Below are 230,686 nucleotides of genomic sequence, written 5' to 3'. Positions count from 1 at the left end.
TGCGCCGCCAGCACGGCCGGCGCCATGCCGAGCGAGGTGCCGAGCATGCAGCCGACCATGATGGTGAAGCCGAGCCGTTCCGCTTCCGCCTTCATGACAAGCGCTTCGGTCAGGCCGCCGGTCTTGTCGAGCTTGATGTTGATCGCATCGTAGCGGTCGCGCAGGGCGGCGAGGTCCTTCGTGGAATGCACGCTTTCGTCGGCGCAGATCAGCACCGGATGGTCGATGCGGGCGAGGATATCATCCTTGCCGGCGGGTAGCGGCTGCTCGATCAGCGATATCTTCAGCTCTGCCGCAAGCCGCAGATAATATTCGATATTATAATCGTTCCAGCCTTCATTGGCGTCGATGATGATGCGCGCTTCGGGTGCGGCGGCGCGCACGGCCCTTAGACGCGCTTCGTCATCCGCCGTACCGGTCTTGATCTTCAGCAGCGGGCGGCCTGCATTTTCAGCCGTCTTTGCGGCCATGGTCTCGGGGTCGGCAAGCGAGATGGTGTAGGCGGTGACGAGCGGCTTTGCCGCCTGTCCAAGGATGCGCTCGGCAACGGTTTTGCCGCTGATCTTGGCTTCGAGGTCCCACAGCGCGCAATCCACCGCATTGCGGGCGGCGCCGGGTTGCATCGCCTGCTGTAGTTCCTGCCGTGTCACGCCGCCGGCGATCTGTTCCGCCATCGCTTCGATATCGGCGATGACGCCTTCAATACTTTCGCCATAACGCGGATAGGGCACACATTCGCCAATGCCGGTAAAGGAACCATCGCGGATTGTGCACGTTACGACATCCGCATGTGTGCGGGTGCCGCGTGAAATGGTGAAGCTGCCGGCGACGGGAAAACGTTCCGTTGTGGCTTGAAGGTAACGGGGCATGTTTTTTTCACTTCCGATTGGGCGGCAAAAGACACATGACGCCAAATTTATCACGAATTGTCGGCCGTCACTGTGGCTTGCCGGAGGCTAAAACGTTATGAAACCTTTAAGAATCTCGTGACGGCTGCACTCGCTCGGAGCATTATGCAAGAACAGGACACACGGCAACAGGCGAACCCGGCCGCAATCACCGAAGACGATAACGTCTCCGGCGGCGGCTTGCGTTTTGTCATGAGCGGTTCCTGGCGCAACAGCAATCTCGCCGGTGTTTTCCCCAGTCTTGAAAAGATCGAAAAGAGCAAATCCGCCGGTCCGGTGGAGATCGATCTTTCTTCCGTCGAGGCCATCGATACGACGGGCGCTTGGATCATCCAGCGCCTGCGCAAGGACCTCGAGGCAAATGGCGCCACCGTCACCGTGACGGGCAATGACCGTATCGAAGAGGTCATCGGCCAGTTGCCCGAAAAGGTGGAGATGGAGGGCGAAGCCGCTGCGAAGGCGGGGCTCGCCGAGCGTATTTTTGCGCCCATCGGCAAGGCCGTCATTCAGAACGGCGCGGATTTCCTGGCGGGCATGTATATTCTCGGCTCGGCCGTGCGCGGCGCGCAGATGAAGCTCGGGCGCGGGCGCGGCGTCTCGCCGGCGGCGATCGTCAATCAGATCGACCATATGGGCGTGCGCGCCGTGCCGATCATCATGCTGATGTCGTTCCTGATCGGTGCGATCATCGCCCAGCAGGGCGCGTTCCAGCTGCGTTATTTCGGTGCGGAAGTCTTCGTTGTCGATCTGGTCGGCATTCTGCAATTGCGCGAAATCGGTGTGCTTCTGACCGCGATCATGATCGCCGGCCGTTCCGGCAGTGCGATCACGGCGGAAATCGGCTCGATGAAGATGCGCGAGGAAATCGACGCGCTGAAGGTGATCGGCCTCAACCCCGTAGGCGTGCTGGTGTTTCCGCGGCTGGTGGCGCTCACCATCGCGCTGCCGCTTTTGACCATTCTTGCCAATTTTGCAGCGCTTTTCGGTGCTGCCATCGTGGCGCTGCTCTATTCCGGCATCACGTTTGAGGTGTTCCTGTCGCGCCTGCACGGCGCTGTCGAGGAATCGACCATTGCCGCCGGCATGATCAAGGCGCCGTTCATGGCGCTTATCATCGGCATCGTCGCGGCGGTGGAGGGCATGAAGGTGGGTGGTTCGGCGGAATCGCTCGGCCAGCACGTCACCTCCTCGGTGGTGAAGTCGATCTTCGTCGTCATTCTGGTGGATGGCCTTTTCGCCATCTTCTACGCAGCCATCGATTTTTAGGGAGGGCGCGTTGGAGAAACTGGACCAGAAACCGCAGGAGACCAGAACCGGGAAAGACGGGCGCGAGGTAGTGCTTTCCGTCGAGGGCGTGACCGTCGGTTTCAACGGCCGCAACGTGCTCGAAAATCTCGACCTCGATGTCTATCGCGGTGAAATCCTCGGCTTTATCGGCCCCTCCGGTGCCGGCAAATCCGTGTTGATGCGCGCGATCTTGCGGCTCCTGCCGCGGCAGGCGGGTGCGATCCGCATTCTCGGCACCGACTACGACAAGGCGAGCGAAGACGACCGCATGATGCTCGACCAGCGGCTTGGCGTGCTGTTCCAGCAGGGCGCACTGTTTTCCGGCCTGACGGTGAAGGAAAACATCCAGCTGCCGATGCGCGAATATCTCGACCTGCCGAAGAAGCTGATGGACGAGCTTGCCTATCTGAAGATCGAGATGGTGGGACTGAAGCCCGATGCGGGCGACAAGTACCCATCCGAGCTTTCCGGCGGCATGATCAAGCGCGCGGCCCTTGCCCGGGCGCTGTCGCTCGATCCCGACCTCGTCTTCCTCGATGAGCCGACGTCCGGCCTCGATCCCATCGGGGCGGCGGAATTTGATATGCTGATTGCGCGCTTGCGCGATTCGCTCGGCCTGACCGTCTATATGGTGACGCACGACCTCGACAGCCTGTTCTCCGTCTGTGACCGCATTGCGGTGCTGGGCCAGAAGAAAGTGCTGGTGGAAGGGACATTGCAGGACATGTTTGCCTGCGACGACCCGTGGGTGCAGTCCTATTTCCGCGGCAAACGGGCGCGCTCTGTCGTTCTTCCGGACGGCAGACACGAAAATCCGGTGGAGTAACAAGAAGCATGGAAACCAAGGCGAACTACACCATAGTCGGAATTTTCACGCTGATCGTGATCGCCGCCGCATTCGGCTTCGTTTACTGGATGGCCGAGTTTGGCCGAGGTGGCCCGACGGCCCAGCTCGTCGTGCGTATTCCCGGCTCCGCAAACGGCCTTTCCGTCGGTTCTCCCGTGCGCTTCAACGGTATTCCGGTCGGCACCGTGCGCGGGCTTGCCATTGACCGCGATGATCCGGCCTATTCCATCGCCTTTACCGAAGTGCAGGCCGATGCCCCGGTTTTCCCGTCCACCCGCGCCGTGCTTGAAATTCAGGGCCTGACGGGTGCTGCCTATATCGAGCTTTCCGGTGGCAACAAGGATGGCGAGCGCATTCTGCAGAAGGCTGTCGAAAGCGGGGTTCCGGCCGAACTGACGGCCGATCTTTCCAGCGTCACTAACCTGCTCGCCACGGCCGATAAAATCCTGAAACGCGCCGATGGCGCCATCGGTGAATTGCAGGGTTTCGTGCAGGATGCGCGCGGCCCGCTGACGCAGACGGTGCGCAATGCCGAGAAATTCTCCGATGCGCTGGCGGCCAATTCCGACGGCATCAAGAATTTCATTGCCAGCCTCAGCTCCCTTTCCACCACCGTGCAGTCGGTTTCGGTCCGTCTCGATGGCACGCTGACGGCCATCGAGGATCTGGTGAAGGCGGTGGATGCCGGCAAGATCGATTCCATCCTGTCGAATGTCGACAAGGTGACGAAGGATGTCGCTTCCGCTTCCAGCGACATTCAGGGCATCATGGAGACGGTGCAGAGCACGGCGCGCAATTTCGAAGCGGCGAGCACGGAAGTGCAGACCGTGGTGAAGCGCGCGGATGAGCTTCTCGCCTCCGTCGATCCCGCCAAGGTCAGCACCGTGGTGGGCGATGTTTCCGCGGCGACCGCCGATGCGCGTGACGCTGTGGCGAATTTCAAACGGATTGCCGATGACGTCGGCGCCCGCCGTGCCGATATCGACCAGGCGGTTTCCGACTTCACAGAAATGGGCCGCAAGCTGAACCTTGCCTCCAGCCGCGTCGACGGCATTCTTGCCAAGGTCGACGGCATGCTCGGCACCGATGACGCCAATTCGCTGTTTGCCAAGGCGCGTGAAACGCTGACCTCCTTCAAGGCGGTGGCGGACAATCTCAATGCCCGTATCGGGCCGATTGCCGACAATCTGACCCGTTTCTCCAGTTCGGGCCTGAAGGATTTCCAGGCGCTGATCGGCAGCACGCGGGTCACGGTCGACAATCTCAACAATGCCATCACCAATATCGACCGCGATCCGCAGCGGTTGATTTTCGGCGGCGAAACCGTGAAACAATATGACGGCAGAACAAGGCGCTAAGAGGGGTATGGGCCAATGATACGATCGATGACCGGCCACAAACGCCGCGCCCTTATTCTGGCTCCGCTGTTTGCCGCCTTGATGGCGGGCTGCGCGGGTGCGCCGAAGAACGATACTTTCGATCTCTCCGTCTCTTCGGCGGCGGTGGCGCAGGGGCCTTCGCTGAAAAGCCGGCAATTGCTGATCGCCGATCCGACCGCCCTGAAGGCGCTCGACAGCGAAAACATCGTGGTGCGCCTTTCCGGCTCGGAGGTGCAATATCTCGGCAACTCGCAATGGAGCGACCGCCTGCCGCGCATGGTGCAATCCAAGCTGGTGGAAGCCTTCGAAGATACCGGCAAGCTCGGCGGCGTCGGCCGGCCGGGGCAGGGGCTGGCAATCGACTATCAGGTCGTGACCGATATTCGCGCCTTCGAAATCGATACGGCGAAGAATATCGCCAATATCGAAATCTCGGTGAAGCTGCTGAACGACCGCAACGGCACGGTGAAGGCGCAGGAAGTATTCCGCGCCAGCGCCCGCGTCAGCGGTTCCGGCAACGCCAATTTCGTGAAGGCGCTGGATCAGGCCTTTGCCGCCGCCACGCGCGACGTCGTGGCCTGGACGCTGAAATCGCTTTAAGCGTTCGGTGTTATTGTCGTCACAGGAAACCGCTTTATGTTCGCGTAGCGCCGGTCACCGATCGGCCTGTGCATAATGGTCCCGATCCGTGAGCCCGATCCGTGAGTTGGCGATGCGATTTCTGCTGCTGCTTTGCCTTATGTTTTCCGCCCTGTCTGGAACGGGCGCCGCCATGGCAGCCGGTCTCCGGCTGATCGACGTTCCATCGGCAAACGGCAAAGCCGCCATGAAGGCTGCGGTGTGGTCGCCCTGCGCGGCCGCGCCGGAAGAGGTCAGGATCGGTCCCTTCCTTTTGCCCGCCGTGCGCGATTGCCCTGTTCCTGAGGGGAAGTATCCGCTCATCGTCATCTCCCATGGCTTTGGCGGCACCTATTTCAGCCATCGGGACACGGCGGCGGCGCTGGCGGATGCCGGCTTCATTGTCGCGGCGATCAATCACCCCGGAGACAATGCGCTTGAAATGAAGAAGGCGGGCGAGCTTTCCGCGCTGACGGGCCGGCCGGCGGATATTGCCCGGTTACTCGATCATCTGCTTGAAGGTTTTAGCGAAGCCGGTTCCATCGATGCCGGGCGAATCGGCGTCTTCGGATTTTCGCGCGGCGGTTATACCGCGCTGGTGCTTGCCGGCGGCACGCCTGATTTTGCCAATGCCGGGCTGCCCTGTCCCGACCCGCAGGCGCCGATTTGCACGCAGATGCGGCAGAAGACGACATTGCCGCAGCATGGCGGTCAGGATGCGCGGATAAGGGCCGTGGTTGCCGCCGACCCGTTGAATGCCTTTCCCGGCGCGGGCGACCTGAAGAATATCACGATCCCCATCCAGCTGTGGAGTTCGGAACGCGGCGGCGATGGTGTCGCGCCGCAGGATGTTGCGAGGCTGCGCGACGATCTGCCGGTGAAGCCGGATTATCGGATGGTAAAAGGGGCGGGGCACGTTTCCTTTATCGCCCCTTGCCCCGCCGAGATGGAAAAGGCCGTGCCCCAGATTTGCAGCGATGCGGCGGGTTTCGACCGGGCGGGGTTTCACCGCAGCTTCAACGCCGAGGTGGTCAGCTTCTTCAAGGCGTCGCTGCGCTGACGTTATTCCTTTCCGCGCCGGTCAGGCGGCGTCCTGCTGCGACTTCCATTCCGGCAGGGGGAAAACCCGGTCGTAGCTCCAGTTGAAGACAAAAGCATAGACCACGTAAAACAGCGCAAACGAGATATCCATCACCAGCGCGTGGGCAAGGCTGATATTCAGATACCAGGCGATGAAGGGCATCAGCACGATCAGCAGACCGAGTTCGAACAGCACGGCATGGGCGACCCGAAGGGCGGGCGTCTTCAGCGTCGTGCCTTTCAGCCGCTGCATGACGTGGTCGAAACCGAGATTGTAGACATAGTTCCAGACCGTCGCCAGCGTGGCGCTGACGATGCCGACAATGCCGATATCTTCCATCGGCATGCCAAACAGCAGCGCACCGAGCGGAATGATGAGCAGCAGGCCGATGATTTCGAAGCTGAGAGCGTGGCGGATACGATCTTGCAGGGAACGCATTTCATTCTCCGGTATGTGACCGGGCCGTCCCGCATGCTGTCGCCGATGTGGCCGAGGTCGTCCTCGCGCTGAGGCATATAGAGGTTGTGGGCGAATTTTTCAAGCACTGCTCATTTGGGACCTCAGATATGGCTGGAAGGTCGCCGCTTGTTTCTTCTCCCCGCCGGGGAGAAGTCCGCGGCAGCGGGATGAGGGGGCACGTTCTCCGCATATCTCTGAGCTAGCCCCCTCATCCGACCCTTCGGGCCACCTTCTCCCCGGCGGGGAGAAGAAACAGGCGGCAGCACCTTGTCTTCTCGCTTGACCGTTGTTTCGCGTGAGCGCGGAACAAGACCGGCGCATTTTCGTTATTGCTTATGGAAGGAGGCGTGCCATGCAACAGAATTCCTCTGAGGGGAGAACGATAAAGGCCGCCAACACGGCAAAGGTTTCGACTTACACGCCAAGCCTCATTTCTCTTAAGGGAAGTTATGTGGCGATGATATTTCGCAGACCGCTTTGCCGAAATCCGCTGGATGTGCGGAAGAAATAAGGGCGACGGCATTTGCCTGTTGCCTGCCCCCCGCACATTGATGACGACGACTGCCGAAATGATGATGAGCTTTAGATGTCTCTAAAGTGTGATTTTCAATCCGGCCCGTCTCCACCTAGACTGGAGATCGCCACCAGAGCGAAGGGAGAATGACATGAAATCAGTTCTCATTATCGCCGCTGTCTTTGGTTTTTCCGCCAGTGCAGCGCTTGCGGAATGCGCAGGTCATCAACAGATCAACGCTTCCGTTCCTGCCGTAGACCGTGAATTCAAAACCGCAAGCATCGTTCCGCCGACCGATCCGGTGGAAAAGCCAGTCGTCATCCTGAAAAAGACCGACCGCCTTCCTGCGACGGTTGCGACGACCGGTGAACCAGAAGCCGCAATGCAACGCATGCAATAAACAGGAACAATAACCTCTTCATTCTAAAAATCCCGTGCGTGAGGTGATCCGCACGGGATTTTGCTTTCAGGAGGAAGGCGGGGCAACCTTCGCTTTCACAGCGCCGCTCTTGCCGGTTCTTTGCATCAGCGACTAGAGCATTTCCAGTAAAAGTGCGAAGCGGTTTTACGTCCGGAAAATGCGTAAAAACAAAGAGGTAGAGCACGTCCACCGATTCCGTTTAAACCGGGCGTGCTCTAGCTGTCGAGTTTCAGCGACAGCTGTTTTGGCCCTTCGTTCTTTTTGAGCACGTAAAGCGGCCGGGTGATGATCACTTCCGTTCGCCGTTGCAGCTCGCGCCGCCGCTCGAGCGCGCGTTCGCGCATATCGCGGGAGCGGGCGACAACGGAGAGGGCATTTTCTATGGCTGCGTCTGCTGTGTTCATCGCTGACCTCCATAATGTTCACTTTATGTTCTCATTATTGATGGCTTGTGTCAACACTATGGCAGGGTTGCCGGCAGGCGATTGGGCGCCCGGCGCGATGAACGGACCGGGGCGCGACAGGCTGCGTCGGGGTGCCGTGCGGGATCGACTTTGCCCACATGTCGATCTTCACAGCACGAACCTGTTCCGGCAGTGTCGACAGGGACACTCCGGACCTGCTGTGTTGATTTTTGCGATGATGTTTCGATGACGCCGGCGCTGATCCGCCCGGCTCAGGGAGGGTATCAGGAGAGGGGGCGTTGATCCGGCGTGGGAACGCCGCCGGCGGACAAAAGATCGGTGAGATGCTCGCTGGCGAGCGCGACGATGGCAAGGGCGGCCTGCTGGCGGTTCCAGCCGGCATGTTCCGCTTTTTCGATCAGCCCGTGAATGGAAGGTTCCAGCGCGAACTGGCACTCGGCCTGATAGTCCATGGTGTCGATCGAAAGCGACGGGGAATTGATTGCGGCCCGCATCCTTTGGTCTCCCTGTTTTCCGTCATGTCCACATACGCGAGACGCAAATCGGAACATGCACATTCAGAGGCCGGTGATATCGGGTATGCTCATGAGGCCCGCATATCACTGGCAGCGAATCCCCCAGCAGGCGGACGTTAGCGGCAAGTCTTGATCGCTGTCAACGCGTGCGCGGCGGCGATGACGTCGCCATCTTCGTTTTCAGAGCCTTCCGTTCCGGAAAGGCTTTCGCCGCCAGATCAGCAGCGCCATCACATAAAGCGCAAAAAGCACAAACCATGTGACGGGCAGCACCATGAAAAGCGCCGCATAAGCGCAATTTCCCTCAAAACAGGAGCCGAGAAATCCGGAATCGGCGAGCGCTGCCGATAATAAAAACGCACATATCCCGCTCCCGACCGCGCCGAGAATGAAAAGCAATATGTTGATGAGCAATCTCATGGTCCCGATCATAAGGACGATTGAGACAGCTTTGGGGAAACGGGCGGTGCCGCAGCGAGATTCCTGTCGCTTGAGGATATCGTCGCCGGCGGCAGGGATGGCAATGCGAAAGTGAGAGGGCCGCATCGGCACAAGCGATCATGCGATGCTTTAAGTTAGCATCGCAACGTCTTGTCATTTCAGGAAGAATTTGGTGGGTGATGTAGGGCTCGAACCTACGACCCGCTGATTAAGAGTCAGCTGCTCTACCAACTGAGCTAATCACCCGACCGGCACCGTGTGGCGGTGTGAGGGGGCGTATAAAGGGGAAGTTTGGGCTTGTCCAGCGCGGAAATGAAATTTCTTCGATTTTTGTGACGAAAAAATTTCAGCCGCGCTGGAAAAGTCTGGAAATCCGGGGTTTTACGGATTTTTCCTTTTGTTCATCCGCGCCTGAAAGCCCGGCCGATAAGGATGAGGATGCAGGCGCCGATGAAGCCGGCAATGAGATAACCGAGCCAACCCGTCAAAACGATTCCAAACACCGAAAGGATGGCGTTGGCGACGATCGCGCCGACGATTCCAAGAAGGATGTTCATGAAAACACCCATATTGCTTTTCATGAATTGTTCGGCGAGCCACCCGGCGACACCACCGATGATGATGGCTGCGATCCAGCCAATGCCAGCAGATTCCATGATTTCCTCCCATGTTGCTGCATCGTCAAAGGTGATGATTCTCGTGGTGAAAAGCAAGGCAAACTCCTGAAAACCTCGCTTTATGCGGGTGGTTTTCCGCGCGGCAGGCGCTAAAAAGCCTGATGCGGCGCAAAGAGACGAAAGGCATGGATGTGCGGTTGATGTTCGGCGGATTGATGGACGGCAGAAGGGTGTTCGACGGCCTGGTGCGGGATCGGCGGCAAAGGAGCGCCATGGCGGCGATAATGGCCATGGTGCTTTTTCTGGCTGGCGGTCTTTTGTCGGCAATGCCGGCGGCGGCGCAGGGGGAAACAACATCGCCCGCCCCGGTGGCTATCCAGGCCTCGACCGTCGAACAGGCAAGGGCGGAGCTGGAGAAATGGAAGGCCGATGTCGCGGCGATTGCCAAACAGGTGGAAGCGGGTGGCAGCGACGATGTGCAGCTTGTGGACCTGAAGGGCCGCGCCGACACCATCGCCGCCGATGCCGCCGCCGCCAACACCAAGCTGCGCACCCGTCTCGACCAGATCAAGACCCGGCTGGATGCGCTGGGTGCGGCGCCTGCGGACGACCAGCCGCCGGAAGCGAGCATGGTGACGGAGGAGCGAAACCGGCTGACGGCGGAACGGGCCGAGGTGAATGCGATTGCCGGCGAGGTGGAGAGCACGGCCACCAATGCCGCGCAGATTTCCAATAACATCACCGCCGTTCGCCGGGCGCTTTTTGCCGCCACCCTGTTCAAGCGCACTGAAGTTTCGGCGCAGACGCTGGGCGATGCCTCCTCCGCCTTTCTGACCGAATTGACCAACCTCAACAACGCTTTCAGCAGTTGGGCGAGCTTCGTCTGGAATTACAAGCGCCTGCCGATGTTCGGGGCGGTGACGCTGTCGATCATGGCCGCCCTGCTGTTTCTCGTGGGCGGTTACCGCTTTTTCGGCAGCCGCATGGACCGGCGGGCCTTTACGGGCGAGCCTTCCTATCTGAGACGGCTTTCGGTGGCCTTCTGGTCGACCATGGTGCAGTCGCTGTCGCTGTTCCTGTTTCTCGTCACCTCCGCCTTCTTCCTCGATAATTTCAACGTGCTGCGTTCCGATATCGCGCCGATCCTGTTCGGGGCGATGGCGATCACCGGTTTCGTTTATTTCGTCTCGCGGCTGAGCTATGCGATCTTTGCGCCGACGCAGCCGGAATGGCGTCTTCTGAAGGTGTCCAACAAGGGCGCGCACACGCTGTCTTCGGCGGTGCTTTTAATGGCGCTCGTCAACGGGCTCGACTACCTGCTCGGCACGATCAGCGAGACGCTTTATTCGCCGCTGATCGTCACGGTTGCCAAGAGTTTCCTCGCCTCGATCATCATCGGCCTTATCCTGCTGACCGTATCGTTCCTGCGGCCGGTGATCGGCGAGGGGCAGGATTACGAGACCGGCAACCAGCGCCTGCCGCGCTGGCTCGTCATCCTGCTGCGGGTGGGCGGCCTCATTCTCATCGGCGCCTGCCTGACGGGTTATGTCGGGCTTGCGCGCTTCCTTGCCACGCAGATCGTCGCCACCGGCGCGGTGCTGGCGACGATGTATATCGGCATTCTTTCGGGCAAGGCGATTTCGCGACAGGGCGCCTTTGCGGAATCGCTTGCCGGCCGTTATCTCGCGCGGCGTTTCGGTCTCGGCGTGGTGGCGCTCGATCAGGCCGGTCTTGCCGCGGGGCTTGGCATCTATGCCGTCGCGCTTGCCTTCGGCGTGCCGCTCATCCTGTTTTCCTGGGGCTTCCAGCCGGGCGATATCGAAAGCTGGGCCTATCGTCTGTTGACCGGCATCACCGTCGGCAATGCCTCCATTTCGCTGATCGGCCTCTTCGGCGGCGTCCTCGTTTTCGCCATCGGTTACATCATCACCCGCTGGTTCCAGAAGTGGCTGGACAATAACGTCATGGCGCGCGGCCAAGTGGATGCCGGGGTGCGCAACTCGGTCAAGACCGGTATCGGTTATCTCGGTATCGCGGTGGCGGCCATCTTCGGCGTGTCTTCGGCCGGTCTCAACCTCTCCAGCCTGGCGCTGGTGGCGTCGGCCCTTTCGGTCGGTATCGGTTTCGGCCTGCAGAACATCGTCTCCAACTTCGTCTCCGGCCTCATCCTGCTGGTCGAACGCCCCTTCAAGGTGGGAGACTGGGTGGTGACAGGCACGACGGAAGGCACCGTCAAGCGGCTTTCCGTGCGCGCCACCGAAATCGAAACCTTCCGCGGCCAGTCGATCATCGTGCCGAATTCGGAATTCATCAATTCCTCGGTCGGCAACTGGACACACCGCAACCGCATCATGCGCGCGGAAATTCCCGTTTCTGTCTCTTACGATTCCGATCCGCAGAAGGTGATGGATATTCTGCTGGAACTGGTGCGGGCCCAACCGCCGGTGCTGCGCAATCCCGAGCCGCATGTGGAGTTCCTCCGCTTCGGCGATTTTTCGCTGGATTTCGAACTGCGTTTCCACCTTGCCGATCTCTCCAACGGGCTTGGCGTGAAAAACGCGCTCCGTATCGCAATCCTCCAGCGCTTCCGGGAGGAGGGGATCGACATCCCGTTCCCGCAGCGCAACCTCAACATCCACGTGGAAGGCGACGCCAACCCGCAGATGCTGGCGGCGCTGCTTTCGGAGGAGGGCGACAAGGCGGTGGTGGCCCATACGGGTGCGGCATCGCCGGAGAAAGAGACCTTGAAGAGCGAGAAGCCGACTGAGCCGAAGGAGAAACCCGGCGCGAAAGCGTAGATCGCTGTTGCTTGTGGACGTTGAGTTCCGGGCAGCGGGACGAGGGGGCTAGGGTAGACGTATTTAGACAGCTTGCCCCCTCATCCTACCCTTCGGGCCAGCTTCTCCCCGGCGGGGAGAAGAAACGAGCGGCAAAGCTGTGCTGCATTCATCCGGCGTGCTCCGCAATTTCTTCCCTGTCGCAGCACCCTATGGCCATGTCGCAATCAGGCGGCTGAACAACCCGCAAGCGCTTCATATTCCTCCCATCCAATGTCGGCGGAATAAGACAAGGCCGGCGCTTTTCAGGGGTTCTGTAAATGAAGACACATGCACGGGCGGTGGTGATCGGTGGCGGCGTCGTTGGCGTTTCGACGCTTTATCATCTTGCCAAGAAGGGCTGGAGCGACAGCGTGCTCATCGAGCGCAAGGAGCTGACCTCGGGTTCCACCTGGCATGCGGCCGGGCTTCTGCCGCTGTTCAACATGAGCTATTCGGTCGGCCAAATTCACAAATATTCCGTGAAGTTCTATGAAGAGCTTCAGGAAGAGACCGGCATGAATGTCGGCTTCTCCAAGGTCTCGAATATCCGTCTCGCCCGCACCAAGGATCGCTGGGACGAATATATGTATTATGCCGGCATCGCCGAGACCATCGGCGTGCGCGTCAACATGTTGACGCCGGAGCAGGTGAAGGAAATCTGGCCGCTCTGCGAGACGGACGGTCTGCTCGGCGCCATCCAGCATCCCGACGACGGTTATATCCAGCCTGCCGATCTGACTCAGGCGCTCGCCAAGGGCGCGCGTGACCGCGGGGCGACCATCTATCGCAACACCACCGTCACCGCCATCGAGCAGCTGGAAGACGGTCACTGGAAGGTGACGACCGACAAGGGCGAGATCGTCGCCGAACATATCATCTCCTGCACGGGCTCCTTTGCCCGCAAGACCGGCGAGATGGTCGGCATCAACATTCCGGTTATTCCGGTCGAACATCAATATATCGTCACCGAGCCGCACCCGGCCATTCAGGAGCGCCGTCGCCAGGGCCTGCCGGAAATGGGCGTGCTGCGCGAATCCGACTCCGCCTGGTACATGCGCGAGGAGGCGGGCGGCCTGATCCTCGGTCCTTATGAAGTCGGCGCGCCGGTCTGTTATGTCGACGGTCCCTCCGACGACAGCGAATATGAGCTGTTCCAGGAGGAACTCGACCGCCTGATGCCGCATATCGAAACCGCCATGGTGCGCGTTCCGGCCTTCGGCGAAGTGGGCATCAAGAAGGTCTATAACGGCGCTATCGCCTATACGCCTGACGGCAACCCGATTGTCGGCCCGGCACCGGGCCTGAAGAATTTCTGGCTGAACGAAGGCCATTCCTTCGGCATCACAGCTGCCGGCGGTGCCGGCTGGCAGCTGGCCGAGTGGATCGTCGATGGCGAGCCGACGCTCGACCTGATGGGTGTCGATCCGCGCCGCTTCGGCCCTTACGCTACGGAAGGTTACCTCATCGCCAAGAACGAGGAAGCCTATGCCAATGTCTTCACCATGCATTACCCGGACGAAGAGCGCTCCGCCGCCCGTCCGCTGAAGACGACGCCGGTTTATGACCGCCTGAAGAAGCTCGGCGGCGTGTTCGGCTCCGTCTATGGCTGGGAGCGTGCCAACTGGTATGCGCCGGAAGGTTATGCGCTGCGCGAGGAAGATCTCGGCGTCGGTGCCGATGTCATCACCAGCCACAATCACGCGCCGGCCTTGGATGACGGCCGTATCGTCGAGAAATGGTCGTTCCGCCGCTCTAACTATTTCGAACATGTCGGCAACGAGGTGAAGAATGTTCACCAGAATGTCGGCGTGCTCGATATGTCGGCCTTCGCCAAGATGGAGGTCTCCGGCCCCGGTGCGCGGGCATGGCTCGACAGCATTCTCGCCAATGCGGTGCCGAAGAAGCGCGGCCGTATCGCGCTCACCCATCTTCTGACGCCGAATGGCGGCGTGAAGGCGGAATTCACGGTTTATGAATGGGCGCCGGGCCGCTTCTACATGGTTTCGGCCGGTGGTCTCGAAGCGCATGACCATGACGTGCTGCGCCGCCTTGCGCCCACCGATGGTTCCGTGGTGCTGCAGCCGATCACGCAGAAATACGGCGTGCTGGTTCTTGCCGGTCCGAAGTCGCGCGATCTCCTGAAGAAGCTGACCCGCACCAGCCTTGAGAACAAGGATTTCCCCTGGCTCACCGGCAGGCAGATTTCCGTCGGCGTGGCGACGGCGCATGCGCTGCGCGTCAACTTCGTGGGCGAACTTGGCTGGGAACTGCACCACCCGATCGAGATGCAGAACTACATCTTCGACCGGCTGATGGAAGCGGGCGCCGAATTCGGCATCAAGCCCTTCGGTATCCGCGCCATGGTGTCGATGTCGCTCGAAAAATCCTATCGCAACATGGGGCGCGAGCTTTCGGTGGAATATAACGCCTATGAATCGGGTCTCGACCGCTTCCTGCGCCCGGAGAAGAGCTTCATCGGCCGCGATGCGCTGGTGGCCTATAAAGAGGCCGGCGTGAAGTGGGTGTTCTCGACGCTCACCGTATCAGGCAATACGGATGTCGATGCGCGCGGTTCGGAAGCGATCTTCGATGAAAGCGGCGCGCTCGCGGGCCGCGCGACGAGCGGCGGCTTCGGCTGGCGTCTCGGCAAATCCATCGCGCTCGCCATGCTCAAACCGGAATATGCGGCGGTGGGCACCAAGCTCAAGATCCGCATTCTCGGCACCTCCTATGATGCCGAAGTGGTGGAAGAAAGCCCGTTCGACACGGACAATGCGCTTCTGCGCGCCTGAGACAAAATATCCCCTCCCAAAGTCGGAATACGGCCCCTCGTGGGTCGTATTTCCGTTTAAGTAAGCATGTGCTCAACTGGCTTTCCGGCAAAAGTGTTATTAATCATTCTGAAAAATGAGCCTGCTATCTTTCCCTGACATACGATGGGGGATCGGGGCAGAATGAATTTTCTAGGCATTACGGGCATGCAATATTCTGGCGTGCCTTTTACCAACAGCCGTATCTTGCTGGCGGAAGATACCAATGTGTTCACCCAGATGGTGAGCATGCGCCTGAAGGAACTGCTGGGCGTTACCGTGGAAGTGTGCCGCAATTTCGAGGAGTTGCAGGCCTGTTACGAACATTCTCCCGAACCGGTGACGCTGGCGATTTCCAACATCAACCTGCCGGGGGCGGAAAAGGGCGAGGCGCTGGAATATCTGATCGATCTTTCGATCCCGACCATCGTTTTCACCAGCACTTTTCATGAGGCGACGCGCGAAACGCTGATCGCCAAGGATGTGGTCGATTATATTCTGAAGGACAATATTTTCGCCGTGGATATGCTGACGGAATCCGTCTGCCGCTTTCTCACCAACCATCGCCATCACGTGCTGATCGTCGATGACAGCCCGACGGCGCGGGCGCTGCTTTCGAGCCGTCTCAAGCGTTATAATTTCCGCGTCAGCCTGGCGGATAGCGGTGCGAAGGCGCTCGATATCCTGAAGGCCAATCCCGATATCGGCCTCGTGGTGACCGATTATAACATGCCCGATATTGACGGTTTCGAACTGACGCGGCGCATCCGCACCGTGCGCGGGTCGCATGAGCTGCGCATCATCGGGGTGTCCTCCTCCACCAACCGGCTGCTTTCGGCGCGGTTCCTGAAGGCGGGCGGCAATGATTTCATGCTGCGCCCCTTCATCGACGAGGAGTTTTATTGCCGGGTCAACCAGAACCTCGATACGCTGGTGCAGATACAGCTAGCGAAAGCGGGGGTAAGGCCGGCGGCCTGAGCTTAGGCTTTCCCCGTTAAAGCTGCGATTCCAGCGGCAGGAAGCGCATGATACCGGCAACGATGCGGCGGCTGATGGTGGCGTCGGGTTCGCGCCGGTATGTCCTTGTCCGCCCCTGTTCTTCCGTCATCCAGACGATGTGCCTGCCTTTGTCGATTTCCAGCTCGAAACTCATGGTGCGACGGATTTCGCCCGCGAATATCTCGTCCATACGGGCAACCAGCGGGGCGGAGTTGAACACGACGCCCATTTCCGTATTGAGCGAGGCGGAACGCGGATCGAAATTGAGCGAACCGATATAGCCGGTCCTGCCATCGCGGGTGAAAGCCTTGGTGTGCAGGCTCGCCTGTCCCGAGCCGCGCAGGGTGAAGTTCGACTGATCCGCCTGCGCGCGCAGCTCGTGCAGGCGCACCCCGCCGGAGAGAAGCGGTTTTCGATAGCGGGCATAACCGGCGTGCACGGCGGCCACATCCGTCGCGGCCAGCGAATTGGTGAGGATGGCGACCGACACGCCGTTCTCGGCGAGCTGTAGAAATATCCCCACGCCCTGTTTGCCGGGAATGAAATAGGGGGAGGTGATGTGCAGGCTGTCGCTTGCCGCCTGCATCAGTGGCAGCAGGCTTTCCATCAGGAAGTTATGACCCTTGCGGCGCTTGCCCGCCGCCTTTTCCGGCGGGTCGGCGAGGATATCCGCCGCCTCGACCCAGTGCAGACGGTCCGACATCAGGAAATGGTCGCGGCCATACTGGCTTTCGACGCGCTCCAGATAGGGTTTTGCCGCTTCGCTTTTCGGCAGGGCGTCCAGCTCGCGCCGCAGCCTTGCGAGTTTGCTCGGCCTGCGCGCCAATAGCGAACGCACGGGCACGGAAACGGCACTGTTCCAGTAATCGTCGAAGATTTCGGTGGCGTCGGCGACGATCCTGCCGAAGCCGAGAATATCGAAATCGTGGAAATTCGCCCGTTCGGCGGCGTCGAAATAGGCGTCGCCAATGTTGCGCCCGCCGACGATCACGGCCCGACCATCGGCAATCCAGGCCTTGTTGTGCATGCGCCGATTGACGCTTCGGAAGCGCAGCACCAGCTCTATGCTTCGATGCAGGATGTTTTCCCGCGCCCTGGTGGGGTTGAACAGTCGCAACTCGATATTCGGATGGCTGTCGATGGCGTGGAAGATGCGGTCGGAGATGGAGACGCCGAGATCGTCGAGCAGCAGGCGCACGCGCACGCCGCGATCGGCGGCGGCGATGACTTCACGCATCATCAGCCGTCCGGTCAGGTCGGCATTCCACATGTAATACATCAGATCGAGGCTGCGCCCGGCGGCACGCGCCGCCGCCACGCGCACCGCAAAGGCATCGCGGTTGGAATGCAGCAGGCAGAGCGCATTTTTCTCGTTCCAGCCGTTTCTTATCGATTGCCAGTGCCGGTCCAGCGTCGTTGCGTCTTCGGCAAGGGGCAGGGCGGTGGAGGGGCGCTTGGGAATTGCCTTTTCCCGCTGTTTGCCGATGACGACAAACAGGCTCGGCCCGATGACCATGAGAAGAATGACGATGAAGACCGTAAATGCAGTCACTTGTTTTGATCGCTCCCGGCCCGAAGAGTATCAGGCGGGATGAAAACGCGCGAGGGGATAAAGCGTTCACGGCACCTCGTGCCATCGGCGTGAAAAAGGCGCGTTTTCCACGCGCCGAAAGGGCTTGTGAATCACATAAGTGTGTGCTTATGTGTTGGCATGACAGAGAACGATATTTTCCGGGCGCTTGCCGATCCGACGCGCCGCGCCATTTTCGAAAAGCTGGCGGACGGCGCCATGAACGCTTCCGCCTTGCGTGAGGGGATCGAGATCAGCCAGCCGGCCATGTCGCAGCATCTTTCGGTATTGCGCGGGGCAGGGCTGGTGGTCGAGAAGCGGCAGGGCCGTTTCGTCAATTATGAAGTGGATCCGGACGGGCTGACGCGCATTGCGGAATGGCTCGGCAAATATCGCGCCTACTGGCCGCAGCGCATTGAGGCTCTCAAACTCCTGCTGAAGGATATGGACCAATGAACAGGCAGACACCGGAAGCGCCGAAAAACGGCATCGAGCTTGAATATGATCTGGACGAGCCGCCGCAAAAGGTCTGGCGCGCCATCAGCATTCCGGCGTTTCGTGAAAACTGGCTGCCGAAGGAGGCGTTGGCGGAGCCCGATGCGATCGATATCAAGCCCGGCGAAGAGGTGCGCTATCGGCTGCGGGAGGATAATCCGCCATTTCTGGAAAGCACCGTCACCTTCAGGATCGCGGCGAATGCCCATGGCGGCACCAGCCTGCGCATCATTCATGACCTGCCCGTCAATACCGGCCGGATGATAAAAGCCGCCGCAAACCACAACGGTTCGCCGATCAAGCTCGCCGCCTGATCCGGAACGTTCCCCGACATTTCAACGACAGGAGTTCGCCGATGCGCGAAGCGATGCAACTCGTCCCTATGGTAGTCGAACAATCGTCAAGGGGAGAAAGGTCTTTCGATATCTATTCCCGGCTGTTGCGGGAAAGGATCATCTTCCTCAACGGCGAGGTGAACGATGCGGTTTCGGCGCTGGTCTGCGCGCAATTGCTGTTTCTCGAGGCGGAAAACCCGAAGAAGCCGATCCATCTCTATATCAATTCGCCGGGCGGTGTGGTGACCAGCGGTCTCGCCATGTATGACACCATGCATTATATCCGCGCACCGGTTCATACGCTCTGCATGGGAACGGCCCGCTCCATGGGATCGTTTCTGCTGATGGCGGGTGAACCGGGCGAGCGGAGCGCCCTTCCCAATGCCAGCATCCACATTCATCAACCGCTGGGCGGTTTCCAGGGGCAGGCTTCGGACATGCTGATCCATGCCGAAGAGATGAAGCAGACGAAGCACCGCATGACGCGGCTTTATTCCGAACATTGCAAACACAGCTATGAAAAATTCGAAGCGGCCATGGACCGGGATTTTTTCATGACGGCGGAGCAAGCTCTGGAATGGGGCCTGATCGATCGCATTCTGGGCGTTCGTGAGGATGTTGCTGCATAAGCCGGACGGTTATTCGGATTTCCTGCTGATATTGGCGCCCACAGGCAGGACCTCCAGACTGAGCCGGTCCAACTGCGCAAGTACCTCTCCGAAGCTGAAGCGGGATGTCCAGCCCAACCTCTCTTCGGCTCGGGCGGGTGAATAGATCCGGTCAATCGTTGCCGGCAGCGCCCATTCCCTTTGCGTGAAAGCGTCGGCGATGGCCGGGGTCCGCTGCTGATGTCATGCTCTAGCCTGTGCTTGAATCCAGTCGCTCGTGGAAAGTAGTCCCTCCAATGCCGGCAGATCAGTATTGTGTCCATGCCACCAAATTTAGCCCGCCATTTGTGAAACGATGCTGATCTGCCACTGAACTTTTATCCAGCGGCGACTAGAGTCCCGGCAGGGCTGACCGCCAGGATGAGAAGAAACTATTTAAAGTCCTCGGGTATTTTCTCAAGTTGAGTACATAAATCCCAATTCTGGGGTTTCAACCTGGGACTAAACCACTTGCATTTTTCATTTTCGATCCAGTGCTTTCGAATATCGATGCAATTCTCGGGGCTGGTATCTCCATAGCCGAGCTGAACTCCACAGCAGGGACAAATTTCATAGGATGGTGTCTCTCCGTCCTCTCCCCATATGGGATACCCTAGACTATATCCGCACACTCGGCAGAAATTTTTCTCTTCATTGCGCACTGTGATAACCTGACGGCTAAATACGGTTATGCATTTCCATCGGGCAAGATGTCCAATATATCTCTAGCCAATATTTCAGCATCCCTCCAGAATTGGCTTCTATTGATAACATCGTAGTTCGACATTCCATCTATTTCGCCACCTCGCTCCTTCAAAAGAGTAAACAGTCGCTCAATTTTTAAATAGAGTTCTGTTCCGCGATCAACAGATATGAGTTTTTTTCTTGCCCAATAAAGGGCATCATCAACCAACTCGTCAACAATAATGTAGTTATCCTTGTCACCACAAAGAGCAAAATTCCCTTGATACTCTTTCGATGATAATCGAAACAAAGCACGTGCAAGCGGACCACTCGTGGCTTCTCTCGGACAATTCCTCTTTCCGGCGACAACCGAGGGGTTTGAAACGTCGAGCGCCAAACTTAAAAGCCCTTCAAATATTCTACATTTAATCGAAGTAAACGTGAATAGAAAATCGTCCTTTTCTCTTCTCTTGATATAGAAACATCATATAGATATATACATCTATTTGCCTTTTAACAAAAGAACTTTGCTTGTCGTAGTTTAATATATGAAATGATATTTCATCGAAAATATCGGTGATACAATCCCAAAACGCATCTGCATTTCTTCCATAATAATAAGGAAATTCTAAGTTATTTTGAACAAAATCATGGAACTGATCTTCCGTTTCAATGTTCAGAAGGTCTAGCTTTATCTCTTTCATTTTATTCCTCCTGCTCTGTTTCCAATCATTTCGAGTTTCTTATAGTGATCAGGTGAATAATATATCATTCCATCGTTGGGATACACCAATCGCGCCTTTCCACGATAACCACCTTGGTAACCGATATCCGCAGGTCGAGCTATCGCGGGCGACGACAATTATCCAAGCCCGGAAGCCGGAAGTGGAAGATATTGCACGAGCCATCGCAAATCGCGGCGTGGTCTGGGGACGTGAGGTGATGGATATCGTTTCTAAGCCAAAGGGGATGGGGTAGGGTGATTCACGCTGGCATGTAAAATTGCCGGGGAACTGAGCCGGTGTCACCTCTCAGTGCCAATCACTTCCGGACGCCATGAACCTGAGAAATAGCCCGGATCAGGACACAACAAGCGCCATATTTGACCACTCTCTCTACAGCGAAACTTACGCTCGGCCGGTTCAAAGAAAATAGTCTTATCTTCTACGATTTCTTCGCACTCTCCTCTTTTTACTTGCTCTTCGAGCCAAGCTAAAAATCGCTGATATTCGCTTAAGCTTCTGAAGGAGGAAATTTCTTCCCAGTCACAGTTTTTCATTGTTTTATCCAGTTGGGATTCAATGGGTTGATCGATCGATCGAAATAGATTTGATTACCGCCGCCGACGAGCGCCCTCTGTTGGGCCGCAACGCCCTCAAACAATTTCGTGCCTGGAGGCACCTCCATTTCGACTATTCGCGTCGCTTTATTACCCCAATTTTGATCGAGTGCACTATCGATAACAGATTGCAAAGGCCCCCTAGGCTTTGCCGTAGTCCAGTAACCGCCAGCGGGGTTTCCATCGTCACTGATCACGCGATAGAGGGTCGTGGGCTTGGTCGTCACCACTTCGTCATAGGTTCCGCTTCTAAACGTCTGCGCGATGTCATTTGGAAGCGGCCCTTTGTTTAAGGGATTATATTTTGCTATTACATCCTTGCTGATCGAATACTCGATCGCCTCTTTCGACAACCACTTGCCAGCAGTTGTTTCGTAGAGTCGCAAAGCTCCACTTGCGATGACCTTCCCGGTGAGTTTGGCGCCCGACGCGACGAATGCGGGGCTTGGTGTCAGAAGAAAAACTTCATCTGCAGTTTCGATTGCTCCCGGCTTGTCGCTGTAGAAGACTTTCCGGCGGACGTCGCTGAAGCTTGTCTCGAGGAAACCTGTAACATCTACTGCACCAAGTTCCCCGTAGATGCCACCCGCGTTAGATGGTGTTGAATTCACCACGTCGTTCAGGACCTTGACGAGTGAGGTTTCACCGACCGTGTCATAGCAGAGCTCATAGATGAACATGGCGGCAGAGATCTTCGCCTTGGTCTTCTCGATCTCGAGCGACAGTGCAGCAGGATTGATCGTAAGGTCGCCGGAAAGCGCCTTGTCGAGCAGCCCTTGTAATTGAGGCACCAACGTTTCGAGTTCGGACTTCGCGTTGGAAACTGCAATCTCGGCCTGACGCATGCCCTCAGCATTCTGCGTCTGGAATTTTACTTCGCAACCGAAGCCATTGGTTTCGCAGCCTTCCCGTCTTATCAGCGGTTCGCCTGTAGAAAAATCAAGCTTTATACCGTTTGCAATTGCGGCCTTGATTTCAGCCGGGACCTTGCTCGCCGAACCATAGAAACCAACCGCGTCGTTCCAGACACGCTGGCTTGAGACGAATTGCTGGATCTCTGGGGCTTCGATAGCGCGTGCCGCTTCAGTCGGCGTTAGACCGTTGGCCAGCAGACGCCTATAGTAGTCGACGTTTTCCGGCCCTTCCGCAGCGATGGCTTCCGGAATGGCGGCGTTCATAGCCCGCTGATAGTTCTGGATCGCCTTGATGTTATCGCCGAACTCGATCAGATTCTGGACATCGAGTTCACCCGACAGCTTGGTATAGCTGTCCTTGTTGATTTCCTGATACTTCGAGGCATCCTTGTTGATAGAGGCGAGTAGCTGCTCGGCGGCCGCCTTGTCCGCTTCCGTTCCGGCGACACCGTCCTTGTCCGCATCGCGAATGGTGACGTTCAGATCACCGGACGCATCGAGCGTCGTGCGGGTCTCGCCCTGCTTGTCCTTCTTCTCGTAAGAGAAACCAACCGTACCGAGTTTGCCGCCGCTCATGCCGATAGACCCGCCAACGTTCTTGTACTGGTCGGTATCCTTCAAGTCAGCCACGGTCAGTGTGCCGGTATCGAGGCTGATATCGCCATCGGTTGCCTGAAGCAGCGCACCGACCAGCGTGGTGTCTTCGGCAACCTTGATATCGATGCCCTGCGCAGCGACAATCCCCGAGCCGGAGGACCATGCCTTGAAACCGTCCTCCTTCGAGCCGCGAACGCTCCAATCGGCGGGGTTGACGCCAACCGTCAGGCCGAAGGAAAAGCCGTCGCGCCAGCCCTGCGCCTGCGGCGAGAGGATGGTGAGATCGCGCCCGACATCAAGATCGACCGTCCTGCCGATGATGTTGCCGCCCAGAAGCGCCGTATCGCGGCCCGATGTCAGCGAGACGTTTCCGGCGGCGGTGATGGAGGCATTCGTCAGCGTCTCGTCATAGCCCTTCGACTTGCCGATATCGAAGCCGATCGAGGACAGGGAGAGCTGCAGGCCGAAGGAAGATGATTTGTCCTTGGCATAGACCTCCTGTAGCCAGATTGACAGCAGTCAGTCCCGCCGTAAGTCCATTGTCTGCATTGGCAAGAGCTGCGGAGTTCGCCGCGGGATTGATATCACCAATACCCGAAAGGATTTGCTTGTAGCGCATTGGTCAATTGGCAAGCGTTTCCGTCTGACCGCCAGAATGAGAAGAAACTATTTAAAGTCCTCGGGTATTTTCTCAAGCTGATCACACAAATCCCAATTCTGGGGTTTCAACCTGGGACTAAACCACTTGCATTTTTCATTTTCGATCCAGTGCTTTCGAATATCGATGCAATTCTCGGGGCTGGTATCTCCATAGCCGAACTGAACTCCACAGCAGGGGCAAATTTCATAGGATGGTGTCTCTCCGTTCTCTCCCCATATGGGATACCTTAGATTATATCCGCACACTCGGCAGAAATTTTTCTCATCATTGTGCACTGTGATAACCTGACGGCTAAGTACGGTTATACATTTCCATCCGGCAAGATATCCAATATATCTCTAGCCAATATTCCAGCATCCCTCCAGAATTGGCTTCTATTAATAACATCGTAGTTCGACATGCCATCTATTTCGCCACCTCGCTCCTTCAAAAGAGTAAACAGTCGCTCAATTTTTAAATAGAGTTCTGTTCCGCGATCAACAGACATGAGTTTTTTTCCAGCCCAATAAAGGGCATCATCAACCAATTCGTCGACAACAACGTAGTTATCTTTGTCGCCACAAATAACAAAGCGCTCTTGATACTCTTTCGATGACAATCGAAACAAAGCACGAGCAAACGGACCACTCATGGTTCCTCCTAAGGCGCATTTGGGTTGCCAGCTATGGGTATATGGCCATGATTGCTCTGTAGGAACCTAAAAGGGAAAAAGAAGCAGCAAGTAATATAGCTCGTGGCACGGTAAGGCTCGTAGTCTTCAAACTCCCAAAACATATAACGAGCTAAAATGCTAGCAATCTCATCCCAGTTTTCCCCGGATGCCCGGTCTACTATTTCTTCCACAGCTCGTTTGATTGCGTACTCATCGTACTGGTTTACGAACAAGACATGCCGAGCAAACGTTGGAGACTGCGCACGGTTCGCCTGAAACCACCTAGGAGAACAAACTTCGAAGCTAAAAATATCTCCTCCTGTGCCTCCTTCCACTCCAATGGTAGCGTCCATCCCAATACAGAAATCAAAGGGATCTTCTGGCCAGTAGTTGGCTAACTCTCCGCCAACCATCGAATAAAATCTTATTTCAGCTTTCATGGTATAACATCCACGTGCCTATTTGCGCCCCATTTTTATTGCCCGGGAAGTCGTTGCTCGAAATTCGCCTGGAATTTCCCTAGCTTATCCCTATAGCTTGGAGATCGAAACGCGCTCAATCCATCAGCACTTTCGTAAAAGCCCGTCGAAGTAACGCGATATCCAGGTCCCACCCAAGCTTCACCCATTGCCATCGTTTGCCGTGTATCAAACGTACCCATGCCAAAGTTTATCTTTCCCTTGCCCTGCAAAGCGAGCGAAGCCCAATTGGCAGCCTCACGTAGAGCACCATTGAGTTGTGGCCAATCTGCTGTGGGTATCGATGTTACACTTGTTCCGTTGAAGGTCTGTGCTCTTTTGGCCAAACCAGCCGCCACTCCGGCACCAAGCCCAAGGACCGCAGCCGGCCTTTATGACGATATCGCCACCAGCCGTCAGCTCGGAAATCTGGCTAAGAGGAGAAGCCTATTGTAGCTATCACAAGAAGGCCATTACGCAATATTTTCTGTATCAATTTCTCTAACATGAGCCATCAATACTTCATTCCTATTTGTACCTGTCCAAATCCGATCACAATTAGGGCACCGCAAAACACTTTCCATCCCTGATTTTACTGCAGAGACAAATGCGTCCATTCGCATATCGCGAGCTAGACCTTTCATATTTTGAATGTCGCTTATTAGCGCTTCCGCTAGATCATATAACTCTACATCGACCACCCTAGATTGCGTGATGTATTGTTCGTATGGTTCCACTCCGCTTTTCAAAAGCATGGTGTATCCGCAACGGCACTTAAAGGAACCCATTACCGCCTCCCAATTAGGTCCAAGACCATTGATCTATTGAACTGATAAACCTCAGATCCCTTCTGAAAAAGCAAAAGCGAGTTTTGTGGAACATTCGGTTTCATCAAGGTTCTGACGGCAACACTATACATATCTACATTCGAGTAATTTTTCGGAAGCTGCACCATGACGGTATCTGCTTGGTGGCCCAACTTTTTCTCAATGGCGCTTGATATTGACCTTGGTTTCAAAATCTCCGGAGAATAAACATCAAGTCGCCCAAAACCTTGAACTTCAAAATCTGCGATCCGGCCTATCCCATCGCCACCTAAGTCGCGCTGCAGAATCTTCACATCATATCCAAGCATAGTAAGCTTGTGAACCGCACCGGGTTTGCCGGAGGCTCCAACTTCTGAGAAAGTGGAGCCGACATGAGCAAGACAACGAACAGTTTTCACCCGAAGTCCGCGAACGTGCGATCCGCATGGTGCTGGATCACGAGGCAGAGCATCCATCGCGATGGGCTACCGTTTCATCTATCGCGGCCAAGATTGGCTGCTCACCTGCCACGCTGCACGAATGGGTGAAGAAGAGCGAGGTCGACAGCGGCAAACGAGCGGGCCTGCCGAGCGATGCGGCCGAGAAGATGAAGGCTCTTGAGCGGGAGAACCGCGAGCTTCGTCAGGCCAACGAGATTTTGCGCAAGGCATCTGCTTATTTCGCGATGGCGGAGCTCAACCGTCCCTTCAAACGATGATCTCGTTCATCGATGAGCACCGTAGCGTGTTCGGGGTCGAGCCGATCTGCAGGCTTTTGCCGATTGCCCCGTCAACCTACTACGAGAACGTCGCCAAGCGCTTGGATGTGGACCGCCTGTCGGTTCGCGCCCGCAGCGATATCGGCCTGAAGATCGAGATACGCCGGGTGATTAATGAGAACTTCCAGGTCTATGGCGTGCGCAAGGTCTGGCGGCAATTGCGGCGGGAGGGCTTTGACACCGCCCGCTGCACTGTTGCTCGGCTTATGAGGGCAATGGGGCTGCAGGGCATCATTCGTGGCAAGCCGATTCGTACGACGATCAGTGACAAGACCGGCCCATGCCCGCTCGACCGGGTGAACCGACACTTCTTCGCGCCTGCGCCGAACATGCTCTGGCTTTCTGATTTCACGTATGTGGCGACCTGGCAGGGCTTCGTTTACGTCGCGTTCGTGATCGATGCCTTCGCTCGCCGCATCGTCGGTTGCGAGCAAGCCGGACTGCCCATGCGGGCTTCGTTCTCGATGCCCTCGACCAGGCACTGCATGATCGGCGGCCCGTCCATCGTGGCGGGCTGGTTCATCATTCCGACCGCGGATCGCAATATGTGTCCATTCGCTATTCCGAACGGCTGGCGGAAGCTGGCATCGCGCCGTCTGTCGGGAGTGTCGGCGACAGTTATGACAACGCTCTCGCCGAAACGATCAATGGTCTTTACAAGGCCGAGGTCATCCATCGGCGAGGACCGTGGCGAAACTTCGAAGCCGTGGAGTTCGCCACGCTGGAATGGGTCGACTGGTTCAACAACCGTCGCCTTCTGGAGCCCATCGGCAACATACCGCCAGCCGAGGCCGAAGAACGGTATTCATCTTCTTGAATTTCTGACTCATCGCCAAGATGTCGCTCGACAGTGGACGGAGCTGCCGAGGCTCTTTCTGCCTTGAGTTTCGCAAACCATGCGAGTGCGGCGTCAACCTCAACCCGCCCTTTAAGTTCACGCTTGGCAATGTCGCAAACTACGGACTTAGCGACGCAACTTCAGCGCAATGTGAGAAATCTCGACGGCTGCTTCATCGGACGCTCCCCTTCGGCGGCGGAGCCATCCAGAGTTTCGTGTTCGATGTCATCTCGTCCGACAGCCGAAATCATCGCCGTCCCGATCCGGCGAGACGATTGGGAAACCGGGAACGCTCGTTCCACACCATGCGAAGCACTGAGCGAATCTGGGTCAAAACATCATCGATTTGCTGGGTTGCATAGCAAAACTGCTGATGTGGTTGGACTCGTGAGTAAACTCCTGCGTCCAATCAGCTACTTTGCTTCCCAAGTGAGGTCAGTGTTTCTTTCTCTTGGTTCAAATAATTCTCCCATTTCATCAGCAATCGCGACCTGTTCTCTTCCAATGAATGAGATGTGGGATCATATCCATCCTTGGGCGGCATATAAGGAACAAACTCGTCCATGCAGGCGGGGTAATCGAAGTCAGCATAAACTTCCTCTATGCAGGAAAAAACATCGCTGTAAGCGGACCTGTGGTTGAATAAATAGGACAAGGCAATAAAAAGCCACTTCCGCTTTGAATCGAATCCAGTATCAGGTAAATTAGAAGATGCTAATGTGACCAAGAGAGCGGTAATGTTACTTTCATTCTCAAACTCTTGAAGCGCGAGTGAAATTTCCTCTTCAGAGTAACTGCCTGACTGGATCCGGGATTCCGCAAATTGAATTGCGAAACGTTCATCTATTAGACCAAAATTAACCGCCCACTGGATGTCTATCCAGTTCAATTTGATGAAAGGGCCGACAGAACTAAATTCTAATTTCATCATGATTATGGTTTCACTCGTTGATTTGGTGCGCCATTGATTACTCCTCCTTCGATGAACCTTTGATGGGTTACACCTTTACCTGATTGAAATATATACTCAAATATTCCGCTCTTTCCGTTATATTCAGCTTTGGTTTGCAAGAGCGTTCGCTTTACGCCATCCCCTCCAACTAATTCGAAGACCTTTCCAGTCATCAACTGTTCTGCAGTCGCAAAACTAGCGGCTCGATGCGAACTATCAGCTTTCAGACCACTTCCGATCCGCGGCGCACCTAGTATCATGTCAGCAATGGGACGGCCAACAACGTGACCGACGATCCCCCCAACGACGGAGCCAGGAGCAATCCCTACTGTGACAATTCCGGCTCCCAAAGCGGCGGTGGCCGCCTGCTGATCCGCTAAGGACAACTTCTCAAAACTACCGTCGCCTGCCATCCAGGCGCGAATACCGCGATTGACGCGCGTACGCTCCTCGTCGCTCGTTTGCTGGAAGCGGTCCCGACCGGCCGCCACGGCGTCTCCCATGCCAAGGCTGTCAGCCAGTGCACTGAGAGCCGGCATCATACGCGCCCAGGTATTCCCCCCCAGATCGGAGGCATCGCCCATGGCCAGCAATTGATATTGAAGTGTGGAAATCATGCCCCAGGCCGAATCCGGGTCGGCCTGTGCGATTTTAGCGACATCATAGAGCTGGGAGCCCCAGTTTATGCTTTCATCGTTGAGGTTCTTGATGAGCTTCGCATCAACGGCCTTGGCAATCTGGATTGCATTGGCGCGGGCCACGGCAAGATAGGCATCGGCCCTGTAGCGGCTTTCGTCACTGATGGCGCTGGTGTTCGTTTGCAGATAATTTTCAATGTAGCCGAAGGCATCGAATGAGCCGCCCTGAATGGTCCAGGCAATGGCGCAATCAAGTGCGGCCTGGATTGCAGCATCGATGTTCGTCTGGGGTTGGAGCAGAGTAACAAGCGAGGAATCGATGAAACTCTGTACCTTGTCAGGTGAAAGCTTGCTAAGTTCATTTAGCGGCACTCCGCACGGACTTGAGCCGTAACCGTTGATTCCGCAGTCCGTGACGATCTTGAGCTGATTGTCCTTCTTGTCGAAGAACAGTTGCTCGCCCGCCGCTGTAAGATAGAGAATCTGAGAGATCTCTTCCTTGGTCTTCTCACCAGACGCAATTGCCGCAGACAGATTGTTCCGTTTCACGAGTTGGTCGTGAAACTCCTGCGAGGCCACATAGTTCTGCAGCTCTGCTCCAGTCAGCCCGCGCACGATAGCGTCACGATAGAGATCGACGGCTTCCGGCCCCTGCGCCGCGACAGTTTCGGGAATTGCCGCGTTCTGTGCCCGCTGATAGCTCTGAATCTTCTTCAGATTATCGCCAAACTCGATCAGGTTCTGCACATCAAGCTCACCAGACAGCTTGGTGTAGTCGTCCTTCGTGATCTCCTGATACTTCGAGGCATCCTTATTGATGGAAGCCAGAAGCTGCTCGGCGGTCGCCTTGTCCGCTTCCGTTCCGGCGACACCGTCCTTGTCCGCATCGCGAATGATGACGTTCAGATCACCGGACGCATCGAGCGTCGTGCGGGTCTCGCCCTGCTTGTCCTTTTTCTCATAGGAAAAACCGACGGAATTAAGCCCACCGCCGCTCATGCCGATAGATCCGCCGACATTCTTGTACTGGTCGGTATCCTTCAGGTCGGCCACCGTCAGCGTGCCGGTATCGAGGCTGATATCGCCATCGGTCGCCTGAAGCAGCGCGCCAACCAACGTGGTGTCTTCGGCAACCTTGATGTCGATGCCCTGTGCCGCGACAATCCCCGAGCCGGAGGACCATGCCTTGAAACCGTCCTCCTTCGAGCCGCGAACGCTCCAGTCGGCGGGGTTCACGCCAACCGTCAGGCCGAAGGAAAAGCCGTCGCGCCAGCCCTGAGCCTGCGGCGAGAGGATGGTGAGATCGCGCCCGACATCCAGATCTACCGTCCTGCCGATGATGTTGCCGCCCAGAAGCGCCGTATCGCGGCCCGATGTGAGCGAGACATTGCCGGCGGCAGTGATTGAAGCGTTCGTCAGCGTTTCGTCATAGCCCTTCGACTTGCCGATATCGAAGCCGATCGAGGACAGGGAGAGCTGTAGGCCGAAGGAGGACGATTTGTCTTTTGCGTAATCGACAAGTGCGGCCATGAGGATATCGCGGCCGGCATCGATGGTGACATCGCCGCCGGAGACCATCTTCGTGCCCTGATCCAGAATGACGTCCAGCCCGGCCTTCATGACGATATCGCCGCCAGCCTTCAGTTCGGAAATCTGGCTCTCACTCCAGCGCTGTTCGCTCTTCCAGACGGACAGGTTGATGCCGACAGTCTTCGCTATCGAACCTGCCGTAATTTGCCCCGTTCCGGGATCTCTGAAAGATTTGAGGGGATCGAGTGCGGAACCAACCACACCGCCTTTGCTGGGTCCGAGGGTAGCGTCCACAGCACCGCCGAAAACGGAAGCTCCGGTGGTCGCCAGATTGACGGCAGCCAGCCCAGCCGCAAGTCCATTGTCGGCATTGGCGAGCGTTGCAAGTTTGGCTGTCAGCGGATTGATGCCGGCAAGGCCGGAAAGGATCTGGCCGCCGGAGCCACCCTTCAGCGCGGCATCTATGCCGGCCGATCCCGGGAAGCTCAGCCCGACGTAAAAACCTTTCTCCGTGAAATAAAGCGCATCCTGCGCCGCTTCCAGCCGGATCGTGTCATCGGTCTTCATCAGAAGGTCGTTGACGGCAGCGATCTTCACGCCCGTACCGGTGATCGGACCCTTGGCGTTGAGCGAGACGTCATTGCCCGAAAGCCGGGTGACGGTCGTATCGACATCGTTCCACGCCTGCTTGACCGAGCCCCAGCCCAGACCCTTGAAACCCCATTCCTTGTAGCGGTTCTCGACTTCCTCACTGACGGCACCCATGTCGATTTTGCCGGTGGCGTCGATCGAGAGCTTGTCGAAGGCGCTGACCAGCGCGCCGTTCAGAAGAACATCGCCAGGAGCGGTTCCCTTCGCGCACAGGCTGCCGCCATCGCATACGCCGTAGCCGGCAAGGATCGAGACATCGCCAACCAGCGACTGGGCGCTGGCCTCGGCTGTGGTGATCTCGTTGCGCAGCACCGTAATGCCCGACAGGAAACCGCGCTTCTTGTAATCTTCAGCGACGAAACTGTCCTTCAGCGTCTCGAAGGTTACATCGCGACCGGCCGCCAGCAGCATGTCGGTGACGGAGCCGAGTGTACCGCCGCTATTGACGATATCCCGGTCGGCGATGACGGTCAGATCCCGTCCGGCCGTGATGGATGCAACATTATAATCGGTGCGCAGGGTGCCGCAGGCCTTGCCGACACAACCGTCCTGTGAATCGACGGTGCGGGTGTATCGCTCTGTTTCGTTGATCAGCGAGCCGCCGATCCTGAGGTCGATATCGCCCGCCGAGGCAAGCGTGCCGCCCCGGTTCAGGAGATCGCCGTCGGTCGCCATGAACAGCGTGCCCGCCGAAATCAGGCCGCTGTCCCCGCGTCCTCCGGCAAGTGCACGGTCACGCTCATCGAGGTCGATCAGACGCTGGTTAAGGATAGAGGAGGCGGAAATCGAGGCGAGCCCGGAGGCTACGATCGCACCGCTGTTGTTGAGCTTGCCGTCGATATCGATCAGGAGATCATCGGCAGCGATCAGGCCGGCGCCGCGTCCGCCACGCAACAGTTCATCCTGCGAGGGCAGGTAAAGGCGCGGGACGAGCACGGGCTTGCCGTCGATGATACGGGTTTCATGCCATACGATCGGCTTTTCGAGGGCAGCGCGCTGCGCCTCGGTCAAGGCCACGCCGTATTGCGCGCCGGTGCTCGCCGCGAATTCCGCCGCATTGCGGTAAAGCTGCTCCCGTTGCTCTTCCACAGAGAGGGAAGGATCGACGACCAGATGCGTACCAGCCTGCTGGCGGGCCGCCTCGGCCAGGGCCTTCGCCTCTGCGACCGGATCCGCATAGAAGGTGAGCGCCGCGCCATCTATGCGCGCCGAGCCGAGCAGGCGTGCAGCTTCGGCCGAGCCGGTAACGCGCACGAGGTTACCGAAATCGGAGGCGTTGACGCTGTGGAGATTGCGCGCTTCGAAAGCCCCGAGGTCAAGAGGCGGAACCGAGACATCATCGAGCACAAAGTTGACGATGCCCAACTGGCCTGCAGCACCGCCAATAGCCGAACCGACATTGCCACTGATGCCAACAGGCGTCGTGCCGCTATAATTGCCGAAACCGGAACCATCGATACCGCCGGGCGTGCCGAGGCCGTTTTGCAATTCTCCGGCCTCGATGGACACGAGGCTTCCGGAAAGCGTACCGCGATTGGTGATCGCGGCGCCGCCATCGATCATCAGAGAGCCGCCGGACTTTATCATGGAGCCGACACCGACCGTGGCGGTTCCGACATATGTTTTCGTGGCGTTGCCGTAGGGTCCACTTCCGACCTCGGCCATACGGCTGCCGATCATGATCACGTCGGGGATGTTGTTCGGATCGATACCGAGTGCAGCCAGATCAAGCAGACTTGCCGCGTCCGCGTATTCGATGACCTGGACGGCGCCTCCGTTGATGACGCCATCCTTGTATTTCTGTTTGCCCGAATAGGTGATCGTCACCGGAGACTTGCCCTTGGAAATGACAATCATCCGGTTGCCGCCTTCAGCGCGTTCGGCAAGCGCCGGGTCCTTGAAAATGGCGGGGTTGAATTGTGCCACGAGCCATCGCGGATCGGCACCGACCGGGGCATGAAACTTGCCCGACCCGCTATCCATGAAGCTGCGGACACCGCCCCATTGCACGCGATAGTGATCGACATTGCTGGTGACCATATCGTTGAGGATACGGTTCACGTCGATGGAGAGGTCCTTGACCGCGAGGATACGGCCTTCGCGGTTTTCAAGAGCATCACCTGAAATCGCCATGTTTGCGCCCGCGCGAATCGTGCCGGGCAATCGAACGCGAACAATCCCGGAGAACTCGTCGCGCGTGGCAGTCATCGTTCCCCAGTACCGCGCGGGGCTGCTGGTGCGCTCGGTCGCATAGAGGATGCTGAGGTCACCGAGCTGGTAATAGTCCTGCGCGCTGTCCGTACCATCCAATGCGGTATTGATCAGTGCCGTCGCCTTGATCTGCATGTCGGCGCCGCTTTCGATGCGGGCCGATGCGTTCGTCAGCGTTGCCAGGACCTCGATAGCAAGATTGCCGCCGGCGAATATACGGCCGAGGCTGTTATCGAGATTGCCACGAACCTCGAGGATCATGTTACCGCTGGACTTGATTGCGGCATTGGTCCCGACATTGGCGAGCGATGCGGTCTGGGCTTTCAATCCTGCCCCGGCATGAATCAGCGCTTCGTTTGTCAGCAGGCCGCCAACCACAACGTTCAGTGTTCCGGGTGTCAGGATCGAACCAAGATTGTACAGGTTTCCACTGACACTGGTCTCTATCGCGCCGGCATCGATTTTACCTGTGGCGCTGTTGACAAGATTGCCCTTGATATCGAGGCCCAGCTTGCCGGCGACGCTAAGCAGCCCTGCATTCGTGAAGGACGATCCAAGGATGAGATCGAGATTGCGGGCCACCAGACGGGCAGACGAAGAACCGGGAATATAGCTGTAAGTCTGCAGACGCAGGTTTCCACCGGCCTCGATTGATCCGCTGTTACCAAGGCTCGCGGTCGCTGAAAGCAGGGCACCGTTGGCCGAAACGATCTGCCCGAGATTGGAGAGAGTTCCGGAGAGGTTTACGGTCAGTTCGCCAACGGGTACGAGGCCATTTTCTGTCTGGCGTGTCGAACCGGCATAGATACGCCCCGTCTGCTGGTTATCGAGCTTCTCAGCCGAAACTGAAAGTCCCTCGCGACCTTGCAGAAGACCAGAGTTCAACAAGGTAGTGTCTGCCGAAAGCGTTAGCGCGCGATTGGAAGCGATTGAACCTGCATTGTTGGCGATACCGCGCGAGGCGAGAACGGTTATGTCGCCGTTGCTGGCGATACTTGACCCGGAACCACTGTTGATCAGATCGGCTACAGTCAGTTCCAGATCGCCGGCGGCATGGATAAAACCGCTATTGGCAAGAAGGCCGGAAACGGTGGCACTCAGCGTTGTTTCGGAAACGAGTTTGCCGAGATTGATGAGATCACCAACGACCTTCGTCTCAATCACCTTGGCGACGATTTCGCCGCTTGCCTCATTTCGCGCACCCTGTGCCGCTTGCAGAGTCAGCGCTCCAGGCGTGGCGATCAGACCCGCATTGCGTAAGGATCCAGACAGGATGATATTTGCGTTTGCCGCAACCAGCTCTGCGGCAGGAGAATTCGAAACGTAGGAAACGGCTTCAAGGCGCAGCGTGGATGACCTCGCCTGGACGATACCATCGTTGAGGACAGTTCCCGCAGTGACAATACCGAACGTCTCTCCACTGACCATCTGACCAAGATTGCTCAGGTCTCCAGCATCCAGCTTGATGTCTATCCGTCCTGCATGGATCTTGCCGGTTTCGAGATTGGTCAGTGCCGAGGCTGTAACTCCAAGGTCAGACCGTCCGAGCAGCAGGCCAGCATTGATGAGAGAGCCGGATGCGGCGATTTCGAAGCTTCCATTGGCCTGGAGAGTGCCGAACAGGTTGGCGAGGTGACTGGACGTGATCGAAAGATTTCCATGTGTTCCGATCAATGCTGTTGCGCCAGAGTTGAGGATATCAGCCGCCACGAGAGTGAGGTCTGCATTGGAGCTGATCGTACCGGTGTTCGTGATCGCGCCACCGGCGCTGATATCGACGGTCTCGAGTGCGCTAATCGCTCCGTTGTTGCGGAGCTCGCTTCCGAGGATCAGCACTGCCATCCGGGCAGCCAATTGAGCCCCCTGCGAGTTGGCGATATAATTTACGGCATCGAGTTCAAGTTCACCTGCTGCGGTGATCTTTCCGTTATTTGTTACGCTTCCGTCAGAAAGAAGCGTAAGCGTCGTTTCGGAAAGGAGACTTCCCAAGTTGGTGAGATTGCCTGCGGTCGTTATCCTGAGCGTCCCGGCCTTGATGACACCCGTTGCATCAACGATAGCCTGCTGAGCGTTGATCGCGAGTTGGCCGCTTGAAAGGAGTACGCCGGCATTCCTGAAGTTGCGGACATCGAACAGGTGGTCGCCCGTCGTGAACACACCGGTGTTCGAAATCGCGAGATCCCGGAATGCCATCGCAAGCGCGGGATAGCCCGCGGTATCGATTCGGGTGCCGATGGTGAGCTGTTCAGCCGCATTGATGAAGACGGGAGACGTCTTTTTGAACTGGGTGCCATCACCGATCTCGACATTGGTTGCCGTGATCGAACCCTGGTTTTCCGGTTCGAGCCAAGTCGAGGTCAGCACCACGTCCTTCGCCCTGATGTCGATGTTCGGCGCAACAAGGGTCGCCGTGTCGGTGGCAAGTTTGTCTGTCGCGCGCAGGTTCATATTGCCGACGCTGGCGATAATGCCGGACAGAGAGGCGCTGCTGCCCGCATCCACCGTCATAGCACCGCCGGATTTGAGAACAGCAGCGGAAACGATGTCAGCACTCGCAACGATGGAAAGGCCGCGCCCGCCTTCTACGGTCGCCGTATCGAGCAATGAGACATCTCGGGCAGTGATGGAGATTTCTCCCTGGGCCGCGAGATCGCGCGCAATCTGAAGCGCGCCTGCTGCACGAAGGTCGGCGTTGCCGACCACACCGCCCGACACCAACTGGATTTGACCGGCGGAGACGAGCGAAAGCGCACCCGGCAGGAGTGCGCCATTGGCATCGAGCATACCGAGAGCCTGTATATTGCCAGCCAGCGAAATACCTGTGTTCAGATCGCTGGAAAGGGCCGCAATCGATGCCGCGCGTACAACGCCTGCCGCGCTCGAAACGATTCCCTGGCCCACGGGATCGCCGGCGATGGTCGTCGTTTTGTCCGTCGAACCGTCAGTACGATTGGAGCCGGCCTTGAGGTCGATACGACCCCGCGCATCGATCAGGCCATCGATCCGGATTGATTTTGCATCAAGCCGGATCTCGTCCGGCGACTGGCCGTCGGCAGCCGAAACACCGGTACCGGAAATGGTGATGTCGCCGGATCTGGTTTCCAGCCCTACCGTGCCGGCATTGTAGTCGATAAGCGGCGTTCCAGTGGTCAGCGTCGCGCGACCGGTGTTGATAAATCCGCACCCCATGCAATCGATGCCATTGGGATTGGCCACGATCACATCAGCCTTCGAACCAAAAACCTCGGTCACGCCATTGAGGTTGGAACGTCTGCTGCCTGTCACTTCGTTGACGATGATCTTGGCGGAGCTGCCACCGACAAGATTGGGATTGGATTCAACCTTGCCGCCGATGATCGAGGTTCCGCCAAGCCCGGAATTGTTCAGGATCAGTCCGCGCGTATCGATATTGTACTCGCGCAACTTGTTATGGCTGACACCGCCGCTCGACGGCTTGACGATGTTCAGCGTCGGCGTTCCATTGCCCGAAGACGTCACATTTGGACGAAACTCAATTGGTGCGGTCGGATCTGTGATGACCTGCGCGCTGGCGGGTGCAAATGAACTGGCGATCGTCGTCAGCACGAGGCTGACCGACGTCACCAATGCGGTCGCCTTCTTGACCAGCTTGCCCGGTCTGGACTTGCGGATCAGCGCTTTGACCATCATCGTTTTCATTCGGATACTCCCACCAGCAAGGGCAATTGAGTTCATATTCGGGTAGACGCAAACTGCGCCGTCAGCAGTTCTTTATGAGGACGGTCCAGATATATTGCGTGGTCCATCCCGGATGGCGGTAAACCGGGCGAGATGTTTCGCTCATGTCGGCGATGGTCGCCCCCGGTCGGCATTTTTCGAGGACAGCCTTTTTGCAGGATTGCTCCGTCGGGGTGACGATCGAATTGGTGCATGTCGCCGACATGATCTTTTCGCCGTTCAGTGTCGCGACCGGCTGCGGATCGGTGGGCCGGCAGCCGGCAGCCAGGGCCAGCGAGAGGAAAACGGGAAGGAAACGCGTCATCTTCCACCAAGCCATTATTTTATTCCTTGCGACTGCCGTGCGTGCCGGAAGGCGATAGCTGCCTCAAGGAACGCGCGCGAACGCGACACTTCACCGGCAATCTCCTCGTCGAAACCGCGGATCAGCAATTTGCGATAGATATCCGATGCATCCGGGTCGTTTTTCACCGAGACCGGCAACGCTGCCTTCTGCGCGCGACCGTAGGCCGCGACATCCCGCAGATTGTCGAAGAAGCCCGTATATTGGTTTCTGACCGCCGGACTGTAGCCGACAAGGGTGCCGTTGCGCCTGAAATAGGCGCAATCGTCGTTTTCAGGCGGCATCTGCCGGCGAGCGATTGTCAATCGATTTGCCTCATCGATCATCGTGCAAAACGCCTGTGCGTTGCGCAGATTCGCTTGTTCGATTTTTTCCCGCCTGGCTGCCTGTTCAGCAGACGGAGCAGCCCCCTGACATCCGACAAGTCCAATCAGGCTGAATGCGATCAAAGCCTTGCCGACAAATGTAACGCGCATGGCTTACCTCGCGCCCGATGCCAGATATTGCCGACCGCGACCCGTCGCTACGGCCGCGTGAGAGAAAGCTGCAGTGTCCGCGACTGCGGCAACCTCGGCCTCCTTGAACCCGCGAAGGATCATCTTCCGATAAACGATTGCTCCATCCTCGGATTTCAGATGGGCTGGTATTTGCGCTTTCTTTGCGCGTTCCTCGTTGGTCGCCTTTTCCGCCGCCTGGGCGAGTGCAACGACGCCGCCAATCGGCACGGGGATCCCGTTGAAGGCAAAATTCGGTAAAGGCGTCGGGCGGCCGTCGAAACCCACAAGAGTATTGTTCCTGCGCATATAGGCGCAGTCGGGTGCATGTAGTGGCTTCTCGTCCACCTTGGTCCTGCGCTGATTGAGCAAATCCACCAGTCCGCAATCCGCCTTGGCGACTCGATCATTCTCGCGATTATATTCGTCCTGTTTCGCCTGTTGCTCCGGAGAAAGCGGCTTCGTCGTCTGGCAACCCGCCAACAAAAGTGCAGCCCCCGCCGCGATCAAAATCGTCGTGATCTTCATGGTCCCTCTCGAAATTCAATGTGATCGATCAATTTGCTTCCACGGCCTGAGCCGGTTTCCAGTTGCGGGCACGCGCCTGCGCATCCTCGATCTCTGTCGGTGTCATGCTCGCCGTCAGGCGCTCGAGAGCCGCACGCGCGCCGGGATGTCCGCGTTCATTGGCGAGATTGTAATAGAGGTGGGCACGGATCGGATCGGCAGCCACACCTTCACCCTTTTCCAGCATCTCGGCGAAACCGTAGAGCGAGACCGGGTTTCCGAGTGACGCGCCCTGTTCGAACAGCTTCACCGCCCTGGCGAGGTCCTGTTCGGTTCCAGTACCGGTTCGAAGAAGTGCGGCCTCCATGTTGCGCGCGCCGGTGTGGCCATTTTGCGAGGCCTTCTCGTAATAACCGAAGGCAATTGCGGCATCCTTGGCGCGACCGAGACCATCGAGAGCAAGACCTGCGCAATTGAACTGGGCTTCTGGGTTACCGAGATCGGCAGCCTTGCAGATCAGTTCAGCCGCGGCAGCAAAATCCTGGCGGACATTTTCGCCGCGAAGATGCATGAGCCCCAGCCGGTTCATCGCCGCAGCCGAACCCTTTTCCGCCGCAGCGATATAGAGAGCCCGCGCTTTCACCGCGTCGGGCGTAAAACCCACACCAAGCTCGACCATGCGAGCCAGATGGAAGCCGGCTTCTCCATCGCCCTTGTCAAAACCGTCGGCAAAAGCCTTTGCCGCATTGGAAAAATCCTTCTTTTCCAGAAGCGCCTTGCCATCTTCAAGCGGGCCAGCCGATGTGGGCTGCGCCAAACCCAGGGCTCCCATAAGGGCGATAAGCGCCAAAGAGGTGAGGGTGGGGCGGCGGCATAGCGTGTTGCGCATGGATCGAACTCCGTGATCGGGATTTTCCGGGTCATGCCCGGGAGCAATTTCGTCTTTTTTCGGCGCCGTGAGTTTGGGCGTCATGGCGAACAGGAATGGTGATTTCCGGTGAATTCGGCCTGCCATCATCTACCGACCATCCCCGGGAAGAGCCCGATGGCGTCGAGGCCGAACGGGTATTCTTCGCCTGCCGTTTCCTTGAAGGTTTCGATGCCTGACGGGGCAAAGACACCATCTCGCGCCCGCAGCGTGCCCGCGGTCACCTGAACAGGACGGAAGGCATTGATCGTGATACTGCCCTGGGGCGCCTCAAAAACGCCGCCCTGATCACCGGTCCCGATCCACGCGGTCGATCCACCCCAGAAATTGTAGAGGCCGGTTGGACGCTGAACGACGGTCGGGATCGAGCCCCCCTCCAGCACCACGGAGGGAGCACTCGCGTTGATGCTGCCGTAGCTGACGATCTGGCCATATCTGTTCAGGATTGAGGATGAGGCGCGCAATTCGATATTGCCGTTGGCATTGATCGCGCCACCCGAGACATTTGTTGTGGAAGATCCATAACCGATGCAGGTCAACCTGCAGCGCTTGACGAACTGCAGGGAGCCGGAGAGACCGCCCTCATTATGGATGCTTGTCCCGTCAATCAGCACCGATCCTGTATTGGCATTGATCGAGCTGCCGCGGTTGACGACGTTTCCACCGGCCTTCATCGCGACACTGTCACCGATGATATATGCCTGCTGGCCCGGCACCCGTTGTTGACCATAATCCAGGCTGATGGTTTCGATCGTTTCGCGCGATTGCCAGAGTGTGTACCAGAGCCGCTTGCCGTCGTCCTTCTGGTAGTGCCAGACACCTTCGCCGTTAAGGACCTCGGCGATATTGAGGATGTCTCCACCAGCCTCGACAATGGCCTTGTTATTCGAGAGCAGCCTGCCAGTATTATTAATGATCGTGCCTTCGGCGCGGACATCGAGATCACCCTTCGCACCGAATACGATTGCGAGCTGATCGGCATTCTCGGTTAGAAGCGCGATATCACCCGCAGCCTTGAGTGTAGCGGCACCTTTGGAGTCTGCATTCGCTCCGTCGCGGCTGCTGCCGCTCATCAAAACACCGGTACTTGTGATGTCACCCGTTCCGGCAAGAAGCGTCAATGCGCCGTTGATGGCTTCGATTTTGCTTTGAGGCTGACCGGCCATTGAGCGGGCCTCTATCGAGCCTGCGTTAATGTGGACATTGTTCTTCGCTTCAATTGATCCGCTCGTCGTGACCTTGCCGGATGCATCGATCACGAAATCGCCGAATGCCGCGAGCCCGTTGCCCGCGTGGCTGACACCTGCGCCATTGTTGGTGGCGCGGATGCGGACCGTATTGGCCTTCAGCGTCCCGCGCGAGGTTATTTCAATAGCGACAGAATTGTCGTTGCTTCCCTCGTCTTTCCTCCGTCCCCAGTTCTCGAGATCGGAGTTCGGCACGATCGCTGAATCGTATTCGACGGAACTGCCGCCGGCGGTCAGTTCTATAGACGAGCGCAATTGGGGGGAGCTGTTTTCGACAGGGCCGTCGACGCGGATGCGGCCTGCCAACAAATGCAGGGTAGACATCGCGCCGGAGAGACCTCCCGCGCCGATATCGATCGTGCCGCCCTCTGTCTTGAGCACCACATTATCTTGAAAGGAGCCGGATGTGATCTGTCGGCTCACGATAGACGCCTTGCCGGTGGAAAGCACGACGCCACCGGTCTTGTGGAAGCTTGCCCCATCGACGGAAATGCCGTTCGGATTGGCAATGATGACATGGGCGCTGGCCCCCAGCACCTCCAGCGGGCCGTTGAGATGCGATATGCGGGAGGATGTCACTTCATTGAGAATGGTGCGGGCATTGGCTGTCCGGTTGTCGAGATTGACACCGACCGGACTGACCGAAAATTCCGTATAGGTATTACGGCTGATGTTGCCGACCGGAGCAGCGATCTGGACGTTCGTCGCGCCGCTCACCGCATCGACGCTGGTCGTCGTATTGGTCCCGAGATCAGGAATGACCTGCGCGAAAGCTGGCAGAGCGACACCGCACAACAGCAGAGGCAGCCCACATCTCAACGAACGTCTAATGTCAAACGATTGGAACATGCTTCTCATCTGGAGATGGACTCCCCTGTCTTGCTCGTCAGCCCTGTCAGTTTGCACGGGTCGGCCAGTTCAGCCTTGCCGACGATCCACAGGTAATCGTAGAGCCTGCGCTCCTCGTCGGTGATATTTTCACCTTCGGCGAAAGCGCCAACGGTCAGAACCGACGCGTCTGCCCGGGCAAGGGCCTGATAAAGAGAGCGGTCCTTGCGACCGTGACCGCGGCCGACTTGTAGCAGAACACCATGCTTCAACATCCGGGCCTGCTCTGCGGCATCGGCCATGGAAAGATCGCGCCGGATCTGATGGTCGGCGTTCAGCGCGGCCTGCCGATCCGAGATCAGTCCGCAATGCGCTGCCATCATTGCTTTCGTCCAGCTTTTGCGGACTGCGGTTTCGGCTGCACCGAGCCGTTTGCGGATCGCCTTTTTCTCGCTTGGTGTCAGTTCGCTCGTGCGTCCATCTTTTTCCGCCAGATCGCCGCCACGTAAGGGAACGCGAAGGCTGAATGCGCGCTCAACGAGCGGCAACCAGTTGTCGAAGGCTGGCCAGCCTCGCGTCCACCATTTAAGTTCTGCGCCCAGCCCGGCCGGTGTTTCCGGATGGTTTTTGCGATAGAGGGCAATTGCCGCATCGTCATCGCGCGAGAGCATTTCCATCACGACGGTTACGGGACGATCATCCTTTGCCATAGCCGACAGCACGCAGGACGACGCAACTGCCTGCTCCCTGACGCCATGCCGTTCGCCAAAGAGCACGTAATCCACCTTGCCGATGCGACCGGCCAGATCGGCAAAAGAGATCGGGCGGCTGCTGGACACCTCTTCAATCCTGCCCGTGCAGTCCTTGAACTCGCCGGGTGCCGCCAATCCTTGTCCGGCCATTGATAGCCAGCCTGCCGCCATCAGGCCGGCAACCAACACATGGCGAGCTATTCCTGCGCATATCTCCCTGTCTGCTCTCATGGTGTTGCCGCATCCAGCGCGTCGATACCGGCGCTGATCCCGTTGAGTGAAACCTTGAGCGGAATGGTGGTTGCCTTGGTGTCCTTGAGAGCGACCGTCAGAACGTTTCCCTTGCGCAAAGCGCCGAGCAGCGCGCCGCTGAGAGCAAAGCCGGCGTGGCATCCGGAGATATTGCAGGTCTCGAAGATAACACGCTGAACCTGCCCGCCATCGATCTTCAACTCCAGACCTGCCGGCAGATAGACGTTCAGCGGCGTCGAAATGATCGCGACACGTTGTTTTCCCTGCCTCGCAATGTTGAACAGAAAGACGACATCCTTTCCGCCGTTGACGGCTTGGGCCTGCTGGAGACGGCATGTCGCGCTTTCCGCTTTCGGGGTGTCGGAAGCCGCCTGTGGCTTGCAGACCAGTTCCCAATCGCCATAACGCCTGGGCTCTACGACTGCTTTTGCCGCAACCCCGGAAGTCTCTTCCCGGACAGCGGGAGCCTTGCCGTCCTCCGCAATTGCTTTCGCCGCAGGAGCGATCAGCATCAATCCAACGGCAACAAGCGCCATGCCAATTCCGGAGACCGATGAGAACCGCCAGCGGCACAGCGCAAACGTGAGGTGATTATCGCCAGCATTTCTTGAGGGAGGATCGAACAAAAACGGCATCGCTCAAAAAACCTTCAAACGCAGTGTCATGAACAACTCGCCCTTTTCCTCGCTCACGCGTCGGCTTCGGCTGTCTTCGGCAACCCGCCAGGCGTAGCCGACATCGAAAGAAAGCCTTGGACCGCCATATCGCAGGCCCACACCACTGCCGACCCGGTATCCGGTGACTTCATTGGCAACGTCGCGGCCGAGCCCTGCGTCGAGAAAGAGATAGGGGTTGAGACGGGAGAGGGTCGTTCGCGCCCATTCCGACGATTGGGCAGATATTTGCACTGGGCCCTGGCTGTCCGGCTGTGTGCCTGATCCGGCTTTCCCCAAAAGCAAATCCACCGGCATGGCGAATGCGACCTCGTTTCGCCACACCGCGCCGCGGTCAGCCTTGAAGCTTCCATTGGAAAAGCCGCGTACCGAACTGCGCGAGCCGATCGTCATCTGGTCGTCGGAATAAAGCGCTGTTGCCGCCCATTGCGTCGACAGGCTGGACGAAACGGAGGCGCGCCCGGGGAAGACATAAGACCCCGAGAGAGACGCATCCAGCTTTGTGAACTGGCTGTGGGGCGTGGAGTCGTCGATATCGTCGGCATCTTCGCGGGCATTGAAGATAGACAGCCCCTGGCTGGCACCGATCCGGGCCGAAACGTTGGCGCGTTCAAAAAAGCGGCTGTAAGTCAGGCCTGCCTGAAGCGGAGAAACGCGCTGATCCATCAGCCCAACGCCGTTGATGTAGCGGTTCTGTTCGCGATGCGTGACTGTGAAATCGGCAACCAGCCGCTCCGTGCGCGACGAATGAACGATCCAGTCGGCACCTGCGCTGACGTTCCAGGTCGTCATGAACAACTCGGAAAGCGGGCCTAGGTCGATCATGTTTTCGGACCAGTCGCCCTTGAGCCTCATTGTGGCACGTCCGACGGGAACCGCGAAATCGCCGCTCAGCTCATTGGTCTCGACGCCGCTCTTAAGCGTCAGTCCCCACATGTCGTTGATGCCGATGAGATTGTCTTTCTCCGCCGTGATCCCGAAGCGAAGCTTGTCGACACCTTCGATCGATTCCGTGTCGTAACCGCCGTAGAGCCTGAACGCGTCATGGATGCGGTTCGTGATCTGCACATCGGAGGTCGCCGGCCTTTTGCCCGGAACAAGCTCCGCCTTTGCCTTGTTCGAAGGAACCCTGTTGAGGCTATCGAGTGTGTCCTGCAGGCGATCGACATGCAGGACATCGTCTTTGGCAATTGTCCCAGTCATCGCGATCCGGGCGGATGGCGGCAACAAGGTCAGGCGTTCAAGATCGTCATCAAGGCCCTCCCACCAGGCATCTGCCTGCTGCACGAACTCGGAAATGGAGGTGGATCGTGCGACGTTGCCACTTAATTCCGCCATCCGGGGAAAGAACGCCTTATAAGGCTGCTGCTCCTCCTTGTAGACGACCGCATCGATCCGCCCGGGCACAACGCGCAGGACCAGCGTTCTGCTGGCGGCAATGTCTTGCTCCGGCAACCAGGCCTGCGTCGTGGCAAAACCCTTGTCGGCAAAAAGACCGTTTACCGCCTTGAGCAATCCGCCGACGCTTTCATTGCTCTGGCAGGACAATGCGAAGGGTCTTGTCACGTCCTCCACAGCTTCGCTGCCAATGAGTTCGTGGCCGCCTTCGATGCGGATCGTGTCTACCGGAAAACATGGTGAAGCACCGGACGTCGCATTATCAGATATAGGACCCGCAAATGTCTGGATCGTCAGGGCAGGCTCCTGCGATGCGGCGACACCTGGAACTGCCTGGCCTGCGTTTGCCTTTGCCGGCGGCCGCCCTTTGAGATCATCCCGTGACAATGCCGTTTGCGGAGCAAGGCAAAGAGCTGCGCAGAGAACGACGACCGAGTTTCGCAACGCGGGTGAGGCCGGTGCGATACCACCGATCACCTTCCTGTCGAAACCACTTGCTGTAGATGATTTGGTAGCTGCCGGAACGACAAACCGCGCTCTGGCCAGATATCTGGTCATCAATAAACTTCAACCCCATGTTGCCCAATGCGACGCATTAATCAATAGAGGGTGTTTTGCAAGACAACTCTGGCGCGCTTAGCCGAATAATCATAATTGCGTTACCAATTTGCATCAGTTATTCGTTGCATTTCGTTGAGATCGAAGCTCGCACGGTGCTGGCCAGAGCGTATCCAAGGGTCGATGCTTCACGTCAAAATTATATTTAAGTGTTTGCCATCGCTAGTTTTATTTTTTCCGGTCGAAGTTAAACAGGCAGCCGGTTGCAAGCAGTTGAATTGGTCGCAGGATAAGGTGCAAAAAGTCATATGTGATTGTTTGTGATCTGCCCCAAATGCCGGCATGGGCACGAAACGCGGCGAATCCGGGACAGATTTTTTGATTTGCCCGGCCAATAAGGGCGAAGATGAACGACCTTTACGTGTGTTTTCTAGGCGGTGATGGGGAAGGGGCTGTAGGCTCGCGGGTCTGTCCCTATTTTCGCTGAAGCCTGAAAGCGGCAGGCGCTCGGGGCCCAGAAATCCACCTTTCCAGCCGGAGATCGGGTAGTTTCCCCCTGCCAAACAGGCAACTCCCTTGATTCGAAACAGCCACCGTCTCCCGAAAACCTGCAGGGAGACTCGTATGTCCATTCAAGACAACCCGAACATCATCAGAATCAATGGAGCGGTAAAGGAATATAACCGGTGGTGGGCCGTCTCCACCCTAAACGAACGGCATTCAGTTTGGCCCGGGCTATACCGCACGACGATATCATCAAAGCCCTTTGGGCCATCGGTCTCGTACGAGACCTCGACGACATGCGGGGTCTGCGGATTGCGAAGGCCTGAAGCATGTATCCAGAAGAACCGAGCCTGATAGTCGTGCCCGTCCCAACTTGCAATCACTGCATCTGCCATAATCCAACACCGGGCCTGTCTAGTTTATTCCTGTTTTGTTCCTTAAGGTATTCTCCGGGCACCTTTCAGCACCCGGAAACAGTAGAATGTGGTTTGGCCAGTTTTAGCTTCCAAAATGGCCAGATCTAACGCCTTTTTGGCCAATACTTAGATCGGTTTCTCATCAGATATCCAGATTATCAGCGAAGGCCGCCCGTTCCTGAATGAAACGGAAGCGGGCATCGGCCTTGGTGCCCATCAGATTGTCGACGGCCTCGCGGGTGCCTTCGAAATCCACATCGTCGATCTCGACACGCAGCAGGGTGCGTTTTTCGGGATCCATGGTGGTTTCCTTCAGCTGCTGGGCCATCATTTCGCCAAGGCCTTTGAAGCGGCCGATTTCGACCTTCTTGCCCTTGAAGACGGTTTCCATCAGCTCGGCACGGTGGGCGTCGTCGCGGGCATAAGCGCTCTTAGCACCCTGACGGATGACATAAAGCGGCGGCACGGCGAGATAGAGATGGTTGCCGCGAATGAGTTCTGGCATTTCCTGATAGAAGAAGGTGATGAGCAGCGAGGCGATATGGGCGCCGTCGACATCGGCATCGGTCATGATGATGATGCGCTCATATCGCAAATCTTCTTCGCGGTACTTGGTGCGCGTACCGCAGCCGAGCGCCTGGATGAGATCGGCGATCTGCTGGTTGGCGGAGAGCTTTTCGCGGCTGGCGCTGCCGACGTTCAAAATCTTGCCGCGCAGCGGCAGGATGGCCTGATTGGCGCGGTTGCGCGCCTGCTTGGCCGAGCCGCCCGCCGAGTCACCCTCGACGATGAAAAGTTCCGCATTTTCCGCCGTGTTCTGGGCGCAATCCGCCAGCTTGCCGGGCAGGCGCAGCTTGCGCACGGCGGTCTTGCGGTTGACTTCCTTTTCCTTGCGGCGGCGCAGTCGCTCTTCGGCGCGCTCGATCACCCAGTCGAGCAGCTTCGCCGCTTCGCCCGGATTGCCGGCGAGATAATGGTCGAAGGGATCGCGCAGCGCGTTTTCGACGATGCGCTGGGCCTCGACGGTGGCGAGCTTGTCCTTGGTCTGGCCGACGAATTCAGGCTCGCGGATGAAGACGGAGAGCATGCCGGCGGCCGAGATCATCACGTCATCGGTGGTGATGTCCTTGGCGCGCTTGTTCTGCGTCAGATCCGCGTAATTCTTCAGGCCCTTGGTGAGCGCGATACGCAGGCCCGCCTCATGCGTGCCGCCTTCGGGCGTGGGAATGGTGTTGCAATAGGAATGGATCTGCGTGTCGCCGCCATACCAGGTAACGGCCCATTCCAGCGCGCCATGGCCGCCGGTCTTTTCCGTGCGGCCCGAGAAAATCTCGCGGGTGACGGTGAATTCCTTGCCGAGCGTGGCGGCGAGATAATCCTTCAAGCCGCCGGGGAAATGGAACACGGCCTTTTCGGGGATTTCACCGCCGGCCGGCACCATGCCGGGATCGCAGCTCCAGCGGATTTCGACGCCGCCGAAGAGATAGGCCTTGGAGCGGGCCATGCGGAAGATGCGGGCCGGTTCGAACTTCGCGTGGTCGCCGAAGATCTGCGGATCGGGATGGAAACGCACGCGGGTGCCGCGACGGTTGTGCACGTCGCCCAGCTCTTCCAGCGGACCGATCGGCAGGCCGCGCGAGAAACGCTGGCGGTAAAGCTTGCGGTTACGGGCCACTTCCACTTCGAGAAGATCGGACAGCGCATTGACCACGGAAACGCCGACGCCGTGCAGGCCGCCCGATGTCTCATAGGCCTTGCCGTCGAATTTGCCGCCGGCATGCAGTTTCGTCATGATGACTTCGAGCGTTGACTTGCCCGGCACCTGCGGGTGGTTTTCCACCGGAATGCCGCGGCCATTGTCGGTGACCGTCAGGAAACCTTCGGCATCGAGATGGACCTCGATGAAATTGGCGTGGCCGGCGACGGCCTCGTCCATGGAGTTGTCGATGACTTCGGCGAACAGGTGGTGCAGCGCCTTTTCATCGGTGCCGCCAATATACATGCCGGGGCGCATGCGCACCGGCTCCAGCCCTTCGAGCACGCGGATCGAGGACGCGCCGTAGTCGTCACCGGATGGTGATACGGGGGCGGGCGGCGTCACGGCCGCAACGGCTGCGGGCTTCGGCTGCACATTCGCGTTGGCGGGCACGTTGGCGGCCGCGGTCACCGGCGTCTTTGCGGTGTCCTCGTTCGTTTCCGTATCGCTGTTTCGTGCTGCCGGAAGACCGGAGAAGAGATCGTTGCTGTCGTCCATCATGTCCAAAGTTCAAAAGCGTGTGTCAGAATTTCGCCATGCGAATCATTATGCCAATAGCGTCAATCATAACGCCAAACGCGGTTCCCGTCCGATTTGAAGTGGGTCCGCCTGGCAGATGCGGCGCATCCTATGCCACGATTGTGTCAGGGTTTCGCAACAGGAGGATTGCGCTGGCGAGGTTGCAATGGCAAGTCTCGCAGCCACGAATGAACGGTTAGCCAAGGCATGTCCACAGCTCATTTCACGTTTTGTACTCTTTTCAGCCTGACTGTTGCGGCCATGCCGGTTGCAGCCTTCGCCTCCGACGGGCCGTTGCGTCCCTTCAAGGATGAGCTGTTTTCCGCCCAGACGGTGCTCTCCACGGCCGATGGCGGCGCGTCCGAGGTGATCGATTATCAGGAGATGCGCGATATCAACGGCCGCGACGAGGTGCCCGAGCGGCGGGTGAAACGGCAATATGTCGATATGACTCCGAAGAAGGCGCAGGCGCTCGAAACCGTTTCCGCCGAGGGCAGGGCGCTTGAGGTCGGCCGTGTCGGGCCGGCGAGCGGGCAGGCCTTCACGGTCATCTTCATCCATGGACGCGGCGGCGACCGGCGGCTCGGCATGAACGACTACACCTTCGGCGGCAATTTCAACCGGCTAAAAAATCTGGCCGTCGCCAATGGCGGCACCTATTATGCGCCGAGCGTGCGCTCCTTCGATGAGAACGGCGTTGCCGATATCGCGGCGCTGATTGCCGATGCGGCCAAAAAATCGGGCGGCAAGCCTGTCGTGTTGACCTGCGCCTCGATGGGCAGTTTCATCTGCTACGGCATCAGCCGCGACAAGGCTGCCGTCGCCAATCTCAAGGGCATGGCGATCCTCGGCGGTGCGGTCGATCCGGATTTTCCGAAAAGCGTCTTTGCCAGGGCGAAGAAGCCGGTCTGGTTCACCCATGGCAGCGCCGACAAGGTCTATTCGGCCGATCAGCAGGCAAGCATCTTCCGCTCTTTGCTGAAGGCCGGCGAGCCGTCGCGGTTCACGCGGTATGAGACCGGCAGCCACGGCACACCGGTGCGCATGACCGACTGGCGGGCGGTTTTGAACTGGATTTTGAGCCGCTGAGGCCTCGATTTGGGTCAGCAACGGCAAATTTTTAGAAATTGCCCGTCGTTTTGAACCTTTCGGCCGCTTTTTTGTACCATTTGTTGCCGGCTGAGGTTAAAGGAATATCCCGGGATTTCCGGCAGTGTTTCTGTCGCGATTATGGGCCGTAATACGGCTGAGGGAAGGGGCGCCGCCACAGGCGGCCTCAAGACAAAGGGAATGGGATACGCATGACGCCGAATGTTCGACCGCTTGTTGCCGGAAACTGGAAGATGAACGGCACCCGTGCCTCGCTCGATCAGATCAAGGCCATGGCAGAGGGCGTCAAGGGCGCGCTGTCCGAAAAGGTGGATGCGCTGATCTGCCCGCCCTCGACATTGCTCTATGTCGCAACGGCGCTGTGCGATGACAGCCCGCTGATGATCGGTGGACAGGATTGCCACCAGAACGCCTCCGGTGCCCATACCGGCGATATTTCCGCCGAGATGATCGCCGACTGCTTCGGCACCCATGTCATCGTCGGCCATTCCGAGCGCCGCACCGACCATGCCGAGACGGATCATCTGGTGCGCGCCAAGGCCGTTGCCGCCCATCAGGCCGATCTCATCGCCATCGTCTGCATCGGCGAGACGGCGGATGAGCGCAAGGCGGGACAGACGCTCGATATCCTCAAGCGCCAGCTCGCCGGCTCGCTGCCGGATGAGGCGACCGCCGAAAATACCGTCATCGCCTATGAGCCCGTCTGGGCGATCGGCACGGGTCTGACACCCACCGTGGACGATGTGCGCGAGGCCCACGCCTTCATGCGCGACGAACTCGTCAAGCGCTTCGGCGACGCCGGCAAGACCATGCGCATCCTCTATGGCGGCTCTGTGAAGCCGGCCAATGCGCTGGAACTGATGGGCGTCGAGAACGTGGATGGCGCGCTGATCGGCGGCGCGAGCTTGAAAGCCGCAGACTTCCTGTCCATCTATGCGGCATACGAGCAACTGACGGCCTGAGACAGGTTTTCCTGTTACAGATGGCGGGAAAGGGGCTTGGAATAAGCCTTCGCCTCATGTAAAGAGCCGCGAAACCTTCTTTGTAGTGCTCCGCGCGGGGCATGGAATGGATTGTCATGCAGACCGTTTTGATTGTTATTCACCTCATGATCGTGCTGGCGCTTGTCGGTGTGGTCCTGATCCAGCGTTCCGAAGGCGGCGGCCTCGGTATCGGCGGCGGTTCGGGCTTCATGTCCGCGCGCGGAACGGCCAATGCGCTGACGCGCACCACGGCGATCCTTGCCGCGCTGTTCTTCGCGACCTCGCTCGGCCTCGGTCTCCTGACGCGCTACGAATCGCGCCCGACCGATATTCTGAACCGTATTCCGGCCACGCAGGGCCAGGGTAACGGCATTCTCGATACGCTCGGCCCGGCGACGACGCCGTCGACGCCGGCTCCGGCTGAGAATGGCGTGCCGACCAATGGTGCAGCCGCACCGGCTCAGACGACCCCGGCTCCGGCCGCTCCGGCCCCGGCGCAGCCCGCCGATCCGAACGCAGTTCCGACCGGTCAATAAGCCCGGTTTTGATTTAACGCTCCGGCAGGCCAAAAGCCTGCCGGTTTTCTTTTGTTCGCATTCCGGCCTGACCCATCGCAAATTCGTCAACAGCGAATTTTCGAAAGCATGAAATTTGGGCTGGCGGAATCAGAGGTAAAAAGGTATCCGGTGAATCCCATGGCGCGATATGTATTCATCACAGGCGGCGTGGTCTCCTCTCTAGGTAAGGGCATCGCCGCGGCAGCACTCGGAGCTTTGTTGCAATCCCGTGGTTATCGGGTGCGGCTTCGTAAACTCGACCCCTATCTGAACGTCGATCCCGGCACCATGAGCCCGACACAGCACGGCGAAGTGTTCGTGACGGATGACGGTGCCGAGACGGACCTCGACCTTGGCCACTACGAGCGCTTCACGGGGCGTTCGGCAACCAAGACCGACAACATCACCACCGGTCGCATCTACAAGAACATCATCGACAAGGAACGGCGCGGCGACTATCTCGGCGCAACCGTTCAGGTCATTCCGCATGTCACCAACGAGATCAAGGATTTCGTGATCGAAGGCAATGACGATTACGACTTCGTCATCTGCGAGATCGGCGGCACGGTGGGTGACATCGAGGCGATGCCGTTCATGGAAGCGATCCGTCAGCTCGGCAACGACCTGCCGCGCGGCACGGCGATCTATCTTCACCTGACGCTGATGCCTTACATTCCGGCAGCTGGCGAATTGAAGACCAAGCCGACCCAGCATTCCGTGAAGGAACTGCAGGCGCTCGGCATTCACCCCGACATTCTGCTCGTGCGTGCCGACCGGGAAATCCCGGAAGCGGAACGCCGCAAGCTTTCGCTGTTCTGCAATGTGCGTCCGTCCGCCGTCATCCAGGCGCTGGATGTGGCGAACATCTATGACGTTCCGATTGCCTACCACAAGGAAGGCCTCGATTCGGAAGTGCTGGCCGCTTTCGGCATCGAGCCGGCGCCCAAGCCGCGTCTGGAACAGTGGGAAGAGGTCTGCAACCGCATCCGCACGCCGGAAGGCGAAGTGACCATTGCGATCGTCGGTAAATATACCGGCCTCAAGGATGCCTATAAGTCGCTGATCGAGGCGCTGCATCACGGTGGCTTCGCTAACCGCGTCAAGGTCAAGCTGGAATGGATCGAGTCGGAAGTCTTCGAAAAGGAAGACCCGACGCCTTATCTCGAAAAGGTCAACGGCATTCTGGTGCCGGGCGGCTTCGGCGAGCGCGGTTCGGAAGGCAAGATCATGGCGGCGCAGTTCGCGCGTGAGCGCAACGTGCCCTATTTCGGCATCTGCTTCGGCATGCAGATGGCGGTCGTGGAAGCGGCCCGTCACCTTGCCGGCATCGAAAATGCCTCCTCCACCGAATTCGGCCCGACCTCCGAGCCGGTCGTCGGCCTGATGACCGAGTGGGTCAAGGGCAACGAGCTGGAGAAGCGCTCCTCCAAGGGCGATCTCGGCGGCACCATGCGTCTCGGCGCCTACAAGGCGGCGCTGAAGAAAGACACCAAGATCGCCGAAATCTACGGCACCACGGATATTTCCGAGCGCCACCGCCACCGCTATGAGGTGAATGTGGACTACAAGGACCGGCTGGAAGAATGTGGCCTGGTCTTCTCGGGGATGTCTCCGGATGGTGTCCTGCCGGAAACGGTGGAATATCCCGACCATCCGTGGTTCATCGGCGTGCAGTACCACCCGGAACTGAAGAGCCGCCCGCTCGACCCGCATCCGCTGTTCGCCAGCTTCATCGAAGCGGCGGTGGAGCAGAGCCGGCTGGTTTGACGGTTTGAATGAGATGAAGAGGGCCGCTTTTGCGGCCCTTTTTTATTGCGGGAAGTCTAGACATCTCCTCCGTCACCCCGGACTTGATCCGGGGTCCAGTGCGATCAAGTCTTTGATCGCAAAAGACTCTTTTCACGGCGCAGACGCGCCGTGGCTGGGTGCCGGATCAAGTCCGGCATGACGGAAAACTCTTCCCCGACTGATCATCCTGAGATTCGTTCTGGATAGGCTTGTCTTTTGTTGAACAAACAAAAAACGGGCCCGAAGGCCCGTTCCTTGTTTCAAAAAATCCGACAGGCTTACTTCGGCCCGATCATGTTTTCCGGGCGCACATACTGGTCGAACTCCTCGTTGGTGAGGTATCCTCCGCCGACGGCCTCGTCGCGCAGCGTCGTGCCGTTCTTGTGCGCGGTCTTGGCGATCTTGGCGCAGATGTCATAGCCGAGCTTGCTGTTGAGCGCCGTCACCAGCATCAGCGAGTTTTCGACGCCCTTCTTGATATTGTCTTCGCGGGCCTCGATGCCGACGACGCAATTGTCGGTGAAGGAGACGGCCGCGTCGCCCAGAAGCTGAACCGACTGCAGGAAGTTGTAGGCCATCATCGGGTTATAGACGTTGAGCTCGAAGTGGCCCTGCGAACCGGCGAAGGAAAGCGCTGCATTGTTGCCGAAGATGTGGGCGCATACCTGCGTCAGCGCTTCCGACTGGGTGGGGTTGACCTTGCCCGGCATGATCGACGAGCCGGGTTCGTTTTCCGGCAGCGACAATTCACCGAGACCGGCGCGCGGGCCGGAGCCGAGGAAGCGGATGTCGTTGGCGATCTTGAACAGCGCAGCAGCGGCCGCATTGATCGCACCGTGCGAGAAGACCATGGAATCGTGCGAGGCGAGCGCCTCGAACTTGTTCGGCGCAGTCACGAAGGGCAGGCCGGTGATCTTGGAGATTTCCTCGGCGACCTTTTCGGCAAAGCCGATGGGGGCGTTGAGGCCCGTGCCGACGGCGGTGCCGCCCTGCGCGAGCTTGGAAAGCGCTGGCAGGGTGGTTTCGATGTTGGCGATGGCGGAGGCGACCTGCGCGGCGTAGCCGGAGAATTCCTGGCCGAGTGTCAGCGGCGTTGCATCCTGCGTGTGGGTGCGGCCGATCTTGATGATCTTCTCGAACTGCTTGACCTTGGCTTCCAGCGCCTTGTGCAGGTGCTTGAGGCTCGGCAGCAGGTGGTGAACGATCTCTTCCACGCAGGCGATGTGCATCGCGGTGGGGTAGGTGTCGTTCGAGGACTGGCTCATATTGACGTGGTCGTTGGGGTGAACCGGCTTCTTGGTGCCCATTTCGCCGCCGAGCATCTCGATTGCGCGGTTGGAAATCACCTCATTGGCGTTCATGTTGGACTGGGTGCCGGAACCGGTCTGCCAGACGACGAGCGGGAAATGCTCGGTCAGCTTGCCGTCGATGACTTCCTGCGCGGCGGCGATGATGGCGTCACCGACCTTGGGGTCGAGGCCGGCCAGCGCCATGTTGGCGCGGGCGGCTGCCTGCTTGACGATGCCGAGCGCGCGAACGACAGAGGCGGGCTGCTTTTCCCAGCCGATTTTGAAGTTGCCGAGCGAGCGCTGCGCCTGCGCGCCCCAATAGCGATCGGCCTGAACTTCAATGGGTCCAAATGTATCGGTTTCCGTCCGTGTGGCTGTCATCAATCTTGCCTTTTTACTCGTTTTCCTCCGCCAAAACGGCGCCTTCGCCCGCCTTGCGCGGCCGATATATAGAATCATCGCGCCGGCAATGAAAGCGCTGCAATGCAGCGGAGGCAGATATTTCCCGCCGCGTAAAAGCGATTTCGCCGTATGGCGCGGCGCGGGATGAAAAAGGCGCCGGCGTGTCATTTTTACTACGACGCAAAATGGCCGGAAAACCGGGCTTTCCGGGGCGCCCGGAAGGTCGCGCGGGGCAGGGCAAAGTGAATGAAATAAATGGAAATTTAACCATTCTCGCCAATTCTGGAAATTACGTTTTTACGGCTTTGGCTGTATCATAAGGTTCATTTCGGCACGGTTGTGGGCTTTTTCGCGTTTTCTTTTCAACGGGCCGTCGATCGGCTAGACAGGCATGAAACTGATGCCCGCCCTTTCGCTGGCGGTGCTGGGTGCTACGAGGATCAAATTGCAAGTCACATCTGGAAAAACATCGGCAGCACTGGTGCTGGCTCTCGGTCTTTCCGTTTCCACCGCTCTTCCCGGCAGCGCCGGTGCGGTAACGCTGATGGACCTCCTGCGCGGCGGCCCCGGCAAGATCGCGCGCGATCGCGGTGAGTTGCCGCCGGCCGGCATCGTCACCTCGCCCCCCGGATCGAGTGCCGGCCAAAGTGCCGATGCTTCCGATCCCGAGCCGCTGCCGCGCGTTTCCGGCCCGCGTTATTACGACTACAAGGCGGATACGGCCCGTGCGGTGAACACGGCGAATTTCGGCGATGGCCTTGCCAATCTGAAATTCAGCGCCACCCCCGAGATCGCCAAGGCGCTGGAAGCCTATTACGGCGCCGGCGGCAAGACGCTCTGGGTTTCGGAAGGCGAGCTGACCGCGCGCGCCAATGCTGTCATCGCCTTTCTCGAGACGGTCGGTGAAAGCGGCCTCGATCCGGCCGATTACAGCATTTCGCCACCGGCAAAGGATGTGACGGCCAGCATCAGCAACGCTTCCGGTTCGGCTGCGACCGGTACGCCGGTGGAGACGGCCTCGGCTCCCGTGTCCGACGCCTATCAGCGGGCGCAGATGCAGTTCGAGCTGGCGCTTTCCGCCAAGGTTCTCGCCTATGTGCAGGATACGGCCCGTGGCCGTGTCGATCCGAACCGGCTTTCCGGCTACCATGATTTCAAGCGCAAGACGGTGAGCCTCGCACCGGTGCTGAAGCTTGCGGGCCTGAGCCCCGATGTTGCCGCCTATCTGCGCAGCCGCGAACCGTCGAGCGCCGAATATCTGGCGCTGAAGGCGGAGCTTGCCCGTCTGCGCGGTGAGGGCGATGCGGCGCATGTCGTCCGCGTTCCCGCCGATCTGGTGCTGAAGCCCGGCAACAGCAGCGCGGATATGGCCAATGTCGTCAAGGCCATCGAACATCGCGCTTCGCCCGCCTTCAAGGCCGAGCATGCCGCGATCATTTCCGCTTACCAGCAGACGCCTGATTATACGCCCGATCTCGTCGATCTGGTGAAGGCGTTCCAGAGCGAAAACGGCCTGAAACCCGATGGCGTGATCGGCCGCGCCACCGTGCGCGCCATGGTCGGCGAAAGCAATGACGCGAAGATCGCCAAGGTGCAGGTGGCGATGGAGCAGGTGCGCTGGCTGCCGGCCGATCTCGGCCAGCGTTATGTCTTCATCAACCAGCCCGCTTTCATGGCCTATTATCACAATGATGGCGTGGAACAGTTCGGCATGAAGGTGGTCGTCGGCTCCAAGGCCAACCAGACCTATTTCTTCCAGGACGAAATTCAGACCGTGGAGTTCAACCCCTATTGGGGCGTGCCGCAGTCGATCATCGTCAACGAAATGCTGCCGAAGCTGCGCCGCGATCCGTCCTATCTCGACCGGCTGGGCTACGAAGTGCAGGTGGGCGGTCGTGCCGTTTCCTCCACCAGCGTCAACTGGTATGGCTCTACCAATGCCGTTTCCGTGCGCCAGCCGCCGAGCAGCGACAATGCGCTGGGCGACCTGAAAATCCTGTTCCCCAATGCGCATGCCATCTACATGCATGACACGCCTGCCAAGAGCTTTTTCAACCGCGACATGCGGGCGCTGAGCCACGGCTGTATCCGTCTGGTCGATCCGCGCCGCATGGCCGCCGCGGTTCTCGGCACCAGCGTCGACAAGGTCGGCGAGCAGATCGCATCCGGCAAGAACCGCGCCGTGCAGGTGCCGGAGAAGGTTCCGGTCTACGTGGCCTATTTCACCGCCTGGCCGGACAAGGACGGCAAGGTGCAGTTCTTCGACGATGTGTATGACCGCGACAGCTATGTGCAGAAGGCGTTCGCCGTGACGACGAAGGCGCGGGCCGCGTCGATCTGATCAGAATAGCATCGAGAAAAAAGCGCCGGAAACGGCGCTTTTTTGTTTGAAGGAAAGGCCTGCCCAATTTGTTTGGTGCTGGAGTCCACCTGCTACATTTGGCGTTAACGGCAACACCGTACTCCGTCACCCCGGACTTGATCCGGGGTCCAGTGCGATCAAGTCCTTGATCGCAAAAGAGTCTTTTCACGGCGCAGACGCGTCGTGGCTGGATGCCGGATCAAGTCCGGCATGACGGAAGAGAGGTTGTTCAGCTCTCATTGACGTCGGAATCGCCGTTCTCTGGCGCTCTACTTGTCTGGTCCAGCCTCTCAGGCGGCCGCTGCACCCTTCGCAACCAGTTCTTCGAACAGCGCCGGCGTCAATTCAGTGAAATCGTCGATCACCACATCCGGCTCCAATTCAACCATCGGCACATCCGAATAACCGAAAGTGACGCCAATCGACGGGACGGCGGCGTTCCTGGCAGCGAGAATGTCGTTGATGCTGTCGCCGACCATGATGGAGCGCAGGACGTCGCCGCCGGCCTTTTCGATGGTGCCGAGAATATGGCGGGCATCCGGCTTGCGGAAGGAGAAGGTGTCGCCGCAGGTGATGGCGGCGAAATAGCGTGTCAGACCGAGTTCTTCGAGCAGCGGCAGAGCGAGGATTTCAGTCTTGTTGGTGCAGACGGCGAGCGTGATGCCGGCTTCCGAAAGCGCCTCCAGAGTATCGACGATACCGGGATAGGGACGGCTTTCGCCGGGCATTTCGGCGCGGTAATGGGTGATGAAGCGCTCATAGAGCGGCTCGATTTCAGCTTCCGGCAGTTCCGTTTCGCGAAGCGCAAAGGCGCGCTTGATCATCACTCGCGCGCCCTGGCCGACGAGGTGGGTCAGGTCGTCATAGGTGACGGGAGCAAGCCCGGCTGCGGCAATGGTGTGGTTGAGGCTCGAGACCAGATCGGCGGCGGTATCGACCAGCGTGCCGTCGAGATCGAAAATGGCGAGCGGGGAGAGCGGGCGGGATGTCACGGGAACTGGCCTCTCGGGAATGCGTGTAACTGATGGTATCGGTGCTTTCATTCACGCCAAGCCTAGGCAAACGGGCCTGTCTTTGCAACCGCGTCACAACGTTCTGTTCGTTGGCTTGAAAAAGGCTTTCGTTTGGCTTTCGACCCGTGTAAACAGCACGGCGACGACAAAGTTACCGGAGTTTCAGGCACATGGATGCCCGCCAGATGAAGATCAAGGCCGCCGAGGCCGCATTGTCCCACGTACAGGATGGGATGAGGCTCGGTATCGGCACGGGTTCGACGGCCGAGGAATTCGTCAGGCTTCTGGCCGAAAAGGTCGCCGCCGGTCTGAAAGTCGAGGGCGTGCCGACATCCGAGCGCACCGCGCGCCTGTGCGTCGAGCTTGGCGTGCCGCTGAAATCGCTGGATGAATTGCCGGAACTGGATTTGACCATCGACGGCGCTGACGAAGTCGATCATGCGCTGCGTCTCGTCAAGGGCGGCGGCGGCGCGCTGCTGCGCGAAAAGATCGTCGCGGCGGCATCCGCCCGCATGATCGTGATTGCCGACCAGAGCAAGGTGGTGGAGACGCTGGGCGCCTTTCCGCTTCCCATCGAAATCAACCCGTTCGGCCAGGTGGCGACGCGTATCGCCATCGAAAAACTGGCGTCGCGTTCCGGGCTTTCCGGCACGCTGACGATGCGTTCTTCCGGCGACGGCGCCTTCATGACGGATGGCGGACACCTTATCCTCGACGCATCTTTTGGCCGTATTCCTGATGCAGAAGCGCTAGCACGCGAGCTGAACACGATTCCCGGTGTCGTCGAGCACGGACTTTTCATAAATTTGGCATCGCTTGCCATTATCGCGGGTCCTGAAGGCGCCCGCGTGATGCAGGCAGTATAACAGGAGCGAGATTTTCATGGTCAAACTAGCGGGACTGGGCAAAGCTGCCGCTGCTTCGATCCTCATTTCCGGCATCGTGTTCGGTACTGCCGCACGCGCGCAGGAAATTTCGGAAGCGCATATCGCTGCCGCACGGCAGGCGATCACCTCTCTTGGCGTTACCGACCGTTTCGACGACATTCTGCCGGGTCTGGCGGAGCGTCTGAAGGCCGAACTCATTCAGGCTTCGCCGAACGTTCAGGACGCGATCACCGAGACTGTTGACGCGAAGGCTCTTGAGCTTGCGCCGCGCCGCGCCGATCTGGAGCGCGAAGCAGCGCTCACCTATGCGCGCGCCTTCACCGTTGAAGAGCTGAATGCCATTTCCACCTTCTACAGCAGCGAAGCCGGCAAGAAGCTCCTGAAGGACGGCCCGATCGCCACGCGCGAACTGATGAAGGCCGCCGACATCTGGGCCGCCGGCATCAACCGCGACCTCAACGCTTCCAGCATGTCGGAACTGCAGAAGGTTGCCGGCGCCGATCTGAAGCCGCTTCCGGCCGATCAGAACGCCACCGGTGGCGCTCCGGCTGCTCCCAAGCCCTGATTGAACAGGGAGAGCATCGGGCCGGAACGTGTGAAGCGGTTTCCGGAAAATCCGACGCTCGGGCAAAAAGGCCTACCTTCAGAAATATTCAAAGCCCGGCCGCAAGACCGGGCTTTTCATTTGTGCGTCGCAGCACCTATATGTGCCGTGAATGCGCCGCCGCCCGTCTCGAGGCTGACGGCGGCGGTTTTGATCAGGGGTTTTGACTATGACAGCTTATGACTACGATCTTTTCGTCATCGGTGGCGGTTCCGGCGGCGTGCGCAGCGGCCGCGTGGCGGCCTCGCTCGGCAAGCGCGTCGCAATCGCCGAGGAATACCGCTATGGCGGAACCTGCGTCATCCGCGGCTGCGTGCCGAAAAAGCTGTTCGTCTACACCTCGCAATTCTCTGAGCATTTCGAGGATTCCGAAGGATTCGGCTGGAGCGTCGGCGAGCGCAGCTTCGACTGGAAGAAGCTGATTGCGGCCAAGGACAAGGAAATCGCCCGTCTCGAAGGGCTCTACCGCAAGGGTCTGGAAAACGCCAAGGCTGATATTTTCGACAGCCGGGCGGAACTGGTCGACGCCCATACCGTGAAGCTGACGAAAACCGGCGAGACCTTCACCGCCGAGCGCATCGTGATCGCCGTCGGCGGCACGCCGAACGAGCACAGGGCGCTGCCCGGCCATGAGCTGACGATCTCGTCCAACGAGGCTTTCGACCTGGAAGAGCTGCCGAAATCGATCCTGATCGCCGGCGGCGGTTATATCGCGGTGGAATTCGCCAATATCTTCCATGGGCTCGGCGTCGAAACGACCCTGATCTATCGCGGCAAGGAAATCCTGTCGCGTTTCGATCAGGATATGCGCAAGGGTCTGCACGAGGCCATGGAAGCCAAGGGCATCAGGATCCTGCTCGGCGATGTCATCGAAGAAGTGACGAAGGGTGAGGGCGCATTGCAGGCCCGCACCAAGAACCATGGCACGCTTGTCGTCGAGACGGTGATGCTGGCGCTCGGGCGCGATCCGAACACGAAAGGTCTCGGTCTTGAAAACGCCGGTGTGAAGCTCGATGCGCGGGGCGCGATCGTCGTCGACGATTATTCGCGCACGAATGTGCCGAATATCTTTGCGCTGGGCGACGTCACCGACCGGGTACAGCTGACGCCGGTGGCGATTCATGAGGCCATGTGCTTCATCGAAACCGAATACAAGAACAACCCGACCAAGCCGGATCATGAGCTGATCGCGACGGCGGTGTTCTCGCAGCCGGAAATCGGCACCGTCGGTCTTTCGGAAGAGGAAGCCGGCAAGAAATATCCGGAACTGGAAGTTTATCGCGCCCAGTTCCGGCCGATGAAGGCGACGCTGTCCGGCCGTCAGGAAAAGACGATCATGAAGCTGATCGTCAATGCCGCCGACCGCAGGGTCGTCGGCGCGCATATTCTCGGCCATGAGGCGGGCGAGATGGCGCAGCTTCTCGGCATCACGCTGAAAGCCGGCTGCACCAAGGATGATTTCGACCGCACCATGGCGGTTCATCCGACGGCGGCCGAAGAGCTGGTGACGATGTATTCGCCGAGCTATCGCGTCGTGAATGGCGAGCGTGTGTAACGCCGGTACAGGCGTGATATAATCGCCGCCCACATCAGCCTGCCGCCCTTCGAAAGCGAAGTTTTCGAAGGGCGGCGGGGTTGTTAAATCGTTTGAATTGACTTTTGTGCGTCTGGAGCGCTCAAAACGGGCAGAATGAGCCGGATGGCTCAGGGATCGGCTATGCAAAGCCGATGCTTGGAGCTATAAGCCGCTCAATTTTTCGAGGCGGCCGCGCGACGTCGCGCGGGCGAGAAAAGGGTGAGAACATGGCACAGAATTGGACCCCCGGCAGCTGGCGGCAGAAACCGATCCAGCAGGTTCCCGAATATCCGGATGCGGCAGCGCTTGCGGCAACGGAAGCCACGCTTGCGACCTATCCGCCCCTGGTCTTTGCCGGTGAAGCCCGCCGCCTGAAGAAGCAGCTTGCCAATGTGGCGGAAGGCAACGCCTTCCTGCTGCAGGGCGGCGATTGCGCCGAAAGCTTCGCCGAACATGGCGCGGACAATATCCGCGACTTCTTCCGCGCGTTCCTGCAGATGGCCGTTGTGCTCACCTATGGCGCGCAGCTGCCTGTCGTGAAGGTGGGGCGTATTGCCGGCCAGTTCGCCAAGCCGCGCTCTTCCAACGTGGAAGTGCTCGATGGCGTGACGCTGCCGTCCTACCGCGGTGACATCATCAACGGCATCGAATTCAACGAGGCCTCGCGCATTCCGAACCCGGAGCGCCAGCTCGACGCCTACCGCCAGTCGGCCGCGACGCTGAACCTGCTCCGCGCTTTCGCGATGGGCGGTTACGCCAACCTTGAAAACGTTCACCAATGGATGCTCGGCTTCATCAAGGACAGCCCGCAGGCGGACCGTTACCGCAAGCTGGCCGACCGGATTTCCGAAACCATGGACTTCATGAAGGCGATCGGCATCAGCGCGGACAATAATCCGAGCCTGCGTGAGACCGACTTCTTCACCAGCCATGAAGCCCTGCTTCTCGGTTACGAAGAGGCGCTTACCCGCGTCGATTCCACCTCCGGTGACTGGTATGCCACATCCGGCCACATGCTGTGGATCGGCGACCGCACGCGCCAGCTCGACCATGCGCATGTGGAATATTTCCGTGGCATCAAGAACCCGATCGGCCTGAAATGCGGCCCGTCGCTGACGCCCGACAATCTGATCGAGCTGATCGATGCGCTGAACCCGGCGAACGAGGCCGGCCGCCTGACGCTGATTTGCCGTTTCGGCCATGACAAGGTGGCGGACAGCCTGCCGAAGCTCATCCGAGCTGTCGAGAAGGAAGGCCGCAAGGTCGTCTGGTCCTGCGATCCGATGCATGGCAACACGATCACGCTCAACCACTACAAGACGCGTCCGTTCGAGCGCATCCTGTCGGAAGTCGAAAGCTTCTTCCAGATCCACCGCGCCGAAGGCACGCATCCGGGCGGTATCCATATCGAGATGACCGGCAAGGACGTGACGGAATGCACGGGCGGTGCGCGCGCCGTGACGGCGGATTCCCTGTCCGACCGTTACCACACCCATTGCGATCCGCGCCTCAATGCCGATCAGGCTCTGGAACTGGCCTTCCTGCTGTCCGAGCGCATGAAGAGCGGCCGCGATGAGAAGCGTCTGGCAATCGCCAACGCCTGATCTGACACCATAAACAAAAAAGCCGCCGGGAGACCCTCCGGCGGCTTTTTCATGCGCGGTACTGAATTATTGCACCAACGCCGGCTGCTGGCAGCGGACATCCGTGACGCGTACATCGGCTTCGCCGATCTTGACGCCGAGAACCAGAAGCACGTTGTAGAGCAGCTGATCGACCGGAGCGGTGACTGCCGCAAGCGTGTTGGCAAGCGCCGACTGAATGCCCGCCAGACCTCCCAAATCCAGGTTGAGGAAAAGAAGCCTGATATCCAGGTTGAGGTTCTTCAGCAGTGAACTGACAAGAGTGGTGACGGTGTCCTTGGTGGAGACACTCTTGATCTTGGCCTGGGTAATATCGGACTGCGTGAAGGTCAGCTTGGTCTTGGTCATATTGGTGGCATTGATCAGGGCGCTGCCATTGATGGCGAGCAGCGCCGAATCCACGATTGCGGCCTTGGTGACGCGCGGGTCCCTGCCGAAATTGGCAAAGGCCGTGGTATCGACATTGCCAAGGGCGATTTCGACGACGCCGGGAACGACCTCGACATCGACGGTGCCCTGTCCGCCGCCCGTGCAGCGAATATCGGCAAGCCGCGCTTCGGCATGGGCGACTTCCACATAAAGCGGGAGATTGACCTTGAGGCCGGCAATGGCCTGAAGCCCGTCCACCACGACACTGACCGCAAGACGGGTCTGTGCGGTGCGCACCACGGTGCCCTGACCGCCGACGGCGAGCGACGGCGTTTCGACCGGCGGTTCACCGATGGCGAGCGTTGCCTTGACCGAGGCGAGGCCGAGAAGATTGGCGTTGATATTAAGCCCCAGCTGGTTGCCGCCATTGCCCGCCACGGCGGCGGCATTGATGAGATCGAAGACGCCGGCGGTGACCTTGAGGTTTTCGCCCGTACCGATCAGCTTGTCCGAGAATGGGCCGAGATTGAGGATCTCCTCGAGCTTGATCTTGACGTTGCTCTTGTTGACGGTTTTTTGCAGCGTATTCAAAATGTTGACGACCGCCGGCTGCAAGCCTGTGGTTTTCGTCAGCACGTCGAGGAATTTGCCGTAGCTGATTTCCGTCTTCAGAACATCCTTATAGGTGCCGGCGGTGAGGTTGAGATCGACGGCCAGCGCCTCGACGATCTTCAGCGCATTGACATCGGCGGCGAGAAGCGCCTGATAATCCATGAGTTTCAATGAAACCGTGGTGCCGAGCAGACCGCCGAGCAGGCTGTTGAGAATTCCCTCATCGAGGCTGGCGAGCCGCGATCCCACCGAAAATGCCGCGATCCTTTGGGACGAGGCCGTTCCGACCGCCGAGACCTTTGGCGGCTTGGTGAAGGCGGAAGCGAAGAATATCTGGCCCTGTTCGACGATGTTCACCTTTATCGCATTGGTGGGCAGGGCGTTATCGACGAAACGCTGGCCGACCGGGATTGTCGCATCCGGCTCGTAATGACCCTTGATGACCTCGGCATAACCCTTGCTGTTGGCGAATTCATTCAGCGGGTCGAAGGGTTGCAGGCCCTTTTCGGTCAAAAGTCCCTGGGCCGTCCTGACACCGAGATCCATGCCATTGAGAGCGAAATATTGCTGAACCGCCTTTTCGGCGTCCGTGGCGTTGGCTGCCGCCGATATGGCCGCGAGATCGGCGGTCTGCTGCAATTGCCGTTTCTGCAATGTCAGATAACCGTAATCGACGCCGAGCGCCAATATGCCGATGAAGAGCGGTGCGGTGAGCCCCGCCGAAATGGCGATGTTGCCCGTTCTATCCTTGAGGAAGCGGGGAAGCAGGGAATGAATATCTCGCATGTCATGCTCCTCCGATCCGGATGGTGGAAAAACGCCGGATGACCGGCTCGGGCAGGGTGTAGCTGTAGAGGCTCCAGATCGGCAGGTTACGGGCGTCATATTCGACCTTGACCGTGAACTGGTTGGCATTGGCGGGATCGGTGGCGACGTTGACGGTGAAACGCGTCTTGTCCATGAAGGCGTAGCTGAGATCGCTTTTGCTGACGAAATCGCGGGCAAGCTGCTGGCGTTCGGAGGTGTTCAGTCCGGCAACGGCCGTTCTTGCCGCATCGGCGGCGATCTGCTGCACTGAATAGGCGGCCATCAGATAAATGCCGTAGGCGATCATCGTGAGCAGGACGAGAAAGAATATCGGTGCGACGATGGCGAACTCGACAGCAGACGAGCCGGATCTATCGCGAAAGAAACGCACTCCATTAAACATAAAGCACCCCCGTTCCTTCAGGCATCAAGGTTCGATGCCTTGATTTATTATTTTCGGAAATGCTAATTTATAGGTGTTAATTTTGTGTTGATGCCGCCTCTATGGGTTGCAACTCGCGTTAAACTTTCGCGTTTGCTTCAGATCAGCCGAAGGCCTTTGAAGCTGGCGTGGCCATCCTTGCCGATGATGATATGGTCGTGAACGGCGATGCCGAGCGGCTTTGCCGTATCGATGATGGTTTTGGTCATCTCGATATCCGCTCGCGAAGGGGTGGGGTCGCCACTCGGGTGATTGTGAATTAAAATCAACGCTGTAGAGGATAGCTCAAGCGCGCGCCGCACGATTTCGCGCGGGTAGACCGGCGTATGGTCCACGGTTCCCTGACCCTGCACCTCGTCGGCGATCAGGACGTTGCGCTTGTCGAGGAAGAGGATACGGAACTGTTCCCGCGTCTCGTGGGCCATGGCGGCATGGCAATAATCGATGACCGACGACCAGGAGCCGAGAACCTGCTTGTTGCGGATTTCGCTTTTCAGCATGCGCTGGGAAACGGAGGCGACGAGCTTCAGATCAAGCGCCACGGCTTCGCCCACGCCCTTCACTTCCTGCAATAATGCCAAAGGAGCGCCGAGAACGCCGCCAAGGGTTCCGAACCGGGCAAGGAGGGCCTTGGCGATGGGTTTGGTATCGCGCCGCGGGATCAGCCGGAACAGCAGAAGCTCCAGCAACTCGTAATCGGCAAGCGCTGCATCGCCGCCATCGCGGTAACGCGCCCGCAGCCTGTCGCGGTGACCGTGATAATGGGCCGCATCCGCTTCCTGTTCTGAGATGGCTGCGGCCCGCTCGGGTTTCCCGGGCGCATTTCGCGGTTCTGCAAAAAAGCCGCGCTCATCCGCCCCTTCAAAGAGATCGCCTTCGCCCGCCTCAAAGCCTGACGTCGTGGAAAGATCGGCGGAAGGCGAGGCGGGGCGTTTTGCCATAGGCGGTCTGGCCTTATGCGGGGGGAAGCGGCGGCAGGCCCGGACGGTCGAAGCCGCCGGGCGACAGTGTGAAGATTTCGCAGCCGGTGGCCGTGACGCCGACGGCATGTTCATATTGTGCGGAGAGCGACCGGTCGCGCGTTACCGCCGTCCAGCCGTCGGAAAGCACCTTCACATGCGGTTTGCCGAGATTGATCATCGGCTCGATGGTGAAGATCATGCCTTCGCGGATTTCCGGCCCTTCGTCCGGGCGGCCGTAATGCAGGATGTTCGGCGTGTCGTGGAACAGGCGTCCGACGCCATGGCCGCAGAAATCGCGCACGACAGAGCAGCGCTCCGCTTCCGCATAGGCCTGGATCGCCGCGCCGATTGCGCCGGTGCGCACGCCGGGCTTCACCGCCGCGATGCCGCGCAGCAGGCATTCATAGGTCACTTCCATCAGCCGCTCGGCGGCGCGCTTGATCTGGCCGACCGGATACATCCGGCTCGAATCGCCATGCCAGCCATCCAGCACATAGGTCACGTCGATATTGACGATATCGCCTTCGCGCAGCGGCTTCGCATCCGGAATGCCGTGGCAGACGACGTGGTTGATCGAGGTGCAGACGGATTTGGTATAACCGCGATAATTCAGCGTCGCCGGCAGCGCGCCGTGGTCGGCGCCGAATTCGAAGACGAAACGATCGATGGCGTCGGTCGTCACGCCCGGCTTGACGATTGCGGCGAGTTCATCGAGGCAGCGCGCCGTCAGCTGGCACGCCTTGCGCATCCCGTCGAAGTCCTCAGGGGTATAGAGGCGGATGACGCCGGTATTCTTGAGGGGGGCGGAGGCTGCGTCGATATAGGTGACCATCTTGGTGCTTTCTGTCTCTTTACGTCCCTGTTCATAAAACAGCCGGACGCCATTCGTCCATCTTAACCGTTCCGCTGACCGAAATTTGTGCCGGGGAGACCATGCATTTCACCGCATAGGCCTCCACGCCGCGCATCATGGCTCGCTGAAACGCCAGCGCATAGACGGGATCGAGATCGTCGCAGATGCGCATTCGGTCGCAATCGTCGCGCTGGATGAGATAGAGCATCACCGAACGGTAACCTGCTTCCGCGGCGTCACCCAGTTCTTCGAGATGTTTCGCGCCGCGTTTGGTGGCGGTGTCAGGGAATTCGGCCAGACCTTTTTCGCGCATGAAATGCACGTTCTTCACTTCCACATAGGCATCCGGCCGGCCGGGTTCCGACAGCAGGAAATCGATGCGGGAATTGCGGCCGTATTTCTGTTCGCGCCGGATCGTCGAATAGCCGCCGAGTTCCGGAATACGGCCGTTCAGGATCGCTTCTTCCGCCAGCCGGTTCGGCATGCCGGTATTGATGCCGACCGTGGTGCCATCGGCCTCGACCATTTCCAGCATGTGCCGGTACTTGCGGGTCGGGCTGTCATGTTCCGACAGCCATATGCGGGAGCCCGGAGCCGTAAGCCCGCGCATGGAGCCGGTATTGGGGCAAGAGCCGGTGATCGCGGTGCCGTCTTCCAGAACGGCATCGAACAGGAAGCGCTTGTAGCGGGAAATCAGCGTGGCGGGAGTAAGCGGGGGTGTGAAGAACATGTGGCCTGAAAGGTGAGAAATGATGGAGGGTCAGGAGAGGACGTAGGTTCCCGGCGCATCGCCGAGCACGGGGCGCTTGCCGTCCTCCGGTTTTCGCGCCTTTATCTTCTCGCCATCCTGGCTTTCGATCCAGTTCTGCCAGTGCACCCACCAGGAGCCCTTATGGGCGGTAGCGGCGGCCTGCCAGCCGTCGAAGTCTCCGGCCGGTGACGGGCCTGTCCAATATTGGTATTTTTCGAGCTGCGGCGGATTGATGACGCCGGCTATGTGGCCGGATGCGCCGAGTACGAATTCCACAGGCCCGCCGAACAGCGCAGCACCCGTGAAGACCGATTTCGCCGGGGCGATATGGTCGTCGCGGGTGGCGAGGTCATAGACGGGGATTTTGATGTCGCCGAGATTGATCCGCTTGCCGGCGACCCGCATCAGCCCGCGGGCGAGATTGTTCTCGAGGTAACAATTGCGCAGATAAAAAGAGTGGCTGGCGGCCGTCACCCGCGTCGAATCGGAGTTCCAGTAGAGCAGGTCGAAGGGCAGGGGCTCGGCGCCGCGCAGGTAATTGTCGACCACATAGGGCCAGATGAGATCGGAGGCGCGCAGCATGTTGAAGACGGTCGCCATGATCGAGCCGTCGAGATAACCGACCGCCTGCATATGCTTGTCCAGCGCGGCAAGCTGGCCTTCGTCTATGAAGACCTTGAGATCGCCGGCATGGATGAAATCGGTCTGGGCGGCCAGCAGTGTGGCGCTGCGGATGCGCTCATCGCCTTGCTGCGCATGCAGCGCCAGCGCCGAGGATAAAAGCGTGCCGCCGACGCAATAACCGATGGCGTTGATTTCTTTTTCGCCGGTCCGCTCCTCGATGGTATCCAGCGCAAAATCGATGCCTTCCCGGACGTAATCATCCCAGCCCTTGTCGGCGAGGCGGGCATCCGGGTTGATCCAGGAGACCATGAAGACGCTGTGGCCCTGCTCGAGGCACCAGCCGACGAAGGATTTCTGTGGGTTGAGATCGAGGATGTAGAATTTGTTGATCCATGGCGGCACGATCAGCAAAGGCCGTTTGAAGGCCTTCTGCGTCGTCGGCGCATAATGGATGATTTCGCAGAGCGGGCTTTTCGCCACCACTTTGCCCGGCGTGACGGCGATATTCTGGCCGATGACGAATTTGCTGTAATCGGTCTGGCGCAGTTTCAGGTGGCCGTTGCCGGCCGCGACATCTTCCGCCAGCTGCGCCATGCCCTTGACGAGATTGGCGCCGCTGGAGGCGACCGTTTCGCGGAAGACCTGCGGATTGGTGAAGACGAAATTGGCCGGCGAAAGGGCCTCCGTCACCTGGCGCATGTAAAACAGCGCCTTGGTGCGGGTATGTTCGTCCAGCCCGTCTGCCTCCGTCACCATCCGGTCGGCGAAACCGACGGTGGTCTGGTAGGCCTTCAGGAGAAAATCGAAGAACGGATTAGCCTGCCAGTCGGCATCGGCAAAACGCCTGTTCCTGCGTTCCGCAGGGCCGCTTTCGGCGGGTTTTTCCGGGGCCGAATCGGCATCGCCGGAAAACTGCGCCACCGATTTCGCCCAGAGATCGTAATAGCTGGAAAGCAGATGGGTCTGCGCCTCAAGTGAGCGCTTCGGTTCGGCCATCCAGTATTCGGCGACATCGGAGAGCGTCTTGACGAGATCGGTTACCGGATCGGCGCTGGTCTGGGGAATCTCACCGCGTTCGCGCGGCGCCAGCCACTCGGATGCGGCCTTGCCGAGATTTTCGAGCGCACGGGCGATGTTGATCGCGAAGGTTTCCGGGTCGCGGATCAGGTAGGCCTCGGCGGAGCTGGCGTCGAAGCCGGGCGTTTTGCCGCCCTTTTTCGCGTCCCCGCCGTCAACACCTGCCATGCACCATCCTCCACCAAATTTGTGTTTGCACATTCTGCATGAAAACGAATACAAGTTCCACCAGCAAGGGGAGGCCGCAAAGGGCCGAACCGTGGTCGAATTCGATATCGGCAGATATCCTTACAGGCGGAACATGACGATGGGCAAGCACATGGGCACATGGGGAACATATGCGGAAAATGCGGCAAGAATCGCTGTGCTTTCGCTCTCCGGCGCAATGCTCGCCGCCACACTTGCCGCCTGCAAGGCTCCGGAGCCGATCGTCGCGCCCGCCCATATGCGCCGCCCGACGGCCGAAATCGTCGGCCCGCGCCCGGTCAGCGACACTGCGGTTAGCCAGAAGCGCGACACCGGCACCTATCCCACCTTCTCGCAGCCGCTGACGGCCGCTGGCACCCAGATGGGCGAAGATGAGGCCTCCACCATGGAATCGAGCCTGTCGCGCCTCGGTGCGGCACGGCGCAACGGCCAGATTTCGGAAGCCGAATACAAGCGCCGCGTGGCGGAGCTGCGGGCGCTTGCCGAAAACCAGAAGCCGGTTGCGACACCTGCCGCCTCGCAGTGAGATCACGCCGCGCAGTTTGCGCGGTCTCAGCGACTGGCCAGATTATCTTTGATTGACGAAACATGCACCCAAACGGGGAATTCCCTATGGAGCGAGCGGGTGCGCCCCGTTTCTTCTCCCCGCCGGGGAGAAGTCCGCGGCAGCGGGATGAGGGGGCAAGCTCTCCGTATATCTTTGCGCTAGCCCCCTCATCCGACCCTTCGGGCCACCTTCTCCCCGGCGGGGAGAAGAAACAAGCGGGGATGCCGAACTTGCTACAGCGACAATCACGGCTGAAGGTCCTGTCGGCCCGGCAATCATAACCCCTTCTTTACCCTGCCTCTGAACCTTCCGCTTACCCAAGATGTTAAGCGGATGGATGCGGTTTGCCGCTTATGATGCGGCCATAACAAACAGGCCGCTGAAAAAGCGGGGCACGGGGTGAAATATCATGAAATGCATCGCCGCTTTGCTGGTTCTTGCCGGTTTTGCGCTCGCACCCGCTCAGGCGCGGGCGCCGCACATCAATTTCGGGACACCTGCACTTCAGGGGCAGTGAGAGGCAAATTCCGTCAGTCGTTGCCGGCGGCTTCGCTCAGCACGTCGAGATCGGGCACGGTGATATGGCGATTGTTCTCGATGCGGATAATGCCTTCCTTGCGCAGCTTGGTCATTTGCCGGCTAACGGTCTCGATGGTGAGCCCGAGGAAATCGGCGATATCGGCGCGTGAAAGCGGCAGGTCGAAGCAGGATTTGTCGTCGTTTTCCGGGTCGATATGGGTGGCGATCATATAAAGGAAGCTGGCAACCTTTTCCTGCGCCGATTTGCGCCCCAGCGTCAGCATCCAGTCGCGCGCCTCGTCCAGTTCCTTGAGGGACTGGTTGTGGAGCTTGCGTTCCATATCGGGCACTTCGGAAACCATCCGGTCGACGACGCGGCGCGGGAAGAGACAAATCTCCACATCGGTTGCGGCTTCCGCCGTCATCTTGCTTTCCGCCATGAAGGGGCGGCCGAGAAAGTCCGGTGCGAATTGCAGGCCGACGATCTGCTGGCGGCCATCCGACATCATTTTCGACAGCTTCACCACGCCGTTCAGGATATTGCCGTAGGAGGTGACGAGTTCGCCCTGGCCAAGAAGCTCGTTGCCCGCTTCCAGTTTCTTGCGGCTGGAATGGCGGTTCAGCTCGCAAAGCTGCTGCGGCGTCAGGCTGCTGCAAAGCCCGCCATGGCGCGCCTCGCAGGAGCGACAAACGACGGGTTCTTCCGAATTGTGGATGGTCTTCTGCAGCGTGTCCATAAGCCTTTTCCAATGCTGGCTTTTTCAGGACGATTGCGACCGTGGGTGTCAAATCCGGTCTCATGCAAGGCTTTCGCCACGTAGCCGTCGCCCCTGCGTCTACTTTAGCAAGAACTTACGGTGCAATTTGATTGAAGTCAAAGTTGCAAACTGTCGCAGCCGTTACTGAAAGAGAGGAAATCGACATTTTCTTGATAAAAGGCAAATCGGGCGATGAATACCGAACTTCTTCACAAATATTCGGGTGCAGTGCCGCGTTACACGAGCTATCCGACCGCGCCGCATTTCCACGAGGGAATCGATAATGGCGCCTATCGCCGCTGGCTCGGCGCGCTCGGTCACAGGAATCGCCTGTCGCTTTACCTGCATATTCCCTATTGCGACCGGCTGTGCTGGTTCTGCGCCTGCCACACCAAGCACACGCTGAAATACGAGCCGATTGCCGTTTATCTTGAAGCACTTAAGCAGGAGATCGAGGCCGTCGGCGCACTTGTTTCGCCGGATGCGGTGGTGAGTGCCGTGCATTTCGGCGGCGGCTCGCCCACCATGTTGAAGCCGGAGGACATGCAGAGCCTGATGGACTGTCTGCGGCGTCATTTCACCTTCGGCCTCGCACCCGAGATCAGCGTCGAGATGGACCCCAACGATCTGGATGACAGCCGCTACGATGCGCTTGCCGCCATCGGCATGTCGCGGGCGAGCCTCGGGGTTCAGGACTTCGATGACAAAGTGCAAAAAAGCATCAACCGCATCCAGTCCTTCGAACAGACGAAATCCGTTGTGGATGCGGTGCGGGCGAGGGGCGTTCACTCGGTCAATTGCGACATTCTTTATGGGTTGCCGTTCCAGACCTGCGGGACATTGGAAAAGACGGTGAACCAGATCGTATCGCTCGACCCCGATCGCATCGCGCTTTTCGGTTATGCGCATGTTCCGTGGATGAAAAAACACCAGTCGCTGATCCCGGAGCATGCCCTGCCGGATATTGCCGAGCGCTACCGCCAGATGACGATGGCGGCGGAGATGCTGAAACAGGCGGGTTACGAGGCCATCGGTATCGATCATTTCGCCAAGCCGACCGATACATTATGTCAGGCCGCCGAAGCGGGCGCCCTGCGGCGGAATTTTCAGGGCTATACGACCGACACGGCCGATGCGCTGATCGGGCTTGGCGCATCGTCCATCGGCAGGCTGCCGCAGGGTTATGTGCAGAACATGGTGGCGACGGGGGAATATCAGCGGATGGTGGGCGAGGGCGGTCTTGCCGCCGTCAAGGGCATAGAGTTGTCGCAGGACGATCATCTGCGCTCGCATGTCATCGAAAGGCTGATGTGCGATTTCGCTATCGATCTTTCGCAGTTGCAGCACCGTTTCGGCAAGGCGAGCCATTCCGTGAGAGCCCAGGCGCAGCATTTTGCCGCAAGCGACAGGGACGGCGTGGTGCGGATGGACGCCGATATTTTTGCGGTGACGGAGGCTGGAAAGCCCTTCGTGCGTAACATCGCGGCAATCTTCGACGCCTATCTCGGCAATGGACGCGGCCGTCATTCGGTTGCTGTTTAGGCAACAGTTTTGGGGCAAATTTCAAAGTTACGTCACGAAACCATTGGCTTTTTTGTGCGACTTGCCTATGTGGTGCGTCAGACAGGATAATTCATACGAACGACAATAAGGATTATGGGCGTGACAGCTACATTCGACAAGGTTGCCGACATTATCGCCGAAACCAGCGAAATCGACCGCGAAACCATTACGCCGGAGAGCCACACGATCGACGATCTGGGCATCGACAGCCTCGACTTTCTTGATATCGTTTTCGCGATCGACAAGGAATTCGGCATCAAGATTCCGCTCGAGCAGTGGACGCAGGAAGTCAACGAAGGCAAGGTTTCCACCGAAGAATATTTCGTGCTGAAGAACCTTTGCGCCAAGATCGACGAATTGCGCGCAGCCAAGGGCTGATGTGACAATGCCCGCTTGCAGCGGGCATTTTCTTTTGATGCCGCCTGCGGGCAAACCATGACTAACCGACCAGAGACGGGCCGGACGAATGCTGCTTGAATATTTTCAGATGATCGACAAGGTCGAGGCCGTGGACATGACGACGCGCACGTTGAAGGCGCAGTCAGTCGTTCCCGACAAAAGCCCGGTTTTCGAAGGCCACTTTCCCGGCATGCCGCTGGTTCCGGGCGTGCTTCTGATCGAGACCATGGCGCAGGCTTCCGGCATGCTGGTTCTGGCGTTTTCCGATTTTGCCTCCATGCCGTTCCTGATGTCGGTCGACGGCGCCAAGATGCGCACCTTCGTGGAGCCGGGCGCGGTTCTCGACATCGAGGCGGTGCTGGAGCATGACGGTTCCGGCTTTGCCGTTACCAAGGCGAAGATCACCTCGGATGGCAAGAAGGTCTGCGACGCGCAGCTTAAGCTCAGGACCATGCCCTTCAGCGAAATCCCGCTTGGGCCTATCGTCAAGAAGCGGGCCGAGGAAGTCGGCCTGATGGCGGCGATTGCCGCGGATGCGCAGAAATAAGCGTTTCCGTCCGTTTCGAAGGAGAGCGTTTTTCCCGCCGGCCCGGTTTTTGAGCACGAAAATCGTGGGCTCGCGACGGCGGATCAGGCCTTCACCATTGCCAATCCGCATCGCGCGCTTTATTCCGCAACGCATGAAGTGGTTGTTCGCGACCGCTGTTGGATAGCCGTGACCGTTTCGACGGGGCCGGCTGCAAAGGATGACAGACGATGAAATCTGACAATGATGTGGTGATAACAGGGGTCGGCATCGTGACCTGTCACGGCGTCGGCAGCCAGGCGCATGTGGCGCTTCTTTCTGGAACCGCCGTGCCGGAGCCGGTGGTCGAGACCGAAAAGTTCAAGCCCTATCCGGTCCATCCCATGCCGGAGATCGACTGGTCCGCGCAGATCGCCAAGCGCGGCGACCAGCGCCAGATGGAAAACTGGCAGCGCCTCGGCGTTTTCGCCGCCGGTCTCGCACTCGACGATGCCGGGCTGAAGGAAGATGCCGAAGCCTGCGCCACCATGGACATGATCGTTGCCGCCGGCGGCGGCGAGCGCGACATCAATGTCGATACGCTGATCGTCGACGAGGCGCTGAAGCGCAATGACCGCGAAAAGCTGCTCAACGAGAAGCTGACGACGGAGCTGCGCCCGACGCTGTTTCTCGCCCAGCTTTCCAATCTGATGGCCGGCAATATTTCCATCGTGCACAAGGTCACCGGCTCTTCCCGCACCTTCATGGGCGAGGAAGCGGCCGGCATTTCCGCCGTTGAAACCGCATTTCACCGCATCCGCTCCGGCGAATCGAGCCATGCGCTGGTGGGCGGCGCTTTCTCGGCGGAACGTCCCGACATGATCCTGCTGTTTGAAGCCATCGGCGCGCATGCGCAGGGCGGCTGGCAGCCGCTGTGGTCGCGCCAAGGCCAGGAAGGCGGCGGCATGGTTTCCGGTTCGCTCGGAGCCTTCCTGGTGCTGGAATCGCGCAAGCACGCCAGCGAGCGCGGCGCGCGCATTTATGCCCGCATCGACGCCATCGAGGGCGACCGCGGCAGCCGTGACGAAGGCAAGATGGAAAAGCGCATGGAGCGGCTGCTTGCACCCGCCAAGGACAGTGCGGCGACCGTCGTATTCTCCGGTGCGAGCGGTTATGACGGCGTGACGGCCCGCGAGAAGGATATTCTCGAAAAGGCCCTGCCGAATGCCGTCATTCGCGGTTTTGGCGGCGTCACCGGTCATGGGCTGGAAGCACAGTTCCCGCTCGGGTTGGCGCTTGCCGCGCTGACGCTTGAAAGCGGCGCGAAGGTGCCTATCTTCGATGCGGCTGAGGAAAAGCCCATGGGCGAGGCGGCCAGCGAAGCCGTCGTCACCACCGTCGGCCATGTGCGCGGCGAAGGTGTCGCCGTTCTGTCCCGCGACGTTTGAGGAGAAAGACCATGACTTCCAATTTCAGGGATCATCTCGGTCGTCCCATCGTCGCCGTCACCGGCATGGGCATCATCACGTCGCTCGGGCAGGGGCTTGCCGATAACTGGGCGGCGCTGACTTCGGGCAAATCGGGCATCCACAAGATCACCCGTTTCCCGACTGAGGGGCTTTCGACCCGCATCAGCGGCACGGTGGATTTCATCGATATCCCGGTTCCGAATTCCGTCGAGCGTTCCTATGCCTTCGCGCGCGAAACCACCATCGAGGCTCTGGCGCAGGCCGGTATCTCCGGCGATTTCGACGGCCCGCTGTTTCTCGCAGCGCCGCCTATCGAGCCGGAATGGAGCGCCCGTTTCGAGCTTGCCGACCGGTCTCCGCCGGCTGCCCAGCCGGGTGACGCCTATGAACGGTTCCTGACGGCCTTCCGCCAGCGTCCCGACCCGGCATTCCAGGAAGCCGCCCTGTTCGGCGCGATTTCCGAGCGTCTTTCCGACCGTTTTGGCACGCGCGGCCTACCTGTCACGCTGTCTACGGCCTGTGCATCGGGCGCGACCGCGATCCAGCTCGGCGTCGAGGCGATCCGCCAGGGACGCACCGAGCGGGCGCTGACGGTTGCGACCGACGGTTCGGTCAGCGCCGAGGCGCTCATTCGTTTCTCGCTTCTCTCCGCGCTTTCGACCCAGAACGACCCGCCGGAAAAGGCCTCCAAGCCGTTCAGCAAGGACCGCGACGGTTTCGTGATCGCCGAAGGTGCGGCCACACTGGTGCTGGAATCGCTCGAAGCCGCGGTTGCGCGCGGTGCGAAGGTGCTCGGCATCATCAAGGGTGCGGGCGAGAAGGCCGATAGCTTCCACCGCACGCGGTCTTCGCCCGATGGCGGCCCGGCAATTGCGACAATCCGCGCGGCATTGGCCGATGCGGGCGTGGCCGAAAGCGATATCGGTTACATCAACGCCCACGGCACCTCGACGCCTGAGAACGACAAGATGGAATATGGCTCCATGCTCGCCGTCTTCGGCGAGGGTCTGAAGAATATTCCGCTGTCGTCCAACAAGTCGATGATCGGCCATACGCTCACCGCCGCCGGCGCCGTGGAAGCGGTGTTCTCGCTGCAGACCATGTTGACCGGCACGCTGCCGCCGACGATCAACTACAACAATCCCGATCCGACCATCACGCTCGACGTGGTGCCGAATGTGAAGCGGGATGCTCAGGTAAGCGCGGTTCTGTCCAACTCCTTCGGGTTCGGCGGGCAGAATGCAAGCCTTGTCATGACGCGGGAACCGGCTTAACCGGTTTCGCCATCAACAGGAGCGTTTCCGCGGCAATTGCGGAAACGCTCTCGCTTCTTTGATTACGCATTCCGGCCGCAAAACGGTTACAGAGTTTTGCGGGAATAGCTTTTAGATAACGCCCCCAGATAAACGCCCCTGGGCGAAGGACTGATACATGCGCGCTCTTCAACTCGTGGACGACCGGAAGCTCGAAAAAGTGGACCTGCCCGAACCGGATGCGCCGGCGCCGGGCGAGGTGACGCTGCGCGTCAAGGCGGTTGCGCTCAACCACATCGACGTATGGGGCTGGCGCGGCATGGCTTTCGCCAAGCGCAAGATGCCGCTGACCATCGGTGCCGAGGCTTCGGGCGTGGTCGAAGCCATCGGTCCGGGCGTTTCGAACGTGCTGCCCGGCCAACTCGTGTCGATCTACGGCGCGCGCACCTGCGGGCTGTGCAAGCCGTGTCGCGAAGGCCGTGACAATCTGTGCGAACATGTTCAGGGCGTGCACGGTTTCCATCTCGACGGTTTCGCGCAGGAAAAGATCAATATTCCCGCCCGCCAGCTTGTGCCGGCACCGCATGGCGTCGATGCCGTTGCTGCGGCTCTCGCACCGGTGACCTTCGGCACCGTTGAGCACATGCTGTTCGACAATGCCAGGCTGGAATCCGGCGAAACCATTCTCATCCATGCCGGCGGTTCCGGCATCGGCACGGCGGCGATCCAGCTTGCCAAGAAGATGGGCTGCACCGTCATCACCACTGTCGGTTCCGACGACAAGATCGAACGGGCGAAGGCGCTGGGCGCCGACCACGTCATCAACTATCGGACCGACCGTTTCGAAGGCGTCGTGCGCAAGCTGACGAAAAAGAAGGGCGTCGACGTCGTGTTCGAACATGTCGGCAAGGACACCTGGGCTGGTTCGATGTTCTCGCTGAAGCGCGGTGGCCGTCTCGTTACCTGCGGCTCCACCTCGGGCGTCTCCACCGATATCAACCTGATGATGCTGTTCCAGCAGCAGCTGAAACTGCTCGGCTCTTTCGGCTGCCGCATGGAAAACATGGCCAACGCCATGCAGAAGATGGCGCGCGGCATCGTTCATCCCGTCATCGACACCGAAGTGACCTTCGACGATATCGACCGGGCGCTGGAGCGCATGGAGACACGCCAGGTATTCGGCAAAATCGTGCTGCGGATGGACTGAGCATCTTGAAGCTTTTCCTGACACGGATTGTCCTGAAACTGGACCACTTCCGGCAGTGGCTGATTGCGACATTCGCCTTCGGCCTTCTCAACCTGCTGAAGCTTTTTCCCGCCGATGCGGGCATTCGCGCCGCCGACCGGCTGGCGCGCTGGGTGGGGCCGAAAACCGGCCGCCACAAGCTGATGCTCCATAATCTGGCGCGCGCCTTTCCGGAGAAATCCGAGGAGGAGCGGCTTGAGATCGCCATGGACAGCTGGGCCAATATGGGCCGGCTTGCGGCGGAATATGTGTTTCTCGACCGGCTGTTCGATTTCGATCCGGAAAAGAACGAACCGGGCCGCATCGAGGTCGAGGGCATCCCCACCTTCCTCGAGCTGCGCGACAATCCGCGGCCCTTCATCGTCTTTACCGCCCATAGCGGCAATTTCGAATTGCTGCCGGTGGCCGGCTCGGCTTTCGGTCTCGATGTAACGGTGCTGTTCCGTCCGCCGAACAATCCATTCGTGGCCGACAAGGTGTTCAATTTCCGCAAGGAACGCATGGGCAATCTCGTGCCGTCGCACGCCGGTTCCTCTTTCGCGCTTGCGCGGCAGCTGGAAAAGGGCGGCGGTGTCGGCGTGCTCGTCGACCAGAAGTTCGGCAAGGGTCTGACGACGAAGTTCTTCGGCCTTGAAGTCCGCACCAATCCGCTGCTTGCCAAGCTGGTGCGGCAGTTCAACTGCGATGTCTATCCGGCCCGTTGCGTGCGTCTTCCCGACAATCGCTACAGGCTGGAAATAGAGCCCAAGGTTGAAATTCCGCGCGATGAGAAGGGCAATGTCGACATTCAGGCGACGGCGCAGCTTCTGAACGACAAGGTGGAAAGCTGGGTGCGCGAATACCCCGGACAATGGCTGTGGTATCACGACCGCTGGGACGTGAAGCACCAGATTTGAGGGGCCGGATTTTCCGCGATTTTCACGAAATTCGGCCGGGAAACCGTGCGTTTCGGTGTTTTTCCATATTAGCGGAACCTCATTTTTCGTTCATGGATTATCGAAATTGAAAAATTGGCGGCTGCTGTGATATTTTGGACAACAATCCTCGCGGCGTTCCTGCGTTTCGTTACGTCATTTTTAAGCGCAAAGACGCTATAATCAGGGGGCAAAGGGTTAATCCGTTCGCATTGGGAACCGGGTTATGCCCGTTCAGGGAGAGTTGGGTTGAAAGATTTGATTGAGTTGTTCTGGCTGCGTTATACGGAACTGCAATCTGCCGTTGGTAAAAACGAAGCCGACAAGATCGCAGTGCTGGAGCGTGAACTGGAGCAGCTTCTCGAGCGGGTCGTCGGGCGTCAGACTGAAAACTCCGAGGATATTCGCGAACAGTTCCGTTTCGCCATCGACCTACTGAACCACGAGGCGGAGGATCTCGGCTGCGTGCAGCGTAATTCCGAGCTTCTGAGAACCCTGGTCGACCGTTATGTCGGCATGCCGCCCAAGGCCAAGGTCATCGGTGACGAGGACGAGGACACCCTGGAATGGCATCATCGCCATCTGATCCTCGATGAGGACATGCTCAACGATCTGGACGAGCCGGTGGTCATCGTTTCTCCCGGCTACCGCGTGTCCTTTGCCAATGCGCTTGACGCTTTCCAGCGCAATGCGCCGGAAGGGCTCGTCGGCTGCCATATTGCCGAACTCGTCGGCGTCCACCGCTTCCAGAACGACCTTCGGGAAAAACTCGACAATTGCTTCAAGGGCGATACGTCGAAATATACCTATGCGGAAGATCAGAACGGCCGGACGATCGTGAAATCGCTGGAAATGTCCCCCTGCTATTCCTCCGCCTACAAGCTCGTGGGCGCCATGGTGGTGATCCGGGAAATTGCCGATCGCAGACGTCGCGCCACGGCGTGACGTCACCACTGGTCTCTGACGACACTCTCCCGGCTTTGCCTTTTCCGGCTATTTCGGGAAAATGGTTTCCCATATCGCGGTGATGGACCATGCGGATGATGCATCCGCAAGGAGCTTCGTCGCCATGGCCAGGCAGGAAAGCACCAGCAGCGGGCGGATGATCTTCGCACCGTTCTTCATGGCGAAGCGGGAGCCGATCTGTGCGCCTATGAACTGGCCGACGCCCATGGCGAGGCCGAGTTTCCACAAAACCGCACCACCTATCGCAAACACAACGAAACCGCCGAAGTTCGAGCCGAGGTTCAGAAGCTTGGTGTGGGCGGTTGCCTTCAACATGCCGAAACCGGCAAGCGCCACGAAAGCAAGCATGTAGAAGGATCCCGCGCCGGGGCCGAAAACGCCGTCGTAGAAGCCCACCAGCGGCGCGACGGTGAAGCCGAACACGAAGGGTGTGATGCGGCGGTGGCTGTCGATATCGCTGAGCTGGGGCTTGAAGGCGAAATAGATCGCAATCGCGATCAGCAGGAACGGCATGATGGTGCGCAGCAGGTCGGACGGCACGAAGGCGGCGGTGACCGCGCCGAGCCCGCCGCCAAGCATGGCCATGACGGCCATGGGCAATTGTTCCCTCAGATTGACATGGCCGCGCCGGGCATAGGCGATGGTGGCGGAGGCAGAGCCGAACTGCGATTGCAGCTTGTTGGTGCCGAGCGTATCGAGCGGTGCAATGCCCATGATCAGCATCGCCGGAATGGTGATGAGACCGCCACCACCGGCGATGGAATCGATAAAGCCGGCAAAGATGGCGACGCAGAAAAGGACGAGAAAAACGTTGAGGGCGATGTCTTGCACTGGGGATGTCCGGGCAGGCGGCGGGAGAGGGCTTCTTCTTTCACTGAAAAGACCGCCACGCAATATTTTTCTGCATGATATGCCGCCTGCGGGGGGATTGCGGTGTTGCCGCTTATCGTTATGTTTCCGTGGCGCGTCGCCGGCAGAAGCGGATGGCGCTTGAAGACATATGGATGAGGGCATTATGCATAAAGTGATATTCGATACGGATCCCGGTGTAGACGACGCCATGGCGCTTCTGTTCCTGCACCGCCACCCCGATATCGATCTGATCGGCGTCACCACGGTTTTCGGCAACGCCCCCATCGATATCACCACCCGCAATGCGCTCTTCCTCAAGCGGGAATGGCAGATGACCGCACCGGTTGTGAGAGGCGCCGGCGTGACTTTCGATCCCGCCCGCAAGGAAGGCCATTGGCCGACCTTCATCCACGGCGAAAACGGTCTCGGCGATATCGATATCCCTGAAACCATCGATCTGCCGCTCGATCCGCGCCCGGCGCATCGCTTCATCATCGAGACGGTGAAGGCCAATCCCGGCGAGGTGACGCTGATCGCCGTCGGCCGCATGACCAATCTGGCGCTGGCGCTGCGTGAGGAACCGGATTTCGCCGCGCTGGTGAAGGAAGTGATCGTCATGGGCGGCGCCTTCGACATGAACGGCAATGTCTCGCCAGCGGCCGAAGCCAATATTCACGGCGATCCGGAAGCGGCCGATCTCGTCTTCACCGCGCCCTGGCGTGTGGTCGTCGTCGGTCTGGACGTGACGACGAAAACCGTGATGACCAGCGCCTTCATGGCGGAGATGGCAGAGGCCGGCGGCAAGCCCGTGCAGCTGCTTTCCGACCTGTCGCAATTCTATATCGATTTCTACAAGACCCGCACCGGCGACGGCATGGTGGTGCATGATAGCTGCGCCTGCGTTTATCTCGTCGCGCCGGAACTGTTTACCACCCGCAGCGGCCCGGTGCGTGTCGTGTGCGGCGGTCTTGCCGACGGCCAGACGATCCAGAAGCCGGATGGCCGCGCCTTTCCGCCTGGCGACTGGGACGGGCATCCGAGCCAGCTCATCTGCACGGATATCGAGCCGGAGCGCGTGCTTTCGGTCATCCGCGCGGCAATTGTGAAGGGTGAGCGCGGCTGAAGGGCAGGAATGGCCGTTCTTGAGCATGGCTTGCCTTGCATTTTCCAAGAATCTGGCGTTATGCAAGTTCCCTGATCATAGTGCGCGATCCGCCTTGCCGGCGGGGCTGAGAAGGCCGTGCCGGAAGGACGGGCGGATCACCGCTATGCGGCGTGGGCCGAGAAAAGCCTTGTAGGTTTTCCCGTGCTTTGCGCTACAATGAATAACGCCTGCCGGGTCGGTTCGTGTCGGCGGCGTTTAACAACAAAAAACGAACCTTCGTTATGGGCCGGCAGAACCGGTCCATTCCCATGAGGAAAGAGATGGAAGAGTTTCACAAGGTCCGGCGTCTGCCGCAATACGTCTTCGAACAGGTCAACCGTTTGAAAGCGAGCGCGCGAGCGGCCGGGGCCGATATCATCGATCTCGGCATGGGCAATCCCGACCTTCCGACCCCGAAGGCCATCGTCGACAAGCTTTGCGAGGTCGTTCAGGACCCGCGCACCCATCGTTATTCCTCGTCCAAGGGCATTCCCGGCCTTCGCCGCGCGCAGGCAGCCTATTATGCCCGCCGTTTCGGCGTGAAGCTGAACCCTGACACGCAGGTTGTCGCCACGCTCGGCTCCAAGGAAGGCTTCGCCAATATGGCGCAGGCCATCACCGCACCGGGTGACGTGATCCTGTGTCCGAACCCCACCTATCCGATCCATGCCTTCGGCTTCCTGATGGCGGGCGGGGTTATTCGTTCGATGAATGTCGAGCCGGATGACAGCTTCTTCGGACCGCTGGAACGGGCCGTGCGCCACTCCATCCCGAAGCCGCTGGCGCTGATCGTCAATTACCCGTCGAACCCGACGGCGCATGTCGCCTCGCTCGATTTCTACAAGGACGTCATCGCCTTTGCGAAGAAGCACGAGATCATCGTGCTTTCCGACCTTGCCTATTCGGAAATCTATTTCGACGAAAACAATCCGCCGCCATCGGTTCTCGAAGTTCCCGGCGCAATCGACGTTGCTGTGGAATTCACCTCCATGTCGAAGACCTTCTCCATGCCCGGCTGGCGCATGGGCTTTGCCGTCGGCAACGAGCGGCTGATCGCGGCGCTGACGCGCGTGAAATCCTATCTCGATTACGGCGCCTTCACGCCGATCCAGGTTGCGGCGACCCATGCGCTGAACGGTGACGGTTCCGACATCGCCGAAGTGCGCAATGTCTATCGCCGCCGCCGCGATGTGATGGTCGATACCTTCGGCAAGGCCGGCTTCGAAGTTCCGCCGCCGGCGGCGACGATGTTCGCCTGGGCGAAAATCCCGGAAAAATTCCGTCATCTCGGCAGCCTGGAATTCTCCAAGCTTCTGGTCGAGAAGGCAGATATCGCCGTTGCTCCCGGCATCGGCTTTGGTGAGATGGGCGACGATTACGTCCGTCTCGCGCTCGTGGAGAACGAGCATCGAATTCGTCAGGCAGCGCGCAATCTGAAGCGTTTCCTGTCGAGCGCAGACGAAACGATGCATAACGTCGTTTCGCTCAACGCCCACAGATAAGGGCAACCCAAGGCGGCCGGGTCCCGGCCGCCACCATCAACAGCAATCAGGAACATACCCATGGCAGATTCATTGAGAATCGGCATAGCGGGGCTCGGCACTGTCGGCGCTTCGCTCGTGCGCATCCTCCAGCAGAGAAGCAACGAACTTGCGATTACCTGCGGACGCGCGATTGAGATTATTGCGGTGAGCGCGCGCGACCGTTCGCGTGACCGCGGCATCGATCTCACGGGTATTACCTGGTTCGACACACCGGAGCAGCTGGCGAGCGAAGCCGAGATCGACGTCTTCGTCGAACTGGTCGGCGGTGCTTCCGGCCAGGCGGAAAATGCGGTGCGCGCCGCACTTGCACGCGGTCTCCATGTGGTGACAGCCAACAAGGCGCTGCTGGCCAAGCATGGCGTCGAACTGGCGACCATTGCCGAAGACAAGGGCGCGCTTCTCAATTTCGAAGCGGCGGTGGCCGGCGGTATCCCCGTCATCAAGGCGCTGCGTGAGTCTCTCACCGGCAACCATGTGTCGCGCATCTACGGCATCATGAACGGCACCTGCAACTACATCCTGACCAAGATGGAGAAGGAAGGGCTGTCCTTCGAGGCCTGTCTGAAGGAAGCGCAGCGGCTGGGTTACGCCGAAGCCGATCCGGCCTTCGATATCGAGGGTAACGATACGGCCCACAAGCTGGCAATCCTGACGACGCTTGCCTTTGGCAACAAGATTTCGGCCGATGACATCTATCTGGAAGGCATCACCAATATCTCCAGCGAGGACATTCAGGCGGCCGCCGAACTCGGTTACCGCATCAAGCTTCTCGGCGTGGCGCAGGTGACCGAATCCGGTATCGAGCAGCGCGTGCATCCGACCATGGTGCCGCTCGATTCCGTTATCGCCCAGGTGGATGGCGTCACCAATGCGGTGGCTATCGAATCCGATATTCTCGGCGAATTGCTGATGGTTGGCCCGGGTGCGGGCGGCAACGCCACGGCGTCCGCCGTGCTCGGCGACATTGCCGATATCGCCAAGAGCCGTCCGGGCGCCCAGCAGGTGCCCGTTCTCGGCCGTCCGGCGAAATCGCTGACGGAATATCGACGCGCCAAGATGAAGAGCCACGAGGGTGGTTATTTCATTCGCCTCACGGTGAAGGATCAGGCCGGCGTCTTCGCCTCCATCGCCACCCGCATGGCGGATAACAACATCTCGCTGGAATCCATCGTGCAGCGCCAGCGCGTGCATGTGGAAGGCGCGCCGCAGACCATCATCCTTGTTACCCATGCGACGATGGAAGATGCGATCCGCAAGGCCGTGAAGGCGATCAAGAACGAGAAATATCTCGTCAGCGAGCCGCAGGTCATCCGCATCGAGCGCACCTGAGGCGCTTCGTCATCTTGATGTTATCGAGGGCCGCGCTTCCGGATGGAGGCGCGGTTTTTCGTTCTATGGCTGCCCGCATCGTGCCGGGAATCTCGTGCCCATAAAATTTGGGGGGACGGCGTCGGAAGCGCTGGAAAACAAGGCGATTCGGCACTATGGTTAATCCTGTTCACCAAGCGAGGGAGGCGTGGCCGTGACATCGATCATCCTGTTCAAGGACAATAAGCGTGCAGGCGTTGCGGCCGCCCATCACCGGGCGCGGCCTCACAATGCCAATGACAATATTCGCAGCATGGAATTCGATATGGGGGAGCATGAGCGCAACTGGTGTTCGCTTGCCGTGTTCTCGCTGCTGCTGCTTGTTGGCGCGGTCTCGATCGTCAGCCCGTTTTTCTCGATTTTTTCGGTGTGAATCCTCATAAGCGCGTTTTTGCTTGAAAAACGCGCCATCGCCATTTAGCCCGTTTTAAAGCGCGATTGGGCGCATGACAGGATGAATGGACAGGATGGCAATGATGGAGCCGGCCGATACCGTGGCCCGCGCGTTTCTAAGCGTGGAGCGGTCGGCGACAGAACAGCGCTGGGTGTCGCGGCTGGATCAGGCCGGGCAGAACCGCGCGCTGGCCATGTCCCAGATCCACGCCATTCCAGAACTGATCGCACGGGTGCTTGCCGGGCGCGGTGTGGGTGTCGATGACGCCCTGGCGTTCCTCGATCCGACCATTCGTTCCCTGATGCCCGATCCGCATGTGCTGACCGATTGCGAAAAGGCCGCCGAGCGGTTGGTGCGGGCCATCGAGACAGGCGAGAAGGTGGCGATCTTTGGCGACTACGACGTCGACGGCGCTGCTTCCTCCGCTTTGATGTACCGGTTTCTCGCGCATTTCGGTCTGACACCGGAAATCTATATTCCCGACCGTATTTTCGAGGGCTATGGGCCGAACCCGGCGGCGATGCAGCAGCTTGCCGCCAATGGTGCGACGCTGATCGTGACGGTCGATTGCGGCTCCACCAGCCATGAATCGCTGAAGGCTGCCAGGGATGCGAGAACGGATGTGGTGGTGATCGACCACCATCAGGTCGGCACGGAGCTGCCGCCGGCCGTGGCGCTGGTCAATCCCAACCGCGAGGACGATCTGTCGGGGCAGGGGCATCTCTGTGCCGCCGGCGTCGTGTTCCTCGTGCTGGTGGCCACCCTGCGGCTGTTGAAAGAGAAGCGGCACAGGCAGGCCTTCACGCTCGATCTGCTATCGCTTCTCGATATCGTCGCCCTTGCCACCGTGTGCGATGTGGTGCCGCTGAAGGGACTCAACCGCGCCTATGTGGTGAAGGGGCTGATTGCCGCGCGCCATATGAACAATGCCGGGCTTGCCGCCTTGTTCAAGAAGGCGGGGCTGGGCGGGCCTGTGACGCCCTATCATTTCGGTTTCCTGATCGGGCCGCGCATCAATGCCGGCGGCCGCATCGGCGACGCTGCGCTCGGCAGCCGTCTCTTGACCATTGACGATGCGTCGCAGGCCGAGGTCATTGCCGAGAGGCTGGATGAGCTGAACCGCGAGCGGCAGGCGATGGAAGCAGCCATGCTGGCGGAAGCAGAAGCGGAGGCGCTGTTCGAATATGGCGACGGCTCGGGTGCGGGCGTCATCGTTACTGCGCGTGAAAACTGGCATCCCGGCATTGTTGGTCTGCTTGCCTCGCGTCTGAAGGATCGCTTCCGCCGTCCCGCCTTCGCCATTGCCTTCGATCCTTCCGGCAAGGGCACCGGTTCAGGCCGTTCGATCAACGGCTTCGATATGGGGCGCATGGTGCGCGCCGCCGTGGAGGCCGGTTTGCTGGTCAAGGGTGGCGGTCACGCCATGGCGGCCGGCCTGACGGTGGAGCGCGCCAATCTCGGCAAGCTCAGGACTTTCTTCGAGGAGGCGGCGGCAAAGACCGTGAACGAGCTGGTGGAAAGCAGCGTGCTGAAGATCGACGGCGCTATCGGCGCGTCGGGCGCGACATTGCAGCTTGTCGACCAACTGGAGCAGGCCGGTCCATATGGCTCCGGTCATTCGCAGCCCATCTTTGCCGTGCCGGCGCATCGTCTGCGCGATGTGCGGCTTGTGGGTACAGCTCACGTCAAGATCACGCTGGAGGCCATGGATGGCTCGCGGCTGGACGGCATCGCGTTTCGCGCCGCAGAAGCGCCTCTGGGGCAGATGCTGCTGAATGCGCGTGGCCGGAACATCCATGTCGCCGGCACCGTGGGCGCCGATCTCTGGCAGGGCCAGAGGCGCGTTCAACTGCGCGTTCTGGACGCGGCTTTCGCGCCCTGACTTTGCGCACTGACAGGGCCTTCCAGCTATCTTGGAATTTCACCGGACACCGGTTCAGGCGAGTGGATGAGACGCAACGAGACTTCTTTACGCGATGCGTGAAGATTTTCGTGCAGGCAGCTGATTTTAAAGGAGAAGCAAGTGGCACGCCCTAGGGGAGTCGAACCCCTCTTTTCAGAATGAAAATCTGACGTCCTAACCGATAGACGAAGGGCGCGTGCGCTTGTGGTGTGGCGCCCTTATAGTCAGGCTCCGGTTGGTCCGCAAGCGGAAAAATTGATTTTTCTCGCTTCGTGACGAGTTTTTTTATGGAGGCCGGAAGGGCTGTGGAAAACTGCGCCAGAACTGGCCAAGGCCTTGAAATATCGCTCCTATCGCTGTGGGTCAGTAATGCTCCCATGCCTTGCGGGAGGCCGGGGACACAGTTTTCCAACCCTTAGCTGGCATAGCTGTCGGCTGGATGAAGCGGATGCTGTGGGGAGGGCTGAAGGGGAAAGGCAAGCCGGGTTGATTTGCCTGTTGGCGTTTCGTCCGGCTTGCCTTCCATCGGGGGGACAGCATTCTAACGTGCCCGGCGGGAATCGGTTCCGGCGCATTGAGCACGCGTGACGAATTTGTGAGCTGATGCGATGTGGTCATATTTTGAAGGGGGAGGACACGAAGGCAAGTGGCACGCCCTAGGGGAGTCGAACCCCTCTTTTCAGAATGAAAATCTGACGTCCTAACCGATAGACGAAGGGCGCGTGCGCTTGTGGTGTGGCGCCCTTATAGTCAGGCTCCCGAAGGTCTGCAAGCGGAAAAATGCATGATTTGACAAAAAAATGACATGGGCCGCCAGAAGCCCTGAAAAACAAGGATTCTTGTTTCGTAACAAATGGTTAAACTGTGCCGCCGCGCCCAGTTTTGTGCTCTTGGCGCTTCGAGAGCGGTGGAATCACGGAATCGAAATCTGCGCGCTTGTGCATGGAGATGACGATTTCAGCAGGTCTCCAGAAACGAAAACGGGGCCGAAACGGCCCCGCTCGATATACATGTCGATCGCAGTCTCAGTGCAGAATCTGGCTGAGGAACAGCCGGGTGCGCTCGTGCTGCGGGTTGTCGAAGAATTCGGCGGGCGAGTTCTGTTCGACGATCTGGCCCTGGTCCATGAAGATGACGCGGTTTGCCACCTGGCGGGCGAAGCCCATTTCGTGGGTGACGCACAGCATCGTCATGCCGTCTTCGGCAAGGCTCACCATGGTGTCGAGCACTTCCTTGACCATTTCCGGGTCGAGCGCCGAGGTCGGCTCGTCGAACAGCATGATCTTCGGCTTCATGCAGAGCGAGCGGGCAATCGCCACGCGCTGCTGCTGGCCACCGGAGAGCTGGCCGGGATATTTGTTCGCCTGCTCGGGGATCTTGACGCGCTTCAGATAGTGCATCGCCACTTCTTCGGCTTCCTTCTTGGGCATCTTGCGAACCCAGATCGGCGCTAGCGTGCAGTTTTCGAGGATCGTCAGATGCGGGAAGAGGTTGAAGTGCTGGAACACCATGCCGACTTCACGACGCACCTCGTCGATCTTCTTCAGGTCGTTGGTGAGCTCGATGCCATCGACATTGATCGTACCCGACTGATGTTCTTCAAGCCGGTTGATGCAGCGGATCATGGTCGATTTGCCGGAGCCCGAAGGGCCGGCGATGACGATGCGTTCGCCCTTCATGACCTTCAGGTTGATATCGCGCAGCACGTGGAAGTCGCCATACCACTTGTTCATGCCGATGAGTTCGATCGCTACGTCCGTTGTCGAGACGGTCAGTTTTTTTGCTTGGGTTTCTGCCATTTGAGCGTCCCTTATCGTTTATGCCCGGTGTCGAGGTGCCGTTCCATGAACAGCGAATAACGCGACATGCCGAAGCAGAATATCCAGAATACGAAGCCTGCGAAAATATAGCCAGTCATGGCGGTGACGGGCGTGGCCCAGTTCGCATCCGATTGGTTGAGTGTGACAATGCCGAGCAGGTCGAACATGCCGATGATCGAGACCAGCGACGTGTCCTTGAACAGCCCGATGAAGGTGTTGACGATGCCCGGAATGACGAGCTTCAGCGCCTGCGGCAGCACGATCAGCCTCGTCTTCTGCCAGTAGTTCAGGCCGAGCGAATCCGCACCTTCATATTGTCCCTTCGGAATGGCCTGCAGGCCGCCGCGGATCACCTCCGCCATATAGGCCGAGGAGAACAGCGACACGCCGACGAGCGCGCGCAGGAACTTGTCGAAGGTCCAGCCATCGGGCAGGAACAGCGGCAGCATGATGCTGGCGAAGAACAGCACGGTGATCAGCGGAATGCCTCTGATGACTTCGATGAAGAGCACGCAGAGCATCTTGATCACCGGCAGGTTCGACCGCCGGCCGAGCGCCAGAAGAATGCCGAAGGGGAGCGACACCGTGATCCCGAAGAACGACAGGATGAGGGTCACCATCAGGCCGCCCCAGAGCTGCGTTTCCACCTTCGGCAGGCCGAAGACGCCGCCGATGAGCAGGAAAAACGCAATGAAGGGCAGGATGATGAAAAGCGCCAGCGCATTCAGTCGCTTGAACGGTGCTTTTGGAATCAGCATCGGTATCAGCAGGATGGCGAACGCCACCATCACCAGGATGGGACGCCAGCGTTCGTCGATCGGATAGCGGCCGAAGACGAATTGGCCGAGCTTTGCCGAAACGAAAGCCCAGCACGCACCGGACTGGCCGTCCGGCAGCGCGCCGCCCTGCGAAGCGGTCAGGCAGGCGATACGATCGCTGCCGGTCCATACCGCGTCGATGAACAGCCACTTGATGATCGGCGGCACCAGATAGGCGAGCAGGGCAAGGGCGATAACCGTCAGGACGGTGTCCTTCGGCGTGGCGAAGAGTTTGGTGCGCAGCCAGTGGCCGAAGCCGACGGCGCTCGAGGGCGCGGGTTTGGCGTCCTCGATGGTCTGTCGCACGAATGCGTGATTGCTGATCGTCATCGTTATCGCTCCACCAGGGCCATTTTCGCATTGAACCAGTTCATGACCACGGCCGTGAGCAGGGACAGCGAGAGATAGATGACCAGCCAGATTGCAACGACTTCGACCGCCTGTCCCGTCTGGTTCAGGATCGTGCCGCCGACCGAGACGATGTCGGCGAAGCCGACAGCGACCGCAAGCGAGGAGTTCTTGGTCAGGTTGAGATACTGGCTCGTCAGCGGCGGGATGATGATGCGCATCGCCTGCGGAACGACGATCAGGCGCGTCGTGGTGCTGGAGCGAAGTCCCAGTGCATCCGCAGCTTCCGTCTGACCCTTCGCCACGGCCTTGATGCCGCCGCGAACGATTTCGGCGATAAAGGAGGCGGTGTAGAAGGAAAGCGCCAGGAACAGCGACATGAATTCAGGTGCGACGACCGCGCCGCCCGAGAGATTGAACCGCCCTGCAATCGGATAGTCGAATGTCAGCGGCGCCCCGAGCGCCAGAAATGTCGCCAGCGGCAGGCCGATGATGAGAAGCGTCGCCGTTATTCCAGTGCGGAACTGCTGTCCGGTTCTTTCCTGTCTGGCCTTCGCCCAGCGGTAAACGAAGACGCTGAGAACGATGGCGACGAGGAAGGCCAGCGGCACGAGCCAGGTGCCTTCTCCCCACAGCGGCTTGGGAAAGAAGAAGCCGCGATTGTTGAGGTAGGTTCCAAGCGGAAGCTCGAGCGACTCGCGCGCCTGCGGCAGAACCGAGATGACGCCCTTGTACCAGAAGAAGATGACGAGCAGCGGCGGGATGTTGCGGAAGATTTCCACATAGGCCTGCGCGAGTTTCGAAATCAGCCAGTTGTTGGACAGCCGGGCGATACCGACGATGAAACCGATGATCGAGGCGGCGATGATGCCGAAAAACGCAACCTGGATCGTGTTGAGAATGCCAACGAGCAATGCCCGGCCATAGGTCGCGTCGCTGGTATAAGCGATCAGCGACTGGCCGATATCGAAACCGGCTCTTCCGTTGAGGAAGCCGAAGCCGGACGAGATGTTTGACCGTTGAAGATTGGTGATCGTATTCGTCACGATGATCCAGACGAAGGCGGCCAGGACGACGACTGTCAGGACCTGATAGAAAATGCCGCGTATGCGTGGATCGTAGATAAGTGACGACGCGCTTTGCGCGCGCGATCGTTGCGAACTGACCGCGTTGCCTGCCATAGGCACCTTTCCCTTTTATGTGCTCTTTGCGAGCTTATTTATATAATTTGAAGTGGAGGCCGGGCGTCGCCCAGCCTCCTTATGATCTAGCCGGTAATGGGGCCGATCAACGGACCGGCGGTGCGTATTGCAGGCCGCCCTTGGTCCACAGCGCGTTCTGGCCGCGCTCGATCTTCAGCGGAGAGCCAGCGCCGACGTTGCGGTCGAAGACTTCGCCGTAGTTACCCACCAGCTTGATGATGTTGTAGGCCCAGTCGTTGGTCACGCCGAGATCGGTACCGATCTTGGTGCCTTCTTCCGTGCCGAGCAGGCGCTTCACGTCCGGATTGGCGCTGTTCTTCTGCTCATCGACATTCTTGGAGGTGACGCCAAGCTCTTCGGCGTTGACCATCGCATAGTGAACCCAGGTCACGATATCGAACCACTGATCGTCACCCTGGCGAACGGCCGGGCCAAGCGGCTCCTTGGAGATGACTTCCGGCAGAACGACGTTTTCGTCCGGGTTCTTCAGCTTCAGACGGATTGCATAGAGACCCGACTGGTCGGTGGTGTAAACGTCGCAACGGCCCGAATCATAGGCGGAGGTTGCGTCGGATTCCTTTTCGAAAACGACCGGGTTGTACTGCAGATTGTTGGTCTTGAAGTAGTCGGCCAGGTTGAGCTCGGTGGTCGTGCCGGTCTGAACGCAGACGGCGGCGCCGGAGAGCTCGAGAGCGGACTTCACGTTGAGGCTCTTCTTGGCGATGAAGCCCTGGCCGTCATAATAGTTGACGGTGCGGAAGTTGAAGCCGAGCGACGTGTCGCGGCTGATCGTCCAGGTGGTGTTACGGGTCAGAACATCGACTTCACCGGACTGGAGAGCCGGGAAGCGGTCCTTGCTCGAAAGGGCGACGAACTTGGCTTTCGAAGGATCACCGAAAACCGCGGTGGCAATACCACGGCAATAGTCCACGTCGATACCGGACCATTCGCCCTTGTCATCGGGATTGGAAAATCCCGGAATGCCCGCGCTGACGCCGCAGGTGACGAAACCTTTTCCCTTCACATCCTGAAGCGTCGCAGCCGAAGCGACCGAGGCTCCTCCCAAAACTGCTGCGCCGATGGCGGCTGACAGAATTGCCTTTTTCATTTTTCCCAACCTTTGTTTGTTATCGTCACTTGGAAGGGGACCGGCATGTTTGTCTTCCCCAGCTCCCCCTTCAGCGAGATCTTTTTCGATCCGCTTTTTCTATCACAATCACAATTGGCAGCGGGGTCAAGACGTGCGGGCAATAATTGTGCCTATAAAACGGAATTTTCCAAATTTTGGTCGGGAAGTGTGCAAAGGGTGAAAATATAAGCATATTTTTGCGGAAATTTGCACTTGCACAGTATTTGTATACTTATTGTATTCTGGTTGGCAATGGATCAATCCGACCTGCTCAGGCGTCCCTGCGGGACTTGACCTTGCGTTGCGGTCTTAGCATTGTCGCACGCGTCAATGTTCCTTCGAAAGCTGATCTGAAATGACCAAGACAAATGACCTGCTTTCCGCCGCAGGTGTGAATACGCGCCTGACCCATGGCGGCAACGATCCCGCGGACTGTTTCGGTTTCGTCAATCCGCCCATCGTGCGCGGTTCGACCGTGCTTTTTCCAGACGCGGAGACGCTTTCGACCGAAAACCAGAAATATACCTATGGCACGCACGGCACGCCGACGACGGATGCTTTGTGCAATCTCGTCAACGAGCTGGAAGGGTCCGCCGGAACCATTCTCGTGCCCTCGGGCCTTGCGGCCATCACCGTGCCGTTCCTTGCCTATCTCGGCGCCGGCGATCATGCGCTGATCGTCGATTCCGTCTATTTTCCGACGCGCCGTTTCTGCAACACGATGTTGAAGAAGCTCGGTGTCGAGGTGGAATATTACGACCCGGCAATCGGGGAGGGCATCGAGGCTCTCATCCGGCCGAATACGAAGCTGGTGCATCTGGAAGCGCCGGGCTCCAACACCTTCGAGATTCAGGATGTCAGGCTGATCACCGATATCGCTCACCGGCATGATTGCGTGGTGACGATGGACAATACCTGGGCGACGCCGCTTTATTTCAAGCCGCTCGATTTCGGCGTCGATGTCTCCATTCACGCCGCCACCAAATATCCTTCGGGTCATTCGGATGTGCTGATGGGTTTCGTTTCGGCCAATGAAAAGCACTGGAAGGCGCTTTATCAGGCCAATACCAATCTCGGCATCTGCGTCACCTCCGACGATGCCTACCAGATCCTGCGCGGCATGCGCACCATGGGAATAAGGCTGGAGCACCACCAGAAAAGCGCGCTCGATATCGCCACATGGCTGGAGAGCCGTGACGACGTCGTCCGTGTGCTGCATCCGGCGCTGCCGAGCTTTGCCGGGCACGAACTCTGGAAGCGCGATTTCAAGGGCGCAAGCGGTGTCTTCTCCTTCGTGCTGAAGGCGGAAGAGGGCAAATACAAGCAGGCGGCGGCGGCCTTCCTCAATGCGCTGACCTTCTTCGGGCTCGGCTATTCCTGGGGCGGATACGAATCGCTTGCCGTTTCGGTCTCGCTTGTCGACAGAACCATTGCCAAGGGCCCGTCGGAAGGGCCGGTCATCCGCCTGCAGATCGGGCTTGAGGATATCGCCGATCTCAAGAAGGACCTCGAGGTCGGGTTTGCGGCAGCGGCCGGGGTTTGACCTCAGCCTTTGGCGCGATAGCCGTAGAGCCAGTCGAAGTCTTTCAGGAAGGCGTCGGTGGGGCGCGTGGAAAACACGAAGTCCCGCGCAATACGCACCGGGCCTGTGGCGTGATAGGCAAAACGATTGAGAGAGGCCCGCTTGCGGGCCTTTTCTATGCGCGGCAGGCGCAGGGCCTCAAAGCTGGCAAGGGCCTGCGGCAAGGGCAGGGGCTTTTCGGCATTGCCGCCTGCCGTCGCTCCCGCAAGTTCAAACGCATCCTCTATCGCCATGGCCGCGCCCTGTGCGGCGAAGGGCATCATGGCATGCGCCGCATCGCCGATCAGCACCGTGTCGCGGCCATTGTGCCAGCGGCCCGGGCCGGCCTGATAGAGCGGCCAGAAGGTAGGATTTTCAGACGAATCGAGCAATCGCACGATATCCGGGCTGAAACCGCGAAACTGTTCCAGCAGCATGGCTTTCTGCCGCCCGCTCGATTCCGCCCGCCAGGTTGCACCGGGATCGGCACCGAGCGCGATGGCGACAATGTTGAAGCCGCCGACTTCCTTCAGCGGATAGGCGACGATATGGCCGCCGGAACCGAGATAGGCGGTCACCGCGCTTTTGTTGATGGCTGACGGCACATCGTTTGCGGCAACGGTGAAGCGCCAGGCAATATTGCCGGAGAAAGTGGCTGCGGGAGCGGAAGGGACCGCGAAACGGGCCGCCGACCAGACGCCATCCGCGCCGACGATCAGATCATGGTCACGGAAGGTGGTTGCTGCAATCACGTCCACCGTCGCGTTTTCGATGCGCTTGCCGAGATGCAGGCGGCAGAGCGGGTTGCGTGTCACCGCCTGGAGAAGCGCATTCTGCAGCGTCGAGCGGTGCAGCACGCCATAGGGTGCGCCCCAGCGTGTGCGCGCCACCGCGCCCATCGGCAGCGAGAGCAGCGTGGCGAGCGATTTTCCGGAGGCGAGTTCGACGCTGACCGGTTCGGTCCAGCGCGCTTCGATTTCCGGCAGCACGCCGAGTTCGGCGAGAATGCGGACGGCATTGGGCGAGAGTTGCAGGCCCGCACCCACTTCCGTCAGCTCACCGGCCTGTTCGATGATGTCACAGTCGATCCCATACCGGGCAAAGGAAAGGGCAGCGGTGAGACCGGCGATGCCGGCACCGACAATGGCTACGGATTTGATGGGCATTGGTGCGCCCCGATCAGGAAAAGTGGAAGGTCAGGCGGCCTTCACATGGAAGACGCAGCCCGGAGGATTGGTCTGCTCGGCCTTCAGCGACGGATTGTAGCGGTAAAGGGTGGAGCAGTAGGAACAGACCTTCTCGTTGTCGTCGCCCATATCGATGAAGATATGCGGATGATCGTAGGGCACGGAAGCGCCGGTGCACATGAATTCCTTGACGCCGATCTCGATCATGCGGTGTCCGCCATCGTTCTGGAAGTGGGGAATGGAATGCCCGGCCATGTTCGTCTCCAAATGCAATATCGTTATCGAGCCGCAATCCGTCTTCGCGTGCCGGCTCGTCGTTGCGGATATGTAGCCTCAAACGCATTGCATCTCCATAAAAATCGTCAGCAAAACATGTTCAACATTGCTAATTCCTGCCATATGGTCCGGCAAAAAGGATGTCCTTGATGAATCTCAACACGCCGCAGTTTTCCGATTTTTCCCATGACGGCCTTCGCCTTGCCTATTTTGACGAGGGCGATCCGGCGGGCGAACCGGTTCTGCTTATCCACGGCTTCGCCTCCAGCGCCAATGTCAACTGGGTGCATCCCGGCTGGTTGAAGACGCTGGGCGAAGCGGGCTACCGGGTGATCGCCATCGACAATCGCGGCCACGGCGCAAGCGACAAGCCGCACGATTCCGAAGCCTATTATCCTCCGGTCATGGCCGGGGATGCGGTGGCGCTGCTCAACCATCTCGGCATCGCCGAAGCGCATGTGATGGGCTATTCCATGGGCGCGCGCATTTCCGCCTTTCTGGCCATGGCGCATCCGGAGCGCGTGCGTTCGCTGGTCTTCGGCGGGCTCGGCATCGGCATGGTCGAAGGTGTCGGCGACTGGGATCCGATTGCCGAGGCGCTTCTCGCACCTTCGCTCGATGTCGTCACCCATGAGCGCGGCCGCATGTTCCGCGCCTTTGCCGACCAGACGAAAAGCGACCGGCTGGCGCTGGCTGCCTGTATCGAGACGTCGCGGGTTCTCGTCACGCGCGAACAGGCTGAGAAAATCGATGCGCCAACGCTGATCGCGGTCGGAACGAAGGACGATATCGCCGGGTCCGGCGCGGAGCTTGCCGCGATCATGCCGCATGCGCGGGCCATCGATATTCCCGGCCGCGACCACATGCTGGCCGTGGGCGACCGGGTGTTCAAGGCGGCGGTGCTGGAATTTTACCGCTCGCTTTGACCCGGAGCATTTCCGGGAAAAGCGGAGCCCGGTTTTGCGTCCGGAAATGCGGCAACGCTGAGGACAGCAAGAAACGGTTTTTCATGCTGCATGAAGAAAAACTGAAGCCTTGCCGCCTTTAAAGTCGTCATTCGAATCCCATTTCTAATGCACGTCTTTTTCTGTATAAAGAACGACCACTGCAAACGAGGAGACCATTCATGGTCGCACGTACCGAGGCCCGTCAGCCCGAACAGCTGACGATCGTCGATCCCATCTGGGGCAGCCTGCTCAATGAAGCCCGCAGCGCCGCGGCGCAGGACCCGCTGCTTTCGGCCTTCCTTTATTCGACGATCCTCAATCACCGGTCTCTCGAAGAATGTGTGATCTACCGCATCTGCGAACTCCTCGATCATCCCGACATGCAGGCCGTGCTTCTACGCCAGACCTTCCAGGACATGCTGGATGACTGGCCGGAATGGGGCAGCGTGCTGCGCGTCGACATTCAGGCCGTTTACGACCGCGATCCCGCCTGCACGCGCTTCATGGAGCCGCTCCTCTATTTCAAGGGGTTCCAGGCCATCCAGACCCACAGGCTCGCCCACTGGCTGCTGCAGAAGGGCCGCAAGGACTTCGCGTTTTACCTGCAAAGCCGCTCCTCGAGCATTTTCCAGACGGATATCAATCCGGCCGCGCGCATCGGCAAGGGCATCTTCCTCGATCATGCCACCGGGCTGGTGGTCGGTGAGACGGCCGTGATCGGCGACAACGTCTCCATCCTTCACGGCGTCACGCTCGGCGGCACCGGCAAGGAAGGGGCGGACCGCCATCCGAAGATCGGAAACGGCGTGATGATCGGGGCCGGAGCGAAAATTCTCGGCAATATCGAGATCGGTAGCTGCTCGCGCATCGCTGCCGGTTCGGTGGTGCTGAAGCCGGTTCCGCCCAAGACGACCGTTGCCGGCGTGCCGGCGCGTGTGGTGGGAGAAGCAGGGTGTTCCGAACCCTCGCGCCTGATGGACCAGCTTATCGGGGCCGATATCTGACCGGCCCTGTCGCGCTCCGATGGGGCCGGCATTTTCACGGTCGTCCGTGTGGAAGACACGGATGACTTGCCGCTTTCACTTTACTTTGGCCTTTGTCCCATGCCAAAAGCGGGCCAACGCGAACCGTACAGGAGAATAGTGGTGAAAGCCGACGAAATCAAAAAACTCGACGCCTATTTCAAGCGCACCTTCAACCCGACGATGGTGGTCAAGGCGCGTCCGCGCAAGGACGATTCCGCCGAAGTGTATCTTGGCGAAGAGTTTCTCGGCGTCGTTTATATCGATGACGAAGACGGCGACCGCTCCTACAACTTCTCCATGGCGATCCTCGACGTCGATCTGTGATCGTCACCATCCGGTGACGGATGGAGTTTCGCACTGAATCAGTCGCCCGTGGCGGTTACGCCGCGGGCGATTTGTTTTTTCGGCTGCTGACCCGCATCATCAGGCGGTTTTCTGGACGCAGGGTGACCCGCATCAGCGGCTCGGTATTTGCCGGGCTTTTGTTCCTGAGGTGGTCGTTCTGCAAAAGAACGGCAAGGATTGCGACAGCCTCCATCATGGCAAAAGCATTGCCGATGCAGACGCGCGGACCGGCGCCGAAGGGCATATAGGCATAGCGGTGGCGCGCCTTGACCTTTTCGGGCTCGAAGCGTGACGGGTCGAAGCGGTCGGGTTCTTCCCACAGTGTTGTGTGCCGGTGGACGGCGTAGATCGGCACATAAAGAACGGTGCCGGCCGGGATATCGTGTTCGCCGAGCCTGAAGTCCTGCAATGCCGTGCGTGTCACGACAGGGGCGGGCGGGTAAAGCCGCATCGCTTCCGAAAATACCTGTCTGATATAGGTCAGGCGGGCGATATGTTCGGCCGCGACCGGTTCACCGGCGGTAACGGTTTTGATCTCGTCGATGACCTTGCGCTCCACGTCGCTGTTTTGCGAGAGCAGATGGAAGGTCCAGGCAAGGCCGAGGGCCGTGGTTTCATGCCCGGCGGTGATGAAGGTCAGGAGATTGTCGATGATTTCCGTGTCGCTCATCATGCGACCGGTTTCCGGGTCTTTCGCTTCGAGCAGCATGGAAACCAGATCGTTCCTCTCGATCGGCTTCCGGCGCCTTTCGGAAATGACGGTTGCAAGGCTGGAGCGAAGATAATCCACCGCCGCGCGCGCCTTGCGCCGGCCCGGATGCGGAAGCCATTCCGGTGCCCCTAGCATGGCGAGTGCGAAGGTCCAGCCCGTGGGTTTCAGATAGTCGGTGATGCTTTGTTCGACACGCCCGATATCGATACCGTGGCCGCCGGACATCATGGTTTCGACGATGATGTCGAAGGTCGTCCGCATCATCTCATGGCCGATATCGATGTCGCCGGCAGGCGATGCGTGCCAGCGCTCTTGCGTGCGGCGCGCGGCGTCGATCATGACCGGCAGCAGTTCCAGCAGCTTCTCGTGCCGGAACGCTGCGGCGACGGATTGCCTTTGCCACTTCCAGTGATCGCCATCGGCCGTCAGAAGCCCCTGGCCGAGCGCGGGGCCGAGGGCGCGGCGCACATCTTCGCCCTTGCCGAGCAGATGGGCGTTCTTGACCAGCGCCTCATGGATAAGCGCGGGATCGGCAAGATGAACCCGCATGACGCCGCCGAGACGGGTAAAGACCGCCGGCTCGCTGAAAATTTCCGGCGGCAGAGCCTTCAACGGATTGCGGATGAGCGACAGCGCGGCGCGGGCTGTTGCGAATTTGGAGACGGCAGCGATTCCGGGCGTATCCGGGGAAGCGGTGCGAAGGTCGGTTCCGGTCATTTGCAGGTCCTTTGTTCGCGTTGAACACTTACATTTCCTGTTAAGGTGTATACCTTATTCTGGGTATTTAAGGTGCACACCTTAGATTTCAATGGTCGGGTTCGAAATCAATGAAGAAAAGCAGTACCGGGCGGACGGCGGCACGCCCCACACGCCAGAGAATTCTCGACGCCGCTCTTACTCTGTTTAACGAGCGCGGGCCCGACCACGTGACGACCGCCGAAATCGCAAGGGTGGTAGAGATCAATGAGGGCAATCTCTATTATCACTTCCGCACCAAGGAAGCGCTGGTTCTGGCGCTGTTTGCCCGGTTCGAAGCCGATGCGCTGGCAATTGTCGGAAAGATTGACGAGGCCGATGAGGGAGCGGCGGCAACCTATGCCGGTTTTCTGCGGCTCTGGTTTTCGCTGGTGTGGGACTATCGTTTCCTGTTTCGCGATCTGGTCGGTCTTGTCTCTTCCGCCCCGGCGCTGGTGGAGCCCGTGCGAACCATAAGCGCCGCGATGCGCCTTGCCGTCGGCGATATCGTCGCGCGCATGGAGAAAGCGGGGCTCGCCGCGATTCCCGAGGAAGAGCGGCCTGCCGTTCTGACAAACCTCTGGATCGTCTCCACCTATTGGGCGTCTTATCTCAACCTTCAGGAAGGCATCACCGAGTTCGGTCCGCCGCAGCTGGACTGGGGATTGAAGCAGGTCTCAAGCCTGTTCAGACCCTATCTCTCTGCGGAAGCGAAAGCCGAGCTGGAAGCGCTGCTGGTAGGGGAGCCGTAATTTCACCGGGTAGTGACAGGGCCGGAAAACAGGGACGCCCGCGACGATATCCGTCGCGGGCGCTTTTACGATGATCAGCCATATGCCGCTGAAGTATCAGGCGGCCTTCAACAGATCGCCATGCGGATCGAGGACGAACTTGGTGGCCGCGCCCTGATCGAAGCTTTCATAGCCCTGCACCGCATCGTCGAGCGCGATGATCTTGGCGTTGACGATATCGGCAATCGGCAGGCGGTCGTGCAGGATCGCCTGCATGAGCTGGCGGTTATATTTCAGCACCGGCGTCTGGCCGGTGTGGAAGGATTGCGCCTTTGCCCAGCCGAGGCCGAAGCGTAGCGACAGGCTGCCCTGTTTCGCCGCCGCATCCACCGCGCCGGGGTCTTCGGTGACATAGAGGCCTGGAATGCCGATGGAGCCGGCGGCGCGGGTGATTTCCATCATCTGGTTGAGAACGATGGCCGGCTGTTCGCCGCCCGCATGGCCGCGCGCTTCGAAGCCGACGGCGTCGATGGCGCTATCCACCTCGTTGGTGCCGACGATTTCGGCGATCATGTCGCCCAGCCGGTCGCCCTTGGAAAGATCGACGGGTTCAAAACCGACTTTTGCCGCGTGCGCAAGGCGATCCTTGTTGAAATCGCCGATCATGACGACCGCAGCACCCAGAATGCGGGCGGATGCGGCGGCGGCAAGGCCGACCGGGCCGGCGCCCGCGACATAGACCGTGGAGCCGACGCCGACGCCTGCCTTGACCGCGCCGTGGAAGCCGGTCGGCAGAATGTCGGACAGCATGGTGAGGTCGCGGATCTTCGACATTGCCTTGTCGCGGTCCGGGAACTTCAGCAGGTTAAAATCGGCATAGGGGATGGTGACATAACGGGCCTGTCCACCGATCCAGCCGCCCATATCGACATAACCGTAAGCGCCGCCGGCGCGGGACGGGTTCACCGTCAGGCAGACGCCGGTATCCTGCGACTTGCAGCAGCGGCAGCGGCCGCAGGCGACGTTGAAGGGCACAGAGACGATATCGCCGATTTCCAGCATCTCGACATCGACGCCTTTTTCGATGACTTCGCCGGTGATTTCATGGCCGAGGACGAGGCCCGGCATCGCCGTGGTGCGGCCGCGCACCATATGCTGGTCGGAGCCGCAGATATTGGTGGAAATCACCTTGAGAATGACGCCGTGCTCAATGCGGCGACCATCCGGCGCCTCAAGCTTCGGGTCATCGATATCGCGAACCTCGACCTGACCCGGCCGCATGTAAACGACGCCTCTGTTCCTGCTCATATCCATCTCCTCCATGGTTTGAACACCGTACCTGTCCGCTCCTCCGGAAACAGGTGACTCCATCGGTGCAGCAAACCATGTGAGGGGAGATGTGGCGTTCGGGAATACGACACGCGGTGTGGTCGTAACGACACCGCGTTTCGCCCGATGTCACGGTGACGTTATCTGTCGAGCGGTTTTCTGAGGCGGCCGGCGGCGTCCTGAATATATTGCCAGGCGACACGGCCCGAGCGGCCGCCGCGCGTGGTCGCCCATTCCAGCGCCTCGTGATGCAGCGTTTCGCGGTCCAGCCCCAGATCGAAATGCGCCGCATAGCTGTCGATCATCGTCAGATAATCGTCCTGGCCGCATTTGTGGAAGCCGAGCCACAGGCCGAAACGGTCCGAAAGCGAGACCTTTTCCTCCACCGCTTCCGAAGGGTTGATGGCGGTGGACTGCTCGTTTTCCATCATGTGGCGCGGCAGAAGATGGCGGCGGTTGGAGGTCGCATAAAACAGCACATTGTCCGGCCGGCCTTCGATGCCGCCGTCGAGCGCCGCCTTCAGCGATTTATAGGCCGTATCGTCATGGTCGAAGGAGAGGTCGTCGCAGAAGACGATGACGCGATGGCCGGAGGCTTTCAATATATCGAGCAAAGCGGGCAGGGTGTGGATGTCTTCGCGGTGCACTTCCACCAGTTTCAGCGAAACGCCGCTTGCCGCGCGCACATCTTCGTGAACGGCCTTGACCAGCGAGGATTTGCCCATGCCGCGCGCACCCCACAACAGCACGTTATTGGCGGCAAAACCTTCCGCGAAACGCAGCGTGTTTTCGTGGAGAATGTCGCGGACATGGTCGACGCCACGGATCAGCTTCAGGGCGATGCGGTTGGGGCGGGGAACCGGCTGGATAAAGGAGTTGACTGGCGCCCAGACGAAACAATCGGCCGCATTCCAGTCGTTTACGGCGGGCGCCGGTCCGGCCAGACGTTCCACGGCGATGGTGAGCCGGCGCAGTTCTGAAAGAAGCAGGGAGGCCGTTTCTTCTCGAATCATGGTGTTTCTTCCGCTTGTCTGGTGTTCAAAACTCTGTTTTGCGCCCGGCCTAGCATGGCGTTTCAGGCCCATAAAGGTTAAGAGGTCCGGAATCGGTACGGCGTGGGCCCTGCATCTGTTGCAATCCCGGCGTTCCCCACTATATTCCGGCGGCTTGAAAGCTGGGGCGGCATCCAAGGTCGTGCCGTAATTCTGAGGAGTTTTATATGTTCATTAGTCAAGCTTTTGCCCAGGACGCAGCGGGCGGCGCATCGGCCTTCGGTTCCGGCCTTGAGATGCTTTTCCTGTTTGCGCCGCTTATGGTGGTCTGGTACTTTTTCCTTATCCGCCCGCAGCGCGCGCAGATGAAGAAGCGCCAGGAAACGCTGACCAATATTCGCCGTGGCGATCAGGTCGTTCTCGGCGGCGGTATCGTCGGCAAGGTGACCAAGGTCATCGATGACAATGAACTCGAAGTCGAAATCGCCGAAGGCGTGAAAATCCGTGCCGCCCGCGCCTACATTGCCGAAGTGCGTGTGAAGGGCGAAGTGGTCAAGACGGAAGCCGCTTCCTGATCCTGCCGGATTATCGAATGCCCGATTGCGAATTTTGACGGGTTGCGCAAAGCGCGACCCCAACCCTGACCGAGATCGAAATGCTTCATTTTTCCCGTTGGAAAACAGTCTTCATCTGGCTGCTTGTGCTGGCAAGCGTCTTCATCGCCTCTCCCAACCTGTTTACGGACAAACAGCTGGAGGGCATGCCTGCCTGGTACAAGGACAACAAGGTAACGCTCGGTCTCGACCTTCAGGGCGGTTCGCACATCATGCTCAAGATCGAGCGTTCCGACATCGTCAAGGAACGGCTCGAAACGATCGTGGGCGATGTGCGCACGCAGCTTCGCGACGCCAACATCCGCTATTCGGGGCTTACCGGCAACGGCCAGCAGATTCAGGTCCGCATCAGCGATCCCGCGCAGGTGGAAGCCGCCAAGAACGCGCTTCGCGATCTGACGCAGCCGGTGTCCGCCGGCACGCTGGTCGGCGGCTCCATCACCGAAGTGACGATGAATGACGGCGGCGACAATCTGCTCAGGCTCAACCTGACGGATGAAGGCATCGACTACCGCCTGTCATCCGCCGTTTCGCAATCCATCGAAGTCGTGCGCCGTCGCGTTGACGAAGTCGGCACCACCGAGCCGCTCATCCAGCGTCAGGGTTCGGATCGCATCATCGTGCAGGTGCCCGGCCTTCAGGATCCGCAGCGCCTGAAGTCGCTTCTGAACCAGACGGCAAAGCTCTCCTTCCGCATGGTCGATACGACGATGCCGGTACAGGAAGCCATGAACGGCCGTCCGCCCGCGACCTCCGAGGTTCTCTATTCGCAGGACGATCCGCCGGTTCCCTATCTGGTGGAACGCCGCGCGCTCGTTTCCGGCGACAATCTCGTCGACGCGCAGGCAAGCTTCAACCAGCAGACCAACGAGCCGGTCGTCACCTTCCGCTTCGACAGCCGCGGCGCGCAGCGCTTCGCGCAGGCGACGCAGCAGAATGTCGGCAAGCCTTTCGCCATCGTGCTCGATAACCAGGTCATCTCCGCACCTGTCATCCGCGAGCCGATCATCGGCGGTTCGGGACAGATTTCCGGTAATTTCTCGGTGCAGGGCGCGAACGACCTTGCGGTTCTGCTGCGCGCCGGCGCGCTTCCGGCCACGCTGACCGTGGTTGAAGAACGCACCGTCGGCCCGAGCCTCGGTAACGACTCCATCACCGCCGGCCTGACGGCCAGCGCCATCGGCGCCGTCGGCGTCCTCATCTTCATGTTCGTCTTTTACGGCTTCTTCGGCCTGCTGGCGAATATTGCCCTCATCGTCAACGTCATCATGCTGCTCGCGGTGCTGAGTGTGATCGGATCGACGCTGACCTTGCCGGGTATTGCCGGTATCGTCCTGACCATCGGCATGGCCGTGGATTCGAACGTTCTGATCTATGAGCGAATACGCGAGGAGGTGAAGAGCGGTAAACCGCTGATCCAGTCGTTGGATAACGGCTTCACCCGCGCCTTTGCGACCATTATCGACGCCAACCTGACGACGCTGATCGTGGCAAGTGTGCTGTTCTACATGGGCACAGGCCCGGTGAAGGGCTTCGCAGTCACGCTGGCCGTCGGTATCATCACCACCGTCTTCACGGCCTATACGCTGACGGCATGGATGTTCGGCTACTGGGTTCGCCGCAGCCGTCCGAAACACCTGCCGAAAGGTGTCCGCACCGCCATGTTCGACGGTCGCGACATTCCCTTTATGCGTTATCGCCGCGTGGTGTTCATGATCACCGGCGCCATCATGCTCGCCTGCGTCGGCGGTTTCGTGGCCAAGGGTCTGAACCTCGGCATCGATTTCCAGGGCGGTTCGGTCATCGAAGTGCGCGCCAAGCAGGGTGAAGCCGATCTCGCCGATATTCGCGATCGTCTGAACCAGCTCAATCTCGGTGAAATCCAGGCGCAGAATTTCGGTACGCCGCAGGATGTTCTCATCCGCATCCAGGCGCAGGACGGTGGCGAAAATGCCGAGCAGTCCGCCATCACCATGGTGCGCGGCGAGCTTGAGGACAAATACGATTTCCGCCGCGTGGAAGTCGTCGGTCCTGCCGTCTCCGGCGACCTGACCGTTACCTCCACCATCGGCGTTATGCTCGCCATGGCGGCGATCATGGTCTACATCTGGGTTCGCTTCGAGTGGCAGTTTGCACTCGGCGCGGTCATCTCCATGGTGCACGACGTGGTCTTCACTATCGGCCTGTTCGTCTTCCTTGGGATAGAGTTCAATCTGACCAGTATCGCGGCGATCCTTACGATCATCGGATATTCGCTGAACGATACCGTGGTCATCTACGACCGTGTCCGTGAAAACCTCAGGCGATACAAGAAGATGCCGCTTTCAATGATCATCGACGTGTCGCTGAACCAGACTCTGTCACGTACGATCCTTACCGGTCTGACCGTACTTCTGGCACTGCTGGCACTGTATCTCTTCGGCGGCGAGGTCATCCGTTCCTTCACCTTCGCCATGCTGTTCGGTGTCGGTATCGGCGTGTTCTCCTCGGTCTACATCGCCGCTCCAGTGCTGATCGCCTTCAAGCTGCGTCCTGATAGCAAGGATGCGGAAGACGAGAAGGACGACAAGAAAGAAAACAACACCGGCGCCATTGGCGGCAAGCCTGCCGTCTGATGGCCGGCGGGATTGAAATACGCCCGGCCCATTTTCCCGGCCGGGCGCCCATCGATGCCTATGGCAATGGCGGGTTCCGTTTTGCCGACATGTCGCATCGCGGTTCGCTTCTGCTCCTGCCTTCGGGCATCTATGGGTGGGAGCCTGTCGATGCGAAAGAACTGACGGTCGGACATTTCGAAAAGGTTCTGACGGAAGCGCAGGATATTGAAGTGCTGCTGATCGGGACGGGCGACGGCATGCGGGTCCTGCCGAAGGAATTGCGCGCCGCCTTCAAGGAGGCGGGCATTTCGGTGGATCCGATGAGCACGGGCGCCGCCGTGCGCACCTATAATATCATGCTGTCGGAATCGCGCGCCGTGGCCGCGGCGCTGATTGCCGTCGAAGGCTGACAGGACGTTTCGCGCGGGGAACCATGGCACCCACAGAAAATCTCGACGTCTGCCTCGCGACGCTGCGCGATACCGATCGCGACCGCTATCTCGCCTGTCTTCTGTCGCCTGCCGACAGGCGTAATGCGCTTGCCGCGCTATACGCCTTCAATGCCGAAATCGCCCGCATCCGCGATTCCGTGCGCGAAGCGCTGCCCGGCGAGGTACGCATGCAATGGTGGCGCGATCTTCTCGACGGCAATCCGCACGGCGACAGCCAGTCCCACCCGGTGGCAGCAGCGCTTTTGACGACGATCGAGCACTATCGCCTGCCGCGCCCAGTTCTCGCCAATATGATCGAGGCGCGTATCTTCGATCTCTATGACGACCTGTTCGAGGATCGCAATGCGCTGGAAGGCTATGCCGGAGAGACCGCATCCGCATTGATCCAGCTTGCAAGTCTCGTGCTTTCCACTGAAGACGCCGCATCCAGCGCGGAGGCGGCAGGGCACGCGGGCGTGGCGCAGGCCATGGCCGGCATGCTGCTGCTCATGCCGCTGCACCGGCGTCGCGGGCAGGTCTATATTCCCGCCGATATGCTGGCTGCGGCCGGGCTCGACCGCGAGACCTTTCTTGAAGGGCAGGACAGGCAGCGCATCGGCATCGCCATCGAAATTTTCGCGGCCCATGCGCTGGATCATATCGAGAAGGCGAGACGCGCGAAGATTTCGAAAAATGTCTTTGCCGCCTATCTTCCCGTCGCCCTGTCGGGCCCGGTCATCGCTGCCGCCAGAAAGGCGGGGAGCGGCGTATTCGACGGCGACCTGCAACTGTCACAGCTTCGCCGGCAATGGCTGCTGGCAAAGGCTTCCTTCCTCAAGCGTTTCTGATGGCGCGGATCGCGCCAGGCGGTGAAACGACGTCGATCCCGCAAAGCCACACTTCACACAAGCCTCGGTCTATATGAAGCTGAACCGGGTTCGCATCGTTTCGATTCGCGAATCTTGATGTTTCGATGCTGAGGGAGCGTCCCGGATGAGTATTGCGATCTGGATTATCGTTTTCGTGCTGCTTTCGGTCTTCGCTGTTTACGCCTGGCGCATGACGCGGGCGACGGATGAGGATAACAGTCATGATGTGGGGCAGGCGATCATGGATTTCGCCCGCGCCTTTCCCAATGAGGCGATCAGAAGTCTGCATATGACAGCGGATGGCGGCGCAGCCTTCGTGCGGCTGCACGACAACAAGGCCGGCTTCATGCGCAATATGGGATCGCATTATGTGTGCGTGATGATCGATCCCGAGCGCATCCGGGTCGAAAGTCTTGAGAGCGGCGACGGTTTCGTCGTCACCTTCTTCGACATGCCGAAATATAGCGGCTCATACCGGTTCAAATCGGCCGGAGAGGCGGCCGAGGTTTCCCTCTGGCTGCTCGGCAGTCTCGTGGAGGCGCAGGACCATCACGGCGAAGGGCCGCTGCCCTCGAACGGTTGAGGCATGTCAGGTGTCGGCTGTCACTGCCCGTCAAGCGGTGGGGTCGCACCGGCCTGCTGGCGCTCGCGCCAGATGATGAACAGGCCGGATGCGACGATGATGAGGATGCCGAGCCATTTCGACGGCGTCGGGAAATCCGAAAACAGCGCATAACCGAGAATCGTCGCCGAGATGATCTCGAAATACTGGAACGGCGCCAGCAGAGAGAGCGGCGCCAGCCGGAAGGCCCTGACGATCAACAGGTGCATGTAGCCGGATATCGACCCCAACAATACGAGCAGGGCAAGTGCGAAGCCGGATTGCGGCAGCGAGACGGCAAAATCCTTGTCGCCCAGCGCATCGCCGGCGAAAAGTGCGGCCCCCATGAACACGGTCCCCGCAATGCCGGACATTGTCTGCATGACCAGCGGGCTGTCGGCATCGCCGATGGCGCGGTTCAGGAAGAGGTAGAGCGTATAAAGAAAGGCGCATGCGACCGGCAGAAGCGATGTCCAGCCGAAGATTTCGAAGCTGGGCTGTATGACGATCAGCGCGCCGCCGAACCCGACCGCAATCGCCGTCCAGCGCTTCCAGCCCACCTTGTCGCCGAGGAAGAGGGCCGACATCATCGTCAGCATGAAAGGCTCGACGAAATAGATCGCGAAGACATCGGCGAGCGGCATATATTTAACGGAGGCGAAGAACATCAGGCTGGCCGAGGCGTGCAGCACGCCGCGCAGGCAGTTCATCCACGGCCGCTTGGCGCTGAACAGCGCCCTGGGCGACACCACGAGCAACAGCGGCAGGGTGCAGAGCACCTGGAAAAAGAAGCGGTAGAAGGTCACCTGCGCCGGCGACATGCCGCCGCTCACCGCCATATATTTGGCAATCGCATCCATGACCGGCAGCACCAGCATGCAACCCGCCATGATGGTCATGCCCTTGGCGATATCGTTGAAACCGGTCTGGCTGGTCATGGATCGGGGAGTCATGGGTCAGGCTGCGCTTTCGACCGAAAGGTCCAACGGGAGAGGGGACGCCCGAAAGGTCGCCCCCCTTCCGGGGTCAGGCGGCCTTCTGGCGCGGCAGGCTCTTCATATCAATGACGAAACGATAACGCACATCGCTTTTTATCATGCGTTCATAAGCGTCGTTGATCTGATCGATATCGATCATCTCGATTTCGGCAGCGATGCCTTTTTCGGCGCAGAAATCCAGCATTTCCTGCGTCTCGGGAATGCCGCCGATCATCGAACCGGCAAAGGTCTTGCGGCCGGGAATGAGGCTGAAGGCCATAACCGAGAGCGGCTTTTCCGGTGCGCCCACCTGCACCAGCGCGCCGTCACGTTTCAGCAGCGCCAGATAGGCGTTGATGTCATGGTCGGCGGCCACGGCGTCGATGATGAGATCGAGGCTCGAAGCGGCCTTCTTCATCTGCTCGGCATCGCGCGAGACGATCACCTCGTGGGCGCCGAGCTTTTTCGCGTCTTCCGCTTTGGCGGGCGAGGTCGTGATCATCACCACCGTCGCGCCCATGGCATTGGCGAGCTTGACGGCCATATGGCCAAGACCGCCAAGACCGACGACGCCGACACGCTTGCCGGGTCCGGCGTTCCAGTGGCGCAGTGGCGAATAGGTGGTGATACCTGCGCAGAGCAGGGGTGCTGCCGCCGCCGGATCGAGGCCTTCGGGAATGTTGAGGACGTAACGGTCATCGACGACGACGTGGGCGGAATAACCGCCGAGCGTATGCGCGCCGCCGCCCATCGCCTTGTCGGGCGAATTATAGGTGCCGGTCATGCCGTTTTCGCAATATTGCTCCAGCCCCTCGGCGCAGCTTGCGCATTCCCGGCAGCTATCGACGATACAGCCGACGCCAACGCGGTCGCCCGCCCTGAACCGGGTGACCTGCGCGCCGACACGGCCGACGCGGCCGATGATTTCGTGGCCGGGAACGCAGGGATAGAGGGAACCCGGCCATTCGCTGCGGGCAGTGTGGATATCGGAGTGGCAGACGCCACAGAATTCGATCTCGATTTCGACATCGCGCGGGCCGGGATCGCGACGCTTGATGGTCGCGAGCTTCATCGGCGAAGAACCGTCATCGCAGGCATAGGCGGACGTTGTGAACATGATCGTTCCTCCTCTTGTGGTGATCGATGCTGGAAACACCGGCCTGCGGCAAAGGTTGCGGTGGGATCAGCCGCTTGCGCCGGTTTCGGGCACTGCCTCGCCAAACACCTCCTCAAAGGCCTCGCGCAGCAGAACGTCGACGTCGCCGATCATAACCGGCAATCCAAGATCGACAAGGCTGGTGACGCCATAGGCGCTGATGCCGCAGGGAACGATGCCGGAAAAATGCGAGAGGTCCGGATCGACATTTATCGAGAGCCCGTGGAAGCTCACCCATTTGCGCAGCCTGATGCCAAGTGCTGCGATCTTGTCCTCGGCCATGCCGCCATCGGGAAGCAGCGGTTTTTCCGGCCGCCGGACCCAGACGCCGACTCGGTCCTCGCGCCGCTCGCCACGCACATTCATCTTGTCGAGCGTGCGGATGATGACATCCTCCAGCGCCGCAACATAGGCGCGGACATCCTGCCGCCGACGCTTCAGGTCGAGCATGACATAGACGACCCGCTGTCCCGGCCCGTGATACGTATATTCGCCGCCACGACCCGTGGCGAAGACGGGGAAACGCTCCGGCTCTATGAGATCGGCGGCATCGGCGCTGGTGCCGGCGGTATAAAGCGGCGGGTGTTCCAGAAGCCAGACGAGTTCGTCGGCCTCGCCGTTTGCAATGGCCGCGACTTCACGCTCCATTTCCTCAATCGCCTGCTCATAGGGGACGAGGCCTTCCGAGATTCGCCAGCGAACGGGCGGCGATCCGGCGGCGGGCAGCATGTTTGTCTCGATATCGGTGCGTGTGAGCATGAAAAAGTCCTTTCCACAGCCTTCTCGCAAAATGGCGACAAGGCCGCAACCCCAGCATTTCCGGGCTTCCTGCATATAGGATGGTGCGGTGCGATTTTTAATTTCAAAAAACTGTCACGACGCTCTTGTGCACCGAAAATCCTTTTGCTACATGCACCCCCGTCGGCGCAAGTCGACGCCTACCACGATGCGGTCGTGGCGGAATTGGTAGACGCGCAGCGTTGAGGTCGCTGTGGGGCAACCCGTGGAAGTTCGAGTCTTCTCGACCGCACCAAAGAAACCCGCTTCGGCGGGTTTTTTCTTTTTTAGCCAGTCGTTTAGCTTGCTCTCTGTTTTCTGTCCCCGGTATTGGATGTGTCCCAAACCACACCAATCTGCTTTATCCCGCAGCCAGAGCGCCATGAATTAACGGCGGCAAATTATCGACCTGCCGCCGTTCGAATTGAATGGACGAGGTGGATCAGCGTCGGTTGCGCTGGCCGTCACCGACACGGTAGGGGTCACCATCCATGACCTGATCCATGCGCCACTCGTTTCCACGATATGGACTATGCCACGTCTGGCACCCGGCCAGAAAGACGGTTGCGGTCAGCAATCCGAAAGTGAGGGCGGCTCGCACCATATTGAACTCCTTCGACATGTCATCACAAGCCATGTAGGCGCAGCCAGGTGATTTTGCGATGCCTCTTCGAAATTTATCGTCCATTTCGAAACCCTGGAGCACGTCCGGTCAAAACGGAATCGTGGGGCGTGCTCTATCACTTTGTTCTCGCATTCCCAGACGTAAGACCGCTACGCACTTTTACTGGAAATGCTCTAGCTGGATTCGGTCATCGTCAAATTTCGGTGGATATCGATGCACGCTGCAGTAGCCGTGCGGTTCCCCCCACAAAAACGAGGGGTGGAATATTAGAGGTCCGATGTTAGCTTTTGTCAGGAAAATATGTCTGGGGGTTTTCGTGCAGGGGGACAAAACGGATTCAGACAATGCGCTTGGCTATTACATGTGGAGCATTTCCGATAACAGGCTGATCATGGATGCGGTCACTGCGGAATGCCATGGGTTTTCGGAGCCGCTTGCGTCGCGCGGGGTGACGATCGAGGAGATTCTGGAAAGAATCGATGTCGAGATGCGCGATCAGGTGGCGCAGGCCATTTTTGAGAGCATCACTACCGGTGTGTTTTTCGACCAGCGCTACAAGGTCAATCTGCCGGATGGGTCGGACCGGTGGATCGTGGCGAAGGGCAGGGCGATTTTTGATGCCGACAATACACCGTTTCTGGGTATTGGCAGCGTTCGGGATATTACCCTGAAAAAAACCTATCAGTTCGAGCCTCGGCAATAGCGACCGGACGGGGTGAAAACCGTGCATAAAAAGAGGCGGCTTTCGCCGCCTTTTTTCATCTGCACTGTGCCGGGACATCAGAAGACGGCAAGATATTTCAGCAGCGAAATAATGCCGATGATGATGACGATCACCTGTGCGATCTGTTTCGCACCGCCGCCGACCGGCAGTCGCGCGATAAGCCACAAGACGAGCACAATCACCAGGAAGGTGATCAGAATGCTGACGAGCGTAGATGTAACCATATGTCCCAGCTCCCTTTTCAATCAATACTCAACGGTCGTTCACCGTTGCGTGAGTAAAAGCGCGAGGCTAATTTTGGTTCCATCGGGTGAAATCGCGGTGTGAGGTCGGGTATGAATCAGTTCAGGGTTAAAAAGCGGCCGACGGGGGCTGTCGTCACTCTTGGCCGTCTTGGGCATCCCGATGTCGTCACCGCCACCGGAGGCGCCCTGACGGTGGTGACGGCGGCCTCGGAGCCGGGTTTCAATCCGCTCGACCTTCTTTATTCCTCGCTGTCGGCCTGTCTGGCGCTCAGCGCCCGGATTGCGGCGAGCCGCATGGGCGTGCTCGACCGGTTCGAAAAGGTCATGGTGCATGTAGCAGGCGAAAAGGCTGAGGAGGAGCCGTCGCGGATCGTGCGTTTCGATGTTCGGATAGAGATAAAGGGGGATTTCGATGAGGCGACGCGCAGCGCCATCGCCCATATGGCGGAGGATATCTGCACCGTCAGCAACACGCTGAAGGGCGATGCGGAATTTGCGCTGTCGATTACCGGCTGACCATCAGGATTTCCGAGATTTTTCCCATTTTTTCACCAGCCGGTCGCGCTTGAGTTTCGAGAGGCGCTTCAGCCAGAAAATGCCGTCCAGCTGGTCGATCTCGTGCTGGATGCAGATGGCGTGAAATCCCTCGGCGGTCTGCCGGTGTTCGCCGCCGGCTATGTCCTGAAATCTCACCTCGATTTCGGAGGGCCGCTCCACCTCGTCGGTAAAGCCCGGCATGGAGACGCTGCCCTCCATATGCCGCATGGTCTGCGTGGATTGGCTGACGACTTCAGGATTGATGTAGGTAAGCACGGTTCCCGGTGTCAGCTCCAGCACGAAAACGCGCTGCTTGACGCCGATATGGGCGGCGGTGATGCCGACACCGGGCGCGGCGCGCATCGTGTCGATCAGGTCCGTCACCAGCTCCTGCAATTGCCCGTCGAAAGCCGTGACCGGCGGACAGATTTCGGACAAGCCGGGATGGGGGTAGGGCAGGATCGGCCTGATTGCCAAGGAATGCTCCGTTCGTTTCAAATCCGCAGGGATGCCGCCGCAAGGGCCTGTCCTTCTTCGGTTGCCTCCAGAAAGCTGCGCTGGGTGCGGGCATCGCGTTTTGTTACCCGCACGAAACGTGGCGACAGAGCAGTGATTTCGCGCAGAATGAGGGCGTGCGCAAGCCCCAGCCGGTTGGCGATGCTGCGGCTGTCAGCGGCGATGTTCAGATAAACCGAAAGAAGGATCGCTGCGCCCGTGGCTGTCAGCGCCCGTGAGGAGCTTTCATGAACCCGCTCCACCGCCGCCATGAACGCGGCGGCGGATTGCTCCTCTTCCATCAGGAGGCATCCCGGCGCAGGCGAACGGAGACGAGCACCGATTTCGATGTCGGCGTGAAACTGCCTTCGCCATAGCTCGACAGCGGCACCAGCACGTTAAGTTCGGGATAATAACCGCCGACGCTGCCCTGCGGGATATTATAGGGCACCAGCCGGAAATTCTTTGCGATGCGCTCCACGCCGTCGCCATATTCGCCGATGACATCGACGCGCTGGCGGGAATGGGCGCCGAGCGCTTCCATGTCCTTCGGATTCATGAAGATGACGTGGCGCTCGCCATAGACACCGCGATATCGGTCATCCATGCCGTAGATCGTGGTGTTGTATTGATCGTGGCTGCGGAAGGTCTGCAATACGAACAGGTCGTCGCGCGTGAGCGCCTGCTGGTGTTCGGTTTGTTCGGGCAGCGGACCGCTATAGAAGGTGGCCTTTTTCGCCGGTGTGTTCCATTCCCGTTCGGCTGCTGCGTTGCGCAGATGAAAACCGCGCGGCACGCGGACACGCTCGTTGAAATTATCGAAACCGGGAATGACCCGCTCGATCATGTCGCGGATGAGATCGTAGTCATCGGCAAGCGCCTTCCAGTCGACTTGGGCATTGCCAAGCGTCGCCTCGGCGATGCCGGCGACGATGGCGACTTCCGAACGCAGCTCATCCGAGGCCGGCGGATTGATGCCGCCGGAACCGTGCACCATGCTCATGGAATCCTCCACCGTGACGATCTGCGAGCGGCCGGCCGAATTGCGGTCGATTTCCGTTCGGCCGAGACAGGGCAGCACGAATGAAGTTTCGCCCGGCACCAGATGCGAATGGTTGAGCTTGGTGGCGATGTTGACGGTCAGCTTCTGCTTTTCGAAGGCCTTGACGATCAGCGGGCTGTCGGGCGTCGCACGCATGAAATTGCCGCCGAGCGCGATGAAAGTATCCGCCTCGCCGTCCAGCATGGCGGCGACGGCTTCGACGGTGTTGTGGCCGGGCTTGCGCGGCATGGGGACGCCGAGTTCCTTTTCCAGCGCGTCGAGAAGTGCGGGCGGGGCTTTTTCATCGATGCCGACGGTGCGGTCGCCCTGCACGTTGGAGTGGCCGCGCACCGGGCAAAGGCCGGCGCCGGGCCGGCCGATATTGCCGCGCAGCAGCATGAAATTGGTGATCTCGCGAACGATGATGACCGAATGCTTGTGCTGGGTGACGCCCATGGCCCAGGTGGCGATGACGGAACCGGCATTCATGTAGATACGGGCGGCTTCCTCGATTTCCGCGCGGGTGAGGCCGGATTGGTCGAGAATGCTTTCCCAGCTCGTCGCATCGACGGCAGCGCGATAGGCCTCGAACTCCGCTGCATGTTCGGCGATGAAGTCGTAATCGATGATGGCGGGTTCGCCCGCCGCCCTTGCGGCATCGTCGGCGGCGAAGACCGCCTTGCTCATGCCGCGCACGGCCGCCATGTCGCCGCCCTGGCGCGGCTGGTAATAATTGGTGGCGATGCGGGTGCTGCCGCCGGTAATCATCTCCACCTTGTCCTGCGGGTCGGCAAAGCGTTCCAGACCCTTTTCACGGATGGGGTTGAAAACGGCGATGCGAGCGCCGCGAAGGGCGGCGCGGCGCAGGTCGCCCAGCATGCGGGGATGGTTGGTGCCGGGATTTTGTCCAATGACGAAAATGGCGTCCGTCTGTTCGAAATCCTCAAGCAAAACGGTGCCCTTGCCGACGCCGATCGAAGCCTTCAGGCCGACGCCGCTCGCTTCGTGGCACATGTTCGAACAATCGGGGAAATTGTTGGTGCCGTAAAGCCGGACCATCAACTGATATAGGAAGGCCGCCTCGTTGGAGGCGCGGCCGGAGGTATAGAACTCCGCCCGGTCCGGGCTGTCGAGGCTGTTGAGGATACGGCCGATTTCGGCGAAGGCATCGTCCCAGGAGACGGGCAGATATTTGTCGCTCGCCCGGTCATAACGCATGGGATGGGTGAGGCGGCCCTGTTTTTCCAGATCGTAGTCGGACCAGCCGCGCAGTTCCGAGACGGTGCGGCTGGCGAAGAAGTCCGGCGGCACGCGGGCCTCCGTCGCCTCCCATGACACGGCCTTGACGCCGTTCTCGCAAAATTCGAAAGAGGAGCCGTGTTCCGGGTCGCCCCAGGCGCAGCCAGGGCAGTCGAATCCATCCGGCTGGTTGGTCTTCAAAAGCGTGCGGGCGCCGGAAATCGGGGCGCCGGATTCGAGAAGGCGTTTGCCGACGCTTTTGAGTGCGCCCCAGCCGCCTGCGGCTGTCGATGCCTTGCCAATGAAGTCCGTCTTGCTCATGTTCCTGATTCCCGGAATCTGTCTTCTCGTGCCGCCTGTCGGCGTTTGCCGTTTGTCAAATGCCTATCCAGAAGCGCCGTTCCACGCTGCCTGTCAATGTCTTAATTGTGCATTGCGGCGAAACCTTTGTTCGCCCGTTCGACATTTAAAACGGGAACGGCGTAAAGGGGGTGGGCGTTGTCGCAAAACAAGCTGCAACGCCTGGCTAAACATGCCTATAGCCGCTGGCCGTGGCTAAGCCTGCCAACCGGAAGAGGAATGTCGAATGGATTTTTCGCCGCAGCCGGAGAGCTTGTTTATTTGCCGCTATCCGGTTGTTGACAATAAACCTTTTAACGCCATTCTGCCTGCGCATCCGTGCACTGCGGCATTTGAATACAAGGGGACGCCAGATGACAGACCGTGACGACGATCCTGTCGCGCCCGAGGACATGAAGCCTGCGGAAGCGCCCTCCGATATTTATGCAGAAGACGGCTCCGTCCGCTCGGATTTTCTGACGATGGTGGGTGCGGCGATCGCTGACCGCGATCTGCTTTTCCTGCGCAAGAACGTGGCGCGGCTGCACGAATCCGAACTCGGCGACGTGCTGGAATCCATCCTGCCGGAACAGCGCCATGCGCTGGTGCGTCTTCTCGGTTCCGACTTCGACATGACGGCGCTGACCGAGGTGGATGAGGGCATCCGCCTCGATATCGTCGACCAGATGTCGAACGAGCAGATCGCCGCCGGTATCGGCGAGCTGGATTCGGACGACGCCGTCTATATTCTCGAGGACCTCGACGACGAGGACCGCGAGGATATTCTCTCGCAACTACCGTTCACCGAACGTGTGCGGCTGATGCGGGCTCTGGATTATCCGGAAAGCTCGGCCGGCCGCCGCATGCAGACGGAATTCGTGGCTGTGCCGCCGTTCTGGACAGTGGGGCAGACCATCGATTATCTGCGCGAGGAGGAGGAGCTGCCGGATTCCTTCACGCAGATCTTCGTCATCGACCCCACCTTCAAGCTGGTCGGCGCGCTCGATCTCGACAAGGTGCTGCGCGCCAAGCGTCAGGTGAAGATCGAAACGATCATGCACGAGACCAACCACTCCATTCCGGCGGAAATGGACCAGGAAGAGGCCGCGCAGCTTTTCGAGCAATATGACCTTCTCTCTGCTGCCGTGGTCGACAACAACGGCCGACTGGTGGGCGTGCTGACCATCGATGACGTGGTGGACGTCATTCAGGAAGAGGCCGAAGAGGATCTGCTGCGCCTTGGCGGCGTCGGTGACGAAGAACTGTCGGACTCGATTGCCAGCACATCCCGTTCACGCGTGCCCTGGCTTGCGGTCAATCTCATCACCGCCTTTCTCTCCGCCTCCGTCATCAGCCTGTTCGATGCGACGATCCAGCAGATCGTCGCGCTGGCGATCCTGATGCCGGCGGTGGCCGGCATGGGCGGCAATGCCGGGTCGCAGACCATGACGGTGTCGGTGCGGGCACTTGCCACCAAAAGCCTCGATATTCACAACGCCGCGCGCATCATCCGGCGTGAGGCGGGTGTGGGTATCCTGAACGGCATGCTGTTCGGTTGCGCCATCGGCATTGTTGCCGGCATCTGGTTTCAGGATATCCATATCGGCGGCATCATCGCCACGGCCATGTGTCTCAACATGCTGGCGGCGGCGCTGGCGGGCATTCTCATTCCGCTGGTGCTCGACAAGTTCGGGGCGGACCCGGCGGTCTCCTCGGCGGTCTTCGTCACGGCGGTCACCGATATTGTCGGCTTTTTCGCCTTTTTGGGGATCGCGACCTGGTGGTACGGTATTTCCGGGTAAGGCTAGGCGGGCGAAAATTGACTTTTACGTGAAGGTCAAATAATATCATCCGGTTATGAATCGGATAGACCCTTGGACAAGTATTATAGCATAACCGAACTGACACGCGAATTCGGTGTTTCCACCCGTACCTTGAGATTTTACGAGGACGAGGGGCTGATTCACCCTGAGCGTCGCGGGCGCACACGGCTTTTCAGGGCTGCGGACCGCCGCCTCATTCAGGAAATCCTGCGCGGCCGCCGTATCGGTTTCACGATCTCCGAAATTCGCGAAATCATCCACGTCTACAAGGAACCGCCGGGCGAATCGGGCCAATTGGTGCTTCTGATGAAGAAGGTCGATGAAAAGCGCGCCGAGCTTCGGCAAAAACGCAAGGACATCGAAGAGACGCTGGCGGAACTCGACAATGTCGAAGAAGCCTGTCTGACGCGGCTTGCCGAAATCGGCGTGGGGACGTGAACGAAATTTCGGGCCTCTCCCGAGGATGACGCCGAGTGCGGATGGGAACGCTCGAAAACGTCGGCTCGATTTGGCCCACTCGTACCTACTGCGCCTCAACCGTGCACTGTTGCGCCACCTCACTGACCTTCGTCTGCTGATCCGCGCTGAGCTTGCCTTCCATCATCGTGTCGAACAGGTTTTCCGCCTCCAGCTTCTCCAGCGTGCAGCCGCAGAAACGCTGGCACAGTTCCAGCCCGTTCGCCTGCTCGACGCAGCTCTTCTCACAGCTCGATTTGTAAAGCTCGACCTGATCGACAGGCGGGGGCGGGGCGATGAGCGACAGCGTGTAGACGAGGCCGATCAGCACCGGCTGGTGAATGAGGTAAAAGGCAAGGCTGTGACGGCCGGCGCCTGCGATCAGATTGCGAGGCGAACTCGGGCTTCGAAAGCGGTCGAGCCAGTCGCGGGGCGTGACGAATTGCGAGACCGCAAGTCCGGCGAGGAAGGGCGCAAGCCAGGGCAGCAGCGGCACATAATCGTTCGAACGGGGCGGCATGGTGGAAAAACCGATCCAGGCCAGCCATTTTACGTTGAACAGTTCGGATTGCAGATAGTGCGGCAGGATGAAAGCGATCGCTGCAAAAAGCAGCGTCACGGCCGCGGGTGCTCGCAGGAACAACAGCCCGACAAGGCTTGCGGCGGCGATATTGTGCAATATGCCGAAGAAGATGAAGCTGTCCGGAAAGGCGAAATAGGTGGCGACGGTAATGAGCAGCGCCGAGCCGGCCACCATCGCAAAACGCTTGCCGAAGGACGGCCAGTTCACGCCCTTGCCATGGGCGAGAAACAGGCTGAAACCGGCCAGAAACAGGAACGAGCTGGCGATGCCGCGCGCATAGAGTTTCCACAGGCCGGTCGTCGCCGTGCCGGGTTCGAGATAGCCGAAATATTCCAGATTCCACGTGAAGTGGTAGGACGCCATGGCGATGAGGGCCAGCCCGCGCAGGGTGTCGAGGCCGCCTATGCGGCCTTTGCGGCGGTTTTCGTTTGCGGCTGCGTTCGTGTCCATGGTTTCCGTTTTTCAAGCTTTCGGGGAGGCCGGTATCACGCTGGGCTTGGCCCTTGAAGTGCGGCTATTTCAAGGCCTGTTTTCTTCCATGATGGCGCGTCGTGCTTCGGAAAAGAACTGGCGGCGTAGCAGCGCCACGATGATGATGACCGTGCTGGCGATGAAGACGTAAGGGCTGATGAACCAGCCGAGATAACCGATGGACAGAAAGATGGTCCGCAGGCCGTCATTGAAGTTCTTAGCAGCGATGATGTTCATCTTTATGACGTTTTCCGCCGCCCGCTCCGCCGCCTCGCGATCGGCGCCGACGTCGTGAACCATGGGAATGGCGCCGAACAGGATGGTGCAATAGTTGAACAGGCGATAGGACCAGCCGAATTTGAAGAAGGAATAACCGAACAGGCAGGTTAGCCCGATGACCTTCAGCTCGAAGGCCGTGCGCCCGGCATAATGCACGAAGGGCATGTCGCGAAACACCGATTCGACCTGTTCGGTCGCGCCCAGAAGGGCGAAACATCCGCCGATGGCGAAGATGGAGGTGGAAGCGAAAAAAGCGGTACCGTTCTGCAGGCCGGCCATGATCTGCGTGTCGATCATCTTCAGGTCGCGCTTCAGCGAATTCATGATCCAGTCTCGCCGACGCTCGGCCATGGCCTGATTGAGGCTGGCTCTCGAAAATAGCCTCGTTCCCGTCGTGACATGGGTATAGACGGCCCATAACAGGATGAAAACGACGATCGAGATATAGTCCATGACGGTCATCACGGGCAGGCCACCTTGCTGTTTGCGAATCTTCGAAAGCATATTGATTTGAAGGCCATGGCAAGGCAATGGCGGCGGCTGCCGTCACTCCATATTCTCCTTTGGCGTTGCGGTTTCATCATTCGGTTTTTCGCTAACTTTCCGGTAACCAAGTCGCTTTATCAATCCAGTCGCGGACGACAGGTCTGCCGGTTCCGGATTAAGGTTTTGCGTTCCGGTTCCGCCTGATTTTTGGCTAACGGCAGGGACCGATTGACAGGATGGCCGTTCGCACCTAGCCTTTCATCAGGACCGGTGTTTCCGGTATCCGGAGTCGCCAAGGCTAATATGCCCGGCATCCTGCAGGCAGGTCTTGTTTTCTCCGGCCCGGTATCAGCGGCAGTCCGGCATGAGCAACCGGGGGACGCCTTTTTCTACGAATCGTTCCCTTCATGTCTGCCTGTCCCTGGCTTGCGACACGGCGAAGATGCCGGTCCACTTCATTCTCTTCCTTCAGGTTTTAGATGACAGATAAAAACCGCTCCGTTTTCATTCTTGGCGGCGCGCGCTCCGGCAAGTCCCGTTTTGCGGAAGAGCTTGCGGGCAAGTTCGGTGGAAGCCTGCATTATCTGGCCACCGGCCGGGCATGGGATGACGAGATGCGTGAGCGCATCGTCCATCATCAGGGGCGGCGCGGCGGTGAATGGACCACCCATGAAGCGCCCGTCGATATTGCCGCCGTGCTGGAGCAGCTCGATGCGCCGGAAAATGTCGTTCTCATCGATTGCCTCACCCTGTGGCTCACCAATCTGATGATGGAGAATGCCGATATCGAGGCTGCCTTTGCGGCGCTCGAGGCGGCGATTGTATCGGCTCGGGCGAGGCTGATTTTCGTTTCCAACGAAGTCGGTCTCGGCATCGTGCCGGAAAACCGCATGGCGCGGGAATTTCGCGACCACGCCGGCCGCCTGCATCAGCGAATCGCCGCCATTGCCGGTGAGGTCTATTTTGTCGCCGCCGGTCTGCCCCTGAAGATGAAGGGCTGAAGCGGCACCCGCGAAAGCGGGCCGACATCGCCGTGTATTTTTGCTCTTACGCAAATTCCTCTCATAAAGCCGCGCCCCGTTTTGCCGGGGCTGCGACAGCTTTGCTTTCTTGATCTGGATCAAGGTGGCGTTCCCCTGCCGGTGGCAATGCTCCAACCGACGCAAAGGCGCGTTTCCGCTCTCCCAGGCGCGTGCCGTGCCTTTCGTCGGTCGGCTTGCACGTTGGGGGAAACCAACAATGAATTACACGTTAGAAACCGCGATCGTGGCGCTCGGCGCCTTTCTCGCGTTGCTCGGGGCAGCCTTTGCCCATGACAGTCTTTTCGCCGCCCATATGTGGGTGCTGTTCTTTACGCTTCTGGTCAGCACGGTGCTTCTGCTGCGCCGTGTCTCCTTCGCGCCTGTCGATTCAGCCGCGCGTGCCCGCCTCAAGTCGGAATATTTCGACGAGGTGGTGAAATACGGCGTCATCGCCACCGTGTTCTGGGGTGTCGTCGGTTTTCTCGTCGGCGTCGTGGTGGCGCTTCAGCTAGCCTTTCCCGATCTCAATATCGCGCCCTATTTCAATTTCGGCCGGATGCGGCCGCTGCACACATCGGCGGTGATCTTCGCTTTCGGGGGAAATGCGCTGATCGCCACCTCCTTTTACGTGGTGCAGAGAACCTGTCGGGCGCGCCTGTTCGGCGGCAATCTCGGCTGGTTCGTGTTCTGGGGCTACAACCTCTTCATCGTCATGGCCGCCACCGGCTATCTGCTCGGTATTACGCAGGGACGCGAATATGCGGAACCCGAATGGTATGTGGACATCTGGCTGACCATCGTATGGGTCGCCTATCTGCTTGTGTTCCTCGGCACGATCCTCACGCGCAAAGAGCCGCATATCTATGTGGCGAACTGGTTCTACCTGAGTTTCATCGTCACCATCGCCATGCTGCATATCGTCAATAATCTGGCGGTGCCGGTGTCCTTCCTCGGGATCAAGAGTTATTCGGCCTTTTCGGGCGTGCAGGACGCGCTGACGCAATGGTGGTACGGCCATAACGCCGTCGGCTTCTTCCTGACGGCCGGCTTCCTCGGCATGATGTACTACTTCATCCCGAAGCAGGTGAACCGCCCGGTCTATTCCTACCGCCTGTCGATCATCCACTTCTGGGCGCTGATCTTCATGTATATCTGGGCCGGCCCGCACCACCTGCACTATACGGCGCTGCCGGACTGGGCGCAGACGCTTGGCATGGTGTTCTCTGTCATGCTGTGGATGCCGTCGTGGGGCGGCATGATCAACGGCCTGATGACGCTTTCGGGCGCATGGGACAAGATCCGTACCGATCCCGTCGTGCGCATGATGGTGATGGCGGTGGCCTTCTATGGCATGGCGACCTTCGAAGGCCCGATGATGTCGATCAAGGCCGTCAACTCGCTCAGCCACTATACCGACTGGACCATCGGCCATGTTCATTCCGGCGCACTCGGCTGGAACGGCATGATCACTTTCGGCGCGATCTATTACCTGACGCCGAAACTCTGGGGCAGGGAGCGTCTCTACAGCCTGCAACTGGTCAACTGGCACTTCTGGCTCGCCACGCTCGGCATCGTCGTTTACGCCGCCGTCATGTGGGTCGCCGGCATCCAGCAGGCGCTGATGTGGCGCGAATACGATGCCCAAGGCTTCCTCGTCTATTCCTTCGCGGAATCGGTCGCGGCGCTGTTCCCCTATTACGTGATGCGTGCATTGGGCGGCCTGATGTTCCTCAGCGGCGCGCTGATCATGGCCTACAACGTCACGATGACCATCCTCGGTCATCAACGCGAGGAGGGCGCCAGCAAAGGCGCGGCACCCTCGCTGCAGCCTGCTGAATAAGGAGGGGGCCCATGTCCATTCTTGACAAACACGCCGTCATCGAACGCAACGCGACGCTGCTTCTGGTCGGTTCCCTGCTGGTCGTTTCCATCGGCGGCATCGTTGAAATCGCACCGCTCTTTTATCTCGAAAATACCATCGAGAAGGTGGAGGGCATGCGACCCTACACGCCGCTGGAGCTGGCCGGGCGCAACATCTACATCCGCGAGGGATGTTATGTCTGCCACAGCCAGATGATCCGGCCGTTCCGCGACGAGGTGGAGCGTTACGGGCATTACAGCCTGGCGGCGGAATCCATGTACGACCACCCGTTCCAGTGGGGTTCCAAGCGCACGGGGCCTGACCTTGCGCGCGTCGGCGATCGTTATTCGAACGAGTGGCACGTGCAGCATCTGGCCGATCCGCGTTCGGTGGTGCCGGAATCGATCATGCCCTCCTATGCGTTCCTGAAGACCACGCCGCTGAAGATCACCGACGTTTCCATGGAGCTGAAGGCCAACCGCGCCGTCGGCGTGCCCTATAGTGACGAGATGATCGAAAAATCCGCTGCCGATCTTGCCGCCCAGGCCGACCCGAATGCGGATTCGTCGGAACTTCTGGCGCGTTATCCGAAGGCGAAGGTGGGCGATTTCGACGGCGATCCGGCCAGGCTTACCGAAATGGATGCGCTGGTCGCCTATCTGCAGATGCTCGGCACGCTGGTCGATTTCTCGACCTATGACGATGCCGCCGGATACCGGTGAGGAGGTTTAAGCCATGGAAACCTACACGGCCATGCGCCACTTCGCTGATAGCTGGGGTCTGCTTGCCATGACCCTGTTCTTTGCCGGCGTCGTCGTTTTCACCCTTCGCCCCGGATCCAGACAAGCCGCGGACGATGCCGCCAGCATTCCGCTCAAGGAGGACTAGGATATGTCCGAAAAACACATTGATGACATCAGCGGCGTCGAAACCACCGGCCATGAATGGGACGGTATCCGCGAGCTGAACAATCCCATGCCGCGCTGGTGGGTCTGGACCTTCTATTTCACGATCCTCTGGGCCATCGGCTACACCATCGCCTATCCGGCATGGCCGCTGATCAATGGGGCGACGCAAGGGTTGCTCGGCTGGAACAGCCGCGGCGATATTGCCGCCGAAATTGCCGACGCAAAACAGTCGCAGAGCGTCTTTGTCGACAAGATCGCCAATTCGTCGCTTGCCGAAATTCAGGCCGACCCGACCCTGATGCAATTTGCCCTTTCCGGCGGCGCTGCCGCTTTCAAGGTCAATTGCATTCAGTGTCACGGTTCGGGCGCGGAAGGCGGGCAGGGCTATCCCAACCTCAACGATGACGACTGGATGTGGGGCGGCAGCGTCGACGACATCTATACGACGGTGAAGCACGGCATTCGTTTTGCCGACGATGCGGATACGCGTGCTTCGGAAATGCCGGCCTTTAGCGATATCCTCCAGTCGAATGAAATCCGCGAGGTTGCCGCCTATGTCGTCAGTCTCACCGGCACCCCCTCCAACCCGGCGCTGGTGGAGCCCGGCAAGCAGCTCTTTGCCGACAATTGCGCCTCCTGCCACGGGGAAGATGCCAAGGGCAATCGCGAATTCGGCGCGCCCAATCTGGCCGACGCGATCTGGCTGAAGTCGCATGGGGAGGAAGGTATCGTCGCGCAGATCCGTTCGCCCAAGCACGGGGTCATGCCCGCCTGGGGTGAGCGTCTCGGCGATACGACGGTCAAGCAGCTTGCGATCTTCGTGCACTCGCTTGGCGGCGGCGAGTGATAGCAAAGACAGGAAATGGAGAAGGCCGTGTCATGCCCCCCGCGGAGAGATGACAGCGGCCTGAAAGCTCTCTTCCGTCATGCTCGGGCCTGTCCCGAGCATCTGCAACGTCTCGATTTAATTGGACGTGATTAGATCCTTGGGACAAGCCCAAGGATGACGTCGAGTGTAAAGAAGCTTTGCCATCACACTAAAAGGGCCGCTATGCGGCCCTTTTTTATTTGTCCGACCACACGGCCAGCTCATATCCGTCCGGATCGGTGAAGTGAAAACGCCGCCCGCCCGGAAACTCGAAGATTGCGACGCTGATCTGCCCGCCGGCGGCTTCGACGCGTCGTTGCACATCCTCGATATCGGTGGCGTAAAGAATGACGAGCGGTCCGCCCTTTGCCGAGACCGGCGCGGTGGTGGTGAAACCGCCGGTCAGCCGGCCATCGGAAAATTCGCAATATTGCGGACCGTAATCCTTGAAGGACCAGCCGAAGGCGCCGCCGTAAAATTCCTTGCTGCGTTCGATATCGGCGACGTTGAATTCGACATAGTCGATCCGCCGGTCGTTCGTATTCGTGGTCATGCTTCCTCCATCAATCCGTTTCGAGCAGCGCCTTCAGCGTTTCGAGATCGGTCGTGACAGCTTTTGCGTCCTGCTCGAAATCCTCGTCCGTCATGCCCTGAAGGCGAAGCAGGGTGAAACTCACCTCCGTACCGCTGCCATTCGGCGTTACCCGTAGCGCGTTATAAACCTTCACGCCATCCGGCAATGTCACGACATGGTCGATGACGCCGAACTCGTTTGCGGGCGCGAAATTGACGTGCACTTCGCCAAGCGGCCCGCCCTCGGCGATCCAGTCCTCGCCGTCCGGTGTGAGGCCGCCCGCAAGGCCTGCGGCCCAACGGGGCATGTTCTGCGGGTTGGAGGCGAAGTCATAGACGTGGCTCCAGGGTTTTTCGACCGACAGATGAATGATTCTCGACTGCATGACAGGCATTTCATCCTCCCTTGGCGGCGCGTTCCCATCTGCGCCACTTTGTCGTCACTTGATGTAAGTCAAGGATGTTTCACCGGGGAGATGGGAGAAAGCAAGGAGATAAAAACGGACTCCTATCATGAACATCTATCGCGCCGGACAGGATCGCCCGCAACAGCCTGTCGAAAGGCTGGAAGCGGAAGCCGTCAATTCCGCAAAAACGCGCAAACCGCTCTACGAAGCACGCAGGAAGATTTTTCCCAAGCGCGCTGAGGGGCGGTTTCGGCGGTTCAAATGGCTGGTGATGCTGGTCACGCTCGGCATTTATTATCTGACGCCGTTTCTGCGCTGGGATCGCGGTCCCTATGCGCCGGATCAGGCGGTGCTGATCGATATCGCCAACCGGCGCTTTTATTTCTTCTTCATCGAAATCTGGCCGCAGGAGTTCTTCTTCGTCGCCGGATTGCTGGTCATGGCCGGGCTTGGGCTCTTTCTCGTCACTTCCGCTGTCGGGCGCGCATGGTGCGGTTACACCTGTCCGCAGACCGTCTGGGTCGACCTGTTTCTGGTGGTCGAACGGGCGATAGAGGGCGACAGGAATGCGCGCATGAAACTGGATGCCGCGCCCTTCACATTCGGCAAATTGCGCAAGCGGGTGCTGAAACATGCGATCTGGCTGGTGATCGGCGTTCTGACCGGCGGCGCATGGATTTTCTATTTCGCCGATGCACCGACGCTGGCCATGCAGTTCATGACCGGGCAGGCGCCGATGATCGCCTATTCCACCGTCGCCATCCTCACCGCCACCACCTATGTCTTCGGCGGGCTGATGCGGGAACAGGTCTGCACCTATATGTGTCCCTGGCCGCGCATTCAGGCGGCGATGCTGGATGAGAATTCGCTTGTCGTCACCTATAATGACTGGCGCGGCGAACCGCGCTCGCGGCATGCCAAGAAGGCTGCGGCGGCAGGGGAGAGCATCGGCGATTGCGTCGATTGCAATGCCTGCGTCGCGGTCTGTCCCATGGGCATCGACATCAGGGACGGGCAGCAGCTGGAATGCATCACCTGTGCGCTCTGCATCGATGCCTGCGACGGGGTGATGGACAAGATCGGCAAGCCGCGCGGGCTGATTGCCTATGCGACGCTTTCCGAATACCAGTCCAACATGGCGCTGGCGACCGGCAATGGTGAGCATTCCATCCGCCCCGCCAATGTGCGCGAGGAGGATGGCAGTTTCAGGAAGAGCATCCGCCACTTCAACTGGCGCATCGTCTTCCGGCCGCGCACGCTGCTTTACACGGCCATATGGTCGGCGGTCGGCATCGGCATGCTGTTTGCGCTGGTGACGCGCGAGCGGCTGGCGCTGAATGTGCTGCATGACCGCAATCCGCAATATGTGCTGGAATCGAACGGCTCCATTCGCAACGGCTATACGGTGCGCATTCTCAACATGGTGCCGCAGCCGCGCATAATGAGCCTGACCATCGAGGGCATTCCGAATGCGGTGATGAAGATCAACGGCATGCCGGACACGGCCGCACGCACCTTCGAGGTGACGGTGGAGCCGGACGAGGCGACGACGCTGAAGGTCTTCGTCACCCTGCCGGGCAAAGATGTTGCGCGGGCGGCGGAAAATTTCGAATTCATCGTCAGCGATACGGGCGGCCATGAGACGGCCCGCTACGATGCTGTCTTCAACGCTCCGGGAGTGAAAAAATGACCGTGAACAATCGCCAGACGTCCGGTTTCACGTTCACCGGCTGGCATATGCTGGGTGTCATGTTGCTGTTTTTCGGCACCGTCATCACCGTCAACATGGTGATGGCCTGGAACGCGGTCAACAGCTGGAGCGGGCTTGTCGTGCCCAATACCTATGTGGCCAGCCAGCAGTTCAACGCTAAGGCGGAAGCCGCCAAGGCAAGGGCTGCGACCGGTATCAAGGGCAAGCTCATCGTGGATGAAACGACGGTGCGTTACGAGGTGTTTCATCCCGACACCGGCCCGGTCGACACGGATAAGGTGACGGCGCATTTTCGCCGACCTGTCGGGGAACGCCAGAATTTCGACATGGAACTGACCCCGGTTTCCACCGGTGTCTTCACCGGCCCGCATGACATGTTGCCGGGCCAATGGATCGTCGAGGTTACCGCCGTCAGGGACGGCCGGATCATCGTGCATGAGGGCACGCGGATCGCCGTCATCAGGGGGCGCAAATGAGCTGCTGCGCACCGGGAACGGAAGGATCACTGCAACTCGGCGAGCCGGTCAATCCGCCATCGTCGGAGGAATTGCTGCTGGCGAGCCGCGATCTGGGGCAGGGGTTGCGCCAGACCGATCTCAGCGTGCCGGATGTGTATTGCGGCGCCTGCATCACCACCATCGAGACCGCGCTCGGCCGTCTGCGCCAAGTGGAGCGGGCGCGCGTGAACCTGTCTTCCAAACGCGTGGCGGTCGTCTGGAAAGAAGAAGTCGACGGCGTCAGGACCGATCCCGCCGATATTGCCCGCGCAATCCTGTCGACGGGATACCGCACACATCTTTTCGCCAGCGGGCAGGATGCCTCGGACGCCTTGCGTTCGCAGCTGATAAGGGCGGTGGCGCTGTGCGGCTTTGCTTCCGCCAATATCATGCTTCTGTCCGTCTCCGTCTGGTCGGGGGCGGATGCTGCGACGCGCGACATGTTCCACTGGATTTCGGCGATGATCGCCGCGCCGGCGCTGATCTATGGCGGTCGTTTCTTTTACCAGTCGGCCTGGAATGCGCTGAAACATGGCCGCACTAATATGGACGTGCCGATCGCGCTTGCCATCACGCTCTCTTATGCCGTCTCGCTGTGGGAGACGATCCATCACGGCGAACATGCCTGGTTCGATGCGACCGTGTCGCTGCTGTTCTTCCTGCTGATCGGCCGAACGCTGGACCATATCATGCGCGACAAGGCGCGCTCGGCCATTGCCGGGCTTGCCCGTCTTTCGCCGCGCGGGGCAACGGTGATCGGTGAGAATGGAACGCGGGAGTATCGGCCGCTTGCCGATATCCAGCCGGGAATGTCGATTACGATTGCGGCCGGGGACCGGGTGGCGGTGGATGCCGTGGTCGTCTCCGGCAGCAGCGATCTCGACATGTCCATCGTCAACGGCGAAAGCGCGCCACGCCGCGTTGCGGCAGGCGACAGTCTTCAGGCCGGTACGCTCAACCTCACCGGTTCGCTGACTGCGCGGGTGACGGCATCGGCGAAGGATTCCTTCCTCTCCGAAGTGATCGGGCTGATGGAAGCGGCCGAAGGCGGGCGGGCGCGTTACCGCCGTATCGCAGATCGTGCCGCGAGCTATTATTCTCCCGTGGTGCATCTTCTTGCGCTGGTGACGTTTCTCGGCTGGGGCATTTTCGGTGGCGACTGGAAACAGGCGATGCTGATCGCTATTGCGGTTCTCATCATCACCTGCCCCTGCGCGCTTGGTCTTGCCGTTCCCGTGGTGCAGGTGGTGGCCGCCGGAAGGCTTTTCCGGCACGGCATCATGGTCAAGGAAGGCTCGGCCATGGAGCGGCTGGCCGAAATCGATACCGTGCTGTTCGACAAGACCGGCACCCTGACCGTCGGAAAACCGAGATTGGTCGAGACCGGCGATGTGAAGCCTGCCACCATGGCGGTTGCAGCGGGGCTTGCCGCCCATTCGCGTCATCCCCTGTCGAAAGCCCTGCATGCTGCCTATAGCGGCGCTGTGCCGACCTATGAGGCGGTACGGGAAATTCCGGGCTCCGGCGTCGAGGCGGAGACGGAAGCCGGAACCTACCGGCTCGGTAGCCGCCGTTTCGCGTGCCCAAGTGAAGCGAGCGTCGACAATGGCGATGCGCGGTCGGAAGTGGTGCTGTCCCTCGATGGCAGGCATCTGGCAAGCTTCGGCTTCGAGGATAATCCGCGGGCGGGTGCGGTTGCGGCATTGCGCAGCCTCTCAGTGCGTGGGTTGATGCAGGAAATCGTTTCGGGTGACCGGGCAGCAGCCGTCAGCGCCATGGCGCAGCGGCTGGGGATCGGCAACTGGCGTGCGGATCTGTCGCCGAAGGACAAGGCGGCGCGCTGCGCCGAGCTTGCCGGCGAGGGGCGCAGGGTACTGATGGTGGGAGACGGTATCAACGACGCGCCGGCGCTTGCTGCCGCGCATGTGTCCATGGCGCCCGCCACCGCCGCGGATATCGGCCGGCAGGCCGCCGATTTCGTGTTCATGCAGGAGGATCTCGATGCCGTGCCTTTCGCAATCGAGACATCGCAGCGGGCAGGAAGGCTGATCCGGCAGAACTTCGCCCTTGCCATCGGCTACAACATCATTGCCGTGCCGATTGCGATTGCCGGTTATGCGACGCCGATGATTGCGGCGATCGCCATGTCGACATCGTCCCTGATCGTTGTCGCCAATGCCCTGCGTCTTGCCGGTACGGCTGAAACCGTCAGTCCTCAGAACCAAGCGAAGACCGGATTTGCAGGCGAGGGGGCGCAACTGGCATGAACATGCTGATCTATCTCATTCCTGTCGCGCTGTTTTTAGGAGCGCTTGGCCTTTTCGCCTTCCTCTGGTCGGTGCGCTCCGGCCAATATGAGGATATGGACGGGGCCGCCTGGCGGGCGCTGGATGATGGTGACGACCGGCCCCGACGATCATAAAAGGCGAGGCGGGCTTGCCGTTTTGAACTGGCCTCGACCTGTCGCAAATATGCAAAGCTGATTTGCGTCATCAAAATTTAATCGTTTCAGTCGCCCCCAGCCTTGCCGTTTGTTCATTACAGTGCCACAACACGACCACCAAAAAGCAAGATGGAGGCACATCCGTGGAACAGGCAGAAATCGGTTTGATCGGTCTCGGCGTCATGGGCTCGAACCTGGCGTTGAACATCGCGGAAAAGGGCAACAAGATTGCCGTATTCAACCGAACCCCTGAAGCGACGAAAAAATTCTACGCCGAGGCTGGGGACTTGCAGGGACAGTTGATCCCCTGCGAAACCATCGAGGAATTCGTCGCCGCCATTCGCCCTCCGCGCCCGATCATCATCATGATCAAGGCCGGCGATCCGGTCGACCAGCAGATGGAAATCCTGAAACCGCACCTCGCCAACGGCGACATCATGATCGACGCCGGCAATGCGAATTTCCGCGATACGATCCGCCGTTTCGACAATCTGAAGGATAGCGGCCTGACCTTTATCGGCATGGGCGTTTCCGGTGGTGAAGAAGGTGCGCGCCATGGACCGTCGATCATGGTCGGCGGCACCGAGGATAGCTGGAAGCGTGTCGAGAAGGTGCTGACTTCCATTTCCGCCAAGTACAATAACGATCCGTGCGTGGCATGGCTCGGCAATGACGGCGCCGGCCACTTCGTCAAGACCATCCATAACGGCATCGAATATGCCGACATGCAGATGATCGCCGAAATCTACGGCATCCTGCGTGATGGCCTTGGCATGAGTGCCGTCGAAATCGCCGATGTGTTCGCAGAATGGAACAAGGGCCGCCTGAATTCCTACCTGATCGAAATCACCGAGAAGGTCCTGCGCGCCGCCGATCCGATCACCGGCAAGCCGATGGTCGATCTGATCCTCGACAAGGCCGGCCAGAAGGGCACCGGCAAGTGGTCGGTCATTGAGGCGCAGAACATGGGCGTCGCCGCAACCGCCATCGAGGCGGCCGTGGCTGCCCGTATTCTGTCTTCGCAGAAGGATGAGCGTGAAGCTGCCGAGAAGATCTTCGGCCTGCCGACCGTTGCGCCCGCACCGGCTGACAAAAAGGCGTTTATCGCCGATCTGGAAAGCGCGCTTCTGGCCGCCAAGGTCGGCGCTTATGCGCAGGGCTTCGCCATCATGTCGGCCGCTTCCAAGGAGTTCAACTGGAACCTGCCGATGCCGACGATTGCCCGCATCTGGCGCGCCGGCTGCATCATCCGCTCGGAATTCCTCGATGAGATCACGTCGGCCTTCACCAAGGACCCGCATGTGGCTAACCTCATCGTGACGCCTGCCTTTGCCGGCATCGTCAAGGATACCGACGCACCGCTGCGCCGTGTCGTCTCCTACGCCGTTCTCTCCGGCCTGCCGGTTTCGGCGCTGGCTTCGGCGCTCGGCTATTTCGACGCCTATCGCCGTGGCCGCGGCAGCGCCAACCTCATTCAGGCGCAGCGCGACTTCTTCGGCGCGCATGGCTTCGAACGCACCGACGGTGTGGACAAGCCGCATGGCCCTTGGGGCAGCGGCGCCGACATTTTCTGATCGGCTGAAACGACAAACAAAAAGGCCCGCGAAAGCGGGCCTTTTTCATTTCATTGATGCCTGGATTAGCGGGCGGCGGCGAGGCCGACGATCAGGCCGCTGACGGCGTTGATGAGCAGGAACTGGTTGTCGACGCGCACCCAGCGCTGGTCGCGGCGCGGCTCGGCAAGGCGATAGCGGCGATAATCGCGGCGGTCGATGACGTTGCGGCGTTCACCCGCAGACAGGCGCTGGCCGCGATCCCAGCGGTGCTTCTTGACGATGACCTTCTTGGTGGTGACCTGACGCTCGATGGTGACGCCGCGATGGCGATCGTCGTGGCGGCTTTGCGCCTGAGCCATCGGAGCGGCGAGAACGGTGGCGGCCAGAAGAATGGTGACGAACTTTTTCATGGAAGTTTCCTCTCGTGTTTCGATGAGGAGAACTTACGAATAAACGAATGAACGGAAACTGAATTTAAAATTACATTTATGTAATGGTTGTTAACGGTTAGGGGCGGGAGTTAATCTTTTGTTTTGAGGTTTTTTGCCCGGCTTTTGCAGTGTGTAGACCGCCCGGCGGAACCGGGCGGTCTCTCATCAGTCAGACGCGTTCGGCGGATTTTGCCCAGAGGTTGATATCCGCTTCCTTGGCGTAACGGTCGATTTCGGCAAGTTCCTCGGCCGTGAAATCCGGCTTGTCGAGCGCCTTCACGCAATCCTCGACCTGTTCGACACGGCTTGCGCCAATGAGCGCCGAGGTGATGCGGCCGCCGCGCAGAACCCAGGCAATCGCCATCTGCGCCAGCGTCTGGCCGCGCCGCTCGGCAATGCTGTTGAGTGCACGGATGTTCTCGACATTGCGCTCGTTGAGGAAGGCCGGGTTGAGAGACTTGCTCTGCGATGCACGGCTGCCATCCGGCACGCCGCCGAGATATTTCGTCGTCAACATGCCCTGCGCCAGCGGCGAGAAGACGATGGAGCCGATGCCCAGTTCTTGCAGCGTATCGACGAGACCGTCTTCCTCGATCCAGCGGTTGATCATCGAATAGCTCGGCTGATGGATGATGCAGGGCGTGCCGAGGTCCTTCAGGATCGCGGCGGCCTCGCGGGTGCGCTTCGAATTGTAGGACGAGATGCCGACATAAAGCGCCTTGCCCGAGCGCACGATCTGGTCCAGCGCGCCGCAGGTCTCCTCAAGCGGCGTATTGGGGTCGAAACGGTGGGAATAGAAGATATCGACGTAGTTCAGCCCCATGCGCTTCAGGCTCTGGTCGCAGGAAGCGATCAGATATTTGCGGCTGCCCCATTCACCGTAAGGACCGGGCCACATGTTGTAACCCGCCTTGGAAGAGATAATCATCTCGTCGCGATAGCCTCTGAAATCCGTCTTCAGAATTTCTCCGAAGGCGGTTTCGGCGCTGCCGGGCGGCGGGCCGTAATTGTTCGCGAGATCGAAATGGGTGATGCCGAGATCGAAAGCGCGGCGGCAAATGGCCTGTTTGGTCTGGTGCGGCGTGTCGTTGCCGAAATTGTGCCATAGGCCGAGCGAAATCGCCGGCAGCTTCAGGCCGGTCTTGCCGCAATGATTATATTTCATGGATGCATATCGGTTTTCGGCCGGTTGCCAAACCATGGGTCTTCCTCCGCTTGCTGATGACTGGCTGCCGGAGAACCCGGCAACCTTTTGAACCGATGAAGACAGGCGTGGGTTCACCTGTCATTCCCGAGAGGGATGGTTATGCCTTTCTCCGCATGGTTTCAATGCCGGGATTGGGCGAGGATTGGCAGGTATGAAGATCGAAGATGCGGAAATGCGGCTGGGGGCCGTCCGCTTTCGGGGTGAAGATGATGCGGCGCGTTTCGCCGGCGGCAAGATCGAAGAGATTGTCGGAATAACGTCCGGGCTGATCTGCCTCCAGCATGACGAAGAGGGCGAGACCGGTGGCGGTGACATCGATTTCGAACTGGCCGTTTTTCAGTGTGTTGGTCGTGAATGTCAGGCCGGCGGGCTGAAGCTCCAGCGCCTTGTAGCTATCGCGCACATGATGGCCTTCGCCGGTCATGCCGTTGGAAGCGATGAAGCTCCAGGCAAGGACGGCGCCGTCAGGCAGGCTGTCCATGTCGATATCGGTCAGCATGGCGGCCCTGTCGGTCGCGCAGGTGCCGTTGGCCGATTTCAGCGGCACGCGGTTGCCGTCCACGGTCAGGGCAACGATGTTCATGTCGATTTCCACATCCTCCGCCGTGTCGTTGACCATGGAGAAGCTCACCCGGCGTCCATCTTCTGAAGGTATGGCCGAGACCGTGACGGGCTGGAAGAAACGGCGGGCGGCATAATGCAGCGCTTTCCAGCCGCCGCCATGATCGAGGCTCGACCATGAGGCGACCGGCCAGGTGTCGTTGAGCTGCCAATAAAGCGTGCCCATGCAATGGGGCTTGAGCGAGCGCCAGTAATCGACGGCCGTGCGGATCGCCAGCGCCTGCTGGACCTGGCTGAGATAAACGAAATTCTCGAAATCCTTCGGGAAGCGGAAGTAGCGGAACATGGTGCCCGCAATCCGCTCATTGCCGCCGACATTCTTCTGGTGCAGCTCGATGACCGGGGAGGCGATGTTCAAGTCTCTGTCCTCCGCATAGCTGCGGATGACGGGCATGGATGTATAGGACTGGAAACCGAATTCAGAGCAGAAGCGCGGTTTCACAGAACGATAATTATCGAACGACTTGTTCTCGTGCCAGACGGACCAGTAATGCATGTCGCCGGAACCATCCGCGTGCCATGCATCGCCATAATCGAGATAACCGGAGGCCGGGCTCGATGGCCACCAGTGCGCTTCGGGCGCGGCTTTTTTCAGGGCCCGTTCGATGGTGCGGTTCAGGCGGTCATAGGCTACGAGATAACGGTCGCGATTGTTGCGGGATTCATCGAACCAGGTCAGCGCACCCACCAGCTCGTTATCACCGCACCAGAGCGCGATGGAGGGATGGGAGGAGAGGCGTTTCACCTGATAATCGACCTCGTGTTCGACATTATCGAGGAAATCCTCGCTGCAGGGGTAAAGGTTGCAGGCGAACATGAAATCCTGCCAGACCAGCAGGCCGAGGCGGTCGCAGAGATCGTAGAACCAGTCTTCCTCATAGAACCCGCCGCCCCAGACGCGGATCATGTTCATGTTGGCCTCGACAGCCGAACATAGAAGGTCCTCGGTCTTTTCCCGGCTGGTGAGCGAATAAAGCGCATCGGCGGGGATCCAGTTGGCGCCGCGGCAGAAGATTTCCCGGCCGTTGATGCGGAAGGCAAAGCGGCTGCCGGCCTCGTCCTTGTCCGTCAGAAGCTCGATGGTCCTGAAGCCGATCTGGCGGGTGACTGTCTCATCAGGCAATTCCACCGTCAGCGTGTAGAGCGTCTGTTCACCACTGCCGGCCGGCCACCAGAGCTCAGGATTCTCCAGGAAGAAGACGTGGCGCACCACCGTTTCACCGGCGCCGACGCCGCAATCGAGCCTGAGCCTTTCATCGTTGAGAGACAGATATACCGGCAGGCTGGCCGGGCCTTCGGCAAACAGCGCGACGGCCACATGCAGTTCCACACCGCCTTCGACATGGTGCTGTGACGTGACGACATGTTCGATGCGGGCTGTATCGAGGCGCTTCAGCAGGATTTTGCCGTAAAGGCCGAGCGGCGCAATCGCGATATTCCAATCCCAGCCGAAATGGCATTGCGGCTTGCGCAGCATGTTGCCATTGGCGATTGGTGAGTTGCCGGGGTGATAAGGAATATAAAAAGGCTGCCGCGCCTGCCGTTCCGCGCCGGCCGCGATGTTGGAATGGAAATGGATGCGGATGGTGTTTTCACCCGGCCGCACAGCCCGCGAAACATCCGGGCGGTAACGGCGGAAACAATTGTCGGCGCTCAGGACCGGGATGTCGTTGACGAAGACGATGGCGACGGTGTCGAGGTAATCGATATCGAGATACCAGCTGGCATCCGCCTCATCGAGAATGAATGTGCGCTCGAGGACCCAGTCCTGCTGCGCGACCCATTGTACCGCCTTCTCATTGGCGCCGTGATACGGATCTGGAATGATGCCCGCATTTTTGAGCGCGGTGTGAATATCGCCCGGTACGGAAAGCTGGGTGGCGTGGTCTCCTTCCACCGACGTCAGGCGCCAGGACCCGGCCAGATTGATGACGGTTTCGGGCGAGGAAGAAGAAATCATAATCGGACCCTGCATAATATGAATTCGAAGAAGACCGGCCTGCATCATGGTGCAGGCTTGTGTCAGAATCTGGGGGAATGGACGCTCGCAAAGCGGCTGCCTCACATTTATCCGGCTTTGCGATTTCCTCCCTTCGGCAACGTTACCGTAAAACAATCGTTCCGTCATTCCTTTGAGTGGGAATCAATAACATGAAAAATGCCGGGGAACGCCCGGTCTTGATAATGACATTGTCCCATTCGAAATTTATCGATTTTTATCATTTTATATTAGTTATTTATGTTCGTTTTTTAATCTATATAATGAGGTATTTATCCAATGATATTCGGACTTTTGGCCCCGTAAGAAAAGGATCGCAGTCGGGAAATATTTTCCGGACCTATATCGTTTTAGCTGAATTGGCCGATAGCCGGACAAGACCGGCCTTTGACCGCAGACCTTTGCCTTTGCAACGGAGCAAAAGCTATCTATGATTATCGTTCGGTAAAGCGTGGCGAAATGACATGAACGATACTGGTAAATCCGGCAGGAACGACATACCCGCGACCACGGGCGAGCGTCCGACCTTGAAGACAATCGCCTATATGACGGGTCTCGGCATCACCACCGTCTCGCGCGCACTGAAGGATGCGCCCGATATCGGCGCTGAAACCAAGGAGCGCGTGCGGCTGATCGCCCGGCAGATCGGTTACCAGCCAAACCGCGCCGGGGTGCGCCTTCGCACTGGCAAGACCAATGTGATTGCCCTTGTGCTGAGTGTCGATGAAGAACTGATGGGTTTCACCAGCCAGATGGTCTTCGGCATCACCGAGGTTCTTTCCACAACACAATATCATCTGGTCGTGACGCCCCACATCCATGCCAAGGATTCCATGGTGCCGATCCGCTATATTCTCGATACCGGTTCGGCGGATGGGGTCATTATTTCGAAGATCGAGCCCAACGATCCGCGCGTTCGTTTCATGACCGAGCGCAACATGCCCTTCGTCACTCATGGGCGGTCCGATATGGGCATCGACCATGCCTTTCATGATTTCGATAACGAAGCCTATGCCTATGAGGCGGTCGAGCGACTGGCGCAATGCGGACGCAAAAGGATCGCCGTCGTTGTGCCGCCATCGCGGTTTTCGTTCCACGATCACGCCCGCAAGGGGTTCTTGAGGGCAATCAGGGATTTCGGCCTTAGCGAATTTCCGCTGGATGCCATCACCATCGAAACGCCGCTCGAAAAAATCCGCGATTTCGGCCAGCGGCTGATGCAATCGGATGACCGTCCCGACGGCATCGTTTCGATCAGCGGCAGCAGCACCATTGCGCTGGTGGCGGGTTTCGAAGCGGCAGGTGTGAGGATCGGCGAAGATATCGATATCGTCTCGAAACAGTCCGCCGAGTTCCTGAACTGGATCAAACCGCAGATCCACACCGTCAATGAGGATATCAAGCTGGCGGGCAGGGAGCTTGCGAAGGCCCTTCTGGCGCGCATCAACGGCGCGCCGCCGGAAACCCTGCAGAGCATCAGCAGCCCTGTCTGGTCTTCGATGGCGCCGAAGCCGTAACGAGCTGCTTTGCGATTGATGGCGCGACGTCTCTACCCAGCGATGGTCGCGCCTCGTTTCCTTATGCAGTACTTTATATTTCAATCGCAAATGACTGTATTGAAATATATATTATTCCGATAATTCACGCCTCGGCCGTATTCCGGTTCAAAGCCGGAATGACGGAACCGGGGCGTTAGGGGCGGCAATGCGCATCAGGACAGGCAGTCCTTCAGCGAGCCTGCAATGCCGCGCATCAGCTTGAAATAGAGGTCCGGGCCGGGTTCCAGTGTCGCTGCTTCCGGATCGAGCGTCGCCGATTTCGCCGCGGTGCCTTCGGTGATGACCGAAATCAGCTTCGGCTCGAATTGCGGTTCAGCGAAAACGCAGGTTGCGCCGAGCTGGCGAACCTTTTCCTGCATCTGCTTGACGCGGTCCGCACCGGGCAGGGTTTCGGGGCTGACGGTGATCGATCCCGCGGTCTTCACGCCGTAACGATGCTCGAAATATTGATAGGCATCGTGGAAGACGATGAAGGGCTTGTCCTTCACCGGCTTGACCGTTTCCTTGAGTTCGGCGTCGAGCGCATCGAGGTCGTCGATCAGTTTTTTGGTATTGGCCTGATAGGTCGCGGCATTGCCGGCATCGGTGGCGATCAGCGCGGTTTCTATCGTCTGCGCCATGGCCTTGGCATTTTCGGGATCGAGCCAGAGATGGGTATCGTATGCGCCGTGGTCATGGTCCTCGTGACCCTCCGCATGGTCGTGTCCATGATCGTGCGCGCCTTCCTCTTCAGCGTGGCCGTCATGCGCCTCGTGGCCTTCATCGCCATGGTCATGTGCTTCAAAGGGGCCGCCTTCGCGGAAGGGCAGCTTTTCCAGACCCTTTGCGTCTTCCAGTTCCACCACGGTTGCCTTGCTGGCAAGCGCTTCGAGCGGCTTTTCCAGGAATGCTTCCAGTCCCGGCCCAACCCAGAAGACCACATCGGCCTTTTCCAGCTTGCGTGCATTGGACGGTCTGAGATTATAGGTGTGCGGCGAAGCCGCGCCGTCGACGATGAGCTGCGGTTCGCCGACGCCCCGCATGATGGCGGCGACGAGGGAATGGACGGGCTTGATCGAGACCACGACATCGGGCGCGGCGGTGGCGCCGGAAGCGGCGGCCGCTATTGCCACCGATGCCATGAGCGGGATCAGGAACGATTTCATGAAATGCACTCCACTTGAAGAAGTATAGTTATGTTATTACATTTATTGCGTAACTCTATAACGTATGCAATAGCGGTAAGCAACATCGCCGAACGGACAATCCCATGCTTCATTCCGCCCATCGGGGCAAAGAGATACTTGTTTCCCTTGCCAATGCCGGCGTGCAGCGCAACGGCCGCTGGCTGGTGCGCGGCGTGGAGTTTTCCGTCAGCAAAGGCGAGATCGTCACGCTGATCGGGCCAAACGGTTCCGGCAAATCCACCAGCGCGAAAATGGCAATCGGCGTGGTGAAGCCGACCGAGGGCGAGGTTTCGCGCATTGCCGGTCTGAAGGTCGGTTATGTGCCGCAGAAGCTTTCCGTGGACTGGACCATGCCGCTTTCGGTGCGCCGGCTGATGACGCTGACCGGGCCGCTGCCAGCCCGCGAAATCGACGCGGCGCTGAATGCGACGGGCATTGCGCACCTCGCCAATGCGGAAGTGCAACACCTTTCCGGCGGCGAGTTCCAGCGCGCGCTTCTGGCCCGCGCCATCGCCCGCAAACCCGATCTGCTGGTTCTTGACGAGCCCGTGCAGGGTGTCGATTTCTCCGGCGAGATCGCGCTCTATGATCTGATAAAAAATATCAGAAATTCAAATAATTGCGGAATTCTGTTAATCTCGCATGACCTGCATGTGGTGATGGCCGAAACCGACACCGTCATATGCCTGAACGGCCATGTCTGCTGCCGGGGCACGCCGCAGGCGGTGAGCCAGAGCCCGGAATATATGCGGCTGTTCGGCGGCGCCGCAGCCAAGGCGCTTGCCGTCTATAGCCACCATCACGATCATACCCATCTGCCCGATGGTCGGGTGCAGCATGCGGATGGTTCGGTGACCGATCATTGCCACCCCGAGGATGGGCACCGTCATATGCATGACCACGGCCACCATTATGACAGCCATGACGAATGCGGCTGCGGCCATGAGCATGAGGGCCATACGCCTCCCGGCCAGCGGCAGGGAGAGCGCCATGTTTGACGATTTCTTCGTTCGCGCCATGGTCGCCGGTATCGGCGTTGCGCTCACTGCCGGTCCTCTCGGCTGCTTCGTCGTCTGGCGTCGCATGGCCTATTTCGGCGATACGATGGCGCATTCGGCGCTGCTCGGCGTCGCGCTGTCGCTGCTGTTGCAGCTCAACCTCATCGTCAGCGTCTTTCTGGTGGCGTCGGCCGTGTCGATCCTGCTGCTCTTTTTGCAACGGCGGCAGGCGCTCTCCGCCGATGCATTGCTTGGCATCTTGTCCCATTCGGCGCTGGCGATCGGTCTCGTCATCGTCGCTTTCATGAGCTGGGTGCGCATCGATCTCGTCTCGTTCCTGTTCGGCGATATTCTCGCCGTTACCCGCAGCGATATCGCCCTGATCTGGGGCGGCGGGCTGGTGGTCATCGTCTCCATGGTGTTCCTGTGGCGGTCGCTGCTTGCCTCCACCGTCAATACGGAGCTGGCCGAGGCCGAGGGGTTGAACCCGGAGCGCGCAAAGCTGATCTTCACGCTATTGATGGCGCTGGTGATCGCCATTGCCATGAAGGTGGTCGGCATCATGCTCATCACATCGTTGCTCATCATACCGGCGGCGACTGCCAGACGTTTTTCCGCCACGCCTGAGGTTATGGCCGTGGTGGCTTCGCTGATCGGCGCGGTCGCCGTTGTAGGCGGACTGTTCGGCTCGCTCACCTACGATACGCCGTCCGGCCCATCCATCGTGGTTGCCGCGGTGATCCTCTTCGTTATAAGCCTGTTGCCGGCGCCGGGTTTTTCCCGCGCCGCGGATGAAGGAGGCAAATCATGAATGCGCAGACCCAGCAGAACCTCACCAAGAACCAGTCGCTGGTCATGAATGCCCTCTCAAACGCGCATCAGCCGCTCAGCGCCTATATGATCCTCGACAAGCTGCGGGATGAGGGTTTTCGTGCGCCGCTGCAGGTTTACCGGGCGCTGGAAAAGCTGGTGGAGTTTGGTCTCGTGCACCGGCTCGAGAGCCTTAACGCCTTTGTCGCCTGCACCCATACGCAGGCAGAGTGCTGCTCGCACCACCATGGCACGGTGGCTTTCGCCATCTGCGAATCCTGCGGGCAGGTGACGGAATTCCACGATCATGAAATCGACCACCGCCTCGAGCGCTGGGTGAAGGACAGCAAGTTCAAGGCGGAAAAGACCACCATTGAAATTCGCGGCCTCTGCGCCGCCTGCTCGGCTTAAGCTCACGGGCAGGGCGGGCGTGGATGCCCGCCGTTTCCTATCCTTCGATGATCGCCAGATCTTTCGAAAAGCGCTTCCAGTTTTCGATGTATTTCTCCGCCGAGCGGCGAAGCCCCGCGGCTGCCTCATCATCCAGCGTGCGGATGGCGCGCGCCGGCGAGCCGACAATCAGGGAATTGTCCGGAAATTCCTTGCCCTCCGTCACCAGCGCATTGGCGCCGACGAGGCAATTGCGACCGATCTTCGCGCCATTCAGGATCGTCGCGCCCATGCCGATGAGCGAATTGTCGCCAATGGTGCAGCCATGCACGATGGCATGGTGACCGATGGTGCACATTTCGCCGATGACGGCGGGAAAACCGGGATCGCTATGCACCATCACGCCTTCCTGAATATTGGTGCCGCGCCCGATGCTGATCGGCTCGTTATCGCCGCGCAGCGTTGCGCCGAACCAGATGCCGACATCCTCGCCGAGCGTGACAGAGCCGATGACATTGGCGTCGGGCGCCACCCAGTAGCGATCGGGCGCAGGGGTCTGCGGCACCCGGTCGGCGAGGCGGTAAAGCGGCATGGTGGTGTCCTCCCTTTTTGTTTTTTTTCGACGGCCTCAGGCAACCGTCACGCCCAGCGTGCCGACACCCTCGACGCCGCATTCGATGCGGTCGCCACGCACGATGGGGCCGACGCCGGCCGGCGTGCCGGTCATGATGACGTCACCGGCGGCAAGCGTGAACAGCTTGGAAAGCTCGGCAATCACTTCCGGCACCTTCCAGATCATCTGGGCAAGATCGCCCGTCTGCTTGCGTTCGCCATTGACGTCGAGCCAGATCGCGCCCGTAGCGGGATGGCCGATCCTGTCTGCCGGGACGATTGGGGAGACCGGTGCGGAATATTCGAAGGCCTTCGCGCCCTCCCAGGAGCGGCCCATCTTCTTCAGGCCGTCCTGAAGGTCGCGGCGGGTCATGTCGATACCGACGGCGTAACCCCAGACATGGTCCAGCGCCTCGGACGCCGGGATATCGGCGCCGCCGCTTTTCAGAACCACGACACACTCGACTTCGTAGTGCACATTCGACGACAGCGGCGGGTAGGGGAAATCCTGACCGGCGGGCAGCAGATTGTCCGGGTTTTTCTGGAAATAAAAGGGCGGCTCGCGCGAGGGATCGTGGCCCATCTCAATGGCGTGATCGGCATAATTGCGGCCGACGCAATAGACCCGCCGTACGGGGAAGAGGTCGTCCGTGCCTTCAACGGGCAGCAGAACGGGTTTCGGAGCGGGGATGACGGTGGCGGCCATGTCGATTTCCTGTCGTCTTTTTCGGTGCAATTCTTGTCCCGCGATTCCGGGCCGATTTCCAGTTCAAAATGACCCTGGCTGCAAAACTGGCTTTTTACGGTCCTTTGCTGTAGAAGCCGGCGCAAAGAGGTAAATCCATGTACAGACAAGCGCTTGCAAGCGGCGAAAAAATCTTCGCCGTGGCCCCCATGATCGACTGGACCGATACCCGCTGCAGATTTCTGCACCGGCAATTGTCGAAGCGCGCGCTGCTTTATACCGAAATGATCGTCGCCGATGCCATCATCCATGGCCAGCGCGACAGACTGCTCGGTTATCACCCTGAGGAACATCCCGTCGCGCTGCAGCTTGGCGGGTCTGATCCGACCAAACTTGCCGAGGCGGTGCGGATCGCCGGCGATTACGGATATGACGAGATCAACCTTAATGTCGGCTGTCCGTCGGATCGGGTGCAGTCCGGCACATTCGGCGCCTGCCTGATGCGCGAGCCGGAGGTGGTGGCGCACTGTGTCTCCGCGATGAAAGCTGTCGCCCGCGTGCCGGTTACGGTGAAATGCCGGATCGGGGTGGACGATCAGCAGCCGGAAGCGGTTCTGCCGGATTTTCTGAAACGGGTTGTTGCGGCAGGCGCGGACGCGGTCTGGGTTCATGCGCGAAAAGCCTGGTTGCAGGGGCTTTCGCCAAAGGAAAACCGCGAAGTGCCGCCGCTCGATTACGATCTCGTCTATCGCATGAAGCGGGAAAACCCTGATGTCTTTATCGGCATCAATGGCGGTATCGCCGATCTCGATCAGGCGAGCGGGCATCTCCAGCATATGGATGGCGTGATGCTCGGCCGTGCCGCTTATCACAACACGTCCATTCTTGCCGATGTCGACCATCGCATCTATGGCGAAGAGGCTCGCCAGCCGGACTGGATAGCGTTGCGTGACACGATGATCGCCTATGCCGCCGACTATATCGCCGCGGGCGGACGTCTCAACCACGTCACCCGCCACATGGTCGGGCTGTTTCAAGGCATGCCCGGCGCGCGCCGTTTCCGGCAAATCCTCTCCAGCGACGCCACCCGGCCGGGCGCTGGCCCGGAGGTTATCGAGGCCGCTTTCGCGACCATCGATTTCAGCCCGACGAAAGACATGGCGGGCTGAAAGAGTTCAGACCGCCTTTTGCAGTTCCTGCGCACCAACAGGCGCATTGACCTTGCCGCCGGTGATGAAGAAGGCGAAGATATCGCGCGGTGTCTTTTCGACCTTCCGATCCGGTGCTATCAGCGGCAGATCGTCCGGCACGGCGCCCTTAGCATAGGTCTTTACCCGCTCGGCCCAATGGTCGATGTCTTTTTTCGGGTAACAGGTCTTGATATCGTCCTCGCCCTTCTGCAGGCGGCAGTAGACGAAATCGGCCGTCACATCAGGCAGCATCGGATAATCATGATGGTCGGCGCAGACGACGGCGACCTTGTGCCTGGCGAGAAGATCGATGAATTCCGGAACCTGAAATGTCTCGTTGCGTACCTCGACGACATGGCGAAGACGGATGCCGTCCTGCTTCTCGGGCAACAGGGACAGAAATGCGCCAAAATCCTCCGCGTCGAATTTTTTCGTCGGCGCGAATTGCCAGAGGATCGGACCGAGGTGGGACCCGAGCTCCGTCAGCCCCTGCGTCAGAAACTTCGTCATCGATTCACCAGCCTCGGCCAGAACCCTGCGGTTGGTGACGAAACGGCTTGCCTTTAGCGAGAAGACGAAATCCTCGGGCACTTCGGAAGCCCATTTTGCAAAAGTTTCCGGCTTCTGGCTGCTGTAATAGGTGCCGTTCACCTCGATGGCCGTGAGCTGCCGGCTCGCATGCTCCAGCTGGCGCTTCTTCGGCAGTTTTTCAGGGTAAAAAGTGCCTTCCCATGGCTCGAAGGTCCAGCCGCCGATACCGGTGCGGATCGTGCCTGATGTCGACATATGCTGTTCCTCCTCCGGCCTTCGGCCTATCGAACCCTTGCGACGAAAGCTGCGGATTATTCCGCAGCCTCCCGTTTTCCGGCCGGCCGGCGCTCGAGAAGCTCCTTCAGGAAGTGACCGGTATAGGAACGCTCAACCTTGACGATGTCCTCCGGTGTGCCGGTCGCCACCACCTCGCCGCCGCCCGTGCCGCCTTCGGGTCCGATATCGATGATCCAGTCAGCCGTCTTGATGACTTCGAGATTATGCTCGATCACCACGACGGAATTGCCCTGTTCGACCAGCGCATGCAGCATTTCCAGGAGCTTGTTGACGTCGTGGAAATGCAGGCCGGTCGTCGGTTCGTCGAGAATATAGAGCGTGCGGCCCGTCGAGCGTTTAGACAGTTCCTTGGCGAGCTTGACGCGCTGCGCCTCGCCGCCGGAGAGCGTATTGGCCTGCTGGCCGACCTTGATGTAACCGAGGCCGACATCGAAAAGCGATTGCAGCTTGTCGCGCACGGCCGGCACGGCGGCGAAGAACTCCACGCCTTCCTCCACCGTCATATCCAGCACGTCGGCGATGGATTTGCCCTTGAAGGTGACATCGAGCGTCTCGCGATTGTAACGCTTGCCGTGACAGACATCGCAGGTGACGTAGACGTCAGGCAGGAAGTGCATCTCGATCTTGATGACGCCATCGCCCTGGCAGGCCTCGCAACGGCCGCCCTTGACGTTGAAGGAGAAACGGCCCGGCGCATAACCGCGCGCCTTCGCTTCCGGCAAACCGGCGAACCAGTCGCGGATCGGCGTGAAGGCGCCGGTATAGGTGGCCGGGTTGGAGCGCGGCGTGCGGCCAATCGGCGACTGATCGATATCGATCACCTTGTCGATGAATTCGAAACCGTCGATGCGGTCGTGTTCGGCCGGGATTTCACGCGCACCCATCACCCTTCGAGCCGCCGACTTGTAGAGCGTCTCGATCAGGAAGGTGGATTTGCCGCCGCCCGATACGCCGGTTACGGCCGTGAAAACACCGAGCGGCACGGCGGCCGTGACATTCTTCAGATTGTTGCCGCGTGCGCCAAAAACCTTGATTTCGCGGCCCTTCTTTGGCTTGCGGCGCTCCGCCGGCACGGCGACGCCGAGCTCGCCGGAGAGATATTTGCCGGTCAGCGATTTCGGATTGGCCATCACCTCCTGCGGTGAGCCCTCAGCGATCACCTGACCGCCATGAATACCGGCGGCCGGGCCGATATCGACCACATAATCCGCCGTCAGAATGGCATCCTCGTCATGTTCGACCACGATGACGGTATTGCCGATATCGCGCAGGTGTTTCAGCGTATCGAGCAGGCGGGCATTGTCGCGCTGGTGCAAGCCGATCGAGGGTTCGTCGAGAACATAGAGAACGCCGGTGAGGCCCGAACCGATCTGCGAGGCAAGACGGATGCGCTGGCTTTCACCGCCGGAAAGCGTGCCGGAATTGCGCGACAGGCTGAGATAATCCAGCCCGACATCGTTGAGGAAACGCAGGCGTTCGCGGATTTCCTTGAGGATGCGGACTGCGATCTCGTTCTGCTTGGCGTTGAGACTTTCCGGCAGTACCTCGAACCAGTCGCGCGCGGTGCGGATCGACATTTCGGTGACTTCGCCGATATGCAGCCTGTTGATCTTGACGGCGAGCGCTTCCGGCTTCAGGCGGTAACCGGCGCAGGCCGGGCAGGGGGCCGCCGACATGTAGCGTTCGATTTCCTCACGCGCCCAGGCGCTGTCGGTCTCTTTCCAGCGACGCTCCAGATTGGGCACGATGCCTTCGAAATTCTTCACCGTCTTGTAGGAGCGGGCGCCGTCCTGATAGTTGAATTCGATCTTGTCATCGGTGCCCTGAAGGATGGCGTGCTGCGCCTCTTTCGAGAGATCCGACCACTTGCTCGACAGCTTGAAACCGAAAACCTTGCCGAGCGCTTCCAGGGTCTGATTGTAATAGGGAGAGGAGGATTTCGCCCAGGGAGCGATGGCGCCGTCGCGCAGGGTACGGGCCGGCTCCGGCACGATCAGGTTTTCATCAACCTTCTGCTGCGAGCCGAGGCCATCGCAGCTAGGGCAGGCGCCGAAGGGATTGTTGAAGGAGAACAGCCGCGGCTCGATTTCCGGAATGGTGAAGCCGGAAACGGGGCAGGCGAATTTTTCCGAAAACAGCACACGCTCATGGGTTTCGTTGAGCGACTTGTTGGCGGAGCCGCCGGCGGCGGTTTCTTCCGGCGGCAGGGGCTTGTCGGCGAATTCCGCGACCGCCAGACCGTCGGCGAGCTTGAGGCAGGTTTCGAGACTGTCGGCAAGGCGCGCGGCCATATCCGGGCGCACCACCGCACGGTCGACCACCACGTCGATATCGTGCTTGTATTTCTTGTCGAGGGCGGGCACGTCGGCGATTTCGTAGAACTGGCCATCCACCTTGACGCGCTGGAAGCCCTTCTTCATCAGATCGGCGAGTTCCTTTTTATATTCGCCTTTGCGGCCGCGCACCATCGGCGCGAGAATATAAAGGCGCGTGCCTTCCTCGAAAGCGAGGATGCGGTCGACCATCTGGCTGACTGTCTGGCTTTCGATCGGCAGGCCCGTGGCCGGCGAATAGGGCACGCCGACACGCGCGAACAGCAGGCGCATATAGTCGTAGATTTCGGTGACCGTGCCGACCGTGGAACGCGGATTGCGCGATGTGGTCTTCTGCTCGATGGAGATTGCCGGCGACAGGCCGTCGATCTGGTCGACATCCGGCTTCTGCATCATTTCCAGGAACTGGCGCGCATAGGCCGAGAGGCTTTCGACATAACGGCGCTGGCCCTCGGCATAGATCGTATCGAAGGCAAGCGAGGACTTGCCCGAGCCGGAAAGGCCGGTCATGACGATCAGCTTGTTGCGCGGCAGGTCCAGATCGATGCCCTTGAGGTTGTGCTCGCGGGCGCCACGGATGGAAATCGTCTTCAGTTCACTCATGACAAGGCTCGGACAAAAAATAACAGGCTTGATGGCAGCGCGTCCTTATGTAGTGACGCAGCCGGATGTGTCGAGGTCTATTCCCAATCGGTCGCAGCTTTTCGGAATGCTTGACTCGAAATCTGCGATTTAATAGAACAAAAAAGGAACGAATTGCAAGCGCGAATGTCTGCTCCCGCAGCTTAAGATTATTCTTTGTGGATAGTTCCATGCTTGCGGTGCCCTTTGCCGGCAGCGGCAGCTATTGTGTGGCGAATTTTTTGAAATGCAATTGCCGGTCATGATGGCCGGCGGACAGGATGACGAGATGGCTGGTAGCGTAAACAAGGTAATTCTGATCGGAAACGTGGGCGCCGATCCCGAAATCCGCCGGACGCAGGATGGCCGTCCCATCGCCAATCTGCGTATTGCCACCTCGGAGACCTGGCGGGACCGCAACAGCGGCGAGCGCCGCGAAAAGACCGAATGGCACACCGTCGTCGTCTTCAACGAAGGCCTGTGCAAGGTCGTCGAGCAATATGTCAAGAAGGGCGCCAAGCTCTATATTGAAGGCCAGCTGCAGACGCGCAAATGGCAGGACCAGACCGGCAATGACCGTTATTCCACTGAAATCGTTTTGCAGGGCTTTAACTCCACGCTGACGATGCTCGATGGTCGCGGTGAGGGCGGTGGCCGTAGCGGCGGCGATTTCGGCGGCGGCAACGATTATGGCAGCGGCGGCGGCTCCAGCTATGGCGGCGGTTACGACCAGCAGTCCTCGTCGCGCGGCGGCTCTTCCCGTGGCGGCGGCCAGCCTTCCGGCGGCTTCTCCAACGATATGGATGACGATATTCCGTTCTGAGCGGATGGCGAATTCGGGAAAGCGTAACGGGAGACAGGCATGAGTGATGCGCCCGCACCGAAACAGCCGGCGACCTGGCGCATCGTTCTTGCCTTCTTCCTCGATTTCTGGACGGCGTTTTTCGCCGCCGGATTTCTCGTGGCGGCGGTTGCAGGCGGGCGCACGCCACAGGGTTTTGCCTTGAACGGTGTGCCTGCCTTTATCGCGTTTGCGCTTATCATCGCATATTTTGTCGTGCTCGGCCGGTTCTTTGGCGGCACGCTATGGCAGCGTCTCCTGAAGGCGAGGCGCTAACATCCGGCTTTGCCGGCTCTCCAATAGGGGAGAAGGTATTTCGGCGTCGCGGCAGACTATGCCGCGACCTTGTCCGCCAGCATCGCGACCATGACATCGGATTGTGACACGATGCCGACCATCTTGCCTCTGGCGTCGATCACTGGCAGGTAGTGCAGTCCTTCTTCGGCAAAGCGGATGATGGCCTCTTCGATTGCCGTTTCCGGCCGTACGGTTCTGACCGGCGATGTCATGATGTCCTTGACGGTATCGTTGGGGGCGCTTGCGCCGGAGAGGATGAGGCGCAGCCGCTGCAGGAAACCGATGGAGGGGCGGCCGTTTCTCCAGCTCGCCTTTTCCAGAAAATCCGTCTGGGTGACGATGCCGACGATCTCCGCTTTATCGTTGGTGACCGGCAATGCCTTGAAATGGTGGCTGTGCATCAGCGCGTGGGCATGGCGCAGACTGTCATCAGGCGCAACACCGACGACATCGCGCGACATGACGCTGGCGCAATCGAGATGCAGCGCACGGCGACGCCAGGAGCGCAGTTCGGTCTTGCGTAAAATGGTTTCGAGCTCGTCACGGTCGATATCCAGGACCTGGTCATACTCCTTCAGCACCTCGTCGAGGTCGTTGGAGGAAAAGCCGATTTTCTGGATGGGGGTCGGATCGGTGGTGCCATGGGCGGCCTTGCCGAGCTTCAGGCCGTGTGGGTAGGCGCGGCCGGTGGCATTGTTATAGGCGAGGGCCAAGGCAAGAAGGATCAGCGAATTTCCGGCGACGGGCCAGAGCAGAAAGCCATAACCGAGGCTGTGCACGGCCGGGCCGCCGAGAACGGCGGTCAGCGCCACCGCTCCGCTTGGCGGGTGCAGGCAGCGCAAAGCCATCATCGCGGCGATGGCAAGACTGATGGCAAGCGCGCTGGCAAGGAATAGATCCGGAACCAGCAGCGCCACTGTCACGCCCACGAAGGCAGAAGCGAGGTTGCCGCAGAGGATCGACCAGGGCTGCGCCAGCGGGCTGGAGGGCACGGCGAACAGAAGCACGGCCGAAGCGCCCATCGGGGCGATCATGGCGGGCAGGGTGGGATCGAAACTGAGAGCGAGACTTCCCATAAGGCCGGTCAGCAGAATGCCGATAAAGGCGCCGGTTGCAGAGCGCAGCCTTTCCCTGTTGCTGACGGGTGCGGCATCCGGGATGAGGCGACGCAGCGTGGAACGCATGGAGATAACTTTCGAATCCGAAAAAAACATGCGTCTTTTAGCCGAAGCGGCGGTCGGATTTAAAGGGAGGATTTTCCGGCGTTTTAGCGGTTGGCGGGAATTTATTGCGCTGGTGTCGCGAAGGGGAGCGGCTCAGAACGCGAAGGCCGATTTTATGCCGTCGACCACGAACTGCACGGAAAGGGCGGCAAGCAGCACGCCGAGCAGACGGGTGAGGATCGCGCGGCCGGTATTGCCAAGAAAACGGTCCATCCGCTCCGAGACGATCAGCGCGGCATAAACGAGAGCCATGGCGAAAGCGAGGATCAGGATGAGCACCAGCATCTCGACGGTGGTTTTCATCGAGCCGGCAAGTAGCACGGTCGCGGAAATGGCGCCCGGCCCGGCGATCAGGGGCAGCGCCAGCGGAAAGACCGCCAGATTGTGAAGGTGGTCCTTGGTGATGGCGATCTCGGAGGTCTTTTCCTTGCGCTCCTGGCGTTTTTCGAAAATCATCTCGAAGGAAATCCAGAACAGCAACAGGCCGCCGGCGATGCGGAAAGCGCCGAGCGAGATGCCGAGAAGATTGAGGATGGCGAGGCCGAACAGCGCGAAGACGGCGAGAATGCCGAAGGCGATGATGGAGCCGCGCAGCGCCACCTGGCTGCGCTGGTCGCGCGTCATGCCGGCGGTCAGCGCCAGAAAGACGGGGGCGAGGCCCGGCGGATCGAGCGTGACCAGAAGTGTGGTAAGCGCGTTGATGAGCGTTTCGCTGCTGGCCATTCTTTCCCCGTCTCATCTGTTTTTAGGGCGGAGCCTACGCAAGTCGCCGGCACTTTGAAAGGGAGCGGCGGCGCTTTTGCCGGGCTAAATCGTGAAATGCGGCGTTCGTCTTGCAAATGACGCAAAAGCCTGTTCAAAACTCGCCGGGAAATTGGCTTAACGTGGCTGTTTCCGCTATAAAAATCCATCCGATTCTTAACAGAGAATGTGATCCGTTTTGACTGACCAGAGCCCCCCCGGCGGCGGAAAACTTCCGCCAGGCATTGAACCGATTTCCATCATGGAGGAAATGCAGCGGTCGTATCTCGATTACGCCATGAGCGTCATCGTGTCCCGCGCGCTTCCCGATGTGCGAGACGGCCTGAAGCCGGTTCATCGCCGTATTCTTTACGGCATGTCCGAACTCGGCATCGACTGGAACAAGAAATACGTCAAATGCGCCCGCGTTACCGGGGACGTGATGGGTAAATTCCATCCGCACGGCAATGCGGCGATCTATGACGCTTTGGCGCGTATGGCGCAGGACTGGTCGCTCCGCCTGCCGCTGATCGACGGGCAGGGCAATTTCGGCTCCATCGACGGCGATCCGCCGGCGGCAGAACGTTATACCGAATGCCGTCTGGAAAAGGCCGCCCATTCTTTGCTCGACGATCTCGACAAGGAAACGGTCGATTTCCGCGACAACTATGACGGCACCTTGCAGGAACCGGTCGTCATTCCGGCGAAGTTCCCGAACCTTCTGGTCAACGGGGCAGGCGGCATTGCGGTCGGCATGGCCACCAATATTCCGCCGCACAATCTCTCGGAAGTCATCGACGGCTGTATCGCCATGATCGACAATCCGGCGATCGAGCTGCCGGAGCTGATGCAGATCATTCCCGGCCCGGATTTCCCGACCGGCGCGCTGATCATGGGCCGTTCCGGCATCCGTTCGGCCTATGAGACCGGCCGCGGCTCGGTCATCATGCGCGGCCGCGCCACCATCGAACCGATGCGCGGCGACCGCGAGCAGATCATCATCACCGAAGTTCCCTATCAGGTGAACAAGGCGAACATGATCGAAAAGATGGCCGAACTGGTCAAGGAAAAGCGCATCGAGGGCATTTCCGACCTGCGCGACGAATCCGACCGTCAGGGCTATCGCGTCGTCATCGAATTGAAACGCGACGCCAATGCCGAAGTCATCCTGAACCAGCTTTATCGCTACACGCCGCTGCAGACCTCCTTCGGCTGCAACATGGTGGCGCTTAACGGCGGCAAGCCGGAGCAGATGACGCTCATCGACATGCTGCGCGCTTTCGTGGCCTTCCGCGAGGATGTGGTCAGCCGTCGTACGAAATATCTGCTGCGCAAGGCGCGCGAGCGTGCGCATGTGTTGGTTGGTCTGGCGATTGCGGTTGCCAATATCGACGAGGTCATCCGGGTTATCCGTCATGCGCCCGATCCCGCTTCGGCCCGCGAAGAGCTGATGACGCGGCGCTGGCCGGCGCAGGATGTGGAAAGCCTGATCCGTCTGATCGACGATCCGCGCCACCGCATCAATGAAGACGGCACCTATAATCTCTCGGAAGAGCAGGCTCGCGCCATTCTCGAACTGCGCCTTGCCCGCCTCACCGCGCTTGGCCGCGATGAAATCGGCGACGAGCTGAACAAGATCGGTGCTGAAATTTCCGAGTACCTCGAAATCCTGTCGTCGCGCCTGCGCATCCAGCAGATCGTTAAGGACGAGCTTGTCGCCATCCGTGACGAGTTCGGCACGCCGCGCCGTTCCGAGATCGTCGAGGGCGGTCCCGATATGGACGATGAAGACCTCATCGCCCGCGAGGACATGGTCGTCACCGTTTCGCATCTCGGCTATATCAAGCGCGTGCCGCTGACCACGTACCGGGCGCAGCGTCGCGGCGGCAAGGGCCGTTCCGGCATGGCGACGCGCGACGAGGATTTCGTCAACCGTCTCTTCGTTGCCAATACCCATACGCCGGTGCTGTTCTTCTCCTCGCGTGGCATCGTCTACAAGGAAAAGGTCTGGCGCCTGCCGATCGGCACGCCGCAGTCCAAGGGCAAGGCCCTCATCAACATGCTGCCGCTGGAGCCCGGCGAGCGCATCACCACCATCATGCCGTTGCCCGAGGACGAAACGACCTGGGAAACGCTGGACGTGATGTTCTCGACGACGCGCGGCACGGTTCGCCGCAACAAGCTCGGCGATTTCGTGCAGGTCAACCGCAATGGCAAGATCGCCATGAAGCTGGACGAGGAGGGCGATGAAATCCTCTCTGTCGAAACCTGTACCGACCGCGACGACGTGCTGCTGACGACCGCGCTCGGCCAGTGCATCCGCTTCCCCGTGGACGATGTGCGCGTCTTTGCCGGCCGCAACTCCGTCGGTGTGCGCGGCATCAACATGGCCGAGGGCGACCGCATCATCTCCATGACCATTGTGGGCCATGTGGAAGCTGAACCGTGGGAGCGTGCGGCCTATCTGAAGCGCTCGGCTACCGAGCGGCGTGCCGCAGGCGTCGATGAGGACGATATCGCGCTCGTCGGCGAGGAAGTGACGGAGGAGGGTGAACTCAGTGAAGAGCGCTATCAGGAACTGAAGGCACGCGAAGAATTCGTGCTGACGGTTTCCGTGAAGGGCTTCGGCAAGCGTTCCTCTTCTTACGATTTCCGCACCTCGGGTCGCGGCGGCAAGGGCATCCGCGCCACCGATACCTCCAAGACCAACGAGATCGGCGAACTCGTCGCAGCCTTCCCCGTGGAAGAAGGCGACCAGATCATGCTGGTTTCCGATGGCGGTCAGCTCATCCGCGTGCCGGTCAATGGCATCCGCATCGCCAGCCGCGCCACCAAGGGTGTGACGATCTTCTCGACCGCCAAGGATGAGAAGGTGGTTTCCGTGGAGCGTATCAACGAGCCGGAAGGCGACGACGAAGCAGAGAACGGCAATGGCGAAGATGCCGCCGACGATCTGCCGGATACGCCGGAGGCACCGGATAACGAGGCGTAAGCCGCCTCGTTATCTTCGGTTACCAATCAAGAAAAACCCCGCGGCGCTCAGGCTCCGCGGGGTTTTTGTTTGTGTCGTATCGACTGTGTTTGATCTTCAGCGAATGCGAATATGGACCGGAGCGCGACCCGAGCGGCTCGCGACATGAAGGTGGATGTTCGCTTCCGGCTGATTGGAGCGCCAGGCGCGGGCGCCATGCGACAGAAGCAGCGCTACGAGATCGCGTGTCTTCGCCTTGGAACGATTAAGACCGAGATCGGCGATACGCATCGCCGCTTCGTGAATGGGATGCAGAACCGACAGGCTGCCATGCCCGTTGCCAGACGCAATGTCCGAATAATTCTCGTTGACTGCCATCTTGGAAAGCCTCGCTACACATTACAAACTTCGAGGAGACAGGCGATGTTTCGACCATGAACCACCGCCTGCGGAAACGTCTGTTACTGGAGTGACGCCCAGCAGCTGACGCCTTTCTTTTTCAATGCATTGCATGCATTCACCGCGGCGTTCTGGCCATCGAAGCCGCCGAAACGGGCGCGGTAGATCTGGGAGCCGTCCTTGCTGAAGGCGACCGTGAAGGGTTTTGCGGAGCGCAGTGCCGCGCCGCCCTTTTCCTGCGCGTTCTGCAACAGGCCGCGCGCGGAGTTCTCATCCGGAGATGCACCGATCTGGATGACCCAGCCGCCCTGCGGAGCCTCGGACCTAGCCGAGACCGAAGGGGCGGAGACAACAGGCGCCGTGGTGGACGCGGTAACGATATTGTCCACCTTGGTCGAGTTGGTGATCAACTTGCGGTCCGGTGCAGCGGGCGCCTGATTGATTGGATCCTTGCCCTTCTGCCAGGTGGCGGCTTCCATGGCCTTGACGGCTGCATTGGAAGAGGAGCCTGCGAAGGCGGTAACCGGTGCTTCTTCGTAACGGGTCTGCGGCACCGGACCGGAATTGGGCAGGCCGGCTGCGGTTGCTGCAACTGCCACGGAAGGAACAGCAGCGGCCACGGCGACGGGCTCTTCGACCGGCGCTGAGCGGGTCTGCGCGATCAGGTTGCTGTTGCCGCCACGCGATGCCTGCGGCAGGTAGGTTGCGACAAGCTTGCGCATGGTGGCGTCACGGGCAGCGCTGGAGCGGCCGCCGAGAACGACGGCGACGATGGAGCGACCGTCCAGCTGAGCCGATGTGGCAAGGTTGCTGCCGGCTGCACGGGTATAACCGGTCTTGATGCCATCCACACCCTTCACGGTTCCGACGAGGCGGTTATGGTTGCCGATAACCTGCTTGCCGAAATTGAAAGTGCGGGTGGAGAAATAGCCGTAATATTGCGGGAAATGCTGGCGAAGCGCGACGCCGAGACGGGCCTGGTCGCGTGCCGTCGTCATCTGCGCCGTGTTGGGCAGGCCGTTGGCATTGCGATAGGTCGTGCGGGTCATGCCGAGTGCGCGGGCCTTGGCGGTCATCATTCTGGCGAAACGGTCTTCCGAGCCGCCGAGATATTCGCCGAGCGCGGTTGCCATGTCATTTGCGGACCGGGTGACGAGTGCAAGGATAGCCTGTTCCACGGTTATGCTGCCGCCGGCGCGCACGCCGAGCTTGGACGGCGGCTCCTTGGCGGCGTTGGCTGACACCGGCACCTTGGAATCGAGCGATATACGTCCGGTATTGAGCGCCTCGAATGTCAGATAAAGCGTCATCATCTTCGTCAGCGAAGCCGGATAACGCAGCCCGTCCGGATCCTCGCCATAGAGGACCTTGCCGGTCTTGGCATCGATAACGATGCCCGCATATTTCGGATCGGCCTTTGCGGTTTGAACGGATGTTGCGGTTATGAACGCCGCAGCAAGGGTTAACGCAATAAACCTTACGAAAGACGTCGCACCCGCTTTGCGCGAATGTGCCCCAGATAGACTTTTCAACACTGCTGAACTCTTCAATCGCATATTTCTGTTCCGCTCGGACACGCCCCGCCCGATGCTCCGGGAAGAAACTTTATCGGGATGGCGTTACCAAGTGGTTTATGAAAGGTATCCGCCTTCCATAAAATGCGACTTTTCGCACGCAATCTGTGCCGTGCTGTTTCACCGATTTCCGTCTTTTACGAGGCGGCGCTCGATATAGTTTTTCACATCCGCGTCCAGCTCTTGCCATTGCGGCAGCAGGGCGGAGGAGAAACGGTAGAACAGGCTGAGGTCCTGTCCGGCGTGAATATCCCTCTGGCAATCGCTGCCGGTGGCCGCCTGCGGCGTTTGCGGCAGCAGGCAGCGCACCACATAGGCGCTTTCGCCTTCGCGCTCGCCGGTCAATATGACTTCCTTGCCGTAACCGGAATCGGCCCGCAGGCGGTGCAGCAGCAGGCCGTGCTTCAGCGGCACGGGCTCTCCTTCCGTCAGCCGCGAATAGATCGGCCCGAAACGACCGGACATGTCCTCGGACATGGTGCTTTGCGAAAGCTGGATGAAGATCAGCCCTGCCGCCTGCGCCGGATCGTCGAAGACGGCGCGATTCGCTTCCTCGTAACCCTTGAGGTCGGGCCAGCTCAGATAGAGGTCGACGCGCTCGCGTTCTCCGCCGAGGCGCTCGGAAGGCGCCCGCAGGGTGTTTTTGGCAAGCTTCAGCCGGTCGTTGCCGATGACGATCTCCACCTCCTCGGTGGCCGTCGTATGGCCCGCCTGGAGAATCCGCTCGCCATACCATTTGATGCCGACATTGAGGGTGCCGAGAAAGACGAGAAGAATTCCGGCGATGAGAGCGGCCCGGAGCATGAGTGACGATGAAAGCAGGGGTTTCTGGTCGTTCATGGGCTTCCATATTCGTTCCGGTCGCCGGATGAGTTTCCGGCCGGGAAATAGCCGTGCAAAGCTTTAACCCGAGGCGATCGGCATTGAAATGATGTTTTGCCGCTGCTACCTGATAACGACCAAGCAAAGGACGGCATATGGCAGCGCGCGACAGATATTCCCGGAAGCTCGAATGTTCCAAATGTGGTCATCAGGGTTTTGCCGAAGCGTCGGAATCGGATGACAAGAGCCGTCGGGACGTCGATTTTCGCATCGATGAAATGCCGCGTGGATTTCGCGCGGAGCGCGCCTCGGGCGATCCGACGGATTTCATGATCCGCTGCGCCCAGTGCGGCAATATATTCCGTTTCCTGCAGAAAACCGCCTATGCGCCCGGAGGCGAGCCGCGCGTGAAGGCCTGAAGGGAAGGTACCGGCATGACTTTACCGCAACAACCGAACGGAGCGCCGCAAAGGCGCAAGCCGATCTGGCCGTGGATCGTGCTGCTGGTGCTGACGCTTTCAGCCATTTATTCCTATAATCGCGCCAACGAAATCATCGCGGAATTGTCCGATACCTTGCCGCCGGCGCTGCTGAACCTGTTTGAGGATATTCTCCGGGGTGACGGCCGGCATGGCAATGGCGGGCCGAGCATCGGCGTCTGAGGCGAGGGCAGTATGGAGAGTCGCCGGCCTTTCGGTCGCGCTTCGTCTTCTGGGCCATAAAAGAAAAAAGCCCCGCAAAGAGGCGGGGCAGGTTGATCGCTCGGGGAAAGTTGGGCAATGCCCGGGAGCGATGGGTTGATATAAGTGACAATAGTGCTGACGCGATAGGCCATTTCCGTCCCAAACAGTACGCCTATGCATAAATTTCGCTCAATCAGCAGATTTTTGAACGATGAGTTCGGAAAATCTGTAAGACAACTTGACAGACTTTTGCTTTATTCTTCGCATTGCCTCGAATTGCACATATTCGCCTTTAACATAACGTGACATGAGCAGACGCATGGATAAATCGGGAATCCTCTTCGTGGCGCTTTTGCTGGTGCTTGTCGCAATCGTTTTAAGCCTGACGCTATTCGAGACGGCTCAGCAGGTGCCCTCGATACCTTCAGGCGACGGATCCCTGCTGCCGCCGGCAACGCCCCCGGGGCAATGATCTGCCAACCATACGAGAAGGGCGACACAGCTCGACCGGGCGGGATTGACGGCCTTTTTCAAACCGCTATAAAGCCTCACCACCGATGGATGGGTGTCCGAGTGGTTTAAGGAACCGGTCTTGAAAACCGGCGTGCGTGAGAGCGTACCGTGGGTTCGAATCCCACCCCATCTGCCATCAAGCGCAAAGATCATTCGAACAACGCTGCGACGAGGGATGCCTCGATCGCTTTGCTCAGCTTTGGAATGGCTCGAATCTAGCGCGAATGAGAAACCCGCCTTGCGGCGGGTTCCATGTGTTCATCCAATCAGATTTCCGGGCAGCCCCGTTCATTGGCGAAGGTGATGCGATCCGGTCCCCGACGCGTGAAGCCTTCGACGACGACACGACCAGGGGTGACGCGCACGACCTCTGGATCGCGCAGGCCTGCTTCGCGGGCGGCGGCGCGGGCTTCGCGTTCGCTGCAGCCACGCATGCGGGGCGGGCCGCGGCGGTCTACGTCCCGGTCACGATCGCGGATGACGGGGCGAACGCCGTCGGGGCCGATTCTGAGTTCCATGTCCTGCGCACCTGCGGGGATCGGCGCGGCGAAGGATACCAGGGCGATGCCCATCGCCAGAGCTTTGGTTTTCATAAGATTGATCATGTTTCCTCCTTCAGCCGAAACCGGCGGGAAGCTCGTTTGTTTGCGGGGAGAGAACGCGGTTACCGTCGGTTTGTTCCTTGCCGATGCGGTGAGTGGGAGATGCTGAGGCGGGTAAATTCGGCCCGATGGGTGGGCTTAAAAGATAGAAATTATTAACCACGTTCGTTACAATTTTATCGAATTTGCAGAAGTCGTTCGCATTTTCGCCACGTTATGCACAAGATTAAGCGACTGTTAGGTGCTTCGATGGCAGGGGCAAATAATCGAGGTAAGTGAGGGTGCGGTTCTCCGAGCCAATAGCAGCGTGGGGCAGACGATTTGAATTCTACGGTCAAGAAACTCGGCATCAACGCCAGGTCGGGCGTGAAGTGGCTTGCAATTTCCGTGCTTTGCGCCGCAACCGCATCGTGTTCCACGACATCCGAGACCAAGCCTAAGCCCAAGCGCAGCAAGGAATATTTTTCCGAATCCGAATATGGCGTCAAAGCCAGCCCGCGTGTGGCCGATGGCAAGGCCATTCCCAAGGGCGGCGGGCGAGAGCTGATCGGTAATGCCTATACCGTCAAGGGCCGCCGTTATTTCCCGAAGGAAGAGCCGGGTTACAACAAGACCGGTCTTGCTTCTTGGTACGGTTCCGCCTTCCACGGTCGCCTGACCGCCAATGGCGAAGTCTACGACAAAGAACATCTTTCTGCCGCACATCCGACATTTCCCCTGCCGAGCTACGCGCGCATCACCAACATGGAAAATGGCGCTTCGGTTCTGGTGCGCGTCAACGATCGCGGACCGTTCCATGAAGGCCGCCTGATCGACGTTTCCAGCAAGACGGCCGATCTTCTCGACATGAAGGCCACCGGCACGGCCAATGTGCGGGTACAATATGCCGGTCGCGCACCGCTCGATGGTCACGACATGCCTTATCTGATGGCATCCTATATTCCGAAGGGTTCGCGTTCGCCGGGTGTAGCACCCGAAGGGCAGATCGCGACGGGCGTGATGGTGGCTTCGGCCTCGCCGAATTTCGTTCCGGCTCCTGCGTCCAACCCGAATTATGGCGGCTCCGCACAGACGGCGCTCGTCGGTTCCAAGAAGAATGCGGCGCTTCAAGCCATGCCGCTGGTCAACGGCCCGGCGCCGGCTTTCGAGCAGTTCGCGATCCTGCCGGAAATCGGCCCTATCCTGGCGGAGCGTCCGGAAGGCAATTTCATGCGTGAGCCGGCGGCGCCCGGCGGCAATTATCTGCGCGTGCCGACGCCTTCCTCCAAATTTGCGGCGGCCTATTCCGAAGAATCTGCTACGGTCTCCAGGACCGCGAGCGCCTTCGACAGCGTGCTCGTCGACCGTGGCGCGCTCAACGAGCAATCGATACTCGCCCATGTGAAGCGTCAGCAGGCCAAGTCGCGCTGACGGATTGAAGGATACGGCCGGCCTCTCGCCTTTATCGCGGGCAGCCGGTTACGGCAGGCAGGACTGGGCGGTTTCATGCGCAAGGCCATTCATCGCTCCTATTGTTCGGTCGTCGCAGCGGCAGCGTTTGCGTTTTTCAGTGCAGGCCCGGTGCAATCGCAGACCGGCCCCTTCATTGCAAAGGCCGAACAGGCCTATATGATCGATGCCGAAACAGGCACGGTGCTTCTTTCGCAAAACGAGAATCAGCCCTTTCCGCCCGCGTCGCTTGCCAAGCTGATGACGGTTGAGGTGGTGATGGATGCGCTGTCAAAGGGGCAGGTGACGGCAGAGACGGCTTACCCCGTCTCGGAATATGCCTGGCGCACGGGCGGCGCGCCCTCGCGCACCTCGACCATGTTCGCGGCGCTGAAATCCTCCGTCAGCATCAACGATCTTTTGACCGGCATCATCGTGCAGAACGCCAATGACGGCTGCATCGTCGTTGCCGAAGGCATGGCGGGTTCGGATGCCGCCTTCGCCAAGCGCATGACGGCGCGGGCGGGCGAACTGGGCATGAGCAGCAGCACTTTTACCAATTCGACCGGGCTTCCCGACCCCGGCAACCGGACGACCGCGCGGGACATGGTGCGTCTTGCGCAACATCTGCGTGACACCTATCCCGAGCGTTACGGGCTCTTCACCAAACCGGATTTCGAATGGAACCGGATTTTCCAGCGCAACAAGAATACGCTCCTGATGCCCGGCAGCGGTATCGACGGTCTCGGTCTCGGTTTTGCGGAAGGCACCGGTTTTGCGGCTGTCGTTTCGGCCGAGCGGGAAGGCCGCCGGGTCTATCTGGCGCTTGCCGGCATCGTGGACGACAAGACGCGGCAGGAAGAGGCCCGCCGCGTGGTGGACTGGGGCCTGACCGCCTTTGAAAAACGCCATCTCTTCAGCAAGGATGAAGCGGTCGGGTCGGTCAGCGTTTATGGCGGCGATGTTTCGCATATCGATCTTTCGCCGAAGGAAGATGTCAGCGTGCTTGTGCCGGTCAATAATCCGGATCGTATTTCCGGCCGCATCGTCTATCGCTGGCCCCTGAATGCGCCGCTGGACGTCGGGGCAAATGCCGGAACGCTTAAGATTTTTTCGGGCGAGCGCCTGTTGCGGGAAGTACCGCTTTATACGAAGGCGGCAGTCGGCAAGGGGTCGCTCACCCAGAATGCGACTGGCGCGCTGAAGGAACTACTGCTGTTCTGGCTCTGAAAGCCTGTTGACGCGCAGCCTTGTTCCTATGCTTTTGTTCAGCCACCGGATTTTCTGAAAAGCGCTTCACACTTTTCCGTTCGATGCTGTAAACAGGCATTTCAACATTGACGTGAATTCCTCGCAGGACGTGACATTGGCCGAAAAGACCGGATTGTTCATCAGCTTCGAAGGCGGCGAAGGCGCCGGCAAGTCGACGCAGATTCGCACGCTTGCCGAGGCGCTTCGCGGCCGTGGTTTCGAGGTGGTCGTGACGCGTGAGCCGGGCGGCTCGCCGGGCGCGGAGGCCGTTCGGCATGTTCTCCTCTCGGGTGCTGCCGAATCCTTCGGGGTGCGCATGGAAGCGATCCTGTTTGCGGCGGCGCGCAACGACCATGTCGAAGAGGTCATTCGCCCGGCGCTTGCGCGCGGTGAGATCGTGCTCTGCGACCGGTTCCTCGATTCGTCCCGCGTCTATCAGGGCACGACCGGCAATCTGGAGCCGGATTTCATCGAGACGTTGCAACGCATCGCGATTGACGGTGTCGTGCCGGAACTGACGTTGATTTTCGATATTGCCGCCGAAAAGGGGCTCGCCCGCGCCAGAAAGCGCGCGGATGAAGGCGCTGCGCCGGACCGGTTCGAAAAAGAGGAAATCGAGACCCACGAGAAGCGGCGTGAGGCCTATCTCGACATCGCGCTCGCCGAGCCGCGTCGTTGCCGGATCGTCAACGCCGACCAGCCGGAAGAAAAAGTGGCGGAGGATGTCATGTCCTTCGTCGAACCCTTGCTCGAACAGCTGAAAACAGCAGCGGGCGCAGCGCATGAGTGAGGTTCAGGGCGTTCTCGACGGTGCGATTGCGCCGCAGCAGAACACGAAGCTTTTCGGGCATGAGGAAGCGGAAGCCTTCCTCGCGCAGTCCTATCGCTCCGGCAAGGGCCATCATGCCATTCTGATCGAGGGGCCGGAGGGGATCGGCAAGGCGACGCTTGCCTTCCGTTTCGCCAATCATGTGCTCAGCCATCCCGATCCGTCGCTGGCGCCGGATTTTCTCGCCGATCCCGATCCGCAATCGCTGGTCAGCCGGCAGATTACTACCGGCGCTTCGCACAATCTGCTGCATCTGACCCGTCCGGTGGATGAAAAGACCGGTCGCGTGAAATCCGCCATCACCGTGGACGAGGTGCGGCGGGCAGGGCACTTCTTTTCGCAGACCTCCGGCACCGGCAACTGGCGTATCGTCATCATCGATCCCGCCGACGATCTCAATCGCAACGCCGCGAATGCGATCCTCAAAATACTGGAGGAGCCGCCGAAACGGGCGATGTTCCTCGTCCTGTCGCACGCACCGGGCAAGTTGCTGCCGACCATCCGCTCACGCTGCATGCCGTTGAGGCTCCTGCCGCTTTCCGATGCGGCCATGGTGCAATCTCTCGCTCATCTCGGCATCAGCCCGGAAGGCGAAAAACGCGACGCCCTGCTTGCCGCCTCCAAGGGCAGCGTGGCGCAGGCGCTGAAGCTGATGAATTACGGCGGCTCCGACATTGTCGAGGCCTTTGCGGAGGTCATGGCGGCTGAGGGACCTGGCGCGCGCAAGCAGATGCATAAGCTTGCCGAGGTTCTGGCACAGAAGGATGGCGACATCGTTCTCGGCTTCTTCATGGAGCATGTGACGGAAGAACTGATGGAACGCGCACGGGCGGCGGCGATGGCGGGCGATATCGCGGCGGCGGAGAAACATGCACGGCTTTCCTCGGCGCTCTCGGAACGCATCACCGTGGCGCAGGCCTATAATCTCGACAAGAAGCAGATGGTGCTTTCCATTCTGGAGGATATCCGCGGCGTGTGAAGGCGAGGGATCGTACGGAATGTACGATTCGACGGTGCATAAATTCTCCTCCGTCACGCCGGACTGGATCCGGCATCCAGCCACGGCGCGTCCGTGCCGTGAAGAGAGTCTTTTGCGATCAAGGACTTGATCGCGCTGGACCCCGGATCCAGTCCGGGGTGACGGTAGTGCGGATGCCAAGCGCTCGCCAAATCCACTTTGTCTGCAAGCGGTCGTACAAAACGTACGCTTTTTCTTTCGCTGCTGCGAACAATGGTTTAAGAGCGGTCTATCCAAAAAACAGCCTGTAAAGTCGATAGACCGTCATGACAGACAAGACACCATTCTACATCACCACCGCGATCTCCTATCCTAACGGCAAGCCGCATATCGGCCATGCCTATGAGTTGATTGCGACGGACGCCATGGCACGCTTTCAGCGCCTGGATGGAATGGATGTGTTCTTCCTGACTGGCACCGACGAACACGGCCAGAAGATGCAGCAGACGGCGCGTGCGGAAGGCATTTCGCCGGAGGAACTGGCTGAGCGCAATTCCGACCAGTTCCGCGCGATGGGCAAGCTGCTCAACGCTTCGAACGACGATTTCATCCGCACCACGGAAGAACGGCACCACGAGACCTCGCGCAATATCTGGAACCTGATGGCCGATAGCGGCGACATCTACAAGGACAGCTATGCCGGCTGGTATTCCGTGCGCGACGAAGCCTATTACGCCGAGGACGAAACGGAAGTGCGCGCTGACGGCGTTCGCTACGGGCCGCAGGGCACGCCGGTCGAGTGGGTGGAGGAGGAAAGCTACTTCTTCAAGCTCTCCGAATATCAGGACAAGCTGCTGAAGCTCTATGAGGAGAACCCGGAGTTCATCGGCCCGGCAGAACGCCGCAACGAAATCATCTCCTTCGTCAAATCCGGTCTGAAAGACCTGTCGATTTCCCGCACCACCTTCGACTGGGGCATCAAGGTTCCGAACGATCCGAAACACGTCATGTATGTCTGGGTCGATGCGCTGACCAACTACCTCACTGCCACGGGTTACATCGAAGACAGGAACGGCCCGCGCGCCAAATATTGGCCGGCCGACGTGCATATCATCGGCAAGGACATCATCCGCTTCCACGCGGTTTACTGGCCGGCCTTCCTGATGAGCGCGAAGCTGCCGTTGCCCAAGCGGGTCTATGCGCATGGCTTCCTGCTCAACAAGGGCGAGAAGATGTCAAAATCGCTCGGCAATGTCGTCGATCCGGCCAATCTGGTGAACCATTTCGGTCTCGATCAGGTCCGTTATTTCTTCCTGCGCGAAGTCTCCTTCGGCCAGGACGGCAGCTATAGCGAAGAGGGCATCGCCACCCGCATCAATGCCGATCTTGCCAACGGTATCGGCAATCTCGCCAGCCGTTCGCTGTCGATGATCGTCAAGAATTGCGACGGCCATATTCCGACGCCCGGTGAGTTCACCGAAGAAGACAAGGCGATGCTGGCTTCCGCCGACGGGCTGCTGGCGCTCTGCCGTGAGGAGATGGGCAAGCAGCTCATCCACCGCGCGCTTGCGGCCATCATCGCCGTCGTCTCGGAAACCGACCGCTATTTCGCCTCGCAGGAGCCGTGGGCGCTGAAGAAGACCGATCCCGAGCGCATGGGCACCGTGCTTTACGTTACGGCGGAAGTGGTGCGCCAGATCGGCATTCTCCTGCAACCCTTCATGCCGGAATCCTGCGACAAGCTGCTGGATCTCGTTGCGGCACCTGCCGACAAACGTGATTTTGCAGCACTCGGCGAAGCGGGCCGTCTGGTTCCGGGCACGCCGCTGGAAGCACCGAAGCCGGTCTTCCCGCGTTACGTCGCACCGGAAGCGTGAAGGCGAGACCCATGCTGATCGATACCCATTGCCATCTGGATTTTCCCGATTTCGAGGCTGAGCGCGACGATATCATCGCCCGCGCCCATGCTTCTGGTGTGAGCCAGATGGTGACGATCTCGACCCGGGTGCGCCGGCTGCCCGAACTTTTGAAGATTACGGAAAAATATCCGTCGGTCTTCTGTTCGGTCGGCACGCATCCGAACAATGCCGATGAGGAACTGGATATCTCCGCCGACGATCTGGTACGGCTGGCGGAGAGCCATGACAAGATCGTGGCGATCGGCGAGGCGGGTCTGGATTATTTCTACGATACGCAGAAGCCGGAAGACCAGAAGACCGGCCTCATTCGCCACATCGAGGCCGCAAGACGAACGAAGCTGCCGCTTGTCATCCACAGCCGCAGCGCCGATGACGACATGGCCGCTATTTTGCGCGCCGAAAGCGACAAGGGACCATTCCCCTTCATTCTCCACTGCTTTTCCGCTGGTCCCGAGCTGGCGAAAACCGGTGTCGAGCTTGGCGGTTATGTCTCCTTTTCCGGCATTCTGACCTTCCCGAAATCGCAGGATATACGCGATATCGCCGCCACCGTGCCGGTGGACCGGCTGCTGGTGGAGACGGATGCGCCCTATCTTGCGCCGAAGCGCTGGCGGGGGAAGCGCAACGAGCCTTCCTATGTGGTCAATACCGCTGAGGTTCTGGCCGAGGTGCATGGCGTTTCTTATGAGCGCATGGCCGAAATCACCACCGAAAACGCCTTCCGCTGCTTTTCCAAGATGACAAGGGTGTAGGTGTGGCAATCTACCGTCGTCGCTTCACGGTTCTCGGTTGCGCGTCGTCGCCCGGCGTGCCGCGCATCAACGGCGACTGGGGCGCCTGCGATCCCGAAAACCCGAAGAACCGGCGCACGCGAACGGCCTTCATGGTAGAGCAGATCGGCCCGGATGGCGGAAGGACGACTGTTGTCATCGATACCGGCCCGGACTTTCGCGAGCAGATGATCGCGGCGAAGGTGGAGGCGGTGGATGCGGTGCTTTACACCCATGCCCATGCCGACCATCTGCACGGTATCGACGATCTGCGCATCTATTTCGCCCTTCAGCAAAACCGTATTCCGATCTATGCCGATCCTATTACCATGGCGCGGATAAAGGACGGTTTTGCCTATTGCCTGGAGACCCCGCCGGGCAGCAGCTATCCGCCCATCGTCGAACCGCGGATCATCGCCGATATCGACGCGGCGCTGATCATCGATGGGGCAGGCGGGCCGATCCCATTCAACGTGCACATGCAGCAGCATGGCGACGTGCATTCGCTGGGCTTCCGCATCGGTGACGTTGCCTATTGCACCGATGTCAGCGATTTTCCGGCAGAAAGCCTGCCGAAGCTTGCCGGTCTCGATGTCCTCGTCATCGACGCGCTGCAGCACCGTTATCACCCCAGCCATCTTTCGCTGGAACAGGCGCTTGGCTGGATCAAGAGATTCGCACCCAAAAGGGCGATCTTGACCCACATGCATATTCCGCTCGATTATGAGACGGTGATGCGGGAAACGCCTGATCATGTCGAACCGGCTTATGACCAGATGCGTTTCGAGATTGAGTTCGAAGCAGCCTGACGCCGCCTGAAAAGGAACAGCATGTCGACCAAGCCTTTCCGTGCACCCAGTATGGCGAGCTTCTTCGACAATCTGCGCGCCAGTCGCCTGCGGGCGATGTTCCGGCGCGGCGAGCTGGGACTGGTGCTCCTTGCCGTCTTCATCGGCATTGCGGCGGGCCTTCTGGTGGCGTTGATCGGCGCTTTGAGCACGGCGTTGCATATGCTGGTTTTCGGCGTCGAGCGGCTGAGCAGCAGCGATCTTTCCGGACGGATAGTGCTTGCCGGCCCGATCATCGGCGGCATCGTGCTCGGGCTGATCATCTTCATTCTTTCGAAGACCCGCAAGAAACCCATGGTCGACCCCATCGAGGCGAATGCGCTGCATGGCGGCCGGCTGTCGCTGACGGACAGCATCATCGTCTGCGTGCAGAATATCGTCTCCAACGGTTTTGGCGCGTCCGTTGGGCTTGAGGCCGGTTACACCCAGATTGCCAGCGGCGTCGCCTCGAAGATCGGCATCAAGCTGAAGCTGCGGCGAGGGGACATGCGTATCCTTGTCGGCTGCGGTGCGGCGGGCGCGATTGCTGCGGCCTTCAACGCGCCTCTGACAGGGGCGTTCTACGCCATCGAACTCATCATCGGCACCTATACAGTGGTGACGCTTGCGCCGCTCATCGTCTCGGCGCTGGTGGCGACGACGGTCATCGGGATTATCGGCGGCCATGGCATCTCGATCGATATTGTCGACGCCAGCCGCGTAACACTGGCGGATTATGTGCCCGCCATCTTTCTCGGCGTCGTGTGTGCGGCCATCGGCATCGTGCTGATGCAGGCGGTGTCCTTCATCGAAGAAACCGCACGCAAAAGCGCCATTCCGGGCTGGCTGCGTCCTGCCATCGGCGGCGTGGCGGTGGGCGGGCTTGCGCTGATTTCACCGCAGGTGCTGTCGAGCGGCCATGGCGCGCTGCATCTCAATATCGATGCCGAACTGACGATATACGGAGTGGCCGGGCTGTTCCTGCTGAAAGCGGCGGCGAGCGCCATTTCCATCGGCTCGAATTTCCGCGGCGGCCTGTTTTTCGCGTCGCTGTTCATGGGCTCGCTGCTCGGCAAGATTTTCGCGCTCTGCGCACCCTATATCGGTTATGGGTCGACAGCGCCCATCGTCTATGCCGTGATCGGCATGAGCGCCTTTGCCGCCGCCATCATCGGCGGCCCACTGACGATGACGTTTCTGGCGCTGGAACTGACTGGCGACTTCCAGATCACGGCGCTGGTGCTTGCCGCCGTCATCACCACCTCGCTGGTGGTGCGCACCACCTTCGGTTACTCCTTCGCCACCTGGCGTTTTCACCTGCGGGGCGAGAGCATTCGCAGCGCCCATGATATCGGCTGGATCCGCGACCTGACGGTCGGCAGGATGATGCGCGCCGATATTCGCAAGGCCAATGTCAGCATGGGCCTTGCGGCCTTCAAGGAGAAGTTCCCGCTCGGTTCGACGCAACGGGTAATCATGACCCATGATGACGGGCGTTATGCCGGCATCGTCCTGGTGCCAGAAATCTACGCCGACCCGATGGATCGCGACCCCAGCAAAATCAGCCTCGAAACCTATCTGCAATACAAGAACGATGTGTTGCTGCCGACCATGAATGCCCGCCAGGCGGCGGCAGCCTTCGATGCGGCGGAGAGCGAAGCGCTGGTTGTCGTCAATGACAAGATCGAAAATCGGCCTGTCGGATTGCTTACCGAAAGCCATACGCTGAGGCGCTATAGCGAAGAACTGGACTTAAGACGCCGGGAGGCGTCAGGTGAGTTTTGAAATTGCATGAGACTATCAGTTTTATCTATTGATATAATTATATTTTTTATAATCTAGTTTCATTGCTTTTAATCCTTGATCGGGAACGGTCTTTTCACCGCGCAGACGCGCGTAGGCCGGATTCCTGCGACCGACACAGGAACGAGGGCGGAGGAGCGACTCCGGCCCCGGGGAGCCAATTTGTCGCGTATGTGATGCACAACAAATCCACCAAAGTCAGCTTCTGGCCCAGCACCCGGCGGCACTGAACATTTGATCCCACACGGCATTTTTCGCCGTCATGTCATTTTTCTCAGTGCCCGCTTGACAAAAAAACATTCGCCGCAATAAATAGACTGACTACTTAATTAATGAAATGCCGAGCCGGAAAATAGCCGGTCGGGGAAGGCGAGGTGGACATGTTCGCACCCGTCCGGTCCCGAAGCCCGAGTGGCGAGATATTTTACCGTCTTCATCCTTACCGGCAGCGCCGGTAGCCGATCAAACTTGGAGAGTGCGATGCCTTCAGACAGCAGCACGGTTGAGACGATGCCTCTTGCGACGTCCTGCGGTGAACTCGAAAGGGTTTCGGGGGCCGGGTTTCGCGGGCTTAGTCTTCCGCATCGTCGTGCGCCGCTTTATGGCGTCATCCTTGCCGGAGGCCTGTCGCTTTTCGGCAATGCGGTGGCGGCCGTTGCGTTGCCGTGGATCGTGCTGTCCCTGACCGGCAATGCCGCATGGACGGGAATAGCGGCGGCGGCGGGCATGATACCGCTGGTTATCGGCGCTTTCTGCGGCGGCCCCATCGTCGACCGTTTCGGTTCGCGCATCGTTGCGGTTACCGCCGATCTTGCCAGCGCCGTGAGTGTCGCCGCCATACCCTTTCTCATGATGGCGGGGCAGATGGATATCGGCCTTCTGCTCGGCCTGATCGTGGTCGGGGCGCTGCTCGACGGCCCGGGCATGATCGCCCATGATGCAAGGGTGCCGGAACTTGCCCGCATCGCCCGGATGCCGATCGAGCGGGTCACCTCGATAGATGAGTTGCTCGAAAATGCGGCGATGATTTTCGGCCCGCCGGTCGCGGGCATCGCCATTGCCGCTTTCGGGATGGAATATGCCTTGATGATCACGGCGGCCTGTTCGCTGCTCGCCGCCATGATCGGCGCGATCTGTTTGCCGCGTCATAGGCGCAAGTCCGCCGGTGCGGAGAGCGGCGATGCGACATTTGCGGGTCTGTGCTTTCTGCTGACGGAGCCGCTTCTGCGTCTTCTGCTTATCGTCGCCATGGTGATGCTGGCGGTTTTCGGGGCGCTCAACGCCGTTGTCCTGCCGGTGCTGTTCAAGGCCAGCGGCGCGGATGTCCTCGATCTCGGGCTGTTTCTTTCGGTCTCCGGGGCAGGGGCGGCTTTGTCGGCGGTGGTTTTCGCCATTCGCGGTCATTCCTGGAACGGACGGGCCGTGCTGCTCGCCGGCATATCAGGCGCGACGTTTTCCATCGGTCTCATCGCTTTCCTTCAAAGCGGTCCCTTGCTGCTCATCGCGGCCGCCCTGATCGGCCTTTCCACCGGGGCGCTCGGCCCGCTCGCCAATGCGATGTTTCTGAAGCGCGCGCCGGCCGCGATCCGCGGCAGCGTGCTTGGAACCACGGCGGCGATTGCGATGATGGCGACCCCTCTTGCCGTGCTGATCACCGGTTTCGGTCTGGAAGCCGCTGGCGCCGTCTGGTTCTTGTGGGGGCTCAGCGCCACGCTCTGCCTGCTGCTGCTCTGGGTTTTACTCAGCCCGGCCGCACGCGCGCTGGCGAAATCGCCGCCATGAGCGGGCGGCCATTTGTTCCGTCGAGATGCAATCAAACCACCCGTGCGCCTCGGCTTTTGCCGCACCCGATGTTCAAACCCGGACCCGTCCTGCCATGAACGACCTGAATTCCTCTTTCCCCAATCCACAGCCCACAAACACTCGGCCAATACCCGGCGAAATGATCCGACGACGGCCTTCCAGACGCCTGTTATGGTGGACGTTGCTTGCCATTGGACTTGCAGGTGGCGCTGCCTGGCTGCTGCTGCCGGTAGAGGAGACGCCCGCAGAGGCGCAGACCGTGGCGTCCGTCAGGGTGCGGCCGCATGTGTCCGTCGTCACCTCAGCGCCTTATGGTTTCAACGCCGGGCAGGATGTTGCCGGCCTTCTCGCCGCCCGCAACGATATTTCCATAGGCACGGCCGTCACTGGCCAGCGCATCGTCGAGGTTTTCGTCGATGTCGGCGACACGGTTGCGGCCGGGCAATTGCTGGCGCGGCTGGAAAGCAAGACACTCGCGGCCCAGGTCGAACAGACGGAGGCGACCGTCGCCCGCGCCCATGCGACACTCGCCGAGGCCGAGGCGGCGGAGATAGAGGCGAGCGAGAATCTGCGCCGCGCCGAAGGGCTTTCCGGCTCCAGCGTCAGCAAGGAACAGCTTGGCCAGCGCCGCGCCGCGGCGGCCATGGCGCAGGCAAAGATAGAGGGCGCCCGTGCCGAACTGGCGGGCGCGCAGGCGCAACTGACCCAGCACCGTCTCGAACTGGAGCGGACCGAGATCCTTTCGCCGAAACCCGGCCTCATCACGAAGCGCCATGCCCGTATCGGCGCGATGCCGGACAGCACAGAGCCGCTGTTTCGCCTGTTGCAGGATGGCGAACTGGAATTTCTGGCCGAAGCGCCGGAACGGGTGTTGCCGTCCCTGCAAACCGGTCAATCCGTGGCAATCGCGGTCAATGGCGTCAGCCGGGCCATTCAAGGGACCATCCGTGTCGTCGAACCAGCGGTCAACACGCAAAGCCGTCTCGGCATCGTGCGCATCGCCGTTGAACCGGCCGCCGATCTAAGGGCAGGCGCCTTCGCGCGCGGCAAGGTCGATCTCGGCGAGCGCCGTTTTCTCGTTTCCGTTCCCGAAGCCGCGCTGCGGCTGCGCCGCGAAGGTGCGGCCCAGCTTGTGGTGGTCGACGATGAGAACAGGGTGGCGCGCCGCGCCGTTCGTGTGGGGCGGGCGCAAAACGGCGCCGTTGAAATCCTCGAAGGGTTGAGCGCGGGCGAGCGCGTTGTGGAAAGCGCCAGCGCCTTCCTGCGCGACGGCGATGAGATCGTCGGCGTCAGCGAAGTCGCGCAGAAGGAGACGGATCGCCGATGACCAATATTTCCTCATGGGCCATCCGCCGCCCCATTCCCACCATCGTCCTGTTCCTGCTTTTGACGCTTATCGGCATCCAGTCCTTCATGAAGCTGCCGGTCAACGCCAATCCGCGCGTCGATTTTCCGATTGTCACGGTTTCCGTCGCTCAGGCGGGCGCGGCCCCGGCGGAGCTTGAAACGCAGGTGACGCGGCGTGTCGAAGGCGCGATTTCCGGCCTTGCCGGCATAAGACACATACAGTCGACCATCGGCGACGGGCTTTCCACCACGACGGTCGAGTTCCAGCTCGGCATCGATACGGCCCGCGCCACCAACGATGTGCGCCAGGCCGTCTCGCAGATCCGCTCCGAAATGCCACGCGATATCGAGGAGCCGACCATCGCCAGCGTCGATGTCGAGGGTGGGGCGATCCTTTATTTCGCGGTTCGCGCCCCGCAAATGTCGCCCGTCGATCTCTCCTGGTTCGTCGACGAGACCATCGGCCGCGAATTGCTGACGACCAAGGGTGTGCAGCGGGTGCAGCGCATCGGCGGCGTCAGCCGGGAAATCACCGTCCAGCTCGATCCGGACCAGCTGATCGCCTTCGGCATCAATGCCGAGGATATCAACAATCAGGTTCAGGCCTTCAACACCAATGTGCCCGGCGGCAGAAGCCGGCTCAACGAGAAGGAACAGTCGATCCGCGCGGTCGGCGGCGCTATCACCGCCGGCGAGCTGGCGGAACGGCCGATCAGCCTGCCGAACGGTCAATGGACGACGCTCGCCACGCTCGGCAAGGTGACGGATGGCGCGGCCGAGCCGCGTGAATTGTCGCGTCTCGACGGCGAGCCGGTGGTCGGCTTTTCGGTGTTCCGCGCCAAGGGGTCGAGCGATACGGCGGTCGAAGACGCCGTCAATGCCACGATTGCGCGGTTGGTCGACATCTATCCGGGTGTCGAGATCGACCGGGTGCTTTCGACCGTCGACTATACCCGGGCGAGCTATCAGGTCGCTATGGAGACGCTGATCGAAGGTGCTGCGCTGACCGTCGTCGTCGTCTTCCTCTTCCTGCGCGACTGGCGGGCGACGTTGATCGCGGCCGTCGCCATGCCGCTTTCGATCCTGCCCACCTTCGCGGTGATGTTGTGGTTCGATTTCACCCTTAACAGCATCACCCTTCTGGCGCTGACGCTGGTGATCGGCATTCTGGTGGATGACGCCATCGTCGAGGTGGAAAATATCGACCGGCATCTGCATATGGGCAAGCGGCCGTTTCAGGCGTCCATCGATGCGGCGGACCAGATCGGTTTTGCGGTTCTCGCCATTACCGCAACCATCGTCGCCGTGTTCCTGCCGGTCAGCTTCATCGGCGGCGTCATCGGCCAATATTTCAAGCAGTTCGGACTGACCGTGTCGGTTGCCGTGCTCGCCAGCATGCTGGTGGCGCGTCTTGTGACGCCGTTGATGGCCGCCTATATTCTCGTGCCGAAGGGGGTGAAGCATGAAGATCACGGCGCGCCAAAATCCCGTATGGGCCTGGGTTACGTGGCGCTTCTGGAGCTTGCGCTTCGCCACCGGCTGAAAACCTGCGGCATCGGCGTTCTGGTGCTGGTCGGTTCCTTCCTGCTGGTGCCGCTTCTGCCCTCAGGCTTCCTGCCGAGCGACGACCGCAGCCTGTCGCGTATTTTGATCGAGCTGCCGCCGGATTCGACGCTGCGCGATACCGACAATGCCGTGCAGTCCGTTACCACGGCGCTCCGGAACATGCCGGAGGTCAAAAGCGTCTTCGCCTCTATCGGCAGGACGGATGACGGCCCCGACGTTGCCCGTGCCTCGCTGCTGGTCAATCTCGTGCCTGCCTCCGAGCGTTCGCTTTCCCAGCGTCAGTTCGAGCTTGGCGCCGCAGGCCTGATTGCCCGCACACCCAATATCCGCTTTGCCTTCCAGAATGAAAATGCGGCGCGCGATATTTCCATCATCCTCGTGGGTGACGAGCCGCAGACGCTCGCCACTGCGGCTCTTGCCGTGGAAACCGGCATGCGCGGCATCGAGGGCATCGCCAATGTGCAGACCACCGAACCCCTGCCGCGAGCGGAATTGCAGATCAGGCCGCGTTTTGACGAGGCGGCCCGGCTTGGCGTGTCCACGCAATCCATCGCCGCCGTCACGCGCATTGCCACGACGGGCGATACGGACGCCAATTCCGCCAAGTTCAATATCGGCGACCGGCAGGTGCCGATCCGCGTGATGATCGACCGGGGCGCGCAGAGCAATCTCGATACGCTCGGCATGCTCAGGGTATCGGTGGCGAATGGCAGCCTGCCGCTGATGTCGGTCGCCGATCTTTCGGTTTCGGAGGGACCGGGGCAGCTCAACCGCTTCGACCGCCTGCGCCGGGTGACCGTCAGCGCCGATCTTGCCGGCATTCCGCTCGGCGTCGCGCTGGAGCGCATCAATGCGCTGGACGCCGTGGCTTCGCTTCCGGCCGGCGTGCGGCAGGTGCAATATGGCGATGCCGAATATATCGGCGAGATGTTCCAGAGTTTCAGCGCCGCCATGCTGTTCGGCCTCATGATGGTGCTGGCCGTGCTGATCGTTCTCTTCAAGGATTTTCTCCAGCCGATCACCATTCTCGTGGCATTGCCGCTTTCGGTGGGCGGCGCAATCGTCGGCCTATTGCTTTATGGCGGCGCGCTCGATCTGCCGGCGGTCATCGGCTTGCTGATGCTGATGGGTATCGTCACCAAGAACTCCATTCTGCTGGTGGAATTCGCCATCGAGAAGCGCAATGGCGGGCTGAGCCGCCAACGGGCGTTGGTGGAGTCCGGCGTCGAGCGCGCGCGCCCGATCATCATGACCACGCTTGCCATGGTTGCCGGCATGATGCCGGCGGCGCTGGGGGTGGGGGCGGATGCCGGTTTCCGCGCGCCCATGGCGATTGCCGTGATCGGCGGCCTGATTACATCCACCCTGCTGAGCCTCGTTTTCGTGCCCGTGGTCTTCACCTATATGGACGATCTGCGCGGCTGGCTCGGCCGCAGGCTACAGCGTCTCACCTCCGTGACCGCCGCAGACCGGGCAGGGGCGGAGCGTCAGATAGCCGCCGGCGAGGCCGCAACGGTGCAGGGGCAGGGATGATGGCGGATTATCCGGTCTCAGGCCTGAAGGCGCCCGCCATGCACGAGCATATCGCCGCCGCCGTCGGGCGATCTGAGGGTTTCCTCTCTGGTCCGGTTTTTCTCGATACCGGATCGGGAAACGTCATCGCGCTCGAGGTGCAATATCACCTGCCATTTTATCGGACGGCCCTGTTCGACCGGCTGGACGTGGCGATGCCGAAACTGCTGGCGGAAGCGGTTCCCAAGCGGCAGGCGGAGTTTCTCGCGGGCCGTTTTCTGGGGCAGGCGGCGCTCACACTCTTCGGGCATGCCCCTCAACCGATCGGCATCGGCAACAAGCGCGAGCCGGTATGGCCTTCAGGCATAAGCGGTTCGATCAGCCATTCCCACGGTATCTGCGTCTGCATGGTAACGCAGGACTGCGATGTGAGGGTCGGTGTCGATATCGAGAAAATCGAGCCGGGAGCGGTAACGGAGGTCATCCTGAAGCGCGCCCTTGAGCCGCTGGAGCGCAGGTTGATTGCCGACCGCGAGGAATGTGACGCAAGCATACTGCCTTTCCTGGTGTTTTCGGCCAAGGAGACGCTGTTCAAGGCGCTTTATCCGGTGGTTGGACGCCATTTCGATTTCCAGGCGGCGCGTCTTTTCGAAAAACCCGGCCGCGATGAATTGCGGCTGGAACTGACGCGCCCGCTGCATCGCTCGCTTCCGGCGGGACGTCGTTTTTCCATCCGCTTTTCGGTGACGGGCAGTTTCGTCCGCACCTGGCTTGTTTGTCGTTAAACCCATATTTTCAGGGAGATATTGATGAGTGACAAGGATCTTCGCGTAACGCTCGTGCAGGCCGATCTGGCGTGGGAAAATACCGAGCGGAATTTGCAGCAATTCGACCGGCATCTCGATGAGGTCGAGGCGACGGATCTGGTCGTTCTGCCAGAGATGTTCACCACGGGTTTCAGCATGAACCCGAAGGCCGTGGCGGAACCCATGGATGGGCAGGCAGTAAACTGGCTGCTGGAGACCGCGCGCCGACATGACGCGGATATCGTCGGCAGCGTGGCGATTGCCGAAGACGGCCGTTATTTCAACCGGCTGATCTGGGCGCGTCCGGACGGCACGCTCATTCATTACGACAAGCGGCATCTGTTCACCTATGCGGGCGAGCACGAGCATTATACGCCGGGGCAGGCGCAGCAGTTGATCGAGCTAAAGGGCTGGAGCATCGCTCCCTTCATCTGCTTCGATCTGCGCTTCCCGGTCTGGTCGCGCAATCGCGGCCAATATGATGCTGCGATCTATATAGCGAGCTGGCCCGCCCGCCGGGCTTCCCACTGGAAAACGCTGCTGCCGGCCCGGGCCATCGAAAACCAGTCCTATGTCATCGGCGTCAACCGCATCGGTATCGATGGCAACGATCTCTCCTATGACGGCGACAGCATGGTCATCGACCCCTTGGGCGAGATATGTTTTCACGCCAATGTGAAAGCGACCGTGCATCAGCAGCGGCTCTCCCGCCAATTGCTGGATGAAACCCGGGCAAAACTGCCTTTTCTTCGCGAATGCGAGCGGTTTGAATTGATCGCCTGATACCTCTGGCAGCCGAAATCCAGTCGGGGCGGGTGCCTCTCCGCCCCCCATTCGCCTTTTACGGGTAAGGGCGGGTTGACAGGCGACCGCGATATAATTAATGGATTAAGTGCTCAATTAATTTATGGGAGCGATCATGGCCCGCAAGCTGGATCCAGCCAAGCATGAAGCCAAGCGGCAGCAGATTCTCGAGGCCGCCATCACCTGCTTCGCGCAAAACGGCTTTCACCAGACTACCACGGCGCAGATTTGCGCGGCGGTCGGCATGAGCTCCGGCAATCTCTTCCATTATTTCGACAGCAAGGAAGCGATCATCGAAACGATCGTTGCCGAAGAGCGACGGGAAACCGCTGACTATTTCGCCGAACTCGGCGCGGCGGACGATCAGTTCGGTGCGATTTTGGGTTTCGTCGACGCCTCGCTGGAGCTTGCGACCGATCCGACCTATGCCCGACTGGTACTGGAAATCGCGTCCGAAGCCATTCGAAATCCAGCCATTCATGCGCTTGTACGCACCGCCGACCAGGAAATTCGCGCGGGCATCGCCGATCTCGTGCGCAAAGGAATGGAGCGGGGGCAGATCGACGCCAATCTCGACGCCGAGCGCGCCGCCACCTGGATCGCCGCATTGATAGACGGTGTTTTCTCGCGTTTGGCAGTCGATCCCGATTTCCAGCCCCTGAAAGAGGCCGAGATGATGCATCTGATCATCGGCCGATTCCTGTCGGCGCGGCAATATTCCAATGCAGCGGATGAAACCGGACGATGTCCGACGCCGGCAACGGCTGGGGCATAGGCCCGTACCGATTTGTCCCGGAAAACCGGACTGCGGTTTTCATTTCATGTCTCCGGCAGCCGCCGACATGCGGCGGCGGGCTCGCTTGTATCTATGAGAAATCCGATCGTTGATGTGTGGATTTTGACAGTCAGTTTTCACCAGTTCAACCAAAGATGTCTGAATTATGAAAATTTCAACGTAAAGTATATTAATGCTTTTCAAGTGAATGAATATATGTTTTATACGTCCGCAGACGCTTAAGTGCGAAATTAACTGACGAATATACTGAATTAATATTCCGATATCGGAGTATTGATCATGCATATGTACGCGCTAAGGCGCGAAAATTTCGAATTACATCCTGATTTTTCTTGTCTCTGACGGGAGCGTTGCTTTCCGTCCCCAGGGAAGGACTATTATTGTGATGCTGCAGAACCACACTCCCGCACCGCCGCCTCTGGATATCGCTATCGTCGGCATGGCCAGCCATTTTCCCGATGCGGCCGATCTTTATGATTTCTGGTCCAATATCGTGAACGGTCACGACGCGATCCGCGACGTCGATACGGTCGATCCGGTCGAATATTGGAAGCCGGAGGATTTCTACGATCCGGATCCGCGGGCCGCCGACAAGGTCTATGGCCGCAAGGCGGGCTTCGTGCCGCCGATCGATTTCGATCCCGTCGGTTTCAAGCTGCCACCGCTGATGCTGCAATCGATCAGCACAGCGCAGCTTTTCGCGCTGCATGTGGCGAAACAGGCCATGGCGGATGCCGGTCTTCTGGGGGCGGGGGCCGACAAGATCGACCGCGACCGGATCGGCGTTATTCTGGGCGGTTCCGGCAACGGCAATACGGCGTTTTCGCTGGCGGTGCGTCAGCAGATACCGTTCCTGCGCAATATCCTCCTCAATAGCGGCCTGTCCGCAGAGGTGGCGGAAGACACGGTCGAGCGGTTGCAAGGCCTGTCGCTGGAATGGAACGAGGATAGTTTTCCCGGCTTTCTCGGCAATGTGGCCTGCGGCCGCATCGCCAGCTATTTCGATCTCGGCGGCACGTCCTACATGGTCGACGCCGCCTGCGCGAGCAGTCTCGCCGCCATCAAGGCCGCCATCGGCGAATTGACGGATGGCAGTTGCGACGCCGTGCTGACCGGCGGCATCAATCTCGAAAATTCGATTTTCTCGTTCCTGTGCTTCAGCAAGACGCCCGCTCTATCGAAAAGCAACCGCTCGCGGCCCTTCGACAAGAAATCGGACGGCATGATGCTGGGCGATGGCGTCGGTTACCTGGTGCTGAAGCGGCTTTCGGACGCCGAGCGCGACGGCGACCGCATCTATGCGGTGATCCGGGCGCTCGGCGCCTCCAGCGACGGCCGCGCCAAGAGCATTTTCGCACCGCGTTCCGAAGGTCAGGTGAAGGCGCTGAAGCGCGCCTATGCCCAGGCGGGATTGACGCTGGCCGATATTCAATTGATCGAGGCGCATGGCACCGGCACGGAATCCGGTGACGAGACCGAGATCAAGAGCCTCATCAGGCTTTCCGAGGAGCAGGGGCTCGATGGGAGCCATTCCATCGCCATCGGCAGCATCAAATCGCAGATCGGCCATACGCGTTGCGCGGCCGGCGCGGTGGCGATGATGAAAGTGGCGCTCGGCCTTTATCACAAGGTTCTGCCGCCAACGATCAATGTGGAGGAGCCGACAGAGATTCTGACCCGGCCGTTCTACGTCAATACGCTGGCGCGGCCGTGGATGCGCCCGCCGGGCGGCGAATTGCGGCGCGGTGCGCTCAGCGCCTTCGGTTTCGGCGGCACCAATTTCCACGTCATTCTGGAAGAATACGAACCGGAAACGCGCGAAGAGGCCTACAGGCTCAGCCGATCGGCGCAGGTTCTTGCGTTTCATGCACCGACACCCGCCTTGCTGGAGGCGACGTGCCGCGACGCTCTTTCGCAGCTTTCCGGGGAGGCGAAGGTGGCCTTTTTCGAAGCCCATCTGGCAGATAGCGGCAGGCTTGCACCTGCGCCATCCTCCGCCCGTCTCGCTTTCGCGGCAGCGACGCCGGAGGAGGCGCGAGAGTTTCTGGCGCAGGCCGTGCCCTTGCTGCAATCTGGACCCGACAAGGTGTTCGAACATCCGGCGGGCATTTATTACCGGCCCGAGGCGGCGCCGGTTGCGGGCCGTGTCGTTGCGCTTTTCCCGGGGCAGGGCGCGCAATATGTCAATATGGGCGCGGGCGTGACCCTCGATTATCCTGAGCTGCGTCAGGCGGTGGAAAATGCCGATGCCGTGGCGCTCGACGCCGGCCTGCCGCCTTTGTCGGCGGTCATTTATCCGCCGCCGGCCTTTTCCGATGCGGAAACTTTTGCGCAGGCCCGCGAACTTACCCGCACCGCCAATGCCCAGCCGGCCATCGGCGCGGTGAGCGCCGGCTATTTCCGGTTGCTGCAACGTCTCGGTTTTGCGCCTGATTTCGTCGCCGGGCACAGCTATGGCGAGTTGACCGCGATCTGGGCGGCGGGCGTGCTTTCGGATGCGGATTTTCACCGGGCCTCGCTTGCGCGCGGCCGCGCGGTCGAGATGCCGAGCGGTCTTGCCGATCCGGGCGCGATGCTGGCCGCGCAGATGCGTCATGAAGAAGCCGGGGAATTGCTTGCGGCCGTCCCGGATATCGTGATCGCCAATGACAATGCGCCGGAACAGCTCGTTTTCGGCGGTCCAACTGAAGCGATTGCGCGCGCCCATGCCTGGCTTTCGCAGCGTGGCCGCCGCAGCCAGACCCTGCCGGTTTCGACAGCCTTCCATACATCCTATGTCAGCCATGCGGCCGATCCTTACCGGGAAGGCATTGCCGGGGTGGAATTCGCAAGCCCGCGCTGCGCGCTTTATTCCAGCGCGACGGCCGAACCCTATGGCGAAGACCCCGCGCATTATCGCGATGCGCTGGTCGGGCAGCTTGTGCAGCCGGTGCGTTTTCGCGAAATGATCGAGCGGCTCTACGCCGATGGCGGTTATCTGTTCGTCGAGATCGGCCCCAAGGGCATTCTCGGCAAACTGACCGCCGACATTCTGAAGGGCAAACCGCATGCGGTGGTTTCGCTCAATCCGAGCGCCAATGGCGAAGAAGCGGTGCAATTGCGCCGGGCGCTGGCGAAGCTGGTGGTGGAGGGCGTGGCCCTTTCCGACGCCGACCCCTATGTCCGCAAGCGTCCGCCGGAGGAGCGGCCGGCCAGACAGACTTCGAGCTTCACCCTTCAGGGCGGCTTTTACCTGACCGAGAAGAACCGCAAGCGGCGCGAACATGCACTGCGCCACGATACGCGCGTGGTGGAGAAATTCCTCGCCGAGCGCACCGCACGAAACACGCCCGGCCCGGCTGTTTATCCGGACCCTGAGGCCGGGCCTCAGCCGACGCAGAACATTCCGGTTTTCCCATCGGTTGCCAAACCCGTTCTTCCCACTTCGTCCTCCCATGCCACTGACAGGATCGAGATAGCAATGACGCGCCAATCCGAGAATATTCCGAAGCCGGACCAGATGGACAGGCAGATCGAAAGCCAGAATTTGCTCAGCCAGCTTCACCAGCAGTTCCAGACCAACCAGAAAGATTATATCGACATGCTGGGGTCTCTGGTCAGCAAGCAGCACAGCCTGCTGGAGAAGTTCCACGGCCATCCGCAGATGGAGAGCATGACCGCAAGTCTGGCCCGCAGCCTGCAATTACTCGAGCGCAATCAGGAACTCTACCATCTCAACCATGAGCGCTATTTCGATAACCAGATGTCGCTGATGAGCGGCGAGGCGGTCCGCAGCCGTCCGCCTATTCCGGCCCTTTTGCCGAACACGCTGGAAATGCCGAAACCGGCGGAGCCGCAGGCATTGCCGCATCAGCAGAGTTTTGCGCCCGCAACCCAGGCCGTAGCGAAACCCGCTATCGTCCCGGCTCCGCAGCTGCCCGCTGCGCCGGTTACGGCCATTGTCGCTCCGAAACCGATTGTGCCGGCAATATCCGTTCCTCAGCCAGTGCCGGCGGCCGCTCAGGCTCCGCTTCTCAGCGCCGAGGATCAGTCGCGGATCGCCGTTCTTGAAGCCATCACGGAAGAGCGGCTGATCCGCGAATTGACGGAAATCGTCAGCGAGCGCACGGGATATCCGGTCGACATGATCGGCGATCAAATGGATCTCGAGGCCGATCTCGGCATCGACTCCATCAAGCGTCTGGAAATCTTTGGCGCAATGTTCGACCGTCTATCGAATGGCGCGCGGCTTCTCGAAGATGCGGACAAGAACCGCAACGACGAGAATTTCGATATCGAAACCATGAGCAATATCCGCAAGATGACACAGTTCTTCCTGCGAACGGTCGACGAATTGCTCGCCGGTATCAAAGGATCGTCGCCCGCCGTTACACCCGCCGCAGAAGTCGTAACGCCGGTAGCGGCGGCTCGGGTTCTCAGCGCCGAGGATCAGGCGCGAATTGCGACGCTTGAAGGGATCACCGAAGAGCGGCTGGTGCGTGAATTGACGGAAATCGTCAGCGAGCGCACGGGATATCCGGTCGACATGATCGGCGATCAGATGGATCTCGAGGCCGATCTCGGCATCGACTCCATCAAGCGTCTGGAGATTTTCGGGGCGATGTTCGACCGTCTGTCGAATGGCACCCGGCTTCTGGAGGATGCGGACAAGAATCGCAACGACGAGAATTTCGACATCGAAACCATGAGCAATATCCGTAAGATGACGCAGTTCTTCCTGCGCACCATCGGTGAATTGCTGGCCGATATCAAAGGCGTGTCGCCCGTGACCGCCGTTACGGAAACGCCGAAACCTGCTGCCCGCGCCAGCGCGCCTGCCGCGGCCGGCGCTTCCGTCGTGACCCTCCAGCGTCTCGGTGTGGTGACATCCACGAAGCTCTCCGGCGCCGGCGACGAGGAGACCTCCCAGCCAAAAAAAGCTTTGGCTGAGCAGGATGCCTTTGCACCTCTTGCTCAGCCGGTTATCGCTGCCCCTTCCGTCTATCGTCACATTGTGGTGCGTCAGGACCTTGCACGGCCGGACAGAATGCCGCTGGCGCTCGCCGCCGGCCGCATCTGGTTGCTTGTCGATGACGGCAAGGGATTGAGCGAGATATTGGCCGCGCGCCTGTTGGCGCAGGCGCAGAAAGTCGTCCGCATTCATCTGTCCGCACCGGCCAAACCGGCAAAGGGCAAAAGAAAGCAAGCAGCCGGAACGGCTATCGACGGTGTGAGAGATTACAGCCTCCAGGACCGCAGCAAAGCGGCCGCCGAGGCTTTGATCGCGGAAATCGAACAGGCGGAAGGCCCCATCGGCGGTTTCATCCATCTGCAGCCCGCAACCGGTGCGGCATCGATGGGCGAGGTCTTTGCCGAGGCGGGTTATGACGCCGCCGCGACGCTTTTCACCCTGGCCGGCGTCCTGCAGCCGAGACTGACGAATGCGGAAGGACGCAGCACCTTCTTTGCCGTCAGCCAATATGACGGTGCGCTGGGAACAGCGGGCAGGGGTCTCTTCAATGCGGCCGGCGCGAGTGTCGGCGGATTAACGAAATCGCTCGCCGTCGAATGGGAAGACGTCTTTTGCCGCTGGGTGGATATCGATCCGGAACTCACGGCCGAAGAGACGGCTGACCTCATCGTCGAGGAGCTGGAAGACCCGCAGACGGCGCTGGTGGAGGTCGGACGTGGCCTTCAGGGATCGCGTATGACCCTGACAGGCCGTGCCGAGCCGGTGGTCGATCAGCAGGAAACCGGGCTCGATGCGGATAGTGTGTTCCTCGTCAGCGGCGGCGCGCGCGGCATTACCGCCGATTGCGTGATCGCCCTGGCCGAACGTCATCCCGTCCGTTTCGCCCTTCTGGGACGCACCGATATCGATGTGCCGCTGCCCGAATGGGCTGAGGGCATCGATGGCGATGAGGCCCTCAAGGCGGCGGCGATTGCAGCCATGCAGGCCGAAGGCGAGCAGCCGACGCCGGTGAAAGTCGAAAAGATGCTGAATGGCCTGCGCCATGCGGCACATATTCGCCAGACGCTGGCGAAGATCGAGGAGCTTGGCGGCAAGGCGGCTTATTTCGCCTGCGATATCGCCGACGCCAGAGATGTCGAGCGCACGGTCGTCGCCGTCGAGGAAACCCTCGGCAAGATCACCGGCATCGTCCATGGCGCTGGCCTTTTGGCCGACAAGCGCATCGAGAAAAAGACGGCTGAGGATTTCACCGCCGTTTTCGATACCAAGGTGCGCGGCCTGCAAAACCTCATGCAGGCGCTCCGGCCGGAGGCGATGAAACATCTGGTGCTGTTTTCCTCCGTCTCGGGTTTCTTCGGCAATGCCGGGCAGACCGACTATGCCATGGCGAACGAGGCGCTGAACAAGTTCGCGCATATGTTCAAGGCGAACTATCCCGACGCTTTCGTCCGGAGCATCGGCTGGGGTCCGTGGGATAGCGGCATGGTCAATGACGTGCTCAAAAAAGCCTATGGCGAGCGCGGGCTGGCGATCATTCCGGTGGAAACGGGTATCAAGTTTTTCGCCGACGAATTCGGCTCCGGCGACGGTGCGCAAATCCTGGTGGGTGGCGACAGCTACAAGGTGGCGCGGACGGTCAAGACGGTAACGGCATCACGCATCGTCGAGCGCAATGTCGATCTCGGGACCGCGCCTTTCCTTGCCGACCATATGGTCGACGGGCGGTTCGTCCTGCCGGCGACGGCTGCGGCGAGCTGGCTGGTGAAGCTCGCCGAAGACATGTTGCCCGGCTACCGTTTTGAGACCCTGCTCGGCTTCAAGGTTCTGAAGGGCGTCGCCCTTGAGAGCGGGGAAACCTGCCTGCTGGAAGCGCAGATCGAGCCGGCGGCGGAGACGCTGGCTGCCGGTGACCGGCATGCGCTGACGATCTCGGTTTCCAGCCGGTCGGGTTCCGAACGTCACAACCGCTATATCGGCACCGTGGTCTTGAGCCGTGAAATGAGCCTTCGCCCGCGCCTCGGTTCCTTCGATCTCAGCAAGGATGATGAGCCGCTCGGATATCCGCTCTATGGCACGCTGCAGGAAGGCCCGCTGCTGTTCCACGGTCCAAGTTTCCGGGGGCTGCGGGAGGTGCTGAATGGCGGCGATCACGGCCTGACGCTCGCCTGCGAGCTGACGCCGGTGGAAGAGGCGATGCAGGGGCAGTTCCGCACCACATCCTTCAACGCCTATCTCGGTGACGTCTTCATGCAGGCGCCGTGGTTGTGGCTGATCCTCGGCAGCGACTATGCCGGATTGCCTTCCGCCATCGGCCGTGTCGACCGGTTCGCCACGCTCGGTTTCTGTGAGCCGTTCTTCCTCTCGATGACAATCAAATCCCTCACACAGGCAAGCCTGCTGGTGGATATCGCCGTGCATGACGAGGCGGGGCAGCTTTATTTCCGGCTATCGGATGTCCAGTTCACCGTTTCCCGGCAATTGCGCGAGCGGCTGGTGGGGCGTGAAGACAAGGTCGAGGCGGCCGAATAGTCGCCCGACAATTCTTCGGAAAAGCGAAGGCTTTCCGGGGCACCCGTAACAACAGGCAAAGAGACGCGTTTCCGCATTCCGCTTCTGGTCGTTCAGGCCGGGAACGCTCTCTTCTGCGCGCAATTTGACGAAGGATGATGGCGATGGGACAGATAGCAATCACGGGGCTCGGATGCGTTTTCCCCGGAGCGGATTCGCCGGACCGTTACTGGCGCAATCTGGTCGAGGGCAGGGACTGCACCTCCCTGCTTTCCGCCGTCGAACTGGGCGTCGATCCCGCCCTTTACCATCATCCCGAGCCGGGAACGCCAGACCACATCTGCTATACCCGCAATGGACATGTGCGCGACTTCCGTTTCGATGCGGAGGGTTACCGGCTGCCGGCAAATGAGCTTCGCGCGCTTGATCCGCTGTTTCACTGGACGATGCATGCCGCACGTCAGGCGCTTGAAGACAGCGGCGCTTCGCCGAAGCGCTGCGGCCTGATCGCCGGCAATATCGGCATGCCGACCCATTCAGGCAAACGGCTGATGTCGGGTTTTTACCATAGCATTCTCGAGCCCTATCTGCGTGAATTGCTCGACAGGCCGGATTTCTCCTTTTCCTCCTATTGGGATGCCTCGGGGCTTTCCGGTCTCAACCTCATGACCGGCAGCCACAATGCTACCATCGCGGCTCTGGCGCTCGGCCTGTCGGGGCCGACCTATGCCATCGATGCGGCCTGCTCCTCGGCGCTTTACGCCATCCGGGTCGCGAGTTCCTACCTTCTCGATGGCAGCGCCGACATGATGCTGGCCGGCGCGGTCTGCCATGCCGATCATATTTATCTCGATCACGGCTTCAACGTGTTGCAGGCTTTTCCGAGCGACGGGCGTTCGGTTCCCTTCGACCGGGCCTCGCAGGGGCTGAAGGCCGGGGAGGGTGCCGGCATTGTGGCGCTGAAACGTTATGAGGACGCGCTTAGCGACGGCGACCGGATTTACGGCGTCATCGAGGCGATCGGCGTTTCCAACGATGGCGGCGCGAAACATATGCTTTTGCCGGACCCGCATGGGCAGATGCTGGCGTTGCAACGCGCCTATGCCGGCATTTCGCCCGAGATCGACTATCTGGAATGCCATGCGACCGGCACGCCGGCCGGCGATCAGGTGGAGCTTTCCACAATCGAGCGCTTCTTCGGCGAAACCTCGCTGCCGCTTCTCGGCGCCAACAAGGCCAATAACGGCCACAGTCTCACCGCGTCCGGCATGGCGAGCCTTCTGAAAGTGCTTCTGGCCATGCGCCATGACCTGATACCGGCGACGCTGGATATCGAGAACCTCGTCGCCACGCCGAAGGGCCTCGTCAACCGCGACCATATCGTGCGTGAAAACCGGCCCTGGGCGAAGGGTGAGAAACCGCGCCGCGCCGGCATCAACGCCTTCGGTTTCGGCGGTGTGAACGGCCATATGGTGCTGCGCGAACATGTTGCCGATGGGGCCGTTCCGACTGTCACGAACACCCCTGTCGTGGCTCCTGCCGAACTGGATATTGTCGGCATCGCCATGGCCCTGCCGGGAACCGACAATGTCGAAACCTTCCGCGAGACCGTCGCCACCGGACGCCAATGGTTCCAGCCCCTGCCGCGCACGCGTTGGCTCGGCCTCGAAAAGCGCCGCGATATTCTCGCCATCGGCGGCATGGATGAGGCGCCGAAGGGTGGTTACATTGAGAGCTTCGATTTCGATTGCCGCCATTTCAAGCTGCCGCCCAAGGTCATCGGCAATCATCTTCTCGCCCATGCCTTTTTGTTGCCGGTGGCCGAACGGGCTTTTCTTGATGCGGGTTATGCGCTGGATGGGCAGAGACGCAATATTGCGGTGATCGTCGCAAGGGATGTCGATCATAGTTGCCTGCGCTATCAGGCGCGCAACGAGATCGGCTGGCAATTGCGCGACAGCCTTGAGCGTTGCGGCATCGCACTTTCGGCCGAGCAGGTGCAGGCGCTGCAGGGGATCGTCAGGGACAGCCTGTTCCCCGAACCCTTCGCCGAAGGCATTACCGGCGGAGTCGGCAATATCGCCGCAAGCCGTGTCGCCGCGCATTTGCGGCTCGACGGTCCGGCCTTTGCGCTCTGCTCGCATGAAAGCTCGGCTTTCAAGGGGCTGCAACTGGCGCGCTACATGCTCTCCGAAAATATGGTCGACGCGGTCATTCTGGCCAGCAGCGCCTGCGACGGCGGGCTCGAAAACATGATCTATGCCACACCCCATCGCAGCCAACCCGTGGGCGAGGGCTGCGGCGTACTGATGCTGGAAAAGGCCGGGAGCGGGGCGGCGGGCCGTGCCTATGCGCGCCTGCGCGGGCTTGAAATCCAGCACGACACGACCCCTGGCGTGACCTTCATGCCATCGGCGGATGCGGTGGCCCGCACGGCGCAGGCCTGCCTGCAAAAAGCCGGCGTCGCGCCTGCGGATATCAGCTATATCGAGCGCTACAGCATGGCGCAGGACACGGAAGCGCGTGTCGAGGCGGATGGGCTGGCGCAGGTTTATGGCGCGGCGGTTCCCGCGGGAAGTTCCAAGAACAATTACGGACATCTCGGTGCGGCATCCGGCATGCTCAGCCTCATCCACGCGGCGCTGGTTCTGCACTACGGCCTCTCGTCGCGATCCACCAATGGGCGGCAGCTGGCGGCCATCAGCGGCATGGGTATCGACCGGGCCTATGCGCATATCCTGCTGGAAAGCCCGGCCGTGGCGCGGCCGCATGCCAAGCGCCCATCGGTGCAGACGCCGGCGACCGATCCGCTGCTGGTCAGGGTTTTCACCGGACGGGAACGCACCATCCCCGAAATCATTCTCGATCCCGCCAATATCGCCCTCTTTCAAAAACCACGGTTCGGGACGCCGCTTCGGCCGTCCCCGGCAGTGGTGGCCGAATCTTTCCCCAATCCGGTTACCGACTGCCTCCAACGCCTGCCGCTGGACTGGCAGCAGCGGCAGGCGGTCCGCAATGCCCGCACCAATCTGCGGTTCATGCAAACCGAACAGGCGTTTTATCGTCGCCTGCGCCATATGATGGCCAGCGAAACGGTCATGCCTTCGCGTCCCGCGCTGTTCGACGAAGCGCAACTGATCGAACTGACGGACGGTTCGGTAAGCCGCGTGCTCGGGCCGGATTATGCGCTGGCCGATAGCTACGCGATCCGCACGCGCATGCCGTCGCCGCCCTATATGTTCGCGTCACGCATCACCGGTACGACCGCAAAAGCCGGTGCGCTGGAGCCGTGCCGCATCGAATGGGAACTCGATCTGCCTGACGATGCCTGGTTTATGTGCGAGGGCAAGGTTCCGGCTTTCGTGGCGCTGGAATCCTCGCACGCGATGATCGTCGCCTTCACGCTCATCGGCTGCGACCAGCTTTTCCGGGGCGAATTGCGCTATCGCGCCGTGGACAGTCGCACCTTCGTTTACGGTGAAATGCCGCGCGCCGGCGAATTGCTGCGCGGGCGGGTGGATATCAAGTCCTTCCTCAAGGTCGGGCGCAATATTCTGGTTTCCTATGAATATTGGTGCCTTGCGGATGGGCGGCCCGTCTTCCGTCTGGAAGCGAATTCCGGCTTCTTCCTGCCGCGCGATCTGGAGCGCTCCAAGGGTGTCGATCCGGCGCCGTTCCTCAAGAATGACGGCGCGGCGCGAAGCCCGTTCATGCCGCTTCTCACCTGCGCGAAACAACGTTTCGACGAGACCGAGATCGAGGCGCTCGGGGCCGGCGATCCTGCCGGCTGCTTCGGGACAGACTATCGGACCGAGGCCGTTCCGCCGAAGCTCTGGACGCCGATGGCGCGGATGCTCGACCGGGTCGTGTCCGTCGACCCCAAAGGCGGGGCGTTCGGCCTCGGCGTGGTGGTGGGCGAGCGCGATATCGATCCCGACCATTGGGCTTTCAAGGCACATTTCAAGAACGACCCCTGCGTGCCAGGAACGCTTCTGGTGGAAGGCTGCGAACAGCTGCTGAAATTCTATCTCGCCTATCTCGGGCTTTATTCGGCTCCCGGTCTCGATGGCCACACGCTGACCGATCACCAGTACAGCGCCAAGTTCCGCGGCGAAGTGAAGCCGCAGCGCGATACGCTGCGCTACCGGTTAACCTGCAAAACGATCGACGTCGCCTATGGCGAGGATGGCGTCACGCTGGAGCGCGCAGCCTTCGTCTTCGTCGCCGAGATCATCCACAAGGACAATGTCATCGGCATTTGCGACAATCTCGGCGCCGGTTTTTCCCGTCGCCGCAACGACCAATCATCATGGGTGGCCGCAGCATGAACGAGAACCTGCACATCAATTCCACATCGCTTCTGCGGGCATGGCGAAAACAGGCCGATAGCGCCGCTTCCATCGAGACGACCGGCCGGCTTCTCGCCGATCTCCGCCAGCGGCTCTACGTGGTGAACGCCGGCGACCGGTTGTCGCTTGAAACGGCCTGCGACGATGCGCAGGCATGCGAGGGCATGGTGCCGGCGCTGGAACCGCAGCAGCTCGGCGATCCGGCGTTCCTTCACGATTACGGCGTGTGCATGGCCTATTACGCCGGCGCGATGGCCAACGGCATCAATTCCGAAGACATGGTGATTGCGCTCGGCAGGCAGGGGCTTCTCGGCTTTCTCGGCGCGGGCGGGCTCGGTCGCGAACGTGTCGCATCGGCGCTGGCGCGCATCGGCGCGGCGTTGCCGCAGGGGCCGTGGGGCGTCAATCTCCTGCACAATCCCGGCGACGCCGAATGGGAGATGGATGTGGTGCGCCTGTGCATCCGCCACGGTGTCAGGGTTGTGGAAGCCTCGGCCTATATGAACCTGTCGCCGGCCATCGTTTACTGGCGGGCGGCCGGGCTTGCCCGAAACGGGCAGGGCGGCATCGAGATCCGCCACCGCATCATCGCCAAGGTTTCGCGGCGCGAGGTGGCGCAGCATTTCATCCATCCGGCCCCGGAAAAAATGCTGGCGAGGCTGGTGGAGGACGGCCTGATATCCGCCGAGCAGGCGGCGATGGCGGGCGAGGTGCCGATGGTCGACGATATCACCGTCGAGGCGAATTCCGGCGGCCATACCGATAATGGCGTGCTGAGCTGCGCCTTTCCTTCCATTGCGGCGTTGCGTGACGACATCGTCGAAACCCGTGGCGAGGCTTTCCGCGTCCGCATCGGTGCGGCGGGTGGCATCGGCAATCCGCAGGCGGTTTACGCCGCTTTCGCCATGGGTGCGGCCTATGTCTGCACCGGCTCGATCAATCAGGCCTGCATTGAGGCGGGCACCTCGCCGCAGGTGAAGACGCTGCTCGGACGCGCGAAAACGGACGATGTGGCGATGGCGCCCTCCGCCGACATGTTCGAGATCGGCGCCAGGGTGCAGGTGCTGAAGGGCGGCACCATGTATGCCATGCGTGCCCAGAAACTCTACAATCTCTACAAGCAATATGACGGCCTCGAAGATATTCCGGCCGCCGAGATCGCCAGTCTGGAAAGCGTAATTTTCCAGAAGTCGCTGCCGCAGGTCTGGGAGGAGACACGGCAGTTTTTCCAGTCGCGCGGCAACCCTAAAATTGTGGAGGCAGCCGAAGCGCATCCGAAGAAGCGCATGGCGCTGGTCTTCCAGTGGTATCTTGGCCAATCCTCCCGCTGGGCCATTGCCGGCGAGAAAACCCGCGCGGTCGACTACCAGATCTGGTGCGGCCCCGCCATGGGCGCGATCAACGAATGGCTGCGCGGCAGCCCCTATGAGACGGTCGAAAACCGCTCCGTCGTCACGATCGCCGATCTCCTGATGCGCAATGCGGCCTATCTGGCGCGGCTCGCCTCCCTCAAACATGCGGGCATGCCGGTGCCAGAAGCGCTTTATCGCTACCGGCCCTGGGCGGACAATGTCGCGCCGCACCTGATGCCGTCCTCAGCCAATTCCTCCCTGCCAATCGGAACCGTCCCGGCAGCATAGCCGGCCTAACTGGAGAAAGCACAGCCATGATCACGGATACAGACAGCAAGCTGACGCTGAAGATTTCGCGCGATTTCTACAAGCGCCTCTGGGAACTGATGCCGGGCGGCACCCACTATAATTTCGGCGATGCCGAGCGCGCCTTCGTGGTGCCCTTCAACAAGGGCCGCAATTCCCGCGTATGGGATCTGGACGGCAACGAACATCTGGATTTGTTCTGCAAATTCGGCGCACTTTTCGTCGGTCACCACAACGAGGCCTATAACGAGGCGCTGATCCGCTACATGGAAAAGGTCACCTCCGTCGATACCTGCGATCTGGAGATCGAGGTAGCGGAACTGATGATCAAGCATATTCCCTGCGCCGAAATGGTGCGCTTTTGCCTGAGCGGCACCGAGGCGGTGCAGAATGCGCTGCGACTGGCGCGCGGCTTTACCGGCAAGAACCGCTTCATCCGTTTCCACGGCCATTATCACGGCAATGCCGACAACGTCATGGGCTGGCGCAAGCGGGATAATCTCGATTTTCCCGTGCCGGAAAAATACCAGGGCGACATGCTCGATACGCTCGGCCGCGCCGAAGGCGTGCTGGAAAGCCAGAGCTTCATGCTGCCGTGGAACGATATCGACGCGCTGGAAGCCACTATCCGCCGTTACGGCAACGAGATCGCGGCCGTGCTGATGGAGCCGATCTGCATCAATGGCGGCGGTATCTTCCCGGTCGAAGGTTATCTGGAGCGGACGAAGGAACTGTGCGAAGAGCATAATATCGTTCTGATCTTCGACGAGATCATCACCGGCGTGCGGCTGGGCCTTGGCGGCGCGCAGGATATTCTCGGCGTCACCCCGCATCTCGCCACCTTCGGCAAGGCGCTTGGCGGCGGCTCGATGCCGATTTCGGCCATTGCCGGCCGGCGCGACATCATGGACCTTTATACGCGCGGCAAAGTCATCCATGCCGGCACCTTCAACGGTTATCCGCTGGGTCTCGCCGCGATAAAGGCGACCTTCGACATCATTGAAAAGGATCCCGGTTGCTACGACCGGATGCGCCGCTACACCGAACAGATCTCCGGCGTCTTCACCCGGGCGGCGAAGGCTGCCGGTATGCCGCTCGTCATTCAGGGCATGCCGACGGCGCTGGTCTATCACTCGCAGGAAGAGCCGGTGGATCGTTCCGAAGGCTATTCGCACAAGGTGAAATTCTGCGACATCATTATCCGTGAGGTCAGCAAGCGCCACGGCATCCAGTTCTCGCCGCTGTCGCGCATCTATTCCAACCTTTTGATGAACCAGGACGACGTGCATTTCTTCGAGGAGCGTATTTCCGACGCACTCGTCAATGCACGCAAGGTCATGGAAATCGCCTTCAAGGATGAGGAAGTCGCGTGAGCCAGCAAATCGCGGTCGTGACAGGTGCCTCCGGCGGCTTCGGCGCCGCCATTACCCTCTCATTGCTCGAGGTGGGTTATGCGGTGGCGGCGACGGATATCGACGTCGCCGCGCTGCAACGCCTTGCGCGGGAGACCGGCAATCCGGAGCGTCTAGGCATTTTCGCCATGGACGTGACGGACCATGGCAGCGTCGAGCAGGCATCAGGCGCCATTGCCGATAAAATGGGACTGCCGGTGACCGTGCTGGTCAACAATGCCGGCATTCTCGACCGCACCTATTGCGTCAACGATCGCAGCCAGATGCAGTCCCGCAAGGTCATCGACGTCAACCTTGCGGGCGCGTTCAACTGCACCGGTGTTTTCACACGCTCGATGGTGCGCCAGCGTTACGGGCGCGTCATCAACATCGCCTCGATTGCGGGCATCTGGGGGGCAGGGGGAGGGGCGGCTTATGCCGCCTCCAAGGCCGGTCTCATCAAGGCTTCGGAATCCTGGGCGCAGGAACTTGGCCAGTTCAACATCAGCGTCACGGCGATTGCGCCGGGCATCTGCAAGACCAACATGTCGAAGCCTTTCGAACAGGAAGGCATCAACGACACGGTGGCCGATGAACGTCTGGTGCGCTCGATCGTGCCGGTCGGGCGCTGGGGCACGCCGGATGATGTGGCCGAGGTCGTGACCTTTCTGGCCACATGCAAAACCAATTATCTCAATGCCGCGGTGATCCCGATGGATGGCGGCATGCGGGTCGGAACGCTGTGAACGGAGATCGGCGATGACATATGGGAACGATGTGGACAATATCCTGCTGACCGGCGCCACCGGCGTGATGGGCGGCCGTCTGCTGCTGGAATTATTGAGCGCAACGAAAGCAACGATTTATTGCCTGGTGCGCGCCAGCGACGCGGCGGAGGCGAAAAACAAGATCGAGAGCGTCCTGTTCTGCTACGACGAGGAGCGCAGCCTCAAACAGGAAGCCGCCGCGCGCATCGTGCCGGTTCTCGGCGATATTTCCAGATCCCATCTCGGCCTGCAACGGCAGGTGTGGCGCGACCTCGCCGCCAGGATCGATCTTGCGCTGCATTGCGCGGCCAATGTCAATCTGATCGCGTCCTACAGCAAGATCGCGCCGGTCAATGTCGGCGGTTCGGCCAATATGGTGGAGTTCTGCCTCGAGGGGAAAATCCCGTTGATGCATACATCGAGCTTCAGCGTGATCGGTGACAAGCTCTATGAGGATTTCACGCTTTATGAGGATGCGCTCGATGTCGGTCAGCGTTTTCCCGACATGGATTACGAACGCTCCAAATTCGAGTCAGAAAAGCTGATGCATGCCGCCGGGCAAAAGGGTCTCGATTTCATCATCGTACGGCCGGGCAATATCTGGGGCGACAGCCGCACCGGCCGTTATCCGCTGACCCAGACCAAGGTGAAGGGCATTTATTACGAGGCCGTGCGCGCCATCGTGGAAACCGGCTTCACCTTCGCATCGGATGAGGATTTCGACATCACGCCGGTCGACTACGTGGCGCGGGCAAGCCTTTACCTCGCCTTGAACTGGCGCGCGCACAACCGCCGCACCTTCAATCTCGTCAATCCGAGGCCTATCGACTGGAACACGCTGGTGGAACAGGTGCGCGATTGCGGCTACGTGATCCGCGAACTCTCGCGCGACAATTATTTCGATGCGCTCAATCAGGGCCGTATGTTGCGGGAGGGCAAGGCTTACAGCTCGGTCTTCACCGATCTGCTGTCGATGCTGGGCAATGGCGACTATGTACGAGACAGCGGCAAATACGATACCGCCAACGCCCGGAAGGCGCTCGCGGGAAGCGGAATTAGCTGCCATGAATGCGATGTCATGCTGATGATGCGCTATCTCGACTATGCCTTCGAAAAAGGTTTTCTGCCGCTCGCCGGTAGCGGCTTTCCGCTGGCCGAAATTTCGAGGACCGTCGTGCCGCGCGGTTTCATGGAACGGCTTTACGACGCCAAACTGGTTTAAGCGCTTGCAGGGGCGGGGCGAGGGGAATTCCTTCGCCCGGCCTGTCGACCATGACGATATCCGGTACTTGACACGCCCAATATATCCATTATTCTAGATATATGGATAACAGTAGTGCAATCACCGCGCTTGGCGCGCTCGCCCAATCTACCCGACTGGAGACTTTCCGGCTTCTCGTGCGCCATGAGCCGGATGGTATTCCGGCCGGTGAGCTTGCGCGTCTTGTCGACGTTCCCCAGAACACGATGTCGGCGCATCTCGCCACGCTTTCCCGGGCCGGTCTGGTCAAGAGTGAGCGGCAGAGCCGGTCTATCATCTATCGCGCCGATCTTGACGGGTTGCGTCTGCTGACCCTGTTTCTGCTGAAGGATTGCTGCGGTGGTTCGACCGAACTTTGCGCGCCTTTGATCGCAGAACTGACACCCTGCTGCAGCCCGCAGGCAAAGTCGTCATGAACGCCGCCGGGCTGGTGTCCACCATTTCTTCTGCTTTGATCGCGGGGCTTGCGAGACCACCGATCTAACCACGGACCGAAACCATGACCGACAAGATCTATAACGTGCTCTTTTTGTGCACGGGCAATTCCGCTCGCTCCATTCTTGCCGAATCCATTCTCGCCAAGGAAGGTGAGGGGAGGTTCAATGCCTATTCGGCCGGCAGCCAGCCGAAGGGAGAGGTAAATCCTCACGCCCTGAAGGAACTGGCGGTGCTGGGGTATCCCACCAGCGGCTTCACCTCGAAAAGCTGGGACGTGTTTGCCGGGCCGGATGCGCCACGGATGGATTTCATCTTCACGGTATGCGACAGCGCCGACAGCGAAGCCTGTCCGGTCTGGATCGGCCATCCGATGACGGCCCATTGGGGGGTAGAGGATCCCGCCGCTGCGGTCGGCTCGGAGATCGAGGTTCAGCGCGCCTTCGCGCAGGCCGCGCGTTTCCTCAAGAACAGGATCGTGGCTTTCGTCAGCCTGCCCCTGCAATCCATCGATCGGATGGCGCTGGAAACGCAGCTTCGGCAGATCGGTGCATTGGATGGAACCACCAATCCGGAAGGAAAGTCGGCCTGATGTCCTTGTTCGAACGATATCTGACGGTCTGGGTGTTTCTGTGCATCGTCGCCGGTGTCGCGCTCGGTCATTTGATGCCCGGCGTCTTTCAGCTCATCGCTGCGGCCGAGATCGCAAAAGTGAATATTCCGGTCGCGATCCTGATCTGGCTGATGATCATTCCGATGCTGCTCAAGATCGATTTCCGCTCTCTTTCGCAGGTCGGCATGTTCTGGCGCGGCATTGGCGTGACGTTGTTCATCAACTGGGCCGTCAAGCCGTTCTCGATGGCGCTGCTCGGCTGGTTTTTCATCGGCTGGCTGTTCCGCCCTTATCTTCCGGCTGGTGAGATCGACTCCTATGTCGCCGGGTTGATCATCCTTGCCGCTGCTCCATGCACCGCCATGGTCTTCGTCTGGAGCAACCTTACACGCGGTGAGCCGCTGTTTACGCTGTCGCAGGTCGCGCTCAACGATGCGATCATGGTCGTGGCCTTTGCTCCCGTGGTCGGCCTGCTGCTCGGCCTTTCCGCCATTACCGTGCCCTGGGATACGCTTGTTCTCTCCGTTGCGCTCTATATTGTCGTTCCGGTCATCCTTGCGCAGCTGATCAGGCATCGGCTCATGACTGACGGAACCTCACGGATTCTGGATTGCGTTCTCGCAAAGCTGCAGCCGGTTTCTCTGGCGGCGCTGCTCGCGACACTCATTCTTCTCTTCGCCTTTCAGGGCGAGCAAATCATCGCCCAGCCGGCCATCATCGGCCTGCTCGCCATTCCAATCCTCATCCAGGTCTATCTGAATTCGGGGCTTGCCTACCTGCTGAACCGCATGACGGGTGAGCGCCATTGCGTCGCCGGGCCATCCGCACTCATTGGCGCCAGCAACTTCTTCGAACTCGCGGTCGCGGCCGCCATCAGCCTGTTCGGCTTTCAGTCAGGTGCGGCGCTGGCAACCGTTGTCGGCGTCCTCATCGAAGTTCCGGTCATGCTTTCGGTCGTCTGGATCGTGAACCGCTCGAAGGGCTGGTATGAGGCTGCACCCGCCGTTTCCCGAACGATAATGACCGAAAGGCATTGACCATGGACGCCACCATCTATCACAACCCGTCCTGCGGGACGTCGCGCAACACGCTGGCGCTGATCCGCGCGGCAGGGATCGAGCCGACCGTGATCGAATATCTGCGGGAACCGCCGACACGCGAAAATCTCGCAAGAATGATTGCGGATGCGGGCCTGACGGTGCGCGAAGCCATGCGCGAGAAGGGGACGCCTTATGCCGAGCTCGGTCTCGACAATCCGGACCTGACTGACGACCAGTTGCTCGATGCGATGATGGAAACGCCGATCCTCATCAATCGTCCCTTTGTCGTAACACCGCTCGGCACCAGGCTCGCCCGTCCTTCAGAGGTCGTGCTGGATATTCTGCCGGACATTTTCAAAGGGCCGTTCTTCAAGGAGGACGGCGAGCAGGTTCTCAATAATGAAGGAAAGCGCATTGTCTGACAGGTTCCCCGCATTGCAGGCGCATCACCTGCACAGCATTGACCCGGAGGCTCTGCGTCCGGCGTTTTCGACCCATAAACCACGCATCCTGATCCTTTATGGCTCGCTGCGCGAGGTGTCCTATAGCCGTCTGCTGGCATTCGAGGCTGGGCGGCTGCTCGAACGGCTCGGTTGCGAGGTTCGGATATTCGATCCGAAGGGCCTGCCTTTGCCCGATGAAGCGCCGGCCAGCCATGCCAAGGTGCAGGAACTGCGTGAACTTTCAGAGTGGTCGGAAGGACAGGTCTGGGTAAGCCCGGAACGCCATGGCGCGATGACCGGCATCATGAAGTCGCAGATCGACTGGATTCCTCTTGCGATCGGTTCTGTACGGCCGACACAGGGCAAGACGCTCGCCGTCATGGAAGTGTCCGGCGGCAGCCAGTCCTTCAACGCCGTGAACCAGATGCGAATTCTCGGCCGATGGATGCGGATGATCACCATTCCCAACCAGTCTTCGGTGGCAAGGGCGTATCAGGAATTCGACGCGGAAGGCCGGATGAAGCCTTCATCCTATTATGACCGGGTCGTGGATGTCTGCGAGGAACTGGTGAAATTCACGCTGCTGACGCGTGACGCTTCCAGCTATCTCACAGATAGATATAGCGAACGCAAAGAGTTGGCAGATGAACTTGAGAAACGTGTTTCGCTAAAATCAATCTGACGGGCTGGGTTCGGTTCAACGCTTCGTGCTTTTCAATCCCTGAACCATATGATCGGTTCGATTGCGGCGGGAGAAGATATTCACGGGCTTTCGAGGCGTTGAACCAGCCATGGCTTGATCGTGCGGCGACGTATATAACCAGCAATAGCCACACAAATCCGGAACTACATCATCAAATAAGTTCCATAATCTATCTTATGCGATTATTGTTTGTGGGTTGAAGCCATCGCCCTGACGGGTATTCTCCCGGCGCAGCGAACGCCGGTCTTCCCTTATGGGTGGGATTTTGACGATGTGCCGGCGTGGCGTGGATTAAACCTCTTCCTGTGGTGTTCTCCTGAGTGCGACTACTCATCAAGGAGCTTGCGCCGTGAAATATTTCCACTCCATCACTCTCTTTATCCTGACATTGGTTTGTTCGCCGGTCTCTGCCAGTCCATTCTCGTCGGCGGCCGGACGCTATCGTATCGATCCTGCCTCTCACATCCGCTTTTCAATTGCGCAGGTTGCCGGCCCTGGGATCAAGGGCACAATTCCTGATATTTCCGGCCGCTTTGATATCGACCCGGACCAGCCGGCCAGGTCTTACGTGGAAATCAGTCTCAACCCTTCCAGTGTCCAGACCGGGCAGAAACGGGTGGAAAACTTCCTGCGATCCAGCGCGGTTTTTAATATCGCCGTTTATCCGCAGATCGTGTTTCGCTCCAGCCGCGTTACGCAGGACGGACCGCGCAGCGCCGTGGTTGAAGGCACATTGACAGCCAGAGGCATATCCAGACCCGAAACGTTTCACGCGACATTCGTTGAACAGCAGAAGGGATCCGTCACCTTCCACGTCACCGGCAATGTCGCACGCCTGCCCTATGGCATGGGTGTCGGAGTGCCGCTCTATTCGAATACGGTTGCATTCGACATCGATTTGAAGGGCGTCAGATAAAGGCGCTGGGGCATCTAAAAATCGAGCGACGGTGGGATTAAAAGCCGCGGGCGGGTGTTTGTCTAATATCGGGCATATCGTCCGATCCATTACCCTTCAAAGGACTATCGTCATGCGTGCACATCATTTCGTTCTGGCCGGCGTTGCAGCGCTTGCCGCCTCGGCTGCCCTCACCGAACCCTATGCCGGTGGCGCCGTGGTTGAAAAGGCAACGGCCAAAGGCACGATCCTGACCGACGCCAAGGGCATGACACTCTATACGTTCGACAGTGATACAAATGGCGCATCGGTCTGCTACGATGGCTGCGCAAAGAAATGGCCGCCCCTCGCCGCCTCGAAAACCGACAAGACGGATGGCGACTATAAACCAATCTCCCGCAAAGATGGTACGATGCAATGGTCGCATGACGGAAAGCCGCTCTATCGCTGGCAGATGGACAGGAAGCCCGGCGATGTCACGGGCGATGGCGTCGGCGGCGTCTGGCACATTGCCAAGGAATAGTGTCCATGCCGGATTTTCTGGACGAGATGACGAATTGCATACCAGCGCTTCGCCGCTACGCGAATGCGCTCACGCATGATCGTGACACGGCTGACGATCTCGTCCAGGACTGTCTGGAAAGAGCGATCCGTAAAAAGGCGCTGTGGAAACCTCAGGGACCGTTGCGTCCGTGGTTGTACCGGGTGCTCGTCAACGTCTACCGCAACAATCTGCGCGGCCGCAATCGCCGGCCCTCGCAAATCCCGATCGATGATGTCGCGGAACAACTGTTTGTGCCGGCGGCGCAGACGGGCCGGCTTGCGCTTGCCGAAATGGCCCGCGCCATCGAAAAACTGTCCGGCGAACATCGCGAGGCCCTGCTCCTCGTCGTCATCGAGGGCCTCAGTTATGCGGAAGCGGCAGATGTTCTTGAAATTCCGCTGGGCACGCTGATGTCCCGTCTGGGGCGGGCCCGAACGGCTCTCGCCCGTATGACCCAGGAAGACCAGCCAAATCTCAAGGTGATAAAATGACCGGCAGCGAACCGCAGATAACCGAAGCCGATCTCATCTCTTATGTCGACGGGCAGCTCGAAGACAGGCAGCGTGACGCCGTTCGTGCCCACCTCGCCTCCAATCCGGCCGACGCAAGCAAGGTCGCGATATGGCAACAGCAGAATGCGACGCTGAAGGCTCTCTACGGCCCTCTTGATACCGACGCCCTGCCCGAGCGCCTCGATGTGTACCGCATCGAGCGGCGTCTGCGGTCGCAGCGCGCCGATTGGCGTAACATGGCGGCGGCATCCATCCTCATTCTGGCCATTGGCTTGACAGGCGGCTGGTTCGGGCGCGGGCTGGTGTCCCAGGTCGCGGAACCGACCCCCTCCATCGTGGCGGATGCAACGCAGGCGCATAAGCTGTTTGCGAGCGAGGTTCTGCATCCGGTGGAAATCCGGGCCGATGCGGAGAATGCTTCCAGCCTGCCGAAATGGATTTCGAAACGGCTGGACCGCAAACTGAACATTCCCGACCTCACCCGCCACGGTCTGTCCCTTGTCGGCGGCCGGGTTCTTCCCAGCTCCGAAGGCGCCGCCGCCCAGCTGATGTATGAGGATAAAAGCGGGCAGCGCGTCACTCTTTATATCGTAGCTGCGGCCGATTCGAGCGACACCGCCATGCAGCGGTCCAGCCTCGGTTCGCTGGAGGCCATCTCCTGGGACGATGAAACCATCCGCTGTGCTTTGGTCGGCAACCTGCCATCCGACCGCATGGACGCCATCGCGAAAGATACCTATCAACAATTGAGCTAGCCGATGAGATATTTCGAGGATCATTCCGATAGCGCAACGACGCGGGAACGGCCGTGGCGTAATACGTCCATATCTTACGGACTGGTGGCAATCGCGTTCCATTGGACAATCGCGGTGCTTTTCCTGGTGCAGCTTGCGCTGGGATATCTGATGAGCCGCGACAATATCGACCCGGTTCTTCAGTTCGACCTGTTCCAATATCACAAGTCGATAGGATTTCTGGTGCTGGCCCTCGCCGCGCCACGTTTCCTGTGGTCTGTTTTCAGTAGAAAGCCGCAGGCTCTTGAAGGCGAAGGGCTGGCATCGAGGTTCGCCGCGCGGGCCGCTCACGCCGCATTGCTGTTCCTTACGCTCGCCGTTCCCCTCGCCGGCTGGGCAATTGCGTCGACCTCGCCTCTGCAAATCCCCAGTTACGTCTTCGACCTCGTGGTCGTGCCGGGATTGCCTCTGGTGATTTCCGATCAGTCGGAGGCCTTCTGGAGCGAGGTTCACGCCACCCTCGCCTACCTTGCCGCAGCCATCGTCTTTCTTCATGTAGCGGCGGCGTTGTGGCACCATTTTATCCGCAAGGATTCGACGCTCCGGCGTATGCTTCCGTTTCCGACAGCCGCAGATAGCAGGGGTAAAACCGCCTCCTCCCGGAAATAAACGCACAAGCCATTTTTGTGTAAGTGTATGTTTTTTCATTATTTTTCTGAGAAATAAAATCCGGCCGGTAGCCTCATTTGAACCGGGAAGAATGGGCGGATCACCTGACGTTGCATAAAAGTCGCATCGCAACGGCTTTCGGCCTTTTCGCTGCACTGGATGACTCTATTTCGGAGCGATCATTTGTTATTGTCGCCGCCGAAGAGCATTGGCGCATCGAGGTAGACTTTGCCTAAGTAAATACCGGTCTCAATCCAGTTTCACCCGTATTGCGGATAGCCACAGGCTGTCTGCGTATGATCATGTTCATCGGGTGGTGGCAAGAGACCGGTCTGGCATTGTTATAATGTGCCCTGCGCAGCACCGCTGTCTCAGCTCTTCACCACCCCAGAACACCGCCATACCGTTCCCGTAAGGGTTTTCTCCTGCACCATCTTGGTGGACTTCCGAATGGAAGACCAAGAGACTATGTGCAATTTACTTCGGGTCCAATGGACCATTACGCCACGAACGGCGCCCCAGCCCTGGATTGCATGCAGCGGATGCGGCGGCCTGAGGGCATTTCAGGCCAGCGGCAAGATCCGGCTTAACGCCAATGGCCGCAAGCTGGATGCCTGGCTTATCTATAGATGCATAATCTGCGACAAGAGCTGGAACAGGCCGATTTTCGAGCGACAGAATGTCCGGGACATCAGCCCTGCCGTTCTCGAAGCGCTGCAGTCCAACGATCCGCAATGGATAAGGGCGGAGACATTCAACCTCGAAGCCTTGAGACGTAAATCGCAGCGCGTCGATGAGTTTCCCGAATTCGATATCGCGAAACAGATACGGGATGAACCTCCCGACTGGGTCATGGCGGAGATTGATCTCACGGTTCCGTTTCAGACCGGCATACGCCTTGACCGACTGCTGGCGTCTGAACTCGGGCTTTCGCGGTCGATGCTGCAGAAGCTCCAGGATGACGGTTGGCTTCGGGCGCAGTCCGACCGTTCCGATCTTTTGCGGCGGCGCGTTAAAAACGGCACCCGGATCGTGATCGCGCGCTGCGACGGCTTCGATCCGGAGCATTTGTGGAAACCCGTCACGGCGGATTTCTAACAGCATAACGAGGGCCTGAAGGTTCAGGCCCTCGCTTGCGGCATCGTTCAGCCGAGAAACCCCTGCTCCACCTCAGGCAAGTGCCTTTTTCACCGCGGCGAGACCTCGGCGCAGGAACGGATCGGAATGGACGTAGAAGAATTGTACGCCGCGCTCCCGCCAGTGCGGCATTTCTTCCAGCGTCGCGAGCGTTCCCGCGATCTTTCCGGCTGCGCGTATCTTGTCGACAGCAATGGCGACTTTCTCCATCACCACATCCGGGCGCGGCTCGCCGAATGGCGGCGCGGGCGGATAGCCCATATCCTGCGAAAGATCGCCGGGACCGATGAAGAAGAGGTCGATACCCTCGACCGTCAGCATCTCGTCCAGAGCATCGATCGCATCGACGGTCTCGATCATGGCGATGACCAGCCGCTTTTCATAGTCTGACGGCAGGGCGTAACGCACCGCATCGACAATCGCGCGGGCCTCCTCGGCATTGCCAACCATGGGCACCATGATCCCGTCCGCGCCGGCATTCAGATAGCGAATGATGATCGGCCGCTCGTGCGAATGGGGGCGCACGATGGCAGCGCCACCGACGGAGCGCACCACCTGCCCGGTCGCCCGCACATCCTCAAAGCTCCATGTGCCGTGCTCGCAATCGAGGAAGATTGCGTCCGCGCCCAGTTCCACCAGCCGGGCGGAAAGGCCCGACGACGTATGGTGCGGGGTGAACATGCTGATAGCTTCACCCGCCGCAAGACGGGCACGCAGCTTTGCTCCATTCATGGACGTCTCTCCCTAGTTTTTTTTCGGCATGTCCGGCGTGTCGTCCGGCGCGCCCACCCAGCGCGCGACTTCGATATCCTTCGAGGTGTCACGCATATGGGTCGGGCAGATGTGCAGTTCCGGAATGACTGCGCTTTGGTTCAGGCTGGCGCAGAGCAGGATGGCGCGGGCCACGTCATGCGGATCCATCATCACGGCGCGTTCTTCCTTCAGAGGAGGACGCGCGCGGTTGTTCATGATCGGCGTATCCGTCTCGCCCGGCAGGATGGTCGTCGCGCGGATACCCTGGTTGCGATAGCTATTGTGCAGGAAGGTCATGAAGTTCTTCACGCCCGCCTTGGCAGCGCCGTAAGCCACGCCGCCCAGAAGATTGGGATTGAGAGCGGCGAGCGAGGAGACGGTGATGATGGTACCCTCACCCTTTGCGATCATCTCCGGCAGCACCGCCTGTGTCAGGTTGAACACGGCCGTCAGATTGACGTTGATGGTGGCATTCCACTCCTCCTCGCCGATGAAGCGGGCGTTGAGCACCTTGCTGGCGGAACCGGCATTGTTGACCAGAATATCAATGGGACCGACGGCCTCGCCGATCGACTTGACCGTGGCGAAGATCGCCTCGCGCGAGGCGATATCGAGCGTCCGGGCAATCGCCTTCCCCTTCTTCTTTTCGATCAGTTCCGCGACCTCGCGCAGCGGATCGAGGCGGCGTCCGGTCAGAACGACCGCCGCCCCTTCTTTCGCCAGCAAAATTGCGGTTTCGCGGCCGATGCCTGAACCGGCGCCGGTTACCAGCGCAATTTTTCCGTTCAGCAGTCCCATTCTCATCTCCTATTCGGCTGCGGCAGCAATGGCGCCAGAATAGCCGAAGATTTCTTTCGCCGCCTTGGCGGTTACCAGACCTTCGGAAATATCCTGTTCGATCAGCGCGCGCGAACGCTCGCTGGCCCTGCCCCAGCCGCCACCGCCGGGTGTTTGAACTTCCAGACGTTCGCCGGTCTGAAGAACGACCTTACCCTTGGGGAAATGCGACTTGCCCTGCTTCATCACCTTGCCGGCGGACCCGCTCTGGCCTTCCACCACGCCGAAGCAGGGATGGCGGACGCGTTCCGATGCCAGATAAATGTTCATCGGGTTCTTGCCGAGATTGCGCAGAACGACGCGCTGGCCAAGGCCGCCGCGATGTTTGCCGGCACCACCGGAATCGGCGATGAGTTCCTTGCGTTCCGTCAGCACCGGAACGGCGACCTCGAACATTTCGATGGCCGTGACCTTGCAGTTGGAGGGGAAGCTCAGCGTGTCCAGCCCGTCAAATTCGGCGCGCGCGCCCTGCCCTCCGTGGAAATTCTGCACGGAACCGTATTGCGTGCCATCGTTACGCTGGCCGACGCAGTTGGCCGCCCAGATCGGCGCGCCGCCGCTGTCGCCCAGAACCTTTTCCGGCACGATGCCTTCCAGCGCCTTGAAGATGAGCGAAGGAATGACGTGGCCGATCAGGTTGCGTGAATTGCCCGCCGTCCATTCCTGCGGATTGAGAATGCAGCCGAGCGGCGCCTCGTCGGTAATCGGGACGATGCAGCCCTCATTATTGGGTGTTTCGGCATCGAGCAGGCATTTCAACGCGTAGACCGAATGGGCGTAACGGTAGTTCGTGCGGCAGTTGATCGAGTGCAGGACCTGATCCGAGGTGCCGGTATAATCCACATGAATGGAATCGTCCCTGACGATCACGGCGGCTTTGAGTTTGACGTCGACATCGTAGCCGTCGAGCAGGACTTCGGCGGAATAGGTGCCGTTCGGCCATTCGCGGATCGCCTTGCGCGTCTGCGCCTCGGAGCGGGTATGGATGGCGTCCGCCAGCCCGTCGACATCGTCCAGTCCGTATTCATCGAGGAATTTCACCAGTTCGCGGCCCATGACATTGTTGGCGGCGATCATCGATTCCAGATCGCCGCGCACTTCCGTGGGAAGGCGGACGGAGGCTGCGATGATATCGAACACATCCTCGTTCGGAACGCCGGCCTTGAGCAGCTTGACGATGGGAAAACGGATACCTTCCGCGAAAATGTCGCTGGCTTCCGAATGCAGCGGCGCGCCTCCGATATCGGGAAGATGGGCGATGGACCCCGCATAGGCGACGACCTTGCCATTCTTGAAGATCGGCGTGATCATCGTCACGTCAGGCAGATGGCCAGTTCCGATTTCCGGATCGTTTGTGGCGAGAACATCGCCCTCTTCCAGCATTTCCACCGGAAACTTCGGCAGGAAATATTTCTGCGCCGCCGCCGGCAGCGAGGTGATGAAGACCGGGATCGACCAGGTGCATTGCGCCAGCGCCCTGCCCTTACTGTCGAGAAGTACCGTAACGTAATCATGGTTCTCTCGCACGATCGGCGAAAATGCCGTCTTGCCGAGCACGTTATCGGCCTGATCCGCGATGAAGATCAGGCGGTTCCACATGACCTGAAGGTTGATCGGATCGTTGAAATCGGTTGCGGGTTTCGACATCTGACTGCCCCCTTAGAGAATATTGATCACGAGATTGCCGTGGGCATCGACATGGAAGGTGCCGCTCGGCCCGACAACGGCTGTCGATTCACGCTGTTCCACAATGGCAGGTCCATTCACCTCGTGGCCGACGGGCAGCTTGTAGTGGTCGTAAACCGAGGTTTCGACATAGCCGCCCGCCTCCTGAAAATAGACCTGTCGGCTGCCCTTGCGGGCTTCGGCAATGACGGTTTCATGCGGCCGGGTGACCTGATCCTTCTCGCCGCTGGCGCGCAGACGCCAGGTGATGACTTCTAGCGGTGCGGCCACCGTGCGGCCGAACAATTCGCGATAGAGCTTGAAGAAACTGCCGCGCAATTCTTCAAGGAAAAGGTCTTTCGGCAGGTTACGGTCGGGCAGTACCACCGTGATCTCGTGGCCCTGCCCCACATGGCGCATATCCACGGTATAGCGATTGGTGATCGTCTCCTTCGGAACGCCGGCGGCCGAAACGACTTCCGCACCCTGAGCGGAAAGATCATCGAGCAGGCGGTTCATCGCGTCGATATCCCAGGCGTCGAGCGCCATCGGATGGCTTGCTGAGAGATCGACGGCGACCGGCGCGATCAACAGGCCGATGGCGGAACTGACGCCCGCGCCCGTCGGGCAGATGATGCGCGAAATGCCGAGCTTGCGGGCGATGCCATAGGCATGCACCGGGCCGGCTCCGCCGAAAGCCACCATGGGCAGCGAGCGTGGATCGACGCCGAGATCGGTCGCATGCATGGCAGCCGCCTTGCTCATGGATTCGTTGACGAGATCGTGGATGCCCCAGGCGCAGCGCTCGACCGACACATCGAGCGAGGCGGCCAGTTTGGCCATCGCCCCGTGGGCCGCGTCCTTCGACACCTTGAACGAGCCGCCGACGAAGGATTCCGTTCCCATGTAACCGAGAAGAATGTCGGCATCGGTCACCGTCGGTTCGGTTCCACCGCGCTGATAGGCGGCCGGACCCGGCATGGCGCCGGCGGAATGCGGGCCGACATCGAGAAGGCCGAGAGGGTTCTTCGCGGCGATGGAACCGCCGCCAGCGCCGATCTCGATCATCTGGATCGACTGGATTTTCAGCGGAAAACCGGAGCCCTTGCGGAAACGCTGGTAATGCGCGACTTCGAGATCGGTGCCGACATTCGGTTCGCCATCGGGAATGAGGCAAAGCTTGGCGGTGGTGCCGCCCATGTCGAAGGAAAGCACGCTCGCCTCACCTGCCGTGCGGCCGAATTCGGCGGCGGCGACAGCACCTGCGGCGGGGCCGGATTCGATCAGGCGCACGGGAAGTTCGGCGGCGCGGCGGCTCGGCACAAGACCGCCCGAAGAGGTCATCCACAGCACTTGCCGGTCGATTCCCTTCTCAGCAAACTCCCGCTGCAGATGCGCGACGTGGCCCGACATTTGCGGGCGGGTATAGGCATTGACCACCGTTGTCGAGGCGCGGTCGAATTCACGCATTTCCGGGCAGACCTCGGAAGACAAGGACACGAAGATATCCGGGTCTTCTTCGCGCAGAAGGGCGGCGACGCGCTGCTCGTGCTGCGGATATTTGTAAGCGTGCAGCAGGCAGACCGCCACCGAGCGGATGCCCTTCTCCTTCAGCCGTCCGGCAATCTCGCGAACGGTCGCTTCCTTGAGTTCCGTCATCACCTCGCCATCGGCGGCGATGCGTTCTTCGGCGCCGAAACTGTTGGCGCGGGTGACCAGCGGATCGGGATATTTGATGTTCAGATCATAGAGATCGTAACGCCCCTCGTTGCGGATCCGCAGCATGTCCTGAAAACCGTCGGTGGTGACGAAACCGGTCTCCACGCCCTTGCGCTCCAGCACGGCATTGGTGACGACGGTGGTTGCGCCAAGCACCTGCAGGTTCTCGATGGCAATCGCGTCCGCATGCTTTTCGAGCAGCTCCGACACGCCCTGGACAACGGCTTCGGCCGGATTTTTCGGCGTGCTCAGGACTTTATGGAGGTGAAGTTCGCCGCTGTCGTCCAGAAGCGCGAAATCGGTAAAGGTACCGCCAGTATCGAAAGCCAGTTTTGCCATTGTTTCCCTCGAGCGACCATGCAGCCTCTTTGGCTGCCTTGTGGACCCAAATTTGAATCCGTTCACTGATGGAAAATTTGAAACGTTCGGCGGGCCTTTACCAACACAACCTCGGTCTGCCGCCATAGGGTTTGCTTATAGCGAATTCAGATGGCGCGAATGCCGGGGTGATGGCCGCTCTTGAGCTTTGTGACGATCTCGAGAAGCACGGAACGCGCCGCCAGAGCCGGCTCGGAAAGCGGCATATGATCGGAGACGCAGAGCGAAACCGTGGCGTCGATGACGGGGGTTGTGAGCGGGTGCAGCTGGGCGCCGCTGAAGCTCGGGGTTTCCAGGACAACGGAGGCCGGAAGGATCGTTGAGCCGAGACCGTCCAGCACCGCCGCCCCGAGCGCCGGCACGGATTCCAGCTCGGAAATGACCTCCGGCTTTGCGCGCGCCCGCGCCAGACCTTCATCAATGAGCCGGCGAAGGAAATGCGCCTTGCTTGGCAGCAACATCGCGTGGCCATCCAGCGCCGAGAGCGGAAGCGGCTGACCGGGTTCGGCCGGCAGCTTCATATCGGCGGGCGAGACGAGGAACATTTCTTCGCGGAACAAAGGTTCCAGCGTCACGCCCTTGATCGGATCGGAGGTGTAGATCAGGGCCATGTCCATCTTGCCGGTCATGATCAGCTCGCTGAGGATATGGCCGAAACTGTCGTTGATATGGACCGTAATGGCGGGAAACCGCGCCCTCATTTCCTTGATGAGCGGCAGGGACAGTGCGCTGGACGAGGAATAGGTGGCAAGCCCGATGGAGACCCGGCCGGAGACCGAGCGGGCGGAGCGGTCGATATCGGTCTGCGCCTGCTCGATCTGCTTCAGCATGATCTGCGCATGGCGATAGAGGATCAACCCGGCCTCGGTCGGTGCGATACCGACATTGCTGCGCAACAGAAGCTGGTGTTTGAAATGCTGTTCCAGCGACGCGATCTGCTGCGACAGCGCCGGCTGCGCCACACGAAGAATGCCGGCGGCACGCGAAACGCTGCCGGTATCGACGATCTTGACGAAGCTCTTGAGTTTTTTGAAATCGACGCTCATCGGTCCCCACTTTTTGGGGAAATCCTAGCGTATCGAGGAGGAAACGGGAATGGATTTCTGCAAGGACGGCGCGTAATTTCAATGGGATAGAGCGTTTCACATGTCCCGAACACTGTAGACGACACAAGTGCTTTATGTAATCGGACATTCCCTCGCCCTCATTCCTGTGCTTGTCACAGGAATCCAGCCGACGCGCGTCTGCGCGACGAGAGGACTCTTTTCAGCCCAAGGACTTGGGCTGGCTGGATCCCTGTGACAAGCACAGGGATGAGGGACGGTGAGCGGACCGCAAAAAAAGCGTCCTTTGGGCCGAGCGGTCTGTCTTACCGCAGGGCCGCCACCGCACGCTCGATGCGGTCGCATGCATCCTCCAGCACTTCCATGGAGGTGGCGAAGGAGATGCGGAAATAGGGCGAAAGCCCGTAGGCCGCGCCCTGAAGGGCCGCCACGCCGACGCTGTCGAGGAGATAGAGGACGAAATCGAGATCGTTTTCGATCACCTTGCCATCCGCCATCGTCCTGCCGATCACACCGGCGCAGCTCGGATAGAGGTAGAACGCGCCGTCCGGCACCATGCAGGAAAGGCCGGGGATCGCGTTCAGGCGCGCGCAGGCGTAGTCGCGCCGCTGTTTATAGACCGCAACGCTTTCCGTCACGAATGTCTGATCGCCGGAAAGCGCATGGGCGGCGGCGGCCTGGCTGACCGAGGACGGGCAGGATGACATTTGTGACTGCAACTTGTTGATGGCGGCGATGACGGCTGCCGGCCCTGCCCCGTAACCGATTCGCCATCCCGTCATGGCATAGGACTTTGAAACGCCGTTGGTCAGAAGCACCCGGTCCTTCAGTTCAGGAACGACGGCAACGAGGGTTTTCATCGGCTCGTTTCTGAACCAGACCTGATCGTAAATATCGTCGGAAAGGATCATGACATGCGGATGGCGCAGCAATACGTCGCCTAGCGCTCTCAGTTCCGCTTCGCTATAGGCGGCACCCGTCGGGTTCGAAGGGGCGTTGAGGATCAGCCACAGCGTCTTCGGGGTGATCGCCGCTTCCAGCGCTTCGGCCGTCAGTTTGAACCCCGTTTCCTCCGGGCATGCGACGATGACGGGCGTGCCGTCATTGGCGATGACCATATCTGGATAAGACACCCAGTAGGGAGCCGGAATAATCACTTCCGCACCATTCTCCACGCTCGCCATCAGCGCCAGAAACAGGATCTGCTTGGCGCCGCCGCCGACGCAGATTTCGCTATCGCCATAGGCGATGCCAAGACGTTTCTGGAAGTCGCCGATGATCGCCTTGCGAAGCGCCGGCGTGCCGTTGACAGCGGTATATTTGGTCTCGCCCCGGTCGATGGCGGCATGGGCGGCCGCCTTGACGGCTTGCGGCGTATCGAAATCCGGCTCGCCCACCGTCAGGTCGGCGATGTCGCGGCCGGCGGCCTTCAATTCGCGGGCGCGGGCCGCCGCCGCCGTGCTTGGCGAAACCCTAATTTTCGACACGCGTGATGCTGGCACGAAAGTGCTCATGGTCTTTCCTCGTCTCAATCTAAAGCTTTGGACCTGTCAATGCGCGGCTTCGAGTTCGCCGCGCATCTTTCCGGTCAGGAACAATTCGCCAAGTTCATCATGGGTGATCTCCGCCGGCCTGCCGTCCCAGATCACCTTGCCGAGACGGAGAATGACGGCGCGCTCAGCCACCTCCATGGCCTTTTTGGTGTTCTGCTCGACCAGCAGGATGGTCATGCCATTCGCATGCAGCCGCAGCAGCTCATCGAACACGATACCGATTGCGGCGGGTGAGAGACCAACCGAGGGCTCATCCACCAGCAGCACCTTCGGCCGCTGCAGAACCGCCATCGCCACTTCGAGCAATTGCTGCTCGCCGCCCGACATATTGCCTGCGAGCGTCGAGCGCCGTGTCTTCAGGATCGGGAAAAGGTCGTAGACATAATCCCGGTCCGCCTTCACCTTTGCATCGCGAATGGTATAGGCGGCCATTTGCAGGTTTTCATCGACGGTCATGACCGGGAAGTTGCAACGGCCCTGCGGCACGAAGGATATGCCCTCCCCCAGAATGGCGCGCGACGACAATCCGGCGATGTTCCTGCCGCGCCAGTCGATGCCGCCTTCCTTGATGGTCGTCATGCCATAGAGCGTCTTGAGCAGGGTGGATTTGCCCGCCCCGTTCGGCCCCATGAGAGCCACGAATTGCCCGGCCGGCACATCCAGATCGACGCCGTTCAGGATATCGAGATTGCCGTAACCCGCGCGCAGGCCCTGGATAGAAAGATTGCTGTCAGCCGCCAAGATAGGCCTCCCTCACACGCTGGTCCTGAATGATGTCATGCGGCAGTCCCTCGACCAGTTTCGTTCCCTGATCGAGCACGACGACACGCTGGCAGATACTGGTGACGACATCGATATTATGTTCGATGACGAGGAAGCTCACGCCGAGCGATTTATTCGCATATTGGATCGTCTCCACCACGCGCTCAATGATCTTCGGATTGATGCCCGCCATCGGCTCGTCGAGCAGGATAAGCTTCGGTTCCGGCATCAGCATGGAAGCGAACTGGATAAGTTTCTGCTGGCCGCCGGACAGATTGCCGGCAGGCTGATGACGGACATCCCAGAGGCCTGCCATCTTGATCAACTCGCGCGCCCGCTCTCTCAACCCGGCCACGCGGCGGCGTGACATGCCGCCGAGGCCGAAGGTCGACAGGAGCGAGGGAAAGGTGAACATCTGGCCGGCGATGATGAGGTTCTCCTCCACATCGAGTGCCTTGAAGGTCACCGTCTTCTGGAACGAGCGCAGCATGCGGCCTTCGCGGGCGATGCGGTTGAGCGACCAGCCGGTGATATCCTGCCCGTCCAGTATCACCTTGCCGGTATCCGGCCGGGCAAGCCCAGTGCTGCAATCGAAGAAGGTGGACTTTCCCGAGCCGTTAGGCCCGATCAGCCCGGCGATCTCGCCGCGATTGATGTGCATGCTGACATCGTTGACCGCCTTCACCGCACCATAGGACTTGCTGAGGTTCTTTATCTCAAGGATGGGAAGATGAGCCGTCATTTCGAGCCTCCGATCGCGTTCCAGAAGCGATTGATCAGGGGAGCAAAGCCCTTTTTGAACCAGAAGACGAGAACGAGAAGGCAGAAACCATAGGCGATCATCCGCACTTCAGGAGCCACGCGCAGCGCCTCGGTCAATCCGACGAAGAGCAGGCTGCCGAAGACGGTTCCCGAGATCATGCCAGCACCACCGCCAAGAACGATGATCAGCATCGTCGTGGAATAATACATCTGGAAGGTCAGCGGGCTGACCACCGTGAGGTAATGGGCATAGAGGCTGCCCCCTACCCCGGCAAAAACGGCGCTCAGCATGAAAACGATCAGCTTGTAGCGCCAGGTCGGAACGCCGAGAGACTCCGCCAGCGTTTCGTTTTCGCGAATGGCGACCATGTTGCGGCCCGCCGGCGAGCGGACGATTGCCCATGCGGCGAGCGTTCCCAGCACGCAGATGGCCAGAGCCAGATAATAGAAGCTGGTGGTTCCGCTGACAGTGAAGGAGAGCGGGCCAAGCGCGAAATAGGGTTTCGGAATGCCGGAGAGGCCCATGTCGCCGCGGGTCAGCGAAATCCAGTTCTTGGCGATTGCCTGGCCGATGATGACGAAACCGAGCGTACACATGACGAAGGATGTCGAGCGAAGCCGCAAAGCCGGAATGCCGAGCGGCAGGGCAAGTGCGCCGGAGACCAGGCCGGCGGCAATAAGGTTCACATAAAACGGTGTTTCATAGTGAACCGCCAGCAGGCCGGCCGTATAGGCGCCGATGCCGAAGAAAGCCGCCTGCGCCAGCGACAGCAGACCGGTATAGCCGACGAGCAGATTGAGCCCATGCGCCGGCAGCATGAAGATGAGCGCGATGATGAGCGAATGCGTGACGTAACGCGTGCCGATGAAGGGCGCGGCAAGTGCTACGACGATCAGGACGGCGGCGAGCGGAATGCGCAGATCGCGGCGGCGTGCCTGGGGAACGGTGTCTGTGAGAGACATGTCTAGTCCTCAAAATTCGAGTAAATTCGGCGGGCGCGGCTTCTAAAAGCGCGCCTGCGTCGAAAACAGGCCGTGCGGACGCCACATCAGCATCAGGATCAGCGTTGCGAAGCCCACCGTGTCGCGGAATTGCAGCCCGACATAGGTGGCGACGAGGCTTTCGGCGATGCCGAGGATCATGGCCGCGAAGAAGGTGCCGCGTACGTTGCCAAGGCCGCCCATGATGATGATCGGCAGGGTCTTGAAGGTGATAAGCTCCCCCATGCCGCCATAGACGCTGACATTGACCGGAGCTGTCAGCACGCCGGAAAGCGCTGCAAGCGCGGCGCCCAGGATGAAGGTGCGCAACACCACCTGCGACACATCGATGCCGACCACGCCGCAGCATTCGACATTCTGCGAGACCGCCCGCATCGCCATACCGAGACGGCTATAGGTCACCATCAGTTCCAGACCGACGAAGACGATGAGGCAGACAACGAGGATGAGCACGCGCTGCTGCGCCAGCGTGAAGCCGAGAATGGAAATCGGCTCGATATAACCGCCGGCGAAAAACTTGTAGCCGCCGCCGAAGACAAAAATGATCGTGTTTTGCAGGATCAGCGCGATGCCGAGGGTGGCGAGAACGCCGGACTCCGCCGGCGCCCCCACCATTCTGCGCATCACGAGCTGGCCGACCACATAGGCCACCACCACGGTGGAGAGAACGCCGACGACGATCGAAGCCTCATAGGAAAGGCCGAGATAATCGATGGCGAACCACGCCCCGAAGGTTCCGAGCATGTAATATTCGCCGTGAGCGAAGTTGATGGCTCTCAGCACCCCGAAAATCATGGTCATGCCGACGGCGACGATCGCGTAGACGGAACCGGTGACGATCCCGTTTACGACTTGCTCGAGAATTGTCGAGAACATGGCTGTACCCCTCCCGGTCTATCAGTTCGCAGGGTACTGGATTTCCGCCGTATAAGCGCCCTTGATGCTGGGCTTGCCGTTCTCGATCTGGAGAAGGATCATCGGAAGGCGCGCCTGATTGTGATCGTCGAAGGTCACTTCGCCGACCGGGCTCTTGTACTTGATCTTCGAGAGCGCCTCGCGCACCGCATTGCGATCAGCGCTGCCGGCTTCCTTGATCGCCTGGGCGAGCAGGTTGACGGTATCCCAATGCACATAGGCGTGATTGTTCGGCGCTTCCTTGTATGTCGCGGTGAATTTCTCGACGAAAGCCTTGCTGGCCGGACTATCGAATTGCGGCAGCCAGGCGGCGGCCTCAACTGCGCCTTCCATGGCTTTCGGTGCGGATTTGATCGTCTTTTCGGTGTTGAATTCACCGTTGCCGATCAGTGTAACCTTGCCGGCAAGTCCGAGTTCCAGCATCTGACGGGCGACAATCGGCGTCGTGTCGGCGAGACCGTACATGATGATCGCCTGCGCGCCGTTATCGCGGATCTTCGCCAGCACGCTGCGGAAGTCGACCTCGCCTTCCTTGTAATAATCCTCGCTCAGAATTTCTCCCTTGAAGTCGGGCAGATATTTCTTGGTGAAGGTGATGGCGGAACGGCCGTAGTCGCTATCGACCGACAGGACGGCGAATTTGGTGAAACCACGCTGTTCGGCGGCGTATTTCGCCACGACAAGCGCACGGTTCTCATCCGTCGGATAATTGCGGAATGTCCATTTGAAACCGCCGACGCCCGCCTGATAGGTGATCTTCGGGTTGGAGGACGCGGCGTTCAGCAGCAGAACCTCGGCATCCTCGGCGACGGGCTGCATCGCAAGCGTCACGGAGCTGGAGACATCGCCGATGACGAAATCCACCTCGTCCTGATCGATCAGGCGGCGGGTGGCCGAAACACCTTCGACCGGCGTGCCCTGGCTGTCGGCATTGAAGAGTTCGATCTGCTGGCCGTTGATACCGCCGGCCGCGTTGATGTCCTTTACCGCGAGTTCCGCGCCATGCATGGAGAAAGCGCCGTAGCGCGCATTCGGGCCGCTCATCGGCGCGACGAGGCCGAGCCTTATCGTCTCTGCCGCATAAGCGGAGGCGGAGAGCGCCGGCGACAGGCTCAGGATCGGAGCGACCGCTGCGGAAACCAGTAGAAGTCTGCGAGTAATACCGTTTTTCATGTTCCCACTCCTTTTCGGATTTATCTGTTCCGGCTTTAGCCGGGCGAGCTTTTGCCGCTTTTGCGGTTCTTGTCGATTAACGTCATGCTAATCTTTCAGGCAGAGTAGGTTCATCGCCGGATATTTTGCCAACACAAGTCCTTTCTGCCGCTATAGCGTTTCCTTATGCCGGCAGTCGTTTCCCCCCTATCCAGACGGCGTGTGTCGATTTTTGCATGTCTTCCATGCAGGCAAATGCCTGTATTTTTCGCGTCAGAATGAGCATATTTTATGCAATCTCATCACTGGAAACCATGAAAATGAAACTTCACGAAACCGTTCGAAACTATTTCCGCAACCGTCGCGCCGTGGCCGAACTGAGCGCGCTCGATGACAGAAGCCTTTCCGACATCGGCGTCAGCCGCTCGGATATCCGTTCCGCCGTGGAAGGCCGCCGATAACAGGCAGAAATGGCCGCCTTCATGGGCGTCCGCGCGCAGCACGATCTTCAGGCGCTGAAAATTGCGCCTCAGAATCGGTAAAGCTCCTGTAGAACTCTTCTCCACATATTGGGCGGCGCTGTCAGAGCGCGGCCAAGAGGAGAGTCGAATGAACCAACCCGATTATTCCCCCGACTATTCCATCGTCGCGAAAACCCCGTCTGTCGAGGACTATCTGCGCCTTCGCGCCGTGGCCGGGCTAAGCCCCTTTTCACGGGAGGCGGCGGAGAAGGTTTTGCAGGGCACGGTCTTCTCCGTGCTGGTTCTGCATGCGGGTTCCGCCATCGGCATGGGCCGGCTGATCGGCGATGGCGGCTGCTTTTTTCAGGTCGTGGACATTGCCGTCGATCCCGCCCATCAGGGCCGAGGCTTGGGCAAGGCGGTCATGGAGGCGCTGATGGGCCATGTGAAGAGCGAGCTTCCCGCTTCGGCCTATGTCAGCCTGATCGCCGATGTACCGGCAAACAGGCTATACGAAAAATTCGGCTTCAAGGAGACAGCGCCGCGGTCGCTCGGAATGGCCTATCGCGTCAGCACCTCGGCTTGATCGCAGGCAGTCCGCATCGAGGGGGCCCGCCGTCGATGCGGTTCAGCCGTTCGATGCGGCTTTGAAAATCGCCAACTGATCGGCAAAGGCGCGTTTATAGGCGGGACGCGCCTCGCCGCGGGCGACATAGGCCGCGAGATTTGCGTATTCATCGAGAATTCCCGAACTCTTTATCCGTTGCAGCACCGATATCATCAACAGATCACCGGCGCTGAAAGCGCCGTCGAGCCATTCGGCCTTCCCCAGTCGGCTGGACAATTCGCCAAGCCGCTTGCGGATACGTTCATCGACGATCTGCAGGCGCTCTCCGTGCCAGCTTTTGTCCCTTTCGAGAAAACCGGTGACAAAATGCTCGACGATGGGCGGTTCCATGGTGCTGAGCGCGGCGAACATCCACATGATTGCGCGCGCCCGCGCATCCGCATCCTGTGGTAACAGGCCGGCATGGTGTTCGGCTATATGGAATATGATCGCACCGGATTCGAACAGGACGAGATCGCCCTCCTCATAGGTCGGGATCTGCCCGAAGGGTTGAAGCGCCAGATGCGCCGGTTCCCGCATCGCCTTGAAGGAAAGAAGGCGGACGTCATAGGGCTGGCCCACTTCTTCGAGTGCCCAACGAACGCGCATGTCACGAGCGAGACCCTTGCCGCCATCGGGCGAACGTTCAAAAGCGGTAATGGTGATTGTCATTGCTGTTCTCCATCACTCCCCACCCCGGAATGTCGCCTGACGTTGCGTCACACTATGCGCTGGGATGGGCGAAAACAACGTCGTCGTATTTTCGGCACAGGCTCAGGCGGCGCTGCGCTTTCGACAGGATACCCAGATCAACACCGGCAATGCGGTAAAAGACAGTACAGCGCCCGCCAGGAAGGTGCCGAAGGAACCATGGAGGTCCCACAGCAAGCCGGCGATGACGTTGCCGACCAGTACCGCCAGACCTGTCATCAGATTGAAGACGCCGAAGGCCGTTCCCTTGAGATGTGGCGGCGCCGTTTCCGCAATCAGGGCTGCGAGCAGCCCCTGCGACAGGCCCATATGCAGGCCCCACAGAAGAATGCCGAACAGGAACAGCGGAATGGAATTGGCAAAAGCGAGCGTCAGATAGGAGCCCACCAGCACGGCCACGCTTGCCGCGATAATCCCTGAGCGGCCGATCCTGTCTGAAAGCCGGCCAGCGGGATAGGCTGTCAGGCCATAGACGGCATGCATGATGACCATCGTGATCGGTATCCAAGCCGGCCGGAAGCCTGCCTCTTCGGATTTCAGCAACAGGAATGCTTCGCTGAAACGAGCGAAGGTCAGGAGCGACGCCGCGATGATGACGATCCAGACCGCCCGATTGAGTTTCGCAAAATCGGCGAGCCGGAATGGCTTTTCGGCTTTCGGTCTTGCGGGCGCATCCGGCTCCTTCACACCGGCGATGAGGATGAACACCGCAAGGAAAGCGGGAATGACCGCGATCCAGAAAATGGCGAGCACATTTTCGCTGAGCGCGAACATCAGCCCGATGGCCGCCAGCGGCCCGATGAAGCCGCCGACCGTATCGAGCGACTTTCTGAGCCCGAATGCGGCGCCACGAATTTCAGGCGGCGTCACATCGGCAATAAGAGCGTCGCGCGGCGTTCCGCGAATGCCCTTTCCGACCCGGTCCACCGCCTTGGCGGCGACGATCCAGCCAAGCGAGGTGGCGAAGGGAAAAGCGAGTTTCGAGATTGCGCCGAGACCGTATCCAAGCACGGCGAGCATTTTCCGCCGCCTCGTCCAGTCCGCGATAATCCCGGAAAACAGCTTGGTCGTGGTGGCGATGGCAACCGACATGCCCTCGATGAAACCGACGGTGACCGCGGAAGCACCAAGACCGGAAACGAGATAATAGGGCAGCAGTGTCTGCACCATTTCCGAAGAAATATCCATCAGAAGGCTAACGATGCCCAACACCCAGACCGCCGCTGGAATGCGTGCCCGAACCGTCGCGGAAACAGGCGCAGAAGAAGTCGTCATGATGGCCCCCCGATCGTCTCTGGAATAATCATGTCCTCCTGAAACAATCAACCGGGCGGATATCGTGCAACCGCGACAAACGGGGAAAATCAGGGCCATCAAATCTCTGTGGGGCTGAAGCAAATACCGCCGAAGCCCGATGAAAGGGCTGGCCATTTCATGCAAAAACTCTAAGCTCCAGCGCCGGACGCGGATTGCCGAGAACCATCAGTTTTCAGTTCAAATCATTAGGGAGAAAACATCAGATGAGCCTGCGTATCAACGACATAGCACCCGACTTCACCGCCGAGACCACCCATGGTCCGGTGAGCTTTCACGACTGGATCGGCGACGGCTGGGCGGTCCTGTTTTCGCATCCGAAGAACTTCACGCCGGTCTGCACGACGGAACTCGGCGCGATGGGCGGCCTGCAGCCGGAATTCGAAAAGCGTGGCGTCAAGATCATCGGTATTTCGGTCGATCCGGTCGAAAGCCATGAAAAATGGAAGAACGATATTCGCACGGCCACCGGCTTCAATGTCGATTATCCGCTGATCGGCGACAAGGACCTGAAAGTCGCCAAGCTCTATGACATGCTGCCGGCCGGCGCTGGCGACAGTTCCGAAGGCCGCACGCCTGCCGACAACGCCACCGTGCGCTCCGTCTTCGTCATCGGTCCCGACAAGAAGATCAAGCTGGTCCTCACCTACCCCATGACCACCGGCCGCAATTTCGAGGAAATTCTTCGCGCGATCGATTCCATTCAGCTCACATCCAAACATCAGGTGGCGACCCCGGCCAACTGGAAGCAGGGCGAGGATGTCATCATCACCGCGGCCGTCTCCAACGAGGATGCGATTGCCCGTTTCGGTTCCTACGACACGGTTCTTCCCTATCTGCGCAAGACCAAGCAGCCCGGCTGATTTGAAGCCTGTGATGGGCGGTGAAACATCATCGTCCCATTCGCTCCCAGGTAAGACAGCAGGCTCTAGCCGGCTTCCTGCCTGACGACGCGCAGCATGGGCCGGGCATCGAGTTCGGCGGGCGTAAAATGCGCAAGAAGGTCGAAAGATGTTATGGCTTCGCCGGCAGCGAAGCGTCGCCCGTTGACGACGAGATGCCCGAGGCCGAATAGCGTGAGAAGCGCTTCCGTCGCATCTCCGGCCGGGGTTTCGAAAAGCAGATTCGTCTGGCCGAAATGTTCCAGACCCGTTGTCCAGGCCCTGATCTTTTCCCCCTCCTCCATCACGAAGGTTCCGAAGGCCAGCATCGTTGCCATTTGCTGCGGTTGGTCCAGATGACTGTTTGCGTAATTCAGATAGTCATCGAGATTGGCGCGGCCGACGATCATGTCGAGATAATGCAATGCAACGGCCTGCATGGGAGCGACCTGATGAATGCCGAGCAGGGCTGAAGCGATCTCGTTATGAGCGATTTCAGGATCGTCCTCATCCGCCATGATCAGGAATCTGAACTCGCACTGATGCGTTGCGCGGCTGAAATCGTCATATGCCGCTTTGGCATCGACGCAAAAGGTCTTTGACCAGTCAACCCTGGCCTCTGCGACGGCCGGATATTGGGCCGGCGCAACCGGCGCCACTGCGACCGGCTCGGGAGTGCCGACAAAAACCCTGGTCGAACCGCGCAGGCCGTCAAACACGCCCTTTTCGCTCAGCCGCTCACATTCATATCCCTCCTCGCCCCACGCTTGCGTCAGGGTCAAATCCGAGATCGTGGGTTCGCTGTCGAAATAGAGTGTCGCCTTGAAAAATTGAGTGTCGCCATTTGCCATTGCAAATCCCGTCCATGGCATTTCCTGTGCGTTATGGCTTTATGATCCCGCCATGATAGTCAAGCCGGTATGTTTCGACATGGCCCCGGTAAATGCGCTCGATGCCGGTGAAGGAACGGAATTCACCTTCATTCGTGTCGACATAGACCAGATTTTCCACCGGGTGGGTGAAGCCGCCAAGGAACCGGCCCTCCCGATAGAGCGTGGAAAGCGACCGCTGAATGACCATGCCAGCCGTGGCGCCATCGATCATCTCTGGCCGGAGGATGCGGCCGTAATAACTCATCGCCCACACCGCCGTTCCCTCATGCCAGACGACCTCCTGGCCGATGAAATCGGTTCCCCCGAAATAGCTGTCGATATATTGCCAGTCGCCGCTCTGATAACCGAGATCGTGCGATCCCTTGCGGGTGGGCGTCGCGGATTTGTTGCCGCCGCCGACATAGGTGGCGGACTTGGCCCGCACGATGAACTCTTCCAGCATGGGAAACCTTTCGGGATAAGAACATAAAGTGAACATAGGCAATTTTTGGGGTGGTCGCAAGTGCGGTCCCTGCCCGGCATCGAACCCGCATTTCAGCAATGGCGGGGTTGGTAATCGCGGCGTTTGCGCTTAGAAGCGTGGCAGGAATTATCCGAAAAGAGTGCCCATGCCGCAAAAAAAGCAAATCTATGTCGATGCCGATGCCTGCCCCGTGAAGCCGGAGATTCTCAAGGTGGCGGAGCGGCATGGGCTGGAAGTGACCTTCGTTGCCAATTCCGGTCTGCGCCCGTCGCGCGATCCCATGGTGAAAAACGTCATCGTATCCGCCGGTTTCGACGCGGCGGATGACTGGATCGCCGATCATGCCGGTGAGAACGATATTGTCATCACCGCAGATGTGCCGCTGGCCGGGCGCTGCGTCGCCAAGGGGGCGTTGGTGACCGGGCCGACGGGCCGCATTTTTGATCAGTCGAATATCGGGATGGCGACGGCGATGCGCGATCTTGGCGCGCATCTGCGCGAAACCGGTGAAAGCAAGGGATATAATGCGGCTTTTTCACCGCGTGACCGCTCCGCTTTTCTGGAGACGCTTGACCGTTTCTGCCGCCGTGTCAAAAAATGACGGCGCCAACGGAAAGGTGCCGCCCATGACCCCGGCCAATATGAGAAGCAACAGCTATCGCCGCCATCAACCTTTCGTCATTGCCTTTTTGGTCGGCGCCGTGAGTCTTGGCCTGGGGCTGGTTTTTGCGCCGCCGCTGGCGATAGAGATCGCGGCCGTTCTGTTCTTCCTGACCTACCTCACCCTGATCGCCTTTCGCCTGTCGGGCCTGACGGCGCAGCATCTGAAGGCCCACGCCGATAGCGACGATCTGCCTGCGGTCGCCATCATCGCCGTCACGCTGCTTGCCGTTGTCGTCGCGGTTGTATCGCTGTTTCAGGCGCTCAACCATACCGGCGAAACGGTCTGGGCGTTGCTCATCGCCTTCGCCTCGGTGATCTTCGGCTGGCTGACCATCCACACCATGACCGCCCTGCACTACGCCCATCTTTACTGGCGGCCCGCCATGGTGGACGGCAAACGCCAGCATCGCGGCGGCATGGATTTTCCGGGCACGAAGGAACCCTGCGGTTACGACTTTCTCTATTTCGCCGTGGTGATCGGCATGACGGCGCAGACGTCGGATGTGGGGATAACCACGACCGCCATGCGCAAGGTCACGCTGCTGCACTCCATTGTTTCTTTTTTCTTCAATACGGTTCTGGTGGCGGCGGCGGTCAATGCAGCCGTCTCGCTTGCGGGCTGAACCGGGAAATTTCACAAGGAATGGCTTCATGAACATTATTTCGCAAAATACGGCCTTTGGCGGCATGCAGGGCGTATTTTCGCACACATCGGAAACCCTGAAATCTGAGATGAGCTTTGCGGTTTATGTGCCGCCGAAGGCGATCCATGAACCCTGCCCTGTCCTGTGGTATCTTTCCGGCCTCACCTGCACCCACGCCAATGTCATGGAAAAGGGCGAATATCGCCGCATGGCGTCCGAACTGGGACTGATCGTCGTCTGCCCGGATACCAGCCCGCGCGGCAATGACGTGCCGGACGAATTGACCAACTGGCAGATGGGCAAGGGCGCCGGATTTTATCTCGATGCCACAGAGGAGCCCTGGTCCGAGCACTACCGGATGTACAGCTATGTGACGGAAGAACTGCCTGCCCTCATCGGCCAGCATTTCCGTGCGGATATGAGCCGCCAGGGCATTTTCGGCCATTCGATGGGCGGCCATGGCGCAATGACCATTGCGCTCAAGAACCCCGAGCGTTTCAAGAGCTGCTCCGCCTTTGCGCCGATCGTGGCTCCCTCTTCGGCCGACTGGTCCGAGCCGGCGCTGGAAAAATACCTCGGTGCGGATAAGGCCGCATGGCGTCAATACGACGCCTGTGCGCTGGTCGAGGACGGTGCGCGTTTCCCCGAGTTCCTGATCGATCAGGGCAAGGCCGATAGTTTTCTCGAAAAGGGCCTGCGCCCCTGGCTGTTCGAAGAAGCGATCAAGGGCACGGATATCGGCCTGACGCTGCGCATGCATGAGCGTTACGACCACTCCTATTATTTCATTTCCACCTTCATGGACGACCATCTGAAGTGGCATGCAGAGCGGCTTGGGTAAGCGGCGAAAAGTCTGCGAATCTGGACAAGAAAACGAGGTTGGAGGAAAAGAATGTTGCATGTCGTGCCGAGCTTGTCCGCCAGCGGTTCTCTTAAGAAGGCGCTTTCCGCACACAGTGCGGAAGACAGAATCCTCTCGTTCCGCGACGATCTCAGTTGCGGGCCTATCGCTTCCCTTGCTTCGGCAGATAGGGTGAGTTGGTGGCAGGAATATTTCGACTGGCCCTCGGCGACGAATGAATTTGACGATTTCTGGGAACAAGTCGACGCCGCTGAGGACAAGATCGTCCTATGGTTTGGCAAATATTCGGCACGGGAATTTGCATTTCGACTTGCTTGGGCAGCGCATATGAATGGGCGGCCCTATCACGTCATCGACGTTTCGAGCAGGCGTTCTCTAATTTCGGGGCAGGATAGCGCAGACACAATCACGAGACCTGCCAAGGCCGCTTCTGTGATGCTGGCGGAATCTATGATGCAGCTGGTTGGAAGCGAGCAATCCGTATCTGCCGAAGAGGATGCTCGAAATCAGAACGAATGGGCTAGGCTACGGAAAGAAAACGCATTTTTCCGCATCGTAACACCAACAGGGCTCACCTCCGCAGCAGCAGACCATTTTGATATTTTGTTACTTCAACAAGCGGATACGACATGGCGAAAGGCTGCTTACGTTGTGGGAAATGCTTTGGGAGCGAGTTCTGAGCGATATTATCAGGTCGGAGATCTAATGCTGATCGCTCGGCTTCAAACTTTGATGGATCAAGGCAAGCTGGAGGTCGACGGCGACCCGTTTGACATTCAGACATGCTGCGTGAGATTACCCGCAGGGACGCATTGAAGGCTGTGGGCTTCGGGGAAAACTTTACGGAAACAGAGCCGTCGCGAGCGTCGCCGGACCCGGCCGGCTCAGCCTGAATTCGCGGATCACCCGCTCGGCGACGCCATAGGCGAGTTCCTGCTCGATGGACTGATTGTCGAAGCTGACGACGGTGGCGGTGAATTTGGCTTCGGCGATCACCTCGCCCGTCGCCACGGCGGCAGCGCGCACGATGACCCTGGCGGATGCTCTTTCCCCGAACAGGAAGGGACCGCGTGTGACGGATGCGAGGCGGATTGTCAGCACCACGCGCGGCCGGGTCTCACCCCGTGCCGTGGTCTTGATCGCATTCTGCACCTGCGCATGGATGGATTGCATCAGCGCCGGCGCAACATCCGGGCGGGCGGCGACAAATGCGCCGCGCACATCGTAAAGCAGCCGGTCGGCATTGGTCGCTTCCGGTTCCAGCCTGAAAGACATGAGCATGAAACACGCCAGCACAATAATGCCAAGGCGTTTCAGCGTGGTGTTCATGATCAGCGGCTCCCCTTACGTGAGGTAACCGCATACTCGGCGATCAGGGTTAGGAAAGCGTTAAGAAGCGCTCTTCAGGGCCTCAAGAACGCTGAGCGCCGCGCGCATGTCAATCAGCCGGACGGCGCGGCGTTCCAGCGCCTCCTCATCCTCACCCCATTGTTCGGCGGTCCAGTCTTCGTCGAGATGCGCCAGCGCCCAGGTTTCCTCCAGCGTCAGCTCCCCTTCCGCCAGCGCCAAAGCCAGAATGGCGGAGCCGGTCAGCGACGTCATGGTATGAAGAGCGGCGAGCGCAATCGGCTTGTCGTATTTTCTGAGCGTGACGGAAAAGGCCGCGATCGCCTCGCGGGGCTGCTCGCGATGCATGACGCCTTCAACGAGAATGAAGCGCGCGCCAAGCACATTGGCCGCCCAGTCGAGAACCGGGTCCCAATGGTCTGTCTGACGCTGAACCAGCGCGGCCGGATCGCCGGCGCGGTAGCACAGAAGATCGGAGGAAGAGAAACGGAGTATGTCCTCGAAAACCGCCTGGGTGTCGTTGGCGACGCCGTCGATGGCCGTATTCACATGCCGCGACACCGGCATGACCACCGGGTTCACGACTTCTTTCTGCCCGTCCCACTCATCGCGGAGCAGTTCGGCCAGCGCCCGCGTCGGCACGATCAGCGGCTTCTTGGCGGGCGTGCGCAGCGGCTTGCCATCGAGATGGATAGTGAAGCCGCCCTCCTCCGTCTCGGCGACGGTAACATCCTTGTAGAACCGCTTCGGCAAAGGCTTCTGCATCTGGATTTGCGCGCGCAGGATCGGATCGGGATGGCTCAGGCCCTCCGTAAGGTCATTCAGGAGATCACGCATGGCACGTCCTCATCAGTCGGGTAGAAAGGGTCATTCAGTAATATTGCCCGGAATATAGGCCGGAATTTCGCGCGGGTGGCTGACGACCGCATCCGCGCTCGCCTTCCATAGATCGTCGACCGAGGCATAACCCCAGGCGACACCGATTGCTTTCGCGCCCGCAGCCTTGGCCATTTGCATGTCATAGATCGCATCGCCGATAACGACAGTATCGGCCGGAACCATGCCGGTTTCATGGCAGCATTCCATCACCATGGCTGGATGCGGCTTTGAGGGGCAATCATCCGCCGTGCGAGAAACGACGAAGTGATCGGCAAGGCCGTGGGTCTGCAGGATATGGGCAAGACCGCGCCGACCCTTGCCTGTCACCGCGCCGATCAGCACATCGTCGCGTTTCGAAAGCGTATCGATCAGCGTGGCGATACCGTCGAAAAGCGGTACGGTCATTTCCGGCCGCTCCCGCAGGGGATGATAGAGTTCCCTGTAACGTTCCGTCATCGCCTTCGCTTCATCATCCACATGCGCCTTGCCCAGCATGCGGGCGATGGCGATATCCAGCGTCAGGCCAATGATCGCCTTGGTTTCGGAGATATCGGGGCGCGGCTTGCCGAAATCAGCGAAAGTATCGGACATGACGGCATGGATCAGGCCGGCGCTATCCACCAGCGTGCCGTCGCAATCGAAAAGAACGAGTTTCATGGGCTGTCAGTCTTCCCTATCGCCATCGGCCACGTCGAGACCGAGCAGGTTCCAGGTCTGTACCATATGCGGCGGCAGGGGTGCGCTGACCCGAAGCCGGCCGCCATTCGGATGCGGAATGTCGATGTGACGTGCGTGGAGATGCAGGCGCTTCTGGATGCCGCCCGGGAAATCCCAGTTCGGATCGTCGATATAATATTTCGGATCGCCGATGATCGGATGGCCCATATGCAGCGCATGAACGCGAAGCTGATGGGTGCGGCCGGTATAGGGTTCCATCTCCAGCCAGGCGAGGTTCTGCGCGGCGGTATCGATGACGCGGTAATAGGAAACGGCGTGATCGGCCCCCTCCTCGCCATGCTTGGCAATACGCATGCGATCGCCATCCATCGTCTGTTCCTTGACCAGCCAGGTGGAAATCTTGTCCTGATGCTTGCGCGGCACGCCCTTGACCAGCGCCCAATAGGTCTTCTTGGTATCGCGTTCGCGGAAGGCGGCGGTCAGCTTCTGCGCAGCACCGCGGGTGCGGGCAACCACCAGCACGCCCGACGTATCGCGGTCGAGGCGGTGCACCAGACGCGGCTTTTCGCCCTTCTGGTTGGTCCAGGCTTCCAGCAGGCCGTCAATATGCCGGGTGACGCCGGAGCCGCCCTGCACGGCAATGCCGGCCGGCTTGTTGAAAACGAAGACCTTGTCGTCCTCATGCAAGAGCATGCGCGCCAGAAGCTCGCCATCTTCGGAATGCTTGAGGTCCTTCGATCCGATCGGGCCGCTCTTGACCTTGAGATCGGAATCGACCGGCGGTACGCGCACCATCTGTCCCGGTTGCACGCGTGCATCCGTCTTCACCCGGCCGCCATCCACACGCACCTGGCCGGAGCGCAGAAGCTTCTGCAGCTGCCCGAAACCAAGTCCCGGATAATGAATCTTGAACCAGCGATCGAGGCGCATACCGGCCTCGTCGGCCCCGACCTTGATATGCTCGATACCTGCCATGAAATTTCCAGTCTTTCTGTCCTGATCGCGCGCCCTATTCGTCAGCGCGCCGTTTGGACCAAGCCTTTAGAACAAACTGCGGCCCAAGGCCAGCCCGGCGAAAACCGCCGCGATGGAAACCGCAAGGCTTGCAAGCACGTAAACGGCCGACAGCCCGAGCGCGCCGCGTTCGAACAGCGCGACCGCATCGAGTGAGAAGGACGAGAATGTGGTGAACCCTCCGAGCACGCCGGTGACGAGAAACAGGCGCATTTCCATCGAGGCGTTCAGCCTCCGCGCCACAAGCTCGACCAGCAGACCGATCAGGAAAGATCCGACCACATTGACAGCAAGGGTTCCCCAGGGAAAATTCGGTCCGGCCAACCGCATGCTCCAGACCCCGACCAGATAACGGAAAACGGAACCGATTGCGCCGCCTGCGGCGACAAGGGCGATATTGATCATGGGGAATTGTGTCTCCGGAAGAAATCGTCGGACCGAACGGCCCAGGACATTTTTAGACCACGGGAACCGCCGACGAAACCCCTTTGCCCGGCGCTTTCGGCTATTAAAATACGATTAAATTGCAGCTGTGCGATTTAGCCTTCCAACAATGGGCAGCTGTTAATCTCTGGTTTTTCAGGGTCGGCGAAGATGGCCGGAGGTTCGATGACACAGGTTCTTTCCGTTTCCGCGAATACAGCGGCCTATGCGCTGGAGGCCATGAAGCCGCCGCAACGCGTGCCGCGCAAGAGCGAGGTTGAAGAGGCCATTCACGAACTGGCGCGCAAGGCCGAACACGGGGATGACTTCCAGCTCAGGGGCCTGATGACGACGATCAAGCCGCCGGCCCTCACCCTCTATTTCCTGATAGCAAGCAGCCAGCGCCAGGAGCCACAGGCGACACTGGAGCAGGCCGTGGAGGCCTACGAGGAAAACAGCCTCACCTCGAAATCTGAAAGTAACTTATAAATCAAGTTTATATATAGATATTTTAATGTGGTTTCTTCAGTTTCTCGACATATAGGCGGGATCCCCGCATTCAGCCTGGTGTCAGACTGATCTTCTAGAGATTTGCGACCGAGTTCCGGAAAATCACGTGGGCGAATGCCATCCTGCCTTTTCCGCCACGGCGCTGAAGAACAAACACGATAGATAAAAATTTGCGGCTACCGGACCTGTCACGCGTTCCGGTAGCCGTTTTTTATCGGTCAATTATGCTGGTGGTCGCCGCCGCCCTTGGCTGCGCCTGCGGACAGCACGATCTCCACCTTGCCGGCCTTTTCGAAGATCAGCGTTACCGGCACCTTGTCGCCTTCGGCAAAGGGCTTCTTCACATCAAAGAACATCATGTGCAGGCCGCCGGGCTTCAGTTCCACCGTCTGGCCGGCGGGAATGACGATGCCGTCATCAAGCTTGCGCATTTTCATGACGTCGTTGACCATGGCCATCTCGTGAATTTCGGCACGTCCGGCGGACGACGATTCGACACCGATCAGCTTGTCGTCACTATCGCCGGCATTCTTGATGGTCACGTATCCACCGCCCACGGGCTGGCCCGGCAGCATGGCCTTTGTCGTTCCGTCCGACACTTCGAGGCTGCCGGCCTTCACGACATCCATATCCATGGCCGAGTGATCATGGCCGCCGGCATGCGCGGCCTTTGCGGCAACGCGAATGGTGGGAGCGGGACTTTTCAGGGAATGCGGATCGACGCCGGCCGCTGCCACTTCGTCCCAGGAAACCTTGCCCTTGTCGCCGCAGAGCTGCGTTACCTTGAATGGCAGCTCCTGCCCCGCTTCTATACCGGAGATTTTTCCCTGCACGGCGAAGGTGTCGTAGAATTCATCCGGCAGGTTACCGCCCTTCCAGCGGATTTCGAGCGGTCCGCTTTTAATCTCCTTGCCGTGGTTCTTGTAGGCCTTCTGGTAGTCTCCCTTGATGACCTCCAGTTCCCAGCCAGCCTTGGGCTGCGGCTTGGCGGAAATGAATCCTTCCGGCAGCTTGATCTGAACCTCGGTGGTGGCGAGCCCGCCTTCGCAGCCATGCGGCACCTGGAGGGCAGCAACGACGGTGCTTTCCTGTTCGGCCGACCCCTCAACGAATGTGGCGTGGGCGAATGCCTGCGCGGTCGAAACCGAGGCGACGAAAAGGCTGCAGGTGATGATCTTGGTGGTTTTCATTTGCTTGTCCCTGCGGCTGCTATCCCTCTGGGTCCGCGCAGCCGCTCCGTGCCGCCAAAGGCGGCGATGATCCCGTAAAACGAAAAATCAGGCGGACAGGGATGGCGGGCCGCGCGCGGCGGGCTTCTGGATCGTCAGCACGGAGCGGAAGCTCCATTCCGCAGGCAGGCGGTTGTCGAGCCAGGCAAATTCCGTCTTCAGCCAGCCAGCCGTATCGGGCATCGGCAGAAGAATGGACGAGGCGAGCAGGCAGGCCTCGCAAAACAGGATGGCGTCGCCGGAATGGGCGGGGCCTTCCTTGGTATGGGGAGCATTGACGCCGTTGCCATGGCCAAGGCAGATTTCCGCGAAGGTGCCGTCCGGCAGCCGGTAACTCTCATCCAGCGCAACGGCGGGTGCTGCGGCAAGTGCCGGCTTGTGGGCGAAACCGAGGGACAACATCAGGGTCGCGCAGAAAATGCGAAGCATTTTCTCCATCCCCATCAACCGTCTTTTTCGATTTGCATCCATGTTCTAGGCGATATCCCTGTTTCTCTCCGATTTCAAAGGGGAATTTTGCCGCAGGCCAGACCGTCGCAAGGGAACAATAGATGCAAGGCGGCATTTTCCTGCCGGAATCATCGTTCAAGGGAGGCCCGACAATGCCAGCCAAATCGAAGGCCCAGCAGAAAGCGGCGGGCGCCGCACTGGCGGCCAAACGCGGAGAAATGAAGAAATCCAGTTTAAAAGGTGCTTCAAAAAGCATGGAGAAGTCCATGACAGAAAAGGAACTTGAGGATTTCGCATCGACGAAACGCAAGGGTTTGCCGGAGAAAAAATCCGACTGAAGAAAGCCGCCAAGACCATCTGTCGCCGCAGATCGCTGCACCGATGGCGCAGATGGAGCAAGAATCTGTTCAGATGCGTCATTTGGTCCTTGCCAATAACGGGTCTTCGAAGATAATGAGCGTCGCATCATCGTTGGGAGAAACCGCTTCATTGCGGTGCCGAAGGAGCAACCGCCCCGGAAACTCTCAGGCAAAAGGACCAGCGGTGACGACGGAACTCTGGAGAGAAGCCACCTTTCATAAGGACGGCTCGCCGAAGGGATAACAATCTCAGGCGACAAGGACAGAGGGGGCTCTTGAACCGGCGCGTTTTTGCGCCATGACCTGAGCCCGCGCGATCTTTCGCGCAACCCTGGAGGCGTCCTTGGACGATACCGCCGAGCTTCAAATCACGCCGCTCAATTCCCTGCACATTTCGCTTGGCGCCCGCATGGTGCCCTTTGCCGGTTACGACATGCCGGTGCAATATCCGGCCGGTGTTCTGAAGGAACATCTCCAGACCCGCACCTCCGCCGGCCTCTTCGACGTGTCCCATATGGGCCAGGTAATCGTGAAGGCGAAGTCCGGCAACAATGAAGATGCCGCGATCGCTCTGGAAAAGCTGGTGCCGGTGGATATTCTCGGCCTGAAGGAAGGCCGCCAGCGTTACGGTTTCTTCACCGACGAAAACGGCGGCATTCTCGACGACCTGATGATCACCAATCGCGGCGATCATCTTTTTGTCGTCGTCAACGCCGCCTGCAAGGATGCCGACGTCGCCCATATGAAGGCGCATCTTTCAGACAGCTGCGAGATAACGCTTCTCGATGACCGGGCGCTCATCGCGCTTCAGGGACCGCGCGCGGAGGCCGTTCTGGCTGAACTCTGGGCCGGCGTCTCGGAAATGAAATTCATGGATGTGCAGGAAGTGCCGCTGCATGACGTGCCGTGCATCGTCTCGCGCTCCGGTTATTCCGGTGAAGACGGCTTTGAGATTTCCGTACCGGCCGACAAGGCCGAAGAAATTGCCAAAGCCCTGCTCGAACATCCCGATTGCGATGCCATCGGGCTTGGTGCGCGCGACAGCCTGCGCCTCGAAGCCGGCCTTTGTCTCTACGGCAACGATATCGACACTACGACCTCCCCCATCGAAGCCTCGCTCGAATGGGCGATCCAGAAAGCGCGCCGCGCCGGTGGAGACCGCGAGGGCGGTTTTCCTGGCGCGGAGCGTATTCTCGGCGAACTGAAAGACGGCACATCGCGCCGCCGCGTCGGCCTGAAGCCAGAAGGCAAGGCGCCGGTGCGCGGCCATTCGAAGCTGTTTGCGGATGCCGAAGGCAAGACGGAGATCGGTGAAGTGACCTCGGGCGGTTTCGGTCCCTCGGTCGAAGGTCCCGTCGCCATGGGTTACGTGCCTGTTTCCCACGCTGCTCCCGGTACGGCGATTTTCGCGGAAGTGCGCGGCAAATATCTGCCCGTCACCGTCGCCGCCCTGCCCTTCATCAAGCCCACCTATAAACGATAATCTTCATCCCATCTCCGGAGAGAATACGATGCTGAAATTTACCGCAGAACACGAATGGCTGAAGTTCGAAGGCGATATCGCCACCGTTGGCATCACCAGCCACGCCGCTGAACAGCTTGGCGATCTCGTTTTTGTCGAATTACCGGAAGTGGGCGCCACCTTCTCCAAGGATGGCGACGCGGCAACCGTTGAATCCGTCAAGGCGGCTTCCGACGTCTATTGTCCGCTGGATGGCGAAGTGGTGGAAATCAACCAGGCCATCGTCGATGACCCCTCGCTGGTCAATTCCGACCCGCAGGGCGCCGGCTGGTTCTTCAAGCTCAAGCTTTCCAACGCCGCAGATGCCGATACGCTGCTCGATGAAGCAGCCTACAAGGAGCTGATCGCGTAATGACGACGCCCACCGAATTCCATTTCACCGACTATCAGCCCTATGATTTCGCCAACCGGCGTCACATCGGGCCGTCGCCGTCGGAAATGGCCGAGATGCTGAAGGTCGTTGGCTATAAGAGCCTCGACGCCCTGATCGACGCCACCGTTCCCTCTTCCATCCGCCAGAAGGTGCCGCTGACCTGGGGTGCCACGCTGACCGAACGCGAGGCGCTCGACCGTCTTCGTGAAACGGCCAACAAGAACCAGGTGCTGACCTCGCTTATCGGCCAGGGTTATTACGGCACCATCACGCCGCCGGTCATCCAGCGCAATATTCTGGAAAACCCGGCCTGGTACACGGCCTATACGCCCTATCAACCGGAAATCAGCCAGGGTCGCCTTGAGGCGCTGCTGAACTACCAGACCATGGTCTGCGATCTGACCGGTCTCGATGTTGCCAACGCATCGCTGCTCGATGAAGCGACGGCGGCTGCCGAAGCCATGGCCATGTGCCAGCGCGTCGCGAAATCCAAGGCGACCGCCTTCTTCGTTGACGCCAATTGCCATCCGCAGACTATCGCGCTGATCGAGACCCGCGCGGCCCCGCTCGGCTGGAAGGTGATCGTCGGCAACCCCTTTACCGATCTCGACCCGGTCGATGTGTTCGGCGCGATCTTCCAGTATCCGGGCACGCACGGCCATGTCAGCGATTTCTCCGGCCTGATTTCCCGCCTGCACCAGACGGGCGCGATTGCCGCCGTCGCCGCCGATCTTCTGGCGCTCACGCTCCTGAAGTCTCCCGGCGAAATGGGTGCGGATATCGCCATCGGCACCTCGCAGCGTTTCGGCGTTCCGGTCGGTTACGGCGGTCCGCATGCGGCCTACATGGCCGTAAAGGATGCGCATAAGCGTTCCATGCCCGGCCGTCTGGTCGGCGTTTCCGTCGATGCACGCGGCAACCGCGCCTATCGCCTGTCGCTGCAGACCCGCGAGCAGCATATCCGCCGCGAAAAGGCGACGTCGAACATCTGCACCGCGCAGGTGCTGCTCGCCGTCATGGCCTCCATGTATGGCGTCTTCCATGGCCCGCAGGGCATCAAGGCGATTGCCCAGCAGACCCACCAGAAGGCCGTGCTGATGGCCAAGGGCCTGGAAAAGCTCGGCTACACCATCGAGCCGGAGACCTTCTTCGACACGATCACCGTTGAAGTCGGCCACATGCAGGGCGTCATCCTGCGCTCGGCCGTGGCGGAAGGTGTGAACCTGCGCAAGGTCGGCGCCACCAAGATCGGCATGAGCCTTGACGAGCGCACGCGCCCGGCAACGCTTGAGGCCGTCTGGCGTGCTTTCGGCGGCAATTTCTCGATCTCGGATTTCGAGCCGGAATATCGCCTGCCGAAGGAGCTGCTGCGCACCAGCCAGTACATGACGCATCCGATCTTCCACATGAACCGTGCCGAAAGCGAGATGACCCGTTACATCCGCCGCCTTTCGGACCGCGATCTGGCGCTCGACCGCTCGATGATCCCGCTCGGTTCCTGCACCATGAAGCTGAACGCAACTGCGGAAATGCTGCCGATCACCTGGCCGGAATTTTCCGACATTCATCCTTTTGCGCCGGCCAATCAGGCGCTCGGTTACAAGGAGATGATCGACGATCTCTCGGAAAAACTGTGCTTGGTCACCGGCTACGATGCCTTCTCCATGCAGCCGAATTCCGGCGCGCAAGGGGAATATGCGGGGCTTCTGACGATCCGCAACTATCACCTCGCCAATCGCGGCACACATCGTGACGTCTGCCTCATTCCCACCTCGGCGCATGGCACCAACCCCGCCTCGGCGCAGATGGTCGGCATGAAAGTCGTGCCGGTGAAAGTGCGTGATAACGGGGACATCGATATCGATGATTTCCGTGCAAAAGCAGAGCAGTACGCGGAAAACCTCTCGTGCTGCATGATCACCTATCCGTCCACACACGGCGTGTTTGAGGAGACGGTTCGCGAAATCTGCGAGATCACCCACAAGCACGGCGGCCAGGTCTATCTGGATGGCGCCAACATGAACGCCATGGTGGGCCTTGCCCGTCCTGGCGATATCGGCTCCGACGTGTCGCACCTCAACCTGCACAAGACCTTCTGCATTCCGCATGGCGGCGGTGGCCCGGGCATGGGGCCGATCGGCGTCAAGGCGCATCTCGCTCCCTATCTTCCCGGTCATCCGGCGACGGACGGACGCGAGGGTGCGGTGTCTGCCGCTCCTTTTGGCTCGCCATCGATCCTGCCGATTTCCTGGAGCTATTGCCTGATGATGGGTGGT

The 230,686-nt window shown here is 59.7% G+C and carries 206 protein-coding genes, 5 tRNA genes, 2 pseudogenes, 1 riboswitch and 1 other annotated feature (2 of these 215 cut by a window edge); of the genes and pseudogenes, 115 read left to right on the top strand and 98 right to left on the bottom strand.

The window, feature by feature from the left end:
* Positions 1-869: the 5' portion of an N-acetyl-D-Glu racemase DgcA gene (dgcA, locus tag FGF54_RS06910; RefSeq protein ID WP_142779279.1), read on the bottom strand. Its footprint begins 115 nt before the window's first position; 869 of the gene's 984 nt are visible here — the first part of the coding sequence; the start codon lies at positions 867-869; its stop codon lies off the left edge, out of view.
* Positions 870-1,013: 144 nt separating this feature from the next.
* Here dgcA and FGF54_RS06905 point away from each other — a divergent pair, with 144 nt between their 5' ends.
* The 5 genes from FGF54_RS06905 to FGF54_RS06885 all read left to right on the top strand — a co-directional run bounded on the left by FGF54_RS06905 (position 1,014) and on the right by FGF54_RS06885 (position 6,099).
* Positions 1,014-2,174, top strand: a complete 1,161-nt coding sequence (locus FGF54_RS06905; RefSeq protein WP_020810472.1) for an ABC transporter permease — start codon at positions 1,014-1,016, stop codon at positions 2,172-2,174.
* 10 nt (positions 2,175-2,184) lie between these two features.
* Positions 2,185-3,021: an ABC transporter ATP-binding protein gene (locus FGF54_RS06900; RefSeq protein WP_035223193.1), complete on the top strand. Its 837-nt coding sequence runs from the start codon at positions 2,185-2,187 to the stop codon at positions 3,019-3,021.
* An 8-nt stretch (positions 3,022-3,029) separates the two neighbouring features.
* Positions 3,030-4,400, top strand: a complete 1,371-nt coding sequence (locus FGF54_RS06895; protein ID WP_059760131.1) for an MlaD family protein — start codon at positions 3,030-3,032, stop codon at positions 4,398-4,400.
* Positions 4,401-4,415: 15 nt separating this feature from the next.
* Positions 4,416-5,021, top strand: a complete 606-nt coding sequence (locus tag FGF54_RS06890; protein WP_142779278.1) for an ABC-type transport auxiliary lipoprotein family protein — start codon at positions 4,416-4,418, stop codon at positions 5,019-5,021.
* 112 nt (positions 5,022-5,133) lie between these two features.
* Entirely contained in the window at positions 5,134-6,099 is a 966-nt protein-coding gene (locus FGF54_RS06885) for a dienelactone hydrolase family protein (RefSeq protein WP_142779277.1), read from the top strand.
* 21 nt (positions 6,100-6,120) lie between these two features.
* On the opposite strand, the gene FGF54_RS06880 is transcribed toward FGF54_RS06885, so the two are convergent.
* Positions 6,121-6,558: a PACE efflux transporter gene (locus FGF54_RS06880; protein ID WP_003520624.1), complete on the bottom strand. Its 438-nt coding sequence runs from the start codon at positions 6,556-6,558 to the stop codon at positions 6,121-6,123.
* Between the two features lie 686 nt (positions 6,559-7,244).
* On the opposite strand from FGF54_RS06880, the gene FGF54_RS06870 reads away from it, so the two are divergent.
* Positions 7,245-7,493: a hypothetical protein gene (locus tag FGF54_RS06870; RefSeq protein ID WP_003524756.1), complete on the top strand. Its 249-nt coding sequence runs from the start codon at positions 7,245-7,247 to the stop codon at positions 7,491-7,493.
* Between the two features lie 236 nt (positions 7,494-7,729).
* Here the strand turns inward: FGF54_RS06870 and FGF54_RS06865 are convergent, their stop codons facing one another.
* The 5 genes from FGF54_RS06865 to FGF54_RS06845 form a co-directional block, all read right to left on the bottom strand.
* On the bottom strand, positions 7,730-7,918 hold the full coding sequence (locus tag FGF54_RS06865) for a hypothetical protein (protein WP_003524758.1): 189 nt from the start codon (positions 7,916-7,918) through the stop codon (positions 7,730-7,732).
* A gap of 284 nt (positions 7,919-8,202) precedes the next feature.
* Positions 8,203-8,433: a hypothetical protein gene (locus tag FGF54_RS06860; RefSeq protein ID WP_059760125.1), complete on the bottom strand. Its 231-nt coding sequence runs from the start codon at positions 8,431-8,433 to the stop codon at positions 8,203-8,205.
* A gap of 201 nt (positions 8,434-8,634) precedes the next feature.
* A complete protein-coding gene (locus tag FGF54_RS06855; RefSeq protein ID WP_020810465.1) occupies positions 8,635-8,886 on the bottom strand; it encodes a hypothetical protein in 252 nt (83 codons plus the stop codon).
* Positions 8,887-9,065: 179 nt separating this feature from the next.
* A tRNA-Lys gene (locus FGF54_RS06850) sits at positions 9,066-9,141 on the bottom strand.
* A 155-nt stretch (positions 9,142-9,296) separates the two neighbouring features.
* A complete protein-coding gene (locus tag FGF54_RS06845; protein WP_003524764.1) occupies positions 9,297-9,551 on the bottom strand; it encodes a GlsB/YeaQ/YmgE family stress response membrane protein in 255 nt (84 codons plus the stop codon).
* A gap of 122 nt (positions 9,552-9,673) precedes the next feature.
* Here FGF54_RS06845 and FGF54_RS06840 point away from each other — a divergent pair, with 122 nt between their 5' ends.
* The 3 genes from FGF54_RS06840 (at position 9,674) to FGF54_RS06830 (ending at position 16,119) form a co-directional block, all read left to right on the top strand.
* On the top strand, positions 9,674-12,310 hold the full coding sequence (locus FGF54_RS06840) for a mechanosensitive ion channel family protein (RefSeq protein WP_142779276.1): 2,637 nt from the start codon (positions 9,674-9,676) through the stop codon (positions 12,308-12,310).
* Between the two features lie 299 nt (positions 12,311-12,609).
* On the top strand, positions 12,610-15,123 hold the full coding sequence (locus FGF54_RS06835; protein ID WP_142779275.1) for an FAD-dependent oxidoreductase: 2,514 nt from the start codon (positions 12,610-12,612) through the stop codon (positions 15,121-15,123).
* Positions 15,124-15,285: 162 nt separating this feature from the next.
* Positions 15,286-16,119 (top strand): response regulator, encoded by an 834-nt coding sequence (locus tag FGF54_RS06830; RefSeq protein WP_003524770.1) that lies wholly within the window; start codon positions 15,286-15,288, stop codon positions 16,117-16,119.
* A gap of 16 nt (positions 16,120-16,135) precedes the next feature.
* Here the strand turns inward: FGF54_RS06830 and FGF54_RS06825 are convergent, their stop codons facing one another.
* Complete coding sequence (locus FGF54_RS06825; protein WP_142779274.1) at positions 16,136-17,692, bottom strand: phospholipase D family protein; 1,557 nt, start codon at positions 17,690-17,692, stop codon at positions 16,136-16,138.
* 159 nt (positions 17,693-17,851) lie between these two features.
* On the opposite strand from FGF54_RS06825, the gene FGF54_RS06820 reads away from it, so the two are divergent.
* Genes FGF54_RS06820 through FGF54_RS06810 form a run of 3 tightly spaced genes read left to right on the top strand, consistent with a single transcriptional unit; the run spans position 17,852 to position 19,169 of the window.
* Positions 17,852-18,166, top strand: coding sequence for a helix-turn-helix transcriptional regulator (locus FGF54_RS06820; RefSeq protein ID WP_142779273.1), 315 nt, complete (start codon positions 17,852-17,854; stop codon positions 18,164-18,166).
* Positions 18,163-18,519, top strand: a complete 357-nt coding sequence (locus FGF54_RS06815) for an SRPBCC domain-containing protein (RefSeq protein WP_003524775.1) — start codon at positions 18,163-18,165, stop codon at positions 18,517-18,519. The genes FGF54_RS06820 and FGF54_RS06815 overlap by 4 nt, the downstream gene beginning before the upstream one ends.
* Positions 18,520-18,560: 41 nt before the next feature.
* Positions 18,561-19,169 (top strand): ATP-dependent Clp protease proteolytic subunit, encoded by a 609-nt coding sequence (locus tag FGF54_RS06810; protein ID WP_142779272.1) that lies wholly within the window; start codon positions 18,561-18,563, stop codon positions 19,167-19,169.
* A gap of 706 nt (positions 19,170-19,875) precedes the next feature.
* On the opposite strand, the gene FGF54_RS06795 is transcribed toward FGF54_RS06810, so the two are convergent.
* The 9 genes and pseudogenes from FGF54_RS06795 to FGF54_RS06750 all read right to left on the bottom strand — a co-directional run bounded on the left by FGF54_RS06795 (position 19,876) and on the right by FGF54_RS06750 (position 25,717).
* Positions 19,876-20,268, bottom strand: coding sequence for a hypothetical protein (locus FGF54_RS06795; RefSeq protein ID WP_142779270.1), 393 nt, complete (start codon positions 20,266-20,268; stop codon positions 19,876-19,878).
* A 28-nt stretch (positions 20,269-20,296) separates the two neighbouring features.
* Entirely contained in the window at positions 20,297-20,575 is a 279-nt protein-coding gene (locus tag FGF54_RS06790; RefSeq protein WP_142779269.1) for a barstar family protein, read from the bottom strand.
* Positions 20,576-20,895: 320 nt separating this feature from the next.
* Positions 20,896-21,150, bottom strand: a complete 255-nt coding sequence (locus FGF54_RS06780) for a hypothetical protein (protein ID WP_142779267.1) — start codon at positions 21,148-21,150, stop codon at positions 20,896-20,898.
* Entirely contained in the window at positions 21,147-22,745 is a 1,599-nt protein-coding gene (locus FGF54_RS06775; RefSeq protein ID WP_246666967.1) for a hypothetical protein, read from the bottom strand. The genes FGF54_RS06780 and FGF54_RS06775 overlap by 4 nt, the downstream gene beginning before the upstream one ends.
* 36 nt (positions 22,746-22,781) lie before the next feature.
* Positions 22,782-23,105 (bottom strand): annotated as a pseudogene (locus FGF54_RS27485) (hemagglutinin repeat-containing protein); the annotation flags it as partial.
* A gap of 578 nt (positions 23,106-23,683) precedes the next feature.
* Positions 23,684-24,013, bottom strand: a complete 330-nt coding sequence (locus tag FGF54_RS06765) for a hypothetical protein (RefSeq protein WP_142779265.1) — start codon at positions 24,011-24,013, stop codon at positions 23,684-23,686.
* 8 nt (positions 24,014-24,021) lie between these two features.
* Positions 24,022-24,474 (bottom strand): immunity 8 family protein, encoded by a 453-nt coding sequence (locus FGF54_RS06760; RefSeq protein ID WP_142779264.1) that lies wholly within the window; start codon positions 24,472-24,474, stop codon positions 24,022-24,024.
* Positions 24,475-24,965: 491 nt separating this feature from the next.
* Positions 24,966-25,247 carry a hypothetical protein gene (locus FGF54_RS06755; RefSeq protein WP_142779263.1) on the bottom strand — a complete coding sequence of 94 codons (282 nt, stop codon included), beginning with the start codon at positions 25,245-25,247 and terminating at the stop codon, positions 24,966-24,968.
* Positions 25,248-25,279: 32 nt separating this feature from the next.
* Positions 25,280-25,717 (bottom strand): hypothetical protein, encoded by a 438-nt coding sequence (locus tag FGF54_RS06750; protein WP_142779262.1) that lies wholly within the window; start codon positions 25,715-25,717, stop codon positions 25,280-25,282.
* Positions 25,718-25,743: 26 nt separating this feature from the next.
* On the opposite strand from FGF54_RS06750, the pseudogene FGF54_RS06745 reads away from it, so the two are divergent.
* A pseudogene (locus FGF54_RS06745) lies at positions 25,744-26,893 on the top strand (IS3 family transposase).
* Positions 25,971-26,087 (top strand) — a sequence feature (AL1L pseudoknot). Its footprint overlaps the pseudogene before it by 117 nt.
* 430 nt (positions 26,894-27,323) lie before the next feature.
* Here the strand turns inward: FGF54_RS06745 and FGF54_RS06740 are convergent.
* The 12 genes from FGF54_RS06740 to parE all read right to left on the bottom strand — a co-directional run bounded on the left by FGF54_RS06740 (position 27,324) and on the right by parE (position 47,771).
* Entirely contained in the window at positions 27,324-27,845 is a 522-nt protein-coding gene (locus FGF54_RS06740) for a DUF2247 family protein (protein WP_142779261.1), read from the bottom strand.
* A gap of 2 nt (positions 27,846-27,847) precedes the next feature.
* Positions 27,848-36,574 carry a hemagglutinin repeat-containing protein gene (locus FGF54_RS06735; protein WP_142779260.1) on the bottom strand — a complete coding sequence of 2,909 codons (8,727 nt, stop codon included), beginning with the start codon at positions 36,572-36,574 and terminating at the stop codon, positions 27,848-27,850.
* Positions 36,575-36,635: 61 nt separating this feature from the next.
* Positions 36,636-36,932, bottom strand: a complete 297-nt coding sequence (locus FGF54_RS27480) for a hypothetical protein (protein ID WP_246666966.1) — start codon at positions 36,930-36,932, stop codon at positions 36,636-36,638.
* Positions 36,932-37,261, bottom strand: a complete 330-nt coding sequence (locus tag FGF54_RS06725; protein WP_142779259.1) for a hypothetical protein — start codon at positions 37,259-37,261, stop codon at positions 36,932-36,934. Before FGF54_RS06725 ends, FGF54_RS27480 begins: the two co-directional genes overlap by 1 nt.
* 174 nt (positions 37,262-37,435) lie before the next feature.
* A complete protein-coding gene (locus tag FGF54_RS06720) occupies positions 37,436-37,978 on the bottom strand; it encodes a hypothetical protein (protein ID WP_142779258.1) in 543 nt (180 codons plus the stop codon).
* 28 nt (positions 37,979-38,006) lie between these two features.
* Complete coding sequence (locus FGF54_RS06715; RefSeq protein WP_246666965.1) at positions 38,007-38,846, bottom strand: tetratricopeptide repeat protein; 840 nt, start codon at positions 38,844-38,846, stop codon at positions 38,007-38,009.
* A 125-nt stretch (positions 38,847-38,971) separates the two neighbouring features.
* Complete coding sequence (locus FGF54_RS06710; RefSeq protein WP_246666964.1) at positions 38,972-40,990, bottom strand: filamentous hemagglutinin N-terminal domain-containing protein; 2,019 nt, start codon at positions 40,988-40,990, stop codon at positions 38,972-38,974.
* A complete protein-coding gene (locus tag FGF54_RS06705) occupies positions 40,987-41,901 on the bottom strand; it encodes a ChaN family lipoprotein (RefSeq protein WP_246666963.1) in 915 nt (304 codons plus the stop codon). Before FGF54_RS06705 ends, FGF54_RS06710 begins: the two co-directional genes overlap by 4 nt.
* Positions 41,902-41,939: 38 nt before the next feature.
* Positions 41,940-42,500, bottom strand: a complete 561-nt coding sequence (locus FGF54_RS06700) for an invasion associated locus B family protein (RefSeq protein ID WP_246666962.1) — start codon at positions 42,498-42,500, stop codon at positions 41,940-41,942.
* 102 nt (positions 42,501-42,602) lie between these two features.
* Positions 42,603-44,594 (bottom strand): ShlB/FhaC/HecB family hemolysin secretion/activation protein, encoded by a 1,992-nt coding sequence (locus FGF54_RS06695; RefSeq protein ID WP_246666961.1) that lies wholly within the window; start codon positions 44,592-44,594, stop codon positions 42,603-42,605.
* A gap of 632 nt (positions 44,595-45,226) precedes the next feature.
* On the bottom strand, positions 45,227-45,493 hold the full coding sequence (locus tag FGF54_RS06690) for a hypothetical protein (RefSeq protein ID WP_246666960.1): 267 nt from the start codon (positions 45,491-45,493) through the stop codon (positions 45,227-45,229).
* Positions 45,494-45,656: 163 nt separating this feature from the next.
* Complete coding sequence (parE, locus tag FGF54_RS06685; RefSeq protein WP_142779257.1) at positions 45,657-47,771, bottom strand: DNA topoisomerase IV subunit B; 2,115 nt, start codon at positions 47,769-47,771, stop codon at positions 45,657-45,659.
* 225 nt (positions 47,772-47,996) lie between these two features.
* On the opposite strand from parE, the gene FGF54_RS06680 reads away from it, so the two are divergent.
* The 4 genes from FGF54_RS06680 (at position 47,997) to FGF54_RS06665 (ending at position 52,206) form a co-directional block, all read left to right on the top strand.
* Positions 47,997-48,878, top strand: coding sequence for an alpha/beta fold hydrolase (locus tag FGF54_RS06680; protein WP_142779256.1), 882 nt, complete (start codon positions 47,997-47,999; stop codon positions 48,876-48,878).
* A 212-nt stretch (positions 48,879-49,090) separates the two neighbouring features.
* Positions 49,091-49,861 carry a triose-phosphate isomerase gene (gene tpiA, locus FGF54_RS06675; protein WP_142779255.1) on the top strand — a complete coding sequence of 257 codons (771 nt, stop codon included), beginning with the start codon at positions 49,091-49,093 and terminating at the stop codon, positions 49,859-49,861.
* A gap of 116 nt (positions 49,862-49,977) precedes the next feature.
* A complete protein-coding gene (gene secG, locus FGF54_RS06670) occupies positions 49,978-50,418 on the top strand; it encodes a preprotein translocase subunit SecG (protein ID WP_142779254.1) in 441 nt (146 codons plus the stop codon).
* A 159-nt stretch (positions 50,419-50,577) separates the two neighbouring features.
* Positions 50,578-52,206, top strand: a complete 1,629-nt coding sequence (locus FGF54_RS06665; protein WP_168208024.1) for a CTP synthase — start codon at positions 50,578-50,580, stop codon at positions 52,204-52,206.
* A 299-nt stretch (positions 52,207-52,505) separates the two neighbouring features.
* On the opposite strand, the gene fumC is transcribed toward FGF54_RS06665, so the two are convergent.
* Positions 52,506-53,897: a class II fumarate hydratase gene (fumC, locus tag FGF54_RS06660; protein WP_035223240.1), complete on the bottom strand. Its 1,392-nt coding sequence runs from the start codon at positions 53,895-53,897 to the stop codon at positions 52,506-52,508.
* Between the two features lie 502 nt (positions 53,898-54,399).
* Here fumC and FGF54_RS06655 point away from each other — a divergent pair.
* Complete coding sequence (locus FGF54_RS06655; protein ID WP_168208124.1) at positions 54,400-56,259, top strand: murein L,D-transpeptidase; 1,860 nt, start codon at positions 54,400-54,402, stop codon at positions 56,257-56,259.
* Between the two features lie 311 nt (positions 56,260-56,570).
* Here the strand turns inward: FGF54_RS06655 and FGF54_RS06650 are convergent, their stop codons facing one another.
* A complete protein-coding gene (locus tag FGF54_RS06650) occupies positions 56,571-57,272 on the bottom strand; it encodes a phosphoglycolate phosphatase (protein WP_142779252.1) in 702 nt (233 codons plus the stop codon).
* Between the two features lie 191 nt (positions 57,273-57,463).
* Here FGF54_RS06650 and rpiA point away from each other — a divergent pair, with 191 nt between their 5' ends.
* From rpiA to FGF54_RS06630, 4 genes are all read left to right on the top strand, one after another.
* Positions 57,464-58,159 carry a ribose-5-phosphate isomerase RpiA gene (gene rpiA / locus FGF54_RS06645; RefSeq protein ID WP_003524809.1) on the top strand — a complete coding sequence of 232 codons (696 nt, stop codon included), beginning with the start codon at positions 57,464-57,466 and terminating at the stop codon, positions 58,157-58,159.
* Positions 58,160-58,175: 16 nt separating this feature from the next.
* Positions 58,176-58,745 carry a DUF2059 domain-containing protein gene (locus FGF54_RS06640; protein ID WP_003524811.1) on the top strand — a complete coding sequence of 190 codons (570 nt, stop codon included), beginning with the start codon at positions 58,176-58,178 and terminating at the stop codon, positions 58,743-58,745.
* 208 nt (positions 58,746-58,953) lie between these two features.
* Complete coding sequence (gor, locus tag FGF54_RS06635) at positions 58,954-60,339, top strand: glutathione-disulfide reductase (protein WP_142779251.1); 1,386 nt, start codon at positions 58,954-58,956, stop codon at positions 60,337-60,339.
* A 248-nt stretch (positions 60,340-60,587) separates the two neighbouring features.
* Complete coding sequence (locus tag FGF54_RS06630; RefSeq protein WP_142779250.1) at positions 60,588-61,964, top strand: class II 3-deoxy-7-phosphoheptulonate synthase; 1,377 nt, start codon at positions 60,588-60,590, stop codon at positions 61,962-61,964.
* A gap of 66 nt (positions 61,965-62,030) precedes the next feature.
* Here FGF54_RS06630 and FGF54_RS06625 read toward each other — a convergent pair whose 3' ends face one another.
* The 6 genes from FGF54_RS06625 to FGF54_RS06600 all read right to left on the bottom strand — a co-directional run bounded on the left by FGF54_RS06625 (position 62,031) and on the right by FGF54_RS06600 (position 68,668).
* Positions 62,031-63,770 carry a TadG family pilus assembly protein gene (locus tag FGF54_RS06625; RefSeq protein ID WP_142779249.1) on the bottom strand — a complete coding sequence of 580 codons (1,740 nt, stop codon included), beginning with the start codon at positions 63,768-63,770 and terminating at the stop codon, positions 62,031-62,033.
* Position 63,771: 1 nt separating this feature from the next.
* Positions 63,772-64,194 carry a TadE/TadG family type IV pilus assembly protein gene (locus tag FGF54_RS06620; protein WP_142779248.1) on the bottom strand — a complete coding sequence of 141 codons (423 nt, stop codon included), beginning with the start codon at positions 64,192-64,194 and terminating at the stop codon, positions 63,772-63,774.
* Between the two features lie 137 nt (positions 64,195-64,331).
* On the bottom strand, positions 64,332-65,174 hold the full coding sequence (gene radC, locus FGF54_RS06615; RefSeq protein WP_142779247.1) for a DNA repair protein RadC: 843 nt from the start codon (positions 65,172-65,174) through the stop codon (positions 64,332-64,334).
* Between the two features lie 13 nt (positions 65,175-65,187).
* Positions 65,188-66,027, bottom strand: coding sequence for a type I methionyl aminopeptidase (map, locus tag FGF54_RS06610; RefSeq protein WP_142779246.1), 840 nt, complete (start codon positions 66,025-66,027; stop codon positions 65,188-65,190).
* Between the two features lie 31 nt (positions 66,028-66,058).
* The gene (sfsA, locus tag FGF54_RS06605; protein WP_142779245.1) at positions 66,059-66,778 is read right to left on the bottom strand and encodes a DNA/RNA nuclease SfsA; all 720 of its coding nucleotides are present in this window, start codon (positions 66,776-66,778) and stop codon (positions 66,059-66,061) included.
* A gap of 30 nt (positions 66,779-66,808) precedes the next feature.
* Positions 66,809-68,668, bottom strand: coding sequence for an alpha/beta hydrolase (locus FGF54_RS06600; RefSeq protein ID WP_142779244.1), 1,860 nt, complete (start codon positions 68,666-68,668; stop codon positions 66,809-66,811).
* Between the two features lie 25 nt (positions 68,669-68,693).
* Between FGF54_RS06600 and FGF54_RS06595 the strand changes: the two genes are divergently transcribed.
* Positions 68,694-69,233, top strand: coding sequence for a hypothetical protein (locus FGF54_RS06595; protein ID WP_003524833.1), 540 nt, complete (start codon positions 68,694-68,696; stop codon positions 69,231-69,233).
* Between the two features lie 551 nt (positions 69,234-69,784).
* Here FGF54_RS06595 and fnrN read toward each other — a convergent pair.
* Positions 69,785-70,510, bottom strand: a complete 726-nt coding sequence (gene fnrN, locus FGF54_RS06590; RefSeq protein WP_080851943.1) for a transcriptional regulator FnrN — start codon at positions 70,508-70,510, stop codon at positions 69,785-69,787.
* Between the two features lie 213 nt (positions 70,511-70,723).
* Between fnrN and hemN the strand changes: the two genes are divergently transcribed.
* The 8 genes from hemN to FGF54_RS06550 all read left to right on the top strand — a co-directional run bounded on the left by hemN (position 70,724) and on the right by FGF54_RS06550 (position 78,825).
* A complete protein-coding gene (hemN, locus tag FGF54_RS06585; RefSeq protein ID WP_142779243.1) occupies positions 70,724-72,073 on the top strand; it encodes an oxygen-independent coproporphyrinogen III oxidase in 1,350 nt (449 codons plus the stop codon).
* A gap of 114 nt (positions 72,074-72,187) precedes the next feature.
* Entirely contained in the window at positions 72,188-72,472 is a 285-nt protein-coding gene (locus FGF54_RS06580) for an acyl carrier protein (RefSeq protein WP_003495848.1), read from the top strand.
* Positions 72,473-72,560: 88 nt separating this feature from the next.
* Positions 72,561-73,040 (top strand): 3-hydroxyacyl-ACP dehydratase FabZ family protein, encoded by a 480-nt coding sequence (locus tag FGF54_RS06575; protein ID WP_020810293.1) that lies wholly within the window; start codon positions 72,561-72,563, stop codon positions 73,038-73,040.
* Between the two features lie 209 nt (positions 73,041-73,249).
* On the top strand, positions 73,250-74,446 hold the full coding sequence (locus FGF54_RS06570; RefSeq protein WP_142779242.1) for a beta-ketoacyl-ACP synthase: 1,197 nt from the start codon (positions 73,250-73,252) through the stop codon (positions 74,444-74,446).
* An 11-nt stretch (positions 74,447-74,457) separates the two neighbouring features.
* Entirely contained in the window at positions 74,458-75,741 is a 1,284-nt protein-coding gene (locus FGF54_RS06565; RefSeq protein ID WP_059758707.1) for a beta-ketoacyl-ACP synthase, read from the top strand.
* A 157-nt stretch (positions 75,742-75,898) separates the two neighbouring features.
* The gene (locus FGF54_RS06560) at positions 75,899-76,927 is read left to right on the top strand and encodes a zinc-binding dehydrogenase (protein WP_142779241.1); all 1,029 of its coding nucleotides are present in this window, start codon (positions 75,899-75,901) and stop codon (positions 76,925-76,927) included.
* 5 nt (positions 76,928-76,932) lie between these two features.
* Positions 76,933-77,862, top strand: a complete 930-nt coding sequence (locus FGF54_RS06555; RefSeq protein WP_003524846.1) for a lipid A biosynthesis lauroyl acyltransferase — start codon at positions 76,933-76,935, stop codon at positions 77,860-77,862.
* 267 nt (positions 77,863-78,129) lie between these two features.
* Complete coding sequence (locus FGF54_RS06550; RefSeq protein ID WP_020810296.1) at positions 78,130-78,825, top strand: hypothetical protein; 696 nt, start codon at positions 78,130-78,132, stop codon at positions 78,823-78,825.
* Between the two features lie 48 nt (positions 78,826-78,873).
* On the opposite strand, the gene FGF54_RS06545 is transcribed toward FGF54_RS06550, so the two are convergent.
* On the bottom strand, positions 78,874-79,677 hold the full coding sequence (locus FGF54_RS06545; RefSeq protein WP_142779240.1) for a TSUP family transporter: 804 nt from the start codon (positions 79,675-79,677) through the stop codon (positions 78,874-78,876).
* A 184-nt stretch (positions 79,678-79,861) separates the two neighbouring features.
* On the opposite strand from FGF54_RS06545, the gene FGF54_RS06540 reads away from it, so the two are divergent.
* The 5 genes from FGF54_RS06540 to recJ all read left to right on the top strand — a co-directional run bounded on the left by FGF54_RS06540 (position 79,862) and on the right by recJ (position 86,030).
* Positions 79,862-80,821 carry a nucleoside hydrolase gene (locus FGF54_RS06540; RefSeq protein WP_142779239.1) on the top strand — a complete coding sequence of 320 codons (960 nt, stop codon included), beginning with the start codon at positions 79,862-79,864 and terminating at the stop codon, positions 80,819-80,821.
* 302 nt (positions 80,822-81,123) lie between these two features.
* Positions 81,124-82,344, top strand: coding sequence for an LL-diaminopimelate aminotransferase (locus FGF54_RS06535; protein WP_035260789.1), 1,221 nt, complete (start codon positions 81,124-81,126; stop codon positions 82,342-82,344).
* 60 nt (positions 82,345-82,404) lie between these two features.
* The gene (locus FGF54_RS06530) at positions 82,405-83,715 is read left to right on the top strand and encodes a homoserine dehydrogenase (RefSeq protein WP_035260791.1); all 1,311 of its coding nucleotides are present in this window, start codon (positions 82,405-82,407) and stop codon (positions 83,713-83,715) included.
* A gap of 187 nt (positions 83,716-83,902) precedes the next feature.
* Positions 83,903-84,127, top strand: a complete 225-nt coding sequence (locus FGF54_RS27175) for a hypothetical protein (RefSeq protein ID WP_003524853.1) — start codon at positions 83,903-83,905, stop codon at positions 84,125-84,127.
* 94 nt (positions 84,128-84,221) lie between these two features.
* On the top strand, positions 84,222-86,030 hold the full coding sequence (gene recJ, locus FGF54_RS06520; RefSeq protein WP_142780159.1) for a single-stranded-DNA-specific exonuclease RecJ: 1,809 nt from the start codon (positions 84,222-84,224) through the stop codon (positions 86,028-86,030).
* Positions 86,031-86,172: 142 nt separating this feature from the next.
* Here the strand turns inward: recJ and FGF54_RS06515 are convergent.
* The 6 genes from FGF54_RS06515 to FGF54_RS06485 form a co-directional block, all read right to left on the bottom strand.
* Positions 86,173-86,247, bottom strand: a tRNA-Glu gene (locus FGF54_RS06515).
* A gap of 451 nt (positions 86,248-86,698) precedes the next feature.
* A tRNA-Glu gene (locus FGF54_RS06505) sits at positions 86,699-86,773 on the bottom strand.
* Positions 86,774-87,076: 303 nt separating this feature from the next.
* Positions 87,077-87,850 carry an amino acid ABC transporter ATP-binding protein gene (locus FGF54_RS06500; RefSeq protein ID WP_003524857.1) on the bottom strand — a complete coding sequence of 258 codons (774 nt, stop codon included), beginning with the start codon at positions 87,848-87,850 and terminating at the stop codon, positions 87,077-87,079.
* Positions 87,851-87,861: 11 nt separating this feature from the next.
* Positions 87,862-89,019 carry an amino acid ABC transporter permease gene (locus tag FGF54_RS06495; protein WP_003524858.1) on the bottom strand — a complete coding sequence of 386 codons (1,158 nt, stop codon included), beginning with the start codon at positions 89,017-89,019 and terminating at the stop codon, positions 87,862-87,864.
* 2 nt (positions 89,020-89,021) lie between these two features.
* Positions 89,022-90,218 carry an amino acid ABC transporter permease gene (locus tag FGF54_RS06490; RefSeq protein ID WP_003524861.1) on the bottom strand — a complete coding sequence of 399 codons (1,197 nt, stop codon included), beginning with the start codon at positions 90,216-90,218 and terminating at the stop codon, positions 89,022-89,024.
* A 106-nt stretch (positions 90,219-90,324) separates the two neighbouring features.
* Positions 90,325-91,347, bottom strand: a complete 1,023-nt coding sequence (locus tag FGF54_RS06485; RefSeq protein WP_003524863.1) for an amino acid ABC transporter substrate-binding protein — start codon at positions 91,345-91,347, stop codon at positions 90,325-90,327.
* A 376-nt stretch (positions 91,348-91,723) separates the two neighbouring features.
* Between FGF54_RS06485 and FGF54_RS06480 the strand changes: the two genes are divergently transcribed.
* On the top strand, positions 91,724-92,911 hold the full coding sequence (locus tag FGF54_RS06480; RefSeq protein ID WP_035261216.1) for a cystathionine beta-lyase: 1,188 nt from the start codon (positions 91,724-91,726) through the stop codon (positions 92,909-92,911).
* A gap of 2 nt (positions 92,912-92,913) precedes the next feature.
* On the opposite strand, the gene FGF54_RS06475 is transcribed toward FGF54_RS06480, so the two are convergent.
* Together FGF54_RS06475 and FGF54_RS06470 are read right to left on the bottom strand one after the other, a co-directional pair.
* Positions 92,914-94,095 carry an FAD-dependent monooxygenase gene (locus tag FGF54_RS06475; RefSeq protein ID WP_142779238.1) on the bottom strand — a complete coding sequence of 394 codons (1,182 nt, stop codon included), beginning with the start codon at positions 94,093-94,095 and terminating at the stop codon, positions 92,914-92,916.
* A gap of 30 nt (positions 94,096-94,125) precedes the next feature.
* A complete protein-coding gene (locus FGF54_RS06470) occupies positions 94,126-94,371 on the bottom strand; it encodes a zinc-finger domain-containing protein (protein WP_035261222.1) in 246 nt (81 codons plus the stop codon).
* A 170-nt stretch (positions 94,372-94,541) separates the two neighbouring features.
* Here FGF54_RS06470 and FGF54_RS06465 point away from each other — a divergent pair, with 170 nt between their 5' ends.
* From FGF54_RS06465 to FGF54_RS06455, 3 genes are all read left to right on the top strand, one after another.
* Positions 94,542-95,318 (top strand): alpha/beta fold hydrolase, encoded by a 777-nt coding sequence (locus tag FGF54_RS06465; protein WP_035261230.1) that lies wholly within the window; start codon positions 94,542-94,544, stop codon positions 95,316-95,318.
* A gap of 200 nt (positions 95,319-95,518) precedes the next feature.
* Complete coding sequence (gene cysE, locus FGF54_RS06460; RefSeq protein ID WP_003524868.1) at positions 95,519-96,343, top strand: serine O-acetyltransferase; 825 nt, start codon at positions 95,519-95,521, stop codon at positions 96,341-96,343.
* A 141-nt stretch (positions 96,344-96,484) separates the two neighbouring features.
* The gene (locus FGF54_RS06455; RefSeq protein ID WP_003524869.1) at positions 96,485-96,688 is read left to right on the top strand and encodes a DUF3126 family protein; all 204 of its coding nucleotides are present in this window, start codon (positions 96,485-96,487) and stop codon (positions 96,686-96,688) included.
* 55 nt (positions 96,689-96,743) lie between these two features.
* Here the strand turns inward: FGF54_RS06455 and FGF54_RS06450 are convergent, their stop codons facing one another.
* The gene (locus FGF54_RS06450; protein ID WP_142779237.1) at positions 96,744-98,138 is read right to left on the bottom strand and encodes a cytochrome P450; all 1,395 of its coding nucleotides are present in this window, start codon (positions 98,136-98,138) and stop codon (positions 96,744-96,746) included.
* A gap of 110 nt (positions 98,139-98,248) precedes the next feature.
* Between FGF54_RS06450 and FGF54_RS06445 the strand changes: the two genes are divergently transcribed.
* A complete protein-coding gene (locus FGF54_RS06445) occupies positions 98,249-98,908 on the top strand; it encodes a TetR/AcrR family transcriptional regulator (RefSeq protein ID WP_142779236.1) in 660 nt (219 codons plus the stop codon).
* A gap of 96 nt (positions 98,909-99,004) precedes the next feature.
* On the opposite strand, the gene fdhA is transcribed toward FGF54_RS06445, so the two are convergent.
* Both fdhA and FGF54_RS06435 read right to left on the bottom strand, forming a co-directional pair.
* A complete protein-coding gene (gene fdhA / locus FGF54_RS06440) occupies positions 99,005-100,195 on the bottom strand; it encodes a formaldehyde dehydrogenase, glutathione-independent (protein WP_003524961.1) in 1,191 nt (396 codons plus the stop codon).
* Positions 100,196-100,356: 161 nt separating this feature from the next.
* A complete protein-coding gene (locus tag FGF54_RS06435) occupies positions 100,357-101,229 on the bottom strand; it encodes an ATP-binding protein (RefSeq protein ID WP_035262045.1) in 873 nt (290 codons plus the stop codon).
* Positions 101,230-101,435: 206 nt separating this feature from the next.
* Here FGF54_RS06435 and yajC point away from each other — a divergent pair, with 206 nt between their 5' ends.
* From yajC to FGF54_RS06410, 5 genes are all read left to right on the top strand, one after another.
* Positions 101,436-101,783, top strand: coding sequence for a preprotein translocase subunit YajC (yajC, locus tag FGF54_RS06430; protein WP_003524964.1), 348 nt, complete (start codon positions 101,436-101,438; stop codon positions 101,781-101,783).
* An 80-nt stretch (positions 101,784-101,863) separates the two neighbouring features.
* Positions 101,864-104,437, top strand: a complete 2,574-nt coding sequence (secDF, locus tag FGF54_RS06425; RefSeq protein ID WP_003524965.1) for a protein translocase subunit SecDF — start codon at positions 101,864-101,866, stop codon at positions 104,435-104,437.
* Complete coding sequence (locus tag FGF54_RS06420; protein ID WP_065655020.1) at positions 104,437-104,829, top strand: Mth938-like domain-containing protein; 393 nt, start codon at positions 104,437-104,439, stop codon at positions 104,827-104,829. The genes secDF and FGF54_RS06420 overlap by 1 nt, the downstream gene beginning before the upstream one ends.
* Before the next feature lie 23 nt (positions 104,830-104,852).
* Positions 104,853-105,698 (top strand): phytoene/squalene synthase family protein, encoded by an 846-nt coding sequence (locus FGF54_RS06415; RefSeq protein ID WP_003524969.1) that lies wholly within the window; start codon positions 104,853-104,855, stop codon positions 105,696-105,698.
* A gap of 145 nt (positions 105,699-105,843) precedes the next feature.
* Positions 105,844-106,302 (top strand): hypothetical protein, encoded by a 459-nt coding sequence (locus tag FGF54_RS06410; protein WP_142779235.1) that lies wholly within the window; start codon positions 105,844-105,846, stop codon positions 106,300-106,302.
* A 20-nt stretch (positions 106,303-106,322) separates the two neighbouring features.
* Here the strand turns inward: FGF54_RS06410 and FGF54_RS06405 are convergent, their stop codons facing one another.
* From FGF54_RS06405 to lipB, 3 genes are all read right to left on the bottom strand, one after another.
* Positions 106,323-107,258 (bottom strand): DMT family transporter, encoded by a 936-nt coding sequence (locus FGF54_RS06405; RefSeq protein ID WP_168208122.1) that lies wholly within the window; start codon positions 107,256-107,258, stop codon positions 106,323-106,325.
* Positions 107,259-107,346: 88 nt separating this feature from the next.
* Positions 107,347-108,414, bottom strand: a complete 1,068-nt coding sequence (locus FGF54_RS06400; RefSeq protein ID WP_142779234.1) for an NAD(P)-dependent alcohol dehydrogenase — start codon at positions 108,412-108,414, stop codon at positions 107,347-107,349.
* Between the two features lie 66 nt (positions 108,415-108,480).
* Entirely contained in the window at positions 108,481-109,212 is a 732-nt protein-coding gene (gene lipB, locus FGF54_RS06395) for a lipoyl(octanoyl) transferase LipB (protein ID WP_120947647.1), read from the bottom strand.
* Positions 109,213-109,401: 189 nt separating this feature from the next.
* Between lipB and FGF54_RS06390 the strand changes: the two genes are divergently transcribed.
* A tRNA-Leu gene (locus FGF54_RS06390) sits at positions 109,402-109,486 on the top strand.
* 186 nt (positions 109,487-109,672) lie between these two features.
* Here the strand turns inward: FGF54_RS06390 and FGF54_RS06385 are convergent.
* Positions 109,673-109,918 carry a hypothetical protein gene (locus FGF54_RS06385; RefSeq protein WP_142779233.1) on the bottom strand — a complete coding sequence of 82 codons (246 nt, stop codon included), beginning with the start codon at positions 109,916-109,918 and terminating at the stop codon, positions 109,673-109,675.
* A gap of 214 nt (positions 109,919-110,132) precedes the next feature.
* Between FGF54_RS06385 and FGF54_RS06380 the strand changes: the two genes are divergently transcribed.
* Positions 110,133-110,558, top strand: a complete 426-nt coding sequence (locus FGF54_RS06380; protein WP_142779232.1) for a PAS domain-containing protein — start codon at positions 110,133-110,135, stop codon at positions 110,556-110,558.
* Between the two features lie 77 nt (positions 110,559-110,635).
* Here FGF54_RS06380 and FGF54_RS06375 read toward each other — a convergent pair whose 3' ends face one another.
* A complete protein-coding gene (locus FGF54_RS06375) occupies positions 110,636-110,803 on the bottom strand; it encodes a Thivi_2564 family membrane protein (RefSeq protein ID WP_003502827.1) in 168 nt (55 codons plus the stop codon).
* A 111-nt stretch (positions 110,804-110,914) separates the two neighbouring features.
* Between FGF54_RS06375 and FGF54_RS06370 the strand changes: the two genes are divergently transcribed.
* A complete protein-coding gene (locus tag FGF54_RS06370) occupies positions 110,915-111,340 on the top strand; it encodes an OsmC family protein (RefSeq protein WP_003524981.1) in 426 nt (141 codons plus the stop codon).
* Between the two features lie 3 nt (positions 111,341-111,343).
* Here FGF54_RS06370 and FGF54_RS06365 read toward each other — a convergent pair whose 3' ends face one another.
* Genes FGF54_RS06365 through FGF54_RS06355 form a run of 3 tightly spaced genes read right to left on the bottom strand, consistent with a single transcriptional unit; the run spans position 111,344 to position 114,458 of the window.
* Positions 111,344-111,838, bottom strand: coding sequence for a peptide deformylase (locus FGF54_RS06365; RefSeq protein WP_142779231.1), 495 nt, complete (start codon positions 111,836-111,838; stop codon positions 111,344-111,346).
* 17 nt (positions 111,839-111,855) lie between these two features.
* Positions 111,856-112,158: a hypothetical protein gene (locus FGF54_RS06360; RefSeq protein ID WP_142779230.1), complete on the bottom strand. Its 303-nt coding sequence runs from the start codon at positions 112,156-112,158 to the stop codon at positions 111,856-111,858.
* Entirely contained in the window at positions 112,158-114,458 is a 2,301-nt protein-coding gene (locus FGF54_RS06355; RefSeq protein ID WP_142779229.1) for an FdhF/YdeP family oxidoreductase, read from the bottom strand. Before FGF54_RS06355 ends, FGF54_RS06360 begins: the two co-directional genes overlap by 1 nt.
* 392 nt (positions 114,459-114,850) lie before the next feature.
* On the opposite strand from FGF54_RS06355, the gene mgtE reads away from it, so the two are divergent.
* Complete coding sequence (mgtE, locus tag FGF54_RS06350; RefSeq protein ID WP_142779228.1) at positions 114,851-116,278, top strand: magnesium transporter; 1,428 nt, start codon at positions 114,851-114,853, stop codon at positions 116,276-116,278.
* A 72-nt stretch (positions 116,279-116,350) separates the two neighbouring features.
* Positions 116,351-116,737 (top strand): MerR family DNA-binding transcriptional regulator, encoded by a 387-nt coding sequence (locus FGF54_RS06345; protein WP_003524989.1) that lies wholly within the window; start codon positions 116,351-116,353, stop codon positions 116,735-116,737.
* 85 nt (positions 116,738-116,822) lie between these two features.
* Here the strand turns inward: FGF54_RS06345 and FGF54_RS06340 are convergent, their stop codons facing one another.
* A complete protein-coding gene (locus tag FGF54_RS06340; RefSeq protein ID WP_142779227.1) occupies positions 116,823-117,788 on the bottom strand; it encodes a heparan-alpha-glucosaminide N-acetyltransferase in 966 nt (321 codons plus the stop codon).
* 69 nt (positions 117,789-117,857) lie between these two features.
* Positions 117,858-118,550 (bottom strand): DUF599 domain-containing protein, encoded by a 693-nt coding sequence (locus tag FGF54_RS06335; RefSeq protein WP_003524993.1) that lies wholly within the window; start codon positions 118,548-118,550, stop codon positions 117,858-117,860.
* A 503-nt stretch (positions 118,551-119,053) separates the two neighbouring features.
* Here FGF54_RS06335 and cobU point away from each other — a divergent pair.
* The 5 genes from cobU to ccoP all read left to right on the top strand — a co-directional run bounded on the left by cobU (position 119,054) and on the right by ccoP (position 123,212).
* Entirely contained in the window at positions 119,054-119,575 is a 522-nt protein-coding gene (gene cobU / locus FGF54_RS06325) for a bifunctional adenosylcobinamide kinase/adenosylcobinamide-phosphate guanylyltransferase (protein ID WP_065655031.1), read from the top strand.
* 238 nt (positions 119,576-119,813) lie between these two features.
* Positions 119,814-121,436, top strand: a complete 1,623-nt coding sequence (gene ccoN, locus FGF54_RS06320; RefSeq protein ID WP_142779226.1) for a cytochrome-c oxidase, cbb3-type subunit I — start codon at positions 119,814-119,816, stop codon at positions 121,434-121,436.
* A gap of 11 nt (positions 121,437-121,447) precedes the next feature.
* Positions 121,448-122,179, top strand: a complete 732-nt coding sequence (gene ccoO, locus FGF54_RS06315; RefSeq protein ID WP_142779225.1) for a cytochrome-c oxidase, cbb3-type subunit II — start codon at positions 121,448-121,450, stop codon at positions 122,177-122,179.
* Positions 122,180-122,192: 13 nt separating this feature from the next.
* Positions 122,193-122,345 (top strand): CcoQ/FixQ family Cbb3-type cytochrome c oxidase assembly chaperone, encoded by a 153-nt coding sequence (locus FGF54_RS06310; RefSeq protein WP_003525003.1) that lies wholly within the window; start codon positions 122,193-122,195, stop codon positions 122,343-122,345.
* A 3-nt stretch (positions 122,346-122,348) separates the two neighbouring features.
* Positions 122,349-123,212: a cytochrome-c oxidase, cbb3-type subunit III gene (gene ccoP / locus FGF54_RS06305; RefSeq protein ID WP_142779224.1), complete on the top strand. Its 864-nt coding sequence runs from the start codon at positions 122,349-122,351 to the stop codon at positions 123,210-123,212.
* 217 nt (positions 123,213-123,429) lie between these two features.
* On the opposite strand, the gene FGF54_RS06300 is transcribed toward ccoP, so the two are convergent.
* Both FGF54_RS06300 and FGF54_RS06295 read right to left on the bottom strand, forming a co-directional pair.
* The gene (locus FGF54_RS06300) at positions 123,430-123,786 is read right to left on the bottom strand and encodes a VOC family protein (RefSeq protein ID WP_142779223.1); all 357 of its coding nucleotides are present in this window, start codon (positions 123,784-123,786) and stop codon (positions 123,430-123,432) included.
* Positions 123,787-123,796: 10 nt separating this feature from the next.
* Positions 123,797-124,201 (bottom strand): SRPBCC family protein, encoded by a 405-nt coding sequence (locus tag FGF54_RS06295; protein ID WP_142779222.1) that lies wholly within the window; start codon positions 124,199-124,201, stop codon positions 123,797-123,799.
* Positions 124,202-124,319: 118 nt separating this feature from the next.
* On the opposite strand from FGF54_RS06295, the gene ccoG reads away from it, so the two are divergent.
* From ccoG to gndA, 5 genes are all read left to right on the top strand, one after another.
* Positions 124,320-125,903, top strand: a complete 1,584-nt coding sequence (gene ccoG, locus FGF54_RS06290) for a cytochrome c oxidase accessory protein CcoG (protein ID WP_142779221.1) — start codon at positions 124,320-124,322, stop codon at positions 125,901-125,903.
* Positions 125,900-126,400, top strand: coding sequence for a FixH family protein (locus FGF54_RS06285; RefSeq protein ID WP_142779220.1), 501 nt, complete (start codon positions 125,900-125,902; stop codon positions 126,398-126,400). The genes ccoG and FGF54_RS06285 overlap by 4 nt, the downstream gene beginning before the upstream one ends.
* Positions 126,397-128,688, top strand: coding sequence for a cation-translocating P-type ATPase (locus FGF54_RS06280; RefSeq protein WP_142779219.1), 2,292 nt, complete (start codon positions 126,397-126,399; stop codon positions 128,686-128,688). Before FGF54_RS06285 ends, FGF54_RS06280 begins: the two co-directional genes overlap by 4 nt.
* Positions 128,685-128,843 carry a cbb3-type cytochrome oxidase assembly protein CcoS gene (ccoS, locus tag FGF54_RS06275; RefSeq protein ID WP_003502794.1) on the top strand — a complete coding sequence of 53 codons (159 nt, stop codon included), beginning with the start codon at positions 128,685-128,687 and terminating at the stop codon, positions 128,841-128,843. Before FGF54_RS06280 ends, ccoS begins: the two co-directional genes overlap by 4 nt.
* A 164-nt stretch (positions 128,844-129,007) precedes the next feature.
* The gene (gndA, locus tag FGF54_RS06270) at positions 129,008-130,438 is read left to right on the top strand and encodes an NADP-dependent phosphogluconate dehydrogenase (protein WP_003525022.1); all 1,431 of its coding nucleotides are present in this window, start codon (positions 129,008-129,010) and stop codon (positions 130,436-130,438) included.
* Between the two features lie 65 nt (positions 130,439-130,503).
* On the opposite strand, the gene FGF54_RS06265 is transcribed toward gndA, so the two are convergent.
* From FGF54_RS06265 to FGF54_RS06255, 3 genes are all read right to left on the bottom strand, one after another.
* The gene (locus FGF54_RS06265; RefSeq protein WP_142779218.1) at positions 130,504-130,830 is read right to left on the bottom strand and encodes an RcnB family protein; all 327 of its coding nucleotides are present in this window, start codon (positions 130,828-130,830) and stop codon (positions 130,504-130,506) included.
* A gap of 190 nt (positions 130,831-131,020) precedes the next feature.
* Positions 131,021-132,052, bottom strand: a complete 1,032-nt coding sequence (mgrA, locus tag FGF54_RS06260; protein WP_142779217.1) for an L-glyceraldehyde 3-phosphate reductase — start codon at positions 132,050-132,052, stop codon at positions 131,021-131,023.
* 103 nt (positions 132,053-132,155) lie between these two features.
* Complete coding sequence (locus tag FGF54_RS06255; RefSeq protein ID WP_168208023.1) at positions 132,156-134,654, bottom strand: glycoside hydrolase family 2 protein; 2,499 nt, start codon at positions 134,652-134,654, stop codon at positions 132,156-132,158.
* Positions 134,655-135,142: 488 nt separating this feature from the next.
* Here FGF54_RS06255 and FGF54_RS06250 point away from each other — a divergent pair, with 488 nt between their 5' ends.
* Positions 135,143-136,195 carry a LacI family transcriptional regulator gene (locus FGF54_RS06250; RefSeq protein WP_168208022.1) on the top strand — a complete coding sequence of 351 codons (1,053 nt, stop codon included), beginning with the start codon at positions 135,143-135,145 and terminating at the stop codon, positions 136,193-136,195.
* Positions 136,196-136,389: 194 nt separating this feature from the next.
* Here the strand turns inward: FGF54_RS06250 and znuA are convergent, their stop codons facing one another.
* Entirely contained in the window at positions 136,390-137,382 is a 993-nt protein-coding gene (gene znuA, locus FGF54_RS06245) for a zinc ABC transporter substrate-binding protein ZnuA (protein ID WP_142779215.1), read from the bottom strand.
* A gap of 104 nt (positions 137,383-137,486) precedes the next feature.
* On the opposite strand from znuA, the gene znuC reads away from it, so the two are divergent.
* The 3 genes from znuC to zur are packed head-to-tail and all read left to right on the top strand — an operon-like array spanning position 137,487 to position 139,622.
* Complete coding sequence (gene znuC / locus FGF54_RS06240) at positions 137,487-138,401, top strand: zinc ABC transporter ATP-binding protein ZnuC (protein ID WP_142779214.1); 915 nt, start codon at positions 137,487-137,489, stop codon at positions 138,399-138,401.
* The gene (gene znuB / locus FGF54_RS06235; RefSeq protein ID WP_142779213.1) at positions 138,394-139,212 is read left to right on the top strand and encodes a zinc ABC transporter permease subunit ZnuB; all 819 of its coding nucleotides are present in this window, start codon (positions 138,394-138,396) and stop codon (positions 139,210-139,212) included. Before znuC ends, znuB begins: the two co-directional genes overlap by 8 nt.
* A complete protein-coding gene (zur, locus tag FGF54_RS06230) occupies positions 139,209-139,622 on the top strand; it encodes a zinc uptake transcriptional repressor Zur (RefSeq protein WP_020809932.1) in 414 nt (137 codons plus the stop codon). The genes znuB and zur overlap by 4 nt, the downstream gene beginning before the upstream one ends.
* Before the next feature lie 37 nt (positions 139,623-139,659).
* On the opposite strand, the gene FGF54_RS06225 is transcribed toward zur, so the two are convergent.
* Together FGF54_RS06225 and FGF54_RS06220 are read right to left on the bottom strand one after the other, a co-directional pair.
* The gene (locus FGF54_RS06225) at positions 139,660-140,193 is read right to left on the bottom strand and encodes a gamma carbonic anhydrase family protein (RefSeq protein WP_003525039.1); all 534 of its coding nucleotides are present in this window, start codon (positions 140,191-140,193) and stop codon (positions 139,660-139,662) included.
* Between the two features lie 36 nt (positions 140,194-140,229).
* The gene (locus tag FGF54_RS06220; RefSeq protein ID WP_080816991.1) at positions 140,230-140,919 is read right to left on the bottom strand and encodes a fumarylacetoacetate hydrolase family protein; all 690 of its coding nucleotides are present in this window, start codon (positions 140,917-140,919) and stop codon (positions 140,230-140,232) included.
* A 137-nt stretch (positions 140,920-141,056) separates the two neighbouring features.
* On the opposite strand from FGF54_RS06220, the gene dusA reads away from it, so the two are divergent.
* Positions 141,057-142,067 (top strand): tRNA dihydrouridine(20/20a) synthase DusA, encoded by a 1,011-nt coding sequence (gene dusA, locus FGF54_RS06215; protein WP_142779212.1) that lies wholly within the window; start codon positions 141,057-141,059, stop codon positions 142,065-142,067.
* A 6-nt stretch (positions 142,068-142,073) separates the two neighbouring features.
* Here dusA and FGF54_RS06210 read toward each other — a convergent pair whose 3' ends face one another.
* A complete protein-coding gene (locus FGF54_RS06210) occupies positions 142,074-142,874 on the bottom strand; it encodes a DUF72 domain-containing protein (RefSeq protein ID WP_142779211.1) in 801 nt (266 codons plus the stop codon).
* A gap of 56 nt (positions 142,875-142,930) precedes the next feature.
* Complete coding sequence (gene uvrA, locus FGF54_RS06205; RefSeq protein WP_142779210.1) at positions 142,931-145,852, bottom strand: excinuclease ABC subunit UvrA; 2,922 nt, start codon at positions 145,850-145,852, stop codon at positions 142,931-142,933.
* A 265-nt stretch (positions 145,853-146,117) separates the two neighbouring features.
* Between uvrA and FGF54_RS06200 the strand changes: the two genes are divergently transcribed.
* Complete coding sequence (locus FGF54_RS06200; RefSeq protein ID WP_065655441.1) at positions 146,118-146,693, top strand: single-stranded DNA-binding protein; 576 nt, start codon at positions 146,118-146,120, stop codon at positions 146,691-146,693.
* A gap of 39 nt (positions 146,694-146,732) precedes the next feature.
* Positions 146,733-146,987 (top strand): hypothetical protein, encoded by a 255-nt coding sequence (locus FGF54_RS06195; protein ID WP_059753033.1) that lies wholly within the window; start codon positions 146,733-146,735, stop codon positions 146,985-146,987.
* A 56-nt stretch (positions 146,988-147,043) separates the two neighbouring features.
* Here the strand turns inward: FGF54_RS06195 and FGF54_RS06190 are convergent, their stop codons facing one another.
* Positions 147,044-148,192, bottom strand: a complete 1,149-nt coding sequence (locus FGF54_RS06190) for an HPP family protein (protein ID WP_142779208.1) — start codon at positions 148,190-148,192, stop codon at positions 147,044-147,046.
* A 132-nt stretch (positions 148,193-148,324) separates the two neighbouring features.
* A complete protein-coding gene (locus tag FGF54_RS06185) occupies positions 148,325-148,954 on the bottom strand; it encodes a MarC family protein (protein WP_003525062.1) in 630 nt (209 codons plus the stop codon).
* A gap of 217 nt (positions 148,955-149,171) precedes the next feature.
* On the opposite strand from FGF54_RS06185, the gene gyrA reads away from it, so the two are divergent.
* Positions 149,172-151,964 carry a DNA gyrase subunit A gene (gene gyrA, locus FGF54_RS06180; RefSeq protein ID WP_142779206.1) on the top strand — a complete coding sequence of 931 codons (2,793 nt, stop codon included), beginning with the start codon at positions 149,172-149,174 and terminating at the stop codon, positions 151,962-151,964.
* 96 nt (positions 151,965-152,060) lie between these two features.
* Here gyrA and FGF54_RS06175 read toward each other — a convergent pair whose 3' ends face one another.
* The 3 genes from FGF54_RS06175 to FGF54_RS06165 all read right to left on the bottom strand — a co-directional run bounded on the left by FGF54_RS06175 (position 152,061) and on the right by FGF54_RS06165 (position 154,756).
* Positions 152,061-152,321: a hypothetical protein gene (locus FGF54_RS06175; RefSeq protein ID WP_003502750.1), complete on the bottom strand. Its 261-nt coding sequence runs from the start codon at positions 152,319-152,321 to the stop codon at positions 152,061-152,063.
* Between the two features lie 83 nt (positions 152,322-152,404).
* Positions 152,405-153,898 (bottom strand): D-alanyl-D-alanine carboxypeptidase family protein, encoded by a 1,494-nt coding sequence (locus FGF54_RS06170; protein ID WP_080816997.1) that lies wholly within the window; start codon positions 153,896-153,898, stop codon positions 152,405-152,407.
* Between the two features lie 138 nt (positions 153,899-154,036).
* The gene (locus tag FGF54_RS06165) at positions 154,037-154,756 is read right to left on the bottom strand and encodes a hypothetical protein (RefSeq protein WP_142779204.1); all 720 of its coding nucleotides are present in this window, start codon (positions 154,754-154,756) and stop codon (positions 154,037-154,039) included.
* Positions 154,757-154,893: 137 nt separating this feature from the next.
* Here FGF54_RS06165 and FGF54_RS06160 point away from each other — a divergent pair, with 137 nt between their 5' ends.
* From FGF54_RS06160 to FGF54_RS06145, 3 genes are all read left to right on the top strand, one after another.
* Positions 154,894-155,157, top strand: a complete 264-nt coding sequence (locus tag FGF54_RS06160) for a hypothetical protein (protein WP_003525070.1) — start codon at positions 154,894-154,896, stop codon at positions 155,155-155,157.
* A 15-nt stretch (positions 155,158-155,172) separates the two neighbouring features.
* Positions 155,173-155,400 (top strand): hypothetical protein, encoded by a 228-nt coding sequence (locus FGF54_RS06155; RefSeq protein ID WP_035261278.1) that lies wholly within the window; start codon positions 155,173-155,175, stop codon positions 155,398-155,400.
* A gap of 580 nt (positions 155,401-155,980) precedes the next feature.
* Positions 155,981-156,070: transfer RNA gene (locus tag FGF54_RS06145), tRNA-Ser, on the top strand.
* 130 nt (positions 156,071-156,200) lie between these two features.
* Here FGF54_RS06145 and FGF54_RS06140 read toward each other — a convergent pair.
* Entirely contained in the window at positions 156,201-156,539 is a 339-nt protein-coding gene (locus tag FGF54_RS06140; RefSeq protein ID WP_142779202.1) for a hypothetical protein, read from the bottom strand.
* Between the two features lie 318 nt (positions 156,540-156,857).
* On the opposite strand from FGF54_RS06140, the gene FGF54_RS06135 reads away from it, so the two are divergent.
* The 31 genes from FGF54_RS06135 (at position 156,858) to FGF54_RS05990 (ending at position 199,526) form a co-directional block, all read left to right on the top strand.
* On the top strand, positions 156,858-157,946 hold the full coding sequence (locus FGF54_RS06135) for a septal ring lytic transglycosylase RlpA family protein (RefSeq protein ID WP_121490272.1): 1,089 nt from the start codon (positions 156,858-156,860) through the stop codon (positions 157,944-157,946).
* Positions 157,947-158,021: 75 nt separating this feature from the next.
* Positions 158,022-159,194, top strand: a complete 1,173-nt coding sequence (locus FGF54_RS06130; RefSeq protein ID WP_142779201.1) for a D-alanyl-D-alanine carboxypeptidase family protein — start codon at positions 158,022-158,024, stop codon at positions 159,192-159,194.
* Between the two features lie 136 nt (positions 159,195-159,330).
* A complete protein-coding gene (gene tmk / locus FGF54_RS06125) occupies positions 159,331-160,005 on the top strand; it encodes a dTMP kinase (RefSeq protein ID WP_065655460.1) in 675 nt (224 codons plus the stop codon).
* Complete coding sequence (locus tag FGF54_RS06120) at positions 159,998-161,023, top strand: DNA polymerase III subunit delta' (protein ID WP_142779199.1); 1,026 nt, start codon at positions 159,998-160,000, stop codon at positions 161,021-161,023. The genes tmk and FGF54_RS06120 overlap by 8 nt, the downstream gene beginning before the upstream one ends.
* Before the next feature lie 305 nt (positions 161,024-161,328).
* Complete coding sequence (metG, locus tag FGF54_RS06115) at positions 161,329-162,879, top strand: methionine--tRNA ligase (protein WP_142779198.1); 1,551 nt, start codon at positions 161,329-161,331, stop codon at positions 162,877-162,879.
* Between the two features lie 11 nt (positions 162,880-162,890).
* A complete protein-coding gene (locus FGF54_RS06110) occupies positions 162,891-163,673 on the top strand; it encodes a TatD family hydrolase (RefSeq protein WP_142779196.1) in 783 nt (260 codons plus the stop codon).
* Between the two features lie 2 nt (positions 163,674-163,675).
* Positions 163,676-164,500 carry an MBL fold metallo-hydrolase gene (locus FGF54_RS06105; protein ID WP_059753001.1) on the top strand — a complete coding sequence of 275 codons (825 nt, stop codon included), beginning with the start codon at positions 163,676-163,678 and terminating at the stop codon, positions 164,498-164,500.
* Positions 164,501-164,521: 21 nt separating this feature from the next.
* On the top strand, positions 164,522-166,303 hold the full coding sequence (locus FGF54_RS06100; protein WP_142779195.1) for a chloride channel protein: 1,782 nt from the start codon (positions 164,522-164,524) through the stop codon (positions 166,301-166,303).
* Positions 166,304-166,801: 498 nt separating this feature from the next.
* The gene (locus FGF54_RS06095) at positions 166,802-168,103 is read left to right on the top strand and encodes an MFS transporter (RefSeq protein WP_142779194.1); all 1,302 of its coding nucleotides are present in this window, start codon (positions 166,802-166,804) and stop codon (positions 168,101-168,103) included.
* 160 nt (positions 168,104-168,263) lie between these two features.
* Positions 168,264-169,451 (top strand): efflux RND transporter periplasmic adaptor subunit, encoded by a 1,188-nt coding sequence (locus tag FGF54_RS06090; protein ID WP_168208021.1) that lies wholly within the window; start codon positions 168,264-168,266, stop codon positions 169,449-169,451.
* A complete protein-coding gene (locus FGF54_RS06085; protein ID WP_142779192.1) occupies positions 169,448-172,570 on the top strand; it encodes an efflux RND transporter permease subunit in 3,123 nt (1,040 codons plus the stop codon). Before FGF54_RS06090 ends, FGF54_RS06085 begins: the two co-directional genes overlap by 4 nt.
* Positions 172,567-173,334: a 4'-phosphopantetheinyl transferase gene (locus FGF54_RS06080; RefSeq protein ID WP_142779190.1), complete on the top strand. Its 768-nt coding sequence runs from the start codon at positions 172,567-172,569 to the stop codon at positions 173,332-173,334. The genes FGF54_RS06085 and FGF54_RS06080 overlap by 4 nt, the downstream gene beginning before the upstream one ends.
* Before the next feature lie 24 nt (positions 173,335-173,358).
* Positions 173,359-174,138: an amidohydrolase gene (locus tag FGF54_RS06075; protein ID WP_142779189.1), complete on the top strand. Its 780-nt coding sequence runs from the start codon at positions 173,359-173,361 to the stop codon at positions 174,136-174,138.
* Between the two features lie 136 nt (positions 174,139-174,274).
* The gene (locus FGF54_RS06070) at positions 174,275-174,934 is read left to right on the top strand and encodes a TetR/AcrR family transcriptional regulator (protein ID WP_142779188.1); all 660 of its coding nucleotides are present in this window, start codon (positions 174,275-174,277) and stop codon (positions 174,932-174,934) included.
* A 406-nt stretch (positions 174,935-175,340) separates the two neighbouring features.
* Complete coding sequence (locus FGF54_RS06065) at positions 175,341-182,435, top strand: type I polyketide synthase (protein WP_142779187.1); 7,095 nt, start codon at positions 175,341-175,343, stop codon at positions 182,433-182,435.
* A 143-nt stretch (positions 182,436-182,578) separates the two neighbouring features.
* A complete protein-coding gene (locus FGF54_RS06060) occupies positions 182,579-186,742 on the top strand; it encodes a beta-ketoacyl synthase N-terminal-like domain-containing protein (RefSeq protein ID WP_142779185.1) in 4,164 nt (1,387 codons plus the stop codon).
* Entirely contained in the window at positions 186,739-188,403 is a 1,665-nt protein-coding gene (locus FGF54_RS27425; protein WP_210247429.1) for a PfaD family polyunsaturated fatty acid/polyketide biosynthesis protein, read from the top strand. Before FGF54_RS06060 ends, FGF54_RS27425 begins: the two co-directional genes overlap by 4 nt.
* Before the next feature lie 26 nt (positions 188,404-188,429).
* Positions 188,430-189,794: an aspartate aminotransferase family protein gene (locus FGF54_RS27420; protein ID WP_210247428.1), complete on the top strand. Its 1,365-nt coding sequence runs from the start codon at positions 188,430-188,432 to the stop codon at positions 189,792-189,794.
* The gene (locus FGF54_RS06050; protein ID WP_142779184.1) at positions 189,791-190,558 is read left to right on the top strand and encodes an SDR family NAD(P)-dependent oxidoreductase; all 768 of its coding nucleotides are present in this window, start codon (positions 189,791-189,793) and stop codon (positions 190,556-190,558) included. The genes FGF54_RS27420 and FGF54_RS06050 overlap by 4 nt, the downstream gene beginning before the upstream one ends.
* Positions 190,559-190,571: 13 nt before the next feature.
* Entirely contained in the window at positions 190,572-191,801 is a 1,230-nt protein-coding gene (locus FGF54_RS06045) for a thioester reductase domain-containing protein (protein ID WP_142779183.1), read from the top strand.
* Positions 191,802-191,902: 101 nt separating this feature from the next.
* Positions 191,903-192,256 carry a helix-turn-helix transcriptional regulator gene (locus FGF54_RS06040; protein ID WP_142779182.1) on the top strand — a complete coding sequence of 118 codons (354 nt, stop codon included), beginning with the start codon at positions 191,903-191,905 and terminating at the stop codon, positions 192,254-192,256.
* A gap of 83 nt (positions 192,257-192,339) precedes the next feature.
* A complete protein-coding gene (locus FGF54_RS06035; RefSeq protein WP_142779181.1) occupies positions 192,340-192,867 on the top strand; it encodes an arsenate reductase ArsC in 528 nt (175 codons plus the stop codon).
* Positions 192,867-193,925: an ACR3 family arsenite efflux transporter gene (gene arsB, locus FGF54_RS06030; RefSeq protein ID WP_142779180.1), complete on the top strand. Its 1,059-nt coding sequence runs from the start codon at positions 192,867-192,869 to the stop codon at positions 193,923-193,925. Before FGF54_RS06035 ends, arsB begins: the two co-directional genes overlap by 1 nt.
* Before the next feature lie 2 nt (positions 193,926-193,927).
* A complete protein-coding gene (gene arsC / locus FGF54_RS06025; protein ID WP_142779179.1) occupies positions 193,928-194,350 on the top strand; it encodes an arsenate reductase (glutaredoxin) in 423 nt (140 codons plus the stop codon).
* Positions 194,325-195,053 carry an arsenical resistance protein ArsH gene (gene arsH, locus FGF54_RS06020; protein ID WP_246666974.1) on the top strand — a complete coding sequence of 243 codons (729 nt, stop codon included), beginning with the start codon at positions 194,325-194,327 and terminating at the stop codon, positions 195,051-195,053. Before arsC ends, arsH begins: the two co-directional genes overlap by 26 nt.
* A 370-nt stretch (positions 195,054-195,423) precedes the next feature.
* Complete coding sequence (locus tag FGF54_RS06015) at positions 195,424-195,990, top strand: YceI family protein (protein ID WP_142779178.1); 567 nt, start codon at positions 195,424-195,426, stop codon at positions 195,988-195,990.
* Positions 195,991-196,102: 112 nt separating this feature from the next.
* Positions 196,103-196,492, top strand: a complete 390-nt coding sequence (locus FGF54_RS06010; RefSeq protein WP_142779177.1) for a hypothetical protein — start codon at positions 196,103-196,105, stop codon at positions 196,490-196,492.
* A gap of 5 nt (positions 196,493-196,497) precedes the next feature.
* A complete protein-coding gene (locus FGF54_RS06005) occupies positions 196,498-197,004 on the top strand; it encodes a sigma-70 family RNA polymerase sigma factor (RefSeq protein ID WP_142779176.1) in 507 nt (168 codons plus the stop codon).
* Positions 197,001-197,780: an anti-sigma factor gene (locus tag FGF54_RS06000; protein WP_142779175.1), complete on the top strand. Its 780-nt coding sequence runs from the start codon at positions 197,001-197,003 to the stop codon at positions 197,778-197,780. The genes FGF54_RS06005 and FGF54_RS06000 overlap by 4 nt, the downstream gene beginning before the upstream one ends.
* A gap of 3 nt (positions 197,781-197,783) precedes the next feature.
* Positions 197,784-198,428 (top strand): cytochrome b, encoded by a 645-nt coding sequence (locus tag FGF54_RS05995; RefSeq protein WP_142779174.1) that lies wholly within the window; start codon positions 197,784-197,786, stop codon positions 198,426-198,428.
* A gap of 468 nt (positions 198,429-198,896) precedes the next feature.
* Positions 198,897-199,526, top strand: coding sequence for a DUF1062 domain-containing protein (locus FGF54_RS05990; RefSeq protein ID WP_142779173.1), 630 nt, complete (start codon positions 198,897-198,899; stop codon positions 199,524-199,526).
* Positions 199,527-199,598: 72 nt separating this feature from the next.
* Here the strand turns inward: FGF54_RS05990 and FGF54_RS05985 are convergent, their stop codons facing one another.
* The 11 genes from FGF54_RS05985 to FGF54_RS05930 all read right to left on the bottom strand — a co-directional run bounded on the left by FGF54_RS05985 (position 199,599) and on the right by FGF54_RS05930 (position 212,148).
* Positions 199,599-200,297, bottom strand: coding sequence for an HpcH/HpaI aldolase/citrate lyase family protein (locus FGF54_RS05985; protein WP_142779172.1), 699 nt, complete (start codon positions 200,295-200,297; stop codon positions 199,599-199,601).
* Positions 200,298-200,309: 12 nt separating this feature from the next.
* Complete coding sequence (locus FGF54_RS05980) at positions 200,310-201,116, bottom strand: SDR family oxidoreductase (RefSeq protein WP_142779171.1); 807 nt, start codon at positions 201,114-201,116, stop codon at positions 200,310-200,312.
* A 9-nt stretch (positions 201,117-201,125) separates the two neighbouring features.
* The gene (locus FGF54_RS05975; RefSeq protein WP_142779170.1) at positions 201,126-202,802 is read right to left on the bottom strand and encodes a hydantoinase B/oxoprolinase family protein; all 1,677 of its coding nucleotides are present in this window, start codon (positions 202,800-202,802) and stop codon (positions 201,126-201,128) included.
* 12 nt (positions 202,803-202,814) lie between these two features.
* Positions 202,815-204,878 (bottom strand): hydantoinase/oxoprolinase family protein, encoded by a 2,064-nt coding sequence (locus tag FGF54_RS05970; protein ID WP_142779169.1) that lies wholly within the window; start codon positions 204,876-204,878, stop codon positions 202,815-202,817.
* A gap of 146 nt (positions 204,879-205,024) precedes the next feature.
* A complete protein-coding gene (gene nac, locus FGF54_RS05965) occupies positions 205,025-205,963 on the bottom strand; it encodes a nitrogen assimilation transcriptional regulator NAC (RefSeq protein WP_080852064.1) in 939 nt (312 codons plus the stop codon).
* 323 nt (positions 205,964-206,286) lie between these two features.
* The gene (locus FGF54_RS05955) at positions 206,287-207,495 is read right to left on the bottom strand and encodes an aspartate transaminase (RefSeq protein ID WP_142779168.1); all 1,209 of its coding nucleotides are present in this window, start codon (positions 207,493-207,495) and stop codon (positions 206,287-206,289) included.
* A gap of 36 nt (positions 207,496-207,531) precedes the next feature.
* Positions 207,532-208,275, bottom strand: coding sequence for an ABC transporter ATP-binding protein (locus FGF54_RS05950; protein ID WP_142779167.1), 744 nt, complete (start codon positions 208,273-208,275; stop codon positions 207,532-207,534).
* Complete coding sequence (locus tag FGF54_RS05945; RefSeq protein ID WP_080817072.1) at positions 208,265-209,038, bottom strand: ABC transporter ATP-binding protein; 774 nt, start codon at positions 209,036-209,038, stop codon at positions 208,265-208,267. Before FGF54_RS05945 ends, FGF54_RS05950 begins: the two co-directional genes overlap by 11 nt.
* On the bottom strand, positions 209,035-210,021 hold the full coding sequence (locus tag FGF54_RS05940; protein WP_142779166.1) for a branched-chain amino acid ABC transporter permease: 987 nt from the start codon (positions 210,019-210,021) through the stop codon (positions 209,035-209,037). Before FGF54_RS05940 ends, FGF54_RS05945 begins: the two co-directional genes overlap by 4 nt.
* A 42-nt stretch (positions 210,022-210,063) precedes the next feature.
* Positions 210,064-210,936, bottom strand: coding sequence for a branched-chain amino acid ABC transporter permease (locus tag FGF54_RS05935; protein ID WP_035217353.1), 873 nt, complete (start codon positions 210,934-210,936; stop codon positions 210,064-210,066).
* A gap of 21 nt (positions 210,937-210,957) precedes the next feature.
* Positions 210,958-212,148, bottom strand: coding sequence for an ABC transporter substrate-binding protein (locus tag FGF54_RS05930; RefSeq protein ID WP_142779165.1), 1,191 nt, complete (start codon positions 212,146-212,148; stop codon positions 210,958-210,960).
* Between the two features lie 299 nt (positions 212,149-212,447).
* Here FGF54_RS05930 and FGF54_RS05925 point away from each other — a divergent pair, with 299 nt between their 5' ends.
* Together FGF54_RS05925 and FGF54_RS05920 are read left to right on the top strand one after the other, a co-directional pair.
* The gene (locus tag FGF54_RS05925; protein WP_142779164.1) at positions 212,448-212,588 is read left to right on the top strand and encodes a DUF1127 domain-containing protein; all 141 of its coding nucleotides are present in this window, start codon (positions 212,448-212,450) and stop codon (positions 212,586-212,588) included.
* Positions 212,589-212,736: 148 nt separating this feature from the next.
* Positions 212,737-213,174: a GNAT family N-acetyltransferase gene (locus FGF54_RS05920; protein WP_142779163.1), complete on the top strand. Its 438-nt coding sequence runs from the start codon at positions 212,737-212,739 to the stop codon at positions 213,172-213,174.
* A gap of 42 nt (positions 213,175-213,216) precedes the next feature.
* Here the strand turns inward: FGF54_RS05920 and FGF54_RS05915 are convergent, their stop codons facing one another.
* Positions 213,217-213,867, bottom strand: coding sequence for a glutathione S-transferase family protein (locus FGF54_RS05915; RefSeq protein WP_142779162.1), 651 nt, complete (start codon positions 213,865-213,867; stop codon positions 213,217-213,219).
* Positions 213,868-213,969: 102 nt separating this feature from the next.
* Entirely contained in the window at positions 213,970-215,181 is a 1,212-nt protein-coding gene (locus tag FGF54_RS05910; protein WP_142779161.1) for an MFS transporter, read from the bottom strand.
* A gap of 245 nt (positions 215,182-215,426) precedes the next feature.
* On the opposite strand from FGF54_RS05910, the gene FGF54_RS05905 reads away from it, so the two are divergent.
* On the top strand, positions 215,427-216,083 hold the full coding sequence (locus tag FGF54_RS05905) for a peroxiredoxin (RefSeq protein WP_035217366.1): 657 nt from the start codon (positions 215,427-215,429) through the stop codon (positions 216,081-216,083).
* A gap of 65 nt (positions 216,084-216,148) precedes the next feature.
* Here FGF54_RS05905 and FGF54_RS05900 read toward each other — a convergent pair whose 3' ends face one another.
* Both FGF54_RS05900 and FGF54_RS05895 read right to left on the bottom strand, forming a co-directional pair.
* Positions 216,149-216,952, bottom strand: coding sequence for a hypothetical protein (locus FGF54_RS05900; protein ID WP_142779160.1), 804 nt, complete (start codon positions 216,950-216,952; stop codon positions 216,149-216,151).
* 31 nt (positions 216,953-216,983) lie between these two features.
* Positions 216,984-217,436, bottom strand: a complete 453-nt coding sequence (locus tag FGF54_RS05895) for a DUF5680 domain-containing protein (RefSeq protein WP_142779159.1) — start codon at positions 217,434-217,436, stop codon at positions 216,984-216,986.
* 166 nt (positions 217,437-217,602) lie between these two features.
* On the opposite strand from FGF54_RS05895, the gene FGF54_RS05890 reads away from it, so the two are divergent.
* From FGF54_RS05890 to FGF54_RS05875, 4 genes are read left to right on the top strand one after another with little or no spacing between them, the layout of a single operon-like run.
* Positions 217,603-218,058 (top strand): YaiI/YqxD family protein, encoded by a 456-nt coding sequence (locus FGF54_RS05890; protein WP_142779158.1) that lies wholly within the window; start codon positions 217,603-217,605, stop codon positions 218,056-218,058.
* A 25-nt stretch (positions 218,059-218,083) separates the two neighbouring features.
* Positions 218,084-218,743: a DUF1345 domain-containing protein gene (locus FGF54_RS05885; RefSeq protein WP_142779157.1), complete on the top strand. Its 660-nt coding sequence runs from the start codon at positions 218,084-218,086 to the stop codon at positions 218,741-218,743.
* A 28-nt stretch (positions 218,744-218,771) separates the two neighbouring features.
* Positions 218,772-219,605: an S-formylglutathione hydrolase gene (gene fghA, locus FGF54_RS05880; protein ID WP_142779156.1), complete on the top strand. Its 834-nt coding sequence runs from the start codon at positions 218,772-218,774 to the stop codon at positions 219,603-219,605.
* Between the two features lie 51 nt (positions 219,606-219,656).
* Positions 219,657-220,442: a DUF3658 domain-containing protein gene (locus FGF54_RS05875; protein WP_142779155.1), complete on the top strand. Its 786-nt coding sequence runs from the start codon at positions 219,657-219,659 to the stop codon at positions 220,440-220,442.
* Between the two features lie 24 nt (positions 220,443-220,466).
* Here FGF54_RS05875 and FGF54_RS05870 read toward each other — a convergent pair whose 3' ends face one another.
* The 5 genes from FGF54_RS05870 to crcB all read right to left on the bottom strand — a co-directional run bounded on the left by FGF54_RS05870 (position 220,467) and on the right by crcB (position 223,949).
* Positions 220,467-220,955 (bottom strand): hypothetical protein, encoded by a 489-nt coding sequence (locus FGF54_RS05870; RefSeq protein WP_142779154.1) that lies wholly within the window; start codon positions 220,953-220,955, stop codon positions 220,467-220,469.
* A gap of 60 nt (positions 220,956-221,015) precedes the next feature.
* Positions 221,016-221,810, bottom strand: a complete 795-nt coding sequence (locus tag FGF54_RS05865; RefSeq protein WP_142779153.1) for an ATP12 family chaperone protein — start codon at positions 221,808-221,810, stop codon at positions 221,016-221,018.
* A gap of 30 nt (positions 221,811-221,840) precedes the next feature.
* Positions 221,841-222,509, bottom strand: coding sequence for an HAD family hydrolase (locus FGF54_RS05860; RefSeq protein WP_142779152.1), 669 nt, complete (start codon positions 222,507-222,509; stop codon positions 221,841-221,843).
* 6 nt (positions 222,510-222,515) lie between these two features.
* Positions 222,516-223,505: an RluA family pseudouridine synthase gene (locus tag FGF54_RS05855; protein WP_035264040.1), complete on the bottom strand. Its 990-nt coding sequence runs from the start codon at positions 223,503-223,505 to the stop codon at positions 222,516-222,518.
* A 66-nt stretch (positions 223,506-223,571) separates the two neighbouring features.
* Entirely contained in the window at positions 223,572-223,949 is a 378-nt protein-coding gene (gene crcB, locus FGF54_RS05850) for a fluoride efflux transporter CrcB (protein WP_003523608.1), read from the bottom strand.
* Positions 223,950-224,153: 204 nt separating this feature from the next.
* Here crcB and FGF54_RS05845 point away from each other — a divergent pair, with 204 nt between their 5' ends.
* Positions 224,154-224,456 (top strand): hypothetical protein, encoded by a 303-nt coding sequence (locus tag FGF54_RS05845; protein ID WP_142779151.1) that lies wholly within the window; start codon positions 224,154-224,156, stop codon positions 224,454-224,456.
* A 239-nt stretch (positions 224,457-224,695) separates the two neighbouring features.
* On the opposite strand, the gene FGF54_RS05840 is transcribed toward FGF54_RS05845, so the two are convergent.
* Both FGF54_RS05840 and FGF54_RS05835 read right to left on the bottom strand, forming a co-directional pair.
* Positions 224,696-225,667, bottom strand: a complete 972-nt coding sequence (locus FGF54_RS05840; protein WP_142779150.1) for a copper chaperone PCu(A)C — start codon at positions 225,665-225,667, stop codon at positions 224,696-224,698.
* 87 nt (positions 225,668-225,754) lie between these two features.
* The gene (locus FGF54_RS05835; protein WP_142779149.1) at positions 225,755-226,135 is read right to left on the bottom strand and encodes a hypothetical protein; all 381 of its coding nucleotides are present in this window, start codon (positions 226,133-226,135) and stop codon (positions 225,755-225,757) included.
* Between the two features lie 173 nt (positions 226,136-226,308).
* On the opposite strand from FGF54_RS05835, the gene FGF54_RS05830 reads away from it, so the two are divergent.
* From FGF54_RS05830 to gcvP, 4 genes are all read left to right on the top strand, one after another.
* Positions 226,309-226,494 (top strand): DUF3008 family protein, encoded by a 186-nt coding sequence (locus FGF54_RS05830; RefSeq protein ID WP_003523602.1) that lies wholly within the window; start codon positions 226,309-226,311, stop codon positions 226,492-226,494.
* A gap of 124 nt (positions 226,495-226,618) precedes the next feature.
* A riboswitch (glycine riboswitch) is annotated at positions 226,619-226,706 on the top strand.
* 152 nt (positions 226,707-226,858) lie between these two features.
* Positions 226,859-227,998, top strand: a complete 1,140-nt coding sequence (gcvT, locus tag FGF54_RS05825; RefSeq protein WP_142779148.1) for a glycine cleavage system aminomethyltransferase GcvT — start codon at positions 226,859-226,861, stop codon at positions 227,996-227,998.
* Positions 227,999-228,026: 28 nt separating this feature from the next.
* Entirely contained in the window at positions 228,027-228,389 is a 363-nt protein-coding gene (gcvH, locus tag FGF54_RS05820; RefSeq protein WP_003502678.1) for a glycine cleavage system protein GcvH, read from the top strand.
* Positions 228,389-230,686 carry the 5' portion of an aminomethyl-transferring glycine dehydrogenase gene (gcvP, locus tag FGF54_RS05815; RefSeq protein ID WP_142779147.1) on the top strand. Its footprint extends 567 nt past the window's final position, so the window shows 2,298 of its 2,865 coding nt (coding positions 1-2,298); its start codon is at positions 228,389-228,391; the stop codon falls past the right edge of the window. The genes gcvH and gcvP overlap by 1 nt, the downstream gene beginning before the upstream one ends.

The sequence above is a fragment of the Agrobacterium sp. T29 genome (assembly GCF_006970545.1).
In the GTDB taxonomy this organism is placed as follows: domain Bacteria; phylum Pseudomonadota; class Alphaproteobacteria; order Rhizobiales; family Rhizobiaceae; genus Agrobacterium; species Agrobacterium leguminum.
This window is presented reverse-complemented; position numbering and strand designations above follow the sequence as displayed.

What these genes read in the sequence shown, in the direction of transcription:
- FGF54_RS06905 (WP_020810472.1), top strand. Translation starts at nt 1,014, where the DNA reads ATGCAAGAACAGGACACACGGCAACAGGCGAACCCGGCCGCAATCACC.
- FGF54_RS06895 (WP_059760131.1), top strand. Translation starts at nt 3,030, where the DNA reads ATGGAAACCAAGGCGAACTACACCATAGTCGGAATTTTCACGCTGATC.
- FGF54_RS06890 (WP_142779278.1), top strand. Translation starts at nt 4,416, where the DNA reads ATGATACGATCGATGACCGGCCACAAACGCCGCGCCCTTATTCTGGCT.
- FGF54_RS06885 (WP_142779277.1), top strand. Translation starts at nt 5,134, where the DNA reads ATGCGATTTCTGCTGCTGCTTTGCCTTATGTTTTCCGCCCTGTCTGGA.
- FGF54_RS06880 (WP_003520624.1), bottom strand. Translation starts at nt 6,558, where the DNA reads ATGCGTTCCCTGCAAGATCGTATCCGCCACGCTCTCAGCTTCGAAATC.
- FGF54_RS06870 (WP_003524756.1), top strand. Translation starts at nt 7,245, where the DNA reads ATGAAATCAGTTCTCATTATCGCCGCTGTCTTTGGTTTTTCCGCCAGT.
- FGF54_RS06865 (WP_003524758.1), bottom strand. Translation starts at nt 7,918, where the DNA reads ATGAACACAGCAGACGCAGCCATAGAAAATGCCCTCTCCGTTGTCGCC.
- FGF54_RS06860 (WP_059760125.1), bottom strand. Translation starts at nt 8,433, where the DNA reads ATGCGGGCCGCAATCAATTCCCCGTCGCTTTCGATCGACACCATGGAC.
- FGF54_RS06855 (WP_020810465.1), bottom strand. Translation starts at nt 8,886, where the DNA reads ATGATCGGGACCATGAGATTGCTCATCAACATATTGCTTTTCATTCTC.
- FGF54_RS06845 (WP_003524764.1), bottom strand. Translation starts at nt 9,551, where the DNA reads ATGGAATCTGCTGGCATTGGCTGGATCGCAGCCATCATCATCGGTGGT.
- FGF54_RS06840 (WP_142779276.1), top strand. Translation starts at nt 9,674, where the DNA reads ATGCGGCGCAAAGAGACGAAAGGCATGGATGTGCGGTTGATGTTCGGC.
- FGF54_RS06835 (WP_142779275.1), top strand. Translation starts at nt 12,610, where the DNA reads ATGAAGACACATGCACGGGCGGTGGTGATCGGTGGCGGCGTCGTTGGC.
- FGF54_RS06830 (WP_003524770.1), top strand. Translation starts at nt 15,286, where the DNA reads ATGAATTTTCTAGGCATTACGGGCATGCAATATTCTGGCGTGCCTTTT.
- FGF54_RS06820 (WP_142779273.1), top strand. Translation starts at nt 17,852, where the DNA reads ATGACAGAGAACGATATTTTCCGGGCGCTTGCCGATCCGACGCGCCGC.
- FGF54_RS06815 (WP_003524775.1), top strand. Translation starts at nt 18,163, where the DNA reads ATGAACAGGCAGACACCGGAAGCGCCGAAAAACGGCATCGAGCTTGAA.
- FGF54_RS06810 (WP_142779272.1), top strand. Translation starts at nt 18,561, where the DNA reads ATGCGCGAAGCGATGCAACTCGTCCCTATGGTAGTCGAACAATCGTCA.
- FGF54_RS06790 (WP_142779269.1), bottom strand. Translation starts at nt 20,575, where the DNA reads ATGAAAGAGATAAAGCTAGACCTTCTGAACATTGAAACGGAAGATCAG.
- FGF54_RS06780 (WP_142779267.1), bottom strand. Translation starts at nt 21,150, where the DNA reads ATGAAAAACTGTGACTGGGAAGAAATTTCCTCCTTCAGAAGCTTAAGC.
- FGF54_RS06765 (WP_142779265.1), bottom strand. Translation starts at nt 24,013, where the DNA reads ATGAGTGGTCCGTTTGCTCGTGCTTTGTTTCGATTGTCATCGAAAGAG.
- FGF54_RS06760 (WP_142779264.1), bottom strand. Translation starts at nt 24,474, where the DNA reads ATGAAAGCTGAAATAAGATTTTATTCGATGGTTGGCGGAGAGTTAGCC.
- FGF54_RS06755 (WP_142779263.1), bottom strand. Translation starts at nt 25,247, where the DNA reads ATGCTTTTGAAAAGCGGAGTGGAACCATACGAACAATACATCACGCAA.
- FGF54_RS06740 (WP_142779261.1), bottom strand. Translation starts at nt 27,845, where the DNA reads ATGATGAAATTAGAATTTAGTTCTGTCGGCCCTTTCATCAAATTGAAC.
- FGF54_RS06735 (WP_142779260.1), bottom strand. Translation starts at nt 36,574, where the DNA reads ATGAAAACGATGATGGTCAAAGCGCTGATCCGCAAGTCCAGACCGGGC.
- FGF54_RS27480 (WP_246666966.1), bottom strand. Translation starts at nt 36,932, where the DNA reads ATGGCTTGGTGGAAGATGACGCGTTTCCTTCCCGTTTTCCTCTCGCTG.
- FGF54_RS06720 (WP_142779258.1), bottom strand. Translation starts at nt 37,978, where the DNA reads ATGAAGATCACGACGATTTTGATCGCGGCGGGGGCTGCACTTTTGTTG.
- FGF54_RS06715 (WP_246666965.1), bottom strand. Translation starts at nt 38,846, where the DNA reads ATGCGCAACACGCTATGCCGCCGCCCCACCCTCACCTCTTTGGCGCTT.
- FGF54_RS06710 (WP_246666964.1), bottom strand. Translation starts at nt 40,990, where the DNA reads ATGAGAAGCATGTTCCAATCGTTTGACATTAGACGTTCGTTGAGATGT.
- FGF54_RS06700 (WP_246666962.1), bottom strand. Translation starts at nt 42,500, where the DNA reads ATGGCGCTTGTTGCCGTTGGATTGATGCTGATCGCTCCTGCGGCGAAA.
- FGF54_RS06695 (WP_246666961.1), bottom strand. Translation starts at nt 44,594, where the DNA reads ATGACCAGATATCTGGCCAGAGCGCGGTTTGTCGTTCCGGCAGCTACC.
- FGF54_RS06690 (WP_246666960.1), bottom strand. Translation starts at nt 45,493, where the DNA reads ATGGCAGATGCAGTGATTGCAAGTTGGGACGGGCACGACTATCAGGCT.
- parE (WP_142779257.1), bottom strand. Translation starts at nt 47,771, where the DNA reads ATGATGGACGACAGCAACGATCTCTTCTCCGGTCTTCCGGCAGCACGA.
- FGF54_RS06680 (WP_142779256.1), top strand. Translation starts at nt 47,997, where the DNA reads ATGTCCACAGCTCATTTCACGTTTTGTACTCTTTTCAGCCTGACTGTT.
- tpiA (WP_142779255.1), top strand. Translation starts at nt 49,091, where the DNA reads ATGACGCCGAATGTTCGACCGCTTGTTGCCGGAAACTGGAAGATGAAC.
- secG (WP_142779254.1), top strand. Translation starts at nt 49,978, where the DNA reads ATGCAGACCGTTTTGATTGTTATTCACCTCATGATCGTGCTGGCGCTT.
- FGF54_RS06665 (WP_168208024.1), top strand. Translation starts at nt 50,578, where the DNA reads ATGGCGCGATATGTATTCATCACAGGCGGCGTGGTCTCCTCTCTAGGT.
- fumC (WP_035223240.1), bottom strand. Translation starts at nt 53,897, where the DNA reads ATGACAGCCACACGGACGGAAACCGATACATTTGGACCCATTGAAGTT.
- rpiA (WP_003524809.1), top strand. Translation starts at nt 57,464, where the DNA reads ATGGATGCCCGCCAGATGAAGATCAAGGCCGCCGAGGCCGCATTGTCC.
- FGF54_RS06640 (WP_003524811.1), top strand. Translation starts at nt 58,176, where the DNA reads ATGGTCAAACTAGCGGGACTGGGCAAAGCTGCCGCTGCTTCGATCCTC.
- gor (WP_142779251.1), top strand. Translation starts at nt 58,954, where the DNA reads ATGACAGCTTATGACTACGATCTTTTCGTCATCGGTGGCGGTTCCGGC.
- FGF54_RS06630 (WP_142779250.1), top strand. Translation starts at nt 60,588, where the DNA reads ATGGCACAGAATTGGACCCCCGGCAGCTGGCGGCAGAAACCGATCCAG.
- FGF54_RS06625 (WP_142779249.1), bottom strand. Translation starts at nt 63,770, where the DNA reads ATGCGAGATATTCATTCCCTGCTTCCCCGCTTCCTCAAGGATAGAACG.
- FGF54_RS06620 (WP_142779248.1), bottom strand. Translation starts at nt 64,194, where the DNA reads ATGTTTAATGGAGTGCGTTTCTTTCGCGATAGATCCGGCTCGTCTGCT.
- radC (WP_142779247.1), bottom strand. Translation starts at nt 65,174, where the DNA reads ATGGCAAAACGCCCCGCCTCGCCTTCCGCCGATCTTTCCACGACGTCA.
- map (WP_142779246.1), bottom strand. Translation starts at nt 66,027, where the DNA reads ATGGTCACCTATATCGACGCAGCCTCCGCCCCCCTCAAGAATACCGGC.
- sfsA (WP_142779245.1), bottom strand. Translation starts at nt 66,778, where the DNA reads ATGTTCTTCACACCCCCGCTTACTCCCGCCACGCTGATTTCCCGCTAC.
- FGF54_RS06600 (WP_142779244.1), bottom strand. Translation starts at nt 68,668, where the DNA reads ATGGCAGGTGTTGACGGCGGGGACGCGAAAAAGGGCGGCAAAACGCCC.
- fnrN (WP_080851943.1), bottom strand. Translation starts at nt 70,510, where the DNA reads ATGGACACGCTGCAGAAGACCATCCACAATTCGGAAGAACCCGTCGTT.
- hemN (WP_142779243.1), top strand. Translation starts at nt 70,724, where the DNA reads ATGAATACCGAACTTCTTCACAAATATTCGGGTGCAGTGCCGCGTTAC.
- FGF54_RS06580 (WP_003495848.1), top strand. Translation starts at nt 72,188, where the DNA reads ATGGGCGTGACAGCTACATTCGACAAGGTTGCCGACATTATCGCCGAA.
- FGF54_RS06575 (WP_020810293.1), top strand. Translation starts at nt 72,561, where the DNA reads ATGCTGCTTGAATATTTTCAGATGATCGACAAGGTCGAGGCCGTGGAC.
- FGF54_RS06570 (WP_142779242.1), top strand. Translation starts at nt 73,250, where the DNA reads ATGAAATCTGACAATGATGTGGTGATAACAGGGGTCGGCATCGTGACC.
- FGF54_RS06565 (WP_059758707.1), top strand. Translation starts at nt 74,458, where the DNA reads ATGACTTCCAATTTCAGGGATCATCTCGGTCGTCCCATCGTCGCCGTC.
- FGF54_RS06560 (WP_142779241.1), top strand. Translation starts at nt 75,899, where the DNA reads ATGCGCGCTCTTCAACTCGTGGACGACCGGAAGCTCGAAAAAGTGGAC.
- FGF54_RS06540 (WP_142779239.1), top strand. Translation starts at nt 79,862, where the DNA reads ATGCATAAAGTGATATTCGATACGGATCCCGGTGTAGACGACGCCATG.
- FGF54_RS06535 (WP_035260789.1), top strand. Translation starts at nt 81,124, where the DNA reads ATGGAAGAGTTTCACAAGGTCCGGCGTCTGCCGCAATACGTCTTCGAA.
- FGF54_RS06530 (WP_035260791.1), top strand. Translation starts at nt 82,405, where the DNA reads ATGGCAGATTCATTGAGAATCGGCATAGCGGGGCTCGGCACTGTCGGC.
- recJ (WP_142780159.1), top strand. Translation starts at nt 84,222, where the DNA reads ATGGCAATGATGGAGCCGGCCGATACCGTGGCCCGCGCGTTTCTAAGC.
- FGF54_RS06500 (WP_003524857.1), bottom strand. Translation starts at nt 87,850, where the DNA reads ATGGCAGAAACCCAAGCAAAAAAACTGACCGTCTCGACAACGGACGTA.
- FGF54_RS06495 (WP_003524858.1), bottom strand. Translation starts at nt 89,019, where the DNA reads ATGACGATCAGCAATCACGCATTCGTGCGACAGACCATCGAGGACGCC.
- FGF54_RS06490 (WP_003524861.1), bottom strand. Translation starts at nt 90,218, where the DNA reads ATGGCAGGCAACGCGGTCAGTTCGCAACGATCGCGCGCGCAAAGCGCG.
- FGF54_RS06485 (WP_003524863.1), bottom strand. Translation starts at nt 91,347, where the DNA reads ATGAAAAAGGCAATTCTGTCAGCCGCCATCGGCGCAGCAGTTTTGGGA.
- FGF54_RS06480 (WP_035261216.1), top strand. Translation starts at nt 91,724, where the DNA reads ATGACCAAGACAAATGACCTGCTTTCCGCCGCAGGTGTGAATACGCGC.
- FGF54_RS06475 (WP_142779238.1), bottom strand. Translation starts at nt 94,095, where the DNA reads ATGCCCATCAAATCCGTAGCCATTGTCGGTGCCGGCATCGCCGGTCTC.
- FGF54_RS06470 (WP_035261222.1), bottom strand. Translation starts at nt 94,371, where the DNA reads ATGGCCGGGCATTCCATTCCCCACTTCCAGAACGATGGCGGACACCGC.
- FGF54_RS06465 (WP_035261230.1), top strand. Translation starts at nt 94,542, where the DNA reads ATGAATCTCAACACGCCGCAGTTTTCCGATTTTTCCCATGACGGCCTT.
- cysE (WP_003524868.1), top strand. Translation starts at nt 95,519, where the DNA reads ATGGTCGCACGTACCGAGGCCCGTCAGCCCGAACAGCTGACGATCGTC.
- FGF54_RS06450 (WP_142779237.1), bottom strand. Translation starts at nt 98,138, where the DNA reads ATGACCGGAACCGACCTTCGCACCGCTTCCCCGGATACGCCCGGAATC.
- FGF54_RS06445 (WP_142779236.1), top strand. Translation starts at nt 98,249, where the DNA reads ATGAAGAAAAGCAGTACCGGGCGGACGGCGGCACGCCCCACACGCCAG.
- fdhA (WP_003524961.1), bottom strand. Translation starts at nt 100,195, where the DNA reads ATGAGCAGGAACAGAGGCGTCGTTTACATGCGGCCGGGTCAGGTCGAG.
- FGF54_RS06435 (WP_035262045.1), bottom strand. Translation starts at nt 101,229, where the DNA reads ATGATTCGAGAAGAAACGGCCTCCCTGCTTCTTTCAGAACTGCGCCGG.
- yajC (WP_003524964.1), top strand. Translation starts at nt 101,436, where the DNA reads ATGTTCATTAGTCAAGCTTTTGCCCAGGACGCAGCGGGCGGCGCATCG.
- secDF (WP_003524965.1), top strand. Translation starts at nt 101,864, where the DNA reads ATGCTTCATTTTTCCCGTTGGAAAACAGTCTTCATCTGGCTGCTTGTG.
- FGF54_RS06420 (WP_065655020.1), top strand. Translation starts at nt 104,437, where the DNA reads ATGGCCGGCGGGATTGAAATACGCCCGGCCCATTTTCCCGGCCGGGCG.
- FGF54_RS06415 (WP_003524969.1), top strand. Translation starts at nt 104,853, where the DNA reads ATGGCACCCACAGAAAATCTCGACGTCTGCCTCGCGACGCTGCGCGAT.
- FGF54_RS06410 (WP_142779235.1), top strand. Translation starts at nt 105,844, where the DNA reads ATGAGTATTGCGATCTGGATTATCGTTTTCGTGCTGCTTTCGGTCTTC.
- FGF54_RS06405 (WP_168208122.1), bottom strand. Translation starts at nt 107,258, where the DNA reads ATGACCAGCCAGACCGGTTTCAACGATATCGCCAAGGGCATGACCATC.
- FGF54_RS06400 (WP_142779234.1), bottom strand. Translation starts at nt 108,414, where the DNA reads ATGTTCACAACGTCCGCCTATGCCTGCGATGACGGTTCTTCGCCGATG.
- lipB (WP_120947647.1), bottom strand. Translation starts at nt 109,212, where the DNA reads ATGCTCACACGCACCGATATCGAGACAAACATGCTGCCCGCCGCCGGA.
- FGF54_RS06385 (WP_142779233.1), bottom strand. Translation starts at nt 109,918, where the DNA reads ATGGACGATAAATTTCGAAGAGGCATCGCAAAATCACCTGGCTGCGCC.
- FGF54_RS06380 (WP_142779232.1), top strand. Translation starts at nt 110,133, where the DNA reads ATGTTAGCTTTTGTCAGGAAAATATGTCTGGGGGTTTTCGTGCAGGGG.
- FGF54_RS06375 (WP_003502827.1), bottom strand. Translation starts at nt 110,803, where the DNA reads ATGGTTACATCTACGCTCGTCAGCATTCTGATCACCTTCCTGGTGATT.
- FGF54_RS06370 (WP_003524981.1), top strand. Translation starts at nt 110,915, where the DNA reads ATGAATCAGTTCAGGGTTAAAAAGCGGCCGACGGGGGCTGTCGTCACT.
- FGF54_RS06360 (WP_142779230.1), bottom strand. Translation starts at nt 112,158, where the DNA reads ATGGAAGAGGAGCAATCCGCCGCCGCGTTCATGGCGGCGGTGGAGCGG.
- FGF54_RS06355 (WP_142779229.1), bottom strand. Translation starts at nt 114,458, where the DNA reads ATGAGCAAGACGGACTTCATTGGCAAGGCATCGACAGCCGCAGGCGGC.
- mgtE (WP_142779228.1), top strand. Translation starts at nt 114,851, where the DNA reads ATGACAGACCGTGACGACGATCCTGTCGCGCCCGAGGACATGAAGCCT.
- FGF54_RS06340 (WP_142779227.1), bottom strand. Translation starts at nt 117,788, where the DNA reads ATGGACACGAACGCAGCCGCAAACGAAAACCGCCGCAAAGGCCGCATA.
- FGF54_RS06335 (WP_003524993.1), bottom strand. Translation starts at nt 118,550, where the DNA reads ATGACCGTCATGGACTATATCTCGATCGTCGTTTTCATCCTGTTATGG.
- cobU (WP_065655031.1), top strand. Translation starts at nt 119,054, where the DNA reads ATGACAGATAAAAACCGCTCCGTTTTCATTCTTGGCGGCGCGCGCTCC.
- ccoN (WP_142779226.1), top strand. Translation starts at nt 119,814, where the DNA reads ATGAATTACACGTTAGAAACCGCGATCGTGGCGCTCGGCGCCTTTCTC.
- ccoO (WP_142779225.1), top strand. Translation starts at nt 121,448, where the DNA reads ATGTCCATTCTTGACAAACACGCCGTCATCGAACGCAACGCGACGCTG.
- FGF54_RS06310 (WP_003525003.1), top strand. Translation starts at nt 122,193, where the DNA reads ATGGAAACCTACACGGCCATGCGCCACTTCGCTGATAGCTGGGGTCTG.
- ccoP (WP_142779224.1), top strand. Translation starts at nt 122,349, where the DNA reads ATGTCCGAAAAACACATTGATGACATCAGCGGCGTCGAAACCACCGGC.
- FGF54_RS06300 (WP_142779223.1), bottom strand. Translation starts at nt 123,786, where the DNA reads ATGACCACGAATACGAACGACCGGCGGATCGACTATGTCGAATTCAAC.
- FGF54_RS06295 (WP_142779222.1), bottom strand. Translation starts at nt 124,201, where the DNA reads ATGCCTGTCATGCAGTCGAGAATCATTCATCTGTCGGTCGAAAAACCC.
- ccoG (WP_142779221.1), top strand. Translation starts at nt 124,320, where the DNA reads ATGAACATCTATCGCGCCGGACAGGATCGCCCGCAACAGCCTGTCGAA.
- FGF54_RS06285 (WP_142779220.1), top strand. Translation starts at nt 125,900, where the DNA reads ATGACCGTGAACAATCGCCAGACGTCCGGTTTCACGTTCACCGGCTGG.
- FGF54_RS06280 (WP_142779219.1), top strand. Translation starts at nt 126,397, where the DNA reads ATGAGCTGCTGCGCACCGGGAACGGAAGGATCACTGCAACTCGGCGAG.
- ccoS (WP_003502794.1), top strand. Translation starts at nt 128,685, where the DNA reads ATGAACATGCTGATCTATCTCATTCCTGTCGCGCTGTTTTTAGGAGCG.
- FGF54_RS06265 (WP_142779218.1), bottom strand. Translation starts at nt 130,830, where the DNA reads ATGAAAAAGTTCGTCACCATTCTTCTGGCCGCCACCGTTCTCGCCGCT.
- mgrA (WP_142779217.1), bottom strand. Translation starts at nt 132,052, where the DNA reads ATGGTTTGGCAACCGGCCGAAAACCGATATGCATCCATGAAATATAAT.
- FGF54_RS06255 (WP_168208023.1), bottom strand. Translation starts at nt 134,654, where the DNA reads ATGCAGGGTCCGATTATGATTTCTTCTTCCTCGCCCGAAACCGTCATC.
- FGF54_RS06250 (WP_168208022.1), top strand. Translation starts at nt 135,143, where the DNA reads ATGAACGATACTGGTAAATCCGGCAGGAACGACATACCCGCGACCACG.
- znuA (WP_142779215.1), bottom strand. Translation starts at nt 137,382, where the DNA reads ATGAAATCGTTCCTGATCCCGCTCATGGCATCGGTGGCAATAGCGGCC.
- znuC (WP_142779214.1), top strand. Translation starts at nt 137,487, where the DNA reads ATGCTTCATTCCGCCCATCGGGGCAAAGAGATACTTGTTTCCCTTGCC.
- znuB (WP_142779213.1), top strand. Translation starts at nt 138,394, where the DNA reads ATGTTTGACGATTTCTTCGTTCGCGCCATGGTCGCCGGTATCGGCGTT.
- zur (WP_020809932.1), top strand. Translation starts at nt 139,209, where the DNA reads ATGAATGCGCAGACCCAGCAGAACCTCACCAAGAACCAGTCGCTGGTC.
- FGF54_RS06225 (WP_003525039.1), bottom strand. Translation starts at nt 140,193, where the DNA reads ATGCCGCTTTACCGCCTCGCCGACCGGGTGCCGCAGACCCCTGCGCCC.
- FGF54_RS06220 (WP_080816991.1), bottom strand. Translation starts at nt 140,919, where the DNA reads ATGGCCGCCACCGTCATCCCCGCTCCGAAACCCGTTCTGCTGCCCGTT.
- dusA (WP_142779212.1), top strand. Translation starts at nt 141,057, where the DNA reads ATGTACAGACAAGCGCTTGCAAGCGGCGAAAAAATCTTCGCCGTGGCC.
- FGF54_RS06210 (WP_142779211.1), bottom strand. Translation starts at nt 142,874, where the DNA reads ATGTCGACATCAGGCACGATCCGCACCGGTATCGGCGGCTGGACCTTC.
- uvrA (WP_142779210.1), bottom strand. Translation starts at nt 145,852, where the DNA reads ATGAGTGAACTGAAGACGATTTCCATCCGTGGCGCCCGCGAGCACAAC.
- FGF54_RS06200 (WP_065655441.1), top strand. Translation starts at nt 146,118, where the DNA reads ATGCAATTGCCGGTCATGATGGCCGGCGGACAGGATGACGAGATGGCT.
- FGF54_RS06195 (WP_059753033.1), top strand. Translation starts at nt 146,733, where the DNA reads ATGAGTGATGCGCCCGCACCGAAACAGCCGGCGACCTGGCGCATCGTT.
- FGF54_RS06190 (WP_142779208.1), bottom strand. Translation starts at nt 148,192, where the DNA reads ATGCGTTCCACGCTGCGTCGCCTCATCCCGGATGCCGCACCCGTCAGC.
- FGF54_RS06185 (WP_003525062.1), bottom strand. Translation starts at nt 148,954, where the DNA reads ATGGCCAGCAGCGAAACGCTCATCAACGCGCTTACCACACTTCTGGTC.
- FGF54_RS06175 (WP_003502750.1), bottom strand. Translation starts at nt 152,321, where the DNA reads ATGGCAGTCAACGAGAATTATTCGGACATTGCGTCTGGCAACGGGCAT.
- FGF54_RS06170 (WP_080816997.1), bottom strand. Translation starts at nt 153,898, where the DNA reads ATGCGATTGAAGAGTTCAGCAGTGTTGAAAAGTCTATCTGGGGCACAT.
- FGF54_RS06165 (WP_142779204.1), bottom strand. Translation starts at nt 154,756, where the DNA reads ATGAACGACCAGAAACCCCTGCTTTCATCGTCACTCATGCTCCGGGCC.
- FGF54_RS06160 (WP_003525070.1), top strand. Translation starts at nt 154,894, where the DNA reads ATGGCAGCGCGCGACAGATATTCCCGGAAGCTCGAATGTTCCAAATGT.
- FGF54_RS06155 (WP_035261278.1), top strand. Translation starts at nt 155,173, where the DNA reads ATGACTTTACCGCAACAACCGAACGGAGCGCCGCAAAGGCGCAAGCCG.
- FGF54_RS06140 (WP_142779202.1), bottom strand. Translation starts at nt 156,539, where the DNA reads ATGATCAATCTTATGAAAACCAAAGCTCTGGCGATGGGCATCGCCCTG.
- FGF54_RS06130 (WP_142779201.1), top strand. Translation starts at nt 158,022, where the DNA reads ATGCGCAAGGCCATTCATCGCTCCTATTGTTCGGTCGTCGCAGCGGCA.
- FGF54_RS06120 (WP_142779199.1), top strand. Translation starts at nt 159,998, where the DNA reads ATGAGTGAGGTTCAGGGCGTTCTCGACGGTGCGATTGCGCCGCAGCAG.
- metG (WP_142779198.1), top strand. Translation starts at nt 161,329, where the DNA reads ATGACAGACAAGACACCATTCTACATCACCACCGCGATCTCCTATCCT.
- FGF54_RS06110 (WP_142779196.1), top strand. Translation starts at nt 162,891, where the DNA reads ATGCTGATCGATACCCATTGCCATCTGGATTTTCCCGATTTCGAGGCT.
- FGF54_RS06100 (WP_142779195.1), top strand. Translation starts at nt 164,522, where the DNA reads ATGTCGACCAAGCCTTTCCGTGCACCCAGTATGGCGAGCTTCTTCGAC.
- FGF54_RS06095 (WP_142779194.1), top strand. Translation starts at nt 166,802, where the DNA reads ATGCCTTCAGACAGCAGCACGGTTGAGACGATGCCTCTTGCGACGTCC.
- FGF54_RS06090 (WP_168208021.1), top strand. Translation starts at nt 168,264, where the DNA reads ATGATCCGACGACGGCCTTCCAGACGCCTGTTATGGTGGACGTTGCTT.
- FGF54_RS06085 (WP_142779192.1), top strand. Translation starts at nt 169,448, where the DNA reads ATGACCAATATTTCCTCATGGGCCATCCGCCGCCCCATTCCCACCATC.
- FGF54_RS06080 (WP_142779190.1), top strand. Translation starts at nt 172,567, where the DNA reads ATGATGGCGGATTATCCGGTCTCAGGCCTGAAGGCGCCCGCCATGCAC.
- FGF54_RS06075 (WP_142779189.1), top strand. Translation starts at nt 173,359, where the DNA reads ATGAGTGACAAGGATCTTCGCGTAACGCTCGTGCAGGCCGATCTGGCG.
- FGF54_RS06070 (WP_142779188.1), top strand. Translation starts at nt 174,275, where the DNA reads ATGGCCCGCAAGCTGGATCCAGCCAAGCATGAAGCCAAGCGGCAGCAG.
- FGF54_RS06065 (WP_142779187.1), top strand. Translation starts at nt 175,341, where the DNA reads ATGCTGCAGAACCACACTCCCGCACCGCCGCCTCTGGATATCGCTATC.
- FGF54_RS06060 (WP_142779185.1), top strand. Translation starts at nt 182,579, where the DNA reads ATGGGACAGATAGCAATCACGGGGCTCGGATGCGTTTTCCCCGGAGCG.
- FGF54_RS27425 (WP_210247429.1), top strand. Translation starts at nt 186,739, where the DNA reads ATGAACGAGAACCTGCACATCAATTCCACATCGCTTCTGCGGGCATGG.
- FGF54_RS27420 (WP_210247428.1), top strand. Translation starts at nt 188,430, where the DNA reads ATGATCACGGATACAGACAGCAAGCTGACGCTGAAGATTTCGCGCGAT.
- FGF54_RS06045 (WP_142779183.1), top strand. Translation starts at nt 190,572, where the DNA reads ATGACATATGGGAACGATGTGGACAATATCCTGCTGACCGGCGCCACC.
- FGF54_RS06040 (WP_142779182.1), top strand. Translation starts at nt 191,903, where the DNA reads ATGGATAACAGTAGTGCAATCACCGCGCTTGGCGCGCTCGCCCAATCT.
- FGF54_RS06035 (WP_142779181.1), top strand. Translation starts at nt 192,340, where the DNA reads ATGACCGACAAGATCTATAACGTGCTCTTTTTGTGCACGGGCAATTCC.
- arsB (WP_142779180.1), top strand. Translation starts at nt 192,867, where the DNA reads ATGTCCTTGTTCGAACGATATCTGACGGTCTGGGTGTTTCTGTGCATC.
- arsC (WP_142779179.1), top strand. Translation starts at nt 193,928, where the DNA reads ATGGACGCCACCATCTATCACAACCCGTCCTGCGGGACGTCGCGCAAC.
- FGF54_RS06010 (WP_142779177.1), top strand. Translation starts at nt 196,103, where the DNA reads ATGCGTGCACATCATTTCGTTCTGGCCGGCGTTGCAGCGCTTGCCGCC.
- FGF54_RS06005 (WP_142779176.1), top strand. Translation starts at nt 196,498, where the DNA reads ATGCCGGATTTTCTGGACGAGATGACGAATTGCATACCAGCGCTTCGC.
- FGF54_RS06000 (WP_142779175.1), top strand. Translation starts at nt 197,001, where the DNA reads ATGACCGGCAGCGAACCGCAGATAACCGAAGCCGATCTCATCTCTTAT.
- FGF54_RS05995 (WP_142779174.1), top strand. Translation starts at nt 197,784, where the DNA reads ATGAGATATTTCGAGGATCATTCCGATAGCGCAACGACGCGGGAACGG.
- FGF54_RS05990 (WP_142779173.1), top strand. Translation starts at nt 198,897, where the DNA reads ATGTGCAATTTACTTCGGGTCCAATGGACCATTACGCCACGAACGGCG.
- FGF54_RS05985 (WP_142779172.1), bottom strand. Translation starts at nt 200,297, where the DNA reads ATGAATGGAGCAAAGCTGCGTGCCCGTCTTGCGGCGGGTGAAGCTATC.
- FGF54_RS05980 (WP_142779171.1), bottom strand. Translation starts at nt 201,116, where the DNA reads ATGGGACTGCTGAACGGAAAAATTGCGCTGGTAACCGGCGCCGGTTCA.
- FGF54_RS05975 (WP_142779170.1), bottom strand. Translation starts at nt 202,802, where the DNA reads ATGTCGAAACCCGCAACCGATTTCAACGATCCGATCAACCTTCAGGTC.
- FGF54_RS05970 (WP_142779169.1), bottom strand. Translation starts at nt 204,878, where the DNA reads ATGGCAAAACTGGCTTTCGATACTGGCGGTACCTTTACCGATTTCGCG.
- nac (WP_080852064.1), bottom strand. Translation starts at nt 205,963, where the DNA reads ATGAGCGTCGATTTCAAAAAACTCAAGAGCTTCGTCAAGATCGTCGAT.
- FGF54_RS05955 (WP_142779168.1), bottom strand. Translation starts at nt 207,495, where the DNA reads ATGAGCACTTTCGTGCCAGCATCACGCGTGTCGAAAATTAGGGTTTCG.
- FGF54_RS05945 (WP_080817072.1), bottom strand. Translation starts at nt 209,038, where the DNA reads ATGACGGCTCATCTTCCCATCCTTGAGATAAAGAACCTCAGCAAGTCC.
- FGF54_RS05940 (WP_142779166.1), bottom strand. Translation starts at nt 210,021, where the DNA reads ATGTCTCTCACAGACACCGTTCCCCAGGCACGCCGCCGCGATCTGCGC.
- FGF54_RS05935 (WP_035217353.1), bottom strand. Translation starts at nt 210,936, where the DNA reads ATGTTCTCGACAATTCTCGAGCAAGTCGTAAACGGGATCGTCACCGGT.
- FGF54_RS05930 (WP_142779165.1), bottom strand. Translation starts at nt 212,148, where the DNA reads ATGAAAAACGGTATTACTCGCAGACTTCTACTGGTTTCCGCAGCGGTC.
- FGF54_RS05925 (WP_142779164.1), top strand. Translation starts at nt 212,448, where the DNA reads ATGAAACTTCACGAAACCGTTCGAAACTATTTCCGCAACCGTCGCGCC.
- FGF54_RS05920 (WP_142779163.1), top strand. Translation starts at nt 212,737, where the DNA reads ATGAACCAACCCGATTATTCCCCCGACTATTCCATCGTCGCGAAAACC.
- FGF54_RS05915 (WP_142779162.1), bottom strand. Translation starts at nt 213,867, where the DNA reads ATGACAATCACCATTACCGCTTTTGAACGTTCGCCCGATGGCGGCAAG.
- FGF54_RS05910 (WP_142779161.1), bottom strand. Translation starts at nt 215,181, where the DNA reads ATGACGACTTCTTCTGCGCCTGTTTCCGCGACGGTTCGGGCACGCATT.
- FGF54_RS05905 (WP_035217366.1), top strand. Translation starts at nt 215,427, where the DNA reads ATGAGCCTGCGTATCAACGACATAGCACCCGACTTCACCGCCGAGACC.
- FGF54_RS05900 (WP_142779160.1), bottom strand. Translation starts at nt 216,952, where the DNA reads ATGGCAAATGGCGACACTCAATTTTTCAAGGCGACACTCTATTTCGAC.
- FGF54_RS05895 (WP_142779159.1), bottom strand. Translation starts at nt 217,436, where the DNA reads ATGCTGGAAGAGTTCATCGTGCGGGCCAAGTCCGCCACCTATGTCGGC.
- FGF54_RS05890 (WP_142779158.1), top strand. Translation starts at nt 217,603, where the DNA reads ATGCCGCAAAAAAAGCAAATCTATGTCGATGCCGATGCCTGCCCCGTG.
- FGF54_RS05885 (WP_142779157.1), top strand. Translation starts at nt 218,084, where the DNA reads ATGACCCCGGCCAATATGAGAAGCAACAGCTATCGCCGCCATCAACCT.
- fghA (WP_142779156.1), top strand. Translation starts at nt 218,772, where the DNA reads ATGAACATTATTTCGCAAAATACGGCCTTTGGCGGCATGCAGGGCGTA.
- FGF54_RS05875 (WP_142779155.1), top strand. Translation starts at nt 219,657, where the DNA reads ATGTTGCATGTCGTGCCGAGCTTGTCCGCCAGCGGTTCTCTTAAGAAG.
- FGF54_RS05870 (WP_142779154.1), bottom strand. Translation starts at nt 220,955, where the DNA reads ATGAACACCACGCTGAAACGCCTTGGCATTATTGTGCTGGCGTGTTTC.
- FGF54_RS05865 (WP_142779153.1), bottom strand. Translation starts at nt 221,810, where the DNA reads ATGCGTGATCTCCTGAATGACCTTACGGAGGGCCTGAGCCATCCCGAT.
- FGF54_RS05860 (WP_142779152.1), bottom strand. Translation starts at nt 222,509, where the DNA reads ATGAAACTCGTTCTTTTCGATTGCGACGGCACGCTGGTGGATAGCGCC.
- FGF54_RS05855 (WP_035264040.1), bottom strand. Translation starts at nt 223,505, where the DNA reads ATGGCAGGTATCGAGCATATCAAGGTCGGGGCCGACGAGGCCGGTATG.
- crcB (WP_003523608.1), bottom strand. Translation starts at nt 223,949, where the DNA reads ATGATCAATATCGCCCTTGTCGCCGCAGGCGGCGCAATCGGTTCCGTT.
- FGF54_RS05845 (WP_142779151.1), top strand. Translation starts at nt 224,154, where the DNA reads ATGACACAGGTTCTTTCCGTTTCCGCGAATACAGCGGCCTATGCGCTG.
- FGF54_RS05840 (WP_142779150.1), bottom strand. Translation starts at nt 225,667, where the DNA reads ATGAAAACCACCAAGATCATCACCTGCAGCCTTTTCGTCGCCTCGGTT.
- FGF54_RS05835 (WP_142779149.1), bottom strand. Translation starts at nt 226,135, where the DNA reads ATGCTTCGCATTTTCTGCGCGACCCTGATGTTGTCCCTCGGTTTCGCC.
- FGF54_RS05830 (WP_003523602.1), top strand. Translation starts at nt 226,309, where the DNA reads ATGCCAGCCAAATCGAAGGCCCAGCAGAAAGCGGCGGGCGCCGCACTG.
- gcvH (WP_003502678.1), top strand. Translation starts at nt 228,027, where the DNA reads ATGCTGAAATTTACCGCAGAACACGAATGGCTGAAGTTCGAAGGCGAT.